The following is a 230,686-nucleotide window of genomic DNA, read 5'->3' as shown; positions in this document are numbered from 1 at the left end:
AACCGAGTGAGCGGAACTCCTTCTCCGCGCCCACCGCGTCGGCGTTCGCGTACCCGATGACCTTCGCGGCCTCGGCGCGCACGACGTCGACGATGATCCGCACGCGTTCGGCGTTAGGCAGCCCGCCGAGCTTCGCGTGCAGGCCGCCGGCGACGATCTCGCGGGCGGCCGTGCGCCGGCCGGCTCGCACCAGGCCGCGCATGATCGCCGGGACATCGCCCTGCGCCGCACCACCAGAGGCGAGCGGGACGAGCAGCGACTCGTCGGACGACACTGCCGCGTCGAAGAGCTGAAGCCCCTGCTCCACCGACAGCATCGGCATGCGGCGCAGGTCACCTTCGTCCAATGTGGACGTCATGCCGGTGTCCCAGGCGCCCCAGGCCAACGACAGCGCGGGCAGGCCGAGTCCGTGGCGGTGTGCGGCGAGGGCGTCCAGGAAGGCGTTGGCGGCGGCGTAGTTGCCCTGCCCGGCGGCGCCCATCACGCCGGACACCGACGAGTACAGGATGAGCTGCGCGTCGCCGGCGAGCTCGTGGAGGTTCCACGCGGCGTCGACCTTCGGGCGCATCACCGCGGAAAGCCGTTCGGGCGTCAGCGATCCGATCACACCGTCGTCCAGAACGCCGGCGGTGTGGATGACGGCGGTCAGCCGCACGCCGTCGAGCAGGTCGGCGACGGCAGCGCGTTCCGTGACGTCGCAGGACTTCACCTCGACGTCCGCGCCCAGCGCAACCAGCTCGTCGCGCAGACTGGCGGCGCCAGGAGCGTCGAGGCCGCGGCGGCTGACCAGCAGCAGCTTGCGCTGGCCGCAGGCCACGAGGTGGCGGGCGATGACGGCGCCAAGGCCGCCCGTGCCGCCCGTGACCAGGACCGTTCCGGACGAGTCCCAATGCCGCACCGGGCTTTCGGTGGCACGGGCCAGTCTGCCGGCGAAGACCTCGCCCGCGCGCACGACGACCTGGGTCTCCCCCGCGTCGATCAACCCGCCGAGGCCGAGCAGCAGCGCCTCCGACTCGGGGGCGTCGTCGAGGTCGACGAGCAGGAAACGGCCGGGATTCTCGGTCTGCGCGGACCGCACCAGGCCCCACACAGCGGCGGCCGCGAGGTCGTCGCCGGTGACCGCGCCGCGCGTGACGAAGACCAGTCGCCCGGTGGATTCCTGAATTGTGGCAAGCGTTTCCGCCGCCAATGCGTGCGCGGATGCTGGCGACTGCTCGCCGGTCACGTGCACGAGCGCCGCGGTCCCAGGCGTGTAGGTGACCGGCACCCAGTCGAGGCGGAACAGCGAGTCGACGCCGCCGCGGGTGGTCAGCTCGCCGAGCGGTTCGATGCTCACGGACTCGGCCGCCAGCACCGGCTCCCCCGCGACGTCGACAGCGTCCAGCGCGATCCCATCGTCCACAAGGGACATTTGGACCCTGATTACCTCGGCGCCGTTCGCATACAGGGACACACCGCGCCAGTTCGCCGGAACGCCTTCGAGTCCGAGGAACGTCGCCGCGTGCGTGGCCGCGTCGAGCAGTGCCGGGTGAACGCCGAAACCCTTCGCGTCGCCGGGCAACGCGATCTCGGCGAACACCTCCTGGCCTCGCCGCCAGGCCGCGCGCAGGCCCTGGAACGTCTGCCCGTAAGGCGTTTCGTCGTAGAAGCCGTCGAGGTCGGCGACGGTCGCGCCCTTCGGTGGCCATTCGGTGTTCTCGGCTGGTGCCGGGATGCCTTGGCCGAGTCGGCCGTTCGCGTGCTCGACCCACTCCTGGTCGCCGTGCCGTGCGTGGAACCGAAACGCGCCGTCACGTCCGACCTGGAACTGCACCTGGACGGAACCGCTGTCCGGCAGCACCAGTGGCGCGACCTGGGTCAGTTCCTCGACGCGGTCGTGGCCCGCGAGGTCGGCGGCGCGGAACGCCAGCTCCAGCACGCCCGCAGTCGGGAACACCACGTGGTCCGCGAGCCAGGACGTCTTGGCCAGGGTGCCGGTGAGGATCAGCTCGCCGGAGCCGGCGACGGTCATCGCCGCGCCCAGCAACGGGTGGTCCGCTGAGGTCAGACCGAGGCTGGTGGCGTCGCCCGCACTGACCGAGACCGACGGCCAGTAGCGGGCGTGCTGGAACGCGTAGGTGGGGACGTCGACGCGCTTGCCGTTGGGGTAGAACGGTTTCCAGTCGACCGCTACGCCCGCGACGTGGAGGCGTGCGAGCGCGGTGATGAACGCGGTGCGCTCGTCGCGGTCCTTGCGCTGCGCCGGGATCGCCTGCACCAGCGCCGACAGCACGCCGTCGGGGCCGATCTCCAGCAACGTCTTCTCGCCCAGGCTGGTCACGGCGTCGTGGAACCGGACGGCCTCACGGACGTGGCGGACCCAGTACTCGGGGTTCGCGACGTCGCCGGTCATCGGGATCGCAGGACTGTGGAAGGTGATGCCGCCGATGGCTTCGCGGAAGTCGTTGAGCATCGGGTCCATCAGCGGCGAGTGGAACGCGTGGCTGACCTGGAGCTGCTTCGTCTTGCGGCCTTCAAAGTTCGTGACCAGCGCGCGGGCTTCCTTCTCCACGCCGGCGATGACGAGCGAGTCGGGCCCGTTGATCGCCGCGATGGAGATGCCGGGCGTCAGGTGCGGGGCCACCTCATCTTCGGTGGCCTGCAGCGCGATCATGACGCCGCCTTGGGGCAGCGCCTGCATGAGTCGTGCACGAGCTTGGACGAGTTTGGCGGCGTCTTCGAGGCTGAACACGCCCGCGATGTGCGCGGCCGCGATCTCGCCGATCGAGTGACCGGTGACGTGTGTCGGCGTCACCCCGTACGACTCCAACAGCCGGTAAAGGGCGATCTCGAACGCGAACAGCGCGGGCTGCGTGTTGCCCGTCTGGTTCAGCGCTTCCTCGTCGCCCCACATGACCTCGCGTAGGTTCGGGTCGAGGTGCTGAAGAACCTCGTCGAGCGCCTCGCGGAAGATGTCGAACGCTTCGTAGAGCTCCTTGCCCATGCCCACGCGCTGGGCACCCTGGCCGGAGAACAGCAAGGCCAGCTCGGTCCGCCGCGCCAAGCCGGTCGCGATCTCGGCCCCGTCCAGCAGCACCGCGCGGTGCTCGAACAACGCGCGCGTGGTCGCCAACGAGAACCCGACGTCCACCGCGTCACCATCGAGCGCGCGCACACGCTCGATCTGCGCCGCGAGAGAGGTCTCCGACTTCGCCGACACCAGCCACGGCACGCCAGCACCCGCCAGGTTGCTGGCGCCCGCGAGATCGCCAGCACCCGCGGGGTCACCGTCGCCCGCGTGCTCACCGTCACCCGCGAGGCCGCCGCCGCTCTGCTGAATCGATCCGGGTTGGCTGGCCCCCTGGGGGGATCCACCCCCCATCCCAATCATCTCAGGCAGGTCTGACAATTCCGGGGCGTGCGGGCCTTCCAAGATCACGTGGGCGTTCGTGCCGGAGACGCCGAACGACGAGACGGCGGCGCGAGGCGCGCGTTCGGAGGAGGGCCAGGCCACGGCGGACGTGGCGAGCTCCACGGAGCCGGTGGCCCAGTCGACGTGGGTGGACGGGCGCGAGACGTGCAGGGTGGCGGGCACCACGCCGTGCCGCATCGCCTGGACCATCTTGATGATGCCCGCGACACCGGCGGCGGCCTGGGTGTGGCCGATGTTCGACTTCACCGAGCCCAGCAGCAGTGGGGACGGACGCTCGGCGCCATAGGTGGCGAGCAGGCTGCGGGCCTCGATCGGATCGCCGAGCGGCGTGCCGGTGCCGTGTGCCTCGACGACGTCGACATCGGCGGGAGACAGGCCGGCGCGGTCGAGAGCCGCCTTGATCACCCGCTGCTGCGCGCGGCCGTTGGGGGCGGTGAAGCCGTTGGAGGCGCCATCGGAGTTGACGGCCGAGCCGCGCACCACGGCGAGCACCGGGTAGCCCGAGGCAACGGCGTCGGTGAGGCGGGCGAGAGCGAGCACGCCGACGCCCTCGGACCAGCCCGTGCCATCGGCGTCGTCGGAGAAGGCTTTGCATCGGCCGTTGCGCGCGAGGCCGCCCTGACGCGAGAACTCGACGAGGGAGCCGGGCGTGCACATGACGTTCACGCCACCGGCCAGCGCCAGCGAGCACTCACCCGCGCGCAGGGCGTGCACGGCGAGATGTAGTGCGACCAAAGAAGAGGAGCAGGCCGTGTCGACGGTCAGCGTTGGCCCTTCGAGGCCCAGGGCGTAGGAGATGCGGCCGGACTCAGCCGAGGCGGCGATGCCGGTGCCGACGTCGCCTGTCGCGTCGTCGAGGCCGCGGATCAGCAGGTGCTCGTAGTCCTGGCCGTTGGTGCCCACAAAAACACCGGTGCGTGAACCGCGCAGGGACGACGGGTCGATGCCGGAGCGTTCGATCGCCTCCCAAGACGTTTCCAGCAGCAGGCGTTGCTGTGGGTCCATCGTCACGGCCTCGCGCGGCGAGATGCCGAAGAACGCCGGGTCGAAGTCCGCGATCCCGTGCAGGAAGCCGCCCTGCACCGAGACGCTGTGGCCGCGTTCGTCGACGTCGGTACCGAGCAGCGCGTCGACGTCCCAGCCGCGGTCGGCCGGGAAGCCGGTGATCGCGTCGCGCCCGGACGACACCAGCTCCCACAGGTCCTCCGGCGAGCTGATGCCGCCGGGGAAGCGGCACGCCATCCCGATGATGGCGATCGGTTCGGTGGCGGCCGCGACGAGCTGCCTGTTCTGCTTGCGCAGCCGCTCCGCCTCCTTCACCGCGGCGCGGAGAGCCTCGACAACCTTCTCGCTGGAGGTACTCATTCATCAGCTCCGTCAGTCCAGCCGGACACGGTCATCCCGCCAGCAATTCCAGCAGCCGAAGCGGTAGCGATTTCCTCAGATAAATGGCAAGAAAAAGGCCGGCCGCCCTCTGAAGGGCGGCCGGCCGATCTGCGACTGACGTCAGTCAGCCTGGCCGTCGAGCGCGGCCTGGATGAGGTCATCGACGCTCATCTCGTCGATGTCCTCCTCCACCACCTCACCGGAGCCACGGCCGATGAGCTGCATCAACGGTTCCAGCACGCCGATCTCGCGCAGCTGGGCGAGCGGCACCCGCGCCAGCAGGTCGCGGATCTCCGTCTCCTCGGACACCACGGCGTCGGCCGCCTCTGGGATCAGCTCGGTCAGCACGTGCGTCGCGAGCTCCTCCGGTGACGGGTGATCGAAGACGAGCGTCGAGGCGAGCGACAGGCCCGTGGCCGCGTTGAGCTGGTTGCGCAGCTCGACTACCGCGAGAGAGTCGAACCCGAGGTCGCGGAACGGCCGATCCGGTCGCACGGCGTCGACGTCCGCTTGTCCGAGCACCTCCGCAGCACGCGTCCTGACCAGGTCCAGCACCTCGTCAAAGCGTTTCGGCACGGGCAGGGCCAGCAACGTGTCCCGGAACGCGCCCGATGCCACCGGAGCTTCCGCGGCGGACTCGGTGACCAGCTCCCGCAGCAGCGGGTTCGGGCGGAACCCGCCGGAGAACCGGCCCTTGTCCACTGCCGCCACCACCGCGGTGGCGAGCCCTTCACCGACGAGCTGCCGAAGCGCCACACACGCCAGAACGGGGTCCATCGAAGCGATTCCGGCACGCTTGGCGTTGGCCAGCGCGTCCTCGGTGTCGGCCATGCCGCCGCCACCCCACGCACCCCACGCGATCGACGTCGCCGCGAGGCCCTGAGCGCGCCTGCGGTCCGCCAGCGCGTCGAGCATCGCGTTCGCCGCCGCGTAGTTCGCCTGGCCGGGACTGCCGACCGACGACGACGCGGACGAGAACAGCACGAACGCGTCCAGGTCGGACGTCAGCTCGTCCAGCAGCAGCGCCGAGGTGACCTTGCTGCGGAACACCGCCTCGAACCGCTCCGGCGTCATCTTGTCGAGCACGCCGTCGTCGATGACGCCCGCGGTGTGCACAACGCCGGTCAACGGCGACGGAACGGCGGAAAGCACTGCCTGCAACGACTTGCGGTCCGCGACGTCGCACGCGGCGATCGTGACGTCGACACCCATTCCGACCAGCTCGCTCCGCAGTTCGGCAGCGCCGTCGGCCTTCAAGCCGCTGCGGCTCAGCAGAACCAGGTGCTCGGCGCCGTTCCGCGCGAGCATCCGGGCGACGTGGCCGCCGAGCGCACCAGTGCCGCCGGTGATCAGGACGGTGCCGCGCGGCTGCCATTCCTGTCCCGCAACGGATGCCGGGGCAGCGACCAGGCGTCGTCCGAACAGACCGTTCGACCGCACCGCGACCTGGTCCTCGCCGTCGAGTCCGGAAAGGACGGACGTGAACCCGTTCGCGACCCTGTCGTCGATCACCGGTGGCAGGTCGACCAGACCACCCCAGCGTTCCGGGTGTTCCAGCGTCACAACCCGGCCGAGGCCGTGGATCGCGGCCTGCGTCAGGTCCTCGAAAGCCGTGCCGTTGACCGCGACACCGTCGCGAGTCGCGCACCACAGCGGGGCGTTGACGCCCGCGTCGCCGAGCGCCTGGATCAACGCGGCGGTCAGCAGCACACCGGCCGGCGCGCTCGTCGAACCCGCGTCCGCCCGGCCGAGGAGTGACAGCACACCGGCGAACGACGTGCCGAGCGAGCGCAACTCCTCCGCGATGGCCTCACGGTCCGGGGTCGCGATGTCGATCCGCACCACGCTGACGCCGAGCGAGTCGATGACCGCGTCAGTCCACTCGTCAGGCCCTGCGGTCACCGCGAGCCAGGTGCCGGTGAGCTCCCCGGACCTGGTGGCGTCCAAGGACTTCCACGTGATGCGATGCCGCCAGCTGTCGACGAGCGCGAGGTCGTTGCGCTGCTTGCGCCAGTCCAGCAGCGCGGGCAGCACCTGTTCCAAAGCCGTGGTGTCGACGCTGAGAACATTCTGCAGCGACCCGAAGTCCTCGCCCTCGACCGCTGCCCAGAACGCCGCGTCGTCGTTGGACGGTGCGGCGGGCCTCGCCGAGCTGGCCATCGTCGACGGCCAGAACCTCTGGTGCTGGAACGCGTAAGTAGGCAGCGTGATGGTGCGTCCCGACCCGAAGAACCCTGTCCAGTCGACCTTCACGCCACGGGTGTGCAGGCGGGCGAGCGCCGAGACGATCGACTGCTCCTCGCCGCGGTCCTTGCGCAGCACCGGGATGCCGCCGGCGACCAGGCCGGACAGGGTCGCGTCCGGGCCCAGCTCCACGAACGTCGTGACGCCGCGTTCGGTGAGCGACCGCACGTTGTCCGCGAACCGCACCGCTTCCCGCACGTGCCGGACCCAGTACTCCGGGCTCGTGATGTCCCCTTCCGCCACCACAGGAATCCGCGGTTGGCTGAAGGCCAGCGACTCCACAGTGGACCGGAACTCGTCCAGCATCGGGTCCATCAGCGGCGAGTGGAAGGCGTGCGAGACGCGCAAACGCTTGGCCTTCCAGCGTTCCGCGATCGCGCCCACAGCTGCTTCCGGCCCGGCGATGACCACCGAGTCCGGGCCGTTGACCGCCGCGATCGTCACGCCGTCGGTGAGGTGCGGCAGCACGACGTCTTCACTGGCCTGGACCGCGACCATCGCGCCGCCCTCGGGCAGCGCCTGCATCAGCGCCGACCGCACGGTGACGAGCTTCGCCGCGTCCCGCAGGCTGAGAACGCCTGCGACGTGTGCCGCCGCGATCTCGCCGATCGAGTGGCCCGCGAGGAAGTCCGGCTTGAGCCCCCACGACTCGGTCAGGCGGAACAGCGCGACCTCGATGGCGAACAGCGCGGGCTGCGTGGTGCCGGTGAGGTTGGGCGCGTCCTGGTCGTCGCCCCAGATGTTGTTCTTCAGGCCGGCGTCGAGGTGGCTCAGGACCTCGTCGAAGGCGTTCTTGAACACCGGGAATCGGGCGTACAGCTCGCGACCCATGCCGATGCGCTGTGAACCCTGGCCGGCGAACAGGAACGCGAGCTTGCCGGAGCGCGCCACCTCGTCCCTGATCACCAGCGGGTTGCGCACGTCGGACGCGATCGCGGCGAGCGCGTCGGTCAGCTCTTCGCGACTGCCGGCCAGCACTACCGCGCGCTGGTCGAACGAAGCCCGCGTGGTCGCCGCCGAACGCGCGATGTCCAGCAGGTCCGCGTCGATGTCGAGCAGGCGCGCGGCCTGGTCACGCAGCGCGGCAGGCGTCCGCCCGGACACCAGCACCGGAACCACTCCAAAGTTATCCACAGATCGCTGAGCGGCCCCTTGACCAGCACTTTCATCCGGTACGCTGGAAATTGGGGGGATCCCCGACGCGGGCGATTCCAAGATCACGTGGGCGTTGGTGCCGCTGGCGCCGAACGACGACACGGCGGCGCGGCGTGCGCGGTCGACGGTAGGCCATGCCGTGCGGTCCTGCAGCAGCTGGACCGCGCCGGTGCTCCAGTCGACGTGCGAGGACGGCGTCTCGGCGTGCAGGGTCCGCGGCAGTTCGCCCGCCCGCATCGCCATCACCATCTTGATCACGCCCGCGACACCGGACGCGGCCTGCGTGTGGCCGATGTTCGACTTCACCGCGCCCAGGAGCAACGGCGAGGTGCGGTCCCGCCCGTAGACGGTGAGCAGCGCCTGCGCCTCGATCGGGTCACCGAGCTTGGTGCCCGTGCCGTGCGCCTCGACGGCGTCCACATCGGACGGACGCAACCCCGACGCGGCCAGCGCCTGCCGGATGACCCGCTGCTGGGCCGGTCCGGACGGGGCGGTCAACCCGTTCGACGCACCGTCGGAGTTGATCGCCGAACCGCGCACGACCGCCAGCACTTCGTGGCCGTTGCGCACAGCGTCGGAGAGCCGTTCCAGAACGAGCATGCCGACGCCTTCAGCCCAGCCCGTGCCGTCGGCGTTGTCGGAGAACGCCTTGCAGCGGCCGTCTTCCGACAAGGCGCCCTGGGCGCTGAACTCGATGAACCCGACCGGTGTCGACATCACGCACACACCGCCGGCGAGCGCCATCTCGCACTCACCCGTGCGCAGCGCCTGGGCCGCGAGGTGCAGCGATACCAGCGACGACGAGCACGCGGTGTCGACCGAGACCGTCGGTCCCTGCAGGCCGAACGTGTAGGCGAGGCGGCCGGACAGCAGCGACGCGGACTGCGCGGTCTGCCACTCCAGGCCGGTCTCCTCAGGTGACGGCCGGTACTCGCCGCTGCCACCACCGACGAACACACCGGTGACGGAGCCGCGGATCGTGGCCGGGTCGACGCCCGCCCGTTCCAGTGCTTCCCAGGCGGTCTCGAGCACGATGCGTTGCTGCGGGTCCATGACCATCGCTTCGCGCGGCGAGATCGAGAAGAAGTCCGGGTCGAAGTTCGGGACGTCGTAGAGGAAACCGCCGCTGCGGGTGACGCTCTGTCCACTGTAGAGTGAGGTGAGGTCCCAGCCGCGGTCGGCCGGGAAGTCCCCGATCGCGTCGCGGCCTTCGAGCAGCAGCTGCCACAGGTCTTCCGGCGACCGCACGTCTCCGGGGTAGCGGCAGGCCATGCCGACGATCGCGATCGGTTCGTCGGTGACGGTCCTGGTGGTGAACTGGATTTCGTCCGCGCCGCCGAGAAGTTCGGTGAGCAGGTGCTCGGCGAGCTCGTTCGGCGTCGGGTAGTCGAACACCAGAGTGGCGCTCAGCTGCAGACCCGACTCGGTCTGGATCTGGTTGCGCAGGTCGACGGCGGTGAGCGAGTCGAAGCCGAGGTCGCGGAACGGGACGTCCGGCTCGATCGCGCCGGTTCCGTTGTGGCCGAGGACGAGCGCCGCCTTCTCGCGGACGAGGGTGAGCAGCGCGCCGTGGCGTTCGTACTCGGGCAGCTTGACCAGCGTCTGCTTGAGCACCGGTTCCGCGGCTTGCTGTTGCTTGAAGTTGGCGAACAGCTTGTTGTTGTGTTGGAAGGTCTTCCAGTCGACGTTCGCGACGACGACGTTCGTCCGTCCACTCGCGACAGCCTGGTGCAGAGCGGCGAGGGCGTTCGGGGCGTCGAGGACCGGGATGCCGCTGATCCTCAGGTGCGCGGTCATGCTCTGGTCGGTCGTGCCTTCCCACGGCGCGTACGCGATGGAGGTCGCCTTGAGGCCACGTGCTTTCCGCTGCCTGGCGAACTCTTCGACAATCACGCTGTGCGCGGCCTGCTGGGCCTGGCCGCGGAAGCCCCACGTACCGGCGACTGAGCCGAAGACCACGAACGCCTCCAGCTCGCGGTCGCCGAGCTGCTCGTCGAGGTGCTCGAGCGAGTCGATTCCACCGAGGTGGATCACTGCGGTGACGTCGTCGGTCAGCACATCGGTGGTGTTGGGCAACGTCTTGAGCTGCTCACCCATGGGACCTTCGGCGCCGACGAGCAGGATCTGGCCGGTCGGGGTCCACGGGGTGGTGGCCTCGATGCGGCGCAGCCGTGGGACGAAGGCGCCCTCGTCGCGGAAGGCGACTTCCTGCTCGCCCTGAGGAATGGCCCACGTGTCGGTTTCGACGCGGATCAGGCCGCCCCAGCGTTCCGGGTGCTCCAGCGCGGCGACGCGACCTTCGCCCCAGACTGCGGGTTCGCCGCTGACACACCACAGCGGGGCCTTGATGTTGTTGGCTTCCAGAGTGTTCAGGACGTCGAACGGGCTGGCGTCGGTAGTCGAGATGACACCGGCGTAGTCGCCCGGCACGAGTTCGGTCACCGTTGTGCCCACGAAACCTGTTGCGTCACCGATGACGAGCCAGATGCCGTCTGTCGTGGTGGGGATGTTGTTCTTCTCCCACACCACCTCGTAGAGCCAGTCGTCCGTTGTGGACTTCGGCGTGGTGGTCGGCCAGAAGCGTTCGCGCTGGAACGCGTAAGTGGGCAACGGGATGCGCTTTGCTCCGGTGCCCGCGAAGTACTGCTGCCAGTCGATGTCGGCGCCCCGGACGTGCAGGGTGCCGAGCGCGAGACCGAACGCGCTGACCTCGTCGCGGTCCTTGCGTTGTGTCGCAACGGCTCCGTCGACCATGGCCGCGAGCACGCCGTCCGGACCGATCTCGACGAACGTGTCGATGTCTTTAAGACTCTGGACGTTGTCGTGGAAGCGGACCGTGTCGCGGACGTGGTTCACCCAGTGGTCGACGGTAGTGACGTCGCCGGTGGAGGCGATCGGGATGCGCGGCGCGGTGAAGGTGATGCCGCTGATCGCCGCGCGGAAGTCGTCGAGCATCGGGTCCATCAGCGGCGAGTGGAACGCGTGGCTGACGGTGAGCTGCTTGGTCTTCTCGAACTTCTTGGCGATCTTCTGCACCTGGGTCTTGTCGCCGGCGATGACGACGCTGTTCGGTCCGTTGACCGCCGCGATCGACACCTTCTTCGACTTGCCCAGGTGTTTCCTCACCTCGGCTTCGGTGGCGAGGATGGAGACCATCGCGCCGCCGGCCGGGAGGGCTTGCATGAGGGTGGCGCGGGCGGTGACGAGCTTGGCCGCGTCTTCGAGGGTGAGCACGCCGGCGATGTGCGCGGCCGCGATCTCGCCGATGGAGTGGCCGGCGACGTGGTCGGGCAGGACGCCGAGGCTCTGGACGAGCCGGGCGAGCGCGACCTCGATGGCGAACAGCGCGGGCTGGGTGTTGCCGGTCTGGTTGAGCTTCTGTTCGTCCTCGCCCCAGATGATGTTCCTCAGGTCCAGGTCGAGGTGGGCGAGCACCTCGTCGAGGGCGGTGCGGAACGTGTCGAACCGCGCGTAGAGCTCGCGGCCCATCCCGAGACGCTGCGAACCCTGACCGGTGAACAGGAACGCCGTCGTGCCCGCCTTGCGCGCCACACCGTTCGCGACCTCTGCGCCGTCGATCAGCAACGCCCGGTGCGCGAACTGCGCGCGCGTCGTCGCCGCCGAGTACGCCAGGTCGAGCTGATCCGCCTCGACCTCGCGGAGCTGGTCGATCTGAGCGCGCAGGGCATCGGAGGACTTCGCCGAAACAACGACGGGGGCCCCCTTGGGGGGACGCGAGGTCCCCACTCCAATAGTCCCACGGGGGTCGGACGATTCCGGGGTGTGGAGATCGACATCGGCCGAGTTGTCCACAGGCGCCGAGTTGTCCACAGATTCCTGCGAGCCCGGCTGACCAGCGGTTTCGGCCGGTACGCTGGAAATCGGGGGGATCCCCGGCGCTTCGAGGATCACGTGGGCGTTGGTGCCGGAGAGGCCGAACGCGGAGATGCCCGCGCGGCGGGGGCGGTCCGACGACGGCCAGGTGGTGTTCTCGGTCAGGAGGGCGACCGGGCCCGAGGTCCAGTCGACGTGCGAGGTCGGGGCGTCGACGTGGAGGGTGCGGGGCAGCACGCCGTGGCGCATCGCCTCGACCATCTTGATCACGCCCGCGACACCTGCCGCCGCCTGCGAGTGGCCGATGTTCGACTTCACCGAGCCGAGGTAGAGAGGTTCGGAGCGGTCGGCGAACGTGGTGAGCAGTGCCTGGGCCTCAATCGGGTCGCCCAGCGTCGTACCGGTGCCGTGGGCTTCCACGGCGTCGATATCGCTCACGGACAGACCAGCGTCCGCGAGAGCGCGGCGGATGACGCGCTGCTGCGAGGGGCCGTTCGGGGCGGTGAGGCCGTTGGAGGCGCCGTCGGAGTTGACCGCGGAGCCACGCACGATCGCCAGCACGTCGTGGCCCTGAGCGATCGCGTCGGACAGACGTTCCAGCACGAGAATGCCCGCGCCCTCGGACCACGCCGTGCCGTTGGCACCGTCGGCGAAGGCCTTGCAGCGGCCGTCCGGGGCGAGACCGCCCTGGGTGGTGAACTCGACGAACGAGTCGGGGCTCGACATGACCGAGACACCGCCCGCGAGAGCGAGAGAGCACTCGCCGGAGCGGAGCGCGCGCATCGCCCAGTGCATCGCGACCAACGACGACGAGCACGCCGTGTCGATGGTGACGGCCGGGCCTTCGAGTCCGAGGACGTAGGAGAGGCGGCCGGACATCACCGACGCGGTGTTGCCGGTGGCGAGGTAGCCCTGGATGTCGGGGTCGAGCGAGCGGCGCAGGATGTTCTCGTAGTCCTGGCCGTTGGTGCCGACGAACACGCCGGTCGCGCTGCCCTTCAACGACAGCGGGTCAATGCCGGTGCGTTCCAGAGCCTCCCAGGCCGTCTCCAGCACCAGACGCTGCTGCGGGTCCATCGCGAGCGCTTCCCGCGGCGAGATGCCGAAGAAGTGCGCGTCGAAGTCCGCCACACCGTTGAGGAAACCGGCTTCCAGCGACGCCGACGCACCGGCGCCGAGTGCCGCGAGGTCCCAGCCGCGGTCGGACGGGAACGAACTGATGCCGTCGCCGCCGGTGGAGACCAGGTCCCAGAAGGCTTCCGGTGACGTCACGCCGCCGGGGAAACGGCAGCCGATGCCGACGATGGCGATCGGGTCGTCGTCGAGACGCTGGACGACGACTTCGGCCGGCACGTCGCCGACCTCGCCCAGCAGGAAGTCCGCCAGGTCGTAAGGCGTCGGGTAGTCGTAGAGGAGCGAGGCGGGCAGCGTCAGCTCGGTCGCGGCCTGCAGGCGGTTGCGCAGCTCCAGGGTGGTCAAGGAGTCAAAGCCGAGGTCGAGGAACGCGCGGTCAGGGTCGACGTCGGAGGCGTTGCCGTGGCCGAGGACCGCGGCGATCTGGCCGCGCACCAGGTCGAGGACCGCGCGGGTGCGTTCGGCCTTCGAGAGACCCGCGAGTGCCTTGCGGAACTGCGGCTGATCTGCGGATTCCACGACCTTTTCGGTGGTGTGGAACCGTTTGACCTCGGGCAGGTCGCCGACGAGCGGCGCCGGGCGCAGACCGGCGAGCGCGGGCAGGAACCGTTCCCAGTCGATCTCCGCGACCAGCACGGCCGCGTCGCCGTGTTCGATGGCCTGCTTGAGGGCCTGCAACGCCAGCGCGGGCTCCATCGGCGTGAAACCGCCGCGCTTCAAGCGTTCCGCGACGGGGCCGGCTGCCGCCATGCCCGCCTCGCCCCACGGCCCCCACGCCACCGAGGTGGCCGGAAGTCCTTGCAGGCGGCGGTGTTCGGCGAAGGCGTCCAGGAACGCGTTGGCCGCGGCGTAGTTGCCTTGGCCCGCGCCGCCGATGACGCCCGCGGTCGAGGCGAAGAGCACGAACGCGTCGAGGTCGTGCGTGAGCTCGTGCAGGTTGCGGGTCGCGTGGACCTTGGCGCGCAACAGGTTCGTGAACGACGTGGCGTCCATCGACTCGACGAGGCCGTCCTCCACGACTCCCGCCGCGTGGAAGACCGACGTCACCGGGTGCTCGGCGAGCAGCGCGCAGAGAGCGTCGCGGTCGGCGACGTCGCAGGACTTGACGATCACGCGCGGGTCCGCGAAGTCCGCGGTTCCGGTGCGGCTGACCAGGATGACCTGCTCGGCGTCGTGGTCGAGCAGCCACTGCGCGACCTGCTTGCCGATCGCGCCGGTGCCGCCGGTGACGAGCACGCGGCCCGGCCGGTAGTCGCGGTGCAGTGCGCTCGGGGTGCTGTGGATAAGGCGGCGGCCGTAGACGCCGGACGGCCGCACCGCGACCTGGTCCTCGGTCCCCGCGAGCACGCCGGGAATGCGGCGCGCGGTGTTCCAGTCGAGCTGCGAGGGCAGGTCGATCAGGCCGCCCCAGCGCTGCGGGTGCTCCAACGCGATGACGCGGCCGAGGCCGTGCACGGTGGCGAGGCCGGGGTCGGCGATCTGCTCGCCGCCGCCGGCCGACACCGCGCCCTGCGTCGCCACCCACAGCGGCGCGTCCTGGCCGGCGTCGCCAAGCGCCTGCACCACAACAGAAGTGCGGACGAGCGCGTCCTCGGCGTCCGTGTTCAATGCGAGCAGCGACAGCACGCCGGCGTAGTCGCCGCGGACCTGCTCGGCGAGCTCCGCTCGGGTGGCCGCGGCGTCGACCACGACCGTGTCGACGCCGAGCGCGTCGATCAGCTCGGACGCGTCGCGGTTGGTGAGGACCAGCCACGGGCCGGTGAGGGTCCCGGACGTCGTGATCGGCTTCCAGGTCACCGCGTAACGCCAGGAGTCCACTGTGGACTGCTGCTTGCGCGAACGCCACTGCGCCAGTGCGGTGAAGTCCTCGCGTTCGACCGCGGCCCAGAACTCGTCGTCGACGAAGTCCCCGTCCTTGCTGGTCACCGCGACCGGCTCTGGCCAGAAACGCTGGTGCTGGAACGGATAGGTCGGCAGCTCGACGTCGGCGGCGGCGCCCGCGAAGTAGGCGGCCCAGTCGACGACCGTGCCGCGGACGTGGAGGCCGGCCAGCGCGGTCAGCAGTGTCACGACCTCGTCGCGGTCGCGGCGCAGGGCCGGGACCAGCACGGCGTCCTCGGTGATCGACTCCTGGGCCATGCCGGTGAGCACGCCGTCGGGGCCGAGTTCCAGGAACGCCCGCACGCCTTTGCTTTCCAGCTGCGTGACCTTGTCGGCGAACCGGACGGCGTCGCGGACGTGCCGCACCCAGTGCTCCGGGTCGGTGACGTCGTCGGCGACCAGCGGGATCGCCGGCGTGCTGAACTGGATGCCGCTGATCGCCGCGCGGAAGTCGTCGAGCATCGGGTCCATCAGCGGCGAGTGGAACGCGTTGCTGACGGTGAGGCGCTTGGTCTTCTCGAACCGCGCCGCGATCGTCTCGGCTTCGGTCTCGTCGCCCGCGATGACGATGCTGGTGGGCCCGTTGATCGCGGCGATCGACACGCGCTCGGTGAGGAGCGGGGTGATGTCGGCTTCGGTGGCCTGGATCGCGATCATCGCGCCACCGGTCGGCAGCGCCTGCATGAGGCGGGCTCGTGCCGAGATCAGCGTGCACGCGTCGTCGAGGCTGAGCACGCCCGCGACGTGTGCGGCGGCGATCTCGCCGATCGAGTGGCCCGCCAGGTAGTCCGGCGTCACGCCCCACGACTCGACGAGCCGGTAGAGGGCGATTTCGGTCGCGAAGATGGCGGGCTGTGCGTAGCCGGTCTGGTTGAGCTGGTCCGGGTCATCGCCCCACATGACGTCGCGCAACGGCCGGTCGAGGTCCGCGTCGAGGTGGGCGCAGACCGCGTCGAGGGCGTCGGCGAACACCGGGTAGCGCTCGTACAACGCCTTGCCCATGCCGAGGCGCTGCGAGCCTTGGCCGGTGAACAGGAACGCGGTGCGGCCGCGCGTGGTCTGGCCACGAGTGACACTCGCGTCCGGCTGGTCGTCGCGCAACGCCGTCAGGCCGCGCACCAGTTCGTCGCGGTCGCTCGCGACGACGACAGCGCGCTTCTCGAACGTCGACCGCTTCGTGGCCAGCGCCGCGGCCAGGTCGACCAGGTCCGCGTCGACCTCCAGCACACGCCCGGCCAACTGCCTGAGCGCCTCGTCCGCGCGCGCCGACAGCAGCACCGGCACCGCGCCGGCCTGGATCGATCCCGCCTGGGCCCCCCAGGGGGAGACCGAGGTCCCCACTCCAATCGTCGCACGGGAGGCGGACGGTTCTGCGGCGTGGAGATCGACATCGGCGGAGTTGTCCACAGGCGTGGAGTTGTCCACAGATTCCTGCGAGCCCGGCTGACCAGCGGTTTCGGCCGGTACGCTGGAAATCGGGGGGATCCCCGGCGCTTCCAGGATCACGTGAGCGTTGGTGCCGGAGAGGCCGAAGGAGGAGACGCCGGCTCGGCGCGGGTGGCCGGTGACGGGCCACGGTTCTTCGGTGGCGAGGAGCTTGATGGAGCCCGAGGACCAGTCGACCTTCGTCGAAGGCTGGTCCACGTGCAGGGTTCGGGGCAGCACGCCAGCGCGCAGAGCGAGCACCATCTTGATGATGGAGGCGACGCCGGACGCCATCTGGGTGTGGCCGATGTTCGACTTCATGGAGCCCAGGAGCAGCGGGCGTTCGCGGTTCTGGCCGTAGGTGGCCAGCAGGGCCTGGGCCTCGATCGGGTCGCCCAGGGCCGTACCGGTGCCGTGGCCGTCGATGGCGTCCACTTCGGACGGTTCCAGGCGCGCGTTGGCCAGGGCCTGGCGGATGACTCGTTGCTGCGACGGGCCGTTCGGGGCGGTCAGGCCGTTGGAGGCGCCGTCCTGGTTGACCGCCGAGCCACGCACGACGGCCAGGATGCGGTGGCCGTTGCGCTGAGCGTCGGAGAGACGTTCGAGCAGGACCAGGCCTACGCCCTCGGCGAGGGTCATGCCGTCGGCGGCGTCGGAGTAGGCCTTGCACCGGCCGTCGCGGGCCAGCGCACGCTGCCGGGAGAAGCCGACGAAGGCGCCCGGAGTCGCCATGACCGAGACGCCACCCGCAAGAGCCAGGGACGACTCGCCGTCGCGCAGGGACTGGCACGCGAGGTGCAACGCCACCAGAGAAGAAGAACAGGCCGTGTCGAGGGTGACGGCGGGGCCTTCGAGGCCGAACAGGTAGGAGACGCGGCCCGACAGCACGCTGGAGAGCGTGCCGGTGATCATGTGGCCCTCGTCGCCGGGCTGGTCGGAGCCGCCCGCCGAGTAGTCCTGGTAGGAGGCGCCGACGAAGGCGCCGGTCAGGGTTCCCTTGAGCGACTGCGGGTCGATGCCGGCGCGTTCGATGGACTCCCACGCGGTCTCCAGCAGGAGACGCTGCTGCGGGTCCATCGAGAGGGCTTCGCGAGGGCTGATGCCGAAGAAGCCGGGGTCGAAGTTCGCGACGTCGTGCAGGAAGCCGCCCTGCACCGAGTAGGCGCCACCGGGGGCGTCCGGGTCGGGGTTGTAGAGGGAGTCGCCGTCCCAGCCGCGGTCCGCCGGGAAGCCGGAGATCGCGTCGACGCCGTTCATGACGACGTTCCAGAGGTCTTCCGGGGTCGCGACGCCGCCGGGATAGCGGCAGGCCATGCCGATGATCGCGATCGGCTCGTCGGAGACGACCGACGCGACGACCGGAGCGGTGGAGCCCGTGTCCGCGCCGAGAAGTTCGCCGAGCAGGAACTCCGTGAGGGCGAGCGGGCTCGGGTGGTCGAACACCATGGTGGTCGGCAGCGTCAGACCCGTTGCGGCGGCGAGCTTGTTGCGCAGGTCGACGGCGGTGATCGAGTCGAAACCGACCTCGCGGAACGCCCGGTGCTCGGTCAGCGCGTCGGTCGAGGCCATGCCCAGCACGGACGCGGCTTCGGCGCGCACGAGCTCGAGCAGCTGCTGTTCGCGTTCGGCGGGCGGGAGAGCGCGCAGGCGGACCGCGAAGTCCGAGCCGTCGGAGGCCGTGGCCTGTTCGGCGGCGACGGTGAGAGCGCGAACTTCGGGCAGTTCCTCGAAGAGCGTGGTCGGGCGCATCGCGGTGAAGACCGGGTAGTAGCGGTCCCAGGCGATGTTCGCGATGGCGATCTCGGTCTCGTCGTCCTCGATCGCGCGCTGCAGCCCGGCCAGCGCCAGCCGTGCCTTCATGAACTCCAGGCCGCTGCGGCGGATCTGGTCGGTGTCGACGCGGCCGAGGCCGAGGTCGTCGGACCAGATGCCCCACGAGACCGAGGTGCAGCGCAGTCCTCGCGCACGACGGTTGGCGGCCAACGAGTTCAGGTAGGCGTTACCGGCCACATAGGACGCGTGGTTGCCGGAGCCCCACATGCCGGAGATCGAGGAGAACAGCACGAACGCGTCGAGGTCCTCGGTCAGCAGCGCGTCCAGGTGGGCGGCGCCGTCGACCTTCGCGGCGAGGATCTCGCTCAGACCCTCCACAGTGGACCCGTCGATGGAGTGCAGGCCGATGACCGCTGCGGTGTGGACGACCGAGCGGATCTCGCGGCCTTCCGCGCGCAGCTCGTCGAGCATGCGTTCGACGTCGTCTCGTTGAGAGATGTCGCAAGCCACGACCGTGGCGGGAGTGCCGAGTTCTTCCAGCTCCGCGACGAGTTCGCGGGCTCCGGGGGCGTCGAGGCCGCGACGGCTGGTCAGCACCAGGTGCTCGGCGCCCTTGTGCGCGAAGAAGCGGGCGACGTGCGGGCCGAGCGTTCCGGTGCCGCCGGTGATGATCGTGGTCCCGCGCGGGGTCCAGTCGGTGTTGGACGGACGAGACGGTGCGCGGACGACGCGGCGGGCCAGCGTGCCGGACGCGCGGATCGCGAACTGGTCCTCGTCGCCGGCGTTGACCAGGGCGGACACGAACCGTTGCGCGGCACGCTGGTCGAGCTTCTCGGGCAGGTCGATGGAGCCGCCCCAGCGCTGCGGGTGCTCCAGCGCGGCGGTCCAGCCGATGCCGACCGCCTGCACCTGTGCCGGGTGGTCGACGGTGTCCGCGCGGCCCGTGGAGACGGCGTTGCGGGAGATGTTCCAGACGCGGGCCGTGCTGCCGGCGTCGCCGAGCGCGTTGATCAGGTTGACGGTCAGCAGCAGACCCGTTGGCAGGCCTAGTGTTCCGGGGCGTTCGTCGGTGGGCAACAGCGAGACGATGCCGTCCGCGTCGACGAGCTTCGCGGCGATGGTGGTGCGGTCGTCGTTGGCGTCCAGGACGATCCGCTGGACGTTGCCGAGCGCGGTGACGACGTCGGTGTCGTCGATGGCGTCGGTGGTGACGACGACCCAGTTTCCGGTGATCTTGCCGTTGTCGAGTCCGCGCAACGGCTTCCACGTGGTGCGGTAGCGCCAGGAGTCCGTTGTGGACTGGTCGCGGCTGGCTTGGCGGAACGTGGTGAGGGCGGGCAGGACGGCGGCGAGCGTGGCCTCGTCGAGGTGCAGGCTCTGGGTGAGGGTGGCGAGGTCGGACTGCTCGACGGCCTGCCAGAACGCGGCGTCTGCCGGGTCTTCGTGCGTGGCGCCGGGGTGCTGCGGCGGGCCGATCCAGAAGCGCTCGTGCTGGAACGGGTAGGTGGGCAGGTCGACGCGGGCGCCGTCGAGGTGCCACTGGACCGGGTAGCCGCGAACCCAGACCTCGGCCAGGGACAGCAGGACGCGGTGCAGGCCGCCGATGTCGCGGCGCAGTGTGCCGGTGACGACGCCGCGTTTGCCTTCGAGAGCGTCCTGCACGCCCGGCGTGAGGACCGGGTGCGAGCTGACCTCGACGAACACCTGGTGGCCGCTGCTGATCAGCTGCTCGACAGCCTCGTTGAGGTGCACGGTCTGGCGGAGGTTGGTGAACCAGTACTCGGCGTTGGTGTTCGCGTCGTTCCACTCGCCGGTGACGGTGGAGAGGAACTTCGTGTGCGGGCTTTGCGGGGTGATGGTGGCGAGGTCGGTGAGGATGTCGTCGCGGAGGTCCTCGACCTGGGCCGAGTGCGAGGCGTAGTCGACCTCGATGCGGCGGACCCGCACGCCCTGTTCGACGAGCTTGCCGCACAACGCGTCGAGCGCTTCCAGGTCACCGGAGACGGCGACGCTTCGGGGGCCGTTGGTGGCGGCGAGGCTGAGGCGGTCGCCCCACTCTTCGAGGTGCGGCCCGATCTCCGCCGCGGACAGTCCGATGGAGACGATGCTGCCGCGGCCCGACATGACGCGGCGGATGGCCTGGCTGCGCAGGGCGACGACCTTGGCGGCGTCTTCGAGGCTGAGTGCCCCGCTCACCGCGGCGGCCGCGATTTCGCCCTGCGAGTGGCCGATGACGGCGTCGGGGATGACGCCGTGGTGCTTCCAGACTTCGGCGAGCGACACCATCATCGCCCAGCTCGCCGGCTGGACGACGTCGACGCGGTCGAGGCTGCCCGCGCCGCGGATGACGTCGAGGAGGTTCCAGTCGGTGTGGGGTTTGAGGGCGGCGGCGCATTCGGCCATGCGGGCGGCGAACACCGGCGACTCGTCGAGGAGCTGCGCGCCCATGCCGGCCCACTGCGAGCCTTGGCCGGGGAAGATGAACGCGACCTTGCGCTCGAGGTCGGCGACGCCCCTGGTCTCGGTGCCGTCGATGAGCACCGCGCGGTGGTCGAAGTCCGGGCGCAGGCTCAGGCTGTAGGCGATGTCGGCGGGGTCGGCGTCGAGCGCGCGCACGCCTTCGAGCTGAGCGCGCAGGGCCGCGTCGGACTTGGCCGACAGCAGCCACGGAATCGATACCGATTGGCTGGCCCCCTGGGGGGATTCACCCCCCATCCCTATCGTCTCAGACGGCACCGACAGTTCTGGTGCGGTCGCCTGTTCCAAGATCACGTGGGCGTTGGTGCCGGAGATGCCGAACGACGAGACGGCGCAGCGGCGGGCGCGGCCGGTCTCGGGCCAGGTGGTGGTGTCCTGCAGCAGGGAGATGGTGCCGGGGGTCCAGTCGACGTGCGTCGAGGGCTCGCCGGCGTGCAGGGTGCGCGGCAGGACGCCGTGCTGCAGAGCCATGACCATCTTGATGACGGACGCGACACCCGCGGCGGACTGGGTGTGGCCGATGTTCGACTTCACCGAGCCCAGGAGCAGCGGGCGGTCGGCGTCGCGGTCGCGGCCGTAGGTGTTGAACAGGGCCTGGGCCTCGATCGGGTCGCCGAGGGACGTGCCGGTGCCGTGCGCGTCGAGGGCGTCGATGTCGTTGGTGACCACGCCGGAGTTGGCGAGGGCCTGCATGATCACGCGCTGTTGCGACGGGCCGTTCGGGGCGGAGAGGCCGTTGGAGGCGCCGTCCTGGTTGACGGCCGAGCCGCGGATGACGGCCAGAATGCGGTGTCCAACCGCCAAAGCGTCGGACTGGCGCATCAGCAGGAGCATGCCGATGCCCTCGGAGAGGATCATGCCGTCCGCCGTGTCGGAGAACGACTTGCAGCGGCCGTCACGTGCCAGCGCGCGCTGGCGGGAGAAGGCGATCAGCGGCTTCGGGTTCGGCATGATCGTCGCGCCACCGGCGACTGCGAAGGCGGACTCACCGGTGCGCAACGACTGGCACGCCAGATGCATTGCCACCAAAGAAGAAGAGCAGGCGGTGTCGACGGTGACGGCGGGGCCTTCGAAACCGAAGACGTAGGCGACGCGGCCGGACAGGACCGACGGCGACGTGCCGGTGACCTGGTAGCCCTCGGAACCGCCGTCACCGCCGCCGTACTCGATGTAGGAGGAGCCGATGAACGCGCCGACCTTCTTGCCGCGCAAGGCGGCCGGGTCGATGCCCGCGCGTTCGACGGCCTCCCACGTGGTCTCCAGCAGCAGGCGCTGCTGGGGGTCCATGCCGGTGGCTTCGCGCGGCGAGATGCCGAAGAACGACGGGTCGAAGTCGCCCGCGCCGGGCAGGTAACCGCCGGCGGTCGTGTAGGTGGTGCCGGGGCGGTCGGGGTCCGGGTCGTACATCTGCGCCATGTCGAAGCCGCGGTCCGCCGGGAACTCCGTGATCGCGTCGGTGCCGGCGAGCACCATCTCCCAGAACGCCTCCGGGGTGTCGGCGTCACCGGGGAAGCGGCAGCTCATGCCGACGATCGCGATCGGCTCGTCCGAGTCGATGTTCGCCGAGTAGGTCAGCGCCTCCTCGGCGGCGCCGAGCAGTTCGGCGAGCAGGTGCTCGGCCAGGACGACCGGCGTCGGGTAGTCGAAGACCAGGGTGGCGGGCAACGACAGACCGGTGGCGTCGGACAGCTTCTTGCGCAGCTCGACGGCGGTCAGCGAGTCGAACCCGATGTCGCGGAACGCGCGGTTCTCCCCCACCTCCTCGACCGAGCTGTGGCCGAGCGTCGCGGCGGCCTCGGCGCGCACCAGGTCGACCAGCCTGCGCTTCTGGTCCTCTTCGGACAGTGAACGGAGCTTGCGCGCGAACTCCGAGTCGTCGCGGCGGACTTCCTCGACGACCGTCAGAGCCTTGACCTCGGGCAGGTCGGACAGCAGAGCGGACGGGCGGACCGAGGTGAACAGCGGGAAGTAGGTGTCCCAGTTGATGTCGACGACGGTGACGCAGGTGTCGTCGTGCATCACGGCACGGTTCAGCTCGACGACGGCCTGCTGCGGTTGCAGGAACGTCAGGCCGCGGCGCGCCAGGTTGTCGGACATGGCCTCGTGCGTCGCCATGCCGACCTCGGCCCACGGGCCCCACGCGATCGACGTCGCCCGCAGGCCACGGGCGCGGCGCGCTTCGGCGAGGGCGTCGCAGTAGGCGTTCGCGGCACCGTAGGCCGCCTGGCCGCCGCTGCCCCACACGCCCGCGATCGAGCCGAACAGCACGAAGAAGTCAACCTCGCCGACGAGCGCGTCGAGGTTCGCGGCGCCGATCACCTTGGCGGACAGCACGTCCGCGAAGTCGTCGAGCGAAGTCTGCTCGAGTGGAGCGTGCTGTGCGGCACCGGCGGTGTGCACGACGCCGGACAGGTCGGTGATGTCCTGCAGAACAACGGAAAGCGCCTCGCGGTCGGCGACGTCGCAGGCGACGATCGAGACCCGCGGGCCGAGCTCCTCCAGCGACGCCTTGAGCTCGGCGGCACCGGGCGCGTCCATGCCCCGGCGAGAAGTCAGCACCAGACCGGAGACACCGCGCTCGGCGAGCCACTTCGCTGTCGTGGCACCAAGTCCGCCGGTACCGCCGGTGATCAGCACGGTGCCGTGAGCGGTGTAGTCGGACGGCAGCGCGTCGACCGGGCGGCGAGCCAGACGGCGGCCCATCACACCGGACGACCGGACCGCCAGCTGGTCCTCGCCGTCCAGGCCGGCGACGCAGGAGACGAAGCGGCGCAACGCGTTCTCGTCCAGCGTCCCGGGCATGTCGATCAGACCTGCCCAGCGCTGCGGGTACTCCAGCGCCGCCGCACGGCCGAAGCCCCACACCGCGGCCTGGGCGGCGGACCGCACCGAGTCCGAGGTCTCGGCGGCGACGGCGCCGGACGTGACGGCCCAGATCGGCGTCTCGACCGACTTGACCAGCAGGATCGACTGCTCCAGGCCGGTGGTCAGGACCTGGGACGGCGTGTCGTCCAGCGCCACCAACGACACGACGAGGTCGCACTCGGGAACGTCGGCGACCGAGGTGACGACGGTGACCTCGGCGCCGTGAGCGGCGAGTGCCGCGCGATAGGGCTCGGCCTCGACGGCGGGAGTCGTCAGGACCGTGATGTGACCGGACAGGACCGGTGCGCCCGTGATGCGGACCGGCGCCCACAGCACGCGGTACCGCCACGAGTCGAGCTGCGTCTTCTCCTGGTTGCCCGCGCGCCACGACGACAGCGCCGGGATCAGCGAGTCCAGCGACGCGCTCTGCTCCTCCCCCAGCCTCAGCAGGGCGGCGAGCTCGCGGGCGTCGCCGCGTTCGATGGCCGCCCACAGCTTGGCGTCCGCCGGGTCCGCGTCCGCCACCACCGGCGCGGTGGAACCCAGCGGCCAGTAGTACTCGTGCTGGAACGCGTACGTCGGCAGCGTCACGCGGTGCGCCGGGCCGTAGTAGGCCTTCCAGTCCACGGACACACCGGTGGCGAACAGGCGTCCCAGCGCGAGCGCGACCGATGCCTCTTCCGAACGGTCCTTGCGCAGCACCGGGATCGCGCCGTCGACCAACGCCGAGAGCGCGCCCTCGGGGCCGATCTCCACGAACGTCGTCACTCCGGCGGCGCCCGCCGCCTCGACCGCGTCGTGGAAGCGGACAGCCTCACGCACGTGCCGGACCCAGTAGTCGGATTGTTGAACGATCTCGCTGTGGGATTGTTGAACAATCCCACACGTGAACAGCGGGATCGTCGGATTGTTGAACGAAAGACCCTCGACGACCTGGCGGAACTCGCCGAGCATCGGCTCCATCAGCGGCGAGTGGAAGGCGTGCGAGACGGAGAGCTGCTTGGTCTTCCGGTCGTTGAATTGTTCAACGATCCTACGAACCTCTTGTTCAACACCGGCGATGGTCACCGACGACGGGCCGTTGATCGCGGCGATCGAGACCCCGTCGCTGAGCAGCGGGGTGACTTCGGCTTCGGTTGCCTGGACGGCGACCATCGCCCCACCGGCGGGCAGCGCCTGCATCAGGCGAGCGCGAGCCGACACCAGGGTGCAGGCGTCGTCGAGCGAGAACACGCCGGCCACGTGGGCGGCGGCGATCTCGCCGATCGAGTGGCCGACGAGAGCGTTGACCTTGACGCCCCACGACCGGACGAGCCGGAACAGCGCGACCTCGAAGGCGAACAGAGCGAGCTGGGCGTTGCCGGTCTGCTGCAGGTCCTCCTCGGAGGAGCCCCACATCACGTCGCGTACGGGCAGGCGGTCGAGAACCTCGTCGAGAGCGGCAGCGAACACCGGGTACCGCGCGTAGAGCTCTCGGCCCATGCCGAGGCGCTGGGATCCCTGACCGGAGAACAGGAACGCCACCTTGCCCGGCGTGACCTCGCCCTCGACCACGGCGGCGTCGGAGTTCTCCGTCGCGAGAGCACCCAGCGAACGCAGCAACGACCCGCGGTCGGCGGCGACCACGGCGGCGCGCTGCTCGAACGCCGAACGCGTCGTCGCCAGCGAGAAAGCCAGGTCACGCACAGAAATATCGGTCGACTCGACGAACGAGCGCAGGCGCGCGGCCTGTCCCCGCACAGCACGGCGGGTGCGGCCGGACAACACCACCGGCACGACGACGTCCGAAGGCGCGGAACTCGGAACGCCGGCGGCCGGTGGCTGCTCGATGATGACGTGGGCGTTGGTGCCCGAGATGCCGAACGACGAGACACCGGCACGGCGGGGCCGGGAGACCTCCGGCCACGAGCGCGAGGAAGTCAGCAGCTCGACGGCGCCCTCGGTCCAGTCGACGTGCGAGGAAGCCGTGGTGACATGCAGGGTCTGCGGCAGCACCCCGTGGCGCATCGCCTGCACCATCTTGATCACGCCGGCGACACCCGCGGCGGCCTGCGTGTGCCCCATGTTCGACTTCACCGAACCGAGCAGCAGCGGCTCGGAGCGGTTCTGGCCGTAGGTCGCGAGCAGTGCCTGCGCCTCGATCGGGTCGCCCAGAGTCGTGCCGGTGCCGTGCGCTTCGACAACGTCCACATCGGACGAACCCAGACCGGCGTTCGCCAGCGCGGCACGGATCACGCGCTGCTGAGCCGGACCGTTGGGCGCCATCAGGCCGTTAGAAGCGCCGTCCTGGTTGACCGCCGAGCCGCGCACCACCGCGAGCACGGGGTGTCCGTTGCGCACGGCGTCGGACATGCGTTCCAGCACGACCACGCCGGCGCCCTCGGACCAGCCCACACCGTCGGCCGAGTCGGAGAACGCCTTGCAGCGGCCGTCCGGCGAGAGGCCGCGCTGCCGGGAGAACTCGATCAGGGCGGTGGGCGTCGACATGACCGTCACGCCACCGGCCAGCGCCAGCGAGCACTCCCCCGCGCGCAGGGCCTGCATCGCCCAGTGCATCGCGACCAAAGACGAAGAGCAGGCGGTGTCCACCGTGACCGCCGGGCCTTCCAGGCCCAGGGTGTAGGAGACGCGACCGGACACAATGGACGGTGAGGTGCCGGAGCCCTGGAAGCCCTCGAAGTCACCGCCGGAGAGCCGCGCGCCGTAGTCGTTGTACATGACGCCCGCGAACACGCCGGTCTGCGTGCCGCGCAAGGAGACCGGGTCGATTCCGGCGTGTTCGATCGCCTCCCAGACGACCTCCAGCAGGATGCGCTGCTGCGAGTCGGTTCCGAGGGCTTCGCGGGGTGACATGCCGAAGAATCCGGCGTCGAACTCGCCGGCGTCGTGCAGGAAGCCGCCGGAGCGCGAGTACGTCGTGCCGGGGTGGTCGGGGTCGGGGTGGTAGAGGTTCTCGAGGTCCCAGCCGCGGTTCGACGGGAGACCCGACACCGCGTCGCCGCCCTCGGACACCAGGCGCCACAGGTCGTCCGCCGACCCGATGCCGTCCGGGTAGCGGCAGCCCATGCCGACGATCACGATCGGATCGTCCGAGGCGGCGGCCCGGACCTCCTGCGGCACAACGACATCAGCCGCGCCGTCGACCAGCTCGTCCAGCAGGTGCGAGGCCAGCGCAACCGGTGTCGGGTAGTCGAAGACCATCGTCGCGGGCAGCCGCAGGCCCGTCACGGCGGTCAGCTGGTTGCGCAGCTCGACGGCGGTCAGCGAGTCGAAGCCCAGGTCCTGGAACTGGCGGGTGGACTCGATCTCGTCACCGCTCGAATGCCCCAGCACGGCGGCGACCTGGCCGCGGACCAGCTCCAGCACCGCGTCGGAACGCTCTTCCGCACCCAGGCCGGAAAGCCTGCGGATCAACGTGTCGGCGGTCTCCGAACCCGAGGCCGCGCGGCGCGTCCGAACCCGGATCAGCCCGCGCAGCAACGGCGGAACCTCGCCGCGCTGCCGCAACGTGCCCAGGTCGAGACGCGCGGGCACCAGAGCGGCGGAGGTGGACGCCACCGCGCGGTCGAACAGGGCGAGGCCTTGCTCGACGGTCAGCGGAGGCATGCCGGTGCGGGTCATCCGGTCGGCGTCGGCCTCGGTGAGCATGCCGTCGCCGGCCCACGCGCCCCACGCCAGCGACACCGCGGGAACACCGATGGAGCGGCGGAACTCCGCCAGCGCGTCCAGGAAGTGGTTGCCGGCGGCGTAGTTGGCCTGACCGGCGGTTCCCCAGGTGCCGGCCAGTGACGAGAACAGCACCAGCGGCATGCCGGGCAGCGCGACGTGCAGGTTCCAGGCGGCGTCGACCTTCGGCGCCAGTACCGGGTGCAGCCGCTCCGGCGTGAGCGACGAGATCACGCCATCGTCCAGGACACCAGCGCTGTGCACAACAGCGGTGATCTCGTGCGCGGAGACCAGGGCGGCGACCGCGGACGCGTCGGCGACGTCGCACGCCACCACGGAAACGGTGGCGCCCAACGCCTCCAGTTCCGACACGTCACCCGCGCCGCGCCGCGACACCAGCACGAGCTCCCGCACGCCGTGCTCGGTGACCAGGTGCTTGGCGACGATCTTGCCGAGGCCTCCGGTGCCGCCGGTGATCAGGACCTTCGAGCCCCACTCCATCGGAGCGTCCTCGACCTCGGCGCGAGCCAGGCGTGGCGCGTAGACCTCGCCGTCCCGGAGAGCCAGCTGTGGCTCCTCAGAGCCGACAGCGGCGGCAAGAGCGGCGTTGGAGGCGTCCGTGCCGTCGAGCTCGATCAGCGAGAAGCGGCCCGGCGACTCGGACTGCGCCGAACGCACCATGCCCCACACGGCGGCGGACGCGAGGTCGGTGCTGCTCGTGACGAAGACGACGCGCTCGTCGCGTTCCTCTTGCAGCAGGCCGAGAACCCGCTCGGTCAGTTCGTGAACCGACGCGACGACGTCTTCGTTGCCCTGCAACGGGATGACAAGGACATCAGAGCTGTCGACGCTGTCGGCCGCGGGAACCGTCACCGGCACCCAGTCGACCTGGAACAGCGAATCGCGGTCCACAGTGGACTCTGCCGCGACCGCGCGCACCACCAGCGAGTCGACCGACGCGACCGGCGCACCGGCACCGTCGACGGCCGCGATGGCGTAAGCGTTGCCGCCGGAGCGGGTCAGGCGGACCCGGAGCGTGGTGGCGCCGGTCGCGTGCAGCGAGACGCCCTCCCACGAGAACGGCAGCCCGGCCTCGCCCTCACCCGAGATCAGCGCGGCGTGCAGGGCGGAGTCCAGCAGCGCCGGGTGCAGACCGAATCCGGCCGGGTCGACGCCTTCGGGCAGCGAGACCTCGGCGTAGGTGACGCCGTTCTCGCCGCGCCAAGCCTGTTGCAGCCCTTGGAAGACGGGCCCGTACTCGAAGCCCATCGCGGCGAAGTTGTCGTAGCAGCCCTCGGTGTCCAGGGCGGTGGCGCCGGCGGGCGGCCACACCGTGGTGTCGAACGTGGCCTCACGGGCAGGTGCGCCGAGCACGCCGATCGCGTGCTGGGTCCACGGTTCGTCGTCGGACCCCTCCGCGCGCGAGTAGATCTTGACGGTGCGTCGGCCGTGGGCGTCGGCGTTGCCGATCCACAGCTGCACCTGGACGCCGCCGCGTTCGGGGACGATCAGCGGCGCGGTCAGCGTCAGTTCTTCGACGCGGTCGCAGCCGACCTCGTCGCCCGCGCGGATCGCGAGTTCGAGATAAGCCGTGCCGGGCAACAGAACCGTGCCGCGCACGGCGTGGTCGACCAGCCACGGGTGGGTCTGGCGGGTGAGGCGGCCGGTGAGCAGCGCGCCGTCCTGGTCGGCGAACGAGACGGTCGCGGTGAGCAGCGGGTGGTGTGCCGCGCCGAGTCCCGCGGCGCGCGGGTCGTGGAAACCGCCGCCGCCCTTGGGCCAGTAGTGCTTGGTCTGGAAGGCATACGTCGGCAGGTCGACGCGCTTTGCGTTGGTGTGCGCGAAGTACGTCTGCCAGTCGACCTTGGTGCCGCGGACGTGCAGGGCGGCGAGCGCGGTGGTGATCGCCTCGATCTCGTCGCGGCCCTTGCGAAGCAGCGGGACGCAGCCCTGTTCGACCAGCGCGGTGAGGATGCCGTCGGGGCCGATCTCCACGAACTGGGTGACGCCGTGCCCGGTCAGCCAGTTGATGCCGGCGGCGAACCTGACCGCCTCGCGGACGTGGCTCACCCAGTAGTCCGGTGAGGTGATCTGCTCGACGCGGGCCTGCTCGCCGGTGACGTTCGAGACGAGCGGGATGATCGGTGCTTCGAATGTGATCGCCTCGATCGCCGCGCGGAACTCGTCGAGCATCGATTCCATGAGCGGCGAGTGGAAGGCGTGGCTGACCTGGAGCTGCTTGGTCTTGCGGTCTTCGAAGCGGGCGGCGACGGCGCGGGCTTCGTCCTCGGTGCCAGCGATGACGAGGCTGGTGGGGCCGTTGACGGCGGCGACGGAGACGTTGCCGGTGAGGTGCGGGGTGACCTCGTCCTCGGTGGCCTGGAGCGCGATCATCACGCCGCCGGCCGGGAGGTTCTGCATCAGTGTGGCGCGGGCGGTGACGAGCTTCGCGGCGTCTTCGAGGCTGAACACGCCGGCGACGTGCGCGGCGGCGATCTCGCCGATGGAGTGGCCGGCGACGAAGTCCGGCTTCAGGCCCCACGACTCCACGAGCCGGTAGAGGGCGATCTCGATGGCGAACAGCGCGGGCTGGGTGTACCTGGTCTGGTCGAGAGCCTCGGCGGTCTCGCCCCAGATGACGGCTTTGAGGCTCGGATCGAGGTGCTGGAGCACCTCGTCGAACGCTTCTGCGAAGACTGAGAACCGCGCGTACAGGTCTTTGCCCATGCCGATGCGCTGGGCGCCCTGGCCGGTGAACAGGAACGCCTGCTTGGTGCGCGCGGCCGTGCCCTGGATCAGGCCGGGGGCCGGGGTGCCGTCGATCAGCGCCTGGAGACCGGTGCGCAGGTCGCCGACGATGGCCGCGCGGTGGTCGAACGACGCGCGGGTGGTCGCGAGAGAGTAGGCGAGGTCAAGGGCTGGAGCATCGACCTCGAGAAGTCGCTCGGCCTGAGCGCGCAACGCCTCGCGGGAACGGCCCGAGACCAGGAACGGCACCGCACCCTGCTGAATCGCGCCCGGCTGAATCGATCCCGACTGGGGGCCCCGGGGGGAGACCGAGGTCCCCACTCCAAGCGTCTCACGGGAGGCCGACGAATCGCGGGGCTGAAGATCGGGATCGGCCGAGTTGTCCACAGGGGCCGAGCTGTCCACAGGTTCGGGGGCAGGGGCTTGCTCGATGATGGTGTGTGCGTTAGTGCCCGAGAGGCCGAAGGACGAGACGGCGGCGCGGCGGGGCTGACCGGTCTGCGGCCACGGCGTGTTCGAGGTGACGAGCCGGACGGCACCCGCGTCCCAGTCGACGTGACTCGAAGGGGTCTCGACGCCCAGGGTCTGCGGGACCACGCCCTCGCGGATGGCCATGATCATCTTGATCACGCCGGCCACACCGGCGGCGGCCTGGGTGTGGCTGATGTTCGACTTCACCGAGCCGAGGAGCAGGGGCTGGCCGGCGGGGCGGGTGCGGCCGTAGGTGGCGAGGAGGGCCTGAGCCTCCACCGGGTCGCCCAGGACGGTGCCGGTGCCGTGGGCTTCGACGACGTCGATCTGGTCGCTGGACAGGCGGGCGTTGACCAGGGCGGCCTGGATGACGCGCTGCTGCGAGGGGCCGTTCGGGGCCGTCAACCCGTTCGAAGCGCCGTCCTGGTTCACGGCGGAACCGCGCAGCACGGCCAGAACCTCGTGCCCGTTGCGGCGCGCGTCGGACAGGCGCTCGAGCACGAGCACGCCGACACCCTCGGACCAGCCCGTGCCGTCGGCGGAGTCGGCGAACGAGCGGCAGCGGCCGTCCGAGGACAACCCGCCCTGGCGCGAGAACTCCACGAAGGTCGCGGGGTTGGCCATGACGGTGACGCCGCCGGCCAGGGCCAGCGAGCTTTCCCCGGCGCGCAGTGACTGCATCGCCAGGTGCATTGCCACCAAAGAAGAAGAGCAGGCGGTGTCCAGGGTGACGGACGGGCCCACGAAGCCGAGGGTGTAGGAGACGCGGCCCGAGATCACCGAGTTCGAGGAACCCAGCAGGACCATGCCCTCGCCGCCCTCGCCGGGGCCGAGCTGGTAGTCCTGGTTCATCGCGCCCGCGAACACGGCGGTGGAGGAACCCTTCAGGGCGTGCGGGTCGATGCCCGCGCGTTCCAGGGCCTCCCAGGTGACCTCGAGCAGCACGCGCTGCTGCGGGTTCATGCCCAGGGCCTCGCGTGGCGAGATGCCGAAGAAGTCGGCGTCGAACTCGCCCGCGCCCTCGAGGAAACCGCCCTGGTCGCTGGACGACAGGGCGAGCATCTCCGGATCCCAGCCGCGGTCGGTGGGGAACGCGCGGATGCCGTGCTCGCCGTTCACGACCATCTGCCACAGATCTTCGGGACTGCGCACCCCGCCGGGGAACCGGCAGCCGATGCCGACCACGGCGATCGGTTCCGACGCGGCCGCTTCGAGGTCCTGCAGGCGCCTCTTGGTGCGCTGAAGGTCCGTACTGGCCCGGCGGAGGTAGTCCCGGAGCTTCTGTTCGTTGTCCATCCCTCAACCCATCTCGAGACGCGACCTGTCAGGAATCCTCGCGTCCGGGCGCCTGGCATACGCCTAGAAACGACCAGGGGCGCCCCTACCGCGAGGGACGCCCCTGAACAGCGAAAGCACTTACCAGGTAACAGGAATCTCGCGCAGCGAGTAGACGATCGCGCCGTCGCGGAAGCGGAGCTCGTCGGCGGGCTTGGCCAGCGCCAGCGTGGGAATCCGGGTGATCAACGTCAGCAGGGCGACCTGAAGCTCCACACGGGACAGGAACTTCGCGATGCAGCTGTGGATTCCGTGCCCGAACGCCAGCGGCGTCGAGTCCTTCCGCGTGATGTCCAGCGAGTCGGCGTCGGCGTAGACCGACTCGTCGCGGTCGGCGGACGACAGCAGGGCGATGATCCCCTCCCCCGCCCTGATCTGCTGCCCGGCGATCTCCAGGTCCACCTTGGCCACCCGGCCGACACCGCACTGCATCACGTTCTGGTGCCGCAACAGCTCCTCGACGGCACCGACGATCAGGTCCGGGTTCTCGCGCAGCTTCGCGAGCTGCTCGGGATGTTCCAGCAGGGTCAGGATGCTCAACGCGATGGACGACGCGGTGGTGTCGTAGCCGGCCGACAGCAGCATCATGCCGATGACCACGGCCTCTTCGCGTTTCAGCTCGCCCGCGGCCATCTGGTTGGTCACGAGCCGGCCGAGCACGTCGTCGGTCGGCTCCTTCTCCTTCTGCGCCACCAGTTTCGTCAGGTAGCCGAACAGAGCGCCGGCGGCGGCGTTGCGGTGGGCCTGCGAGGACGTGGTCTCCACCAGGGTGTTGATCCAGCGGCCGAACGCCAGGCGGTCCTTGTAGGGGACGCCGAGCAGCTCGCACACCACGGTCAACGGGATCGGGCGCGCGAAGTGCGTGACCAGGTCGACCGGCTGGGGCAGCTTGAGGATCGCGTCGATCCGCTCGTCCACCAGCTTCTGCGCCGACGGGCGGACCTCCTCGGCCTTCTTCTTGGTGAACATCGACATGATCATGCGCCGGTAGCGGGTGTGGTCCGGCGGGTCGACCGTGACGAACGCGCCCGGCTGAGGGTCGACCGGGAACAGGTACCGGGGATAGCCGGGGTTCATCACCTCGGCGGAGAACCGTTCTGTGTCAGCGAGAAGAGCACGCACGTCCGCATACCTCGCGACCAGCCACGCCGTGTCGCCCGCCGGTGTCGTCACCTTCTGCACGGGCCGGTCGGCACGCAGCCGGCCGTACTCCGGCGGCAGGTCGAGCGGGCGGTGCGGGTCGCGGGCGAACGGGAACGGGCACGCCGAAGCAGGCGCGATTACTTCTTCCGTCATCGCGGGAACCTTCAGTCTCTAGGTGCGGAATCGGTTGATCGCGCCGAGATTTCTGTCGCGCAGCTCGTGGTCCAGCACGCCGAGACCCTCCGACGGCGCCAGGCACAGCACGCCGACCTTGCCCTGGTGCGCGTTGCGGTGCACGTCATGAGCAGCCTGTCCGGTCTCGTCGAGCGAGTACACCTTGGACAGTGTCGGGTGGATCTTCCCCTTGGCCACCAGTCGGTTCGCCTCCCACGCCTCGCGGTAGTTGGCGAAATGCGAGGAGATGATGTGCTTGAGGTTCATCCACAGGTAGCGGTTGTCGTACTGGTGCATGTACCCGGAGGTCGACGCACACGTCACGATCTTGCCGCCCTTGCGCGCCACGTACACCGACGCGCCGAACGTTTCACGGCCTGGGTGTTCGAACACGATGTCCGGGTCCTCACCGCCGGTCAGCTCGCGAATCCGCGCACCGAAACGCTTCCACTCGCGCGGATCCTGCGTGTGCTCGTCCTTCCAGAAGCGATATCCCTCCGCGGACCGGTCGATGATCAACGAGGCGCCCATCGACCGGCAGATCTCGGCCTTGTCCGGCGACGACACGACACAGACAGGAGTCGCGCCGCCGTTGAGAGCGAACTGCGTGGCGTAGGAACCGAGTCCGCCGGACGCGCCCCAGATCAGGACCGTGTCGCCCTGCTTCATGTTGCCGCCGTTGGCGGACACGAGCTGCCGGTACGCGGTGGAGTTGACCAGGCCGGGCGAGGCGGCTTCCTCCCACGTCAGGTGCTCGGGTTTCGGCATCAGCTGGTTCGCCTTCACCAGCGCCAGATCGGCCAGGCCGCCGAAGTTCGTCTCGAAGCCCCAGATCCTCTGCTGCGGGTCCAGCATCGTGTCGTTGTGGCCGTCAGGGCGCTCCAGCGGCACGTCCAGGCAGTGCGCGACAACGCGGTCGCCCGGCTTCCACACGGTGACACCAGGCCCGACGCGCAGCACGACACCGGCGAGATCGGACCCCACCACGTGGTAGGGCAGCTGGTGCTTGCCGCCCAGCCTGCGCAGGAAGCCGAACGTGGAGACCGGCTCGAAGATCGAGGTCCAGACGGTGTTGTAGTTGATCGCGGACGCCATCACGGCGATCAACGCCTCGCCTGGAGCCAGCGATGGCGTCGCGACGTCGCGGATCTTCAACGACTGCCGCGGATCCTTCTCCCACGTCGGAAGGCCCGCGAACATCTCCGCGTCGCTCTCTTCCACGACCACGGCGCGGTAGCTCTCGGGCACCGGCAGCGCCTCGAAGTCCTGCGCCACCGCGTCGTCCGATTCGATGGCGCTGAGGATTTCGCTCATGCGATAGACGGTAGGACGGGCAACGCTAGGGAATGCCCGCAAGAAACTGCGGTCTTCTGGGCCGTGTGCTCGTCAGATTCCTGAACCACCACCTCCGGCCGTACCGGGGAATGCTCGTGCTCCTGGTGGTGCTGCAGCTGGTCCAGACGGCCGCGACCCTGCTGCTGCCCACGCTCAATGCGCAGATCATCGACAACGGTGTGCTCCTCGGCGACGCCGGCTACATCTGGGGCACCGGCCTCACCATGCTCGGGGTCGCCGCGGTGCAGATCCTGACCGCGAGCGGCGCGATGCTGCTCAGCTCCCGCGTGTCGGCGGGTCTCGGCAGGGACCTCCGGCAGAAGGTGTTCCGCAAGGTCATGAGCCTGTCGGCGCGCGAGGTCGACCAGATCGGCGCGCCGTCGCTGATCACCAGGACCGTCAACGACGTCCAGCAGGTCCAGAGCGTTGTCCTGACCACCGCGGACGTCGCGGTCTCGGCGGTCATCATGTGCGTCGGCGGTGTCGCGCTGGCGCTGGCGCAGGACGTGCCGGTGTCGGTGATCCTGATCGCGCTGGTCGTGATCGTGATCATCGGTCTGGTCTTGATGCTCAAGCGGCTCTCGCCGTTCTACGAGGCGATGCAGAACTTCCTGGACCGCATCAACCACCTGCTGCGCGAGCAGATCACCGGCGTGCGGGTGATCAGGGCGTTCGTCCGCGACCCGCACGAACGCGGCCGCTTCGACGCCACCAACCGCGAGCTCTACGGCACGTCGCGGCAGGTCGGGCAGATCATGGCGGCACTGCCGGTGATGGTCATGACCGTCATGAACGTGCTGACGGTCGCGATCATCTGGTTCTCCGGCCACCGCATCGACGACGGCAGCATGCAGCTCGGCGCACTGCTCGCGCTGCTGTCCTACGTCACGCTGATCATCGTCGCGATCATCATGGCGATGCTGGTGTTCACCGAGGCTCCACGCGCGGCGGTGTCGGCAGTCCGCGTGAACGAGGTGCTGCACGCCGAGTCCAGCATCGAACAGCCGCGCGATCCCGTCACGTCGATGACCACGCGCGGGCACCTGGAGCTGCGGGGCGCCACGTTCGGCTACCCCGGTGCCGAGAAACCGGTGCTCCGGGACGTCGACCTCGTGGCGCGGCCGGGAGAGACGATCGCGATCCTCGGCAGCACGGGCAGCGGCAAGTCGACGCTGCTGTCGCTGGCGCTCAGGCTCTACGACGTGACCGGCGGCCAGGTGCTGATCAACGGCGTGGACATCCGCGACCTGGATCCGCTGGCACTGCACAAGGTCATCGGCTACGTGCCGCAGAAGGCGCACCTGTTCAGCGGCACGATCGCGTCGAACCTCCGCTACGGCAAGGAAGACGCGACCGACGAGGAGCTCTGGCACGCGCTGGAGATCGCGCAGGCCGCCGAGTTCGTCCGGCCGCTCGGCCTCGACGCGCCGGTCAGCCAGGGCGGCTCGACCGTCTCAGGTGGACAGAGACAGCGGCTCGCCATCGCGCGGGCGCTGGTGCGCAGGCCCGAGATCTACCTGCTCGACGACTGCTTCTCCGCGCTCGACCTCGGCACCGAGTCCCGGTTGCGCGCCGCACTGGCCGCCGAGCTCGGTGACGCGACGATCCTGCTGGTCACCCAGCGGATCAGCACCGTCGAGGCGGCGTCGCGGGTCATCGTGCTGGAGGACGGCCAGGTCGTCGGCTCCGGCACGCACGCCGAGCTGATCGGCACCAACCAGACCTACCGGGAGATCGCCCTCTCCCAGCCTGTGGGAGGGGCCGTCCGATGACACTGCTCGCAGATCCCGAAGCCCCCGCAGAAGTCGCCGAAGCCAGAAAACCCAGTACTACCAAGAGGTTGTTCGGGCTGCTGCTGCCGTACCGGGGCAAGCTCGTCGTGGTCGGGTCGCTCTCGGTCGTCACGATCGGGCTCAACCTGCTCGGCCCGATCCTGCTCGGCCGCGCCACCGACCTGATCTTCACCGGTCTCGTGAGCCGCACCCTGCCCGCCGGCGCCACCCAGGAGCAGATCCTGGCCCAGCTGCGGGAACAAGGCAAGGACACCCTCGCGAACGTCATCAGCACCGTGCACGTCGTGCCCGGCCAGGGCGTCGACTTCCCCGCGCTCGGCCAGCTGCTGCTGATCATCCTCGGCCTGTACGTGATCGGCTCGCTGTCGATGCTCGCGCAGGGCTGGGTCGTCAACAACGTCGTCCAGCACGCCGTTTACAAGCTGCGCGAGGAGATCGACGCGAAGCTCACGCGGCTTCCGTTGGCCTACTTCGACCGCAACCCGCGCGGCGAGGTCCTCTCCCGTGTCTCCAACGATGTCGACAACCTGCAGCGGACCGTGCAGCTGTCGATCGGGCAGATGCTGACGAGCGTCGTCAGCGTCGTCGGTGTGCTCGCGATCATGCTGGTGATCTCCGTCGAACTGGCCGTGCTCGTGCTGGTCTGCGTGCCGATCGCGCTGGTGCTCGCGGCGTGGATCTCCAAGCGCGCCATGCCGAAGTTCGCGCAGCAGTGGCAGTCGACCGGTGCCCTCAACGCCCACGTCGAGGAGATGTACAGCGGGCACGCGCTGATCACCGCGTTCGGCCGCCAGGAGCAGGCAGCCGCGGAGTTCGCCGAGCGCAACGAGACCATGTACCGGTCGTCCTTCAGCGCGCAGGCCATCTCCGGGCTGATCGGGCCCGCGACCCGGTTCATCACCGACCTGAACTACGTGCTCGTGGCCGTGGTCGGCGCACTCCGCGTGGCCACCGGAAGTGTGTCGATCGGTGACGTGCAGGCGTTCATCCAGTACTCCGGCATGTTCTCGCGGCCGATCATCGACGTGGCGAACTTCTCCGGCCAGCTGCAGTCGGGAACCGCGTCCGCCCAGCGGGTGTTCGAGCTGCTGGACGAGCCGGAGCAGCCACCGGCGCCCGCCACGCCCGCGACGCTGTCCCGCGTGCGCGGCCACGTCGAGTTCTCGCACGTCTCCTTCCGGTACGTGCCGGAGAAGCCGCTGATCGACGACCTGTCGCTCACCGCCTCCCCCGGTCAGCTCGTCGCGATCGTCGGGCCCACCGGCGCCGGCAAGACGACGCTGGGCAACCTGCTGCTGCGGTTCTACGACCTTCAGAGCGGCCGGATCCTGTTGGACGGCACGGACATCACCCACCTGACCCGCGAAGATCTCCGTTCGGCCATCGGGCTGGTCTCGCAGGACACGTGGCTGTTCGAGGGCACGATCGCCGAGAACATCGCCTACGGACGGCCCGGCGCGACCCGCGAGGAGATCGTCGAAGCGGCACGGGCGACGTGCGTGGACCGGTTCGTGCGGTCGCTGCCCGACGGCTACGACACCATGCTCGACGAGGAGCACGGCGGGCTGTCCGCGGGCGAACGACAGCTGATCACGCTCGCCCGCGCCTTCCTCGCCCAGCCCGCGATCCTGCTGCTCGACGAGGCCACCTCGTCGATCGACACCCGCACGGAGGTCCTGATCCAGCAGGCGATGGCGTCGTTGCGGGCCGGGCGGACGAGCTTCGTGATCGCGCACCGCCTGTCCACGATCCGCAACGCCGACCTGATCGTCGTGATGGACCAGGGTGCCGTGGTGGAACGCGGCACGCACGAGGAACTGATGGCCGCAAACGGGTTCTACGCCCGGCTGTACACCGCCTGAAATCGTTCGTGTCCGGGATAGCGGCCGTGTCACGGTGTCCATCGGCGGATCGAGCGAGGAACGGTTCGCCGAGGAGTTCGGACTCACCGGTGAGGTGAGCTGTCTGGACGACCGGACGATGCGCTGGCGCCTGGGCGGTGTCGAGTCCCCCACCAGGCTGACCATCGCGGTGGCCTGGAGCGGGCCGACCGAGCTCCCGGCCACGTGGTGGGCTGTCGACCTGCCCTAACCCAGCACGAACGGGATCGCGAGGTCTCCCAGCTCGGCGCGCTCCGCTTCGGTCGGGGCGCGCCGTCCCGTTCCCACCAGCAGGACGTCCTCGTTCGACCAGGAGGCCGGGAACGGGCCGGCGATCTGCTCCAGCACCTCGCGGCACCGTGCCAGCGAGGAGGCGGGCGGACCTGCGACGTGCGGCAGGTGCGTGACCAGGTCGAGGTGGTGCAGCGTCCACTCCCAGACGTACGCGTCCAGGTAGCCGGCCGTGCACAGCACCATGTCCTGGGTGCCGACCTTCAACGTCGGATCGGCCAGCTGAGCGGCCCGCAACGCCGCCTGGCCCACGTCGTCGACGTGGTGCTTCAGCATCCACGGCTCGCCGTAGGCCGCCGCGAGCCGGACGGTCAGCGCGGCCAGCGGATCGTCGGAAGGCTCCGAGGAGACCTTCCAGTACGTCACGGCGTTGTGCGTCACGGGGTCCGCGGTGGGCGTCACCAGCGTGATCAGCACGTCCTGCGCGTCGATGACCAGATGGCACACCAGATCCCGCACCAGCCAGCCCTCACATCCGGACGGCTGTGCGAAATCGTCGTCCGTGAGTTCGCCGACCCCCTTGAGAAGGGCCCCCAGCGAAAGCGAAAAAAGATCCACAGCCGCCAAAGTACAGCGGCTGTGGATCCCCGGCAGATGGATCTACCAGCTGGCGGCGGCGAGCAGCTCGCCGTACTGGTGCTCGGTGGCGACGTGCTTGAGGTCGGCCTCGACCATCATCTTCATCAGCGACGAGAAGTCGACCTCGGGCTTCCAGCCGAGCTCACCGCGCACACGGCTGGTGTCGGCGCACAGGATCTCGACCTCGGCCGGGCGGACGAGAACCGGGTCGATGTAGACGTGGTCCTCCCAGTTCAGACCGACGTGCTCGAACGCCAGGCGCACGGCGTCGCGCACCGAATGCATCTCACCGGTGCCGACGACGTAGTCCTCCGGCTCGTCCTGCTGCAGCATCATGTGCATGGCGCGCACGTAGTCGCCGGCGAAACCCCAGTCGCGCAACGCGTCCAGGTTGCCCAGCGCGAGCTTGTCCTGCAGGCCCTGGGCGATCTTCGCGACGCCGAGGGAGATCTTGCGGGTCACGAACTCCGCGCCGCGGCGGGGCGACTCGTGGTTGAACAGGATGCCGCCGACGGCGTACATGCCGAACGACTCGCGGTAGTTGCGGGTGATGAAGTGGCCGTACGCCTTCGCTACGCCGTACGGGCTGCGGGGGTGGAAGATCGTGGTCTCGCGCTGCGGCGTCTCGGCGGCCTTGCCGTACATCTCCGACGACGAAGCCTGGTAGAAACGGATGTTCTTGGCCGCGTGGCCGTTGTTGCGGCTGCTGGACAGGCCGGAGACGATGCGGATCGCCTCGAGCACGCGCAGCACGCCCATGGCGTTGACCTCGGTCACGAGCTCGGCCTGCTGCCACGACATCGGCACGAACGAGATGGCGCCGAGGTTGTAGACCTCGTCGGGCTGCACCAGGTCCACAGCGGACACCAGCGACGCCTGGTCCATCAGGTCACCGTCCACGAAGGACAGCTCCGACATGAGCCGCGAGACCCGCATCTTGCGCGGGTTCGCCTGTCCCCTCATGAGTCCCCACACCTGGTAGCCCTGCTTGAGCAGGTGCTCGGCGAGGTACGACCCGTCCTGCCCGGTGATCCCGGTGATCAGTGCGCGCCTGGTCATCCCGTTTCCTCTCATCACCTTCGCGAAGGTCCGCAACGGGACGGACCTGAAATCCCTTGTCAAATTAGGCTTTCAGGCACTAGGTGATTCTCCGGAAACGACAGCGGCGACCGCGTTCCTGTTGTCCGAAAGAAAGAAATGGCCGCCGGAGAACACTCTGAGCGAGAATGGACCGGTCGTGCGCTCACGCCACTGCTCGACCTCGTCCACCGGCGCCTTGGGGTCGGCGTCACCGGTCAGCGCGGTCAGCGGGCACGGCAGCGCCGGGCCCGGCCGGTAGCGGTAGGCCTCGGCGGCCCGGTAGTCGGCGCGGATCGCCGGCAGCACCATCCGCACCAGCTCCTCATCGTCGAACACCCGCGCGTTCGTGCCCGCCAGCCGCCGCACCTCGGCGATCAGCCCCGCGTCGTCCTTCTCGTGCACGCGGTCGTCCCGGACGATCTGGGGTGCGCGCCGGCCGGAGACGAACAGGTGGTCCGGTTCGCACCGCAACGCCACCTCGAACGCGATCATCGCGCCCATGCTGTGGCCGAACAGGTGCAACGGGCGGTCGCGGGTCAGCAGTGGGGCGATCTGGCCGGCCAGCGCGCGGATGTCGTCTATCAGGGGCTCTGACCTGCGGTCTTGCCGTCCCGGGTACTGGACGGCGACCAGCTCGCAGCGGCCCGAGAAGTACTGGGCGAACGGCTGGAACCAGCTCGCCGCGCCGCCCGCGTGCGGGAAGCACACCAGCCGAGGAGCGCCCTCAGGCGCCTCGGCGAATCGTCGCAACCACAGTCCGGTGTCGAGTGTCCGCGCCACGTCCGCCAGCGAAACACCGTTCGGGCTGAGGAAACGCCTGGAAGCGGTTAGGTTGGACGGCATGGGCAAGTCCCCGGCTGTGGAGCTCGAGGTGGAGGACCGCGTCGTGCGGATCTCCAACCCCGACCGCGTCTACTTTCCCGCGCGCGGCGAGACGAAACTGGATCTCGCGAACTACTACCTGTCCGTCGGTGACGGAATCGTCCGGGCGCTGCGGGAACGGCCGTGCATGCTGCACCGCTTCCCCGAGGGCATCGGTGGCGAGAAAGTGCACCAGAAAAGGCTTCCGCACGGCGCGCCGCCGTGGGTGCGGACCGTTCGCGTGCATTTTCCGCGCTACAACCGCCATGCGGACGAACTCTGCGTCACGCACATCGCCGACGTGATCTGGGCCGTGCAGATGTCCACTGTGGAGTTCCACCCGTGGAACTCGCGCGCGGCCGACACGGAGAAGCCCGACGAGTGGCGCATCGACCTCGACCCCGGCGACACCTGCACGTTCGACCGGGTGCGCCGCGTGGCGCTCGTGGCGCAGGAAGTGCTGGCGGAACTGGGCGCGGTCGGATTCCCGAAGACGTCCGGCAGCAAGGGCCTGCACATCTACGTGCGGATCAAGCCGGACCACGGTTTCCAGGACGTCCGCAAGGCCGCTCTGGCGTTCGCGCACGAGGTCGAACGCCGGGCGCCGGACGACGTGGAGACCACGTGGTGGCGCAAGGACCGCGACCCGTCGCTCGTTTTCGTGGACTACAACCAGAACACGCGCGACCGGACGATCGCCTCGGCCTACTCGGTGCGCGGATTCCCGGAGGCCACCGTGTCGACGCCGATCCGCTGGGACGAGATCCCGGACGTCGACCCGCGCGAGTTCACCATCGCCACCGTGCCGAAGCGCTACGCCGAACTGGGCGACCTGCACGCCGGAATCGACGACGCCGTCTGGTCGATCGAGCCGCTGCTGGAGTGGGCCGCCCGAGACGCACTTGAGGTTCCTGATGAGCAGTAGCCCGATGAAGTTCTCCTCGCTCGACCAGCCGTTGTTCGGCGGCTTGGTCAAGGGCGACCTGGTGGAGTACCTGGACTTCGTCGCCGACCGGTTCGTGCCCGTGCTCGCGGGGCGGCCGTTGTCGGTGTGGAGGATCCTGCGAGGCCAGGACCCGTTCATGCAGAAGAACGTCCCCAAGTACACGCCGGACTACGTGAAGACCGTCGAGGTGTGGGCGGAGGCGTCGCACCGGCAGATCAAGTACGCGTTGTGCGACGACAAGCAGACGCTGATGTGGTTCGCGAACCAGCGCGCGGTCGAGTACCACGTGCCGTTGTTCCTGGGCGACCACCAGACCCACATGGTGCTCGACATCGACCCGCCCGAGGGCTCCGGGTTCGACGTCGTGGTGCAGTCGGCGTTCCTGATCAGGGAAGCGCTGGCGGACGCGGGCCTGGAAGGCGCGGTCAAGACGAGCGGGGCCAAGGGCGTGCACATCTTCGTGCCGTTAGGTCAGCACGACCCCGACGACGTCGCCGCGGCGACGCGGGCGGTGGCGGCGCGGGCCGAGAAGCTCGGTCCGGAGATCGCCACGACCGCGTACATCCGGGCCGAACGCGGCGGCAAGGTGTTCCTCGACTCGACCCGCGCCTGGGGTGCCACGGTCGTCGCCGCCTACAGCCCACGCCTGCGCGAAGGCCTGCCGATCTCGTTCCCCGTGCCCTGGGACTCGCTGAAGGACGTCTCCCCTGCCGACTTCACCGTTCGGTCGAGGTTCGACGGCGACCCGTGGACCGAGCTGATGCCCGGACCGCAGACTCTTCCCGACGACCTGGTCGCCGAGGGGCACACGATCCCGGTCGCGCGCGTTGTCGCCATGCACGAGGGCAAGCGGCGCAAGAATCAGCGCGAACGCGAGAAGTAGGCCGCTGCTCCCGTCGCCACGAGGGTGAGCACGACGTGGGCGAGCCTGGAGAAGTCCAGCGAGCTCACGTAGGCGTACTCGGAGGCCCGCACGAGCACCACGGCCGCGATGGCGAGTCGTGCGGCGACCTTCGCCGCGCCGGTGGTGAGGATCTCGGCGAGCGGTACGACGACGAGCAGCGGCAGGAATGCCAGGTTGTAGGGGTAGAAGCCCGGTTCCAGCACTGCCCAGGCGGCGTTGAGCAGCAACAGCGCTGGGGTGATGGCGTCTCGCGGGTTTGAGCGGAGTCGGTAGCCGGCCAGTGCCGTGAGCACCACCACGGCACACCAGAAGACCACCGGCCACGTCGGGTCGCTGTCCTGACCGAGGATCGGCTGGGACGCTGAGACCAGCACGATGATCGCGCCGGCACCTGTCGCCGACGCCGTGATCGAGGTCCAGTGCGGGCGGGCGAACACGAGCACGGTCGCGGCCAGCCCGATCAGCAGCGGCGAGGAGCCGTCGCTGGTGCCTGCCATGAGCGCCGCCGTGCCGGCGGTGAGGCCCAGCGCGGCGCCCGGTGCCCACGGGTGGTCGGTGGCGGCGGTGGCCAGCAGGGCGGCGGCCAGCAGCCACGGGAGGGCCCAGGCCAGGAAGGCGGTCGCGGGGCCCAGGTCGTTGACGATCACGTGGATCACGCCGTCGTTGAGGGTGACCGTGCCGAGGACTACGGCGGCGAAGGCCAGGGCGGCGGCGATGCGGACTCCGGCCTGCCAGCGCGCGGGGAGGTCGGCGAGGAAGGAGGAGGCTGGGGGTGGCGCTGGCTCGGCCGCTGGCACGGCGCCTGCGGGCGTGGCGGCGGCGGGCGCGGTTGTGGGCGCGGCGGCGGGCGCGGTTGCAGACGCGGCGGGCGTGGTTGCAGACGTGGTTGCGGACGCGGCGGGCACAGCGGCAGGCGGGCCGCTCACGGCCCGGGCCGCACCGGTGAGCGTCAGTCGGCGGCCTTGGCCTTGCGATTCGCCGCGGGCTCGCGGTTCTGGGTTGGTCGGCTTCGCGGGAGTGTCAGACCCCGGCGGTAGCGTGGAAATCGGGGGTTCCCGGTCCGAGGGGACGCCTGCGTCAGCCTGGCCAGAGCCAGAGCCAGAGCCGGAGTCGGGCGCGGGCATGGTGGCTGACGCGGTGCCGGCGCCTGGCGGGGCGGCAGTGGCTGGCCCGGCGGTGGCTGGACCAGCGGCAGCCGCTGGACCGGCGGCGGTGGCTGACCCGGCGGTGGCTGACCCGGCGACAGCCGCTGGACCAGCGGCAGCCGTTGGACCGGCGGCGGTGGCCGGCCCGGCGGTGGCTGACCCGGCGGCAACGGCTGGACCGGCGGCAGCGGCTGGCCCATCGGCGCCCGTGCGGGACCCCGCGACCGACGCCGAGGATGCCCTGGCGGCGGATGTCGGCTTACCGGCGGTGGAGGCCGACGGGGCCGAGCCGGGCGCCGCGGGCTGGCCGAGATCCGTCCGGTCCCCGCGCTCGCCGTGCTCCCCCAACGCCTCCCGGGCCGCGGCCGCCACCATGCGGCTGTCGTCCTCGGTCAGGTGCCGCAACGCCAGCCGCGCCGCCAGCGCGCGTCCCTGGTGCCGCACGGACAGCATCCGCCGCAATTCCGGCACCGTGCCCGCGCGCACGCCCGGCAGTGAGTGGTCGAGCGCCTCCTGCAGTTCGGCGGGCAGGGCGGCGGGCACGGAGACCGGGTGGGCGCGGCGGGCGATGCGGAGGTCGCCGCGCACGTCGAGCATCCACTTGCCGGGGGTTTGGTGCGGGGTCACGCGGCGGACGCGGTCGTAGACGTACTCGTACAGCTCGTCGAGGCCTACGAAGCCGTCCAGGTCCTGGTCCGCGTCGCCGGAGGCCAGGCCTTCCACGAGGGCCGAGGTGAAGACGGACGGTTCGCCTTCCGAGGTGTCGGCGACCTGAGCGCCCTCGAAGGCGTACTCGACGGCGGAGGAGGCGGTGATGACGGCTCGGCCGCTGCCACTGAACTGTTCTTCCAGGTCCAGGGAGCCGCCGGCGCGGGCGACCATGCCCCGGCCGAAGGCGCCGGAGTAGCAGCAGTCGAGCAGCAGCACGATGCGGCGGGAGCGGGAGCGGTTCATGCGCCTGGCCACGAAGTCGGCGGAGACGGCGGTGGCCGCGAGGCGGTTGAGCTTGGTGCCGGACGTGGCGAAGTGCAGTTCGCCCGCCTCGTCCTTGACGCCGTGGCCCGAGAAGTGCAGCACCAGCAGGTCGTCGGGCTCGCGGTCGGCGAAGAAGTCCTCGACTGCCTCGTTCACCTCGGCGGCGGAGGTGTTGATCAGGGTCTGCACGTCGAAGCCGCCGATGCGGGCGTCGGAGAGAACGGACGCCAGCTGGGCGGCGTCGTGAGCCGGGGCACGCAGGGACGACAGGCCGGGGTCGGCGAACTCGTAGCTCGCGATGATCAACGCGTGGCGGCGGGACCGTCGGCGCGACAGCCACTCGGCGGCCTCGGCCCGTTCGGCGGGAGTGGGCGAGCCGGTCAGTTCCAGCGTGTCACCGGCCGCGTCCAGGGTCACCGAACGCTCGCGCCGCTGACCGAGCCACGTGGACACGGCGGTGATCAGGGCGGCGAGCACCGTCGACTGGGACAGCGTGACCAGCAGCGTGCCGAGCGCGGCCAGTTCGATGGACTTTGGCGCCGGGGACCGGACTGCCCGGCACGCCCGAGACAGGGGCCAGTTCCTCCAGTTCGACGCGGAGGAACTGGGTGAGCTGCTCGATCCGCGAATCGTCGGCCCCGTCCTCGTGGACGCGCAGTGTCACGTCGGTCATAACGTCCTCCTACGCAATGGAGGTCGCTCACCGAAGGGAAAGCATTACGACGGGTCAGAACCCCGGAACGCGCCCCACCACAGGCCCAGCGCCGCGGCGACGACCGTCGCCGTGATCCAGCCCGTGAACCCGCTGCCGTCCACGTAAGCCCAGAACAGGCCCACGATCGGCGCGGGCACCAGGAACACGGAGTCGACCCGCAGCTGCGCGAGCAGACCCCGAGGTGCCCGCCTCTCCGGATCAGGCTGCGCCGGGTTGTCGACGCGTCGCCCGCGCGGATGCTTCGTGACCGGACGGCCAGACGGGTAGAGCGTCACACCGTCCACCACCGCGATCCGGCCGCCGCGCAGTTCGGCGTCCACGGGCGAAGGCAAGGTCACGAGCACCGGGTCGTAGTAGACGGGCAGCCACCGCTCGACCGGCCCGTCGATCTCCAGCCACGACCGCACCATCAGCCCGGACTGCAACCGGATCCGCCGCACCTGCACCGTCACGGCGGCGGAACGCAGGGTACGAGCGGCCAGGAACACGCGTACCAGTCCCGCGAAGACCACCAGCAACGCCACCGCGAACGCGAACGTCACGCCACCCAGTGCGCGATCGGTCTGCACCAACAGGTCCGCGCCGGGAATCACCGCACGGGAGGGATCCGCGGGATCGAACGCCACCTGCGCCTGCTTGCCCACGATCCGGTCGCCGTCGTCGTAGGCGACGCGCGCCGAACCGGAAGGCCACCGCACCTCGACCGCACCGTCCGCGGAGGACACCACGCTGCCGACCTCGCGGGAGGTCATGGACGACAACAGGTCACGTCCGTCCGAATAGGACAGCCACGACAGCAACGCGACGACGAAGCAGACGAACAACACGATCGCCGTGGCGAGAACACCATGGCGCAGCGCACGAACCCGGAAACGCGGCACAGCAGAGCTCCAAACAGAAACGAGCGGCCCGGCAGGAGGTCCCGCCGGGCCGCTCAGATGCTAACTACACGTCACCCGGTGAAGCCCATGTGGATGTAGTCGTACGGGCGGTTCGCGTACGCGACGGCACCCATGTTGGCGACGTTGCTCTTGATCGCGACCGCGCCGGGCAGCTGGTAGAGCGGCAGCTGGGCGCCGAGCTCCCAGATCTTCTTGTCGGCCTCGTTGGCGAGCGCGGCACGCTTGGTGTCGTCGAGCTCACCGTTCGCCTGGTCGAGCAGCTTGTTGACCTCTTCGGACCCGATGTGGCCGTAGTTCTGGTTGGTGCTGGCCGGGTCGAGGTAGTAGATGCCCTTGCCGTCCGAGATCGGCGTGGCCGAGGCCAGCCAGCGGAAGCCGGTCATGTCGAAGTTGCCGACGTTGATGTACTGCTTGAAGAAGTCGGTCGACGGCACTGCCTGGATGTCGATCTTGGCGCCGATCTCCTTCAGCTGCGACTGCACGAGCTTCGCGATCTGGTCGGAGACGGGGTTCGGCGTCGGGATGACGTACCGGATGACGAGCTCCTTGCCGTCCTTCTTCCGGGTCTCACCCTCGAGCTTCCAGCCCAGCTCGTCGAGCTGCTTCTTCGCGGCTTCCTTGTCGAAGGAGGAGACGGACGAGTTGTCCTTGTACTCCTTCGTGCCCAGCAGGAAGAAGTGGTTACCGGTGACCTGCGCGTCGCCCTTGAGCATCTGGCCGAGCAGCGCCCGCGTGATGACCTTGGTGTCGACGCCGCGCAGCAGCGCGACGCGGAGCTTCGCGTCCTTGAGGATCGACGTGTCCGCACCGTTGAGCGTGAGGTGCGAGTAGTCCGGCGTGATCGCCTGGCGGATGGTGACACCCTGCATCGACTTCGCACGGGTGAAGTTGTCGATGCTGGAGCCGATCTCGAAGTAGTCGATCTGGCCGTTGGCGAGCGCGTCCGCGACGGCGGGGCGGTCGACCTGACGGAAGGTGATCTTGTCCAGCTTCGGCTTGGTGCCCCACCACGCGTCATCGCGCACGACGGTGACGAGCTTGCCGGTGAGGTCGATCGTGCCGATCTTGAAAGGACCGGCGGTCACCTTCGGCGAGTCGGCCCAGCCCTTGTTGAACTCCTCGGGCGTGGCGTACGCCGACTTCGGGTAGAGGGGCGAGAAGATGCCCTTCCACTCGGCGAACTTCTTCTTGAACGTGACCTTGACGTCCTGGTCGGTCGCGCCCTTTTCGACCTTCTCGATGTCCTCGTAGCCGGTGGTGGTGGCGACCGAGAAGTCCTTGTTGGTGCCGTTGAGCGCCTTCCACATGGCCTCGAAGTCCTGCCACGACAGCGCGGTGCCGTCGGACCACTTCGCCTTCGAGTTGATCTTGAACTCGAGGACCTGCGGGTCGCTGGACGCGAGCTTCGCCTCGTCCAGGTAGTCCTTGTTGACCTCGATCGTCGAGTCGGCCTTCTGCGTGAACAGGTTCGGCAGGACCGTGTCGATGATCTTGCGGCCGTCGGCGTTGGTGCCGTCGAGCTGGTAGTAGTTCCAGTTGTCCGGCAGCTGGTCGACCGGCCAGCGGAACTCGCCGCCGTCCTTGACCTTGGACGCGTCCATCGGGTTGATGTCCGCCTGGCCGACCGTTCCTTCCGAGCCCTTCAGGCCGGAGTCGGTCTTGCTGGGCCCCCCACACGCGGTAAGCGTGAGGGCGACCGCGACCAGCGCGGTCACTCCCACCTTGGTACGTCGACTCACTGTCGTGAACCTCCCTCGTGCCCGGACACCAGTTGCCGGGGACACTGTTCCTTCGTGCTCGCAGGACTTCTGAGGCGACGGATGCATCAGAGGACCTGACGGATCTGGGCGAAGTGGCAGGCGGCCTCGTGGTCGGGGGCCTGCTCTTCGCGCGGTGGTTCCAGCTCGATGCACGTGCGCTGCTGCTCGGGCGGCAGCGAGGCGTGCAGGAAGCATCGGGTGCGGAACCGGCAGCCGGACGGCGGGTTCGCCGGGCTCGGCAGGTCGCCGGTGAGGATGATCCTCTCCCGCTGGCGTTCCTTGACGGGGTCGGGAATCGGGATCGCCGACAGCAGTGCCTGCGTGTACGGGTGGCGCGGCGCGTCGAACACCGCGTTCACCTCGCCGATCTCGATGATCTTCCCGAGGTACATGACGGCCACCCGGTCCGCGATGTGCCGCACGACGGACAGGTCGTGGGCCACGAACAGGTAGGCCAGGCCGAGCTTGGACTTCAGCTCCTCCAGCAGGTTGATGACACCTGCCTGGATCGACACGTCCAAAGCGGACACCGGCTCGTCGAGCACGACGAGCTTCGGTTCCAGCGCGAGCGCCCGCGCGATGCCGATGCGCTGCCGCTGACCGCCGGAGAACTCGCCCGGATACCGCGACAGCTGCTCGGGACGCAGCCCGACGAGGCGCATCAGCTCCGGCACGCGCCGGTTGATCTCGTCCTTGGCGTAGCCGTGCACCTGCATCGGCTCGGCGATGACGTCGTTGATCGTCAGGCGCGGGTCGAGCGAGGCCATCGGGTCCTGGAAGACGACCGACATGTCCCGCCGGATCGCCTTGCGGCGCTTGGAGTCCAAAGAGGACACGTTCGTGCCGAGCACAGAGATCTCGCCGCCCATGGGCTTCTCGAGGCCGAGGATCTCCATGAGCGTGGTGGTCTTGCCGCAGCCCGACTCGCCGACCAGGCCGAGGGTCTCGCCCTCGCGGATGTCGAACGTGATGCCCGCGACGGCGTGCACGGTCCCGACGCGGCGCTTGAACACCACGCCCTTGTTGACCGGGTACTCCTTGACCAGGTGGTCGAGCTCCAGCACGGTGTCGCGCTGCTCGCGCGGCACCTTGGCGATCTCGGCCTCCTCGACGACCTCGGCGCCGAAGATCTCCGCGGCCGCCTCCGCGCCCTCGGCGTCGGTCGCGGCGATCTCGCCGGTCCTGATGCACGCGGCGCGGTGCTCGGGCGAGCCGTCCACGTCGATCAGCGGCGGCTCCGCGGTGTGGCAGGCGTCGACGACCATCGGGCAGCGCGGCGCGAACGGACATCCTGGGGGAAGGTCCGTGAGCGATGGCGGCTGGCCGGTGATCGGGACGAGCGCCTGCTTCTCGCCGACGTCCAGGCGCGGGATCGAGCCGAGCAGGCCGAGCGTGTACGGCATGCGGGGCTGGGTGTAGATCTCCTCGACCTTGCCGGTCTCGACGGCCCTGCCCGCGTACATGACCATCAGCCGGTCCGCGAACCCGGCGACGACGCCGAGGTCGTGGGTGATGATCACGATGCCCGCGCCGGTGACCTCCTGCGCGGTCTCGAGCAGCTGCAGCACCTGGGCCTGCACCGTCACGTCGAGCGCGGTGGTCGGCTCGTCGGCGATGATCAGGTCCGGGTCGTTGGCGATCGCCATGGCGATCACCGCGCGCTGCCGCATGCCGCCGGAGAACTCGTGCGGGAACGCCTTGGCGCGTTCGGCGGCGTTCGGGATGCCGACGAGGTCGAGCAGTTCGACCGCGCGCTTGGCGGCGGCCGACTTGGACACGGCGCCACCGCGGTGCACCAGGATCGCCTCGGCGATCTGGTCGCCGACGGTGTAGACGGGCGTCAGCGCGGACAGCGGGTCCTGGAACACCATCGAGATGCGCCGGCCGCGGATCTTGGACAGCTCCGTGTCGGTGCGGCCGATGAGCTCACGGCCCTGGAACTTGATGGAACCGGTGATGCGCGCCGACTCGGGCAGCAGTCCCATGACCGCGAGCGACGACACGGACTTGCCGGAACCGGACTCGCCGACGATGCCGAGGACCTCACCGGGCGAGACCTGGTAGGTCAGCCCGCGCACGGCCTGCACGCGGCCGGCCTCGCTGGGGAAGGACACGTGGAGGTCTTCGACCTGCAGAACCGGCCCTTCGACGGCCGGGTCCGCCGGCGTGTCGAACAGGATCTCCGAACTGGTCATCAGGCGGCCTTCTCCTTGGTGTCCTTCTTCTCCCGCTTGCGCACACGCGTGGAGGTGGGGTCGAGCGCGTCACGCAGACCGTCGCCGACCCAGTTCACCGCCAGCACGAACACGACGAGGAAGCCCGCCGGGAACAGGAACAGCCACGGGAAGGTCGTCGCGGACTCGGCGTTGCCGCCGATCAGCGTGCCGAGTGAGACGTCGGGCGACTGCACGCCGAACCCGAAGAAGCTCAGGCCGGTCTCGGCCAGCACGGCGGAACCGACGTTGATGGTCGCGTCGATGATCAGCAGCGACGCCATGTTGGGCACGATGTGCTTGCGGATGATCGTGCCCGCCGGCTGGCCCATGAACTTGGCCGCCTTGACGAACTCGCGTTCTTTCAGCGTCAGCGTCATACCGCGCACGATGCGCGCGGTGATCATCCACTGGAACGCCGCCAGCATGAGCACCAGCAGCCACCACGACTTGCCCCGGAACCACGGGCTGAGGATGGCGATGATCAGGAAGGACGGCAACACGAGCAGCAGGTCGACCACCCACATGAGCGCCTTGTCGGCCAGCCCCAGGAAGTACCCGGCGGTCGCGCCGACGACGGCGGCCACGGTGGTCGAGATCAGCGCCACCAGCAAGCCGATGAGCAGTGACTTCTGCAGTCCGCGCATGGTCAGCGCGAACATGTCGGTACCGATCTTGTCGGTGCCGAAGATGTGCTCGGAGTAGGGCGGTTCGAGGAACGCCGAGTAGTCCTGCGTGTCGTAGGTCCACTTCGACAGAAGCGGGCCGACGAACGCCATCACGTACATCCCGATGATGACCACCAGGCCGACCAGAGCCAGCTTGTTGCGCAGGAAGCGGATGAACACGAGCCTGCCGCGCGTCATCGCCTTCTCGGGTTCGGGCGCCGCGTCGACGGGGCTGCCCGAGGCGGCGCCGGTGGTTCCCGCGGAGTCGCCCTCGTTGAGGATCACGGTCACGTCGTCGTCACCTTGCCTAGTTCACACGGATTCGGGGGTCGAGCGCGGCGTACAGCACGTCGGCGAGCCAGCCGGAGAACAGCACGCACACCGCGACGAAGAGCGTCACCGTGGCGGTGATGTTCGCGTCCTGCGACCCGATGCCGACGACCAGCCAGTCACCCATGCCGTACCAGGTGAAGATCTTCTCCGTGAACGTGCCACCGACGACGAGCAGGCCGAACCCGAACGCGAACAGGGTCGCCATGGGGATCAGCGCGGTGCGCAGGCCGTGCTTGAACAACGCCTTGCGGCGGGTGAGGCCCTTGGCCTGGGCGGTGCGCAGGAAGTCGCTGCCCAGCACGTCGAGCATCGACGAGCGCTGGTAGCGGCTGTAGAAGGCGATCTGGCCGAGCGCGATCGCGAGCGTCGGCAGGATCAGGTGCTGCATCCGGTCGCCGAGCTGCTCGAGCCAGGTGCCCTGGAAGCCCGGCGTGGTCTCACCGACGAAGATCAGCACGTTGGTGCCGATCGCGTTGTTGAGGCTCTGCGCGCCGATCTTGAGCAGCGGGCCGAGCACGAGGACCGGCGTCGACAGGAGTATGAAGCTGAAGACGGTGGCGAAGTAGTCGCTGAACTTGTACTGCCTGATCGCGCTCACCACGCCGAGCAGCACGCCGAACAGGATGCCGAGCGTGATGCCGATCAGGAACAGCCTCAGGCTCACGCCGATGCGCCTGCCGAGCTCGTCGGTGATCGGGCGGTCGGCGATGGTCTGGCCGAAGTCACCCCGCACCACTCCGCTCATCCAGGTCACGAACCGCTGCGGGATCGGCTGGTCGAGGTGCAGCTCTCGTTTCTTGGCCTCGATCGAGGCCGCCGGTGGCGGTGGGTTGCGTTGTTGCAGCACCCCGATCGGGTCAAAAGTGGCGGAGGCCAACGTGAACGCGAGGAACGTCGCCACGAGGGCGAGCACCACGTAGTTGACCAACCGCCGCAACAGAAATCCGGCCACCCGTGTTCAGTCCTCTCCCCGGTGGTTGCGACGTCGGCACACTGGATTGCAGTGGACGAGTTGCAAGAGATTAACCGCCGATCTGGCGGACCGCCGCCCACCCCCACCATTACGCGGGGGCCCACTGACCGGGCCATAGTCACCCATGCGTGGCAAAAAGACTGCCCAGCAGCCACATCAACAGTTGACTCTCGGCGATTGTGTGTCCAAGCGTGACCATTGTGCGGCCGGATCGCTGTAATTCACCGTGAAGTTCTGTCGCGTCCCGGATGGACATGCCGCATCCGGGTGAATGCAATGACCGTTAGATGTGGGACAAGCAGCGCAATGTGATCGGAACCCGGCCGTGACGCTGGGGAGCGCTTTGAGCGTGCACGGTTACTGCATCGACGCGGACCAGGTCAGGCGACCGTCCAGCGCACGGGGAGCTGGGCCACCCCGCCCACGAGCAACTCCTTCCTGGGGGTGAGCTGCGACACGTCGACCGCTAGCCCGAATGTCTCAAATCGCGTTACGACGGCGGTGAAGACCTCGGTCAGCTCCACCCTGGCGAGCGGCGCGCCGATGCAGAACCTCGGGCCGTGGCCGAACGTCAGGTGCGGGTTCGTCTCGCGGGGCGTGAACGTTTCCGGGCTGGGGAAGCGGGTTTCGTCACGGTTGGCCTGGAGGACGCCGAGCAGGACGAGGTCGCCGGACGGGATGTGGACGCCGTCGATACCGATATCGGACATGGCGTACCGGGGCATGCCGGAGTCTTCCGAGCGCGTGGAGATCGGTGACGGGTGCCGGAGGATCTCTTCGACGGCGTCCGGGATGGTGCTGGGGTTTTTGCTGAGTGCGTCCCATTGGTCGGGGTTGAGGCTCAGCAACATGACGCCCCGGTCGATCACCGCGACCGTTGTCTCGTGACCCGCGAACAACAAACCGGCGCTGAGCTGCGCGATCACTTCTTCCTGACCCGGTGGCGTGCCTTCGATGAGACGGGAGATGACGTCGTCGCCCGGTTCCTTTTTCTTCCGTTCGACCAGTTCGCCCATGTAAGTCCACATGTTCGTGAAGCCGTCCTGGGATTTCCGCGGGTCGTTCAGCGTGCTCATTGCCTCTGACCAGCGCCGGAACGTTTCGCGGTCCTCATAGGGGACGCCGAGCAGTTCGCAGATCACCAGGACGGGCAGCTTGAACGACACCGCCTCGTGGAAGTCGGCGGGTTGTGGCTGCTCGACGAGCTCGTCCAAGAGGGTGTCGACCAGGTGCCGCACGCCGGGGCGCAACTGCTCCATGTTCCTGGCGGAGAACGACGGCGCGAGCATCCTGCGCATCCAGGTGTGGCGCTCGTTCTCCTCCTCTTCGGTGGCCTTGTGCGGTTTGCCGAGCAGCACCGAGTCGGAGAACTTCGGCGCGTTGTCCGGGTCCGGGTGGGCGCGGCCGAGCCTGCGGTCCGCCAGCAGGGTCTTGACCAGGTCGTAGTCGGTGACGAGCCAGGCCGGGTCGCCCGCCGGTGTGGTCACGCGCTTGATCATTGATCCCCCTAGATCCGTCGTATGCGACGCGTCGCGTTCAACGTACCTCTGGACCTAGACTCCGCGCCATGGTCGATGCCTTTCAGGACGCGGAATCCGTGATGTCGCATTTGCGCGCGTTGCGGCAGGAGTTGCTGACGACGTCCATGGAACCGACCGGCGACCAGGCCCGCAGCGGGCTGACGGCGCCGCAGATCAGCGTGATCCGGTCGCTGGTGGTCGAGGGAACGGCGACGGTGACGGAACTGGCGCGGCGGTTGAGCCTGTCGCACTCCACGACGTCCGGGATCGTGGACCGGCTGCAGGCGCGCGGGCTGGTGACGCGGGAGGTCGACCCGTCCGACCGCCGCTACACACGGGTGCAGGTGACCGCACCGGTGCAGGGATACACGCGGGAGATCTCGGAAGGTCCCTACGGGCGGTTGACCCGGGCACTGGACGCCGCCACTCCGGCGGAGCGCAAAACCGTGCTGGACGGCCTGGAAACGTTGCGGGCCTTGCTCAGGTGAGGCGCCAGAGCCGTCCGCCGGCGATCACGAACACCTGGTCGCCCACCTTCTCCACCGCGGTGACCTCACCGCTCGGGCCGTCCGCCGGGCGTTCGTCCTTTTCGGACACGAGCTTGACGCCGCCGTGGTCGATGAACAGCGTCGGGACACCGTTGACGAGCACGGGCGCGGCGAGGTTCTGGTCGTCGCCGACCGGGATGTCCGGTGTGGTCAGCTTCTTCCAGTCCGGGCCGGACCACCAGGCGAGCTTGCCCTTGCTGCGGCCGACGACGTGGCAGGTGCCGTCCCAGCAGCGGGCGGCCAGCGCGGCGTCGCCGTCCGGGAGGGTCGCGGTGGTCCAGGTCTTGCCGTCGAACTGCCAGACCGCGGCGCCGACGGTGCCCTTGCCGGTCTGCCAGCCGGTGACGAGGACGCCCTCGCCGTTCTGGGTCACGGCCAGCGGGAACCGCAAGAGCTCCTGCGAGCTCTCCAGGACCGTGCCCGCCGAGGGCTGACGGCTCCAGGTGTCCGCGGCGTAGGTCCACACCGCGATGTCCAGGCCCGCCTTGTCGCTCTGCCACGTGCCGATGATCAGCGGGCCCTGCGGCGTGCGGGCGACGCCGATCAACTCGCCGGCGCCGTAGCCGCCGAACGTGCTGAACGCCTGCGGTTTCTCGACGATCTGGCGGGTGTCGCCGGTCCAGGCGCTCCACCGGACGTTGCCGTGCGCGCCACCGCGTTCGCCGCCGACGCCGGTGATCGTCACGCCGTCGGAGGTGATCCCGTACCAGTGGGCTTCCTTGCCGTACGGCGTGGCGGGGGTGAGCCGCACGTTGCTCAGGGCGCCGTCTTTGCTGCGGGTGACCAGTTCCGGGTGATCACTGGGACGAGTGCCGATCACGAGCATGTCGCCGTGGGTGGCGAGGGCTTCCGGGGTGGCCGTGAGGTCGACGGCGGTGAACCCGGCTCCCTTCCCGTCGCCTGAGGAGCAGCCGGTGAGGACCAGCAAAACCGCGAGCGTCAGCCTCCGCATGCGGGCCAGTATGACCACATGCGGCCCGAACCCGGTCAGGTACTGCACTTTTCCGAAGATCCCTCGATCACCCGGTTCGTGCCGCATCGGGCGGCCACCGCTCAGCAGCCCGAGAAGTACGTGTGGGCGGTCGACCACGCGCTCTCCCCCGCCTACTGGTTTCCGCGGCAGTGTCCGCGGGCGATGGCGTGGGTGACAGCGGGTTCGTCGGAAGCTGATCGGGAACGGATCATCGGGCCGGGGTGCGGCGAGCGGGTGCACGCGGTCGAGTACGGGTGGCTGGACCGGATGCGAACTGTTTCGTTGTACGCGTATCGGCTGCCCGCCAGCGCGTTCCGGCCGTTCGGGGACTCGGCGGTGGTCGCTGTCGAACCGGTGGTGCCGCTCGGGCCGGCCGAACGGGTCGGTGACCTGTTCGCGCTGCACGAGGAAGCCGGGATCTCGTTGCGGGTGCTGCCGGGGCTGTGGCCGTTCTGGGACGCGGTGACCGGGAGCTCGCTCGGGTGGAGCGGCATCCGGCTGAGGAACGCCCTGGCGCGTTCAGTGGAATGATCAGCGCCCATGCGGGTGCTGCTGGTGGAGGACGACGAGCCGATCGCGGAATCGCTCACACGCGGGCTGTCCCGCTACGGGTTCGAGGTGCGGTGGGTGCGCACCGGGGCCGAGGCGCTGGCCGACACCGACGAGGCGGCCATCGTGCTGGTCGACCTCGGGCTGCCGGACATGGACGGCCTGGACGTGTGCCGGGAGCTGCGGGCCCGCGGTGACGTGCCGATCATCGTGATCAGCGCGCGGTCCGACGAGGTCGACCGGGTGGTCGGGCTGGAGATCGGGGCCGACGACTACGTCACCAAGCCGTTCGGGGTGCGGGAGGTCGTGGCACGGATGCGCGCGGTGCTGAGGCGGGCGCAGCCGAACCGCGCCGAACCGGAGCAGGAGCACGGGCGGTTGCGGATCGACCGGCGCGGGCGCAGGGTGCACCTCGACGGCGCCGAGGTGGAGCTGACGCCGAAGGAGTTCGACCTGCTGGTGTTCCTCGCCGAGGAGCCGGGCGCGGTGTTCACCCGCGAGCAGATCATGGAGGCGGTGTGGGACGAGAACTGGTTCGGGCCCACCAAGACTTTGGACGTGCACGTGGGGGTGCTGCGGCGCAAGCTCGGTGACGCGGCGTCGCTGGAGACCGTGCGCGGCGTCGGATTCCGGCTGGTGCTCACGTGATCCGCCAGCTCGTCTGGAGCTACGTGCTGCTGGTCGCGATCGCGGTCGCGGCGTTCACCGTGCCGGTGGCGTTCACGCTGAACAACCAGCTGTACGGGGACGCGGAGAACACCGCGCGCCGCGAGGCCGAGACCGCCGCGTTGCTGCTGGCCTCGGGCGACACCCGGTCGTTGAGCGCTCTGGTCGACGCCTACGAACGGCAGACGCCGGGCCAGATCGACGTCCTCGGCCCGGAAGTGCCGCCGGGACACGAATGGGACTCCGAGGGCCTGAAGCTCACCGTGCAGGCCAGGAAACCCGATGGCACGGTCGTCGGCGCGATCCGGCTGTCCTATCCGGACGATCCGATCACCGATCGGCTCTGGTACATCTGGGGTTTCCGGGCGTTGCTCGCGGTCGGGGTGCTGATCGTGGCGGCGTTCCTGGGGCTGTGGCTGGCACGCCGGGTCACCCGGCCGCTGCGAGAACTGACCGGGATGGCGACCCGGCTGCGCGACGGCGACCTGTCCGCGCGGGCCGAGGAGACCGGGCCGCCCGAGACCCGCACGCTGGCGCGGACGCTGAACACCGCGACCGAGACGATCGGCACGCTGGTCGGGTCGCAGCGGGCGTTCATCGGTGACGCCTCGCACCAGCTGCGAACGCCGCTGACCGCACTCAGACTCTCGTTGGACAACGTGGCGGACGGTGTCGACGACCCGCACGTCCGCGAGGACGTCGAGATGGCGACCGCCGAGGTCGTGCGGATGTCACGGCTGGTCAACGGTTTGCTCGCACTGGCCAGGGCCGAGGCGACCGTCGCGCACCCCGAACCCGTGCAGGTGCTGGACGTCGTCGGAGAACGGTTCACCGCGTGGCGGGCGGCGGCCGACGAACGCTCGATCTCCCTTGTCAGCGAAGGGTTCGACATCCGCGTGCTCGCCACGCCGGGGCACCTCGAGCAGGTGCTGGACAACGTGCTGTCCAACGCGCTGGAGGTGTCCCCGGACGGCGGCACGATCCTCGTCCGCACCACCCGGCCCGGTCTGCTGGAGGTCATCGACTCCGGGCCCGGCCTGGCCGACGCTGATCGAGCGCGGGCGTTCGACCGGTTCTGGCGCGGTCAGGGACTGACCGGCAAGGGCGGGTCCGGGCTCGGCCTCGCGATCGTGAAGCAGCTCGTCGCCGACGACGGCGGTTCGGTGAGCCTGGACGCCGCTTCCGGTGGCGGGCTGTGCGTGCGGATCAGACTGTCTCCGGCATAGCCGACGAGTGGTGGTTCACGATGAGCCACTTGCCGTCGATCTTCTCGTAGACGAACGTGTAGCGGGCGTCCACAGTGGTCGGCTTGCCGTCCTTGGTGAGCGCGAACCGGTACGTGCCCGCGTCGATCGCGTCGTCGGCGTCGAGCACCGCGACGTGCGAGTCGAGGATCGTGCCGCTCGGCTTGCTCTGCAGGAAGTGCTCGAAGTAGTCGACGATCTCGGCGCGCGTGGAGCGCACCTGGTTCGACACCGTGGGCAGCAGGACCGCGTTCGGAGCGTAACGGTCGGCCACCTTCTGGGGGTCACCCGTCGCGAGGGCCTCGTTCCAGTCGGCGAACAGCGCCTGGATCTGGGCCGGCGCCGGCTTCGCGTCCTGCTTCGGCGCCTCGGCGGCGTTGCTGGCACATCCGGTCACCAGCAGAGCGGTGGCGGCCAGTGCGGTAACCCCAACAAGCTGCTTGCGCATCGTCATCCTCATCCCGATCGAGTGGCTGTTGACAACCACTTTCGGGTAACGCACGGAAGCGGCAGGACAAGAGACGGACAAGGCGCGGCCAAACCTTCGGCAAGCCTGGTAAACGTGGACGTATGGGACTTCTCAGCGGGATGATGGGGAACGCGTCGAAGCTCGACCCGAGGGCGGCCGCGAGCGAGTTCGGGCGGCTGCTGGCGCAGGGGGAACAGGTCCACGCGGCGTACCAGCTGGTGCGCGACTCGTTCCTGTTCACCGACCGGCGGCTGATCCTGGTCGACAAGCAGGGCATGACGGGCAAGAAGGTCGAGTACCACTCGGTGCCGTACAAGGCGATCACGCAGTTCTCGGTGGAGACCGCCGGTCACTTCGACCTGGACGCGGAGCTCAAGATCTGGGTCTCCAGCAGCGACGTGCCGATCTCCAAGCAGTTCGGCAAGGGCGTCGACGTGTACGAGGTGCAGGCGTTGCTGGCGGCCTTCGTGGCCCGGTAGCCGGGGCCGTCGTTGCGGGGCTGCGCGCCGATCGCCACGACGACCTCGGCCAGTGCCACGAGCAGCGCGGTGACGAGGTGGCTGGTGTCCAGCAGGACGTTGAGCGCGGTCAGGACGGCGGGCGCGAACCGGCTGCGGACCAGCACTCGCGTGATGACGGTGGCGCAGCGGGTGGTGGACATTTCCGTTCCCTTCCAACGATTCGGCCTCTACAACTACGTCGAACCAGACCGTCCCGTTTCGACATCCGGAGGCCGGAAACCTCGGCTGCGCAAAGAAAAATCCCCCGCCGGCACGTGGCCCGCGGGGGATTTCGCTTGAGGGGTCTAGCGGTACTGCAGCATCGAACGGAACTTGTCGCGGTAGGCCCACGCCAGCCCGAGCTCGGCGGCGACGACGAACAGCGCCATGCCCAGACCGGACGGCTCCAGGAACACGTGGAACAGGAAGATGTTCACGACCATCGGGGCCAGCAGCGCCAGCGCCAGCGGCACGAAACGGCCTGCCAGCAACAGAACGCCGGACAGCAGCTGGACACCGGACGCGAGCTGCAGCATGTACCCGGTGGCGTAGAGGGCGCCGCTGAACGCCACACCGGCCGGCGCCATCGTGCTCGGATCCGGTGCGGGCATGAACATCAGGAACCCGTTCAGGCCCGTCGTGGCGAACAGCAGGCCGGTGAGCACGCGGGTCACGATCGTGGCGTAGCGGCCGACGGCGAACTTGCGGGTCGTGGTGGCGGCGGTGACGGTCGTGGCGGTCATGTCAGGTTCCTCCTGGGCTGTTGTGTCCTTCCACTGATGCGTCGAACGGCCACCACACCGGATCGACAACACCGCCCAGAAAATCTTCAAAAGTTTTGCCGCGACCCGATTGCGCTGGTCAGCGGGCCGCGTCACCGGATCGGCGGAGGCTGCCCGCACTCGTGCGTCACCCAGTTCGCGTATATCCGCCGTCGTGTGGCCTCCTCTCTAGGAACGTGAGGTTGACGGTGGTGGCGGCGGCGCCTGGTTACGGCAAGACGGAGAACGTCAGACGTAAGGCGTGGTCCGCGCGATGGTGCGAGGGTGAGGCGGCCACGGACTTCATCCGGACGCGCAGGTGGGCACCGCAGGTCGTCCTGGACGAGCCCGGCACCGAGCACGACGAGCTGCGAGAGTGGCTGAAGCACACGCCGTGCGACCAGATCACGCTGATCACGCGCACGCCGTTCGAGTGGCAGAACGCCGAGCAGGTCGGGCCGGACCAGCTGCGGCTCCCCGAGGCCGCGGTCGTGCCGGAGGTCTACCGGGAGACGCGTGGCTGGCCCGCGCTGGCGCACCGGTGGCCGGACCACGAGACCTACGTGCTGACCACCGTCATGCCAACGTTGTCAGCCCCGGCGCGGCACCTCATCGCCACGTTCGCCCGCCTCGGACCCGTCCGGCGCGCGCTGAGCGTGGAACTGGGCGTCGATCCCGCCGCGATCGTGGAGCTGACCAGGCTCGGTGTCCTCGTCGGCGGCCAGATCGTGCCCGCCGTCGCGGAGTCCGTGCAGTCCGCCACCGTCAACTACCAGGCGGCCGCGCACTGGTACGCGCGCAACGGCCACCCCGCGGCGGCGGCTCGTCTGCACGACCGGCTCGGGCAGCACCGATCGCTCGCCGCGCTGTTGCAGGAGCGCGGCGGCGAGATCCTGCGGGCCGAGCCCAAGATCTTCAGCAAGCACCCGCTGCTCAAGGACAAGGCCGAAGCGCTAGCAGCCGTGCACGTCGCACGGGCCAACGAGCTGTTCGCAAAAGCTCTCTACCAGGAGGCCCTGAAACACGCCGACCTCGCCATGCAGCTGTCCGCGGACCGCGCGGCACGGGAGATCCGCGGCCGGCTGGACGAGCTCACGTGGCACGAGCAGCGCGCACGTACTCCGCGACCGGGCTGAGCTTCAGCCAGTCCGGCAGACCGCGCACCACCCAGCGCGGACCGGTCAGCTCGATCGTGCCCGCGCGCACGGCGTCGAGCAGCTCGACCTCGCCCTCCCACATCCGGTAGAGCGTGGCGATGTCGGACGCGAGCACGGCGTCGACCTCGAGGCCGGGGTCGGTGTAGCAGACCGAGGCGTCGCCGGGTTCGACGACGAGCCAGAACGTGCGGCGCCGGTCGTTGATGCGGATCTCGATGGTGGCGCGGCGGCTCAGCGTGCCGGTGTCGATGCGGCCGTGCATCCACCACATCAGCACCTCGGGGTCGAGCTCGTCGGCGCGCGGGTCGCCGAACGCGTACCGGGCGCCCCAGTCGGCGAGGCCGAACACCAAGGGGCGCAAGGCGTGCCCGGCCGGCGTCAGCGTGTAGCCGTCACCGGTGCGCACGACCAGGCCGGCGTTCGCGAGCTGCCTGAGCCGCCTCGACAGCAACGCGCGTGAGAGTCCCGGCAGGCCACGGGAAAGCTCGTTGAAGCGCGAGGCACCGATGAGCATGTCCCGCACGATCAGCAACGTCCACCGGTCGCCCAGCACCTCGACGGCGCGGACGATCGGGCAGTACTGCGCATACGTCCTCACAGGGGGAGTCTCCGCCACCGCGGGTGTTTCGTTACCGCCGTCCGGTTCACTTTCAGAACTACCTGCGACGCTTGCGCGTTCTTAGTTTCGTCCTATGACAACACTTGAGACACCGCGGGTGACCGGCACGTTCCCGACCGTCACCAGAGACGACGACGCCAAGTTCGTGGACATGGCCGCCCGCATCGGCGCGATCGCGGCATCCCGTGCGTCCGAACACGATCGGGACGCGACGTTCGTGTCCGAGGCGTACGAGGCCATGCGCGAGGAGGGCTATCTGGCGTTGGCCGTACCCGAGGAACTGGGCGGCCTCGGCGCCACCATGCGCCAGGTCTGCTACGCCCAGGCCGAGCTCGCCCGGCACGACGGCGCGACCGCGCTGGCCGTCACGATGCACCTGTATCTGACGCTGATGCAGGCCTATCGCAGACGCAAGGGCGCGCCGGACGCGGAAGGCGTGCTGCGGCGCGTGGCCGCGGAAGGGCTGGTCATCGCGACGAGCGGCGGTTCGGACTGGCTGTGGCCGACGACGACCGCCACGCAGGTCGACGGCGGGTTCCTGGTGAACGGGCGCAAGGCGTTCTGCAGCCAGTCGCCGCGCGCGAACGTCGTGGCGACGTCGGCGGTCCTGGGCGAGGAGGTCCTGCACTTCAGCGCACCTCTGAACGCCGAGGGCGTGCGCATCGAGGAAACCTGGGACACGCTCGGCATGCGCGGCACGGCCAGCCACGACGTGGTGCTGGAGGACGTGTTCATCCCGGCCGAGAAGATCGCGGCACGACGGCCGTACGGGGAGTTCGGGGCACCTCTTTTCGCCGCGGTGGTCCACTTCGCGCCGGTGTGCGGGGCGACGTACTTCGGCATCGCGTCGGGTGCGCGGGACGTGGCCGTGCGGTCGACCTCGAAGAACGCCGCGCGGCAGATCGGGTTGATGGACTACAAGCTGCGCACCGCGTGGTGGTCGCTGATGGGCTCGATCGAGGAGCTCGGCCACGACTACACGGCCAACGCCGAGTCGACCATCACGGTGATGCTGGCCAAGCGGCAGGCCGTGGTCGAGGCGATCGAGGTCGTGAACATCGCGATGGAGGTCCTCGGTGGACGGTCGTTCTTCCGGCGTTCACCTCTGGAACGCGCTTACCGCGACGTGCGCGCCGGGACGTTCCACCCGCTCACCCCCGAGGCCACACTCATGTACGCAGGCAAGGTCGCTCAGGGTGATCCGGGAGTAACGGAGTAAGTTCAAGTTGTAGGTACGCCAAGGGTTTGCAAGGATTCGGGTCCGTCTCTTTCGAAGGAGCGATTCCGGTGGCAACTCGCCTCAACCCGTACCTGCGCTTCGACGGCTCCGCGCGTCAGGCGATGGAGTTCTACCAGTCGGTCTTCGGCGGCGAGCTGAAGATGAACACCTTCGGCGAGTTCGGCATGCAGGACTCGCCGCAGGCCGACCAGATCATGCACGCCCAGCTGGAGACCGGCTCCGGCTACACGCTGATGGCCTCCGACACGCCGCCCGGCATGCCGTTCAACCCGGGCGACACCATCACGATCTCCCTGTCGGGCGACGACGAGGTGCTCAAGGAGTACTTCGCCAAGCTCGCGGAAGGCGGCAAGATCGGTACGCCGCTGGAGAAGCAGATGTGGGGCGACGAGTACGGCGACCTCGTCGACAAGTTCGGCGTCAGCTGGATGGTCAACCTGGGTAGCGCGGGCTGAGCTGCGTCTGATCATGTTGGCGTTCGGCGGGGCCACGGTAGCGGCCCCGCCCGTGACGCTGACGCATCATGTGGACCTTGACTTCCTCACAGCTGAAGCTGGGAGATTCACCCTCGCGGGTTAAGTTTTCTGCTTCACCGCCCGTTGCCGACCCGCTTTCACGGCGAGGGTCGGAGTGCCGACCATCGGTCTTCCACAAGCTCCACAGACCTGACATCCCGCTAGCCCGGCGGTAGGCCGAGCGGTAGCTTGGTTCTCGCCCCAGCCCGGCCGACCGAGCATACCCGACGGCCTTTTCGAGCTCGGTCGCCCCACTCCTCGTCCCGGTCCGCAGAAGGTCGTCTCCTACCCGGCTTGAAGACCCAGGGGATCCGCGAAGGAGTCCGGATGAGCGAGCGTCTGCGCGGTGTGGTCGACCAACTCGCGATCCGGCCCGGCGACCGGGTGCTGGAGATCGGCTGCGGCCAGGGAGTCGCGGCCACGATGGTGTGCCAGCTGCTGTCCACGGGCACGCTCACCGCGATCGACCGCTCCACGAGGATGGTCGAGGCCGCCACCCGCCGCAACGCCGTGTACGTGGCGTCGGGCAAAGCCGAGTTCCTCATCGCGTCGCTGGAGGACGTGAACCTCGGCGACCGCCGGTTTGACCTGGTGTTCGCGGTCCGGGTCGGGCTGTTCCTCCGCGACCCTGACCGTGCGCACTCGTTGCTGCGGCCTTGGCTCGCGCCGGATGCCCGCGTGTGCACCTTCTTCGATGTTCCTGTCTAGTGCTTTGGCGCGTCCAGCGTCGACCTGAGCACCTCGTCGACGCGAGCGTCCCAGTCCGCTTCGGCCACGGTGCCGTTCAGGACCGCCACCGCAGCCAGCGTCACCGTGCCCTCGATGTCGGCCGTCAGCGTGGGAACGCGGGCCGAGCCGGTGAACGCCGTGCCCTGGGGCGCCGTCTGCCACTCGACGCCGGTCCAGCCCCGCACGCCGACCAGCTGTGACGGCAGGTCCGTCGCCCACCCCGTCAGCTCCGCCCTCGTGCCGGGCGGCGCGCCGATCACCCGGTGGATTCGCAGCTCCTGGTCGTCCCACACCGCCGTGACGCTCTCGATCCTGAGTCCCGGCACCATCGGCTGATGCGCGTCGAACACCGGGCGGTGCCAGGACGCGGCCCAGTTGTCCGCCGCCCCCAGCGGGTGGATGCGCCGGCGGACACTGCGGTCACCCCGGATCAGCAGGCTGATGTGGTTGTCGGCGGGGTTCTTCGCGGACGTCGGCCCGGTGCTCGTCGAGTAGGCGAAGCGGCTGTAGAGCGGGTCGTCGTCGGTCGCGTACTCGCCCTCGAACGGGCGGACGTGGTCGCTGCCGTGGTTGTGCAGCCTGGTGACGCCGTTGTGCCGCTGGATCAGCAGGCCCGGCCCGGGCAGCGCAAGCGTGTGGTTCTCGTCCTGCGGCTCCTCCGGCGCGGTCCACAGTGGATGGTCGAGTCCGGCGAGCAGGCAGACGAACGCCTTGGACGCCCAGTACGGCGAGGCCGGTCCGGAGTAGGGCTGCAGGGTGGCCTCGTGCGGACCGTGCCAGCCGAGGCTGAGCAGGCCATCGGTCAGTGCGCCCCGGTCGAGGAAGTACCGGAGCGTGGTGCTGATGAGGTACCGGGAGTGGCCAGGGCTCAGCGGAGTTTCGCCGGTGACCGCACCGAGGGCGATCGCCGACGCCGCGGCGAAGCGGTAGGTCAGCGACCGTCCGAAGTAGACCGGTGCGCCGTCCGCGCCGAAGAGCAGGTGGAAGCTCCGCAGGTGTTCCTCGAGATGGGTGGTGACCGGTTCGTCGTCGAAGAACGCGGCCAGCGCCGGGTAGAGGTGCAGGGCCCAGCCGTTGTAGTGGTCGAACGCGCGCCCGTCGCCGTCGGAGTACCAGCCGTCGCCCCGGTACCAGCCTCGGAGCAGTTCCACGGCACGGTGTTTCGCCTGGCGGGTCTCGTCGTCGCCGCGGCCCGCCGCCTCCAGGAACGCGGCCACGGTGTACGGGAAGAAGTACCAGTTGTTGGCCGCCGGGACGTGCCGCAGGGCTTGCCTGAGCCAGGCTTCGGCGCGGTCCTGCTGGGGTTCGGAGAGCTTGTCCCACAGCCACGGCTTGGTCAGGCGCAGGCCGAGCGCGACGGAGGCGGACTCGACCATCGGCTGGCCGACGTCGGTGATCGCGGGCCACTCCCCCGCCGTGCCCGCGGTGAGGCCGGCGGCGTAGCGCTCGAGCCAGTTGTGCGGGTCGTCGCCGTGCGCGGTGCGGAAGGCGGCGGCGAGGAACGTGCGGGCATAGCCTTCCAGGCCGTCGCTGCGGACCCCGCTGCGCGACGGGCGGCCGGGAAGGTCGAGGAAAGCCCGGTCCGGGGACGCATGGCGCCAGGCGGCGTCGAGCAACCCGTCGGCGGCGGCGACCCAGTGGTCACGGGTGAAGCCGGTGTGGGGGCTGAGCTCGCGGTCCTCGTCGGGCAGCTTCACGCGATGCGTTCCCTTCGTTCCAGGGGCACCTTGCCCTCGTCTGCGGCGTTACGCGATGCGCTCTCGGCGTTGCGCGGGCACCGGAGTCGAGAACGGCTCCCCGTTGACCCACCGCCGCACCTCGTCGGCGGCGTGCCTGCCGAGCCTGACCCACTCGTTGCCCTGCGACCCCGCCAGGTGCGGCGTGATCAGCACGTTCTCGCTGCGCCACAACGGATGGCCCGGCGGCAGCACCTCGGGGTCGGTCACGTCGAGCACCGCCCGGATCCGGCTCACCTCATCGACCAGCGCGTCCTGGTCGATCACCGCGCCACGGGCGGTGTTGATCAGCACGGCGTCGTCTCTGAGCAGTGCCAGGAGCTCGCGGCTCACCAGTCCTCTGGTCTCGGGCAGCAGCGGCGTGTGGACGCTGACCACGTCGCTGCGCCGGAACAGTTCCGCGAGGCTCACGGACTCGGCACCGTCCACCTCCGTCACGAACGGGTCGTGCACCAGCACGTGGAGATCGTATGGCCGCAACAGCTCGATGACCCGGCGGCCGATCATCGACGCGGACAGGATGCCGACCGTGGCGCCGTAGTTGCCGAGGGTCGGAGGGACGTCGTAGTGGTCGATCTGCTGGGTGGCCCGGTAGTCGCGGGCCCGTTCCAGCACGCGCTTGCCGTTGAGGAGAATCATCGCGAGCGTGTACTCGGCGACGGGCAGCGCGTTGGCCGAGGCCGCTGACGAGACCACGATCCCGCGGTCCCAGCAGGCGTCGGTGACGAAGCCCTTGACGGACCCGGCGGTGTGCACGATCGCCTTGAGGCCGGGCAGGTTCGCGAGGACCTCGGCGGTGATCGGCGGGCAGCCCCAGCCGGTGATGAGCAGATCGACGTCGGGCAGCTCGGCCGGTGTCCGGGTGATCGGGCCGAAGTCGCAGATCGCTCGGAGAGCGTCGAGCACGGGTGCGAGGACGGCCTTCTCGGCGTCCGCCGACATCACACCCGCTGCCCTCACTTGACGGCTCCCGCGGTGAGGCCGGCCCGCCAGAACCGTTGCAGCAGCATGAACGCGAGGATCAGCGGCAGCACGGCGAAGAGCGACCCCATGATCACGACCGGGTAGTACTCGGGGCTGACCGTGGCGGAGCTGTTCCACTGGTAGAGGCCGAGGCTCACCGGGTAGAGCTTCTGGTCGGACAGCATGACCATGGGCAGGAAGAAGTTGTTCCAGATCGCGGTGAGCTGGAACAGGAACACGGTGACCAGGCCGGGGCCGAGCATGCGCAGCGCCACCTTGAAGTACGTCGCGAGGTCGCCCGCTCCGTCGATGCGCGCGGCCTCCAGCACCTCGTCGGGAACGTAGCCCTGGCTGAAGATCCGGCCGAGGTAGACGCCGAACGGGTTGAACAGCACCGGGATGAACACCGCCCAGAACGTGTTGACCAGGCCCGTCCCGGACGCCATCAGGTAGAGCGGCAGCGCGAGAACGGTCTGCGGCACCATGACGGCGGCGAGCACGAGGCCGAAGAGCTTCTCCTTGTGGCGGAAGGCGTACTTGTCGAACGCGTAGCCCGCCGCCATCGAGATGAACGCGCTCGCGGCGGCGCCGATGACCGCGTACAGGACACTGTTGAGGTACCAGCGGCCGTAGAGGCCCTTGTCCATCGCGAAGAGCTCCTTGACGTTGTCCACGAACGAGAAGTCGCTGAGGGACAACAGGTCGCTCTGGAACAGGGCGTCGACGTTCTTGGTGGCGGCGAGCAGCAGCCACAGCACCGGCAGCAGCGTGTAGAGCACGGCGACGCCGACGACCAGGTTGACCGTTGTGCGGCCGAGGAGGGTCATCAGGCGGCCTTTCTGTTCGTCCAGCGCGTGACGCCGTAGGAGAGCGCGACCGTGAAGGCCAGCAGGATCACGGACGCGGCCGCGGCGAGGCCGTAGTTGTTGCGGGTGAAGGCGGCGTCGTAGATGTACATGCTCGGCGAGAACCGGGCGCTGATCATCTGGGTGGACTGGCTGAGCAGCATCGGTTCGGTGAACAGCTGCAACGCCCAGATGAGCGTGAAGATGCCGACCGTGACGATCGCACCGCGCACCAGCGGCGTCTTGATGCGGATGGCCTGCTTGACCGGGCCCGCGCCATCCACAACGGACGCTTCGAGCACCTCGCGCGGCACCGCTTGGAGTGCGGCGTAGAAGATCACCATGTTGTAGCCGAGGTTGCTCCACAGGGCGATGTTGACGATCGACGGCAGCACTGTGTTGATGCCGAGGAAGTTGATGTGGATGTCGCCCTTCGCGAACAGGTCGATGATCGGGCTCAGGCCGGGTGTGTAGAGGTAGAGCCAGATCACGGCCGCGATGATGCCGGGGACGGCGTGCGGCAGGTAGAGGCTCATCTGCGCCCAGCCCCTGAGCTTCGCGACGCCGGAGTCCAGCAGCAGCGCGAGGGCCAGCGCGCCGATGATCATGGCCGGGATGTAGATCAGGCAGTAGAGGACCACGGTGAGCAGGCCGTTGAGGAACGTCGGGTCGTCCAGGACCGCGAGGTAGCTCCGCAGGCCCACGAACACCGTGCTCTCCGGGCCGAAGCCGAGTCCCGGCTGGTCCTGGGCGAAGAAGCTGAGCCAGACCGCGGTGCCGGTCGGGATCAGGAAGACCGTGACGAGCAACAGGAAGAACGGTGTCATGAGCACAGCGCAGGCGAGCTTGCCCTTCACCTCTCGACCTCCTCTGTGGACAGTCCGAGCGCCTTGAGGTCGGGCATGGTGCCGCTCTGGGCTTCCCGCACCGCCTCGATCACGGTGCCCACACCCGCGCCGGCTTTCGCGAAGCCGTCCTGCATGACCTTCTGGGTGGCGGTCATCCGCGGGCCCCACACCCAGCCGTCGCGGATCTTGCCGGCCTCCTGCTGGAAGAGCCGGTAGATGTCCTGGCCGCCGTAGTACTCGCCGGGAAACGCCTTGGCGCCCGCCGCGACCAGGCCGGGCGCGACCGGGTACTGGCTGCTGGTGCCGCTCTTGAGACGTGCGGTGAGCGCGGCGGGGTCGGTGGTCTGCCACTCGATGAACTCCATGGCGGCCTCGGGCTGCTGGGAGTCCTTGGTGACGGCGAACGTGGAGCCGCCGTGGGTGCCGACCACGGGCTGGTCCCAGACCGGCATGGGAGCGATGCGCCACTTGCCCTTCTGACCTGGGCGCGCTCGCATCTGGGCGCCCGCGTCCCAGGCGCCGCTGAGCCGGGTGAGGATGAGGTCCTGGCCGAGCTGGGCGTCGTGCTGCTTGCTGTCACTGGCGTTGCGGTACACCAGGTCCTCGTCGATCAGGCTCTGCCAGTAGTCGGCGACCTTGCGGGTGGGCGCGTCGGCGAGCGAGACCTGCCACCTGCCGTTGCCGGTGTCGAACCACTGCGCCCCGGCCTGCCAGGCGAAGCACGCGAACTGCATGGCGCCGTCGGTCGGGAACAGCACCAGCTTCTTGTTGCCCCACTTGGCTTTGACCCGTCTGGCGAGGTCGGTGAACTCGTCCCACGTCCTGGGTGTTTGGAAGCCGTTGGCCTCGAACACGTCCGCTCGGTAGTGCAGCACCATCGGCTCGATGTCGAGGGGGACGCTGAACACCCGGTTGTCGAAGGTGGTCAGCTTCAGCGCCTGGGGCAGCAGTTTCTGCTTGAGGCGGTCGGAGACGAGGTCGGTGATGTCGCGGGCGACACCGTCGATGGCGTAGCCGGGCACCTGCGGGTACTCGATGGTCGCGACGTCGGGCGCGTTGCCGGCGCGGGCGGCGTTGCTGAGCTTCGCGTAGCCGCCCTGACCGCCGGAGGGGATCTGCTGGAAGATCACCTTGATGCGGTTCTGGCTCGAGTTGAACGCGTCGACTACCTGCTGGCTACCACGCAGGGCCGACCAGAACGTGATCTCGACCGGACCTCCGGCACCGCGGCGTTGCGGAGTGGAACAGGCCGCCAGTGGTGCCGTGAGGCCCGCCGCGAGGAGTGTGCGACGACTCAGGCGCATGGTTCGCATCCTGATCGCCTGATCGGTTTGGCGTCAAGAAACGTTCAAACGCTCAGTCGATGAGCGGACCTTCAACTCGGGCAGCAACTCGATGCGTTCCGCCGTCCGGGCGGTGTTGCTGAGCTGCCGGAGCAGCAGCTGCGCGGCCACCTTGCCGACCTCGGTCTTCGGCGGCGCGACGGCCGTGAGCGGGATGCTTCCCAGCGCCGCCACCACGTCGTCGTAGGCCACGACGCTGCACCGTTTCGGGACCTTGATCCCGGCGTCGGTCAACTGCTGGACCAGCATCAACGCGTCCACGTCGCCGTGGAGGACGGCCGCCGTCGCCCGGTGTGCCCGCAGGATGCCGACCAGGCCGGTGTCGGGTGAGCTGCCGACCGTGATGGCGTCTTCGAGGTCGTTCGAGAGCTCCTTGAACGCTTTCCTGAGCGCTCTCGCGGTCGGGCTGTCGTCGCGTGCGGCCAGCACGATCCTGCGGTGGCCGAGGTCCGTCAGGTGCTTCACCGCCAGGTGCATGCCGTACCAGTGGTCCGAGCACACCGAATTCATCGCCCTGAGCCGCCCGCCCGGCCGGCGTTCCATCAGGACCGTCGGCACCCCGGTGTCCGCGAGCCAGTCGTCGGCTCGCTCCTCCTCCTGCGTGCGCCACCGCGGTGCGATCAGCAGGCCCTGCACCGGCTCTTGCAGCGCCCGTTCCACGATCGGCTGCTCGGCGCCCTTGACCTGCGGCGCGATGTGCAGCACCACCCGCATGCCCGCTTCTTCGAGGACCTTGCGGGCACCGTTCATCGTCTCGTACAGGTACGTGTGCCTCTCGGGCACGACCAACGCCACCGCACCGTTCGCCGCCTTCGCCGGCTGCGGCTGCTCGACGGGAACGATCGACTTCGCGACCCCGTGCCCCCGGCGCAGCCTTCCAAGCCTGGCCAGCTCCTCGACGTCACGTCTGATCGTGACGATCGAAACGTCCAGCTCGTCGGCCAGATCGCTCACCTTGACCGTGCCCCGCGACGCGACGACGGCCAGAATCCGCTGCCGCCTCGCCTCACTGGGCTCACGCATGAGCGTCCACCTGTTCGTTTGAGCGTTTTGGCGCGAGCATAACCCGCGGAACGGTCACGGCGCCGACCACCGCACCCGCCGCCGTGATCGCTGCCGCCGTCATGGCCGCCGCGTGCAAGGAAACGCTCTCGGCGAGCCACGGCCCGGCGAGCGCACCGATGAGCGTCGCGAGCGCTTCGACGGTGAGGAAGACCGCGCTGATCCGTCCGAGCTGACCGTTGTCCGCCGTGCGTTGCAACACGGTCTGCGGCGCTACGACCGTGATCGAGCCGAACACTCCGATGAGGGTGGCCGCGATCATCGCCGTGGTGAGCCCGTTCGCACTGAACAGGAGCGCGAACCCGCCCGCCGTCGCCAACTGCGCTCCCGCGAGCACGATTCGGAGCTGAATCCTGTCCAGCCACCGCACGATCACCGCGCCGCCCAGGAACCCGACTCCGAGCGCCGACAACACCATCCCGACCTGCGCGCTGCCGCCGAGGTTCCTGACCCCGAACGGCACGAGCAACGAGCTCAACGCCGCGTTCGCCATCAGGAACACTCCGGTGAGCGGCAACAGCTTCCGCACCAACACCAGATCCTTGATCGCCTTGGTCCGGCCTGTCCGGGGGATGGACCTGCTCGTGGTGAAGGCGATCGCCACCGCCGAGACCAGATAGCTGGCCACGTCGAGCACGACCACCACCTCGAACCCGGCCCACACCAGCAGAACACCGCCCAGCGGCGGCCCGATCAACCGCACCACGCCGTCCGTGGCGGCGTTCCACGAGTTGGCCGAACTGAGTTCCGCCGCTCCCACCACCGCCGGCACGTGCGCCTGAGCCGCGGGCCGAAACACCACCGCCCCAACACTTTCCGCCACCACAGCCACATAGATCGCCGCCGGCGTCCCGACCAGCATCGCAGCGACCGCCGCACCGCGAAACAGATCCGCCGCGATCATCACCCGCCGCCGATCGAGCCGGTCGACCAGCACGCCGGCCATCGGCCCGAGCACCAGCACCGGCAGGTACTCCGCCGCGAGCGTCGCCCCGGTGGCGAACACCGACCCGGTCAGCGCGTACACGTGCGCCGGCACCGCCACCACCAGCAACCACGACCCGAGCAGGCTGATCGCGCGCCCGCCCCACAGAAAGCGGAAGTCCCTGATCCCCCAGATACCCATACTCACAAGATAGAGACAGGTCTCTTGTGTTCTGTCAAGATAGCCGGCGTGGACTCCCTCGGACCTGCCCTCCGCACTCTCCGGCAAGCCAGCGGCCGCACCGTCGCCTCGGTGGCGGCTGACGCCGGGCTCTCCGTGCCGTACATCGCCAACCTCGAGAACGGCCGTGGCAACCCGACGACCGGCGCACTCACACGGTTGGCCGGCGCGCTCGGTACGTCGCTGTGCATCTCTTTCGGAGAGCCGAACCTGGCTGATCCGCCGTTGCCGCCGTCGCTGGTGCGGCTGGGGCGGACTGAGCGGTTTCGTCGGGCGGTTGCCTTGCTGGAGGCGGATCCGGCTTCGGTGATCACCGCGCTCGCGGCGGTGGGGCGGGTTGTGGAGGCTTCGGAGCAGGACTGGTGGCGGGTTTTGGACGCGATGGTGCTGATTGCCCGGCATCCGGCTTGAGGTGGGTTTCTCGCGATAAGCGAGAGCAATTCTTCTCTTCAGACGCAACGCGACCATTGTGACTGGCGGCTCACAGCGGTTTCTCAGGAGAGCAGGGCTAGCTTCAGGGCGACCGAGGGGGTCGAGATGAAGATCGTCATGCCGGGTGGCACCGGACAGATCGGCGGCGTGCTGAACAGGGCGTTGACGGACGCCGGGCACGAGGTGGTGATCGTCAGCCGGAGCCGTGGCGTGCGGTGGGACGGGCGGACGCTCGGGGCGTGGGCCCAGGAGATCGATGGCGCCGATGTCGTCGTCAACCTGGCTGGGCGGAGCGTCAGTTGCCGGTACACCAAGGAGAACCTCCACGAGATGATGCGGTCGCGGGTGGAGTCGGCGCGGGTGGTCGGGGAGGCCATCGCGCGGGCGGAGAAGCCGCCGAAAGTCTGGTTGCAGATGAGTACGGCGACGATTTATTCGCATCGGTTCGACGCGGCCAACGATGAAGAAAAAGGAATTGTCGGCGGCGACGAGAAAGATGCTCCTGGGTATTGGGGGTTCAGCGTCGACATCGCCAGGAACTGGGAGGCCGAGCTCGAGAAGGCGGACACTCCGCACACGCGGAAGGTCGCGTTGAGGGCGGCGATGGTGATGAGTCCGGACCGGGGCGGGGCGTTCGACCACCTGTCGTGGATCGCGCGGCTCGGGCTGGGCGGGGCCGTCGGGGATGGGCGGCAGTACATGTCGTGGATTCACGACGAGGACTTCGTGCGGGCCGTGGCGCTGTTGATCAGGGAGCCGATCGCCGGGGCGGTGAACCTGGCGGCGCCCAATCCCTTGCCGCACAAGGATTTCATGCGTGAGGTGCGGAAGGCGTGGAAGGTGCCGGTCGGGCTGCCTGCCACGCGGTGGATGGCGGAGATCGGGGCGGCTGTGATCGGGACCGACACCGAGCTGCTGCTGAAGAGCCGGAGGGTCGTTTCCAGGAGGCTTTCGGAGGCCGGGTTCGAGTTCCGGTTCCCACACTGGGCCGAGGCGGCGCAGAATCTGGCTGAGCGCAGGAGGTGAGATGCCGAGGATCAACGACGTCGGCGGGCAGGACGGGTTCGGGGCGGTCGTGGAGGAGCTCGACGAACCGATGTTCCACGCGGACTGGGAGGCGCACGTGTTCGCCATGAACCGGGCACTGATCGGGCGCGGTCTCTACAACCTGGACGAGTTCCGGGACGCGGTCGAGCGGACGATGTCGCACGAGTCGTCGTACTACGAGAACTGGTTCCGGGCGATTCAGACGTTGCTGAAGGAGAAGGGGCATGTCTGAGCGGTACCGAGAGGGCGACCGGGTCCGCACGTCCACTGTGGATCCCGATCATCACACGCGGCTGCCCGCTTATGCGCGCGGGAGAACGGGCACGGTCATCGGTCACGACGGCGTGCATCCGCTGGCGGACCTGAGGGCGCAGGGGATCGAGCGGGAGCAACCGGTGTACCTGGTGCGGTTCGCGGCGCGGGAGCTGTTCGGGCAGGGTGATCACAGCGTGACACTGTCCCTTTGGGAGGAATACCTCAGCGATGAGTGACGACCACGACGACTCCCCCATCGCGGCGCGGGTCAGAGAGCTGGAAGCGACCCTGGAGGAGAAGGGGTTGCTGGACGCCGCCGAGCTCGATCGGGCGCTGGAGGCGTTCGCGCACAAGGCCACGCCCGCCAACGGGTTCCGGGTGGTGGCGCGGGCTTGGGTGGACCCGGAGTTCAAGGCCAGGTTGCTCGACGACGCGAACGAGGCGTTGCCGGACGTCGGGTTGTCGATGGGCGGCGGGCTGCAGGTGCAGAGGCTGTGGGTCGTGGAGAACACCGAAGAGGTGCACAACGTCATCGTGTGCACGCTCTGCAGCTGCTATCCGATCGCACTGCTCGGGCCGTCGCCCACCTGGTACAAGAGCCCGGCGTACCGGTCCAAAGTGGTCAGTCACCCGCGCGAGGTGCTCGCGCAGTTCGGGGTCGAGCTGCCCGAGAGCACGGAGATCAGGGTCTGGGACGCGAACGCCGAGTCGCGGTACATGGTGCTGCCGCGACGGCCGGCGAACACGGAACATCTGACGGAGGACGAGCTCGCGACGAGAGTCACGCGCAACGGACTGATCGGTACCGCGGTCGTCTAGCCCCAGTCAACGAACCGGCTGAACCTGCGGCAGGTTCTCGACTGACCGCACCGACCGCGACGCCGCCATGAACAGCGTCGCGGCCACGTGGATCACCGCGCAACCGAGCAGGGTCGCGGTGATCCCGGCCAGACCCGACACCGGCCCGACGACGAGCTGCGCCAGCGGGACGGCGGCGATCGAGCCGAGCATGTCGTAGGAGTAGACGCGCGCGAGCCGGTCTGCCGGTACGTGGTTCTGCAGCGAGGTTTCCCAGGCCACGCCGAACTGTTCGAGGCACACCCCGCAGAGGAACGCGGTGACCATCAGCAGCCACGGTGCCGGGTGCAGGGCGAGGGTCAGCGGCAGCAGACTGAACGCCGCCACGCACGCCACGCCGAGCAGCAGCAGGCGTCGCACGCGCAGCCGCATCGCGACGAAGGCACCGGCGACCATGCCGGCGGTCTGCGCGGCCAGCACCAGGCCCCACGTCTCGCGGCCGATCACGGTGTCGGCGATCACCGGGCCCAGGACCATCGTGCCGGCCGCGTGCGCCGCGTTCACGAAGACGAAGCCCACGACCACGACCCACACCCAGGTCCGCGACACGAACTCCGACCAGCCGATCCTCAGCTCGGACAGCACGCCCGGCCGGTGTTCGGCGGCGACGCGGGCGGCCGGCACGCGCACGAACGAGAAGGCCAGGCCTGCCAGGGCGAACGACAGCGCGTCCACCGCCAGGCCCCAGCCCGGTCCGGCGAACGCGATCAGCACGCCGCCCAGCGACGCGCCCGCGATCATCGAGGAGTTCAACCCGAGACGCAGCACCGCGTTGGCCCGCTGCCGCAGCTCGGCGGGGACGGTTTGCGGTGCCAGAGCAGCGGAAGCGGGGAACGAGAAGGCGCTCGACATGCCGTTCACCGCCGCCAGCACCAGGAACGCGGGAATGGACACCGACCCGGTCAGCACCAGCACGGCCAGCAGGCCCTGGCTCAGAAACGACACGGACGACGACCCCACGAGCACGTACTGCCGGGGCAGGCGGTCAGCGACGACACCGCCCCACAGCAGGAAGACCACGTTCGCGATCGAACGCGTCGCCACGACGATGCCGAGGGTGGTGACCGACGACGTCACGTCCCGCACGGCGAACACGAGCGCGATCTGCGCCATCGCGTTGCCCGCCATGGTCGTGACACGGGCTGTGAGCAGCCAACGAAAAGCTGGATGCGCCAAAGGCGCGAACGAATCCCCCATGGAGAGCAACCTAACAGCGGGAGCCGCCCGACCTGGGGGATCGAGCGGCTCCCGCGTCATCGCACGCGAGGGTGCGATGAGGCGATGACCACCGCGGCGGCGACGGTCACCAGGTTCTTCAGGATGTACTGCGCTTCGAATGACGCCTGCAGCGGACCGGCCCACATCTCACCGGGGAACAACACCAGCGGTGTCGACACCAGCACGACGTGACCGATCAGCAGGACCGCGCACAATCGTGGTGCGCGGAAGCTCAGCAGAACCAGTGCGATCCCGATTTCCGTGATCGCGGCACTCAGTCTCGCCAAATCTCCGGTGATGATCCCGAACGTCAGCGCGGACACCGTGCGTTCGACGAGATCCTGGGCAGGGCTGCCACCGGGAAAGAGCTTCAGCACGCCGAACCAGAGATACACGACCCCCAGTCCGATGCGAAGCAGCGGAATTCCGGCACCCCGCGTGAAACGGGTGATCCGTTCTTCAGCGGATTCGCGGCGTGTGGTTTCTGGACGCAACATCGATCTCCCTCTCCTGTCTGGCTGCCACCACCCAGCCAGACAGGAGAAGCGAGGGAGATCAGCTCGTCGCGGGCGGAACCGGCTTCTCACCCAACGGGTTCAGCAGGTCCGCCTTGCCCTCGAACGCGAACAGCAGCAGGTCGACCATCCGGAACGTGCTGGAGTCCGGGCCGAGCGTCGGCCGCCAGTACGGCGAGCGCACGATCGAGATCCGGCTGCCCTCGATGGCCCGGTGGAACACCTCGGCGGTGAGCCGGCCACCGACCGGGCCCAGCAGACCGTTGTTGACCTCCGCCTCGCGCAGGACGTAGAACCACAACGGCGTTGCCTCGACCAGCTGCGCCTTCTGCTCCTCGGTCAACGAGTCCAGGTTCGCGCCACCGTTGCCGACCAGGATCTGCTCGGCGGTGAGCGGCTCGACCTCGAACAGCTCCGCGATCTGCTGACCGCTGGCGAGCTCCATCATGTTCGCCCTGGTCAGGTTGCGGAACGCGAGGTTGCGCTGGATCTCCGGGAACTGCGTGCCGCGGCCGCCGAACGTGCCGGCCGGCAGCTGCCGCAACGGGTTGACCAGCAGCGTGTCGATCCGCTTGGTGACGTTGCCGCCACCGGAGTCCGCCGGGGGCACCAGGTCGTCCCGCTCCGCCTCGGTGAAGTCGTAGAGGCGGCGGAAGTCCGCGATCCAGTTGCTGGGCAACGTGAAGGTGGTGCCCCTGTTCACGTCGTCCAGGTCGGCGGGCGAGCCTGAACCGGGGTCGAAGTTGCCGCTGGTGCCGGTGAACACGAACAGCAGGAACAGCAGTCCCTCCGGGCCGGGCCCGGTCGCGTTGAACACGCGGTTCCACTGGTACTTGTCGCGGATCATGCTGTGGCCGAGCCGGTACGACGCGACCGAGAACTCGATCGGCATCGTCGGGGTGTTGTCGCGGCCGTAGTACCTGCCGGGCACCTCGAAGAACCTGCGGCCGTTGGTGAAGACGTCGTCCACGATCGCCGGGTCGATGATCCGCGGCAGGAAGTCGGTCTTCAGCATGAACTGGTAGTGCCGGACCACGAGCTCCTTGGCGGCGCGGAACAGCCGCTCCCCCGTGAGGCCGGTGAGCGCGAGCTCGTCGACCACCCGGTTGTGGAAGCGGATGAACGCCAGGTGCGTCTGCGCGATCACCAGGTTCTCGTCGTTGCGCGGGTCCGGGATCAGCGGCGCGCGCCGATCGGCCGGCGTGCCCGCGGTCCCGCCGCGGCGTGGCAGGTCGAAGCCCTCGAACGGGACGTTGGTGCCCTCGTCCGGGAACCCGACCGGCGTGGTGGTGCCCATCTTGAGCTTCACGCCGTCCTCGGCGTAGAAGGCCTGGTCGTCCTTGTCGCGCGGACCCCGGCCGTAGACCGAGTCGAGGTCCAGCGCCGGTGAGCGGCCCTGCAGCAGCTCGTCCACGTTGACGTCCTGACCGAGCTGCGACTCGGTGCGGTCCATCGTGAGGTCGTGGTCGACGAACTGGCCGAGGTAGGTGAAACCGGCCGGGACGGCGGGGTTCTCCGAGTCGGGCTGCGCGACGGTGTCCTCCGGCGTCATCGCCAGGGCCAGCGCCTCTCGCAGCGCCTCGTCCGTCCGCGGGCCTTTCGGCCCCAGCCGTGAGAACCGGAACCTGCGCAACTCCTCCGCCGTGGAGGGCTGGCGCGTGATGGCCTCACCTTTGCCGTCGAATTCCAGCACACCTTCGCCCACGACGAAGAAACTGTCGCGCGAGTGCCTCTTCATGTAATCCCCCTGTTTCCCCTCAATCAGGCGACCTGTTCTCCCCAACAAGCACCTGCCCCACCGCCAAGTCTCCAGACGGACGAAAATACCGTCGAAGCTTTTGGTCAAAACCAAAACGTCGTCACACAGCGGATACGAGGTGGTCCGGAATGGTCGTGAACACCGGCAGTTCCGCCATCTCTGCGGCCAATGTCTCAGCCGCGTTGTGGTATGTCTTCGCGTCGAGGACGTTTTTGATCTTTTCGGCGAGCGCCCCGGCGATCAGCCCTTTCACTTCCACGCTCACGCCGGCTTTCAGCTCTTCCACTTTGGCGGCGTTGCGCGGTTGGTCCGCGAACAACGGCACCGCGACCATCGGGACTCCCGCGGTCAACGACTCGCGCACGCTGCTGTAGCCCGCGTGCGTCACGAACACCTTCGCGGTGTTGAGCAATTGCTGCTGCGGTACTTCGGGCCGCAGCTCCACGTTGGCCGGTCGCGGGCCTGTCCACTCGCCCTCACCGATCGCGAGGACCGCACGCGCGAGCACCTGGCCCAGTGCCTCCGCGACGATGTGGAGCAGCTTCGAGCCGCTCAGCAGCAGTCCGGCGTTGGTGCCGAAGGTGGCGACGATCTCCGGCGCGCCTTCGGTTCTGGTCTCGTCGATCGGCACGCGGTAGTGGCGCTCGGCCGGATGCCAGTACGGCGGCATCAGGCCCGCGGTGAACGACGGTTCGGTGCCGCTGACGCCGAACCTCGCGCGCACCTTGTCCTTGCGTTCGTCGAGGTGCTCGATCTCCAACGGTGCGAACGGCGCGATGTCCACCAACGCGTGCGGAATGCCCAGCACCTCGGCCGCGATCTGGCCGCCGTACTCGTTCGTCTAGCGGAGGATGACGTCAGGGCGCCATGTGCGGGCGAAGTCGAGGATGTTCGCCGCGGCCCTGGTGACGAGCTCCTCCGCCCACAACGGCACGTCGAGCGTGCCGTCGCGTTCCGGGATCCACGGCGGTGGCGGGCCGAAGTCCTGCGGCGCCGGGATGTCCGGCATCGCGACGACGTGGTCGAGGTGCGCCATCGCGGGCCCGGTCGCGATCACCGCCTCGTGGCCCTTCTCGCGCAACGCCCTGGCGAGCGGCACCACCGTCGGCATCAGGTGGGAGCGGATGGGCAACGAGGTCAGCAGAACGCGCACGTGAAGTCCCCTTTCACCGGTACTTCGAGAGAACTCCTGCCCGCCGCGTCCGGACAACTCGAAAACCGGTCAGCGGACCGCGTTTCCGCGAGGCCCCCGCTGGGTACCACTGCGAAATGCTCGAAGTCACGGTGACCGAGTCGTCGCCTGCCTCCACCATGCTGACTGTCTCCGGTGAACTCGCCGGTTCCGGCTCGGAACGACTTCTCGCCCGGCTCGACCGCCTGCTCGATCGAGGCCACCGCTACGTCGTGCTGGACCTGTCCGCGGTCAGGTTCTGCGACTCCAGCGGGATCAGCGCGCTCGTGCGCGGCCACGCCCGCGCTTCCGCCGCCGCGGGTGGGCTGCGGGTGTCGGCCGCATCTCCTCAGGTGACGCGGGTGCTCGAACTTTCCGGACTGTCACGCATGTTCGGCCTTCAGTCCACTGTGGTCACACCGTGACGACGAGCTTGCCCGTGGTGTGCTTCCTGACGAAGTCGACGCACGCCCGCGGACCCTCGTCCAGCGTGTAGCGGCGGCCGATCGTCGCGGGCAACACACCGCTCACGGCCGCTTCGGCGACCTCGCGCATGCCACCGAGAGCACCCGCGAGGTCGAGGATGAACTTCGTCTCGATGTCGTCCCGGCCGCCTTCGGGCAGCGGATACGTGATGGTGAGCAGCCGGCCGCCGGGGCGGACGGCTTGCGCGATCCTGTCCAGACGATCGCTCGGCACGGCCGCGTTGAACGCCGCGTCCACGTTCTCCGGGTAGGCGTCGTCGTAGCGGATGGTCTCGGTGGCGCCGAGGTCGTGCAGCAGGCCGGCGTCCTGTTCAGTGGCCGTGGCGATGACCTTGACGCCGGCCGCGGCGAGCAACGGGACCAGCGCGGTGCCGACGCCTCCGGTCGCGCCCACGACCAGCACGGTCTCGCCTGCTGCCGGTTGTGCGGTTGTGATCAGCGCACGCGCGGTCAGGCCAGTTGTCGCCAGTGCGGCGGCGTCTTGGACGTTTAGGCTCGGCGGGCGGTGTGTCAGCAACGGCGTGTCTGCCTCGAACACCGCGTACTCGGCCAGGGAACCCGTGCTCAGCGACGGTTTCTTCGCGCCGGTCATCGCTTTGAGCACGCGCGGCACGGCCTGGCCGAAGATCTCGTCGCCGGGCCGGAACGCCGTCACGCCGGGGCCGATCTCGGTGACCGTGCCGGCGAAGTCGTTGCCGGGCACGTGCGGGAACTCGAGCACCGTGCCGAACTCACCGCTGGGCAACACGACGTCCGCAGGATTGATCGACGCCGCCGCGATGCGGACCTGGATCTGCCCCGGCCCAGGCCGTGGCACCGGCACGTCGGTCACGACGTAGTTCTCCGGTGGGCCGTAGTCGGTCGCTACGACTGCCTTCATGTGGTTCCCCCTAAACGGACCGTCTGGTCACCTTAGGATGCTCGAAACGGACCGCGCGGTCAACTTTGTTAGTCTGCGTGACGTGTCTCCGCGTGCCGATGCCGCCCGGAACCGCTCGTCACTGCTGGCGGCGGCGGTCGAGGTGTTCGCCGAGCAGGGCGTGGACGCGCCGGTCGCGGAGATCGCGCACCGGGCGGGGCTCGGCAAGGGCACCGTGTTCCGCCACTTCCCCACCAAGGACGACCTGATCGCGGCCATCGTGCTGGATCGTGTGTCGCGGCTGACGGCGCTGGCGTCGGAGCTGGCCGATGCCTCCGACGCGGGTGCCGCGGTGCTGGAGTTCCTGAGGTACGCGGCGCGGCAACGGCAGCAGCTCGACCTGTCGTTCCTGTCCCCGGACCTGGGGGTGGAGGTGGCCGAGGCGCAGATGCGCATGTCGCTGGCCGTCACCGCGCTGGTCGACCGGGCTCGCGCCGCGGGCGCGCTGCGGTCCGACATCACCGGTACCGACGTGATGCTGCTGATGTGCGTGCCCAACGACGTGGTCAAGCACGTACCGGACGCGCGGCCCGATCTGTGGGAACGCTATCTGGCGATCGTGTTCGACGGTCTGCGGCCGGAAGGCGCGCACCCGCTCCCGCCGGTCTGACCGTCCACTTCGAACAGACCGGTTACTTCGAACAGACTGGCCGCATCGCCTCGGCCAACGCGTTCTCGTGCAACCGGTCGAGGTGGTGCAGGACCACCGCGGAGCGTTCGGCGATCGTCGCGTGGATCTCGCACTTCAGCGTGGGGCGGCGAAGCTGCTCGGTGTCCTTGAGCTCGGCGAGGATGTCGGTGGTGAGGCGGTCGAGGATCGGCCGCACCTCGGTGCCCAGGTCGGGCCGGTGCTGCGGGACCTCCTCGGGGTGCTCGGTCCAGCGGGCGTAGAGACCCCGTTGCACGAGTTTGTTCGCCTCGATCTGGGCGCGGAAGAACTGCGCCGCGTTCTCCGGGTTGAGGCCGAGTGCGGTGGCCTTGGCTCGCACGGTGTCGAGCACCTGCTGTTCGCGCGCGGGGTCGTCGATGGGCTGCGGTGTGCCGAACTTGGCCGCTGCCACCAGGTCTGCCACCTGGACGCGCTGCACGGCGAGGTCGGTGAGCTCACCGAGCGGGCCGACGGACGTGAGAGACGCGGCGAGGGTGACTGCGACCGCCAAGATCCTCATGTTCTGGAGAGAGTGCCATGATGGCGGGGTGGAGTCCACGCGCATCGACCGTTGGCTGTGGGCGGTCCGGCTGACGAAGACCCGCCCGGACGCCGCCCAGGCGTGCCGGGGCGGGCACGTGCGCATCAACGACAAGCCCGCGAAGCCCGGCACGACCGTCGTGCCCGGTGACCAGGTGCGGGCGCGCGTCGGCGACAAGACGAAGATCGTCGAGGTCGTCCGGGTGATCCAGAAGCGGGTCGGGGCGGCGGACGCGGCCACCTGCTTCATCGACCGCACTCCCCCGCCACCGCCGGACATCCCGATCGCTCGGCGCGACCGCGGTGCTGGGAGGCCGACCAAGCGCGAACGCCGGGTGCTCGACCAGTTCCGGTCCCAGAACTAAGAGCCCAGAACGGCGTCCGCCAGTTCCGTCAGCGATGTGCCCAGCGGCAGGTCGACGCGAAGCGAGGCGAACGAGTCGCCGCGCGTCACGCCGCGGTTGATGATCACGACCGGGATGCCGGACTCCGACGCACGGCGGACGAACCGCAGGCCGGACATGACCGTCAGCGAGGAGCCGAGGACGAGCAGGGAACGGGCGTTGTCGACGAGCGAGTAGCACTGCTCGACGCGCGGGCGCGGGACGTTCTCGCCGAAGAACACGACGTCGGGCTTGAGGATGCCGCCGCACTCCGCGCAGCCGACGACCTCGAAGCCCTCGACCGCTTCCTCCGGGAGGAAGACGTCGCCGTCGGGGTTGATCTCGTCAGTGGTGGCGGCGAAGGTCGGGTTGGCCTCGCGCAGGCGGCGGTCGAGCTCGATCCGCGGCGTGAGAATCTTGCAGTCGAGGCAGATCACGCGGTCGAGGCCGCCGTGCAGTTCGACGACGTCCTGGGAGCCCGCGGCCTGGTGGAGGCCGTCGACGTTCTGGGTGATCACGCCGGACAGCCGCGGCGCCAGCCTGGTCACCGCGCGGTGCCCGGCGTTCGGGTCGGCGCGGGCGATGGTGCGCCAGCCGACGTGGCTGCGGGCCCAGTACCGCCGGCGGCCGGCGGCGCTCGTCGTGAACTCCTCGTAGGTCATCGGGGTGTGCTTGCGCAGGGAGCCGCCCTCGCCGCGGTAGTCCGGGATGCCGGACTCCGTGGACAGGCCCGCGCCGCTGAGCACCAGCACACCGCCGTCGGCGACGATCGGGACGACGTCGGTGAGGGTGGAGGTGCGCGGCAGCGACGGGCCTGAAGGAGACCAGGTCAGGGTGGGCCGAGTTCGCACAGTGCCAGTTTACGGAACCGGCTCACGTACTCCTGGCGCGGCGAAATACGGCCTTCACCAGCCCTGGTACCACTGCCTGAGTTCGGCCTCCGCCGCCGCCGTGTTCCCGCCTGACGCCGCCGTGACCAGCGCGAACTGCCGTCCCGTACCTGCTCGGAGCAGCAGCCGGTCAGCGTTCACGGTCGACGACGCCGAGCTCACGACCAGCGGTGAGCGCAACGACTCCGGCAGGTGCAGCTCGGTCGGCGCGGAGCCGCCGGTCGAGTCCCAGACGAGCACCGCGAACGGGGCCGAGCCGACCAGCGACCGCACGTTCGGCAGCGGGATCTGCTGCCACGTCTGGTAGGCGCGGTCCTCGTAGGTGAACGCGAGCGTGGTGCCCGCGACGGCCTGCGGGTAGACGCGGTCGACGATCGCGCGGTCGACGGTGAGCACGGGAGTGCCGGACGCGTCCAGCTTGACCGCAGAGAAGTGCTCGTCGTTCATGGCGTCGCCGTCGGTCTTGACCTTGCCGGGGTTGTCGTTCATCAGCTCGTGGTGGCGGCCGTAGTTGGTGTCCCAGTGCCACTGGCTGCCCGAGATCACCGTGCCGCGCGGCGCCGACCACCAGCGCGCGCCCGGAGCGGTCGAGTCGAGTCCCTGGTAGATCGCCTTGAGCACCGACGGCGTCTTGTCGGAGGTGTTGCCCGCGACCGGGTGCCCGAACTCGGAGACGATCGACGTGGTGCCGAGAGCGGCGGCACGGGCGCGGATCGTGCCGAACGCCTGGGTGTACTGGCCGTCACCCGCCTTGCCCGGCATGAGGAGTCCGGACTGCGCCTTGCCGTCGTAGAAGTGCGCGTTGAACACGAACCGTTCGCCGAGGGTCGGCACCAGCGTGAGGCCGCCGGGTTCGGCGAAGAAGTCGACGTTCTGGTTCCAGAACACCAGCGGCTCCACGAAAGCAGGCTTGGTCGTCCAGCCCGCGTCGTCCATCTTGGTCCGGAAGCGCTGGTAGAACGGCATCAGGAGGTCGCGCTCCCACTGTTGGGAGTTCTGGCCGTTGTCGTACTTGCCGGCGTAGGGCTCGTTGAGCGGGTCGACGCCGACGACGAGCTTGAACTCGTTGGCGGGCAAGGCTTGCTTGACGTGTTTCAAAGCTTCGCCGGCCGCGTTGAGGAACGAGTCCTGCACACCGTTGCGGTTGTGCCAGAAGTCGTAGGTCGCGGCGGTGACGGCGTTGTTGTTCTTCATGTTCTGGCCCCAGTGGAAGCAGAGGCCGCACGACTCCTTGGGGTACCCGCTCGCCGCCCACGCCGGGGCGCCGTCGCCGGTGTACCAGCTGTCCTTGTTGAACAGGTACCGCGAGTAGAGGTCCTGGTGGAAGTCGAGGTAGACGCGGAGGCCCTGGTCGGTGAACGCGCGCAGCTGCTCCGTGACGCCGTCGAGGTAGGCGTGGTCGATCTGGCCGCGCTGCGGCTCGATCCACGCCCAGGTCAGCAGGAACCGCACCGCGTTGGCACCGGTGAGCTGTTTCATCGCGGTCGCGGACTTGCGCGCGTCAGCGGTGTTCGCGAACGGAAGGCCGCGGTACTCGGCGAGTTTCGCGGTGCCGGAGACGTTGAAGCCGCGCAGCACCACCTCCCGGCCGTGCTCGTCGCGGAACACCCCGCCGGACACCCGGAGCTCGGAGCCGTCGTACGACTCCGCGTGCACCGGGGTGATCACGAACGAGAAGAGGAACAGAACTGTCAGGAGCACCGCTCGCCGCATCGCCGCCGCCTTTGGGAACGTGAACGAGATTCGCATTGCACCGTAGCCGGTGAATTCGCGTTCGACTAGCGTTCGATGAAAAGGGGGATCGCAGATGGCCGAGCTGATCGACCGCGACGATGTCGAGGTGCTCGAACACACCGTCGCCGACGAGCTCACCGCGATGAGCGAGGCGTGGCGTTGGTTCGAGGACCTCGTGGGCCTCAAGGGGCGCAAGATGTTCGCGCGCATCGACGAGACGGCGGGCACCTACACCGTGTGCACGCCGCGCAAGCCCGGCGACTCGTACGACCTGACCGTCGGGGTGCTGCCCGGGGGCAGGTACCGGCGGGTGGTGCTGGAGGGTGAGCCGCCGGAGCTGTACGGGCGGATCGGGCCGGCCATGGAGGAGCTCAAAGCCGTGGGGCCGTGGGACTCCTCCAGGCCGCTCGTCGAGTTCTACCGCCGCCACACGGTGGTCGAGCTCTGGGTGCCGATCACCTGACGGCCGCGGACAGCGCGTCGACCTGAAGCAGCGTCGAGCTTTCCGCCCGTACCACGATCCGCACGGATGTGGTCTCAGCGTGCAGACGCACGTCCGATTGCTTGTGCCGCAGGTAGTTGAGCCCCGTGGCACCGATGTCGACCGGCTCGGTTCTCGTGATGGCGACCTCCCGGCCGGCCGTGTCGAGTTCGGTGATCACCAAGTGGGCCGTGCCGTTTCCGCGCAGGATCGCGTTCGGCGTGAGAATTCCTTGCTGTACTGGGATGTTCGCCGTCACCTCGAGGGTCGCCGGCTGCGGTGACGTGGCTTCGCGGAGGGTGCCGCAGTCCGCGACGAGGCTCCAGCGCGAGCACAGCACGCCGAACGCCGGCTTGGCGCGGTCCTTGGTGAGATAGCCGAAGGCGATGCTGTTCGGGTGCGGTGGCGTGCGCGGGTCGTCGTAAAGCTCCCAGGCCAGCGTGACCGGCACGCCGAGGCTGCTCGTCGTCTGCAGCGTCTGCCTGGCGTGGTCGGCCTGGTCGCGTTCCTTCTGCGCGTCCGGGGCGCTCTTGCCGAACTCGCCGACGATCACCGTGGCCGCCGGGAACTTCTGCCGCAGACCGCGTACCGCGCCGTCGAGCAGATCGAGGTTGCCGTAGCCGTGGACGTCCACGAAGTCCATCTGCTTGCCTGCCAACGCTTCGGCGAGGTCCGCACCGTCCGTCGACGCGTGCATCACCGAGACACCGCGCTTGCCTCTCGGCGCCGCCGTGCGGTCGTAAACCATTGCCACGTAAGCGCTTTGGATGTTCGGCTGGTTGCCGCGCACACCGGATGTCTCGTTCTGCAGGTCGTAGTAGAGCACCGAGCCGCCGGGTTCGAGGGCGGTGATGTAGGTGTTCATCCAGTCCGCGCTGGTGAGGGCGAACTCGGCCCACTTCGTGCGGTCGCTCTGCCAGTTCGGGTTGGTGAGCCAGCTGTTGGCGAACGCGACGACGAGCCGGATGCCGCGCTGCTTCGCGATGGCCCCCAGGTCGGCGAGGTTGCGCGCCTGGGCCGCCGCGTTGGTGCTCTTCTCCGGCCACAGCACGATCCTGGCGACAGTGCCGCCGGCCGACGCCATCACGTCGAAGTCGTGCGCGACCTGGTCGCGCACCTGCGGCCAGGTCGTGTCCTCCAGGTACTCCTGGTAGCGCTTCTCGTGCTCCGGCAGGTAGTTGAAGCCCACCCAGCCGCGGTCGTCCTTCAGGATCGTGAGGCTCGCGTGCGTGACGACCTGGGCGCCTTCGTAGATCTTCACGACCTTGCGGTCCGCGCCCTGCGTGCTGATCGCGGCCGATCCTCCGCTGAGCACGGTCTCGGTGCCGTCGTCGTTGACCAGCCGCGCCTCGCCTCCTTGCCAGCGCACGATTGCGGTGTCGCCGGCCTTCACCGCGGGCCGGTCGAACGCTGCTGTGGCACCGGAGTCGGCGGTGACGACGAGGGTGTCGAGGAGGTGTTCCTGCGCGGTGCCGGACCAGAGCGTGAACACGGTGGTGCCGCGGCTGATCCAGGTGATGTGACCGGTGCCGGACGGGCCCTGCGTGTACAACTTCTGCGGGCTTTCGTTGTGCGACACCCATACCTGGGCGTCGCTCACCGTCGTGGCCCAGCTGAGGTCGATCTCGCCGGTGGTTCCGGGGGCGAGCGCGAGGTGCGTGCGGCTGGCGCTGAGCTGGCCCGGCGACTTCGCTCTGCTGCTCGTGGTGCCGAGGACGGTGGCGAAGTTCGGGCCGCCGCGCAGTTCGAACGTCGTCGTGGTGCCGGCGTAGAGGTACGGCCAGGGCGCGCTGCCGTTGACGTCCTGCCGCCACAGCTTGGCGGCCTTGCCGGTCTCGCGGATCCAGATCTGGACCGCCTGGTTGCCGTCGGTGTGCCAGCTGACGTCGACGGACGCCGAGTTCTTGCCGGGCGCCAGCGTCACCTCGGCGGCGGACACCGTGATCTGGTTGCTCGCGTGCGCTGGTGCCACGAGCGTGGCGACCAGCGCGAACGCGAGCACTACTGCTTTCCCCCAGGTGCTCATGCGCCCCATCTGACCAGACGGGACGCATGAGCGTTGAGGTTTCAGCTGAACGAGGACGCCACCAACTCGGCCGTCCTGGCCACCAGCGGCTCGTCGGCCCCGCCGTCCGGGGTGTCCTTCTTCGTCGACAGCACGGCGATCACGATCGGCGCGCGGCCGGGCGGGAACGCGATGCCGACGTCGTTGGTGGTGCTGTACTTGCCGGAGCCCGTCTTGTCGCCCCAGCGCCACGCCGCCGGGAGCCCGGCGCGGATCCGCTTGCCGCCGGTCGTGTTGGCCAGCAACCAGTTCGTGAGCTGGTCCGCGTCCTGACGGTTGAGCGCGTGGCCCAGCGTGAGCCGCGCGTAGCTCTGGCCGATGGCGCGCGGTGACGTGGTATCGGTGACGCGGCCCGGTTCCGCCGTGTTGAGCTCCGGCTCCCAGCGGTCGAGACGCGTGACCGGGTCGCCGATCGACCGGCTGAAGCGGCTGATCGCCGTGGGGCCGCCGAGCTCCTTGAGCAGCAGGTTGGCCGCGCAGTTGTCGCTGTAGGTGATGGCCGCCTCGCACAGGCTTTTCACGGTCATGCCGTTCGCGAGGTTCTCGGGCTTGCCGGTGATCGGCCCGTAGCCGGACTTGGTGACGTCGTCCTGCGTGTAGCGGATCACCTTGCCCAGCAACGATCCGTCGTGGTCACGACGCAGGATCGCCGCGGCCGCGATGGTCTTGAACGTCGAACACATCGGGAAGAGCTCGTCTGCCCTGTGCAGCACCGTGCGGCCGGTGCCCGTGTCGGTGGCGAACACGCCGAGGCGCGCGTTGTGCTGCTGCTCGAGGTCGCGCAACTTGTCGGTGAGCGGTGCGGCCTGTGCCTGGGCGGGCACGGCCACGGCCAGCGCCGCGCCGGCGCCCAGTGCCAGCACCGCACGTCGGTTAACACTCAACGTCCTGTCCCCTCCTTTGGAAACCTCTCCACTGACCAGGACGCGCGGGAGATCAACTGGTTGTCATTCGATCCTGCGCCAGCACGCGAGGAAGGTGAGCGCGGCGATGAGCGACCCCGCGGTGGCGAACGTTCCCGCACCGAGGTAGATCACCCACTCGTCGGCGTTCAACGCTTCCCTGGTCAGCGGAAAGCCTCACAAGACCAGTCCAAGGGCCATCGTGGCCGCAGCGACCAGCGCCCAGACCACGACCCGGCCTTTGCGACTCGGTCCGGTACAGGGCTTGAGGAATCCCGCGGATTTGGAGCCACCAGCCGGCCAGGGCGGGCGTGGGGAGGACGAACCCTGCTGCCGCGACCACGGGCCACCGCCGGAAGTTCACGGAGCGAGTCTGCCCCGAAGATCAATGCGCTGCAGCACGGCGGTGACCGCGAGGTCCACTGTGTACTCGTACTCGGCCTGGCGGTCGAACCGGGCGAGGTGCGGGGCGGCTTCGGCCAGCGCGGGCAGTCCACTGGTGGTGAGCGTGTCCTCGCGGTCGTTGTTCCCGAACGCCGGGGCCGCCGACACCTCGCGCAGCAGGGTGCCGATCAACGTGGCGAGCAACATCCGCAGCATGTGCACGGCCTCTTCGATGCCCGCGCCCGCGTCTCGCAGCACCGTCAGCACCGCGTTGACGGGTGCGAGGGCCCGCGCCGACGCCAACTGGCGGGTGAGCACGAGCGGCGCGGCCTGCGGGTGCTTGAGGGCTTGATCGCGGAAGCTGCCGGCGATGGCGCGCAGGTCCGTTCTCGGGTTGCCCGTGCGTTCGGGCAGCACGAGACCGCCCAGCAGGTGCTCGGTGACGGCGTCGAGCAGGCCGTCCTTGCCGTCGACGTGGTTGTAGAGGCTCTTCGCGTCCACGCCCAGGGCCCGCGCGACCGACCGCATGCCGACCGCGGCGATGCCCTCGGCGTCGATGACCTTCAGCGTGGCCTCGACGATCGTCTCGCGGGACAGCAGCGGCGTCCGGGGGCGGCCCCGGCGGGTTTCCGTCACCTGTCCAGTGTGCCTTGCGGATGCCCACGGTGTGGGTTTAGCGTTTAATCCACACCGTGGGTAAAGGAGCGCCGATGCCGTCCCGTTTCGTCCTGCCGCCCGAGGACGTCCTGCGCGCCCGCGAGAAGCTCGTGCTCGACCACTTCCGCGACGAGGTGGCGCACGACTGGGACGCCACTCTCTCGACGTTCCCGCACCCCCACTACGAGATCATCGCGCAGATGGTCGTCCACGACGGCGACAGCGCGGTCCGGCAGTACTACACCGACACGCGCGTGGCGTTCCCCGACCAGCACCACGAGCTGATCTCGTTCCGGCACAGCGTCGACGCCGTGATCGTGGAGTTCTGGCTGCTGGGCACACACCTCGGGCCGCTGGGCAAGATCCCGGCCACCGGCGGAAAGCATCGGACGCGGATGAACGCGTACTTCATCTTCGACGAGGACGAGAACCTGGTCACCGAGCGGATCTACTTCGACCAGCTGTCGGTGCTGAAGCAGGTGATCTCCGGGATCGACCGGAAGAGGCCGAGTGGGCTGCGGAAGCTGCTGCAGGTGCTGCGGGGCGTGCTCGCGATGTCCGGCGGTCAACCGGACCCCCGCCTCACCAGCACCACGCCGCCCGAGTTCTAGACCCGGATCAGCGGTCCATGCGGTGGCGGCCGGGAATGACGTGCTTGGCCGGCTCCGGCCGCTTGCCCAGCAGCATGAGGACCACGGCGACGACCAGGCCGACCGTCGCGAGCCCTGCCGCCACGGCGCGGGCGGCGGGGTGCTCCAGGATCAGCGTGGAGATCGTCAGGGCGAGGACGAGGGCGGCGATCGGGCCGATCACGGCGATGTCCTGGCGTTCCTCGCGTTCCCGGCGCGGCGCTGCCAGGTCGACGGTGTCGCCCACCTCGACCGGCATCTCCGGCGCGCGCGTTTCGATCGTCTCGAAATGCTGCTGGTAGGCCGGGTGCCGCACGCCGGGGGGAACCGTCACACCAAGCATGCTGCCTGAGAAAGGCTCACCGCCGCAAACCTCGCATTTGCCGAGGGGTCCGTGTTCCCATGGAGCGCTGGGCGAAGGGAGGTCCGAGATGTGCCGGTGGCTCGCGTATTCCGGTTCGCCGGTGCTGTTGGAGGAACTGCTCTACGCGCCGGAGAACTCGCTGGTCATGCAGTCGAAGCACGCCCGGCTGGGCGCGACGGCGGTGAACGGGGACGGGTTCGGCATCGGCTGGTACGGCAGCACGAGCACGCCCGGGCTGTTCCTGAGCACCGAGCCCGCGTGGAACGACCGGAACCTGCGCGAACTGTCCGCGCAGATCACCGTCGACCGGGTCTTCGCGCACGTGCGGGCGTCCACCGGCGGTGCGGTGCAGCGCTCGAACTGCCACCCGTTCCGCTGGAAGAACTGGCTGTGGATGCACAACGGGCTCATCCCGAAGTACTCGCTGGTGCGCCGCGAGCTGATGCTGGCCATCGACCCGGTGCTGTTCCCGCTGATCGAGGGCTCGACGGACTCCGAGGTCATGTTCTACCTCGCGGTCAGCTTCGGCCTCGAGCAGGACCCGCCCGCCGCGATGGCGCGCATGGTCGAGTTCGTCGAGGACGTCGGCAGGCGGGCGGGCGTCGAGTACCCGATCCAGATGACCGTCGCGACCACCGACGGCTCCACCACCTGGGCGTTCCGGTACTCGAGCCGCGGCAAGTCGCGGACCCTGTTCCACAGCACCGACGTGACCACATTGCGGCGCCAGTACCCGGACAACCCCGCGCTGCACGACCTGGCCGACGACTCGCGGCTCGTCGTGTCCGAACCGCTGGGCGACCTGGTGGGCGCGTGGCAGGAGGTGCCGGAGTCGACTTGCGTCATCGTGCGGCCCGGTGTCGAGGAGGAAGTCCTGCCGTTCAAACCGTGAGTCGCCTTGCGGAATCGTCAGGGAAACGTCAGGTGGTAGGCGCTAACGTCGAGTGCCGCCGCCAGCGACTCCCTGGAGAGGTTCCTCATGCTGAACATGGCAGCGGCAGCACTAGTAGCCCTATCCGCCCTCGTTCCCACCGACACCGCGGAAGAGCCCGCACCCGTCCTCGAGGTCGTCACGGTCAACGGATCCGGCTGCAGGGCCGGTGACGCGGACGTCCAGACCAACGGCAGAACCTTCACAATCGGCTACCACGAGTTCCTCGCGCGGGCGGGCGGCGGCTCCTCCCCGCTCGACATGCGGAAGAACTGCCAGGTCAACCTGCGCGTGAACGTGCCGGACGGCTGGACCTACGCCCTGGCGTGGACCTCGTACTCGGGCTACACCCACCTGCAGGAGGGCGCGACCGCCCTGCACCGGGTGAACACCTACCTGCAGGGCATGTCGCAGACCGAGTACGTGAACCACCCGTTCACCGGGCCGTTCAGCGACGACTGGGAGACGCACTACCGCCCGGACGTCTCGCAGATCCAGTGGTCGCCGTGCGGGTCGCCGCGCAACATCAACATCAACGCCGAGGTGCGGGTGAACCTCGGGTCCGCGGATCCGGACCGGCTGAACTTCGCGATCGTCGAGTCGAGCCGCGGCGCCGTGCGGGTCAAGCGCTGCTGAGCACCGGCCTGGCGGTGATCAGGTGGTTCAGCACCGCCGCGAACACCGCCAGGCCGCCGAACACGTACGCCAGGGACGCCGGCGCTCCCCCACCGGCGAGCACCATGCCGCCCAGCCCCGCCCCCAGCGACGAGCCGAGGTAGATGGCGGAGGCGTTGAGCGACACCGCGACCGGGCCCTCCGACGGCCGTGCGGCCATCACGCGGTGCTGCTGGGTGGCAGGGCAGCTCCACGCGCTCGCGCCCCACAGGAAGACCAGCAGACCGGGCGGGCCGACGGGCAGCAACGCGAGACTCACGCCCATCACGGTGAGCAGGACGCCCATCAACGTCCGGGTGTCGCGCCAGCGGTCGATCACCGCGCCCGCCAGGAGGTTGCCGACGAGCCCGCCGACGCCCCAGACGACCAGGTAGATCGTCACGTTGCCGCGGTTCAGGATCGGGGCGATGTAGGTGTAGGTGCCGAGGCTGGTCAGGGTCGAGAAGACGGTCACCAGCACGATCGACAGGACGCGGCGGTCGGCCAGGACCCCAAGCCGGGCCCTCAACGACGGCGGGGCGGCGGGCGGGATGGCGGGCAACGACACCGCCACCCCGATCATCGCCACCACCCCTAGAGCGGTGACGAGCCAGAACGTGCCGCGCCAGCCGATGTGCGAGGCCAGCAGCAGGCCCAGCGGGACGCCCGCGACGGTGCCGGAGCTCAGGCCGATGGTGATCAACGCCAGCGCTCGGCCGCGACGTTCCGGCGTGACCAGCGCGGCTGCGGTGGCGGCGGACATCGGCGAGTAGAGGCCCGCGCCGAAGCCCGCGATCACCCGTGACAGCAACAAGAACGCCAACGAGGTGGCGAGTGCGCTCAGGACGTTGCCGAGGGTGAAGACGGCCAGCGCGGACAGCAGGACGACGCGCATCGGTTTGCCGGTCAACAGGGTTGCGGCGATCGGCGAGAGAAGTGCGTAGGACAGCGTGAAAACGGTGACGAGCTGACCGACCGCGGGGACCGGCTGGTTCAGGGAGGCGCTGAGCTCGGGCAGCACGCCGGCGACGACGTACGCGTCCAGGCCCAGCGCCACCATGCCGGGCAGGAGTGGGAGGACTCGGCGCATCAGGCGGTTCGGATCGCCGTGCTGTCCGACCATCCGTCCACTCCCCAGTCCTTCAACGCCTCCAGCGAGTGCTGCCCCACCGCCGGCGCCGGTGCCGGAACCGCCGTCTCCGAACGGGAGAAGCGCGGTGCGGGCCGGGGCTGGTGCTGGCCACCGACGTCGACGAACGAGCCGCGAGCCTGCAGATGCGGGTGGTCGGCGACCTCCGCAGGTGCCAGAACCGGTGCCACGCAGGCATCCGAGTCGGCGAAGATCTTCTCCCACTCCGTGCTGTCGCGGGAGAGGAAGGCCTCGCCGATCTTCACGGACAGCAGCGGCCAGCCGGACTCGTCGTACTGGTCCGGCAACGCGATCTCGGCCAGGTCCAGCTTCTCCAGCAGTTCGCGGTAGAAGTGCGACTCGACCGCGCCGACCGACAGGAACCGGCCGTCCGCGCACTCGTAGGTCGTGTAGAACGGCGCGTCGACGACAGTGACTCGGCCGGGAGTGTTGCGCCACTGGTCGATCAGCACGGACAGCAGCGCGGTGCCCTCGACCATCGCCGCGTCGATCACCTGGCCCTGACCGGAGCGCGCGCGTTCCAGCAGTGCCGCCTGGATGCCGATGACGAGCTGCAGCGCGCCGCCCGCGAAACTCGACAGGTAGTAGGGCGGTGGCGTGGCAGGGATCTGGCCGGGCACGGACAGCGCGCCCGTGACGCCCAGGAACGTGATGTCGTGGCCGGCGCGCCGGGCCAGCGGACCGTCCTGGCCCCAGCCCGTGACGCGGCCGTAGACCAGCTTCGGGTTGCGCCGCAGGCACACCTCGGGGCCGATGCCGAGCTTCTCCGCGCTGCCCGGCCGTCCACCCTCGACGACGACGTCGGCCTGTGCCACCAGATCCAGCACGACCGACGGACCGTCGGCGTGCTTCAGGTCCACGGCAACGGAACGACGGCCACGCCCCAGCGGATCAGGGGACGCCACCGGCGAGACCTGGGCCGCCCGGTCGATGCGCAGCACGTCCGCGCCGAGGTCGGCGAGCACGGTCGCGGCGAACGCCCCGGCCACCGATCCCCCGAACTCCAGCACCCGCACGCCTTCCAACGGACCCGGCACAGCTCCTCCAAACCTTGACGGCAACGCTGCCCACCCTTCCCGCGCGGGCACGCGAAGTCGCTACGAGGTCCCGTAGTGACTCGGCCCTGGAAAGCCCTTTAGCTTCGGCGCCAAAACGACCTGAGGAGCGAAATGTCTGTGGTGTACACGGCCGACGTCACTTCGAGCGGCGACGGACGGCAGGGTGCGGCGACATCGGCCGACGGCGTGCTCGACCTGAAACTGACGAGCCCCAAGGAGGTCGGCGGCAGCGGTGAGGGCACCAACCCCGAGCAGCTCTTCGCGGCCGGGTGGGGTGCGTGCTTCCACTCGGCGCTGCGGCTGGTCGCGCGCAACGCCAAAGCCGACCTCACCGACAGCACCGTCACGGTGTCGGTGGACCTGGTGAAGGGTGACGACGGCTACCACCTGGGCGCACGCATCGTCGCGACCCTGCCTGGCCTGACCCAGGAGCAGGCCGACGACCTGGTCGGGCAGGCACACGCACGGTGCCCGTACTCCAAGGCCACCCGCGGCAACATCGACGTGGACGTCACCGCCAAGGTCTGAAACGTCGAAAAGAGGGGGATGCCGGGCAGGCATCCCCCTCTTTTCGTGCTGTCAGGCCGAAGCAGCGGCCTTCGCGGCCAGCGGCAGGGCCGAGGCGATCCGGTCCAGCACCGCGTCGTCGTGCGCGGCGGACAGGAACCACGACTCCAGAGCCGACGGCGGCAGGTAGACGCCCTGGTTCAGCATCGCGTGGAAGAACGCGTTGTACCGGAACGTCTCGCTGGCCTTGGCCTCCTCGAAGTCGGTGACCGGCTCGGCGGCGAAGAACACCGAGAACATGTTCCCGCTGTGCTGCACCTGATGCTCGACACCCTCACGGACGAGCGCGTCCGAGATCATCCCGCCGACGACCGCGGCCGTGGCGTCGAGGTGCGTGTACACCTCGGGCGTGCAGTGCCGCAGCGTTGCCAGACCCGCCGCGGTGGCAACGGGATTCCCGGACAACGTGCCCGCCTGGTAGACCGGGCCGGCCGGCGCGAGGTGCGCCATCACGTCCGCGCGGCCGCCGAACGCCGCCGCCGGGAACCCGCCGCCCATCACCTTTCCGAAGGTGAAGAGGTCCGCGGCGACGCCCTCGCGGCCGTACCAGCCGGCGCGCGAGAGCCGGAATCCCGTCATCACCTCGTCGGAGATCAGCAGCGCCCCGAACGCGGACGCCAGCTCGCGCAGCCCCGCCGTGAAGCCGGGAGCGGGCGGGATGACGCCCATGTTGCCGGGCGACGCCTCGGTGATCACGCACGCGATGGTGTCCGGGTTCTCGACGAACGCGGCGCGCACGGCGTCGAGGTCGTTGTACGGCAACACAATCGTGTCACTGGCCTGCGCGCCTGTGACGCCGGGAGTGTCCGGCAGGGCGAAGGTGGCGACACCCGAACCCGCCGCGGCCAGCAGCGCGTCGACGTGGCCGTGGTAGCAGCCCGCGAACTTGATGACCTTGGTGCGGCCCGTGAAGCCGCGTGCCAGGCGGATCGCGGACATCGTCGCCTCGGTGCCGGAGCTGACCAGGCGCACCGACTCGACCGGTGCCACGCGGGCCACGATCTCCTCGGCCAGCAGGACCTCGTTCAGGGTCGGCGTGCCGAACGACGTGCCCTGGCCGATCGCGTCGTACACCGCCTCCTGCACCGCGGGGTGGGCGTGGCCGAGGATCATCGGACCCCACGAGCAGATCAGGTCCACGTACTCGCGGCCGTCGGCGTCGGTGATGTACGCGCCCTTGCCGCTCTTCATGAACCGCGGCGTGCCACCGACCGCCCGGAACGCCCGCACCGGCGAGTTCACGCCGCCCGGCACGATCTTCTGGGCGCGCGAGAACAACGCTTCCGACTCGGGAGCCGCCGCGGGCTTGCCGACATCCACAATGGACAGAGTCATCAGGCTTCCTTCGCGATCACGTGAGCGGCATCGAGGATCTTGGTCCCCGACTCCAGCACTCGAACGGGGTTGAGGTCGAGCTCGAACCCGCCCTCCCAACCGGACACCAGCGCCGCCACCGTCTCCAGCGTGCGCACCAGCGACCCGACATCAGGCGCCGCACGACCACGGGCGCCGTCCAGCAACGCCTTGCCGCGCAACTCCCCGACCATCGCCGCTGCGTCACCAGGGGCAAGAGGCAGCAGTCGCGAGGTCGCGTCGTCCAGCGCCTCGGTGAAGATGCCGCCAAGACCCAGCGTCAGCACCGGGCCGAGGTCGGACGTGCGCACGCCGACGATCAGCTCGACGCCCTCGCCGACCAGTTCCTCGACCAGCACCGCGCCACCGAACGCCGACAGCTCGTCGAACGCGTCAGCGGCCTCCGAGGAGAGCACGCCGACCTTCACCGCGCCGACGTCGGTCTTGTGCACCAGGCCGGGCACGACCGCCTTGAACACCGCGGTCCCGCCGACCTCGTCCACCACGGCCTTGGCCTCGGAAGCCGACGCGACGACCCGCCCCACCGGTACGGAAAGCCCCGCCTCGGCCAGCAGCGCCTTCAGCTCCGGCTCGGTCAGCTCGGCGGAGGGAGCAGTGACTCCCAAGCCCGCCAACGCATCAGACGAACGCGGCTTGCTCACGTGCCACAGAGCAGCCGCGGCACGCACGGCACGAGCGGGCGACGGGTAGTCCGGCAGGCCGGCCTCCCGCAGCGTCGCGCGGGCGTTCGGGGCGAGGAAGTCCGCGCCGGTGCGGGACACGAGCACCGGCTTGCCCGACTTCTCCGCCACCTTCGCCAGCGCGCGCACGGCCTTGTCGACGTCGCCGTCGGTCATCACGCAGAAGCAGCCGATGATCATGTCGACGGTGTCGTCGGCGGCGATGACCTCGAGCGAGCGGTCGAACAGCGACGGGTCGCTCAGCACCGCTGCCGTGATGTCGACGGGGTTGTTGGCAGAACCGAAGCTGGGAATGATCTCCGCCAGCGCGGCCCGCGTCTCGTCCTTGAGCGGCGTGAGCTCCAGACCCTGTGCCACCACGTCGTCCGCGGCGAGGATGCCCGAACCACCCGATGTCGTGACGATCGCGACGCGAGAGCCCTGCGGCCTGCGCGGCGAGGTGAAGGCGTCACCGGCGTCGAGCAGCTCGTCGATGTCCCCGGCCCGCACGATCCCGAACTGCCGCAGCGCCGCGTCCAGCACCCGGTCGTCCGTCGCCAGCGCGCCGGTGTGCGAGGCGGCCGCGCGGCCGCCTTCCTCACTGCGACCGGACTTCAGCAGCGCCACCGGCTTGCCCGAGATCGCCAACGAGCGCAAGGCGGCGACGTCCGGCACGTTCTCCAGGTACCCCAGGAGCCCGGTGCACGAAGGCTCGAGAGCCAACTCCGCCAGCACCTCCAGCGCGGAGACGTCGGCGTCGTTGCCGGTGGTGATCACCCAGCCGGGACGCATGCCGCGTTCGATGCCCAGCGACGCCGCCCCGAAGCCCAGAGCACCGCTCTGCGAAACGATCCCGAGCCCACCCGGCTCCAGCGACACCACGGCTTCAGCGGAGAACAGCGGGCTGAAGGTGGCCATCACCTTGTTGCCGAAGCCGACCGCGCCGATGCAGTTCGGCCCGATCAGCCGCAGCCCACCGGCACGGGCCCGTGCCACGGTCTCGGCCTGCAGCGCGGCACCCTCGTCGCCGGTCTCGGCGAACCCGGAGGACGCGATGATGGCGACCTTGATCCCGGCGGCGACGCAGTCGTCCACGGCGGCGGGCACGCGGTCGGCGGAGACCACGATGAACGCGAGGTCGATCGGGCCCGGCGCCTCCAGCACCGACGTGTACGCCTGGTACCCGAGGATGGTGCCGCCCTTGGGGTTGATCGGCAGCACACGGCCGGGATAGCCGTAGCGCTGCAGGTACGCGACGGGCTTGCGGCCCAGCGCGCCCTCGCGTTCGGTAGCGCCGATGACCGCGACGGACTCGGCGTTCCACAACAGGGACAGCTCACTCATGCGACAACCTCACTCGGTTCGCCGGGAACGTCGAACAACTTCCCCAGCACTTCCACGTACTGGGAGCCATCGGGGGCTCCCGCCAGCTCACGAGCCCGCACGGTCGGCCCGTGCAGCACTTTCTCGACGATCCGGTGCACCGACAGCGTGATCTCCGAGCGGTGCTGCTCGTCGAACGCCGGCACTTTCCGGAACAACCTGCCCAGCTCTGCCTCGGCGGTGGTCGACGCCACGGTCCGCAGCTTCACCAACGCCGGCGCCACCTTCGCGGCCCGTTGCGCGGCGAGGAATGCCTCGACCTCGCCCTCGATCAACGACCGCACCGAGGCCACACTGGACAGTGCCGACTCGTCCGGGCCGTTGCCCGCCAGCGTCTCCAGGTCGACCAGTGACACCCCGTCGACCTTGGCCACGTCACCGGCGATGTTGCGCGGCAGGGCCAGGTCCAGCAGGAACAACGGCGAACCGGCGCGATGCCGCACGGCCTCCTCGGCGTCTGCGGCGGTCAGCAACGCCCCGGTGCCACCGATGCAGGTCACGACGAGATCGACCTGAGCGAGCAGCGACGGCAGCTCGTCGAGCCCGTATCCGTTGCCCCCTGTGGTCTCCGCGAGCCGGGCGGCCTTCTCCGGCGTCCGGTTGGCCACGTCGATGCGCGCCAGCCCGCTGCCGCGCAACGCCGCCACGACCACACCGGCCATCGCGCCCGCGCCGACGACCAGCGCGGGCCGCCCGGACATCGCGCCGACGACGTGCTCCAGCGCCGAAAGCCCCACCGTGGCCAGGGAACGCCCGGCCCGGTTGATGTCGGTCTCGGTCCGCACCCGCTTGCCGACGCGGATCGCGGACTGCACCAGCTGGTTGATCAACGGTCCGGCAGTGCCGAGCCGGCGCGACCGATCCAGCGCGTCCTTCACCTGACCGAGGATCTGGTCCTCGCCGATGACGATCGACTCCAGGCCGCTCGACACCGAGTACAGGTGCCGCACCGCGTCCGTGCCGTCGTGCTGGTAGAGGAACCGCGAGGCGTCCTCTGAGGACAGACCGAGCCGCTCGACCAGCTTCGAGCGCAACAGGGAAGCAGCGGATTCGGCCCTCTTCTCGACGTAGAACTCCATCCGGTTGCACGTCGAGAGCGCGTAGACCGCACCGAACTCGTCGGCCGAGTTGATCTCGCCCAGCACCGCGTCCAGGTCCTCGCCGGAGATCACCACGCGTTCCAGCACGTCGACCGGGGCCGAGGAGTGGCTGATGCCCAGCAGGGTCAGCTTGACGTCTCCCACGCTCATCGCTCCAGACGTGTGGCGAACTCGGTCGCCCAGTAGCTGATGATGATCGACGCACCGGCGCGCCGGATGGAGTTGAGGCTTTCCAGCACGACCTGGTCGCGGTCGAGCCAGCCCTTCGCGGCGGCGGCCTCGATCATCGAGTACTCACCCGAGACCTGGTACGCGGCAACGGGAACGTCGACGTGTTCGGCGACCAGCCGGACGATGTCGAGGTAGGCGCCCGCGGGCTTGACCATCACGAAGTCCGCGCCCTCGGCCAGGTCCAGGTCGACCTCGCGCAGCGACTCGCGGATGTTGCCGGGAACCTGCTGGTACGCGCGGCGGTTGCCCTTCAGCGACGACTCCACGGCGTCGCGGAACGGGCCGTAGAACGCCGAGGCGTACTTGGCCGAGTAACCCATGATCGGCACGTGCTGGAACCCGGCCGCGTCGAGCTTCGCGCGGATCCTGCCGACCTGACCGTCCATCATGGCGCTGGGCGCGATCACGTGCGCGCCCGCTTCCGCCTGCACGACAGCCATGTCCGCGAGGCGTTCGATGCTGGCGTCGTTGTCGACGTCGCCGTCCGGGCCGAGCACGCCGGTGTGGCCGTGGTCGGTGTACTCGTCGAGGTTCACGTCGCCGATGACCACGGTCGCGTCCCCGACCTCCTCGACGACATCGCGCAACGCCACCTGCAGGATGCCCTCGGGGTCGGTCGCGCCGAGGCCCAGCGGGTCCTTCTCCACCGGGATGCCGAACAGCAGCAGGCCGCCGACGCCCGCGCTCACGGCCTCCGCGGCCGCCTTGCGCAGCGACTCGCGGGTGTGCTGGTAGACGCCGGGCATCGAGCTGATCTCGCGCGGCTGGTCGATGCCCTCGCGCAGGAACAGCGGCTGGATCAGGTTGCTCGGGTGCAGGCGGGTCTCGGTGGTGAGCCGGCGCAGGGCGGGCGTGCGACGGAGACGGCGGGGACGCGCGACGGGGAACTGAGAAGACATCACAGGGCCTTTCCGAGGAAGACGTTCTCGACGTGCTCGGTGAGCGCGTCGCCGGGGCGGCGGAACCAGTAGCCCGCCGTGGAGCGCGAGACCACGCCGAGGCGGTGGAGGTTCACCGCGAGTTCCGCCTGCCGCACGAGAAGTCCGGCCGGGTCGATCACCGGAACGCCGTGCAACTCCTTGGTGCCGAGGTGCCAGAAGATCTCCGCGGGAATGCCCTCGCCGGGGATCAGCACCTGGGCGCCGGCCGCCACCGCCTTCTTCGCGGCCGCGTCGAACACCTCGACGAACCGGTCGAAGTCGCCGTCGAGTGCCCGGCGTACGGCCTCGTGACCGTCGTCGACCAGTTCGTAGGCGGCGAGCCGGCTCGAAAGGCCGTAGCGCTCGATGTTCTCGGTGATGATCTCGCGCAACGCCGGCATGAAGCCGAGGACGCCGAACCGGTAGCCGAGCATCGCCGAGTAGAAGAAGCTCGTCTCGCCGTAGCCCAGCGTCGGGATGGACGTCTGAGCGCGGCCGTCGTGCAGACCGGGGTCCTGGCCGGCGGCGATCACCCACGCGTCGAAGCCCTGACGTTCGGCTTCCACCGCGCCACGGGCGAAGTGGGCGTTGAAGTGGATCTGCAAGGCGCCGAACTTGACGAGGTCGAACGGCAGCTCGGTGTCGTAGGTGTTCTCCGGCAGCGTCTTGATGACGATCTCGGTGCCGGGCGAGGTGACCTCGGCGAGGTGCTTGCGGTACCACTCGTCGAGCAGCGGCAGGCGGCCTTCGACGGTGTGCTTGTGGAACCAGATCTTCATGGGGCAGCGGATCCTTCGAGTAGGGGCACCGAGTCGAGCATCGATGCCTGGACGAGGTACTGCGCCGCTTCGGCTGGATCGCTTGCGGTGGCGGCGAGTTGACGCACCGCGGCGTCGACGCTGCCCGTCTGTCCGTCCACTCCGGACACACGTGCTTCGCTGCGCGGGATGACGTGGTCGGTGACCACGTTCCGGCGGCGTCGCGCGGCTTCGTCGAGCAGTGCGCTTGAGTGGTCGCCGTTGACCACGAAGGACAAAGTGGTGGCGAGATCAACCGCGTCGTGGATGCCGCAGTTCATGTTCATGCCACCGGCGGTGGACGTGAGGTGGGCCGCGTCGCCCGCGAAGAGAACTCGTCCGACCTTGTAGTTGTCGATCACGCGGCGCGAGGTGCGGTACGTGTGCGCGTCGCGCACCTCGATCCGGTCTGCCAGTGTCGGCAGCGCCTTGTGCAGCAACGCTTCCACCGAAACGTCGGCCTGGTGCGGCAGGCGGAGGATCACCCGCCAGTGGTCCGGCAGGCCGAGCACGCTGCACGACTGGACCGGGTCGCGGAAGTACGTCATCGGCGAGAGGCCGGGCAGCAACCGGTCCAGCTCGGTCGTCGTGATGACGCGCAGGGCGTAGGTGGGATATTCGACGCCGGGGAAGTCCAGGCCGAGCTTGGTGCGAACCGTGCTGTGCGCGCCATCCGCGGCGATCACATAGGAGGCGCGGAAAGTGCCGTTCGACGTGATCAGGTCGACACCGTCCGAATCCTGCCGGACGCCGACGACCGAGGTGTCCCAGCGGACGTCCGGAATCTCCTTCAGCAGCAACGGGGTCAGCTCGGTCTGCTCGGCGTGCAGGCGGAACGGGTGCGCGGTCCGATCCGCGATGGCGTCGTAGCCCATGCGCGTCAGCAACTCGCCCGTGCGGCTGCGCCACTGCAGGTCGTGCACCTTGCGGCCGCGGGCGATGAACTCCTCCGCCACCCCGAGCCCGGCCAGCAGGTCGAGCGTCGCCGGGTGGAACGTCGAAGCACGCGACGCGGTGCCGAGCGCGGGTCCCTGTTCCAGCACCGTCACCGGAACACCCGCCCGCGCCAGGACCAGAGCGGCGGTAAGACCAACAGGGCCGGCACCAACGACAACGATCACGGCGCCAGCCGCCAGTCCACGACGGCGTCCGGCACGAGCCTGCTCAGAGCCCACCACGCGGTGGCGAGGTTCGAGGTGAGAATCGTGCGTTCGGTGCCCGCCTTGAGCTCTTTCAGCGCTGCCAGCGTGAACATGCCGGTGCCGGTCATCAACAGCACCTCGTCGGCAGGACGGTCAGCCGCGCGAACCTGCTCGACCAGCTCGTCGGTAGTGACGTCGTAAGGTGAGAAACCCTTGCTGGACCGCACCTTCACGATGTCGCGGACCTTGATCCCCGCCGCCTCCCAGTAGCCCTGCGAGAGATCGGTGAGCCACTGCGCGTACGGCGACACGAGCGTCACCTCGGTGGCGTCGATGCTCGCCAGCGCCGCGAGCACGGTCCGCGTGACCGTGGTGACCTCGACGCCGAACCGCGCGCTGAGGTCGTCGCAGAACTCCTGCTCGCGCTGCGGGCCCTGCAGGTAGTGCGAGCCGCTGCACTCGGCGACGATCGCCTGAGCGCCGAGCCGTCCGAACGACGCGATCGCCGGAGCCAGCGCCTCGTTGTACTTCGCGATCCGCTCCCGTTGTTCGAACTCGGTGAACAACGGGAAACGGGTCGCGTGGACGTTCACATGCCCGAACAGCAGCGCGGCGATCTCCGGTTCCACCGCCGCATTTCCTGACGGCACCACGACACCCAGTCGTGGGGCGGTTGGGTTGACCATTACCCCGGTCCTCCTCGAGTCGCGATCGAACATCGCTGACGTTATGAGCGAGGACTGGGGATTTCACTACGGAAGTCCGCAGAATTGCCTGATGCACAAATGGCCTGCGGGAAACCGAAGGGGATTTCCGCCGCACGCACACGAAAAAGGGCCTCCCGGGGCTGGAGTCCGGGAGGCCCTCGTCCGGGCGGGAAGGCTGGGGGTCAGGCCTTCGCCGCCGCCGGTGCCGGGGATGGAGATGACGCAACGGCCGCCTTGGGCTTGCGGCGGACGAGCATCACCCCGGCGACGGACGCGAGCGCGCCGACGTAGAGCGGCCATCCGGCGGGCTCACCGAGCACCAGCGCGCCGAGAGCGACCGAGACGATCGGGAAGAGGTAGGTGACGGTGGACGCGACGGTCGGGCCGTCCTTGGTGATCAGCTGGAAGTTCAGGACGTACGCGAGTCCCGTGCAGATCGGCCCGAGCACGGCGATCGCGATCAGCGCGTCGGTGCGCAGATGCAACGGCTGCAGGCCCGCGAACGGCATCGCTACCAGCAGCAACGCACTCGCGGCGGTCAGCTGCGAGGCCGCCAGGGTGAGCGGCGGAATCCCGCGCCCTGCCAGGAACCTGCCCATGTAGGCGAAGCTCGCGCCGAGGCTGACCGTGCCGACGATGAACGCCACGATGCTGCTCGTGCTGCCCGCGGACCCGGCGTTCCACGGCGCCGCGATGATGATCGTGCCGACCATGCCGAGCACCACACCGCCGATCTTGGTGGCGGTCACCTTGCGGTCCTGCCCGAGCATGTACGCGCCGACGATCGTCCACAGCGGCGTCGTCGAGTTCACGACACCCGCGACGCTCGACGACCCGTGCTGCTCACCCCACGCGAAGAGCACCCACGGAATCGCGTTGCCGAGCAGCGCGGCGATCGCGAGATGCCCCCAGATCGAGCCGAACGCCGGCAGTTTCCCGCCGCGGCTGTACACGAACGGCAGCAGCACGATCGCCCCGAGCACCAGCCGAGCGAACACCATCTGCACGGGCGAGAAGGCGAATCCGGCGATTTTGATGAAGAGGAAGACCGAGCCCCAGATGAGGCCGAGCGCGATCAACCTCACCAGGCTCATCCTGGACACGGCAGCAGACATCAGAAATCCCTGTTCCTCACGTTGGGAATCCAGACCGGAGAAGTTCCGCCACCAGCTTCACACGCGCGTGAGGTGAGTTCCATCGAGATTTTCCGCTCTCAATCGTGCAGGGAAACTTCACGATCGGCCGCCTTCAGCTCAGCGGCCGCGGTCAGCGCGCCGAGCACCGCCTCCAGATGTGCCGCCTCCTCGCTGCCCCGGCGCACCGCCGCGAACACGTGCCGGGTCGGCTGCTCGGCGTCGAGCACCCGGATCACCACGTCGTCGCGCAGCCCGGCGTTGATCAGCCTCGGCACCAGCGCCAGGCCGAGACCCAGTGCCACCGCGCCGAGAGTCGCCTCCCAGTCGCCGATGTGGTGGACGATCTCGGGCGTGAACCCGGCCGCGATGCAGGCGGCGAACGAGATGTCGCGGCACGTCCCGGTGTTGGAGAAGATCCACGCCTCGTTCGCCAGGTGCGCCAGCTTCACCACGGGCGCGTGCGCGAGCGGGTGGTCGACGGGCAGGGCGACGTCGAACCGTTCGGCCAGCAGCGCGACGCGGTGGAAGCGGCGGTCCGTGGCCGCCGGGCTGTCCTTGGACTCCAGGCTCAGCACCACGTCCACGTCGCCGCGCACGAGCTGGTCGAACGAGTGCGGCGGATCCGACTCGACCAGCCGCACGGCGACACCGGGATGGCTGTCGCGCAGTTCCCGCACGGCGGGCAGCACCAGGCCCGACAGCGTCGCAGCGAAGCCCGCGACACGTACCTCTGCCACCGAGCCTTCTGAGTACGCAAGGAGATCCGCCTGCACGCGCTCCAGCTCGGCGAAGATCTCGTTGGCACGCCTGAGCAGCACACGGGCGGCATCCGTGAGGCGAACGCGGCGGCCGACCGGTTCGATCAATCGGACGCCCGCTTCCTTCGACAGCGCCACGAGTTGCTGCGACACCGCGGACGGCGTGAGGTGCAGCGCCTGTGCGACGGCGGCGACGGTGCCGCGTTCGTCGAGCTCGCGCAGCATTCGGAGTTTGCGGACGTCCAGATCACCCATCAGCGCACCTCGCCGGTCTCCAGATCCACGATCTCGGACGCAACCTGTTCCAGCAACCCCAGGTAGTGCTCGGTTGGCTTCCTCACCGTCTCGCCCGGATATGTCGTATCCAGAACAATGTGCGTGGCCCCCAACGACTCCAGCGCGCGCAGATCACCGCGGAGCTGCTCGACCGTTCCCTCGCCGAGAAGCCGGCTGTGGTCGGGCAACGAGCGAGAGGTGATCCTCAGTTTGATGCGCGGCACCAGCGCGGGCACGGGCCGTTGCCGCTGCTCGGCGACGCGCCGGAGCTGCGGCATCCCGATCTGCTCCAGATACCCGGGAGGCACCGAAGTCGGGTGCCACGCGTCTCCGTACAGGACGGCCCGCCGCATCGCACCCGTGCTGTGCCCGCCCACCCAGACCGGGATCGGCCGCGCGGGCCGCGGTCCCGTCGCCACCGCGCCGAACCGGACGTGCGAGCCATCGAACTTCGCTATGTCATTGGCCCACAACGCCTTCATCGCACGCAACGACTCGTCCGCGATCCGGCCGCGCGAACGGTAGTCGGCGCCGACCGCGGCGAACTCGGCGGGAGCCCAGCCCGCCGCGACGCCCAGCACGAGCCGGCCGCCGCTGAACTGGTCGATCGACGCGGCCATCCGCGCCATCAGCAGCGGATGCCGGTACGGCAGCACGATGACGGTGGTGCCGAGCTCGACGCGGGTGGTCTGGCCCGCGAGCCACGACAGCGTGGCGAACGGGTCGTAGAACGGCGCGGGGAAGAGCCGCTCCACGTCCGGGGTGAGCGCGACGTGGTCGGACACCATCGCGAGGTGGTAGCCGAGCTCCTCGATGCTCGTCACCCAGCGCAGGATCTCGCCGGGTGCCGCGCGGTCGCCGTAGTTGGGAACGTTGACGCCGAACCTCATGGGAAAGCCCCTGTCACGCGACCAGGGCGGAGGCGAGCTGCGCCCTGCGGTTGATGCCGAGCTTGCGGTAGATGCTGGTGATGTGCAGTTCGACCGCGCGCACCGAGACCCGGAACTGGCCGGCGATCTCGCGGTTGGTCTTGCCGCCCACGATCAGCGCGGCGATCCGCTGCTCGTGCGCCGTGAGAGCGCGACTGGCGGCCACTGCGGCGCGGGTGATGCGCGGCCCGTTCTCGATGCGGGAAATGAGCGAACCCGAGCCAGAACCCATAGTGAATCCCAATTGCTGCGGTTCAGGCTCACGACCGGCCGGCGGTTTCAACCCGCCGACGAGCACGTGCCACTCGCGAATCTTCACGCTGCGCACCAATTTCCCGCGGACATAAGGATCGCCGTCGACCAAACGGCGCAACGCGGAGTCGTCAGCCGCCTCGCACAGCATCAGTCCTCCCGATTCGTCCGTGTACAGACCGCCCCCCAGCAGTACGCCCCGTACGGCCAGGTCCTCCCAGTACCTGCGGTGGGCGGGCCGGGCCTCGCCTAACCGCTCGTCTTCTGTCTCGAACACCATCTCGACCACGAACCGGGCCATGTGCGGATCTCCCCCTGCTGGACCGTCGACCGCTGTAGTGAGTACGCGAGTACAAACTTGAACGCAAGACCGACTTTGAGTGTAGGGCCTCTCGTTCCACCCTGCGAGACCGTGGTGTCAGGACTCTCGGCCGCACCGGCAATTGCGTACGTTTGCCTTCCAGCGGTCAACCGAGCTGGCTAAACTTGGTTTCGGGTACATAGTTGTACTTGGAACCACTTTGAACCCACGGGGGGACCGTGTCACACCGCCATGCCTCCATGTCCGACAGATCTCGTGCGAACGCCGGTGACACGCCCCGGCAGGTCGCCGTCGCTGGGATGTCCTGCCGCTTTCCCGGAGCGAGTTCCGTCGACGCGTTCTGGGATCTGCTGAGGAGCAACACCGACGCCGTCACCGAGATCCCGCGCGACAGGTTCGACGTGGACGAGTGGTACTCGCCCGTACCCGCGCCGGGCAGGACGATCTCGCGCCACGGCGGGTTCCTCGACGACGTCCGCGGGTTCGACGCGGAGTTCTTCGGCATCTCACCGCGCGAGGCCCGCGCGATGGACCCGCAGCAACGCCTGCTGCTGGAGGTCGCGTGGGAAGCGTTGGAGGACGCGGGAATCCGGCCGTCCGAGCTCGCCGGGCGCCGCGTCGGGGTGTTCGTCGGCCAGGCCACCGCCGAGTACGGCAAGGCGGGCCGCAACGCAGGCCACCACGACGTCCGGCACGCGGCGGGCGGCGAACTGCGCGCCGTCACGTCCGGCAGGCTCTCCTACGCACTCGACCTGCGCGGTCCGTCCATCGTGGTCGACACGGCGTGCTCGTCGTCGCTGGTGGCCGTGCACAACGCCCGCCAGGCGCTGCTGGCCGGGGAGTGCGACATCGCGATCGCCGCCGGGGTCAACGTGATCCTGCTGCCCGACGACGCGATCGCCTACTCGCAGGCGTCGATGCTCGCCCCCGATGGGCGCTGCAAGTTCGGATCCGTGAACGCGGACGGGTTCGTGCGAAGTGAAGGTGTCGGCGCGGTGGTGCTCGAGCGGCTGGCCGACGCGGCTGATCACGGTGACCGGGTGCGCGCCGTGGTGCTCGGCAGCGCGATCAGCAACGACGGCCGCGGGAGCGGGCTTCTGCTGCAACCCGCGGTGCGCGGTCAGGTCGAGATGCTCTCGGCCGCGTACCTCGACGCCGGGCTCGATCCCTCCACTGTGGACTACATCGAGGCGCACGGCACCGGCACGAGCGTCGGTGACCGGGTCGAGCTCGAAGCCCTGCGCGAGGTCGCCGGCGCGGGACGCGAGCGCCCTCTGCTGCTCGGGTCCGTGAAGAGCAACATCGGCCACGCGGAGGCGGCGGCGGGCATCGCCGGGCTGATCAAGGCGGTGCTGATCGCCGAGCACCGCACGGTGCCGGCTTCCCTGCACGCCCGAGTTCAGGCCGAAACCCTGACCAGCGGGCCGTTGCGCCTCGTCACCCGCAACGAACAGCTGAGCGCCGAGCGACCGGTCCTGGGCGTCAGCTCGTTCGGCATCTCGGGCACCAACGTGCACGTCGTGCTCACGGGACCGCCGTCCGGTGTTGTCGCTGAACCTGGTGACAGGCCACGGGTTCTGACGTTGTCCGCCAAGTCCGTCGCCGCGTTGCGCACGAGTGCCGAGGCATACGTGGAATTCCTGGACGAGGCTGTCGAGGACGTCTGCTACACGGCGGCGGTGCGGCGTGACCACCACGAGCACCGGCTCGCGGTCACGGGCACGACGGCCGCGGAGCTGCAGGCGGGGCTGAGGGCGTTCCTCGACGGCCGGACCACGTCGGGTGAAGCGACGCAACGGCCCCAGCTCGTCTTCCTCTTCCCCGGCCAGGGCTCCCAGTGGCGCGGCATGGGCCGTGAGCTCTACGAGACCTCGCCAGCGTTCCGGGCCGCGCTGGACGAGTGCGACGCGGCCGTGCGCGAGGAGGCCGGGTGGTCCGTCGCGGACGTGCTGACGGGCGCCGAGCCGTGGCAGGAGACCATCAACGTCATCCAGCCGCTGCTCTGGGCCGTGCAGGTGGCGCTGGCCGCGCACTGGCGGTCGTGGGGCGTCGAACCGGACGTCGTGGTCGGCCACAGCATGGGCGAGGTGGCCGCCGCGCAGATCGCCGGAGCGCTGTCGGTCGCGGACGCGGCCGCGGTGATCTGCCGCCGCAGCACGCTCATGCGGGAGACGGCGGGCAGCGGCGCGATGCTGTGGACCGAACTGTCCGCCGAACGCGCGGAGGACCTGCTCGACCGGTACCGCGGTGAGGTGTGCGTGGCGGCGGACAACTCCCCCGGCACGTGCGTGCTGGCCGGACCGGTGGAGCTGATGGAGATCGTCGCGGAGGACCTGGAGTCGCTCGCCATCGCGTGCCGCCCGGTGAAGGACGTCGACGTGGCGTCGCACTCGCCGTTGATGGACAAGGTCGCCAAGGCGTTGCGCGAGCAGCTCGACGACCTGCGCCCGCACGCGCCGCGGATCGACTTCCGGTCCACTGTGGAGTGCGGCCGGCGCGAGCTCGACGCCCGGTACTGGGCGGACAACGTGCGGCAGACCGTGCGGCTCAACGACACCATGCGCCGCGTCCTGGCCGATTCCCCGCACACCGTGGTGCTGGAGATCAGCCCGCATCCGGTGCTGTTGAAGGCGGTCAACGCGATCGGCGAGGCCGTGACCGTCGCATCGTTGCTGCGCGAGGAACCGGAGCTCCGCACGATCACCTCGGCTCTCGGCTCCCTGCACGTCGCCGGCGTGGCGGTCGACTGGGACAACTGGTTCGGGGGCGGCCGCACCGTGGCACTGCCGGCCTACCCGTGGCAGCACCAGGAGTACTGGTTCGAGTCGTTCACCGCGGACACCGAGATCTCCCACGAGATCGACACGGCGACCCTCGGCGTCGCGGAAGCCCTGCGCGGGCTGCGGTTCCGGGGCCTCACGCCGCTGCCGGCCGCGGTGCTGTTCGAGGCCGTGCTCACGGTGGCCCGCGGGGACCACGCTCTGCAGAACGTCCGGTTCCACGAACTGGTCACGGTCGACCCGGAGTCCCTACCGACGCTGACGATCACGCTCAAGCCCGAACGCGGAGGTGTGCGCGCGTTCACCGTCCACGACGAAGAAGGCAGGCGGTGCGCGAGCGGTGAGCTGGGACGGGGCGCACCGATCAGCACGATCGAGCTGGAATGGGCGCTGGAACGCTGCCGCGAGTACGTGCGGGACACCGAGTTCCGGGAACTGGCGACGCGGCACGGCTACGAGTTCGAGGGCCCGTTCCGCGCGCTGAGGCAGGCGTGGCGCGGGCAGGACATCGCGGTGGCCCGGTTCGACTCCGCCGGCACGAGCACCTCTGTCGTCCTGGAGACAGGTCTGCAGGCAGTGCTGCTCGCGCTCGGCTCGGCCGCGGTCCCGCTCGGCGTGGACCGGGTGCGGGTCACCGGCCGGGCGAACGGCGAGTTCTGGGCCGTGGCACGACGGCGGCGCGGCAAGCCGGTGGTCGACGTCCGGCTGTTCGACGCCCGCCACGAGTGTTTCGCCGAGCTGAGCGGCATCACCGTCCGCACCGCGGCGCCGGCCCCGTTCGCACAGCTGAACGGCCTGGTCACGAAGCTGCTGCGGACCGCACGAGCAGCGCGACAGGTGCCGGTGCCCGCGCCGCGCGAGGAACAACCGGTCGCACCTCAGAACGAACCCGCACGCGAGGTGGTGCTCGGCCACGTCGCGGCCGTTCTCGGCACGACCCGCGACCGCCTCGACACCCGGCGGGCGTTGCGCGACCTGGGACTCGACTCCCTGATGGCCGCGCAGCTCGCCGCCCGGCTCAAGAAGTCGCTGGGGAGAACGGTTCCCGCGACGCTGCTGCTGGGACCGGAGAACGTGGGAGCGCTCGCCGACAGCTTCGTGGCGTGAACCGGTCCCCTATCTGTCCAGTATTCCGTTGATCACCAGGCGGAGGGTCGTGACGAGCTCGCTGGCGAGCGTCGTCGGCTGCTTGCCACGACCCACGTACCGGTAGAGCGTCCCCAGGTAGACATCCCGCAGGATGTTTCCGACCAGCGTCGGGTCGACGTGGTCGGCGATCTCACCCGCCTGCTTGCCGGCGGTCACGATCTCCGCGAACAACGACGTCGCGTACGGCTCCTCGAAGATGGGATGGCCGCACCGCACCCAGGCCGCGAGCATGACCTGCGTGGTGCGCCACTCCAGCTTGTTGATCCTCGCGAGCGCCTTCATGCAGTTCTCCAGGCACGTCAGCGCGTCCAGGCCCCCACCCGCGATCGCGCCGAGCTCTTCGCGCAGAGTGTCCCGTCGCCGCGCACCCCACGCGGCGATGACCTCCTCCTTCTTGTCGAAGTAGTTGAAGAAGGTGCCTCGCGCGACATCAGCCCGTTCGGTGATGTCCTCGATCGAGGTCTCTTCGTATCCCTGTTCTGTGAACAGCTCGATCGACGCCGTGTACAAACGTTCGTACATGGCCCGCTTGTGCCGCTCGCGCCTCCCGACAGCCTGAGTCGGCGCCGCGGGCTCGGCCACGCGTCGCGTCCCCGCCATACATGAACCCCCGTCTAATTGTGTACCGGAGTACAGGCTAGCGGCATGCCGGGTACGAAAATACCGTCCAAAGGTGCGGAGTACCGGATTTCACCTGTCTGCACTCACGCGTGTCCTGTCACGGCGGTGACGGCGAGCGTCATGAGCAGGCCGATCGCGATCCACGTGTACACGTCGCCGTAGAGGTGCTGCCACCAGGTCCACAGCACCTCCCTGTCGCCGGTGCCGGGCAACCAGGTGAACGGCCTGATCGAGAACACCACGACGAGTGCCGCGAGCGCCACTCGAGTCCCGTTGCCGCGCAGGAAACCCAGCGCCAGGAACGCCGGTACGCACCACACCCAGTGGTGCGACCACGAGACCGGCGAGGCGAGCAGACCGGCCGTCGCAATTGCGACAAGGGCCACGACATCGTTACGAGTCCGGCGCGCGGCGACCACCGCGAGTAGCACGACGACCCCGGACAGCAGGACCCACAGCAGCGTTTCCGCGGGCTGGCCCGGGTTGAACCGGTGCAGTACGCCCCGCAACGACTGGTTGGCCATGTAGGCGAGTCCGCCGGCGCGACTCGGGTCGAGCAGTGCGTGGAACCAGAACTCGGCGGAGTCCTTGGGCGCCAGGACGAATCCGGCACCGGCGAGACCCGCGAAGGTCGCGACCGAGGTGAGCGCGGCCCGCCGGTCCCCGCGCACCAGGAAGTACAGCAGGAAGATCAACGGAGTCAGCTTGATCGCGGCGGCCACCCCGACGAGCACCCCGCGCCACCGCCGGTCGGTGACGGCGAGGCAGTCCACGACCACCAGCGCCATCAGCAGCAGGTTGATCTGACCGAAGAGGAACGTCGAGAGCACCGGTTCCAGGGCGAGCGCCGCGACGGAGACGGCCGCGCTGACCGTCCACACGACGGTCGCCCGCTGCGTGAGCCGCCTGGTGACCAGGAAGCAGACCACGGACAGGCACAGGAAGTTGACGACCGTCACGAGGGTGTTCACCGCCCACACCGGCAGGAACGTGAGGCCGCTGAAGAGGACCGCGGCCATCGGCGGGTAGGTGAACGGCAATCGCGGCCCGTCCAGCGTGCCGGGAAAGCCGGCGTAGAGCGGAACCCCTTCCCGCCACGCGAGCCCGCCTGTCCGGTACACCTGCAGGTCGAGGAGGTAGGCGCCCGTCGCGGCCAGGACGACCGGCAGCACCGCCAGTGCCACGAACCACAGCACGCGGGTCACCTGGCACGCCCCGACCCACCGGTGCAGCGTGAGAATTCGCCTTCGCCCGGCCTCGAACGCGCTGGGGGACATCGGCGCGACGTCGCCGGCGAGCTGCCTGATCAACACTGTCTCGTTCACGTCTGCTTCTTGGCCGATGCGCGCCTTTGCGTTCCGTGCCGGGGAATGTGACCGTCCTCATGGGAACGTCGTGACGTCCTGCGACCAGGAGGTTTCATGACCCATGACGACTTCCTGGCGTTGAAACGCTTTCCAGCGCTGGATGGCGTTCGCGCCGTCGCCGCGCTGATGGTGGTGTTCTTCCACTACGGCGGGCCGGGGTTTCTGCAGGGCTGGCTCGGGGTCCAGATCTTCTTCGTGCTGTCGGGGTTTCTGATCACGACGTTGCTGCTGCGAGAGCACGCGCGCAACGGGCGGATCTCGCTCGCGCGGTTCTACCGGCGCCGGGCGTTCCGGATCCTCCCTGTGTACTTCGTGGTTCTGTTCGTGACGGCGGTCGGGTTGGTGATCGCCGGGCAGTTCTGGCAGAACCCGCTCGGGCGTGACTTCCCGCTGTACCTGACTTTTCTCAACGAGTTCGGGCACGGTGGCGCGTACGGGCAGTCGTGGTCGCTTGGCGTGGAACAGAAGTTCTACCTGGTGTGGCCGTTGCTGGCGTTCGTGCTGCAGCCTCGGTGGCGGCCGTGGGTGACCGTCGGGCTGATGACGCTCGCGTTGGCCGTTGTGCCCTTCACCGTATCGTCGGACCCCAAGGGCTGGTCGGTGCACTACTTCACCGTGCTGACCGGGTGTGCCGTGGCGCTGCTCATGAACAACCGGCGCGGGTTCGCGTTGCTCCGGCCGTTCATGACGCCGTGGGTGATCCTGCTGTTCCTCGGCGTGCACCTGTCGCTCCCGCTGATCTCGGGCGCGCTCGACGGCGCCGTCCCCGGTTTCGTGTCGGCGGTGCCTGTCTACGCGGTGGCCGTGGGGCTGATGCTGCCCGCGTTGCTCGCTCCCGGGCTCGCTCAGCAGCTTTTGTCGGCTCGCCCGATGGTGTGGCTCGGCGAGCGGTCGTACTCGATCTACCTCGTGCAGTCGCTCGCGCACTCCATCGTGCTGCTGTCGGGGGCGTCCGGGCTGGTCATGGCCCTGTTGACGTCGTTGGTGGCCGTGGGGATCGCTGACGTGACGTACCGGTTCGTGGAGCTGCCGATGATCGAGCGAGGCAGGTCACCGCGGCGGACCGGGAAGGCGGCCGTGGCCTGACGCTGTCACAGAACAGCGGGCTGCCCGGTCTTGCTTGGCATGAGCGAACTTCTGCATCACCCACCAGTCGCGGGCGGCCCACCGGCGAAGGTCGAGATCCTCGCCGAGGTACCCGGCGTCGCACCGGTTCCGGACGGTCTCGTGGCACGGACGATCCTGGTCACCCTGCCGCCCGGCAGCCCCGGCGCGCCGCCCCACCGGCATCCCGGCCCCGTCTACGGCTACGTCGTGAAGGGCGCCACCGTTTTCGAGCTCGAAGGCGCGCCGGAGCGGATGATCCGTGCGGGCGAGGCGTTCTCCGAGCCGGGCGGCGACGTGATCCACTACAAGGGTGCGAACGCGTTCGACGACGAGGAGTCCGTGCTGGTCGTGACCATGATCTGCGAGCCGGGCGCGCCGGTGCTCACCGTCGTTGGTCACGAGGAACTGGAAGCGCGCAAGCACATGCGGGCGGTGTGAACGAGGGGGGCGGGTGTTCCCGCCCCCCTCGCCGTTACTCGACCAGCTTGCCTGCCGTGTCGACGTCCCTCATCAGCGACGCGATCTCGTCCGGCACCGGTGGGATCTCCTCCCGGTCGATCCAGCCCGGCCCCGACCAGACCAGGTTCACCTGCTGCGCGGGATCGAGGTCCGGGTAGTCCGACCGGTTGTGACAACCGCGCGTCTCACGACGTTCCAGAGCGCACTCCAGGGTCGCCCGGGCGGCGAGTGCCGACGCCTTCAGGTCGAAGGCGTGCGCGAGGTCCTGGTAGCCGGCGAGGTCCGGGTGCACGCCGACGTTGCCGATGCGCTCTTCAAGCTGGTCCAGCTCGGCGAGTCCCTTGCGCAGCGACGACTCGTCGCGGACGACGCCCGCGTGCTCGGTCATCGTGTTGCGCAGAGACCGTTGCAGGGCACGGACGTTCTCCGGGCCGTCCGCGCTCAGCAACCCGTCGACCTCGGAACGCGCCTCTCCCAGCACGATTCGCGAACGGCGTTGCGCGCTCAGGGAAGCCGAGTACTCCGCCGCCGCCTCGCCGACGATCCGGCCGTACACCAGGAGTTCGATGAGCGAGTTGCCGCCGAGACGGTTCGCGCCGTGCAGGCCGCTGGACGCCTCACCGATCGCGAACAGGCCCTCGACGCCCGTCGAGTGGTCGGCGGGCGACACCCACACGCCGCCCATCGAGTAGTGCGCGGTCGGCGCGATCTCCATCGGCTCGCGGGTGATGTCCTTCATCTGCAGCTCGAGCAGCGTCTGGTAGACCCGCGGCAGCCGGCGCATGATCTGCTCGCGCGGCAGGTGCGAGACGTCCAGCCACACGCCGCCGTTCGGGGTGCCGCGGCCTTCCTTGATCTCGGTGTACGCGGCGAGCGCCACCCTGTCCCGTGTGGACAGTTCCCTGCGCTTGGGGTCGTAGCGGGTCATGAACCGCTCCCCCAGCGCGTTCGTCAGCACGCCGCCCTCGCCGCGGGCCGCCTCCGACACCAGGGTGCCGGCCGCGTTCTCCGGTTCGAGCAGGCCGGACGGGTGGAACTGCACCAACTCGGGGTCGCGGACGCGGCCGCCTGCCTGGACGGCCAGGCGGAACGAGTCACCGGTGTTCTCGTCACGCCTGCTGGAGGTCCGGCGCCAGATCCGGGTGTGACCGCCTGCCGCGAGGATCACCACGTCCGCGTGGAAGACGTACCGCGTGCCGTTGTCCAGGTCGAACCCGTACGCGCCGAAGACCACGTTGTCCCGCACCAGGATCTGCGTGATGTAGCAGGTGTCGTGGATCGGGATGTTCAGCTGCGCGGCCCGGTTCACGAGTGTGCGCTGGATCTCCAGGCCGGTGTAGTCGCCGGCGAACGACGTGCGGCGGAACGTGTGCGCGCCGAAGAACCGTTGCGAGATGCGGCCGTCCTGTTCGCGCGCGAACGGCATGCCCCATCGTTCGAGGTCGGCGATACCGCGCGGAGCCTGTTCGGCGACGATCCGCACGATGTCCGGGTTCGCGAGGAGATAACTCTCCTTGATGGTGTCGGCCGCGTGCTGCTGCCACGTGTCTGCGGGGTCCATCGTCGCCAGCGCCGCGTTGATGCCGCCCGCCGCCAGCGCCGTGTGCGCGTCGGCCTTGGGACGCTTGCCGACGACCAGCACGTCGACGCCGCGCTCGGCCAGCTCGATCGCGGCGCGCAGTCCCGCGCCGCCGCTGCCGATCACCAGCACTGAGGTGGCTATCTGATGTTCAGGGTGCGTCATCGCGGCCTCCATTGCCCGTGTCTCTACAAGTAGGACCAGGCAGCGGGCCCTGGTGTGACTGTTAGCTGCGCGACACCGGGTCAGTAGGGTGGTGAGCGTGTTCGTGAAGCTCTGCGGTCTGCGCACCGAGTCCGACGTCGCCGTGGCGGTCGAAGCCGGGGCCGACGCCGTCGGTTTCGTGCTGACCACCAGCCCCCGCCAGATCGACGCCGACCTGGCCCGGCGGCTCGTCGCGGCCGTCCCGGACCACGTGCTGACCGTCGCCGTCGTGCGCGGCATCACGGCCGCCGAGGCGGCCGAGCTGGCGCTGAAGACCGGCGTGCGGGCGTTGCAGCTGCACGGCGACTACCCGAAGGAAGCCTTCGACGAGCTGGCAGGCCACCCGTTCGGGCTGGTCAGGGCTACCGCCCTCGGTCCGGGCACCGACGTGCGCACCGGCGCGTTCGGCGAGGAGCTGCTGCTGATCGACTCCCCCGTCGCGGGGTCGGGCGAGCAGTGGGACATCACGAGGCTCAGGGACAACCCGCCGACCGGCACGTGGGTGCTGGCGGGCGGGCTGGCGCCGGAGACCGTCGTCGAAGCGATCAGCGTGGCTCGGCCGTGGGGTGTCGACGTGTCGAGTGGCATCGAGTCGAGCCGGGGCGTCAAGGACCACGGCCGGATGCGCGAGTTCGTCGCCGCCGCGCGCGGCGCAGTCACGTAGCCGCGCCTGGGCCTAGATCTGCAGGAAACCCTTGGGAGAGCCGTAAGTCCGGCCGCACCGGGTCAGCGCGAGCACGCCGTGCCCCTCGATGTCGCCCTCGAAGTACGTGGGGTCGACCGACAGCTCCTCGGCGACCTCCGTGGCCCAGATGTCGTCCAGGTCGTCGTTCTCGTCGCTCCAGTCGTGCGGCAGGCCCCTGCCGTCCTCGACGTCGAGCTCACCGATCTGCTCTTCCGGCTTGGACGCGTCGTAGTAGCGAACCACCTCGCCGCTTTCCGCGATGCACCACGCCGTCCAGCCGTCACCGCAGCTCATGCCGTAGTAATGCGCCTCGCCGAAGACCGCGCTCAGCACCGCGCAGATCTCCGTCACCGGTCTGTCCGCGTGCGCGAACGGTTCGCCGAACACCAGGGTCCAGCCGTCCCAGGCACCCGTGACGTAGACCCGCGCGCACCGCACGTGCTCCTCGTCCTTGGCCCACGCGTGGTGGTCGTTGTTCCAGGCCGCGCCACCGAGGATCTTGGTGACCGGCGTCGGGTCCTTCAGGCCGCACACCTCGAGCACCGCGGCCTGGTCCTCGGTCCGGAGGGCGAACCAGCCGCCGCAGAGATGCATCTCCTCGGTGCCGTACATCTCTTCTTCGATCTTGACCCGGATGTACCGCTCGATCATCTTCCGGTCCGCGGCGGACATCGCGTCCGGCCCGGCGACCTCGACGATCCCCGCCAGCGCTCCCCGGCGGACGGCGCCACGAGCCGTCCGGCGCGTCTCGTGCAGCAGCGGCAACACGTCCGGGCCCATGGTCCCGAACGCCCACAACGCTTCCTGTCGCACGTAGTGGTCCTCGTCCGCGAGCACGGGCAGCAGTTCGCGCGCGTGCCGCAACGCCTGCTCGCCGCGGAACATGCTCGCGGCCACCTTCCGGACCGTCGCGTGCGGATGCCGGGTCGCGGCGAGGTACACCTCGTCGGCGGCCTGCAGCAGGGAGAACGCGCGGGAAGCGGACCGCACGACCTGGCCGTCGCCGGACGTGGCGATGAGCTCCACTATTTCGTCGAACGACGTGATGCCCTGCTCCGACACGAAGTTCTCGACCTCACGCCGGCTGTCCTCGTGCGTCACGCGGTCGAGCAGGGCCCGGATTTCCATGGCGCGGCAGAATACCGTTGACGCACGGCCGTTCACTGGGCACGCTGCGGAACTGATGAGTCTCGCGGACGAGCACGTCAAACCGGCAGTGCGGTGGAGCATCGGCCACGCGTTGCCACGGGCGGTGCTGCGCCTGGCAGCCCGGCGCGGTGACCTCCAGGGCCGCATCACCGTCGAGGCGTCCACGGGCGCCGACCTCACGGGCCTGTTCGACGAGATCCGCGCCCGCGGGCCGATCGCCGCCACCAAGGTCGGCCACACCACGGCCCGGCACGCGATCGTCCGGGAGGTCCTGACCAACGACGCCCTCGTCACGACCCGACCCCGCTACGGCGCCGGCATTCTCGGCAAGCTCGCCGCGTGGTCCGCCACGGACGTCACCCATCCCGTCCAGCCGCCGTCGCTGCTGGTCGTCGAGCCGCCGCAGCACACCCGCTACCGCAAGCTCGTCACCCGCGTCTTCACCGCCCGCGCCGTGGAACAGCTGCGTGAACGCACCCAGTCGATCGCCGACGAGCTGCTGGCGAGCCTCGACCCCACCGACCCGGTCGACCTCATCGAGGCCTACTGCGGCCTGCTCCCGGTCACCGTGATCAGCGAGATCCTCGGCGTCCCGCCCGAGGAACGCGCGACCGTCCTGGCGCTCGGCGGCGCCGCCGCCCCGAGCCTCGACCTGGGCCTGTCGTGGCGGGTGTTCCGCAACGTCGAGACCACGCTCAGCACGTTCGACGCCTGGCTCACCCGCCACCTCGACGCCCTGCGCGCCAACCCCGGCGACAACCTCCTCAGCCGCCTGATCACCGCGCGCGAGGACGGTGCCGGCCTCACCGAACGCGAGCTCAAGGCCACCGCGGGCCTCGTCCTGGCCGCGGGCTTCGAGACCACCGTCAACCTGCTGGGCAACGGCATCTCGTTGCTCACGAAGAACCCCGCGCAGCTCGAAGTCCTGAGAGCCCGGCCGGAGCTGTGGGGCAACGCGGTCGACGAGGTGCTGCGCGTGGACCCACCAGTGCTGTTGACCGGCCGCATGTGCTCGCGTGACACGACGATCGCGGGCGTTCCGGTGCGGCGCGGCCAGCTCGTCACCACGGTGCTCGCCGCGGCCAACCGCGATCCCGAGGTCTTCGAGAACCCGCACGTCTTCGACGTCACCCGCGCCAACGCCCGCGACCACGTGTCGTTCGGCGCCGGTCGCCACTACTGCCTCGGCGCCCAGCTCGCGCGCATGGAGGGCGAGATCGGTCTGCGCTCGATCTTCGACCGCTTCCCCGACCTGCGCCCGCTGGCCGGCGCCCCTCGCCGTCCGACCCGCGTCCTGCGCGGTTTCGAACGCCTGCCCACCAGACTGGGAGGGTGACCTTGGGGGTCACGGCCGACGACGTTGCGCGAGTTTCCTCCGGCCACCACGACGATCCCGCGCGGTCGATGTCGTTGCGCGCCGAGGCCTACGTCGAGCCGCGGTGGCACGACTTCGAGCAGAAGACCGTGTTTTCCCGTACGTGGCAATGGGTCTGCCACGTCGAGCAGCTCCGCGAGCCCGGCGCCTACGTGGCAGCGACGGTCGCCGGCATGCCGATCGCGATCGTCCGCGACCGGGCCGGAACGCTCCGGGCGTTCTACAACGTGTGCAAGCACCGAGCGCACGAACTGCTGCAAGGCACCGGCGTCACACGCAACATCGTGTGCCCGTACCACGCGTGGACGTACGACCTGAACGGCTCGCTGAAGGCGGCCCGGCGCGCGGATCGCATGGAGACGTTCGACAAGTCCGAGATCCGCCTGGACCAGGTGCAGGTCGAGGAGTTCTGCGGCTTCGTCTACGTGATCCTCGACCCGTCCGCGAAAGCTCTGGCGGAACAGGCCCCGGATCTCAAGGCGGAGATCGACTTCTGGGCGCCGGACGTCGCCGGGCTCACGCACGCCAAGCGGCTCACCTACGAGATCGACTCCAACTGGAAGAACGTCGTCGACAACTTCCTGGAGTGCTACCACTGCCACATCGCGCATCCCGAGTTCGTCGACCTCGTCGACATGGGCACCTACGACGTGAAGACGCACGGCATCTGGTCGAGCCACTTCGCCGAGGCGGGCAAGCACGAGAACTCCGCGTACGACGTGTCGGGCGCGACGGTCAACCAGCACGCGGTGTGGTGGTTGTGGGCCCAACACGTGCCTGTTGCGCTACCCGGGCCGGGACAACTTCATGGTGCTGCAGATCCTTCCGGACGGCCCGGAACGCACGCGCGAAACGTGGGACTTCTACTTCGAGACGACCGAGCTCACCGCCGCGGAACAGGACGGCGTGCGGTACATCCACGAAGTGTTGCAGCAGCAGGACATCAGCATCGTCGAGAGCGTCCAGCGTGGCATGCGCACGCCCGCGTTCGACCAGGGCCGGATCGTCTACGACCCGGAGGGGTCAGGCCTGTCCGAACACGGGGTGCACCACTTCCACGGACTGCTCCTCGACGCCTACCGCGCCTAGACCGGGCCGGCGACGAGGTCGGCCAGGTCGTCGAACCGCACCACCAGCACCGCACCGATCACGCCGACCGCTGCCGCCAGACCCGCGACGACAGGATCGAACGCGTTGTCCACAGCAGACAGTCCGAGAACCGCCACTCCCAACAGGAAGGCGTTGCGCGCGGTGTGCCTGTGCGTGAGCGTGGTGCGAGCACGCCCGAAGCACCGGCACACCGCGCCGGACCGCCGCGACACCGCGCGCCACACCACGGCGGTCAGCACCGCGAACATGCCGGCCGCCAGAACCAGTCCCGCGACAGCCGCCCAGTACCCGGCGATCAGCGACGCGAGCAGCAGTCCCGAGATCCCGAACTCCGCCACCACCGTCAGCACCGCGAACAGCCGCGTCCACCGCGCCGGAATCTCGAAGGCCGGTATCGAGGCGACGAACTCGGCGTAGTCGTTCGCGGTGCGCACCTTGCTCACCGCAGAGATCAACAGAACCAGTCCACAAAGGACCGCGGCCCCGGTTGTCATCACGTCACCTCGATCCGAGCGGACGGAGCACCACGCCGATCAGCGCGTCCGCGTGGAGATAGCCGAGCCGCCGGGAGTCGTTGCTGCGCGCGAGGTTGTCCCCGAGCACGAGCAGGCTGTCCACCGGCACGCGCGGACCGGGCACCGGGATCCGCGGCGGCACGGGATCTCCCGGCACGGCCACCGCGCGTTTCACCAGGCGGCCGCCCGTCGGGTCGTCCGGCGTCGAAGCCTCCACCTGCACCACCACGACCTGGCCGGCGCGGACGCGGTCCAGCCGGGCCCGCCGGACCAGCAGCCGGTCGCCGGAGTGGTAGGTCGGTTCCATGCTCACGCCGTGCACCGTCACGACGAGCAACCGGCTGCGCAACACGAGCAACCACGCCACCACCGCACCGAGCACCGCCAGCGCCACCCAGATCATCCGGTCACCACCTCGTCGTATCCCGAAGCCTGCAGGCGGAAGAGCCGCGCGTAGTCCCCGCCGAGGAACATGAGCTCGTCGTGCGTGCCCTGTTCCGACACCTGTCCGCCGGTCAGCACGGCGATCACGCTCGCGTCGCGGACCGTGCCGAGGCGGTGCGAGATCAGCACGCTCGTCGCGCCCTCGCGGTGCCGGCGCAGGCTGCTGTGCACCTCGTGCTCGGCCTGCGCGTCCAGGCCGGAGCTGGGTTCGTCCAGGATCATCAGGTCCCTGCGGTCGCGCAGGAACGCCCGCGCCAGGGCGAGCCGCTGCCACTGACCGCCGGAGAGCAGCACGCCGGTCTCCGGGTCCTCGCGGTCGGCCTCGTCGACGAACATGCGCGACAACAAGGTGTCGTAGCCGCGGGGCAACGCCGTGACGACGTCGTGCGCGCCTGCTCGTTGCGCCGCCGCGACGACGCGTGCGCGATCGTCCATTGCGGACACCTCACCGAGGCCGATGTTCTCCAGAGCGGTGAGGTCGTACTTCATGTAGTCCTGGAAGACCGCGCCGATGCGGGCACGCAGCTCGTCGACGGCGAATGACCGGATGTCGGCGCCGTCCCACAGGATCGCGCCACGGCTGGGGTCGTAGAACCGGCACAGCAGCTTGACGATCGTCGACTTGCCCGCGCCGTTCAGCCCGACGAGCGCGAGCGAACGCCCGTGCGGGATCGTCAGGTTCACCCCGCACAGCACCCACGGCTGGTCGTCGGCGTAGCGGAACCACACGTCGCGCAGCTCGATCCCCTGGCGCAGCAAGGGAACCGGGTCGGTGGACACCGGCAGGTCCGGTGGCTGCGCCTCGATCTCCCGGTAGTGGTGGAACAACAGCACGGAGTGGTGCGCGGAGGCGATGTTGTGCACCAGGCTCTGCGACGCGCCCTGCACCCCGGCGATCGCGGCCACGAACATCGCGACGTCACCGATGGACAGCGATCCCGAGACGGCGAGCCACACCGACCAGATCAGCCCGGCCGCCGACACCAGCGCGGTCAGCCCGGCGAGCAGCCCGCGCACCCGCGCGTCCTGGCGGTCCTGGCCCTGCACCACGACGTGCGCCGCCGTCAGCTCGACGAGCATGCGGCGCCGGAAGAGGTCGCCGAGACCCAGCAACCGCAGCTCCTTCGCCGCGTCCAGGCTCGACAGCAGCTCCGCGTAGAACACCTCGCGCCGCTCGGCGGGCGTGATCGACCACATCACCTCGGCCCTGGCACGGCTCAGCCGCATGTGCGCGACCAACGCCGGCACCGCCGCGACCAGCACGATCACCGCCATGCCCGCGTTGAGCACCAGCAACGTGCCGAGGAACCCGGCCGTGGTGACGGCCGCCTGCACCGCGCCCAGCCCGTCGTCGACGAGCCGGCCGGGCCCGCTGCGGCCGGCCTGCTGCGCGAGCTGGAGCTTGTCGCGAAACCGCGGGTCCTCCATCCGCGCCAGCCCGGTGAGCCGGCCCATCGCCTGGTAGAGCCGGTCCATCGTGAGCACGGAAACCGCACGGTCCAGCCGTTGCTTGAGGTACTCCGTCACCACCGGGAGCAGGCCGCTGACCAGACCGGTCAACGCCAGCGCGACCGCCCACGGCACGAGCGCCGCCCAGCCACCGCCCACCGCGAGGCCGTCCAGCAGGATCTTGGTGCACCACGCCGCCGCCAACGGCACGACGCCGCCGAGCAGACTCAGCACGACGTACACCGGTGTGCCCGCCGGCGCGGCCGCTCGAGTCAGGCCGAACGCACTGACCAGCAGCGACAGCACCCGGCGAGCGCCGAGATCGGTGGTCACCGGGACGCGAGAGCCGGCAGCGCGGACATCTCCCAGCCGCTCGCCAGCACGGTGTCGGAGTCGTCGACCAGGCACACCGCCGGATAACCGGTGGTGCCGAACGCGTTGTGCAGTTCTCCGCCCATCTCCTCGACGACGACCTCGGCCACCTCACCGAGGCGCACGACCATGTCGGCGACCTCCTCGGCGGGTCCGGCGGCGACCGCGATGACCTTGCCGCGGTGGCCGGTCGCGTACTCGATGAACTGCGGCATGCGCTCCTTGCACGGTTCGCAGTTCGGCGAGAAGAACCCGACCAGCGCGCCGGAAACGTCCACATCGGACAGTGCGATGTGCGCACCGGCGGTCAGCATGATGGGCGGTTCCTCCGCCGACTGCTTCTCCCGCAGGTCGCGCAGCGCCTCGTTCTGCTGACGCAACCGCCTGATGATGCCGAAGCTCAGCAACAGGTCCAGCAGGCACAGGATTCCGACGACCACGACCGCGGCGGTGAGCACTGACATGGCAAGTCTCCGAAGCTAGAAGGAAGGGGCCGTGGGTGGCGAAACCCGCCGCCACCCACGGCGGTCGGTCACGCGCCGCAGGTCCGGAAGACCACGCAGGGTCCGCAGAACTCCTTGCACGCGCCGTTCTGCGAACAGCGCTGGCGGAAGTCACTGCGCTCACGGCAGTAGCAGTGCTTGTAGTACGGGTCCGGCGGGCAGGCCGCGCCCACGTCGACCTTGGCCACGAAAACACCGAGCAGCTTGTCGCTGAGCGACTCCAACGTCTTGCGCATGTATCGCGCTCCCTCAGTTCGTCCGCGCCGGGTGGCGTCGGTGGCGCCAACGTAGGAAAGCGACGTACACGGGGACGCCCAGCGCGCATACACGGCCGCGTGTATGCCGTGTCGGCGGTGTGTCAGCGGCCACAGACAGGATCACCGGCGTGTCAGTCGAGTTCAGGGTTCTCGGGAAGATCGAGGTGCGCGCCCGCGGCACGAACGTCGTGCTGGGGTCGCTCAAACAACGCCTCCTGCTCGCCACGCTGCTGCTCAACCCCGGCCGGCCGGTGCCGATCCGCAGGCTGGTCCGCGCGCTGTGGGCGGACGAACCGCCGATGTCCGCGGTGGCGAACCTGCGCACGTACGCCAACCGGCTGCGTCAGGTGCTGCCGGACGGCGCCGAGCGCATCGCGGGCAAGCAGGCGGGCTACCAGCTCACGCTGCGACCGGGCGAACTGGACCTGCACCTGTTCACCGAACGCGCCGAAGCGGGCAGGGCGGCGCTGTCCCGCGGTGACCACGCCGCGGCCGCACGGCACCTGGGCGAGGCGCTGTCGGCGTGCCGGGGCGCAGTGCTCGAGGACCTGGCCGGCTGCACCGCGCTGGCCGCGTCGATCGCACCGGTCGAAGAGCTGCGGCTGGCCGTCACGGAGGACCACTTCGACGCGCGACTGGGTCTCGGCGAGCACCACTCGCTGGTCACGCCGCTGCGCGAGTTCGTGGCCGAGCATCCGCTGCGGGAACGGCCGCGGGCGCACCTGGTGACCGCCCTGTACCGGTCGGGCGACCTGGCGGGAGCTCTCGCCGTCTACACCGACTACCGCGCCGTGATCGCGGACCGGCTCGGCCTGGAGCCCTCGCCCGAGCTCGTCCGGTTGCACCAGGCGGTGCTCGACCGCGACCCGTCGCTGACCGCGGCCGTCACCGTGCACGCTCCCGTCGGGCGCGCTCCCGGCGTGTGCGCTCCCGCCGTACCCAGAGAGCTTCCCGCGCCGTGCCGGTCGTTCGCCGGTCGCGGGCCCGAAGTGGCGCGCCTGCAGGCTTTGCTCGCCCAGGACACACCCGTCGTGGCCGTCGTGCACGGCCCGTGCGGCGTGGGCAAGAGCGCGCTGGCGCTGGAGGTCGCGCATCGCGTCGCGCCGGTGTTCCCTGACGGCCAGCTCTACCTCGACCTCCGCCGGGCGACGCACGTCCCGCACCGGCTGTTGCGGCACCTCGGCGTGACCGACGTGCCGCACGCGACGGACGAGGCCGCCACCCTGCTGCGATCACGGCTGGCGGACCGCGCGGTGCTCGTGGTGCTCGACGGGGCGACCGATCCCGCCCCGCTGCGCGACCTGCTGCCCGCGACCGGACCGTGCGCGGTGCTGATCACCAGCCACGCCCCGCTCCTGCTGGACGGCGCGACCCACGTGAAGCTCCCGCCTCTGTCCGATGTGGACGGACTGGAGCTGCTGACCCGGCTGGCACCGCACGTGGCCTCCGAACCGGCGGCCGCGGCCGAGATCGTCCAGTGCTGCCACGGAGTCCCGCTCGCACTGCACATCGCGGGCGCGCTCCTCGCTCACCGCCCGTCCCGTTCCCCGGCCCGGCTGGCCCGCCGACTGGCACCGGAGCGGCGCAGGCTGGCCGAGCTCAGCTTCGGCGGCGAGTCGGTTCGCGCGGCCTGCGCCACGGCGTTCAGCACTGTCCAGGACCCGCTCGCCACCGCCGCGTGCCGTCTGCTCGGCCGGCACGAGGTGTGCGACCCGGTCACCGCCGCCACCGCGCTGGGCTCGGGCGTGCTGGACGCCGAGGCCGCGCTGGACCACCTGGTCGACCTCGGTCTCGCCGAGTGGGGCGACGGCGACACCTACCGGCTGCCGGGCCTGATGCGCCTCTTCGCCGCCGAACTGGTCAGCACCGCACACGCCTGACGTGCGACGTTCGGCGTGAACCGAACGGAGCATTTCTGGAACCGCGCGTCCCGAATCCGTCCTGACCTCCTCTAATGCCGTGACGGGCCCCTGCACCCGCGCGACGTGCGCGGGCATCGCCCGCTAGAAGTTGGAGGAATCGTGTTCCTGGGTTCACGATCACGCTTGCGCGCCGCGGTCATCGCCGCGGCCGTGGGCGCCGGCGTGCTGACGGCGGCAACCCCCGCCGCGGCCGCGGGCACGCGCGCCTACCTGGTCATCACCGCGCCGAACGACACCGCGGCGGCCAAGACCGCCGTCACGGGCAACGCCGGCACGGTGTTCAGCAGCTACGACGCGATCGGCGTCATCGTCGCCCACTCCACCGCCACCGACTTCGCGACCAGGATGCGGACCGTTGCCGGTGTGCAGAAGGTCGGTGCCACCCGCACGTCGGACGTCCCGGCCGCGGCCGCCAACCCGGCGATCCCCGACGCGCCGGCACAGGCCACGCCGTCCGCGGACGAGCCCGTGCGTTCGGACATGAGTCAGATCGGCGCCGACAAGGCGTGGGCGATCAACCCGGGCTCGCCGAACGTCACGGTCGGCATCCTGGACACCGGCGTCGACGACCAGCACGACGACATCAAGCCGAACTTCGACGCGGCCAACTCCGCGTCCTGCGCCTACGGCAAGCTCGACACCCGCGCCGGTGCGTGGCGGGACGTCGACAAGCACGGCACGCACGTCGCGGGCACGGTCGCGGCGGCCAAGAACGGGCACGGCGTGGTCGGCGTGGCGCCGGGCGTCAAAATTGCCTCGGTCCGCGTCGCGGAGCCGGGTGCCGAGAAGTTCTTCTTCGCCGAGAACACCATCTGCGCGTTCGTCTTCGCCGGTGACCACGGGTTCGCGGTGACCAACAACAGCTACTACAGCGACCCGTGGCTGTTCAACTGCCCGGACAACGCCGACCAGGACGCCATCCTGGAGGGCATCAAGCGGGCCGTGGCCTACGCCGACGGCAAGGGCGTGCTGAACGTCGCCGCGGCGGGCAACGAGAACTACAACCTCGCGAACAAGACGCGGGACACGACGAGCCCGAACGACTCCACCCCGGTGCAGCGCAACATCACCAACTCGTGCCTGAGCATGCCGACCGAGGCACCCGGCGTCGTCATCGTCTCGTCGATCGGCTCGACGAACCGCAAGTCGGCGTTCTCCAACTACGGCACCGACAAGATCAACGTCGCGGCGCCGGGCGAGGCCGTCGTCTCGACCGTGCCCGGCGGCAAGTACGCCCCGCTCGACGGCACGTCCATGGCCTCCCCGCACGTCACGGGCGTGGCCGCGCTGCTCAAGTCGGCCAACCCCACGGCGACCCCGGCCCAGCTGCGCCAACTGCTGGCCACCCAGGCAGACGACCTGGCCTGCACCGACACCCGTTGCTCCGGCACCACGGCGAAGAACAACTTCTTCGGTGAGGGCCGTGTCGACGCGCTCGAAGCAGTCGGCCCCGGCACGCCCCCTCCCGGCAAGACGTTCGAGAACACCGCCGACGTGGCCATCCCGGACAACGGCGCGGCCGTGACCAGTTCGATCACGGTCTCCGGCGTGACGGGCAACGCCCCGGCCACGCTCAAGGTCGGCGTCGACATCATCCACACCTACCGCGGTGACCTGGTCGTCGACCTGATCGCCCCGGACGGGTCGGTGTACTCGCTGAGCAACAAGTCGGGCGGCAGCGCGGACAACATCCAGCAGACCTTCACGGTCAACGCGTCGAGCGAGGTCGCGAACGGCGTGTGGAAGCTGCGCGTCCAGGACGTGGCCAGCCAGGACGTCGGCAACATCAACTCCTGGAAGCTCACCTTCTAGGACCGGCACCTGATCGGACCGACACCTGATCGGCCGTCCATCGCGGACGGCCGATCAGGCATATCGTGCGAAAGTGCTCGATACCCGCCAGCTAGAGGTGTTCGCGACCGTCGCCAGGACCGGGTCGTTCAGCGCGGCCGCACGGGAGCTGCACTGCACCCAGCCGGCGATCAGCCAGCAGATGCGCGCACTGGAACGGCAGGTCGGCGGCCCGCTGTTCGTCCGCACGGGCCGCGGCCTGAACCTCACCGAGGCGGGCCGGATCCTGGCCGAACGCGGCACGGAGCTGCTGGACCAGCTGGCCGCGACCCACCAGCAGATCAGCGCGATCGCGGCGCACGACATCGGCACGATCCGCATCTGCGCGTTCCCCAGTGCCAACGTCTCCCTCGTGCCCTTCGCGGCCGCGATCCTGTCCAAGGAACGTCCCCAGCTGCGGCTCGAGCTCGTGGAGGAGGAGCCGCCGGACTCGTTCGCGCTGCTGCGGCGCGGCACGGTCGACGTGGTGATCAGCTTCAGCTACCGGGGTGAGCCCCTGGACGACGCCGCCGTCGCCGGGATGCTGCGGGTGCCGTTGATGCGCGAGCCGCTCGCGTTGCTGCTGCCCACCGGCCATCGGCTCGCCGGACGCGGGAAGGTGTCGCTCGCCGAGGCAGCGGAAGAACGCTGGATCGCCGGCTGTCCCCGCTGCCAGCGCGCTCTCCAGCAGGCCTGCGCCGAGGCCGGGTTCACCCCCGACGTCACCTGCTCGACCGACGACAACCTGGCCATCCAGAGTCTCGTCACGGCCGGGCTGGGCGTCGCGCTCGTGCCGCGGCTGCTGCTGTCGTTCCTGCAGCACCCCGGCCTGACCACGGTCGAGGTGGAGTCCGAGGCCGAACGCGAGACCGCCCTCTACACCTGGCCCGACCTGATCCGCCTGCCGCTGATGCGCGCCACCGTGGACGCGATGGTCTCCGCCGCGGCCAGGGCATAACGCAGGCTTATACGTACCCAAGGAATGGCCATCTTCTGCGCATAGCTCGCCGGGGTGATGGTTGCTCACATGGGCAGCATCAAGACCACTGCGCGCGCGATCGACTCACCGGTACCCGGCCTTGTGCTGGTCGCGGCCGGTGTCGCGGTCGCGATGGTCGTGACCTGGCTGCTTCCCTCGGTCAGCGCGCTGACGGCGGCGGTGCTGCTCGGAGCCGTCGTGGCCAACGCGGTGAAACTCCCCGTGGTCTTCAGCCCCGGCATCAAGCTCGCCGGACGCCGCCTGCTGCGCCTGGGCATCGTGCTGCTCGGGCTGAAGCTGGTCGTCCGGGACGTGCTGGCGCTCGGCTACGAGGTGCTGGCGCTCGCGGTCGTCGCCGTGGTGGTCACGTTCGTCGTGACCCGCTGGCTCGGCCGGGTGCTCGGGGTGAGCGAGGGGCTGTCGTTGCTGATCGCCACCGGGTTCTCGATCTGCGGCGCGTCGGCCGTCGCCGCCATGAACGGCGTGCGCGAGCAGGACGAGCAGGACGTCGCCAAGGCGCTCGGCCTGGTCACGCTGTTCGGTACCGTGGCGATGTTCGCGCTGCCCGCGTTGCACCCGCTCACCGGCATCTCGCCCGCCGCGTACGGGGTGTGGGCGGGCGGCAGCGTCCACGAGGTCGCCCAGGTCGTGGCCGCCGCCGGACCGGTCACCGGCGCCCTGGCCATCGCGGTCGCCGTGAAGCTGACCAGGGTCGTGCTGCTGGCTCCGATGCTCGCCGCGGTGAGCGTCGCCGAACGCCGCAGGTTCCCGGCGGCGGGCAGGCGTCCGCCGATCGTGCCGTTGTTCGTCGTGGGGTTCCTGGTCGCGGCCGCCGTGCGCGCCACCGGCCTGCTGCCCGCGTCCGTGCTGTCCGCGGCGACGTTCGTGGACAACCTGCTGCTGGCCGCGGGCATGTTCGCCCTCGGTACGGCCGTGAACCTGCGTTCTCTCGTCCGCTCCGGACTGCCCGCGCTGACGTTGGGCCTGCTGTCCACCGTCCTGATCTCACTCGTGGCGCTGATCGGAGCTTTTTTGATCATGTGAGGAGCAATCATGCCTCGTCTGCTCTCCCCCACCGCCGCCCTTCTCGTCGGCGCGGTCCGCACCGCCGTGAACGCGGGCGGCTCCGATGCCGCCGTCGCCAAGCGGGTCGCCAAGGCCCTCACCCGCCACCTCGCCGATCCGTCACTGCTGGACGCCGAGCAGCGCGAACCCGACCCGGCCGCCTACCGCCAGCACGTCCTGCACGTGGAGCCGGACGGCAGCTTCTCGGTCGTCGCGCTGGTCTGGTTGCCAGGTCAGGAGACGTGCATTCACGACCACGTGTCATGGTGCGTCGTCGGCACGTACGTCGGCGAAGAAGAAGAGACCACGTACCGGCTCGCGGGTGATCACCTCGTTCCGTTGCGGGTCAATCGCACTCCGCAGGGTGTGGCGTCGTACCTCGTGCCGCCGGGCGACATTCACAAGGTGTGCAACAACTCCAGTTCGGTCGCGATCTCGATCCACGTCTACGGCGCGGACATCGGCGTGCTCGGCTCGAGCATCCGCAGGCGCTACGAGCTGCCCGTCAAGCGTTCGAAGATTGCGAACTGAGTGCCATTTGGAGCAATTTCGGCATCCTCGGGTAACTTGCGGACACAACTTCAGCGATAGCAGGGACGTGGAACATCCCGACCTGTGGGCGATCGCCGCGGAGGCCCTCGAAGAGCACGAACGCCCTGAGGTGCGGGCCTGGCTGGCCGGAGTCGTCATCCAGCCCGGTCAGACCGAGCGACTCGCCAGGGGCGAGCGCGACGTGGTGTTCCTGCTGCCCGACCGGCTGGTGCTGGTGCGGCCCGACCCGTTCTGGGCGGGCGCGTACCCGAAGGAGCAGGTCGCGAGCGTCCTGGTCGTCGCAGGTCACGTCCAGGTCGAGGTGACCGGCAGCGACACCTTCGAGTTCTGGGTCGACGCGGAGCAGACCCCGCTCGAGCCGTTCCGCGAGGAGGTGGAGGACTGGCTGCGCCCCACCAAGAGCGGTCCCGGCCTCGGCGTCTTCGCGCTGGGCCTCGTGCTGGTCGTCGCGTTGCTCTTCGCGTTCGGGCCGGAGTTCGAGGGCGGGGACGACAGGCTCAGCACCAACTCGACGTGCGGTGACTTCATGTCGGCCGGTCTCGACGCCCAGGTCGACCTCCTCAAGCGGCTCTTCGGGCAGGCCGGCAGGTCGGACGAGGCGACCAACCCCGCCACGCTCACCGCGTCCCGCAAGGTCTGCGGGGAGAACGGGTCCGCGACGCTGGACTCGCTCATCGGGGGGAAATGACACCCCGCTCGATCGCACCGGTCGCGAACTCGATGAGATGCGCGGGCTTGACCCGGTTCGTCCGCGCGCCCTGGAGCAGCAGGTCGTCGGCCAGCCCGATCAGCGAGTCCCACACCCAGTGCGGCAGCGCCGGGTCGTCGACGAGCGTCTGACCAGACGCCTGCGCGGTCTCGTTCAGCGCCTTGGCGAGCGCCTTGATGGTCTTGCGGTAGTCCTGCGCGGACCCGGCGACCTCCTTGCCCTTGCGGCCGCCGGAGAGCACCTTCGCCTCCCACTGGGCGGCTGACCGGCCGAACCGTCGCCACAGCTCGGTGACCTGGGGCTCGATCTGCCTGAGCACACCCGCGACGCCGAGGCTGCGGTCGACCGTGTTCAGCGTGTGCTGCAGCTCGTCCAGGCGGCGTTCCATCAGTGCCGCGAAGACGTCCTCCTTGCCGGAGAAGTACTGGTACACGGTGCCGGAGCTGACTCCCGCGCCCACCGCGATCGCGCGCATGGTCAGGCCCGCGTACCCCTGCTCCTCGAGGATCTGCTCGGCCGACTGCAGGATGTCGCGCCGCCTGCCTTCCGCGTCACCCCAGGCCGTCTGCTCTGTGCTCACGATGCCGGATCCTACTTTGAACAACGTTCAAAAGCATATTGAACGTTGTTCGGTTTGGTTGCTACCGTCGGTGCATGGCGGAGACCGACGGTGAGTTGGCACAACGGTTGGCCACCGAGACAGGCCGGCTGCTGGTGCGCGTCCGGCCCGGTGACGGCGACCGGACGGCACAGAACTTCCTTGCCGCGCAACTGGAAGAACACCGGCCGGGCGACGCGGTGCTGTCCGAGGAGGCACCCGACGACCCGCGCAGGCTGGCCTGCGACCGGGTGTGGATCATCGACCCGCTGGACGGCAGCCGCGAGTACGCCGAGCTCGGCCGCACCGACTGGGCCGTGCACGTGGCGTTGTGGGAACGGGGCGAGCTCGTCGCGGGTGCGGTCGCACTGCCCGCGCTGCGACCGGTCCCCCGCGCTCCGCACCACCGGCCCAGAATCGTCGTGAGCCGCACCCGTCCACCCGAGTGCGCCGAGCGGATCGCCGCGGCGATCAACGGCGTGCTGGTGCCCATGGGCAGCGCGGGCGCGAAGACGATGGCCGTCGTGCGCGGAGACGCGGACGCCTACCTGCACGCGGGCGGCATGTACGAGTGGGACTCGGCCGCACCTGTCTACGTGGCTCGCGCGGCGGGGTTGCACGCGTCCCGGGCCGACGGCCGGCCGCTCGTCTACAACCAGCCCGACCCGTGGCTGCCGGACCTGCTGATCTGCCGTCCGGAACTGGCGGGGGTCCTCGCATGAACCACCTGGACACGCTGGAGGCCGACAGCATCGACATCTTCCGCGAGGCCGTGGCGGAGAGCGAACGCCCGGTGCTGCTGTACTCGATCGGCAAGGACAGCTCGGTGCTCCTCCACCTGGCGCGCAAGGCGTTCTACCCGTCGAAGCCGCCGTTCCCGTTGCTGCACGTGGACACCACGTGGAAGTTCCGGGAGATGATCGCGTTCCGGAACAGGGTCGCCGCCGAACTCGGGCTCGAGCTGATCGTGCACCGCAACCCCGAGTGCGTGGCGCTGGGCATCAACCCGTTCGACCACGGTTCCTCGCGGCACACCGACCTGTGGAAGACCCAGGGACTGCGGCAGGCACTCGACAAGCACCGGTTCGACGTCGCGTTCGGCGGGGCGCGGCGGGACGAGGAAGCCTCTCGTGCCAAGGAAAGGGTGTTCTCGTTCCGGACCGCGCAGCACCGGTGGGACCCGAAGAACCAGCGGCCCGAGCTGTGGCGGCTCTACAACACGCGGGTCGCGCCCGGCGAGAGCATCCGGGTGTTCCCGCTGTCGAACTGGACCGAGCTGGACGTGTGGCGCTACGTCGAGCGCGAGCGGATTCCCGTTGTGCCGCTGTACTTCGCGGCGCACCGGCCGGTGGTCGACCGCGACGGAATGCTGATCATGGTGGACGACGACCGGATGCCTCTGACCTCCCAGCCTCGTTCGGAGCTCGTCCGGTTCCGGACGCTGGGCTGCTACCCGCTGACCGGTGCGGTGCGCAGCGAGGCCAGGACGGTCGCCGAGATCGTCGAGGAGATGCAGGCCGCGACCACGTCCGAACGACAGGGGCGGCTGATCGACCACGACCAGAGCGGGTCGATGGAACGCAAGAAGCGGGAGGGCTACTTCTGATGGAGCTTCTGCGGTTCATCACCTGCGGCAGCGTGGACGACGGCAAGAGCACGCTGATCGGGCGACTGCTGTACGAGTCGAAACTGCTGTACGCGGACCATCTGGCCGCTCTGGAGGCCGATTCCCGGCGGGTGGGGACCCGCGGGGGCGAGCTGGACTTCGCGCTGCTGGTGGACGGGCTCGCCGCCGAACGCGAGCAGGGCATCACGATCGACGTCGCGTACCGGTTCTTCGCCACCGAGGCGCGGCGGTTCATCGTCGCGGACACTCCAGGGCACGAGCAGTACACGCGCAACATGGTCACGGGCGCGTCCACCGCCGATGCCGCGGTGATCTTGCTCGACGCGCGCAAGGGTGTGCTCAGCCAGACGCGGCGGCATGCGCGGATCGTATCCTTGCTGGGGATTCGGCGCGTCGCCGTCGCCGTGAACAAGCTCGATCTCCTGGGCTACTCGCGGGAGGTCTTCGAGGACGTCTGCGCTTCGTTCGCTGAGTTCGCCGCCGAGCTGGACTTCGCGGAGATCACCTGCGTGCCGATGTCCGCGACCGAGGGCGTCAACGTGGTCGGGCACAGCGAGCTGACGCCGTGGTACGACGGGCCGACTTTGCTGCAGTGGCTGGAGTCGGTGGCCATCGACACCGAGGAGGACGGGCCGTCGAGGTTCCTCGTGCAGTGGGTCAACCGGCCGGACGCGTCGTTCCGCGGCTTCTCCGGACGGGTGTTGCGCGGTGTGCTGCGGCAGGGCGACTCGGTTCGGGCCGGCGAGCGAACCTCCACTGTGGAGCGGATCGTCACGATGGACGGTGATTTGCCCGAGGCCCCAACGGGGTCGTCGGTCACCGTCGTGCTGGCCGATGACGTGGACGCGAGTCGCGGTGACGTGCTGGCGGCGGCCCAGGACCCGCCGGGCACCGCCGACTCGTTCCAGGCGAAGCTGGTGTGGCTGAACGAGACCGGGCTGCTGCCCGGCAGGCAGTACCTGGCCAAGATCGGCGCACGGACCGTCGGGTTCACGGCTACGAAGGCGTTGCAGCTCAACGAGATCGGTACCGACACCGTGCACTTCGACGCGCCCGTGCCGTTCGAGAGCTACCGCACCAACCGCGACCTCGGGTCGTTCGTGGTGCTCGACCGGCTGACGAACGCCACGGTCGGCGCCGGGATGATCGACTTCGCCCTGCGGTCGACGAACCTGCGCTGGCAGACGATGACGGTCGACAAGCGGGCAAGGACCGAGCGCAACGGGCACCGGCCCTGCGTGGTGTGGCTGACCGGGCTGTCCGGCGCGGGCAAGTCCACCATCGCCGACCTGGTCGAGAAGGCGCTGCACGCCGACGGCAGGCACACGTTCCTGCTGGACGGCGACAACGTGCGGCACGGGCTGAACAAGGACCTCGGGTTCTCCGACGCCGACCGCGTCGAGAACATCCGCCGCATCGCCGAGGTGGCCGCGCTGATGGTCGACGCGGGGCTGATCGTGCTGGTCTCGTTCATCTCGCCGTTCCGGGCGGAACGGGCGCTGGCGCGGGAACTCGTGGCCGAGAACGAGTTCTGCGAGGTCTTCGTCGACACGCCGTTGGCGGTCGCCGAGCAGCGCGACCCGAAAGGCCTCTACGCGCGGGCCAGGCGGGGTGAGCTGGCGAACTTCACCGGCATCGACTCGCCTTACGAACCACCGGAGAACCCTGAGCTGAGGCTCGACACCACGGCGTTGAGCCCCGCGGAGGCAGCCGAGGTCGTGGTGGACCGGCTTCGCACGCTCGGCGTCTGTTGAACGTTGTCCAGAATCGGGTATGTTGCGCTAGAACACGTTCTAATTTCGGGAGGGTCCCGTGCCGGATCAGGCGTGGTCGCAGTTCTGCCAGGCGCTCGAGAAGGCCGGGGAGGTGGTGCTCTCCGGGCCCGACACCGCCCTGGACAGGGCAGAGGGCTACCGCTACCTCACCCGGCTGACCCGCGAGATGCTGTACTCCTGCCTGGACAACGCCGATCCCGACTTCCCGCGGTTCCACGAGCTCGACCTCGTGAAGATCGGCGCGGACAACCCGGACAACGTCTACCTGTCGGCGAACATCCGCGGTGACCGCACCTACCGGATCACCGGGAAGCGCGGCACCATCGCGTACTTCAGCATCGGGTCCAAGGCCAACCGGTACGCCAAGGACGGCACGATGGCGTCGACCGGCGAGCTGTCCGACGCCGACCTGACGATCGCACCGGACGGCACGGTGGAGATCATCGCCAGTGCTGTTCAGCAGGGTGCGAACTGGCTTCCACTGGCGCCTGACTCGACAGGTCTCGTCGTGCGTCAGACCTATCTCGACCGGGCCTCGGAAGAGCCCGGCTCGTGGCACATCGAGCAGATCGGCGGACCGGCCGAACCCGCTTCACTGACGCCTGAGTTCCTGGCCAAGGCGCTGCAACGGGCGGCGTTGTCCGTGCACGGCACCGCGGCCACGTTCGCGCACTGGACGCGGACGTTCATGGCGCGCCCCAACGAGCTGCCCGACTTCGGCCAGGAGATGTTCCAGCGCGCGGGCGGCGATCCGGAGATCTTCTACCTGCACGGCTACTGGTCGCTGCGGCCCAGCGAGGCGTGGGTGATCGAGACCGACGTGCCGGACTGCCCGTACTGGAACTTCCAGCTCGACAACTGGTGGATGGAGTCGCTCGACCACCGCCGCCGCATCACGGTCAACAAGCACACGGCTTCGCTGGACGCGGATGGCCGGCTGACGATCGTGGTGGCCGCCGAGGATCCCGGTGCGGGCAACTGGATCGACACCTGCGGGCACAGCTCCGGCACCGCGTTGCTGCGCTGGCTCGGGGCCTCCGAGCATCCGATCCCGAAGTGCCGCGTGGTTTCCCTGGAGGAGATGCGATGACGGTGACGACCGAGCTGAACGTCTCGGAGCTGCTGGAGAAGGCTTGCGCGAAGACCGGTCTCACCGACTTCGGCGACGACTGGTTCCGCGAGCCGCTCGACGTGCTCGTGCGCAGCCTCAACACCGAGGCCGCGCTGTCGCCGCTGGGCTTCGAGCTGACCAGGCATCGGCTGACCGCGCTGCTGGCGGACCGGCTGCGACTGCGCGCGCTGCAACGGTCGAACCCGTCGGTGCTCGACGTCGAGGTGCGCGTGGCCGCCGAGATCTGCGGCCTGCCCCGCACCGGATCCACGCTGCTGCACCGGTTGCTGGCCGCGTCGCCCCAGGTCACCTCCACGCTGTCGTGGGAGGTCGCGTACCCGATCCCGTTCCCCGGCGAGGGCCCGGACGCCCCGGACCGCAAACGCCGCGCGCAGGAACGCATGCAGATGTTCGCGCAGCTCTCCCCCGAGTTCGGCGACCTGCACACCGTCGTGTGGGACGGGCCGGAGGAGGACGTGATCCTGCTGGACCGGACGTTCGTGTCGATGAGCTACGACTCGTTCTACTGGGTGCCCTCGTACGGCGACTGGCTGCGCTCGGCCGACCAGTCGCCCGCCTACCGCGAGCTGCGCGAGTGGCTGCAGGTGCTGCAGTGGCAGAGTCCCGATCGCGCACTGCCGTGGGTGCTCAAGTCACCGCACCACCTGACCGCCGTCGACGCGGTGTTCGACACGTTCCCCGACTGCAAGATCGTCATGACGCACCGCTCGCCGGTCAACGCCGTGCCGTCGTACGCCTCGATGGTGCGCGCGATGTCCTCGCAGTACAGCGAGAACGTCGATCCGGTCCGAATTGGACGGTACTGGTCCCGCCGGTTCGCCGACACCCTGCGGGACTTCGCCTCCGCACGGGAGGCGCGCCCCGACCGGTTCGTGGACGTCCGGTTCGCCGACACCGTCAGCAAACCTCTGGAAGTCGCCCGCCAGGTCCTCGACGCGCTGGGCCTGCCCGCCGGACCGGCCGACGACGCGGCGTTCGAGGCCTACCTGGCCCGCAACCGCACCGAACGGCACGGCTCGCATTGCTACGCGCCAACGGACTTCGGCCTTTCCGAGGACCAGCTGCACCGTGACTTCGCCTTCTACTCGGAGGTCTACCTGTGATACTGCAAGACGAGGTCGTGCTGATCACCGGCGTAGGCCCCGGCCTGGGCTCGAAGCTGGCCGCCCGCGCCGCCGCGGAGGGCGCGAAGGTCGTGATGGCCGCACGGTCCGCCGACGTGATGAAGCAGGTCGAGAAGGACGTGCTCGCCGCCGGCGGCGAGGCCATCGGCGTGCAGTGCGACGTTCGCCGGCAGGAGGACGTCTCCGCGTTGGTGTCCACCGCCGTCGACCGGTTCGGCACGATCACCGGCCTGGTCAACTCGGCGTTCGGGCATCCGGGCTTCTTCGACCTGCTGGACACGCCGGAGAAGGCGATCCGGCGGTCGATGGACATCGTTCTTTTCGGCGCTCTCCAGGTCACTCGCGAAGTGGTGCCGCACATGAAAGCCGCCGGGCGCGGCTCGATCGTCAACATCGGCACCATGACCACCCGCAAGCCGATGCGCGGCGAGGGTGGCTACGCGGTGGCGAAGGCGGCGATGGCGACCGCGACCCAGTTCCTCGCACTGGAACTGGGCGCTTCCGGCATCCGCGCGAACCAGGCCGTGATGGGCTGGCTGGACGGCCCGGGCGTGCGCTTCTTCCTCAAGATGACGGCCGATTCGCGGGGTGTCCCGGAGCAGAAGGTCTACGACGAGATCGCCGCTCGCAACCCACTGGGCCGCATCCCGACCGACGAGGCGTGCGCGGGCGCGGTGCTGTTCCTGTTGTCCCGCTTGTCCTCCGAGATCACCGGAGCCACTCTGGACGTCAACGGCGGGGAGTACATGCCGTCATGAGCAACCTGATCGAGTCCGTGACCGTGGAGATCGACGCACCGGCCTCCTTCGCCTGGAGCGTGCTGATCGATTACCCGAACTATCCACAGTGGAATCCGTACACCCTCGCCGTGGACACGACTTTGGCCCTGGACGCGCCGATCGACCTCACCCTGCCCAAGCCGGACGGCACCGAGGGCACGTGGGTCAGCCGCGAGTACATCCGCATCGTCGACCCGCCGCGGTTGCTGCGCTACGACACCGGCGACACGTTCCCGGGCCTGCTCGGCACACGCGACCAGCTCATCACGCCGCTCGGCCCGGACCGCTGCACCTACCGCACGTTCGAGACGTTCACCGGCAAGTACGCGGACGCCGTCTACGTCGCGCAGGGCGAGTACGTCAAGAACGGCTTCGACTCCGTGGCCCACGCTCTGCGCTCGAGGGTGGTGCTGCTCTGTTCGACGAGATGACGCTCAGGTGAAGTCCAGGCGAACTTGATCAGCGGGTGTTTGAGCGGCCCCGGCGGCGTTTGTAACGTTGCAATCACCGGGGTCGCTCGACCCTGCTGATCACACCTGGGGTTCCATTTTGCGTTTCAGCAGAACGGTTTTCGCTGCTCTGGCGACTGTCGGCCTGACCTTGACGGTCGCTCCGTCCGCCAGCGCGGCCACCTACTACAACCTGGTGAACTTCAAGAGCGGCAAGTGCATGTCCGTGGAAGGCGGCGGCAGCACGTCCAACGGTGCCAACGTGATCCAGTGGAGCTGCAACGACGGCGGCGAGCAGCTCTGGTACTGGTCCGGCAGTCAGCTCAAGAACCGCAAGAGCGGCAAGTGCCTCTCGGTCTCGGGCGGCGGGAGCACCGCCAACGGCGCCGAGCTGATCCAGTGGTCCTGCACCGGCGAGGCCGAACAGTCCTGGGACCACCTCTCCAGCGGCTACCTGGTCAACGCCAAGAGCGGCAAGGTCGCCTCGGTCTCCGGCGGCAGCATCGCCAACGGCGCCAAGGTGCTCCAGTGGCAGACCAACGGCGGCGGCGAGCAGGGCTGGCGCGCTGTCGCCCGCATCATCGACGCCTGATCTTCTTCTCTCTCACGAACTGGGGCTGATGCAATGCTTTCCGCTGCCAAGAAAATCGCCGCCGTCCTGGCCATGGTCGCCGGCGCCACCCTCCTCACCACCACCCCGGCCTCAGCCGCCAGCAATGCAACGACCTGCACGGCCCGGAAGGCGGCACGCTGCCGCTGTGCAAGTCGTGGGTGTGGGACGGCAACGACTACGACGGCAAGTGGTGGACCGACGGCCCGTCGTCGCTCCCTTCGCACACGTACCTGCAGCGCTCGGAGGACGGGTCCGTGCGGAACTCGTCCTTCTCGGGCACCTATTCGGACGTGAAGAAGCTCGCCTTCCGGCTGTGCGACAGCTCGACGGGACGCTGCTCCGGCTGGTGGTGAGCGCCGGGCCGGGTCATTTCATCGCCGCTTCGCGACGATTGCGATTGGGGCTTGACTTTGAGCCTCTGGCAAGATGCTTCATCGGCCTTAAAAGGCCGGGCATAAGGAGCCCGGCCGTTCCCTGCAACGGTAGCATCTTGCACTCAAAGTCAAGCCCCAATCGCCGAGCTGGGCACGTCACGACCGCTTACCGGATCCGCATAAGTTCGGACGGCTCGCTTCGCATCGCCACGATTTGGGTGGCGATCAGGCGGCGGCGTGGATGAGGTTGCGTCTCGGATTGCGATCACGGTCGAGCCATGAAGGCGGGTAGAAAGTCGGTAGGCCCGACACCATTTTCACTGCCCACTCGCTTTGATGGATCAGCGTGTGGTGATGACGGCACACCAAGACCGCGTTCTCCACTGAGGTATTGCCGCCGTCCGCCCAATGATGGATGTGGTGGGCGTCGCACTGTCTCGGCGGGCGGAAGCAGCCGGGGAAGGCGCAGCCTCGGTCTCGGGCGACGAGGATCCGGCGGATTCCGGCGGGGAAGCTGCGGGTCTTGCGGCCGATGTCCATCGGCTGCGACTTGTCCCCCAGCACCAGCGGGATGATCCCGGCGTTGCAGGCCAGCTGACGCACCTGGCTGGCCGGGATCCGCTCGCCGTTGTCCAACATGCCCCGGCCCACCTGCTCGGCCAGGTTCTCGTAGCTCATGGTCACGGTGAGGGTGACGGGCTCGCCGCCGTGCTCGGGCAACTGGTCCGCTCGCACCATCAGGTTGACCAGCTCGGCGAAGGCGTCGCCCTCACGCTCGGAGCGGGACCGGAGGTCCGGGCCTTCCACGGTGGTCTCGGGTCGGGGCTTGGCCAGCGGGTCCAGCATCGCTTCGAAGGTGGCGCTGGTGACCGCGTCCAGCAACGCGCGAATCTCGAGCTGACCGTTCTTCCACTGCTTTATCAGCTGGTTGACGACCGGTGCGGGCTCGACGTCGCGAGGCTCCAGGTCGTTCTGGTAGAGCCCGTAGGCCAGGTCCTTGCCGAACTTGCGCACCGAGTAGGGATCGTGCTCGCGGGCCACGTCCACCACGAGCTGCTCGACCTCGGCGGGCAGCGCTGCCATCACCTCGGCGACCACCCTGACGTGCTCGGCCGACAACGCACCCTCCGCCGCCGCCTCGGCAGTGACCGGAAGTTCGGGAGCAAGTTCACTACCAGTCGGAGTGATCTCCCGCCCCAGCAGACCGGCATGCACGACCCATTGCTTAGCGGCCTTCCGGTCCCATCGAACCGCGTGCTGCAACACCTGCGCCAAGTCCTTGTAACCGAATTCAGCCGCAGCCCCACGCTGATCAAGTTCAGCAATCTTCTGCATGACCGCGTTTTCGCGAACCCGAATCTCCATCACCTCGTCGACGATGCTGCGCAGCAGCTCGTCAGTGGAGAGGAGTCGGGTTTCGCTCACGTGTTCTAATCTACCGCAAGATCACAACATAAAAGCAGCTCAGCCCACACACGATCGAGTGAACCAACCAACATGGCGATGCGAAGCGAGCCGTAAAGGCCTAATGCCATCCAGCAACCGGTCATGACGTGCCCTGCCCGGCGATTGGGGCTTGACTTTGAGTGCAAGATGCTACCGTTGAAGGGAACGGCCGGGCTCCTTATGCCCGGCCTTTTAAGGCCGATGAAGCATCTTGCCAGAGGCTCAAAGTCAAGCCCCAATCGCAATCGTCGCGCAGCGGCGATGAAATGACCCGGCTCGTCAGGACCTACGCGCCCACCAACGCAAGGCGACCCAACCGCACTGGTGACCCCTCCGCTGGAACGCGACCACCCAACGCAAGGTGACCACCACAGCCCCCGGAAGCCGACCCGCCCATCCGCCACCGCCCACCAAGGCACCCCCACCCGACCTTGCCAAAATAGATGATAGCTGTAATCTAAATCCGTGGAACTCACCAACGCCATCGCCGTAGTCACCGGGGCCAACCGAGGCCTCGGCCGCATCCTCGCTGCTCAGCTGCTCGAACGGGGCGCCAAGGTCTACGCGACCGCGCGCCGGCCAGAGACCATCGACCTCCCCGGCGTGACGCCGCTGTACCTGGACATCACCAAGCCGGAGTCGATCGCCGAGGCCGCCGCAACCGCGAGCGACGCGACGCTGCTCGTCAACAACGCCGGCATCTCGACGCACGCGCAGCTGATCGACGGCGACCTCGACGCGATCAGGCTCGAGATGGAGACGCACTACTTCGGCACGCTGGCCACGACTCGCGCGTTCGCCCCGGTCATCGCGGGCAATGGTGGTGGCGGGATCCTGAACGTTCTGTCGGTGCTGTCGTGGGTGCACCTGCCCCAGGTCGGTGCCTATGCCGCGGCCAAGGCGGCGGCGTGGGCGTTGACCAACGCGACGCGTGCCGAGCTGGCCGAGAAGAACATCCAGGTCAGCGCCCTGCATGTCGCGTACATGGACACCGACATGGCCGCGTCGGTGCCGCAGGAGGACAAGACCGATCCGGCGCTGGTCGCCAAGATCGCGCTCGACGGGTTCGCCGCGGGTCTGCCCGAGATCCTCGCCGACGACCTCACCCGCACGGTGAAGGCCGGGCTCGCGAGCTAGGCAGGGCTAGCGCGAGCGCCGAGCCGTGAGTTCGTCCCGCACGGTGTCCAGGATTTCCTCGGACAGCGGCGTCGTTCCGGTGGCGCGAGCCAGGGACAGCGCCCCGACCAGTGTGGCGAGGTCGACCACGGCCCGGCGGCGGGCTTCCTCCTGGTCCTCGGGCAGGCCTTCGAGGGCCACGAGGAACTCGATCATCCCCTTCAGCCCTTCCGCGTACGCCGTCCGCAAAGGCGCGTCGGCGTTCGCCCGGGCCGACTCCACCGCGAGCGCCGTGTTCGCGCAACCCGTGCCCGGCGCGTCGCGGTGCTCGGCGGACAGGTACCGGGCGACGAACGCGTCCCAGGCGTCCGTTCGCTCGGTGAGGTCCGTGATCTGAGCGAGCACCGACTGGAACGCGACCTCGGTCGCGATTCCCAGCAGCTCGTCCTTGGACGCGAAGTGCTTGTAGAACCCGCCGTGGCTCAACCCGGCGGCGCCCATGACGTCCTGCACCGAGATCCCGGCGCTTCCGCGCTCCCGCAACAGTTGCGCGGTGGCCGTCACGATCTGCTCGCGGTGCTGTGCCGCCTCGGCACGTGAAGACCTTCCCACGGCCGCAGGATACCCCAGAAAGATGATGGGCGACTTCTATGCCGCCCACAACTACCGCAACCGCGACAGCCCTCGCAGCGCCCTGGCGATCTCCTCGCGGTGCCGGTCCAGGGTGTCCGTCGTGACGCCGCCGCTCGTCGTCCGGGCGATGTCGTCGGTGGCGACCTTGAGCACGGCGCTCATGGCGGCGGCCTGCACCCGGACCTCCATGGCGTCCGGCGGCAGGCCCGTGCGTTCCGCGAGCGCCTCCGCCAGCGCGTGCTCGGCCCGTTCGCGCAGCATGAGGTAGGCGGCACGCAACGCGCGTTCGCCCTGAGTCAGTCGCACGACGGCGAGTACAGCGGCGATGTCCTCGTCGGAAGCCGAGTCCAGCAGCGGAGAGTAGGCCTCGCGCAGGTGGTCGATCAGCCCGAGTTCGGCCGGCCAGGCGCGCAGCACCACGCAGAAGGCGTCGATCATCTTGGTGAGCAACGGTTCGACGCAGCTCTCCTTGTGCGGGAAGTAGCGCCAGAACGTGCGTTCGGAGACGCCCGCCACCTGAGCGATCTGCTCCCCCGACGTCGCCGCGACGCCCTGCTCGGCGAACAACCGCACCGCGTGCCGCGAGATGTCCAAGCGCTGCTGCTGACGTTGCGCGTCACTCACCGGCGGCCGGCCACGGCGCGGCTTTTCTGACACAACGTCCGTCATCGGGCGATTTAAGCACGTCACTCACCCGAGTCACTTAGTGGCAGAGAGTGCCAATAATCGCTACGGTCGAGGTATGAGCACTGCGACCGAACGACTACAGCTGCCGCTGCCCAGGCCGAACGTCCTCGACCTGGCTCCGCTCTACGAGGTGCTGCGCCGCGAGGCACCGATCGCGCCGGTCACCACACCGGCCGGTGACCCCGCCTGGCTCGTGACCCGGTTCGAGGAAGTACGACTCCTGCTGGGCGACAAGCGCTTCGGCCGCTCCCACCCCTTCCCCGACGAGGCCTCGCGCCTCACGACCGCCGCCGTCCTGGACGGGCCGACGGGCACCTACGAGACCGAGGAAGCCGACCACGCCCGCATGCGGCGCCTGCTCACCCCGGCGTTCTCCGCCAAGCGCATGCGGAGGCTGTCCGACCACATGGGACGGTTGGTCGAGAGCTACCTGGACGAGCTGGTCGCCTCGCCGGACGACGTCGCCGACCTGCACTCCGGGCTCGCGTACCCGTTGCCGGTCGCGATGATCTGCCTGCTGCTCGGCGTGCCGGAGTCCGACCACGAGCTGTTCGCCAGGCTGTCCGAGCGCATGGCCAACGTGACCATCGGCGAGGAGGCCCACACCGCGCGCGAGGAGTTCTTCCGCTACATGGTCGGGCTCGTCGAGACCAAGCGCTCGGACCTCGGCGAGGACGTGATCTCCGACCTGGTCCGCGCCCAGAGCGAGGACCCGTCGTTCGACTACGAGCAGATGATCCGGCTGTGCGTCGGTCTGCTGTTCGCGGGCCACGAGACCACGGTCAACCGCATCGGCCTGGGCACGTTGTTCCTGCTCACCGAGCGCTCGCGGTGGGAGGCGCTGGTGGCCGACCCGGACGGGCGGGTCGACGCGGTGATCGAGGAGATCATGCGGCTCGGCGCGCCCGGCGACCTCGGGCTGCTGCGCTACGCCCACGAGGACGTGGAGATCGCCGGAGTGACCATCAACCGCGGCGACGCGCTGGTCCTGTCGATCAACGCGGCCAACCGCGACGTCGACGTGTACTCCGACGCCGAGTCGTTCAACCCGGACCGTCCGGAAAGGACACACCTCGGGTTCGGGCACGGCGCGCACTTCTGCATCGGGGCATCGCTGGCCCGCACCGAACTGCGCGTGGTGTTCGCGGCTCTGGCGAAGCGTCTGCCCGGGTTGCGGCTGGCGAAGGACATCGACCAGCTGGAGGTGCGGGCCACCCTCACCGGTGGTGTCGCCGAGCTGCCGGTGAGCTGGAGGTAGTCGTGAAGGTCGTGGTGGATCAGGGAAAGTGCGTCGGGGCCGGGCAGTGCGTGCTGGCCGCTGACGACGTGTTCGACCAGCGCGATGAGGACGGGCTGGTGGACCTGCTGGACGCGAGCCCGCCTGACGCGCGGCTGGCTGACGTGAGGCACGCGGCGGCGGTGTGCCCGGCGTCGGCGATCGTGGTGCAGGACTGAGGTTGCTCACGTGCGGCGAGGGCTCGAGCGATGCTCGACGCCCTCGCCGCCCTGCGGTCAGACGAAGTACGAGTCGTGCTTGTCGAGGAACGCGGCGCGCTCATCGGCCGTGACGCTGCCGAGCTTCTCGAAGTACTCCTCGCGCGGCGCACCAGGTGTGAACAGCAGCAACATCTCGGCCGGGGCGTCGGAGTCGTTGCGGAACGCGTGCAGCCCGCCCTGCGGCACGTGCAGGAAGTCGCCTTGCTTCGCGTCGACCCACTGCTCGCCGTCGTAGAGCCGGACGGTGCCGTCGAGGATGTAGAACGACTCCGAGATCGTCCGGTGGAAGTGCGTGTTCGGGCCGCCCGCCCTGGGTTTCATCATGACCCGGTACAGCCCGAACTCGCCTTTGGTGACCTGAGTGGTCGCGAGGTAGTGGATGCCGTCGCCGGGCTCGCCGAGGTCGGGCGGGGTGCTCGCCGGGCGGAAGTTCGCGCTGACCTCGCCGTCTTGTCCGAAGTAGACTTTCTCCGGGTAGGACATGCCGACCGTCCTCTCGTGGGATTCCTATCTACAAGACAGGATTGCCCGCGCGGATGTGACAGGAAGTCGCAAATCGGCAGTCAGCTCTGCATCAGCGGTTCGACCAGCGGGGTGCCGTCGGCTTTGCCCACGAAGCAGTCGATGATGCGGTTCGAGCGGCGGTAGCCGTTCTCCTGCTTCACCTTCCACGTTTCCTCGTTCGGGATGACGACCCAGTACCGCAGGGTCTTCTCCTTGTCCTGCCCGGCGACCTTGGACGACAGGAACGTGCGCGTGCACACGGTTCCGCCGATCTTCGTCAGCTCCGCGACACCGGGGTACGGCACGTCCTTCTCGTAGTCGGTGTTCGCGGCGACCGAGTCGAGCACCTCGGTCTCGTGCTCCTTGTAGCAGCCGACGCGGTCCTTGGTGGAGTCGATCTTCCGCGCGCCTTTCGCGGGCGTCCAGGTCAGGCAGTCCTTGCTCAAAGCGCCCAGCCCGTCGTACGGGAGGTCGCCGCCGGGGCCGAAGGTCAGCACGGGTTGCATCGCGGGCGAGCTGGAGGGGCCGGTCAGGCCCACGTCGTCCAGCAGCGGCTTGAACACCGTGAAGTACAACAGAACCAGCGCGCCCACCAGGAACAACGGGGTCAGCGTCGCCGACAGGATCAGGCCGATCGAGCGTCGTTTCGCGGGAGCGGGAGGGAGGACGACCGGCGGAGCCATGACCATCGAGTTCACGGTCATCGGTCCGGAGGTCACCGGCCCAGAAGTCACCGGCCCTGAGGTCGCCGGTGCGGGCGGGACCGGTGCGGGGACGACGGGCTTCAGCTGCTGGGTCAGCTCGTTCCCAGGCAGCCGCAGCGCCCGTTCGATCAACCGGTGCGCGGCCGCCACTCCCAACCGGCGCTCCGGATCCGGCTCGAGCAGCCCGGTGATCAGCTCGCCCAGCGGCCCGGTCACGCGCGGCTGCGGCCGTTCGCTCATCACCGCGAGGATCGTCGCCGAGGTGGTGGGCCGGTCGAACGCACCGCGTCCCTCGGTGGCGTAGAACAGCGTGGCGCCCAACGCCCACAGGTCCCACGCGGGCATCGCCTCACCACCCGCGAGACGCTCCGGCGACATGTACGCGGGCGAGCCGATCAGCGTGCCCGTCGCGGTCAGCCGCGGGTCGTCGATCGACTGGGCGATGCCGAAGTCGGTGAGCTTCGCGGTGCCCTTGCCCGGCACCATCACGTTGCCCGGCTTGACGTCGCGGTGCACGACGCCGGACTCGTGGGCCGCCTCCAGCGCGTTCAGCAGCTGTGCGGCCAAAGTCGCGGCGGCCTTCACGTCGAGCGGGCCGTCGAGGTCGACGAGCTCGTCCAGCGTCGGAGCCTTGATCAGCTCCATCACGATGAACGTCTGGTCGTCCTCCTTGATGAGGTCGTAGACGGTGACGACCGCGGGGTCCTGCAGCTGGCTCGCGATCCGGGCCTCGCGCAGCACCCGTTCCTGGTAGACGATCCGCTCGGCCGCGGGCACGTTGCCGGGGAGCAGCAGCTCCTTGACCGCGACGTCGCGGCCGAGCACGGTGTCCTGGCCGAGCCACACGGCCCCCATGCCGCCCCGCCCCAGCTCGCGGACCAGCCGGTAGCGTCTGTTGCCCACCTCGCGCATGGCGGGAAGTTTCTCAGCCCGTCACCCGGTCCGGTGAACCGGCCATGACGTACGGACGCAGCGTCGTCTGACGGGCGCAACGGACCGGGTCCCTTGCCTAACGTCGCGCGGCGTGAGACTGACAAAGCTGTTGGCAGCCACCCTGCTCCTGACCGGTCTGGCGCCACTCGCGCCCGCGTCGGCGAGCAACACCTCGTGCGCGCCGGTCGCGGTCACCGCCCCGGCCGGCGCCAGGATCGAGTCCGTGGACGCCGTGCGCCACCCCGGCGGGACCGTCACCTTCCCGCAGACCCCTTTCTCCGCACCACCACCGATCAACGACGTGCCCGCGTACTGCGAGCTCACCGTCACCGTGACGCACGGCTCCGACCACGCGAAGGTCGTGGTCGCGCTCCCGGAGACCGGCTGGTCCGGCCGTCTGCAGGGCGTCGGCGGCAGCGCGTACGCCGCCGGTGACACCGGTGCGCCGCTCGTGCAGGCGGTGAAGGACGGCTACACCGCCGTCACCACCGACGCCGGCGTGCTCACGGGCCTCGACACCAGCTGGGCGGTGCGCGACGGGCAGCTCGACAAGACGCTGCTGACGAACTTCGCCACGCGGTCGGTGCACGAGTCGTCTGTGATCGCCAAGGACGTGGTGCGCAAGCACTTCGGGCGCGCGATCTCCTACTCGTACTGGAACGGCTGCTCGACCGGCGGCCGCCAGGGCTATTCCGAGGCGCAGAACTTCCCGGACGACTACGACGGCGTCCTCGCCAACGCACCGGCCGTGAACTGGGCCCAGTTCGCCGTCGCGACGCTGTGGCCGCAGATCGTGCAGAACCAGGACGGCCACGTCGTCAGCAACTGCGTTCTCGCCGAGTTCCGCAAGGCCGCCGTCGAGGCCTGCGATGCCGCCGACGGCGTGACGAACCAGATCGTCGACCGTCCGGACCGCTGCAGCTATGACCCGCGTCGTCTCGTCGGCAAGGTCGTCGTCTGCGACGGGGTCGAGGTCACCGTGACTTCCACCGACGCCGACGTCATGCGCAAGATCTGGAACGGCCCGACCGACGAACGCGGCCGCTCTCTGTGGCCAGGCCTGCCGAAGGGCGCGGACCCGATCTGGCTCGCGGGCACGCTGCCCGGTTTCCCCGGCCCCGGCTTCCCGGTGGCGTCCGCGTGGGTGTCGAGCTTTCTGCTGAAGCAGCCCGGTTTCGACACCTCGAAGCTCACCTACCAGCAGTACCGGGACCTGTTCCGGCAGTCGGTGCGCGAGTTCGACGACGTCATCGGCACCTCGGACCCCGATCTCACCGCGTTCCGCCGCTCCGGCGGCAAGCTGATCACGTTCGTCGGCACCAACGACCAGCTGATCCCGCCCGGCGGCACGCTGAAGTACCGGTCGGACGTCGAGCGGCGGATGGGCCACGTGAACGACTTCTACCGCCTGTTCCTGGCTCCTGGCGTCGACCACTGCTTCGGCGGCAACGGCGCCGCGCCGGTGAACCCGCTCGGCGCCCTGGTCGACTGGGTCGAGCACGGCAAGGCTCCCGCCGTGTTGGCCGGCGCGTCCGCGGACGGGTCCACGCGCAACCTCTGCCCGTTGCCGCAGGTTTCCCGCTACCGGGGCGGTGATCCGAAGGTGGCGTCGAGCTTCCGCTGCGTCTAGTCCGCGCTACTCGGCGAGGACACCTTCCTCCGCGGTGACGAGCGAGTCGATGGCGTCGAAGAACGCTTTGATGCCCGGCAGGTTCGCACCCTTCGCACTGGAAGCGGCGTAGTCCTCCGGCGAGCGCCATTCGACGATGTCGAGCCACTCGTCGTTGGACAGCCGCACGAGCCGTGCGCCCAGGAAGCCCGCACGGTCGGCCTCGAAGTCGGCGATCATGCCCGGCCGGGCGGCCAGCAACTGGCCGACCCTGCCGGGCAGGACGCGGAAGCGGGTCAGTTCAATCGAAGTAGTCACTCTTTGATGATAGTCATAGTTAGTGACTAGCGCGCTGCAGGGCCTTCGGGTACAGCCAGCTACCGGGCGTGTCCTCGGCGGGGTTCGTGTAGTAGTCCCGCACCGCCGCAACGTATTCCTGCACGCTGATGGCCCCGTCGCCATCCGTGTCGAGGTGCGCGAACGCCAGCCCGCACTCCTCCTCGCTGAGCCCCCGCGCCCTCAGCAGCACCTGGAACTCGTCCGCGTCCACCCGCCCGTCCCCGTTGGTGTCCGCGATGTCCAGCAACGTCTGCACGATCTCGAGAAAGTCGGCGTCGAACGGCCCGTGGTCCACAAACGCCTCCATCATGGCGTCCCGGTACTCCTCAGGCCCGATCCTGCCGTCGCGGTCGGCGTCGCAATGGTCGACCAGCATCTCCCAGAACCGGTCGTACGCGTCCACGAGCTCACTCCCCCGCTCCGACGACGCAGGCTCGCCGAACGCCTGCAGCAACCGGTTGGCCAGCGCGTAGATGTCGGCCAGCTCGATGACGCCGTTGCGGTTGACGTCGTAGTGGGCGAAGGTCGAGTCGATCCTGTGCTGCAGCACCTGCTTCATGCCCGGCACTGTGGAGAGGGGCCGGGGTGAGCGCAAACCACGTCGCCCACCCAGGTGATCGTGCTAGCTCGACCGTGTGAGGCGGTACCAGCCGCGGTCGACCCGCTCCAAGTCGGGGAACGTGGTCGGGCGAGTTGGCGCACAGCCGGGTGCGCACAGTGCTGTCGGCCAGGCGTCCGTCGCGCCGGCGGACCTCGTGGACGAAACGGCGGCCGCGAGAGTCCGTGACTTCCGGCTAGGGCGGCCACAAGCACGCGTAGGTTCCGGACAGCACGAGCGGTACATCGCGTATGCGCGTGGTGCCCGTGCCCGCGTTGACCGCCCAACTCAGACGGCCAGACTGCCAGCGACCCTCGTGCAGGCGGAAAGCCGCGTCGCTCGGGTCGAGTTGCGGCTTGGCGACCAGTAGCCGGAGTCATGGTCAGCGTCACCGACCAGCCGTTCCAGCCACACGACATCCTTGATCACGTCATGACGGCTGATGTCCGGCTCGGCAGCTCGAACCCCTCGCCGTCCACCCCAGCGAACCCCGCAGGTGCTGGAAGTCGGCCTCCGAGTGGAAGATCGGCCGCCGAACCGCCAGCCCTGACAACGCCTCGACCATGTCGATGCCCACCGACGCCTCCCAGGAGATGCGGACACCCAGGACATCGGGCCACCCTGTGGGCGCGTTATCCCCGACCATTCCGGTATAGTTATACCGGTACCAGCCAAAACGGAGGATCACGTTGATCGAACTGAAGTCGCCAGCCGAGATCGAGCGCATGCACGTCACCGGCCAGTTCGTCGGCAAGCTGCTCGAAGAGTTGTCGACGGTGGCCGCGGTCGGCGTCAACCTGCTCGACCTCGAGCTGCACGCTCGCCGCATGATCGAGGAGCGTGGCGCCGAGTCCTGCTACTGGGACTACTCGCCGTCGTTCGGGCGCGGGCCGTTCCGCAACGTCATCTGTCTGTCGGTCAACGACGCGGTGCTGCACGGGCTGCCGAAGAGCTACGTGCTGCGGGACGGCGACTTGCTGACCATGGACATCGCCGTGAGCATCGACGGCTGGGTGGCGGACTCGGCCCTGTCGGTCATCGTCGGCACGCCCCGCGAGGAGGACCTGCACCTCGTCCGGGCCACGGAGGTGGCGTTGGAGGCCGCGATCGAGGCCGCTCAGCCGGGCAACCGGATGGGCGACATCGAGGCGTCGATCGGTGAGGTGGCCAAGGAGTTCGGGTACACGCCCAACCTCGAGTTCGGCGGGCACGGCATCGGGCGGACGATGCACGAGGCGCCGCACGTGTCGAACAACGGGAGGCGCGGGCACGGCATGAAGCTCCGGCCCGGGCTGACGATCGCCATCGAGCCGTGGCTGGCTGCCACGACGGATCGAATCATCTTCGACGACGACGGCTGGACGCTCAGGTCTGCTGACGGGTCGCGTACGGCGCACAGCGAGCACACGGTTGCTATCACCGAGGACGGGCCGTTGGTGCTGACGCGGCGGCCGAACGAGCGTAAGCAGAACGAGGTCTCAGAGCAGCAGCCCCACGTTCTGCCTTAGTGGCGAACTCGATCGCGCTCGGGTAACCATGCAGTGGGCTTCAAGAGGAGAGGAACGGGAGGACCGACGACACGGGAGTCTGGATGACCACAGGGGCAGAGCTGGGCGTCGACCTGGACGAGCTGCGGCTGCTGGGCGGCTTGTCCTACCGCGAGCTGGCGCGTCGCACGGGGTGTGCGCGCAGCACGTTGCACGACGCGTTGACCGGACGTCGTTTTCCCAAGCTCGACACCGTTCTGGCGATCGCGCGGGCGTGCGGAGGGGACACGACGAGCTGGCGGCAGCGGTGGGTGGCGGCTTGCAAGCGGACGTATCAGGCGCGGACTGTGCCGACGATGTCGCGGCAGGCGACCAGGCCCAGCTGACGGGAGTCCTGCGACCGCGCGTTGTCCCCCACCACGGCGACGAAACCGGTCGGCACGTGTGAGGTGCCTGGCAACGTTGGCGCGAGCCAGGCGGGCACGGGGTCGCCGGCGATGGCCGCCACGCGCTTGATCCGGTGGGGCAGTTCGGGGTCGGGTACGCGGAACACGATCACCTCGCGGCGGCGCGGGCTCCTGCGCAGGAGTCTGCGCGCCACGAGTTTCTGGCCGTCGTACAGGGTTGGCGACATGCTGTTGCCCCGCACGGTGACCCTGATCCACATCAGCCGACCCTCGCATCCTGGTAGCCGTCCGCCTGCAGCCGGAACAGGCGCGCGTACTCGCCGTTCGCGTCCATCAACGAGTCGTGGCTGCCCTGCTCGGCGATCTGTCCGTCCGCCAACGTGACGATGAGGTCGGCCCCGCGCAGTGCCGCCATGCGGTGCGAGACGAGCAGCCGGGTCCGGCCGTGAGCGTGGCGCCGGAGGGTGTCGTGCACGCGGTGCTCGCCTTCCGCGTCCAGTCCGGACGTCGGCTCGTCGAGGATCATCAGCGACGCGTCGGTGCGCATCAGGCACCGGGCCAGCGCCACCCGTTGCCACTGCCCGCCGGACAGCGTCACGCCCGTCCGATCTTCGTCCGCGTGCGTCCGCGACAGCACGGTGTCGTAGCCGTCGGGCAACGTCTGAAGCACATCGGCGATCTGCGCGACCTCCGCTGCCGCAACGATTCGCGCCCGATCGTCCAACGCCGGGACCTGGCCGATGCCGATGTTCTCCGCCGCGGTCAGGTCGTAGGCCATGAACTCCTGGAACACCACGCCGATCCGCCGCCGGAGTTCGGCGAGGTCCAGCGAACGGATGTCCGCGCCGCCCCACGTGATCGTGCCGCGCTGCGGGTCGTAGAACCGGCACAGCAGCTTGACCAGCGTGCTCTTGCCCGCGCCGTTGACGCCGACCAACCCGACGGCCGCGCCCGCGGGAATCGTCAGGTTCACGCCGCGCAGCACCCACGGGCCGTCCTCGGAGTAGCGGAACCAGACGTCCCGCAGCTCGATCGCCGCAACCGCAGGAGTTCCACTGCCCGCCGTCAGATCGTCCTGAGTGCCGACGACGTCGAGGTAGTGCCCGAACAGCTTGACCGCGCGCCCGGCCTCGCCGAGCTGCAGCACCACACCGGACAACCCGGTCTGCACACCTGCGACAGCGCCGAGGAACAACACGAGATCGCCGACCGAAGACCGTCCGGACACCACGTTCACCGCCACCACGACCGTGCCCGCCCCGGCGACCACGGCCCCGAGCAACGCCAAACCGCTCTGCACCACCGTTCCTCGCCCCGCCGCCGCGAGCCGCGCGCCCGAGACCGTCTCCAGTGAGGACACCATCCTGCTGTGCAACAACGAGCCGAGGCCGAACAGCCGGATCTCCTTGGCCGCCCGCACATCCGTCAGCAACGCGCGGTAGAACAGGCGCCGTCGATCAGTCGCCACCCACGTTTCCTCGACGGCCGCTTCGCGCCGCGCGGTGGCCAACCGAGCGAACACCGCTGTCACCACCGATGCGAGCAGCAGCAACGTCATCGGCGGCCACACCACCAGCAACGCCCCGGTGAAGCTCGCCAGCAGCACGACCGAACGGACCAGCTCCTGGGTGAACTGCGAGATCGTGCCGGGAGCCTCCTGAGCGGCCTGTTCGGCGAGCCGCAGCCGGTCGTGGAACGCGGGGTCCTCGATCTGCCGCAACCCAGGCAGCGTCGCGATCCGCTGGAACAGCCTGCTTTCCACGGTCAGCGTGACCCGTTGCTGCACGATCTCGCCGAGATGCCCACCGACGTAGAGCATCGCGATCGCGAGCCCGCCGACGAGAGCGGAGGCCACGGCGAGAAACGCCGCGCTGCCAGGTGAAGCCGTCCTCGAGGTCAGTGAGTCGACCAACAGCATCGTCAGCCACGCACCAGTCGCGGGCGCCGCGCCAGCGAACACTGTGAGCACCAGGGTGATGCCAGCGACCAGCGGCGTGGCGCGGAACGGCAACGCCAGCGCGGCCAGCGCGTTGCGGATCATGCCACCGGCGCCGCAACGCCGGCGAAGTCGCTCAGCTTGATGCCGGACGCGGTCACCACCCCGCCGTGCGTGTAGATCAACGTCGGGAACGCCATCACGTCGAACGCGGACAGCACTGGATCATCCGTCCCGACGACCGCGACCCGCCCCAGCCCGCTGACCTTCTCGGCAAGACGCTGCGTGGCCTCGGGATCGGTCAGATCTCCATCCACAATGGACACGAATCGAGCAGCGGGCGGATCTGCCAGCAGCGCGTCGCTGAGCGAACGGCACGGCCCGCACCCGACCGAGAAGAACCCGACCTGCACCGGCCCGTCGAGGTCGGCGTCGGTGAAGGGGATGCCGTCGGTGTCGACGACCGAGAAGGACGGGATCACCTTGCCGGGCTGCGGCAGGTTCTGGTTGCGCGCCGGACCGGAATGCTCCTGCAGCTCCCGGACCCGCGCCACCAGCCCGTACGTGAACAGCACGTGCACGGCGACAACGACGGCCAGCAGCACGACGGCAATCGTGAGCAGGGTCAACGGTTCCTCCCAGGAAGCGGGTGGCGTCACGAACGCACCAGCGAGACCAACAGCGATCAGCAACCCGTTGCGCACGAGGTGTTTGGGCCCGAGCACGTCCCCGCCCGCCCCGAAACACTTGCAGCGCACGGCTTTCCTGCCGGACATGGCGAGAACGATCCCGCCGCAGAACACCGCGAGCAGTCCCACGGCGGCCGCGTACCCGAGCCCCGTGCCCGGAATCGCCAGCAGCACAACAGCAACGGCCTCGCCGGCGATGAGCACCAGCGAAGCCGCCCGCGCGGGCACCCACGGCACCAGCGCGGCGATCGAGTCACGGAACTCCGCGAACCCCTGCCGGGTGCGGACTTTGCCCACCACCGCCGCGACGAAGACAACGGCGAGCAGCACACGCGCGAACAGGTCGAGCACTTCTGACCTCCCCCAAGCGGGTGCCGGCGAGCAACGCCCGCCGGCACCCCCAGCTCAGTGCGTCAGCGGCAGGTGCTGCTCGCCGACGAACAGATGCCGTTGCAGTTGAAGCGGAATCCCTTCTTGCAACACTGGCCGTGCTCGGGCACGCAGGCACCGGCGTCGACCTTCGGCAGCACCAGTCCGACGAGCTTCTCCCCGGCCAGCTGTGCGAAACGCTTCATGATCCGCTCCTCCCAGTTGATCAACACGAACGCGGACCACGCTGTCTCGCCGCGACCGGGAACGGAAGTGGAGTCGGACGCACTCGGACGCTCTCGGACTGGCACTGGGCCATCCGGCCGAGCACGTGACACGGCTCAGAACGTTCTGGTAGGAAAGGTGAGCAAGCTCTGACGACCTGGGGGGAATTCATGAGCTCATGGGGCAGAAGGCTGTCCGCAGCAGGCCTCGCCGTGGCCGCGGCACTGCTGGTCGCCGGTCAGGCACCAGCCATCGCCGGCGAGTCCGACGGAAGCGAATATCCCTGCGGCATCTCGAAGGACGACGTCACACCGAAGCGGTGGCACGCCAAGAACTGCGCGCCACAACGCAATCGCGAGGTCTGGGTCTCCCGTTACAGCGGGCCGCCGGACGGTCCTGACTGCGTTCCGGCACGCACGGAACGCATCTACGACAACTCGTACAAGCTGGAGTGGACCGGCGCTTTCTGCTGATCTGAGAAGGCCCGGAAGCCCTCGGCTTCCGGGCCTCGGATCAGCGCGTGACGGCGTCCGCGATACGCAGCGTCATCTGCTGTTGAGTGCTGTCGCTGACCGTCGGCGTGAAGGAGTACGCCATGCGGCGCTGCTGGTCACGCGTGGAGAACATGCCCGCGTTGTAGCCGTACTGCTCCCCCGTCTTGCCCCAGAGCTCGACTCCGTTGATCGTGGCCGTCTGCAGTCCTGCCGCATGGCGTGCGGGCGAACCGTCCACCATGGACACCCGCGGCACGGTGAACATCGTCGCCAGCAGGTCGGGCGGCAGCAGATCGCCGTCGAACAACGCCGTCATGAACCTGGTGAGGTCGCCGGTCGTGGAGATCATGTCGCCTTCGCCGTACGAGATCGACGTGTTGTAGTCGCTGACGTCGACCCGGCCGCGACCGGGTACCTCCAGATAACCGTGCACGTGCGCGCCACGGATCCGCGTCTCGTTCAAGGCGGGCACGTAGGTCCTGGTGAGCCTCAGCGGGCACAGGATTCTGGTCTCGACCTCGTGGCCGTACGTGTGCCCGGTGATCTTCTCGATCAGCATCGCGGCGAGCACGTAGTTGATCCCGCGGTACTCCTGCCGGGTTCCAGGCGGGAACTTGGCCGTCGTGTCGGGCACCAGCCGGACGCGCTGCTCGGGCGTCCACCGGTCGTACCGGTGCGCGACGACCTTGTCCGGCGTGCTCAGGTCGGGAAAGCCGACCTCGAACGGGATCCCGCTGGTGTGGTCGAGGAGCTGCCCGACCGTCACCGGTTCCAGTTTCGGGGGCAGCAACCCCGGCAGGTAGTGCTGAACCGGCGTGCCGAGGTCGACCTTGCGCTCGTCGACGAGCTGCAGCACGACCGTCGCGACGAACACCTTGGTGACGCTGCCGATCCGGAATCGGTCATCGGGCCGGATCCGGCGGTGTGTCCCCAGGTCCGCGACGCCTTCCGCGCCGTACCACCGGCCCGCCGAACCGGACACCCGCAGCTGCGCGGACGTCGCCGCCGGGTGATCCAGGTCAGCGATCGCCGCCTGCAGCGCTTCCGGGTTGAGCGGCGATGAAACTGCGACCACGGCCGCCAGCAAGAGTGACTTCATGATCACCCACGCTGCCGCGACCGTGCGGACGTGGCCATGGGGCCTGCCCCCGCGACCACGCTGGGGCAGGCCTCACCACGGACATCTACCTGCTGTACTCAGGTTCCTTGCGCGAGTGGAACCCCCGCCGGAACCACACGAGCGGATCGGGCGAGCCGTCCCCGAGCCGCACGTCCAGCAGTTGGCCGATCAGCAGGTCGTGATCACCGGCCAGCACGACGTCGGCCATCGAGCACCGCATCGCCACGACCGCGCCGGCCACCAACGGCAAGGAGGTGCCCGGCCACGTGACGAGGTTCGTGTCGGCGAACCGGTCCACTCCGCTGGTCGAGAACTTCCGCGCCAGCGAACCGTCCTCCGATCCGAGGACGTTGATCACGAACTCCGGCGCCGACGTCAGAGCCGCGTGGCAGCTCGACGTGTGGCCGATGCCCACCAGCACCAACGGCGGGTTCATGGACACCGAGGTCAGCGAGCTCGCGGTGAAACCCCAGCGGCGGCCGGTGCCGTCGGTCGTGGTCACCACCGCGATCGGTGCCGCCACCAGGGACATCGCCTCGCGGAACAGCTGTTCGTCGACTGGCATGTGATCCTCCCCCAACCGAGCTGCTACTTGGTCGTGGCCTGGGCGGCTTCGCGGGCCTGGGCCTGGAAACCCGAGCGGTTCTCGGCGACCCAGCGCTGCGAGGCGCGGGGACCGTCGAGCGCGCCGTTGAACTCCGGCACCACGTAACGGGAAAGCAGCTCGAAGCTGCGCTTGATGTCCTCGCGCGACGCCCAGTCGTGGGTGTTGACGAGCAGCGTGCCGAAGCCGCCGCTCTCGTCGAGCTTGCGCTGGATCGCCTCGACGGCCTCCTCGGGCGAGCCGATGATCACCGAACCGGACTCCAGCGCGGCGTCGGCCTCCTGGCCCGCGGGCAGGGTGGCCGGGGCGCCGAACGTGTCGCGCACGTACTCCTGGTACCAGCGGCTCATGCCCGGTCGCACCTGGTCGAGCGCCTCCTTGCGGCTCTCGGCGATGTGCACGCAGACCGTGACGCGCCAGTCCTTGCGGTCGACGGTCTGGCCGTGCTTGGCGGCCTCGTCCTCCGCGGCCTCCCACAGCGCGGCCAGCGGCGGGTCCTGCATGCCGGGGCGGCCGGCGAACGTCAGCGCCTGCAGGCCGTACTTGCCCGCCAGGCGCATGCCGCGCTCGGAGCCCGCGCTCGCCACGACCATGTCGAGCGGCTGGTTCGGGTACGGGCGCAGCTGCAGGGAGGCGTCAGCCAGCTCGAACCAGTCGGTCTTGCTGGTGACCGGTTCGGTGCCCTTGATCAGGCCGACGAGTGCGTCCAGCGACTCGGCCATCATGCGGCGCTGGTCGGACGGCGCGATGCCCATCATCGAGGCGTCGGCGGGCGAGACGCCGGCACCCATGCCGAACATCGCGCGGCCGCGGCTCTGGTGGTGCAGCTGCACGATCCGGCCGGCGGCGGTCAGCGGGTGGTGGTACGGCAGGCTGACGACGCCGGTGCCGAGCTTGATCTGGCGGGTGCGCTCGGCGGCGGCGGCGAGGAACAGCTCGGGAGAGCTGATCAGCGACCAGCCGCCCGAGTGGTGCTCACCGACCCACGCCTCGTCGATGCCGAGCACGTCCAGCCACTCGATGAGCTCCATGTTGCGCCAGAAGGTGGCCGCCGGGTTCTCCCCCAGGCCGTGGAACGGTGCCATGAACGCGCCGAACTTGAGTGTCATCGAACTCTTCCTGTCCTTTGTGGAGTGATTCAGGCCCGGCCGAGGGCGTCGGCCAGTGCGGTGACACCGGGTCGTTTCACCACGGAGTAGTGATCACCGGCGATGTCGATCTGCTCTGCGCCACCGCACAGCGCGAGCCACTTCTGAGTCGTCTCAACGGTTGCGCCGTCCTCGGCACGCACGAGCAACACCCGGCTGCCAACCGGACGAGGCGCATGCGTTGCCAGGGCACGGCAGTTGCGGGTGAAGCGCTCGACGATGGCGCTCAGCGACGCCAGGTCGATGTCGGGCGAGAGCACGCCCGCCGCGATCGCCTCGGCGTGCAGCACCTCGAGCGGCGACTCGACCCGGAACACGTCGGCCGAGGGCTTCCAGTCCGAGTCGACGAGACCGGACAGGTCGCTCGCGAACCACGCCAGCAGCGCGGCCTCGTCGAACTCCTCCGTTGCCGGGCCGGGCGGCTCCAGCAGGTCGACAGCGGTGACCAGCTCGACGGTCCGGCCGGCCTCTTCCAGCTGTGCGGCCATTTCCAGGGCGATCACGCCACCCATCGACCAGCCACCGATGCGGATCGGCCCGTCGCCGGGGATCACCGAGATGTACCGCGCCGCCAACGCGGGGATCGAGTCCGGTGCGTCGTCGGGCACCTGCAGCCCGTAGAGCGGCTGGTCGTCGTCCAACGCGGCAGCGAGGTTCGCGTAGCAGAGCACGTCGCCGCCGACCGGGTGCACGAAGAACAACGGCGCGCGCGTGCCGTCCGTGCGGATCGGCACCAGCGCCGAGCGGCCGACGTTGCCGTTCTGCCGCAACACCTCGCCCAGCCGCTCGACCGTCGAGTTGTCGAACAGCGTCGCCAGCGGCAGGGCGATGCCTGTCGTGGCCCGGATCCGCGCCATCAACCGGACCGCCAGCAGCGAGTCGCCACCGAGGACGAAGAAGTCCGACGTGACGGTGATCTTGTGGCCGGGGAAGAAGTCCTCCCAGATGCCCGCGATCAGTCGTTCGATCTCGTCGCGCGGTGCGACTCCCTCGCCGGAAGCGCCGAAGCTCTCCGGTGCGGGCAGAGCGGTCCGGTCGACCTTGCCGTTGGCGGTCAACGGCAGTTCGTCGAGCACCAGAACGTGCTGCGGCACCAGGTACTCGGGCAGCTCCTCACGCAGAACAGCGCGCAACTCGGCACCTGAAAGCTCGTGCCCAGGCTCGGCGACCGCGTACCCGACGAGCCGCTTCGGTCCCTGGCGGTCACCGATCGCGGCGACCACAGACGCACGCACCCCGGCACACCGGGCTAGCGCGACCTCGATCTCGCCGAGCTCGACGCGGTAGCCGTTGACCTTGACCTGGAAGTCCTCACGGCCGAGGAACTCGATGGTGCCGTCCGGCAGGTACCGGCCGAGGTCACCGGTGCGGTACAGCCGTTCCCCGGTCTGCGGGTGCCGCACGAACGACGCCGCGGTCTTCTGCGCGTCGCCGAGGTACTCGCGAGCGAGGCCGACGCCGGCGATGTAGAGGTTGCCGGGCACCCACACGGGGCACGGGCGCATCGAGTCGTCGAGCACGTGGAAGCGCTGGTTCCGCATCGGCTTGCCATACGGGATGCTCGGCGCCGACAGGTCCACCTCGCCGATCGGGTGCAGGATCGACCAGATCGACGCTTCGGTGGCCCCACCGAGGCTGTAGAGATCGGCGTCCGGCAACAGCGTCCGAATCCGGTCCGGCAGCGGCACCGGAATCCAGTCGCCACTCATCATCACGACGCGGATCGGCAGCGTGACACCGGGTTCCGCCGCCTCGACGAACATCTCCATCAACGCGGGCACGGTGTTCCACACGGTCACGCCGTGCTCGGCCACCAGGTCCGCCCAGTGCTTCGGCTCGCGGGCCAGGCCGGCGTCGGGCAGCACGATCGCGCCACCCGCCGTCAGCAGGCCGAAGACGTCGTACACCGAGAGGTCGAAGTTCAACGCGGACAACGCGAGCACGCGGTCGTTCGCCGTGATCCCGAACCTGTCGTTGACGTCGTGGATCGTGTTCAGCGCGCCCCGGTGCTCGATCGCCACACCCTTGGGCACACCGGTGGATCCGGACGTGTAAATCACGTAGGCCAGGTCGTCCGGCGAACGGTCTGCCGCCGCAACAGGCCCGGAATCGACAGCCGCGACCTCAGCACCGTCCACGGTGATCACATCGACAGGCCACTCAACCCGCTCGACCACACGTTCCTGAGTCAGCGCCAAGGTGATGCCCGCGTTGCCGCACAGCAGCTTGAGCCGCTCAGCAGGCACGTGAGCGTCGATCGGCACGTAGACGCCACCGGCCTTGAGCACACCGAGCACAGCGGCGATCTGCTCCCAGCCGCTCTCCATCACGACGGCGACGAACGAACCGGGCGCGAGTCCGGCCAACCGGCGAGCCACCTGGTTCGACACGGCGTCGAGCTCGGCGTAAGTAAGAGTGCGGAGTGGGGACGCCACGGCGACACGGTCGCCATCGGTCGCTGCACGTGCCACGAAACCCTCGTGCAGCAGGCCGTCCGGCAGTGGTCCGTCGGTCGCGTTGGCCGCCTCGCGGATCTCCAGCTGAGCCGCCGGCACCAGCATCGGCGCCTGACGGCCCCACGCGTCCTCGTCGTCGCACAGCTCGCGCAGCACACCTTCGTACGCCGCGAACATCGTGTCGATCATCCCCTCGGGGAAGATCTCGTCGACGACGTCCCAGTTCACGACCAGCGCGCCCTCGTCCTCGACGACCTGGTGGTCCAGCCACACCTGCGGAGTCCGGATCGAGCTGGAGACCTCACGGCCGCCCTCGCCCATCGTCGTCAGGTGCTCGACGAACCCGGTGGCCGCCGCGGCCTCTTCCTGCGAGGCGAAGTTGACCGTGCTGGCGAAGACGATCGGCATGGTCGTCCGAGCAGCCGCGCCCTTCACCCGGCTGAACTCGCGCAGCACCTGCACACCGCTGACGTGGCTGTGCTCCAGGTCGGTCCACAGCTGGTTCTGCAACCGCTCGGCCCGCGTCGAGAACGGCACCTCGACCGCGCTGTCGACCTCCAGCAGCGTGGTGGCGCTGAAGTTGCCGACGACCTCGGCGACCTTCTCGTGCAACGGCAGGCGGTTGAAGAACAGCACGTTCAACGTGAACCTGCTCGACCTGCTCCACGCCGCGATGATCTGCGAGTACGCGGTGCCCAGAGCGGCGGACGGCGTGACACCGGCAGCCGCGGCCGAGCGCTTGAACCGCGCCCATCCCTCGGCGTCGATCGTCAGGGTGCGGTGCGAGAACACCGAACGCGCGATCGTCGCCGGGTTCACCGCGACCGGCAGATCCGGTGCGGACGGCAGCGTCTTCACCCGCTCGCGCCAGAACTCGAGCGACTTCGTGTGCAGCTCGCCGCCCTCCATCGAGCGCATCGCCAGCACGTAGTCGCGGTAGGACAACGCGATCGGCGGCAGCTGGTCGCGTTCGCCGCGGTAGACCATCGCCCACTCCTGGAACACCGTCGAGGTGCTCCAGGCGTCCATGATCATCGCGTCGAGTCCGATGTGGAGCCTCGTGCGCTTGTCGTCCAGAACCGACGCGCGCAGGTCGAACAACGGCCAGACACCCGCGTCGAACACCTGGTCGCGCATCTCCACGTGCACTTCTTCAAGTGCGCGCTCAGCGTCGTCATGGCCACGCAGGTCGACCGAGCGGATCTCGTACGCGGGCACCTGGGGCAGCACCCGCTGGTAGCCATCGGGCGTGACGATCGCGCGCAGCATGTCGTGCCGCGCGATGATCTCGTTCCACGCGGCGGTCAACCGGCCGAGGTCGACCCCGTCCAGCTCCACCTCGATGAAGAAGTACGTCGACACCTGGCCCAGCGGGAACGCGTCGGAGCGGCCGACGAGGTACGCCTGCTGCAGGTCGGTCAGCGGGAACGGCTCGAACCGCCCGTCCGGGTCCGGCACGATCTCCGGCAGCTTCCCGCCACCGGACCCTTCCTCGAGCGAGGACAGCACGGATCCGGTGAGTGCCAGCACACCACCGGACTCCATGAACGCCACCAGTGGCAGCGCCACCCCGAGCCGTGCGGACAGCGCGTCCTTGACTTCCAGGGCCATCAGCGAGTCGAGGCCGAGGTTCTGCAACGGCTCGTGCACGTCGATCTCGGCCGGCCGTGCGCCCAGAGCCTTGGCCACAGCAGCCGTGACCAGCTCCTGCACCTTCTCCCGGCGTGCAGCCGGTTCGGTGGGAAGCTCGACCAGACCACCGGAAGGCTGCGACGGCGCCGACACGGCCCGGGAAGGCGCGGACGTGCGCAGCACCAGGTCGCGGTCCGCACGCTTCAGGCAGACGCCGGCCGACTCGACGACCGGGTTGCCGTCGGAGTCCTCCAGCCGCACGTCGGCGAACAGCGTGGACGTCGAGCCCGGCACGGACGAAACCTTGGCGTGGCAGAACAACGGCCCGTCGACCTGCAGGTCGTGGAACGTCAGCTTGTCGATGCCGACGATCGCGAAGACCGCGTCCTCGGGGGTGTCGTCGGGCAGCGCCGAGAACACGACCTGGAACATCGCGTCCGTCAGGCCGGGGTGCAGCAGATAGGCCTTCTCGCCCTCGACCGGCGGCCGCATCCGGGCGATCGCCTCGCTGTCGGCACGCCACACGTGCTCGACCCACCGCGCGGAGTCGCCGAGCGTGAGGTCGCGACCGGCCATGTTCTCGTAGAACCCCGCACCGGTCAGCTCACGGGGGAACCGCGCGACATCGGTGCTCGCGGTGCCGATCCGGGGCGTGATCGCCTCGCAGTGGACCTTGCCCTGCGTGTGCGCCCGCCAGTCGCCGTCGATCTGCTTGGCGTAGTAGCGGAAGAACTTCGTGTCGCCGTCGTGGTCGGTGAAGTGCAGCTGCGCCGTCGTGCCCGTGGCGGGGTCGATGACGAGGCTCTGCAACACCAGGCCGTCCTCGACCACGAACGCGCCCTCGTGGCCCAGCTCGCGCATGCCGCGGAAGACCGACTCGAGGTAGACGCCGATGTTGATGATCGTCAGGTCGCCCAGCACGCAGTCGCCGAGGCACGGGTGCCGCGTGACGCTCAGCTCGGACTCGAACTGCACGACGTCGAGCGGCGACTCGATCCGGTTGCCCAGCAACGTCTTCGCGGATCGTGCGGGACGAGAGACCGTCGCGCTCTTCTCGAACCAGTGGTGCCTGCGCTGGAACGGGTACAGCGGCAGCTCGGCACGGGCACCCGGCGCGACACCGGACCAGTCGAGCTCGTAGCCGCGCGTGTAGAGGGCGGCCACGGAGTCGAGCAAGACCTTGCGGTCGTCGTGGTGCTGCCGCAACGACGGCAGGAAGCACAGCTCCTCGTCGGCCGGCGCGAACCTCTTGGCCATGCCCAGCAACGTCGGCGCGGGCCCGATCTCGACGAACCGGCGGTACCCCTGGTCGAACAGCGTGGTCATGCCGTCCAGGAACCGCACCGGCTTCCGGACGTGCTCACGCCAGTACGAGGCCGAGAACTCCTCGACCCGCGAGCCGGTCACGTTGGAGATGACCGGAATCCGCGGCGTCTGGAAGGTGATCGACGCGGCCTCCCGCTCGAACTCGTCGAGCATCGGGTCGACCAGCGGCGAGTGGAACGCCCGCGACACCGTCATCTTCTTGGACTTCACGCCCTGCGCGGTCAGTGCGGCGAGGAACCGGTCGAGCTCCTCCTCGGCACCCGACACGACAACGCTCTGCGGACCGTTGACCGCGGCGATCGAGAGGTCCGCGAACGGCTCCAGGACCTGCTCGACCACGGAAGCTTCGGCGAACACCGCCGCCATCGTTCCCGGGCCGCACAACGAGTGCATCAACTGTCCACGACGGACAGTCAGGCGCAGCGCGTCCTCCAGGTTCATCGCACCGGCGACGACGGCCGCGACCAGCTCGCCGACGCTGTGACCGACGACCGCGGAAGGCTCGACGCCCCACGACCTCCACAGCTCGGCCAGCGCGTACTCGACCGCGAACAGCACCGGCTGCGTGTACTGGGTCTCGTGGATCAGCCCGATGTCCTGCGGCTTCGGGTTGATCAGGCTGTGCAGCGTGCGTCCGAGCAGCGGCTCGCACACCTCGTCGCACCGGTCGAACGCGGCGCGGAACACCGGCTCGTCCGCGTACAGCGCACGGCCCATGCCGGGGTACTGCGAGCCCTGACCGGTGAACAGGAACACCACGTCCGTCGCCGCGCCGGGCAGGACATGTCCCTGCCGCACCGAAGCCGGCAGCTCGGCGGCCGAGGTCGACTCCACCAGCAGTTCGCGCATCTCGGAAGGCGAAGAAGCCACCACCGTGAGGCGGTGCCCGAAGTGCGTGCGGCCGGCTCCGGCCGTGGCGCAGATGTCCGGCAGCTCGTCCTCCGACGCAGCCTCAAGGCGTTCGGCGTAACGAGCCGCGAGATCCACGAGGGCTGCGGGCGACTTGGCGGACAGCGCCAGCAGCGATGCTTTGGCCGCCTCGGTGCGCGGCTCGCGGGTGGTCTTCGGCGCTTCCTGCAGCACCACGTGCACGTTGGTACCGCTGGCACCGAACGAGCTGATGCCCGCGAACCGGGGCTGCTCACCGCGCGGCCACGGCGTGACCTCGGTGGGCACCCGCAGCGGCAGCTCCTCGATGCCGATCTCCGGGTTGATCTCCTTCAGGTGCAGGTGCGGCGGGATCTCCTCGTGCCGCAACGACTGGATGACCTTGATCAGGCCGGCGACACCCGCGGCCGGTTCCAGGTGACCGATGTTGGTCTTGACCGAGCCGACCGGGACGAGGTCGTCCGCGGAACGCTTGCCCAGCACGGCGCCCAGTGCGCGCAGCTCGATCGGGTCGCCCAGCGGCGTGCCCGTGCCGTGCGCCTCGACGTAGCCGATCTGGTCGGCCTCGACGCCCGCGTTGCGCAGCGCCTGACGGATGACGTCCTGCTGCGCCACCGGGTTCGGCACGGTGATGCCACTGCTGCGGCCGTCCTGGTTGACCGCGGAGCCGCGGACCACGGCGAGCACGTTGTCCCCGGCGGCCAGCGCGTCGGACAGGCGCTTGAGCACCACGACACCGCAGCCCTCACCGCGGACGTAACCGTTGGCGGCGGCATCGAACGTCTTGCAGTAACCGTCCGGCGCGAGCATCTTCGCCTTGGACAGCACGACGTACGACTCGGGCGACAGCAGGATGTTCACGCCACCGGCGAGGGCGGCGTCGCACTCGCCCGAACGCAGGCTCTGACTCGCGAGGTGCAGGCTGACCAGCGACGACGAGCACGCGGTGTCGATCGAGATGCTCGGGCCGGTGAGCCCCAGCCAGTACGACAGCCTGCCCGCGGCGAACGGGGCGGCGCGGCTCGTGACGAGGTAGGTGTCGAGGTCGGCGGGGTCGACCTCCTGCAGCTGCACCTGGTTGTAGTCGTGGTTGGTGACACCGAGGAACACGCCGACCTTGCGGTCGCCCTCGGTGCTGATCCCCGCGTGCTCCAGCGCTTCCCAGCCGACCTCCAGCAGCAGGCGTTGCTGCGGGTCGAGGGTGTTGGCCTCACGCGGTGAGATGCCGAAGAACGGCGCGTCGAACTGGTCGATGTCGTCGAGGAACCCGCCCTTGCGGACGTAGGTCTTGCCAGGGGTTTCCTGCGTCGGGTCGTAGAAGTGGTCGACGTCCCAACGGGATTCGGGCACGTCGACGATGCCGTCGCCACCGGCGCGGAGGAACTGCCAGAACTTCTCGGGATCGTCGGCGCCACCGGGCATGCGACAGGCCATGCCGACGATGGCGATCGCATCGTCGTCGGGCTTGCGCACGGCCTCCAGCTCGGCGCGGAGCCGGCGGATCTCCAGCACGCTCTTCTGGAGCAGCTGGCGTGCGTCGGCGGACTCGGTCATCGGGTGCTCCCTGTCGTACCGGTGGTGGTGCCGAGTTCGTCGGCGAGGACGGCGAGGAGCTCGTCCTCGGTCAAGTCGTCGATCTCCGAAGCCGGCTCGGGCGCGTCACCGCCGAGCTTCGTGAGGAGGTACTTGCTCAGCTGGACGACGCTCGGGTGCTCGAACATCACCGCGGCCGGCAGCTTGACCTCCAGCGCGGTCTCCAGGCGCTGCCGGACCTTGCGCGCGATCAGCGAGTCCATGCCCATCTGGAAGAACCCGGTGTTCGGGTCGATCCGGCTGCTGGTCATCTCCAGGAACCCGGCGACGGTGTCCAGCACGAACCCGAACAGGTCCTCCTCGGTCCTGACCTCGGGTTCCGCACTTCGCTGAGCCGCGATGACGATGGCTTCCTCGGCCGCGGCGCCAGTCAGCTCGGGTGCGGTCTGGGCGGCGCTGGTGAACCAGTACCGCTCCTTCTGCCACGCGTAGGGCGGCAGCGCGACGACCGATGCGTCTCCAGGAGTGGACACAGTGGACAGTGAGACGTCGAATCCGTGGGCGTGCAGCGCTCCGAGGCTTTCCAGTGAGGCCAGGTCCTCCGGCTCGTCGCGGCGCATCGACGCCAGCGCGAGACCGGTGACGCCGGCCTGCTCGAACGCCTCCTCGACCGAGTTCAGCACGACGGGGTGCGGGCCGAGCTCCAGGAACACGCCGTGCTTGTCCTCGACGAGCTGGCGGATGGTGTTCCAGAACAGCACGGGCTGGCGCAGGTTGCGGAACCAGTGCGCCGCGCCGAGCTCCTCGCCGTTCACGCGGCCGCCGGTGACGGTCGAGAAGATCGGGATGTGCGCGGCGGCGGGCTTGAGATCCGCGAGGCCCGCGAGCAGCTCGTCGCGCAGAGCGTCCATCTGCGGGCTGTGGCCGGCGACGTCCGACTTCATCGGGCGGCAGAACACTTTGCGCGCCTTGAGCTCCTCGGCGAACGCGTCGAGCGTGGCCGGGTCGCCGGAGATCACCGTGGACGCCGGGCTGTTGCTGACGGCGACCGAGACGAGGCCTTCGTAGCCCGCGACGAGCGCGGTGGCCTCCTCGATCGGCAGTGCCACGACGAGCATCGCGCCCTTGCCGCTCAGCTTGCGCAGCAACGTGCTGCGCAGGCTGACGATGCGAGCGGCCTCGTCCAGGCTGATGGCGCCCGCGATGTGCGCGGCGGCGACCTCGCCCAGGCTGTGGCCGACGACGGCGTCCGGTTCGATGCCCAGCGCACGCCAGCGGGCGGCGAGACCGACCGTGACTGCGAACAGTGCGGGCTGGGTGAGGTCGATCCGGTCGGCCAGCTCGGCCGCGTCGACGCGCAGGATCTCGTCGACGACAGACCTGCCGCCCTGATAAGGCTTCAGGGCCTCGTCGCACTCCAGCACGGCGGTGCGGAAGGCCTCGCAGCGGGTCATCAGCTCGTGGCCCATGCCTGGTCGTTGCGCGCCCTGGCCGGGGCAGACGAACACGATGCCGCCCTCGACGGGTGCCGAGGTGGTGCCGGTCGCGATGCCCTGAACGCCTTCACCTTCCAGCCACGACGTGAGCCGGTCAGCCGCTGAGGTCGCGTCCTCGGCAACGACGACGAGCCGGTGTTCGTGCTGGGTCCGGCGGTGTGTCGCGGTGTGCGCGATGTCCTTCAACGAACCCGGTTCGGTGGCCAGGAAGTCGCGGTACGCGGCCACCATCGGCACCAGCGCCTCCGCGCTGCGGGCCGTGATCGGCAGGATCTGCAGGTCGGTGCTGTCCTCAGTGGACTCGATGACCGGCGGCGGCCCGAGCACCACGTGGGCGTTGGTACCGCCGGCACCGAACGCACTGACCGCACCGTGCCGCACCTCGTCCGGCACGTCCCACGTCTGCAGCTCGCCCGGGATGAACAGGCGCGTGCCGTCGATCTCGATGTGCGGGTTGAGCGAGTTCATCCGGTGCGGCGCGATCTGGCCGTGGTGGATGCTCAGCACGACCTTGAGCAGGCCGGTGATGCCCGCGGCCGCTTCGAGGTGGCCGATGTTGGTCTTGATCGAGCCCAGAGCACACGCGTTGTCAGCGGTCTTGCCGTAGACCGAGGTCAGCGCCTCGACCTCGATCGGGTCACCGAGTGCGGTGCCGGTGCCGTGCGCCTCCAGCAGCGTGACCTGCTCGGGTGCGACACCGCCGTTGCGCAGTGCCTGCTCGAAGACGCGGCGCTGGGCCAGGCCGTTCGGCGCGGTCATGCCGTTGGTGAGGCCGTCCTGGTTGGTGGCCGTGCCCTTGATGACCGCCCAGACCCGGTCGCCCGCCGCGACGGCGTCGGACAGCCGCTTGAGCACGATCACCGCGACGCCCTCACCGCGCGTGTACCCGTCGGCGGCCGCGTCGAACGTCTTGCAACGGCCGTCGGGTGCGAGCGGGAGTCCCTTGGCGTGGGCCATGGTCGTCATCGGCGAGAGGATCATGTTCGTGCCGCCGACGACCGCCATCTCGCTTTCCTGGGCGCGCAGCGACTGCACGGCCAGGTGCACGGCGACCAGCGACGACGAGCAGGCCGTGTCGACGACCAGGCTCGGGCCGCGGAAGTCGAACAGGTACGACAACCGGTTGGGGATGATGCTGTTCGAGCCACCACCGGTCGTGTACATGTGCAGCGACTCGGGCGCGGCCAGCTGCATCTGGAAGTAATCGGTGTTGTTGGCGCCGACGAACACGCCGGTCTCACTGCCCAGCAGCATGTCGCGGGTCTGGCCCGCGTCCTCCAGCGCCTCCCACGCGACCTCGAGGAACAGCCGCTGCTGCGGGTCCATCCTGGCCGCTTCCTTCGGCGAGATGCCGAAGAAGTACGGGTCGAAGCCCTCGACGTCGTCGACGAAAGCGCCCTGCCGGAACGTCATCCTGCCGACGGTGTCCGGGTCCGGGTCGTAGAACGCGTCGCCGTCCCAGCGCGACGACGGCACCGGCGAGATCGTGTCGACGGCGTCCTTGACCAGCTGCCACAGTTCTTCTGGCGAGTTCGCCCCGCCGGGCAGCCGGCAGCCGATGCCGACGATCGCGATGGGCTCGCGCTTGACCGACTCCAGCGCGTCGACCTTGTCCCGTAGCCGGCGGATCGCCTGCAGCGTCGCCGTGGTGTTGTCCCCCATCAGAAGTTCTCCATCCGCTGCAGCAGCTCAGCGAGCTCTCGTTCGACCAGGTCATCGGACTCGTGGGACTCGTGGGCCGGCACGTCGAGCACGATCTCCTCGATCGGTGCCGCTTCGGTTTCCTGTGCCAGACCGGCCAGATCCGCGAGGAAGCGGCCCAGGTCGTGCACCGTCGGGTAGTTCCAGATCAACGTCGCCGACAGCCGCACACCGAACGCGGCCTCCAGGCGGTTGCGCAGTTCCATGGACATCACCGAGTCGATGCCGAACCCGCGCAACGGCTGGTCGCGGCCGATCCGCTCGGCGGGCAGCCCGACCACCCCGGACACGGTCGTGGCGATCAGGTTCTCGACCGCCTCCGCCCGCTGCGCCGGTGCGAGCGCCTTGATCTCAGCCAGCGGCTCCGCGGTGCTCGTCGTGCCGGAACCGTTGTCCACCAGGGCCATCCGCAGGCCGGTCGCTTCGACGACGAGGTTGCCGTCGAGGTCGAACAGCCGCACGTCGCCCATGAAGACGTCGTCCCGGCGCTGGACCGTGGCGTGGACGCGGCCTTCACCGAGGTGTCGCTTGTGGACGGCGACGCGTTCGAGACTCGTGCTCACCAGTGCCGAGTTGTCGTCGCTGCCGAGTGCCGCGAGCACCGGCGGGATGGCGACCTGGAGCGCCGAGTCCAGATAGGACGGATGCACCAGGTGGCCGGGGTCTTCGGCGGCCGCGGGCAGTTCGATGACGGCGAGTGCCTCGGTCGCGGTGTACTCGATCTGGACGACGCCCTGGTAGGCGGGGCCGTACCTGACGTCACGCTCGGCGAGCAACTGGTAGAAGTCCGGGCCCTTGAGGGTTTCGGCGTTCTCGAGGGCCTGGGGACCTCCCGTGATGCTTTCTTCCCGCGGTGCCAGGGTCGCGTGGGCGAGCTCCAGCGGCCCGCCTTCGGTCACCGCGAAGAACCGGGCGACGAGGTCCTCGGTGAGCATCAGCTGCATCCGGTGCCGCACGCCGTCCCTGACCACGAGCGGCTCGGCGAGCACCAGTCCGGTGATGTCGTACTCCGCACCGGCCGCGGCGAGCAACACGTCCACGTACAACGCGCCGGGAACGATCGCGACACCTCCGACCCGGTGGTCGCGGACAGCGGCCGTGTCGGAGTCGACGTCCCACTGCCAGTACCGGGTGCCCGGCTCGACCGGGGAGTCGAACCGTTCGCCGAGCAGCGGGTGCTCTCCGGAGTTGCGGGTGCGCTTGACCCGCCGGGTCTCGCCGGCGTGCCAGTACTTCTCGCGCTGCCAGGGGTAGGTCGGCAGCTTGACCCGCTGGGCGTCCGCGATCGCCGGGCTGCCCTGCACCGGCAGGCCCAGGACGTGCAGCCGTGCCAGGGTGCGCAGCATCGACGGCCGCTCGGGTTCGTTGCGCCGCAGCGAAGGCAGCGCAGCCGTGCCGGGGAGGTTCTGCTCGACCGACGGCACCAAGATCGGGTGCGGCGTCATCTCGACGAACGCCTTCACGCCGTCCTTGCCCAGCGCCGTGATCATTCCGGAGAACAGCACCGGTGCGCGCAGGTTGTCGACCCAGTAGTCCGCGTCCATCGTGGTGCCGTCGAGCACCTCACCGCGCACCGTCGAGTAGACCGGCACGGTGGCCCGTCGCGGCTTGACGGCTGCCACGGCGGTGTACAGGTCGTCGCGCAGCGGGTCCATCTGCGGGCTGTGCGACGCCACGTCCACCTTGACCCAGCGGCAGAACACCTCGTCGGCCTCGAGCTTGGCCTTGATCAGCTCCAGCGCGGCGGGGTCGCCGGACAGCACGGTCGAGCGCGGACTGTTGTTGACGCCGACGGAGACCTTGTCCTCGTATCCGGCGATGACCTCGGCGGCCTCGTCGAGGGTGAGCTCGGCCGCGAGCATCGCGCCCTGGCCGGCCACCCGGCGCAGCAACGAGCTGCGCAGGCAGATGATCCTGGCCGCGTCCTGCATGGTCAGCACACTCGCGACGTGCGCGGCGGCGATCTCGCCCATGCTGTGGCCGACCACGGCGTCCGGTTCGACGCCCCACGACCGCCACAGCGCGGCCAGCGAGACCTCGACGGCGAAGAGCATCGGCTGCACGACGTCGATCCGGTGCAGCTGCGAGGTGTCCTCGTCCGCTTCCAGCTCGGCGATCACCGACCAGTCCGCGAACTGGCTGACCGCGGCGTCGCACTCTTCCAGTGCGGCACGGAAAACCGGCTCGGTCTTGAGCAGCTCGCGTCCCATGCCGATCCACTGCGAGCCCTGACCGGGGAAGACGAACGCGATCTTCGGCGGGGCATCTGCGGCGCCCGTCACGACACTGACGTGGGCCTCGCCGCGTCCGTGGGCCGCAAGGGCTTCCGCGAGTTCCGCGCTGTCACCGGTCACCACGGCGAGCCGGTGTGGCAGCGCCATCCGTGCCGACGCGGCAGCAGCGACCTCACGCACCGGCAGGTTCGCCTCCGCGATCCGAGCCGCGTGTTCCCGGAGAGCTTCCGGGGTCTTCGCGGAGAGGACCACGAGGTGGCTGCCCTGCTCGTCCGGAGTCTCGGCGGTGGTGTTCTCCGAGCCCTCCAGCACGATGTGCACGTTGGTGCCGCCCCAGCCGAACGCGCTGACCGCGGCGAACGGTGCCCGCTCGGCCGGCCACTGCTCGAGCGCCGTGGGCACCCGCAGTCCGAGGCCGTCGAAGTCGATCTCCGGGTTCGGCGTGTCGAAGTGCAGGTTCGGCGGCACCTCGCGGTTGCGCAGCACCAGCACGGCCTTGATGAAGCCGGCGACGCCCGCCGCGGCCTCCAGGTGACCGATGTTGGTCTTGACCGAGCCGATCACGAGCGCGTCGTCGCGTTCGCCACCGACCACGGCACCCAGCGCGTTCGCCTCGATCGGGTCGCCCAAAGACGTTCCCGTGCCGTGGGTTTCGACGTAGTGGACATCGCGCGGGTCGACACCGGAACGGCGGTAAGCCTCGCGCAGCACGTCCTCCTGCGCGGTGACGCTCGGCGCGGTGAGACCGTTGCTGAGCCCGTCGTTGTTGGAAGCCGAGCCACGGATCGTGCACCAGATGTCGTCGCCGTCAGCGATTGCCCTCGACAACGGTTTCAGGACAACAACTCCGCAGCCCTCGCCGCGACCGAAGCCGTCGGCGCTCCCGTCGAACGCCTTGCAGCGCCCATCCGGCGACAGTCCGCCGAACTGGGTGAGCGCCACCATGGTCGCGGGGTTGAGGATCAGGCTGGAGCCACCGGCGATCGCCGCCGTGGACTCGCCGGACCACAGGCTCTGGCACGCGAGGTGGATCGCGAGCAGTGACGACGAGCAGGCGCTGTCGACCATGAGGCTCGGTCCGCGCAGGCCCAGGACGTAGGACAGGCGGTTCGCGACCATGTTGAGCGCCCGGCCCGTGGCCGAGTGCAACGAGAACTGGTCGACGTCCGGGGCCAGTGCCGCGTAGTCCTGCCAGATCGCGCTGGCGAACACACCGGTCCGGCTGCCCGCGAGCTCGGCGCCCGCGAGTCCGGCGTCTTCCAGTGCCTCCCAGGCGACTTCGAGGAACAGTCGCTGCTGCGGGTCCATCTCCTGCGCCTCACGCGGGGAGATGCCGAAGAACAGCGGGTCGAACTCGTCCACCGGGCGGTCGAGGAAACCGCCCTCGATCGGCACGGTCCGGCCGGGCGCGGTGCCGGCGAACTCGGCCGGGTCCCAGCGCTGCGAAGGAACCTGGCGGACGGCGTCGCGGCCGGAGCGCAGCAGATCCCAGAACCCGTCCGTGTCGTCGGCGCCGGGGAATCGGCAGGCCACACCGACGACGGCGATGGGCTCGCGCTCTGTTCCCGGTTGCCCACCTGACGTCGGCGACGAGGTCGCCTTCAGCTTCGGCCTGGCAACCGCGTTCCCGGCGTCCTCCGGCATCAGCTTCGAGCGCAGCCCCCTGGCCAGCTGTTCCGGCGTCGGGTGGTCGAACAGCAGTGTTGACGGCAGCTTCAGCCCGGTCGCCACGACCAAGCGGTTGCGCATCTCGACCGCGGTCAGCGAGTCGAACCCGTGGTCCTTGAACGTCTGCGTGACCGAGAATCCGGTCGCGTCGGCGTGCCCGAGCACCACGGCGGCGTTGGTGCACACCAGGTCCAGCAACACGCGGTGCTGCTCGGCCCCGGTCAGCCCGGTCAGCTTCTCGGCCAGCGGCAACTCGCGTTCGACGCGTGCCGCCCGAGCTTTCACGAGCGACCGCAGCACCGCGGGCACCACACCGGTGCCGGACCTGTCGATCCGCGCCGGAACCGTGACCGCCGCGGCACCGAGGAAGTCGCGGTCGAACAGCGTCAGACCGTCCTCGGTGGACAGCGGCAGCACACCCGACCGGCCGAGCCTGCCGAGGTCCTCCGACGTCAGATGCCCGGACATGCCGCTGGACTCGGCCCAGTACCCCCACGCCATGCTGGTCGCGGGCAGACCGAGAGCGTGCCGGTGTTCGGCCAGCCCGTCCAGGAACGCGTTGGCAGCGGCGTAGTTCGCCTGACCGCCGGTGCCGATCGTGCCGGCCGCCGACGAGAACATCGCGAACTCCGCCAGGTCCAGGCCCGCCGTCAGCTCGTGCAGGTGCCACGCGGCGTCGGCCTTGGGCGCCAACACGTTCCGCACCTGCTCGGGCGTCATCCCCACGACCGTCGCGTCGTCGAGAACACCGGCGGCGTGCACGACAGCGGTCAGCGGGTGCTCGGCAGGAATGTCCGCGAGCACCGCGGCCAGTGCCGAGGCGTCCGAAGCGTCGCAGCGCACGACATTCACGTCGGCATCAAGTTCAGGCAGGGAGCCCGAACCGCTGCGGCTCAGCAGAAGCAGGTGCTTCACGCCGTGCCGCTCCACGAGTCGGCGCGCGACCTGGGCACCGAGAGTGCCCGTGCCGCCCGTGATCAGCACCGTGCCCTCGGGGTTCAGCTTGCGCGGCAGGGTCAGCACGACCTTGCCGATGTGCCGGGCCTGGCTGAGGTGGCGCAACGCGGCGCGTGCCTCGCGGATCTCCCACGCCGTCACCGGCAGCGGGGTCAGCACGCCCTGCTCGAACAGCGGCTCGAGCGCGGCGAACAACCTCCGGATGTGCGCCGGGTCGAGCACCAGCAGGTCGAACGCCTGGTAGCGGACGTCCGGTCGAACCTCGTCACGAAGATCGTTCTTGCCCATCTCGATGAACCGGCCGCCGTCGCGCAGCAGCCCGACCGAGGCGTCGATGAACTCGCGGGTCAGCGAGTTCAGCACCACGTCGACCTCGCCGAACTGCTCAGCGAATGCCAGATCACGCGACGACGCGATGTGGTCGTCGGCCACTCCGAGCCCGCGCAGCACGTCGTGCTTGGCAGGTCCAGCGGTCGCGAACACCTCGGCGCCCAGGTGCGTTGCGAGCTGAAGTGCGGCCATACCAACGCCACCCGTGGCGGCGTGCAGCAGCAACGACTCGCCGCGCCGCAGCTCGGCCAGCTCCACCAACGCGTGGTAGGCGGTCAAGAAGACCACGGGCGTGCCGGCCGCCTGCGCCCAAGACCACGGGGAAGGCACTGGGGCGAGCAACCGGCGGTCGGTCACGGCGATCGGTCCGGTGCCGCGCGGGAACAGGCCCATCACGCGGTCGCCGGCGGAGAACTCCGTGACCTCCGTTCCGGTTTCAAGCACGACACCAGCGCTCTCGGTGCCCAGCAAGCCGTCGCCGGGGTACATGTCGAGCGTGATCAGGGCGTCGCGGAAGTTCATGCCGACCGCGCGCACCTCGACCCGCACCTCGTTCGGTGCGAGCTCGGCGTCGGGAATCTCCTTCAGCACCAAGCCGTCCAGCGAACCGCGCTGCGAGACGTCGAGCATCCAGTTGCCGGCAGGCGCTTCCAGCAGCTCCGACTCGTCGCCGAGCCTCGGCACCAGCAGCCGCCCGTCGCGCATCGCCAGCTGCGGTTCACCCGACGCCAGAACCGCGTGCAACGGCACCGCGTCCCCGGGCTCAAGATCCAGCAGCACGAACCGGTCCGGGTGCTCGGACTGCGCACTGCGCACCAGACCCCACACCGAAGCAGCGGCCAAGTCGCTCACGTCTTCAGAACCCCGTGCGGCCACAGCGCCCCGCGTCACGATGACCACGACCCGGTCGTCCGCGAGCGAGTCCTGCACCAGCCGCAACGCGTCGACCACGTCACCGTTGGGCGCGATCTCGTGGACCACGGCGTCGGCCACGTCCGCGGAACCCTCCGGCGCGCTGACCCAGCGCACCCGCAACGGCTTCGGCACGTCCGTGAGCGCGGGCGCCCGCAGCACCAACGACTCGGCGCTGATCACGAGCTTGCCGTCCGCGTCGGTCGCGACCAGCGAGGTCCCGTCCCCGGACGGCGTCAGCAGCACCCGCAGCGTCGAAGCCTTCACCCCGGCGATCCGCACGCCGCTCCAGCTGAACGGCAGCCGGACCCCCTTGTCCGCGGTCAGCGGCAGGGCGTGCAGAGCGGCGTCCAGCAGCGCGGGGTGCAGGCGGAAGCCGTCCACCGCGTCACCCAGCTCGACCTCGGCGTACAGGTCGTCACCGTCGCGCCACAACGCCTTGAGCCCCTGGAACATCGGCCCGTACTGGTAGCCCATCCGGTCCAGCGAGTCGTAGGAGACCTCGACCGCCGCACCCGTCGGAGGCCACACGACGTCGATTCCCGAAGTCTCACCCTCGGACACCGATCCGGAGGCGTGCACCGTCCACGGCGCATCCGACGCAGGCCGCGCGTAGATCGTGATCGAACGGTCACCGCCGAGCACGACCTGCAGCTCCACCGAACCCTCGGCAGGCAACGCGAGCGGCGCCTGCAGGATCAGTTCGTCCACCACATCGCAGCCGACCGAAGCGCCGGCATGCGCGGCCATCTCCAGGAAAGCCGTACCAGGCAGCAGAACCACGTCCATCGCGGCGTGATCCGCGAGCCAGGCGTCGTCGTCCAGCGAGACCTGCCCGCTCCAGACCGCGCCGCCGTCCGCGAGATCGACCTTGCTGGTCAGGAACCGGTGCTCGCCGGTTGACGCGCCACCGGTGGTCGGCGCGATCCAGTACCTCTGACGCTGGAACGCGTAGGTAGGCAGCTCGACTCGTTGCGCGGCCGGGAAGTCCCACTTCACCGGCACACCGGCGGCGTTGACCTCGGCGACCGACATCAGGAACCGGACCAGGCCGCCCTCGCCGCGGCGCAGCGAACCGACCGCGGCAACGGCGACATCCGAAGCCTCGGCGGTGTCCTGGACGCCGACGGTCAGCACGGGATGCGGGCTCGCCTCGACGAACACGCGGTGGCCATCCGCGAAGAGCGACCCGAGCGCGCCGACGAAGTTCACGGGCTGACGTGCATTGGTGAACCAGTACTCGGCGGTCAGTTCACGCGTGTCGACCAGGCCACCGGACACCGTGGAATAGAAGGGAATTCGTCCAGCGGCAGGCGTCAGCGTTCCGATCAGCTCGATCAGACGCTCGCGCAGCGGTTCGACCTGGGCGCAGTGCGACGCGACGGTCGAGGGCACAACCCGTGCCCGGATCCCGTCTTCCTCGCAGCCTGCGACGAACTCCTCCAGCGCGGCCAGCGGTCCCGCGACCGTGCAAGCCGTCGGCCCGTTCACTCCGGCCAGCGAGAGCCGGTCGTCGATCCGCGCCCGCACGTCGTCCGCGGGCAAAGCGACCGAAGCCACAGCGCCGTTACCGACCAGCTCGTCCGCGAAGAGCTTGCTGCGCAACACGACCAGCCGAGCCGCGTCCCGCAACGACAGCGCACCGGCGATGTGGGCAGCCGCGATCTCACCCTGCGAATGACCCACGACCGCGGAAGGCTCGACACCGAACGTCTGCCAGAGCCGCGCCAGCGAGACCATCACGGTGAACAGCACCGGCTGCAGCACCTCGATGCGCTCCAGCTCGGCCTGGTCGCCCAGCACATCAGCGACCTTGAAGTCCACAAAGGACTCGACAGCGGCCGAGCACTCCGCGAACGCCTCGGCGAACACCGGCGAGGCCTCCAGCAGCTCCCCGGCCATGCCGACCCACTGCGAACCCTGACCGGGAAAGACGAAGACGACCCCGCCCTCGATCTCGGCCACACCGCGCACGACGTTCGGCGCGGGCTCGCCGGCAGCGATCGCCCGCACGCCGTAGAGCAGGTCGTCACCGACCACGAACGCACGGTGCGGGAACGCGGAGCGAGTCGTCGCGAGCGAGTACCCGATGTCGTCGGCACGCAGTTCCGGGTGTTCAGCCAGGTGATCGAGCAGTTCCTCAGCCTGCGCGCGCAACGCCGTGGGCGTCTTGCCCGACAACGCCCACACGAGCGGGCTCTCCGGAACGTCCGCACGAACCGGCGAGACCTCAACAGGTGCTTCCTCGAGCACGAGATGCGCGTTGGTGCCGCTGATGCCGAACGACGACACGGCAGCGCGCTTCGGCCCGTCAACAGCGGGCCACAGCTCGGTCGAAGTCGCGAGCTGCACCGAACCGGACGTCCAGTCGACGCGCGAGGTCGGGTTGGTGACGTGCAGCGTGCGCGGCACGATCCCGTTGCGCAGCGCCAGCACCATCTTGATGACGCCGGCGACACCCGCGGCGGCCTGGGTGTGGCCGACGGAGGACTTCAACGACCCGAGCACGACCGGTTCGACACGGTCCTGGCCGTAGGTCGCGAGGATCGCGTTGGCCTCGATGGGATCGCCGAGCTTCGTACCGGTGCCGTGCGCCTCCACGACCTGAACGTCGGCCGGCTTCAACCCGGCACTCGCCAGCGCCTGCTTGATCACCTTGCGCTGCGCCGACCCGTTCGGCGCGGTCAGTCCGTTGGACGCCCCGTCGGAGTTGACCGCGGAGCCGCGGACGACCGCGAGCACCTGATGGCCGAGGCGACGAGCGGTGGAGAGCCGCTCGACCAGCACGATTCCGGCGCCCTCGGCCCAGCCGGTGCCGTCGGCGTCGTCGGAGAACGCCTTGCAACGACCGTCGGGCGACAACGCGCCCTGCTTGCTGAGCTCGACGAACATGCCAGGCGCCGGCATGACGGTCGCACCGCCGGCCAGCGCCTGGTCGCACTCCCCGAGTCGCACGGCCTGACAGGCGAGGTGCAGCGCGAAGAGCGACGCCGAACAAGCTGTGTCGACGGTGACCGCAGGACCTTCAAGGCCCAGGGCGTAAGCAATACGACCGGACGCGACGCTCGGCGTGGTGCCGGTGAGCAGGTAGCCCTCGGCGCCCGCGATGCCCTCGGTCAGCCGCGGCCCGTACTCCTGGCTGATCAGACCGGTGAACACGCCGGTCCGGCTGCCGCGCAGCACGGCAGGGTCGATTCCCGCGTGCTCCAGGCACTCCCACGACGTCTCGAGCAGCAGACGCTGCTGCGGGTCCATCGCGGCCGCCTCGCGCGGGCTGATGCCGAAGAACGCCGGGTCGAACTGCGCCGCGTCGTGCAGGAACCCGCCCTGCCGCACGTAGGAGGTACCCGCACGCGTTCCGTCCGGGTCGTAGAGGTCCTCGACCCGCCAGCCGCGATCGGCCGGGAAGTCGGAGATGGCGTCGCCCTCGTCCATCAGGAGCCGCCAGAGGTCCTCCGGCGAACGGACGTCACCGGGCAGACGGCAGGCCATGCCGACGATGACGACGGGGTCCTGGGTGTCGACCACGGGCGCGGTCTCGGCAACGTCCTGAGTGGACTCCCCCGCCAGCTCGGTGAGGTGCTGTGCCAGGGCTTCCGGCGTCGGGTGGTCGAACACCACGCTGGTCGCGGGCGCGAGCCCCGTCGCGGCCGCGAGCCGGTTGCGCAGCTGGCTCGACATCGGCGAGTCGAACCCGAGTTCCTTGAACGCCTTGCTCGTCTGGCCGGGGCCGAGCGACGCGCGTCCCGACACCGCGGCGGTGTGCGCACACACCAGCTCCAGCATCGAACGCCGCTCGCGCTGGTCGACCACCGTGGTCTCGATGCTCACCGGAGCAGCGGGGCTCACACCGGAGGCGTCGATCCAGTGACTCGTGCGTTGGAAGGCGTAAGTAGGCAGTTCGGCAACGGGTCCGCCGTCGAACGCGGCAGTCCAGTCGACCACGACACCGCGCACCGCAGCCTCGGCCACTGAAGTCGTGAACCGGGCAAGCCCGCCATCGTCCCGTCGCGTCGACCCCACGGCCACCACGTCGGCACCAGCGTGCTCGGCGATCTCCTGCACCGCCGCGGCCAGCACGGGATGCGCGCTGACCTCGACGAACGCCTGGTACCCGTCGTCGAGCAGCGAGGTGACCGCGGCGACGAAGTCGACGGGCTCACGCGCGTTGCGGAACCAGTAACCGGCGTCGAGCTGCTCACCGTCGAGCACCGTGCCGGTCACGGTGGAGTAGAACGGGATCTGGCTCGGCCGGGGCGTGACCTCCAACAGGGCCAGCAGTTGCTCGCGCAGCGGTTCGACCTGGGCGCAGTGCGAGGCCACGGTCGACGCGAGCATCCGCGCCCGGTGACCGTCCTGCACGCAGGAATCCACAAAGGACTCCAGCTCCTCGACCGGTCCGGCGACCGTGACCGAGCGCGGCCCGTTGATGCCGGCGATGCTCAGCTCATCGGACAACCGAGCGCGAACTTCGTCGAGCGGCAGCGCCACCGAGGCGACGGCACCGTTGCCGACCAGCTCCTCGGCGAACAGCTTGCTGCGCAACACGACAACGCGTGCGGCATCCTCCAGCGACAGCACGCCCGCGACGTGCGCGGCGGCGATCTCGCCCTGGGAGCTGCCGACCACAGCGGAAGGCCGGACACCGTAGGACTCCCACAGCGCGGCCATCGAGACCATGACGGCGAACAACGCGGGCTGCAGGATCTCGATCCGGTCCAGCGCCTCGGCGTCGTCCAGGACCTCGATCACCGAGAAGTCCGCGAATGCCCGGATCGCGGTGTCGCACTCGCGCATGCGTTCCGCGAAGACCGGCGAGGAGTCCATCAGGTCGACGGCCATGCCTGCCCACTGCGAACCCTGGCCGGGGAACACGAACGCGACCCGCTCGCACGAACCGCTGCCCTCGACGATCCCGGCTGAAGCACCGCCGGCCGCCAACACTCGCAGCTCTTCTTCCGTGCCGTTGACGACAACCGCGCGGTGTTCGAACCGAGTGCGGCGGGTGGCCAGCGCCAGACCCACTGCGGCGGCGGACTGCCCGTCCAGGTGCGCGACGAGCCGAGCGGCCTGGTCACGCACGGCCTGAGGGTCGCGGCCGGAGATCAGCCAGGGAGTCACCGAACGCTCGACGGAGACCTGCGGGGCAGGCGCCTCGAAGTCCGACAGCACCACATGGCAGTTCGTCCCGCCCACGCCGAACGCGCTGACACCTGCTACGAAGTCCTTGCCGGGCAACGGGCTCAGCGTCGTGTTGACCCGGATGCCCAACGAGTCGAGCGGAATCGCCGGGTTCGGCGTCACGTGGTTGAGGCTCGCGGGCAGCTGCCGGTGGCTGATCGACAACACGGCCTTGACCAGGCCGGCGATGCCCGCCGCGCCCTCCAGGTGACCGATGTTCGTCTTCACCGAACCGACCAGCACCGGTTCGGTGCGCCCAGCACCGATCACCGCACCGATCGCCCCTGCCTCGACCGGGTCACCGAGCCGCGTACCGGTCCCGTGCAGCTCCACAAAACACGTGTCGGACGGCGAAGTCCCGGCCCGCGAGTGCGCCAGCCGGATCACCGCTTCCTGCGCGGCCTGCTCAGGCGCGGTGAGCCCGTCACCGCCACCGTCGTTGTTGACGGCACTGCCCCGGATCACAGCCAAAACGCGGTCGCCGGAAGCAATCGCGTCCTCCAACCGCTTCAGAACGACAACGGCGCCACCCTCGCCGCGCACGTACCCGTTGGCCCGCGCGTCGAACGTGAAACACTCGCCGTCAGGAGAGAGCCCGCCGAACCGGTCGGCCACGACCTTGCTGGCAGGCGCCAGGTTGAGCTGCACACCAGCGGCCAGCGCGACATGCGACTCGCCCATCCGTAAGCTCTCGCAGGCGAGGTGCACGGCCACAAGAGAAGACGACTGTCCAGTGTCGACGGTCATGCTCGGCCCGCGCAGCCCGAGGAAGTACGACACCCGGTTCGCGATGATGCCGCGCTGCAGGCCCGTCAAGCTGTGCTGCGTAACGGCATCCGCGGACGCACGCACGAGAGTCGCGTAGTCGTCGGCGATGGAGCCCGCGAACACACCGGTCGCGGAGCCGCGCAACGAAGACGGCAGAACGCCCGCGGACTCCAGAGCCTCCCAGCTGAGCTCCAGCACGAGACGCTGCTGCGGGTCCATCGCCGCCGCCTCACGCGGGGAGATGCCGAAGAAGTCGTGGTCGAACAGGTCGAGGCCGGTCAGGTAGCCACCACGGCCCGAACCGGCCCGCCCCGGCGCCTCGTCGACCAGCGCGGAGCGGCCGGAAGCCAGCAGCTGCCACAACGAACCCGCGTCGGGCGCCCCAGGCAGACGGCACGCCAGCCCGATGACGGCGATCGCGTCGTTTCCAGACATGTACGTCCCTTTCAGCCGACGAGCCGCAGCGGGGCCGTGTCGGCGATGCCCGCGAAGAGGTCGTTCTCCGGAAGTTCGGTGTGCACCCGAGTGCGGGCGAGGTGGAAGTCCTCGGTCGGCCACGCGGCGCGCTGCACGTCCGCCGGGAAGACGAACCAGAAGCCGCGCGGGTCGATCTGGCTCTCGTGGGCCCGCAGCGCGTGTTCTTTGGTCACGAAGTGCTCGCCGCACGGAACGCGGGTCGTCACGGGCAAAGCCGTCCACGGGTCGTGCGCGACGAACATCTCGACCTCGCCGGCCCACGACGGCGGCCGATCCTGGTCGGCGTCCAGCAGCGCGGACAGGCGCGCGGGGTGCAGGCCGACGTGGAAGTAGAGCTTGCTCGGCGACCACGCGTCGCCCTGAGCCTGGAAACGATCGGGGTCACCCGCCGCGTCGAACGCCTCGACCGCGGCGCGGTGGCACATCACGTGATCCGGATGCGGGTAGCCACCGGTGCTGTCGTAGGCCAGCACCACGTGCGGCCGGAACTCGCGCATCACGCGCACCAGCGGCGCTGTCACGACGTCGAGCGGCTGGCGGGCGAAGCACCCGGGAGCCTGCTCGCCCATGCCGGAATCGCGGAACCCGAGCATCTGGTGGCGCACACCGAGCAGTTCGCACGCCCGCGCCAGCTCGGCCCGGCGCGTGGAGCCCATGTCGTGGCACTCCGGCATGTCCGGGTTCAGCACGTCGCCCTGTTCGCCGCCGGTGCAGGTCACCACGAGCACCTGCGCGCCGTCCGCGGCGTACTTGGCCATGGTGGCCGCGCCCTTGCTCGACTCGTCGTCGGGATGGGCGTGCACGGCCATCAGCCGAAAGCTGTTGTCGCAGTCCAAGGTGTGCAAGAGTCACTCCCCCATGAATCCGTGCTCGATTCATGGACATCCTGACCTCGCGACACCGTTCCGCGGCACCCCTAGAGTGCCCCTGGAAAAGGCGCGACCAAGCCCCTTAAAGGGTTTCGATCACCACGCGGGCCGCAATGGCGGAAGATCCGCTCCGGCGAGTTCGCGGATGAGCTGTGACAATCCAGCACGCAGCTGCAGGAGGTTTTCCTCGCCGAGCCGCGCGGACAGCTCGCTTTCCAGCTTGTAGAGCACCTGCCCGGCCACGGCCATGTGGTCGTCGGCCTTGCCCGTCAGCACGACCAGCCGGCGCCGTCCCCCGTCCGGATGATCGACGCGACGGAGATAACCGCGCTGCTCCAGATCCGCGACCATCTGCCCGGCTGCCTGTTTCGTGACGCCCAGACGTTCGGCGAGCTCCGTGCTCGTGGCACCGCCACCGCGCAACGCCTGGAACACGGCTCCATGAGCGGGCCGCAGGTCAGCGTAGCCCTCGGCGTCGAGACGCCGGACGAACTCGGCCACCACGAGCTGGAAGGCCATGCCGAGAACGAAGGTCAGCTCGGTGCGGGCAAGGGGGTCGTCGGGGTGCACCGGACAATTCTGACACAAGTTGTGGCAAGGCGCTTTACTCGCTTCGTGGTGAGACGCTTCGCAGCGTGTATCTTCAGTAACACACGGTGATACACGTGGATCGCTTGAGAACGGCACTTGTGATCGGTTGAGCATCCCGACCACCTCCTCTCCTCGTGGCTACGCTCACGCTTGACAGTCTTCGGATTCGGCACGGCACTGGGGAGCGACGCCGAATGCCCTAGGGCGAAGAAGGACGCAGCCGCCGCGTCCGCACGCATTGGGGGGAATTAATTCACGATGAACCTCGTCGAGCGAGAAGACTTACTGGGCGAATTGGAGAACGCATTCACAAGATCGCTGATGAGCGACGGCCGCACGGTGCTCATCAGCGGACCTCCTGGAACGGGCAAAACGGCCCTGCTGCGGACCGCGGGCGCGATGGTGGGCTCTTCGGACACCTTGCTGCTGCGTGCCACCGCCTCGCGCGGTGAGCAGAACGTCGCTTTCGGCGTGCTGAGCCAGCTGTTCACCGGCATCGAGCTCTGCGGCGAACGCACCCAGCTGCTGCACCACCTGCTCGAGATCGGCGCGCTGAGCGCCGAGATGAGCGACGCCGGCGTGCCTCGCCAGGTGCTGCACGGCCTGCTGGCGATGGTGCGCCACCTCGCCGGGTGCAGCCCCGTCGTGATCCAGATCGATGACGTCAACCACGCCGATCCCGCCTCCCTGTGCTTCCTGCTGTACCTCGCTCGCAGGCTTTCGTCGTTGCGCGTACTGCTTCTTCTCACCGAGTCGGCCGAGACTCCCGCCGGCTACGCCGCTTTCCGCGCCGAGATCGCCACGACCACCGACCTCCAGCACCTGGTCACCCGCACCCTCACGCCGGCGGGTGTCGCCGAGCTCGCGGGCCGCCAGGCCGCCGACGACCTGCTCTCTCGCACGGGCGGAAACCCGTTGCTGATCGAGGCGGTCCGCCACGGCGACGGCTTGCGCCACGCCGTGATCTCCTGCGTCACGCGCTGCGGCCCGATCGCCACGAGCATCTCCCGCGCACTGGCCGTCGTCGGCGAGGCCGTGCCCGCCGAGCGGCTCGCCGACCTGCTCGACGTCCCGGCCGCCGACGTCATCGCGGTGCTCGCCACGCTCACCGACGCCGGTCTGGTGCACCACGGCCGGTTCCGGCACGACGAGATCCGGTCCGCGGTGATCGACGGCATGCAGATCGACGAGCGCAAGTCGTTGCACGTGGCCGTCGCCCGGCTGCTCGACACGACGAACGCGTCGGCGTCCAACATCGCGCGCCACCTGCTCGAAGGCGAGTCGACCGCCGTGCCCCGCGCGGCGGCCCAGCTTCAGGAGGCCGCCGCACAAGCGTTGCGGGACAACGACCTCAAGCTCGCGATCCGGTTCCTGCACCACGCCCTGCGGGCCGAGCCGGACGACCGCACCACGCTCATCAGCTCGCTCGCGCTGGCGAAGTGGCACGTCGATCCCGGTTCGGTGCACCAGTACCTCGCCCACCTGCTCGACGCGCTGCGCGACGGCCAGATCAAGGGCATGGACGCGTTGAGCCCCATCGGTTACCTGCTGTGGCACGGCAAGCTCGACGAGGCCGGCGAGGTGATCGACACCCTCGGCGGTGACGACGAACAGGACACGCTGCGCTGGTTGCTCTCGTGCACCTACCCCGAGCTGGCGACCGGTGAGCGCGCTCCTGCCCCCGTCGACCTCATCGAACGGGTGCTGGAGACCGTTGCGCAGCGCGACATCGCGAGTCCTGTCGCCGCGTCCGCCGTCGCCATGCTCATCTACGCCGACCGGCTCGACAGCGCCGAACGCTGGTGCGACCGGCTGCTGCGACAGGCCCAGGACCACAAGCGCCCCACCATGCACGCGATGTTCGCCGCCGCCAAGGCCGTGATCTCCGTGCGGCGCGGTGATCCGGTGGCCGCCCAACGCCGTGCGCACGCCGCGTTGTCGTTGGTGGCGCCGAAGAGCTGGGGCGTCGCGGTCGGCGTGCCGCTCGCCGCGATGGTCCAGGCCACGACGGCGATGGGCAGGCTGGAGGAAGCGGCGACGTATCTCGCGGTTCCCGTGCCGGACAGCATGTTCCGCACCACGTACGGGCTGCACTACCTGTGCGCCAGGGGTCAGTACCACCTCGCGACCGGCAACGCGGCCGGCGCTCTCGCCGACTTCCAGCGCTGCGGTGAGCTGATGGCCGCGTGGAAGATGGACGTGCCGGCGCTCGTGCCGTGGCGGATCGGAATCGCCCAGGCGCACCTCGAACTCGGCGACGAAGCAGCCGCGGAACGGGTGCTGCACAGCGCGGTCGAGCCCGCGGAGCCAGGAAGCCCGCGGGACAGGGGTGTCGCACTGCGGCTGCTGGCGGTGCGGGCGAGCGGGCGACGCCGGCTCGACCTGCTGCGGGAGTCCGTGCGCGTGCTGCAGGGGTGCGGCGACCGCGTGGATCTCGCGCACACCCTGGCCGCGTTGAGCAAGGCACACCACGAGGCGGGCGACCTGCGTGAGGCCCAACTGCTGGCTCATCGCGCGCATCGGCAGGCCCAGCTGTGCGGTGTCGAACCGGAACTGCTGACGCTGCCCGAAGAACTCGTGCCCTCCGAACCTCCGCGACGACGCGCCCCGGCCACTCCCGGAGCCGGCCTGGCCGGCCTGGCGCCGCTCGACTGCCTCACCGACGCCGAGCAGCGGGTCGCGCTGCTCGTGACCGAGGGCCACACCAACCGCAAGATCGCCACGAAGCTGTACCTCACGGTCAGCACGGTCGAGCAGCACCTGACGCGGATCTACCGCAAGCTCGACGTGCGCAGCCGGAGGGATCTCGCCAAGATGATCGAAACAAGGGCGATCGAGGCGAGCGCGAAGGTTCCGGCGCTGTGAGCACCTCAGCCGGCGAGCCATTGCAGCGCCGCGTCCCGCACGGCCTGAACGAGCTCGGGCCGGTCGTCTCCCGGCAGGTCCTGGGCGAGCTCCTGACCGTCGAGCGCCAGCAGGTACGACAGGAACCGGTAGGAGGACCGGTACTTCGCCAGGTCCTCCTGCCGGATTTCCGGTGCTGTACCGGGAATGACGGGTACGAGCGTGTCTCGCTGGTAGATCGACTCGAACCGCACGATCTGCCAGCCGTCGGATGTCCGCCGTGCTCGCGTCAACAACCGCGCGTACGCCGTGTTGTCCACCTCGACGCCACTGACGACACGACGCAGCTCCACGGCCATGTCGGTCTCGGCGATCGCACGATCTCCGTTGCACCGCACCAAAGAGGGCCACAGCCGATGCCGTCCCGTCAGGCCTCGCTCGGCGATGCCGCGCGACCGCGCGACGAACTCGGCGCCGCTGCCGTGGAACCAGCTGATGTGCACCACGGAATCGGGGGCGTATGAGGAAGCCATGTCCTCCCAGCGGCACTGGTCGCGCGCATCCCGTTCGAAGCGCACGAGCCCTGCCACTGCCACCTGATCGAGAAGCGGGGCGGTGGAAGTCCACCGCCCCGCGTCAAGTCGTTCCGTCACCAGGACACCGGCAACGAGTAGATGCCGTACAGCAGGCCGTCGCTGCGGAACTTCAGCGACTCCACCGGCGCGGCGAGCTTGAGGCCGGGGATCTTGCTCAGCAACGTGGTGAACACGATCTCGAGCTCCAGGCGGCCGAGGTTCTGCCCGAGGCACTGGTGGATGCCGTAGCCGAAAGCCACGTGCTGGCGCGGGTTGCGGTGCACGTCCAGCGTGTCCGCGTCGGGGAACACCGAGCTGTCGCGGTTCGCCGCGGCGCCCAGTGCGATCAGGCCCTCGCCGGCGGGGATGACCTTGCCGCCGATCTCGATGTCCTCGGTCGCGGTCCGGAACGTCGCCATGTCCGCGATGCTGAGGTAGCGCAGCAGTTCGTCCACGGCGCCGGGGATCAGCGACGGGTCGTTCTGCAGCGCGGCGAGCTGCTCCGGGTGCTCCAGCAGCGCGAGCGTGCCGAGGCCGATCATGCTGGTCGTCGTCTCGTGCCCGGCGTTGAGCAGGATCTGCGCGGTGCTGATCACGCGCTCGCGGTCGTACTCGCCGGTCTCCTGGTAGCGCACGACGAGACGGCTCAGCAGGTCCTCACCGGGGTCCTGCTCCTTGACGGCGATGAGCTCACCGAGGAACTTGCGCAGCTCCATGATCGCGGCGCCGATCATCGGCGGCGTGCTGTCGCCGTGCACGATCACTTCGCTGATGCGGTGGAAGTCGTGGTGCAGCTCATAAGGAACGCCGAGCAGCTCGCAGATCACCAGCGACGGCACCGGCCGCGCGAGCGCGGCGACCAGGTCGGCCGTCCCGCCGCCCGCGAGCATCTTGTCGATGTGCTCGTCGACGATCTCCTGGATGCGCGGACGCATGCCCTGGATGCGCTTGACGGTGAACTCGGCGGTGACCATCCGGCGGTGCTCGGTGTGCTCCGGCGGGTCCATCGCGACGAGCGGGCGCATCGACGGGTTCATCATCGCCGGCGGCACGGGGATCAGCCGCGGGCAGCCCGGCAGCTGACGGTCGGAGCTCACGCGCGGGTCGGCGAGGATCTGGCGCACGTGCTCGTGGCTCGTGACCAGCCACGCGGTCGAACCGTTGCGCAGCGTCGCCTGCGACACGGGTTCGGTCTCCCGCAGCTCGCCGTACTGCGGCGGCGGGTCGAACGGGCACTTCCCGCGCTCCATCGGGAACGTGGGCAGTTCGGGCTGTTCGGACATCGCGGGATCCCCCGGTTCGTGGCGGTGGAAGAAGAAGAGGCCGCCGGAGCGTTCACCGGCGGCCCCGCAGTGGACTTACTGAGCCCAGGGAAGGGACTGGCGGGCGTCGTTGCCGGGAGCGCCGGCCTGACCGGTCGGCAGCATGGCGACGATCGCGCCGCCCGGACCGCTGACGACCCGGAACTGCCGGGCCTCGTCGGCCGCCAGCACGACGGTCTGACCCGCGGTGGCCTTGACCGTCTCGCCCTCGACGGTGAACTCCCAGGTGCCCTCGGTGATCGACCAGATCTGGTCGGCGGTGATCACGTGCAGCGGCGAGTCGACGTCGGCGGCCATCTCGACACGCCACGTGCTGATCTGGTTGCTGCCCTGGCTGGGGGCGGCGAGACCCGCCATCAGGCCGGCCGGCGTCCGGGTCGTCCGCTCTTCGGTCTCGCTGATAAGACGCATTTCAACTCCGTGTGTCAGGCAGGTTTACTCGATCGAGTAAACACGCTTGACTCACCTGTGTCAACCCGCTTTACTAACTGTCGTAACGACCCGAAGGAAGTGCCCGTCCATGCAGATAGTCAGCGAAAGCCCAGCCCGTACCCACACCACCCCGATCGCCACCATGTTCGGGCTCGCGGCGCCGAGCCAGGGCAGTTCGCACTTGAGCACGTGGCGCATCCGGATGGAGTCCCCGCAGTCCCCGCCCCCGCACTCGATAGACCGCGACCAGGTGTGGATGCCCACGTCAGGCGCGTTCTCCTTCACCGTGGACGGCGAGACGTCGATCCTTCGTCCCGGCCAGGCGCTGCTCGTGCCGGCCGGGTCGAGCCGGCACTTCCACGCCGTGGAGGACGGCACCGAAGCGCTCGTCTGCATGAGCCCGGGAGGCCGGGCCACCATGCTCTCCACGGGGGTCGTCTACGACCTCCCGTGGACCGAATGACCGACCTGACCAGCACACGAACAGCCGAGGAACAGGCTATGACGAACACTGAACTCAGCCCTGGACGGCGCAAGGCCGTTCTCATTCTCCTGGCACTGACTGGTCTGGTCGTCGTGATGGACCTGACCATTCTGAACGTCGCCCTGGACACCATTCAGCGCGACCTCAACGCGTCCACCGCGGGCCTGCAGTGGGCGCTCGACTCCTACCTGATCTCGTTCGCCGCGTTCATCTTCACGAGCGGTGTGTGCGCGGACCGGTTCGGCCGCAAGAAGACGCTGCTCGCGGGCATCGTGATCTTCGGTGCCGCGTCGCTGTTCGCCGCGTACTCCGGCGGCATCGGCGAGCTCATCCTGTGGCGTGCCGTGATGGGTGTCGGCGCGGCGGTCGTCCCGACCGTGACGCTGGCGATCCTGATCAACGCGTTCCCGCCGGCCGAGCGTCCCAAGGCGATCGGCGCGTGGGCGGGTGCCGCCGGTGTCGCCATCGCCGTCGGTCCGCTCGCGGGTGGCCTTCTGCTGCAGTCGTTCTGGTGGGGTTCCGTCTTCCTGATCAACGTGCCGCTGGTGATCATCGGCGTCGTGCTGATCGCGTGGCTGGTGCCGGAGTCCCGCAACCCCGCGAACACCAAGTTCGACCCGGCCGGCGTGGTGCTGTCGATCCTCGCCGTGGGCGCGCTGGTGTACGGCATCGTGACCGGTGGTGAGCGCAACGACTGGCTCGCGCTGCCCGTGGTCGGCTCGCTCGTCGCGGGTGTCGTGCTCATCGCGCTGCTCGTCGTCGTGGAACGCCGGATCGCGACTCCCGCGCTGGACGTGAAGCTGCTCAAGGAGACCAAGTTCTCCGCGGGCACGGTCGCGATCTCGCTGGCGTTCTTCGCGATGATCGGCGCGCTGTTCATCACGTCGCTGTACTTCCAGGCGGTGCACGGGTTCTCGCCGCGCACGGCGGGTCTGCTGATGCTGCCCATGGGTGTCGGCACGGTGGTCATGTCGACGCGCAGCCCGAAGCTCGCGATGAAGTTCGGTCCTCGCGCGGTCGTCATCGGCGGTTCGCTGGCGATGGCGGTGGCGTTCTTCGGGTTCAGCGTGGTCGGCGCCGACACGAGCATCTGGGTGCTCGCGCTGGCGCAGCTCGTCTACGGTCTCGGCTGGGGCTGCATCACCGCTCCCGCCACGGCGGCGCTGATGTCCGTCGTGCCGCCGGTGAAGGCGGGCGCCGGCCAGGCGGTGTCGGGCACGGTGCGCCAGGTCGCGGGCGCGCTCGGTGTCGCGATCGTCGGCAGTGTGCTCGGTGTCGTCTACCGGACGTCGATCGGGTCCTCTGTGGACGTTCTGCCCGAGAGTTCTCGTGACGCCGCGGCGGGTTCGCTCGGCGGGACGCTGCGGGCGATCGCTCACGCCGGTGGCGACGCGGCGTCGTTCGCGGGGCTGAAGGCCGACGCGATCAACGCCTACCTGTCCGGTATGCAGGCGACGATGCTGATCTGCGCGGTGTTCTCGCTCGGAGCCGCGTTCGTCGCGCTGCGGTGGCTGCCCGGCAAGCCTCCGGCCGCGGTCGCTCCGGCGGCTCCGGCCGCTGCTCCCGCCGCGCCTGCCGCTCGTCCGTAACCGCAAGGGAAAGCGGGCCGCCGATCTCGTGGATCGGCGGCCCGCTTTCGTCTGTGTCACCAGCGGACCAGCGCGAGACCCATCGCCATTCCCCCGCCGAACGCGGTGAGCAGGACGTCGTCGCCCCGCTGGATCTCGTTGCGCGCGGCAGCGAGTGTCACGGGAATGGACGCGGCACCGGTGTTGCCGAACTCGGCGACCGTTTCGTGCATTCGCACGTTCGGCAGCCCGAGTTCCGTCACCAGCTCGCGGAGCATGACCTGGTTCGCCTGGTGCGGAATGAAGTGCTTGACCGCCGCGGCGTTCACCGGAAGATGTCCGATGAAATCCTGGACGGCGGGCGGAACTTCTTGTTTCACGAATTCCCGGACCGCCCTGCCGTTCATCTGGAAGTAGTGCTCGCCCGAGAGCAGCGACTCCTTCGACGGCGGGATGCGGCTGCCGCCCGCGGGCACCCGGATGAGGTCCTGGTGCGCGCCGAAGCTCGCCAGCCGCACGCCGTGGATCGAGCCGGTGGCCGACGGTCCGAGCACCACCGCGCCCGCGCCGTCCCCGAACAGCACGGCCGTGCGCCGGTCGGCCGGGTCGATGATGCGCGAGTACAGGTCGACGCCGACGACGAGCGCGAAGCCGCCGCTGTCGACCATGCGCCGCGCCACGTCCAGCGCGAAGACAAAGCCGCTGCACACGGCGTTGACGTCGAACGCGGCCGCCCTGTGCGCGCCGATGCGGTGCTGCAGCACGCAGGCCGTCGGCGGCTGCGGCGAGTCGGGCGTCGACGTCGCGACGACGATGACCGACACGTCGGACGCGCTGATGCCGGCGTCCTCCAGCGCCTCCTCACACGCGATCGCCGCGAGGTCCGACGCGGCGAGGTCTTCGTGCGCGAACCGTCTGCTGCGGATGCCGGTGCGTTCCTCGATCCAGCTCGCCGTCACCCCGGCGGCGGCGGCCACCTCCTCGTTCGACACCACGCGCGGGGGCAGATGACTGCCGCACCCGATGATGCCGACCGGATTCCGGATATCGCCCTCCGCCCAGGTGGCGAGTGCGCAGCCACAATGGCAGGATTCGTCGGCGACCATCAAGGGTCCTCCTGACCGTACGCGGATATATGTCCGCAGGAAGGCTATGCGGCGCAAATTCCGCTGGACACCCCTGTGTATCGACCCCCTTAAGGGTCTGACCAGCTGTTAGGGGTCCTCCAGGAATTGTTCGGTCGTTACCATTGAATCGTGCAGCAGATTGTCGACGCAATCCTCTCCGATGACGCGAGCCGCGAGGACTTCGCCGCGCTCGCCGTCCCCGACCACTACCGCGGTTGCCTCGTGCGCGAGGACGAGGTCTCGATGTTCGAGGGCATGGCGAGCCGTGACAAGGACCCCTCGAAGTCGCTGCACGTCGAGGACGTGCCGACGCCGGAACTCGGCCCCGGCGAGGCCCTCGTGGCCGTCGCCGCGAGCGCGATCAACTTCAACACGGTCTGGAGCGCGCTGTTCGAGCCCGTCTCGACGTTCCAGTTCCTCAAGCGCTACGGCCGCACCAGCGAGTGGGCGGCCCGCCACGACCAGCCGTACCACGTGCTGGGCTCGGACCTCTCCGGCGTGGTCCTGCGCACCGGCCCCGGTGTCACCAAGTGGAAGCCGGGCGACAAGGTCGTGGCCCACTGCCTGTCCGTCGAGCTCGAGTCGCCCGACGGCCACTCCGACACGATGCTCGACCCCGAGCAGCGGATCTGGGGCTACGAGACGAACTTCGGCGGCCTCGCCCAGTTCGCGGTCGTCAAGGCCAACCAGCTCATGCCCAAACCGCGCCACCTCACGTGGGAGGAGGCCGCCTGCTCGGGCCTGGTGAACTCCACGGCGTACCGGCAGCTGGTGTCCCGCAACGGTGCCGGCATGAAGCAGGGCGACGTCGTCCTGATCTGGGGCGCCGGTGGCGGTCTCGGCTCGTACGCCACCCAGCTCGCTCTGAACGGTGGCGCGATCCCGGTCTGCGTCGTGTCGAACGCCGAGAAGGCTCGCCTCGTCCGTGACATGGGCGCCTCGTTGGTTATCAACCGCGCCGAGGAGAACTACGAGTTCTGGGACGGCGACCAGCAGAACCCCGCGGAGTGGAAGCGCTTCGGTGCCCGGATCCGCGAGCTGACCGGCGGCGAGGACCCCGACATCGTCCTGGAGCACCCCGGCCGTTCGACGTTCGGCGCGTCCGTCTTCGTGGCGCGCAAGGGCGGCACGATCGTCACCTGCGCGTCCACCTCGGGCTACCAGCACGAGTACGACAACCGCTACCTGTGGATGAACCTCAAGCGGATCATCGGCACCCACTTCGCCAACTACCGCGAGGCCTGGGAATCGAACCGCCTGATCTGCAAGGGACTCGTCCACCCGACCCTGTCCACAGTGGTCGGTCTGGACGACGCGGGCGCGGCCACCGCCGCGGTTCACCGCAACGAGCACACCGGCAAGGTCGGTGTGCTGTGCCTGGCGCCTGATCCCGGTCTCGGGGTCGAGGACCACGAGACACGCGCTCGCCTGCTGCCCGCGATCACCCGTTTCGCGGAGCAGGCGAGCTGACACAGCTACCAGGGGGAAGCACCATGGAGGAACGGCGAACAGTCATCGGCGTGCTGGGCAGCACCGGCTCGTGGGTCCTGGAAGCGTTGCCCTCGTCGTCGTTCGAGGTGATCGAGACCTCGGACCTGGACGCGTTGGCGCGCGCCGACGTCGTGCTGGACATGACGCCCGACGTCCGGCACGAGAAAGCCGCGCTGCTGCAACGACTGGACGCCGTCTGTCCACTGTCGACTCTGCTGGTGACGGTCGTCTTCACCTCGTCCGTCGAGCACCTGGCCGCGGTGTCCGGCCGCCCGTCGCACGTGGCCGGCCTGCGTCTGCCGTTGCCACCGCCCGCCGGTGGTGGCGCCGAGCTGCTGCTCACCCCGATGACGTCCGCTTCTTCCGCTGCACGCGCTTCCGCGTTGGTGGAGTCGCTGGGGCTTTCCCCGATCTCCCTCGGTGCCGGCGTCGCGTCCGCTGCTCGTGAGCTGGTGTTCAGCTACCTCAACCGGGCAGCCGCGTTGCTGGAGGAGGGGTACGCCTCCCGGTCGGACATCGACACGGCCATGCGCCTGGGCTGCGGGCTGCCCGTCGGTCCCTTGGAGCTGCTCGACCTCATCGGCCTCGACACCGCACACGACGTGCTGATCGACCTGATGGACCGCACCGGCGACAAGTCCTTCCACCCCACCGGTCTGATCCGCGAACTGGCCGCGTCAGGCCTTCGGTTCCCCGCGGACACGGGTGCGTCTGTTGACGCGGTCGATCACCAGGTGCGCCGGGTCGGTGTGGTCGGCGCCGGGACCATGGCGTGCGGAATCGCCGAGGTGGCGGCCGCCGCGGGCATGGACACCGTGCTGGTGGCTCGTGACCCGGTGAAGGCCTCCCGTGCCCTGGACGCCGTGCAGGCGTCGCTGACCAAGTCCGTGCGTCGTGGGCGGATCAGCGTCGAGACGAAACAGGCCGCACTCGACCGGCTCACGGCGGTCGACTCCGTCGAACTGGTGAGCGACTGCGATCTCGTCATCGAAGCGGTGGCCGAGAACGCCGCCGTGAAGCGCGCTGTTTTCGGGTCGCTGGACCGGGTGTGCAAGCCCGGCGCGGTCCTGGCCACCACCACGTCGAGCCTGCCCGTGGCGGTCTGCGCCTCGGCCACCTCCCGGCCGGAATCGGTGGTGGGCCTGCACTTCTTCAACCCCGCACCCGCCATGAAACTGGTCGAGCTCGCCCTGACCGACAGCACCGGCGCCCAGGCCGCCGAGATCGCCCGCGCGTTCTGCGCTCAGACGGGCAAGACGTCCGTCGACTGCCACGACCGGGCGGGCTTCATCGTCAACTTCCTGCTCTTCCCCTACCTCAGCCGGGCGATCGGCCTGCTCGACCGCGGCGATGTGTCCGTCGCCGAGGTGGATGCCGGGGTCGAGCAGGCCTTCGGGTACCCGATGGGGCCTTTCAAGCTGCTCGACACCATCGGCCTGGACGTGTCGCTGGCCATCCAGCGACGGCTGTACGACACGTTCGGCACCGAGGAGCACGCGCCTTCGCCGGTTCTGGAGGCGATGGTCGCCGCCGGGTGGCTGGGCCGCAAGAACGGCCGCGGGTTCACCATGGCCCCGTAGTTCCCGCCCTGTAATTCCCACTGGCTCTCCCAGCGACGTCACCCCGTGCCCCGACGTCGCTGGGAGGTTCCTCCCTGCTCGCCGACTGCTCGAAGCCCGCTCGAGAAATCCGGGCCGGACCCGTCCCCGCCGTTATGTTGGCGCTGCCGCAACGGTGTGCAGAGGGGGAGCGGATGAGGCGACAGGTGATCGAGGAAGTCGAACCGCTGGAGTTCCACCGTCCTGTCCTGCGATCCCTTCCCAGCCACGAGGAGCCCCAGGCCGACGTGGCGAAAGTGCTGGTCGCAGGCCCGGACGTGCTCGCCAGGCGCGGCATCTCCGCGGTGCTCAGCACCCACCTGGACATCGCGGTGGCCGGCGACTGCGAGCCGGGACCGGCCGTGCAGCGCGCCATCAGCCGCCACTGGCCGGACGTCCTGCTGCTGCACGGAGTCCGCGAAGGCGACGCCGAGCTGGAAACCACCCTCACCGCCGTACGCCAATCCCGGTGCACCACCAAGGTGTTGACGGTGGGAGCAGGTCAGGCACCTCGTCTGGACGACGGCGTCTGCGGAGCGTTGCCCCTGTCAGCGACCCCGGAGCAGTTGGTGGCGGCCGTGCGCATGGCAGCGGCCGGCTACGTGATGATCAGCGGCTCCACGGGCGGCGACGACATGTCGGTCGCGGTCAAGGACGGGCTCACGCAGCGCGAGTGCGAGGTGCTGTCGTTGATCGCCCGCGGCCTGAGCAACGCGGAGATCGCGCTGGCGCTCACGCTGTCCGAGCACACCGTCAAGTCCCACGTGCAGAACCTGCTGGGCAAGCTCAAACTCCGCAACCGGGTGCACGCGGTGATCTACGCGTTCGAGGCCGGCCTGGGCAGCCGGCCTCTCACGCCGCTCGTCTGAGCTCGGACACCAAGCCCGCCAACCGGTCCAGGCCTTCGGGGATCTGGTCGGCGGTCACGGCCGAGCACGACAGCCGCAGCTGCCCGTACCCGCCGTTGCCGCCGTAGAAGTGGTGCATCGGGGTCCACAGCACGCCGAAGTGTTCCGCGGAGTAGGCGAGCATCGAGTCGTCCGCCCGGAAGTCCACCGAGACCACCACGAAGAAACCGCCGGACGGCACCGTCCACGACAACGACGGAAACCGCGAGGCAAGCCCGTTCAGCAGCAAGGACATGTTGCGGCGGTAGATGGTGGCCTCGCGGACGTTGGCCGAGACCAGGCTGCAGCCGTGTTCCAGCAGCTTGCCGCCGACCACGGCCTGGGCGATCGGTGAGGTGTTCACCGTGAGCATGCTCTTGAGCTTGGCCAGTTCAAGAGCCAGCACACCGGACCCCGCCTGCTGGTCCGCGACGACATAGCCGACCCGCGCACCGGGAACCGCGGTCTTCGCGAACGAGCCCAGGTAGATGACGCGGGCAGAGGTGTCCAAGGCCTTCAACGTCGGCGGGCGCGTGGCGAAACCGCGTTGGAACAGGCCGTACGGGTTGTCCTCCAGCAGCAGGACGTCCTCGGACTCGGCCAGCGCCAGCAAGCGCTGCCTGGTCTCGAGCGAAAGGCTGACGCCGGACGGGTTCGCGAACTCCGGCACCAGGTACAAGGCGCGCGGGCGCAATCCGGCCGCCCGCGCGCGCCGGACCTGTGCGACGAAATCCTCCAGGTCGACGCCGGCCGGACCGGAGCGCACGGGCAGCACCGGCATGTCCACCAGCCGTGCGGCACCGGTCAGCCCGACGTAGGTGGGCGACACCGCCAGCACCACGTCGGACGAAGAAGCGCGCAAAGCACGCAGTACCAGGAACATCGCCTCCTGGCAGCCGACCGTCACGACGATCGACGACGGGGAGGCGGTGATTCCCTCGTCCACCAGCAGGTTGCGCGCCACCAGGTCGTTGATCACCCCGGCGGTGCGGCCGTACTGCATCAGCTCGCGGTTCACCTGCGCGTCGGTGTACCCCTTGTCCTGCATCAGGTACGTGCGGTACGCGTCCAGGTAGCGACCGATGTCGGCGTAGGAGAAGTGCTCCTCCGTCGGCCGCCCGGCCGCGAAGGAGATCGCGGCCGGGTGGCGTTCGGCTACCTCGTTGAGGAGGTTCATCGACGTCAGCGCCGAGTCCTCCAGGGCGGGGAACAGGTTCACAGCGACTCCTGCGCGGTGATGCGCTCCATCTCGACGGCCTGGTAGAGCGCCTGGACGTTGCCGCTGCCGAAGGTCTGCGCGTGCAGGCGTTCGATCACCTCGAAGAACAGCGTGCGGCGCGAGTGGGTGGAGCGGGTGAAGATCTGGAACAGGTGGCCGTCGTGGTCGGCGTCGACCAGGATTCCGAGCGGCTCCAGGTCCTCGGCCTTGTGACGGACCAGCTCCAGGCGGTCGGACAGCATGCGGTAGTAGGTCTTGGGCGGGTCGAGGAACCGCACGCCGCGCCGGTTGAGCTGACCGACCGCGCGCACGATGTTCGTGGACGTGAAGGCGACGTGCTGCACGCCGGCGCCGCCGTGGTCCTTCAGGAAGTCGTCGATCTGGCCGGGCTTCGCGGACGTGTCGGGCTCGATCAGCGTGAACGTGACGGTGCCGGACGCGCTCTGCACGGCTTTGGAGTTCATGGCCTGGTCACCGACGGCGATGCGTTCCTCGAAGATCGCCGAGAAACCGAGCGCCGACTCGTAGAACTCGACGGCGCCGGCGAGGTCTCCCGCGTCCAGGCACACCGCGAAGTGGTCCAGCGCCAGCAGGCCGTCCTCACGCGGGGCGGGCGAGGGCAGCGTGCCGAAGCCCGGGATGAAGTTCTCGGGAGCCTGCAGCAGGGTGTGCACGACGTCGCCGAACGCGCCGATCACGGCCGAGACGACGCCGACGGACTCCTTCGGCGCGACAACGGGATGAGCTCCGGAGGTCACCGCGGCGGTGAACGCGGCGCGGGCGTCGGACGTGCGCAGGACGATGTTCGCGACACCGTCACCGTGGCGCGCGACGTAAAGGCTCGCCGGGTGGTCGTCGTCGTGCGGCTGGGTCAGCACGAAGACGATGTCGCCCTGGCCGACCGCGGTGGACGTGTGGCTCTCGGCGCGGTAGGAACCGAGCACCTCGAAGCCGTAACCGTCCACCAGCTCGGCCAGCGGTACAGCTATGTCCGCCACGTAGAACTCGACGTGGCCCATTGTCAGGTCGTTGTACTGCATTGAGATTGCCCCCTTCAAAACCCTCAAACAGCTGTGATGACAGAGAAGTACGAGCCGGGAATCGCGCGGACGGACTGCAGCGCGTAACCGGAAGCCTCGAGCAGCGAAGAGAACTCCGCGAGAGTGCGTTCTTTGCCACCGGTGAGCACCATCATCCCGACATCGCTCCACTTGCTCGGGTGGAACTCGTCGCCGTCGGGAACGATCATCTCCACGATGTGCAGCCGGCCACCCGGCTCCAGAGCTTCCTTGCTGTGGCGCAGGATCTCCGTGCACTGCGAGTCGGTCCAGTCGTGCAGAACGCTGCACATCAGGTGCGTGTCGGCACCGGCGGCCACCTTCTCGAAGAAGTCGCCGCGCTCACACCGCAGCCGTGCGGGCAGACCTGCTTCCTCCACCACGTCGACGGTGGCAGGCCGGTCGAACAGCACTCCGCTGACGTGAGCGGCATGCGAGAGCACCGTCTCGATCAGGTACCCGTCCCCGCCGCCGATGTCCATCACGACCGAGCACGGCGTCCAGTCGACGGCAGCGGCGAACTCCGGGTACGAGCGGCTCGCGCGTTCCCGCATGCGGCGCAGGAACATCCGGTTCGCTTCGAGGTCGTCGTCCTTGTGCGAGAAGAACTCCCCGCGGTGCGCCTGGTCGAACGACGAACGGCCGGAGCGGATCGTGTCGGTCGCCCGGATCCACGCGAGCTGCGAGTCCATGTTCACCAGCGACGCCCACGACGTGGTCAGCCGCTGCCCGCGCTCGGTCAGCGCGAACGTCCCACCGGACTCGGCGAGCAGCCCCACACTGGCCAGCGCCCGCAGCAACCGGTGCACCGCATCGGTGTCCGCATCCACAATGGACGCCAGCGCGGCAGCCGAAGCCGGCAGGTGGTCGGCGATCTTCAGCTCGGCCGCGATCCGCAGCACGTGCGGCAAGACCGCCACGCAGCTGTCGTCGACCAGCGTGAAGTAGTCGTCCACCACCGCGGTGTCAGTCACGGGTGGCCTCCACCAGGCTCTTCGGGCGCAGGTCGGTCCAGTTCTCCTCGACGTGCTGAAGACACGCCTGCCTGCTGTCCTCGCCGAACGCGACGCGCCAGCCGGCGGGCACCTCGGCGAACGCGGGCCACAGCGAGTGCTGGCCCTCCTCGTTGACCAGCACGAGGAACCGGAGGTCGTCGTTCTCGAACGGGTTCGTCATGATCAGTGCCTTTCGTTGAGCACGCGGGCCACCTCGGCCAGCGCGTCGGGTCGCGTCATGCCGCCGTGGTCGGCGTCGACGAAGTGGTCGCTGATGCGTCCGGTGACGTAGGGCTGCCAGGCGTCCGCCGTCGGCGAGGACTCGGAACGGCCTTGCGCCGCGGTGAAAACGAGCAGGTCACCGTCGAAGAGTCCGGGCTCGAAGCGCTGCATCAGCTTGCTGTTGTTGAGGAACACCTCGAGCATCGCGTCGATGTGCTGCTCGTCGAGGCTCGCCAAAGCACTTCCCTCGGAGCGCAACACCTCGCGCACGGTCTCCCTGGTCAACGGCCGGTCGTCGGCCCGGACGTTGACTGCGTTCAGCAGCAACCACAGGATGTCCTGCTCGCCGAGCTCGTGGCCCTCCTCCCAGGTCGACGGGAACGCGTCCAGCACGACGAGCTGCGCGACCTCGTCACCCTGGTCACGCAGCCTGGTCGCCACCGCCTGCGCGACCATGCCGCCGAACGACCAGCCGAGCAGGTGGTACGGGCCCTGCGGCTGCGTCTTGCGGATCTGCTCGACGTAGTCCGCGGCCATCTCCTCGATCGACGACGGCAACGGGTCCGGCTGACCGAGTCCCCTGGCCTGCACCGCGTACAGCGGCCGGTAGAGGTGCCGCAGCAGCCCGGAGTAGATCCAGCCGATGCCGCCGGCGGGGTGGACGCAGAACAGCGGGGCGCCGTCACCACCGGAGCGCAACGGAAGCAGCACGTCGAGCGAGTCGTGCTCGGTGCCGACCTCCAGCCGTTCCGCCAGACTCGCCACGGTCGGCGCCTCGAACAGGTCGCGGATGCCGACGGTCACACCGAGCACGGCGGTGATCCGTGCGGCCAGCCGAGCGACCAGCAACGAATGCCCGCCGAGGTCGAAGAAGCTGTCCGTCCGGCCGACCCCGGGAAGTCCCAGAGCTTCCGCGAACAGTCCCGCCAGCACCTCTTCCTGTGGCGTGAGCGGGGCGTCGGCGGACTGGGCGGCCGCCCAGTCCGGTGCGGGCAGCGCGGCCCTGTCGAGCTTTCCGTTGGGGGTCAGCGGCAACCGGTCGAGCACGAGCAACGCCGACGGGATCATGTAGTCGGGCAGCGTGCGGGCCAGGTCCTGACGCAGCTCCGCGAGATCCACCTGCCCGGCCACCAGGTAGCCGACCAGCCGGTCGTCGACCCTGACCACGGCCGCACGGGTCACGTCCGGGTGCGCGGCGATCGCCGTCTCGACCTCGCCCAGCTCCACCCGGAACCCGCGGACCTTGACCTGGTCGTCGGCGCGGCCGGCGAACTCCAGCGTGCCGTCCGACCGCCACCGCGCCACGTCACCGGTGCGGTACATCCGGGATCCAGCCGGGCCAAACGGGTCGGCGACGAACCGTTCCGCGGTCAGCGCCACCCGCCCGAGATAGCCACGGGCCAGCCCAGCACCCGCGATGTACAGCTCACCCGCCACCCCGGTGGGCACCGGAGCCAGCTGGGAGTCCAGCACGTAGGCACGAACACCGCGCAACGGGCGTCCAATGGGGACGGTCGGTGGCACCGGCTTCGACGCGGTCAAGGTCAGGTGAGTGACACCCAGCGTCGTCTCGGTCGGCCCGTAGAGGTGTTGCACCACCGTGCACGGACACACGTCCAGCACCCGCTTGATCGCGGTCGCGGACACGACGTCGCCGCCCGTCCACACCTCGCGGACGCCGACGAAGCAGTCCGGCGCGAGGTCGGCCAGCAGCCCGAACAGACCGGCGGTCAGCATCACGCAGGTGACCCCCGTGATGGCCTGCCGCAGCGCGATCACGTCGAGATCACCGGGCGGTGCCACGACGATCTGCGCGCCGGTGAGCAGCGGCACCCACAGCTCGTAGGTCGAGATGTCGAACGCGTGCGGCGAGTGCATCAGCACCCGCTCCCCCGGCCCCGAGCGCCAGCACGGGTCGAACGCCAGGCTGAGCACGTCGCGGTGGGTGATCCCGATGCCCTTGGGCGTACCGGTCGAACCCGAGGTGTACATGACGTACGCGAGCTGCTCGGCATGCCCGCGCACACCGGGATCCTCAGCCGAAGCCAGCAACTGACTGACCGAGACCTCGACACAGCCCAAGTCGGTCTCGCGGTCGGTCACCAGCAGCTGAGCGCCGGTCTCGCGCAGCACGAGTCGCATGCGATCGGCCGGGAAACCGTGGTGCAGCGGCACGTACACGCCACCGGCCTTGACGATCGCGAGCGTCGCGACCACGACCTCGGGCGACCGTTCGAGCAGCACGCCGACCGCGTCTTCCGTTCGGACACCCAGCTCGACCAGCTTGTTCGCCAGCCGGTTCGACCGCTCGTCCAGCTCGCGGTAGGTCAGCGAGACACCGTCCCCCGACACCGCGACGGCGTCCGGAGTCCGGGTCACCTGCTCGGCGAACCGCTCCGCGATCGTGCCGTCGTACGCGGGCTCTTCGGCGAAGACGACCATCGCCCGCTCAGCCGAGGTGCGCACGTCGACCGAGCCGATCGGAGCGTCCGGAGTGGACACCCCGGCTCGCAGCACCGTGACCAGACGCTCGGTCAGCGCCTCGACCGTGCCGCGGTCGAACAGGTCCGTGCGGTACTCGATCACCGCGTCGACCCCGTCCGGGCGCTCGGTCAGGTTCACCGTCAGGTCGAACTTCGCGACCCCGATCCCGAACGGCTCGACGCGCGCCTCCAACCCCGGCAGTTCCAGCGCCGCCTCAGGGGTGTTCTGCAACGCCAGCAGCACCTGGAACAACGGCTGCCGCGACAACGACCGCTCGGGGTTGAGAGCCTCGACCAACCGCTCGAACGGCAGGTCCTGGTGCGCGTAAGCGGCGAGGTTAGACGTCCGCACCCGGTCCAGCAGCTCGCGGAACGTCGGGTCGCCGGAGGTATCGGTCCGCAGCACCAACGTGTTGACGAAGAACCCGACCAGGTCGTCCAAAGCCTCATCGGTGCGACCGGCGATCGGCGACCCGATCGGGATGTCCGTTCCCGCGCCCATCCTGATCAGCAGCACCGCCAGCGCGGCCTGCAGCACCATGAACAGACTCGCACCCTCCGCACGCGCCAGCTCGACAAGCCCTCGGTGCAGGTCGCCGTCGAGCTGGAACAGCACGGTGTCGCCGTCCGCGCCGCCGATCGCCGGCCGAGGCCGGTCCACCGGCAGCACCAGCTCGTCCGGCAGCCCGGCCAGAGCGCCGCGCCAGAACTCGATCTGCCGCGACACCAGGCTGCGCGGGTCGTCCTCGGAACCGAGCAGTTCGCGCTGCCACAGCGTGTAGTCCGCGTACTGCACCGGCAGCTCGGTCCACTGTGGAGCCCTACCCTCACATCGCGCGGTGTACGCCGTCACGAGATCACCCATGAGCGGCGCCAGCGACCAGCCGTCACCCGCGATGTGGTGCAGCAACAGGCACAGCACGTGCTCATCGTCCGAGACCTCGAACAACGTCACGCGAATCGGCAGCTCGGTCGCGAGGTCGAACCCGTACCGCACGGCTTCGGCGAGATCCGCCGCGATGTCGGTGGACGCGACGACGTCCAGCGACGGCACCTCGTCGAGCACCCGGCAGGATCGGCCTGTCTGGTCCGGGAAGATCGTCCGCAACGAGTCGTGCCGCGTCACGACGTCACGAACCGCCGCCCGCAACGCCTCCACGTCGAGCTCACCGCTGAGCCGCAACGCGAACGGCAGGTTGTACGTCGGGCTCGGCCCCTCCAGCCGGTGCAGGAACCACAACCGCTGCTGGGCGAACGACAACGGCACGTCCCGGCTCCGGTCGTAACGGACCAGCGCGGGCCTGGCCTCACCGCTCAACGAGATCGTCGCGGCCAGCCCGGCAGGGGTCGGCGACTCGAACAGGTCCCGCACGGTCATCTCGGCACCCAGCACCGAGCGAACCTTGCTGACCAGCCGCGTCGCGAGCAGCGAATGCCCGCCCAGCTCGAAGAACCCGTCGTCCACGCCCGCGACGGCCACGCCGAGCACCTCGGCGAACAGGCCGCACATGATCTCCTCGACCGGGGTGCGCGGAGCACGCGACGCACGGGCCTCCGGCGAAGGCAGTGCCTTCCGGTCGAGCTTCCCGTTGGGCGTCAACGGGAACTCGTCGAGCGTCACGTACGCGGACGGCACCATGAAGTCCGGCAACGCCCGCGCGACCGCGGCACGGTCCACCTCGCCGACCACGTACGCGACCAGCACGGAGTCACGGACGATCACAGCCGCCTTCAGAACACCGGGCTGCGCGGTCAGTGCCGCCTCGACCTCGCCCAGCTCGATCCGGAACCCGCGCACCTTCACCTGGTCGTCGGCACGGCCGAGGAACTCAAGCGTCCCGTCGGAACGCCAGCGCACCAGGTCACCGGTGCGGTACATGCGGGATCCGGCCGGGCCGAACGGGTCCGCGACGAACCGCGACGCCGTCAGCGCGTGCTTGCCGAAGTACCCGCGCGCCACACCGTTGCCCGCGAGGTACAGCTCCCCCGCCACGCCGGGCGACACGAGCCGCAGCTGGTCGTCCAGCACGTAGACGCGGGTGTTGGAGATCGTGCCGTCGATCGACGACGACGCCGGCCAGTCCGCCGGGTCGTCCGGCAGCGTGCTGGTGGTGACCGCGTGCGTCTCGGCGGGACCGTAGACGTTGTGCAGCCTGCGTCCCGGCCTCGCGAAGAACTCGCGCACCCGGTGGCTCAGCGTCAGCGCCTCGCCGCCCTGCAGCACGTCGGTGAGCGCGGGCAGCTCGGCCCGCATCTCCCCCGCCGCCTCGCACAGCGACTCGATCACCAGGTTCGGCGCGAACAGCTCGTTGACCTCGTTGGCCGCCAGCCACTTCACGAGTTCCTCTGCGCTGCGCCGGACTTCCTCGGACGGCACGGCGAGCGTGCGGCCGGACACCAGCGCGGACAGGATCTCCTGCACCGAGAAGTCGAACCCGATGGCGGTGAACTGGGCGGTCGTGGTCCCGACGCCACCGGGGAACCGGCTCGCGTGCCAGGTCAGCAGGTTCGCGAGCCCGGACGTCGGCATCACCACGGCCTTCGGCTTGCCGGTCGACCCAGACGTGTAGACCAGGTACGCCGGGTGCTCGCGGTGCAGCCGTGCCGTGCGGCAGAAGTCGGCCGGGTTGTGGTCGGGTTCGTCGGCGAGAGTGCTGTCCCGCAGTAGTTCCGGCGTGATCACGACCTGTGGCTTGGCATCCGCGAGCATGTACTCGACGCGGTCGGCCGGGTACTCGACGTCGATCGGCAGGTACGCGGCACCGGTCTTGAGCACCGCGATCAACGCCACGATCAGGTCCGCCGACCTCGGCAACGCCAGCGCCACCACGGACTCCGGCCCGGCGCCGCGGCCGATCAGCAGGTGCGCCAACCGGTTCGCGCGCTCGTTCAGCTCCTCGTAGGTCAGCTTGGTGCCCTGGAACGTCACGGCGATCGCGTCCGGGGTGCGGAACACCTGGGACTCGAACAGCTTCGGCACGGTGACCTTCGGAACCTTCCGCACGTCACCACGTCCGGCGGCGAGCAGCTCGGCCTGCTCGGTGCGCAGCAGGTCGAACGTCCGCAGTGGACGGTCCGGTGTCTGCGCGGCGAGCTTCAGCAGCCGGACCAGCTTGTCCGCCAGCGCCTCGACCGTGGCCAGGTCGAACAGGTCGGTGCGGTACTCCAGCGCGCAGTCGACGCCGGCGGGCGACCCGTCGGACGTGACGCGTTCGGCCAGGCTGAGGTGCAGGTCGAACTTCGCGATGCCGACGCCGATGGTCTCCAGGCTCGCGTCGAGGCCGGGCAGGTCGAGGTCGCCGGACACGGAGTTCTGGAACGCCAGCATCACCTGGAACAGCGGGTGCCGCGACAGCGACCGCTCCGGCGCCAGTCGTTCGACGAGCTTCTCGAACGGCAGGTCCTGGTGGGCGTACGCGGCCAGGTCGGTGGCCCGCACGCGGCCCAGCAGGTCGCGGAACGTGGGATCTCCTGAAGTGTCCGTCCGCAGCACCAGCGTGTTGACGAAGAATCCGACCAGATCGTCCAGAGCCTCATCGGTACGGCCGGCGATCGGCGACCCGATCGGGATGTCGGTGCCCGCGCCCATCCTGCTCAGCAGGGCCGCGAGTGCCGCCTGCATGACCATGAACAGCGTGGCCTGCTCGGACTTCGCGAGGTCGAGCAGCGAGCGGTGCAGGCCGGTCGAGACGCGGAACGCGAACGCGTCGCCGGCGCTGGACGCCACCGCCGGACGTGGCCGGTCGGAGGGCAGCTCGATCTGGTCAGGGAGGTCCGCAAGCGCTTGCGCCCAGTACGCCAGCTGCGGGTTCAGCACCTCGTCGAGCAGGTCGCGCTGCCACAGCGTGTAGTCCGCGTACTGCACGGCCAGGTCGGTCCACTGTGGAGCACTGTCGTTCCGTCGCGCTTCGTAAGCCACGCCGAGATCACGGGACAGCGGTGCCCACGACCAGCCGTCGCCGGCGATGTGGTGCAGGAGCAGGAGCAGCACGTGCTCCTCTTCACCGAGCCGGAACAGCCACGCCCGCACCGGCAGGTCGGTGGCGAGGTCGAACGCGTGCCGTGCCGCGTCGCGCACCGCGCCGGCGAGCTCGTCCGCGGTCACGTCCACGACGTCGAGCACAGGGCTCGCCTCGGCCAGGATGTGCTGGTACGGCTCGCCCTCGGTCTGCGGGAACAGCGTGCGCAACGATTCGTGGCGCGCCACGACGTCGCCGAGTGCCCGCGTCAGTGCGTCGACGTCGATCGGCCCGGACAGCCGCAGCGGCAAGGGGATGTTGTAGGTGGCGCTCGGCCCTTCGAGCTGGTTGAGGAACCACAACCGCTGCTGCGCGTGCGACAACGGGACGCGCTCACCGCGCTCCCGGCGGACGAGCGGCGGACGTGCACTGCCCGCGCTGTTGAGCAGCACGGCGAACTCGGCCGGGGTCGGGGCCTCGAACAGGTCTCGCACGGCCAGTTCGGCACCTGCCGCCGCACGCACGCGGCTGACCAGCCTCGTCGCGAGCAGCGAATGGCCGCCGAGGTCGAAGAAGTTGTCGTCGACGCCGACCTCGGGCAGTCCGAGCACCTCGGCGAACAGCGCACACACGACCTGCTCGTCGGCGTTGCGGGGCGCCCGTCGTTCGGTGGAGCGGAACTCCGGCGCGGGCAACGCCTTGCGGTCGATCTTTCCGTTGGGGGTCAGCGGCAGCTCGTCGAGCACGACGAACGCCGTCGGCACCAGGTGCGCGGGCAGGCGTTCGGTCAGGTGGTCGCGGACCGACCTGACCAGCTCGCCACCGCTGAGCGCGCGGGCGGGATCGTTGGTGTGCGGGCGGTTCGGTTCCGGCAGGTGCACGTCGGTGAGCACTGCCCCGCCGGACGTGAAGATCGCGTCCAACTCGGTGTCGCCGCACCACGTGACGGCCGCGGCTCCCAGTTCGTAGAGCGCTTCCGGGTCGACGCCGGTGGCGCCTTCCAGCCGCCCGTTCGGGATGCCGGTGACGCGGACCAGTCCCTCCAGCGACCTCAGGTCGTCGAGGGTGGTCCACGGGACGACGCGGGCGTGCCGCGCCGACAGGACGTCGCCGACCTGCTTGTGCAGCACGACGTCGTAGCGGTGCCGGGTCAGCTCGTTGTGGAACGTGCCGCGCTGGACCCGGACGTCGACCGCCGAGACGCCGTCGATCGTGGCGAAGTAGCTCGGGTCGACGAGCAGCTCGCGTTCCGGGGCGGGCACCGCGCCACGTCCGCGTTCGACGGCGGCACGGAACTGCGGCAGCAGCCTCAGGTTGCGGACGTCACCGACGAACACGCGCCCGCCGGGGACGAGAAGCTTCAACGCGCCCTCGATGACCTCGGTCAGGTAGGCGGCGTTCGGGAAGTACTGCACGACCGAGTTGATGACGATCGTGTCGAACGTGGGCAACCCGTCCAGTTCGTGCGCGGCCTTGGCGTCGAGCTTGACCCTGCTCGCGAGGCCCTGTTCCTCGATCTGCGCCTTGAGCGAGTCGATCACCGCGTGCGAGAAGTCGGCGCCCCAGTACTCGTCCACGTGCGGCGCGATCTTCGCGAGGATCAGGCCGCTGCCGACGCCGAGCTCCAGCACCCGCCGCGGCTTCAGCGCGAGAATGCTGTCGACCGTGGCCTTGCGCCACTCCCGCATCTGCTCCAGGGGGATGGGTTCGCCGGTGTAGCTGGAGTTCCAGCCGTCGAACGTCTCGCCGAACCGCCCGGACGCGACGTCGGAGTAGACCGTCTCGTAGGTCTCCTGCCACTCGTCGATCTGGCCGGCTTCCCGGTCCAGGTCGCGGTCGGCGGACGGCACGACGTACCCGACGAGCTGGTCGCCGCGCGCGATCACCGCGGCCTGCGCCACCCCGGGGCACGCCGACAGCGCCGCTTCGACCTCACCGGGCTCGATCCGGAACCCGCGCACCTTGACCTGGTCGTCCGCGCGTCCTGCGAACTCCAGCTCGCCGTTGCCCGTCCACCTCGCCAGGTCGCCGGACCGGTACATCCTGCTTCCCGCCGGACCGTACGGGTCCGCGACGAAGCGCTCGCTGGAGAGGCCGGGGCGGCCGAGGTGGCCCACTGCCACGCCCGCCCCGGCCAGGTACAGCTCGCCCGTCACGCCGACCGGTACCGGACGCAGCGAGTCGTCCAGCACGTACGTCCGCGCACCCACGATGGGCGTGCCGATGGCAGGAACGTCCACACCGGACAGTGGCCAGCTCATCGTGGCGCAGACCGTGGTCTCGGTGGGACCGTATGCGTTGATCATCACGCGGTCGCGGGACCACGCGGCGACGACGTCCGGCGGGCAGGCCTCGCCCGCGACCACGAGCGTGCCCACTCCCGGCCAGTCGCCGGGCGACATGACGGAGAGCGCGGTGGGCGGCAGGGTCACGTGGGTGACGCGCTGCTCGTTGACCAGCTTGGTGAGCGGGTCGCCGGGCAGCAGCCGGTCGGCGGGGGCGACGACCATCGTGGCGCCGGTGAGCAGTGACATGCACAGCTCCCAGAACGCCGCGTCGAAGCTGATGGACGCGAACTGCAGCACGCGGCTGCCTTCGCCGACCGCGAGCCGTTCGATCTGGGACTGGACCAGGGCGTTCGCGCCGAAGTGGGACACGACGACGCCCTTGGGGCGGCCCGTGGAGCCCGAGGTGTAGATGACGTAAGCGGCCTGGGTGGGGTCGATCTCGACGGCGGGATCAGTGGAGGGGAAAGCCGAAGTGTCTTCTGACCCGTCAAGAACGAGCGCCGGCTTCGCGTCGGCCAGCATGTACTCGATGCGCTCGGCCGGATAGCCGGGATCCACCGGCAGGTAAGCCGCACCCGCCTTCATCACCGCGAGCTGCGCGACCACCAGCTCGACCGACCGAGGCATCCGCAGCGCCACCAGCTCGCCGCTCGTCACCCCGGCATCGATCAGCAGGTGTGCCAACCGGTTCGCCCTGGAGTCCAGCTCGGCATACGTCAGCTCGACGTCCTCGAACACCAGCGCCGTGGCCTCGGGCCGCTCGGCGACCTGCGCGGCGAAGAGCGCAGGAACCGTTGCGGGCACCGGACCTTCTGCGGTGGCACTCCAAGCGGAGAGCAACCGATCACTCTCACCCTCGAGCAGCACACCGAACTCGCTGAGCCGCCGCTGCGGCTTCTCCACGAGCTGCACGAGCAACACCCGCAACCGCTCGCCGAACGCCTCGACGGTCGCCCGGTCGAACAGATCGGTGTTGAACTCGAAGTCACCGACCAGCCCGCCCTCCGGCTCCTCGCGCACGGCCAGCGCCAGGTCGAACTTCGCGAAGTCGACCCGCACCCACTCCTGCGCGACCACGAGTCCGGGGAAGTCCAGGTCGCCGGCGGGCATGTTCTGGAACGCCAGCAGCACCTGGAACAGCGGGTTGCGCGAGAGCGACCGCTCGGGGTTCAGCACCTCGACCAGCCGCTCGAACGGCAGGTCCTGGTGCGCGTACGCGGCGAGGTCCGCCGACCGCACCCGGCCCAGCAGCTCGCGGAACGTCGGGTCGCCGCTCGTGTCGGTCCGCAGCACCAGCGTGTTGACGAAGAACCCGACCAGGTCGTCCAGCGCCTCGTCGGTGCGGCCCGCGATCGGCGAGCCGATCGGCACGTCGGTGCCCGCGCTCATCCGCGTCAGCAGCGTAGCCAGCGCGGCCTGCAGCACCATGAACAGCGTGGCCTGGTGGTCCCGCGCGACCTGCGAGAGCAGCACGTGCAGGGACGGGTCGACGGTGAACGGCACGGTCTCGCCGCGGTACCGGGCGACCTCGGGCCGTTTGCGGTCCGTCGGCAGGTCGAGCTCGGCAGGCGCCCCACGCAGGTGCGAGGTCCAGTGAGCCAGCTGTCGCGTGACAACTGAGTCCGGGTCGTCTTCGGAGCCGAGCAGGTCGCGTTGCCACAGCGTGTAGTCCGCGTACTGCACGGGCAGCGGTGTCCACTGTGGAGTGTCACCGAGACATCGGGCCGCGTAGGCCGAGGCGAGATCGCGCAGCAGCGGGGCGAACGACCAGCCGTCACCCGCGATGTGGTGCAGCAGCACGCAGAGCACGTGCTCGTCCGGCGCGATCTCGAACACGGTGACCCGGATCGGCGTCTCCAGAGCCAGGTCGAACGGGTGCCGGCCGACAGCCGCGATCTCCTCCGGCAGCTCGTCCTCGGTGACGCTGCGGACCTCGAACGGCACCACCGGCGCGTCCAGGACCAGCTGGAACGGCACGCCCGACTCGTCGGGGAACACCGTCCGCAACGTCTCGTGGCGCAGCACGACGTCATCCAAGGCGGTCCGCAACGCCGCGACGTCCAGCGCGCCGGACATGCGCAGGCCGAGCGGGATGTTGTAGGTGGCGCTGGGGCCTTCCAGCCGGTGCAGGAACCACAGCCGCTTCTGCGCGAACGACAGCGGCACCAGGTCGTCGCGCTCGCGCACGGTCACCGGCGGACGCGTGTTCGCACGTCCGGTGACCAGGGCCAGCGAGCCCGGAGTGGGTGCCTCGAACAGCTCGCGCACGGTCAGTTCGGCGCCGACCGCCGCGCGGATCTTGCTCACCAGCCTGGTCGCGAGCAGCGAATGCCCGCCCAGCTCGAAGAAGTTGTCGCCGACACCGACCTCCGCGCGGCCGAGCACCTCGGCGAACAGCCCGCAGATGATCTCTTCCGACGCGGTGCGCGGACGGCGGGACGGCGCGGCCTCCGGTGCGGGCAGCGCGGCCCGGTCGAGCTTGCCGTTGGGGTTCAACGGGAACTCGTCCAGCACCACGACCGCGGACGGCACCATGAAGTCCGGCAGTCTGCGTGCCACCTCGGCCAGGTCCGCGTCACCGACGACGTACGCGACGAGCACCGAGTCGCGGGCGATGACCACTGCCTTCGACACACCCGGCTGGTCGAGCAGCACGGACTCGATCTCGCCCAGCTCGATGCGGAACCCGCGCACCTTCACCTGGTGGTCGGCACGACCGACGAATTCCAGCGACCCGGCGGCGTTGACCCGGGCCAGGTCGCCGGTGCGGTACATCCTCGATCCCGGCGCTCCGAACGGATCGGCGACGAACCGCTCCGAGGTCAGGCCCGGCCGCTTCAGATATCCCTGCGCCAGCACGGCACCCGCGAGGTACAGCTCGCCCGTCACACCCTGCGGCACCACGCGCAACGCCGCGTCGAGCACGTACGCCCGCGCGTTGCCGATGGGCAGGCCGATCGGTGGACGGTCCGCGCTGTCCCGAGCCACCGAGGTGGTCGTGACGACGTGCGTCTCGGCCGGGCCGTAGTGGTTGTGCAGTGCGGTGGTCTTCTGGAACTCGCGGACGTGCTCGCTCAGCACGAACGCTTCACCGGCCTGCGCGATGTCCGTCAGTGCCGGCAGTTCGACACCCAGCTCGGCCGCGGCCTGGCACAGCGACTCGATCACGAGGTTCGGCGCGAACAGCTCGTTGACCTCGTTGGCGGCCAGCCACTTCACGAACGCGGCCGAGTCGCGGCGGGTTTCGTCGGACGGCACGGCGAGCGTCTTGCCGGACAGCAGCGCGGACAGGATCTCCTGCGCCGCGACGTCGAAGCTCAGCGTCGTGAACTGCGCGGTGACGGTGCCAGGACCGCCGGAACGCTCCCACTGCAACAGGTTCACCAGCACGCTCGCGGGCATGACCACGCCCTTGGGCTTGCCCGTCGACCCGGACGTGTAGATCACGTACACGGGGTGCTCAGGCCGCAGCGGCCTCACGCGATCAGCGTCGGTCGGGTCGGCGGCGCTGGCGAAGCCGGTGAACCACCCCGGAGTCAGCACGCACAGCGGGGCGGCGTCGGTCAGCATCGCCTCGATCCGCGCGGCCGGGTACTCGGGGTCGACCGGCAGATAGGCGGCACCGGACTTCAGCACGCCGACCAGCGCGGCGATCATGTCCAGCGACCGGGGCATCTGGATCGCCACGATCTCGTCAGGACCGGCACCGGCGGCGATCAGCTTGTGCGCCACCTGGTTCGCGCGTTCGTTCAGCTCCGCGTAGGTCAGCCGAGAGCCTTCGAACGTCACAGCAACGGCGTCCGGCGTGCGGGCGACCTGCGCCTCGAACAGCTCGGGCAGCGTCTGCGCTTCGATCTCGGTGACCGGTCCGGCGAGCAGCTGGCCGCGTTCGCCGGGGAACAGCAGGTCGATGCGGCCCAGCGCGGTGTCGAGGTTCTCCGCGAGCGCGGAAAGCAGGTGCACGAACCGGTCCGCGAGCAACCGGGCGGCCGCGTCGTCGACGAGGTCGGCGCGGTGGTCGAGCCGCAGCCGTGTGGTCTCGCCGGGGATGACGAGCAGGCTGACGGGGTAGTGCGTGGCGTCGTTGACCTCGATGCCGGTCATGTGCACGCCGGCCGCCGACGACCGCAGCACGCCCCGGTCCAGCGGGTAGTTCTCGAAGACCACGACGGTGTCGAACAGCTCGCCGTGCCCGGCCACGCGCTGGATCTCGGTGAGGCCGAGGTGCTGGTGGCTCATCAGCCGCGACTGCTGGTCCTGCACCGCGTGCAGCACCTCGCGCACCGAGTCGGCCGGGTTGAGCGCTACCCGCACCGGCAGGGTGTTGATGAACAGGCCGAGCATCGACTCGATGCCGGGAACCTCCGGCGGGCGCCCGGACATCGTCGCGCCGAACACCACGTCGGTGCGGCCGGAGACGGACCCGAGCAGCATCGCCCACGCGCACTGGACGAACGTGTTGACCGTGATCCCCGCGGTCCGCGCGGCGTGCTTGACGGTGGCGTTGACGACTTCGGGCAGCTCGACGGACAGCTGGGCCGGCAATGCCGACGAACGGCCGCGGTCGGCACCCGCGATCAGCGTGGGCTCCTCCAGGTCCTGCAACGCGGCGCGCCACGCCTCGCGCGCGCTGTCCTGATCCTGCTGGGAAAGCCAGCTCAGGTAGGCGCGGTACGGCGTGACCGGCGGCAGCACAGTCTCGTCGCCGCCGGACCCGTACAGCGCGAACAGCTCCTGCGTCAGCAACGGCATCGACCAGCCGTCGATCAGGATGTGGTGCGTGGTCAGCACGAGCCGATGCCGGTTCGGCGTGATCCGGATCAGCGCGGCCCTGAGCAGCGGCGGCTTCGCGAGGTCGAACCGCTGCACGCGGTCCTTCGCGAGGTATGAGTCCATTTCGGACTTGTCGAGCTCTGTCCACGGCACGCGTGCCTCGTGCGGCACGATCTGCACGGCCCGGTCGAGGCCCTGTTGCCAGAACGCCGCCCGCAGGTTGGGGTGGCGCCTCAACAGCCCGTCGACCGCGGCGCGCATGGTCTGCGCGTGCACCGGCCCGTCGAGGTCGAAGATCAGCTGGACGTGGTAGACGTCGATGTCCTGCTCGTCGTAGAGGGCGTGGAACAGCAGCCCTTCCTGCAACGGCGACAGCGGCAGAACGTCCGCGATGGCCTGCTGCGTCATGTCGAAACCCTCCAGGCTGCTTCGAGTAGGTCGATCTGCTCCTGGCTCAGCGAGACCAGCGGGAGATCGGAAGGCGTGTAGCCGCCGGCCGCACCAGCGTCGACGTGCTCGACCAGCGCCTCGAGGGCGCGGAACCACGTGCGGGCGAGATCCTCGGAGTCCACTTCGGACAGAAGGGCTGTGGGCCAGCTCCAGGTGGCGCACAACCGCTCGCCCCTGGTCACCGCGTTGAGCTCGACGACGTGCGCCAGCGGCATGGCCGGGTCCGCGCCGTCCCCGAGCGCGCCGGACTCGACCTCGGCGAACCGGCCCAGGTAGTTGAAGGCGAACTGCGGCCGCGCAGCCAGCTCGTTTGCACCTTGCAGGTACCGCAGCAGGCCGTACCCGATGCCCTTGTCCGGCACCGCCCGCAGCTGCTCCTTGACCAGCTTGACGGCGTCCCCCATCGCCGCACCACCGTTCAGCGCGTCCCGGCGGTCGACCCCGGCGAGGTCGAGCCGGACGGGGTGCATGGTGGTGAACCAGCCGACCGTGCCGGACAGGTCCAGCTCGCTCTCGCGGCCGTGGCCCTCGAGGTCGAGCAGGACCGCGCTGTCGTCCCCGTTGCCTCGCCTGCGCCTCCAGTCGGCGACCGCCAGCGAGAACGCGGTGAGCAACGCGTCGTTCACACCGCCGTGGAACGCCGTGGGCACGGTCGTGAGCAGCGCGGTTGTGGTCTCCTCGGCGAGTTCGATCGTGAGATGACCCGCGGTGCCGGCTGTGTCGCGGGCGGGATCGAGCGGGTCGGAGATCCTCGTGTCGGGGCGGCAGATGCCCTGCCACAGTGGGAGTTCCGGGGTGCGCCGGGCTGCTTCCTCGGTGAGGAGGCGGGAGTAGCGGCGGAACGAGGTGGGCACGGGCGGCAGCTCGGTGTCCGCGGCCAGGTCGGGCAGGAGGACACGCCACGAGACGCCGTCGACGACCAGGTGGTGGATCACGAGCAGGAGCCGGCCGCCAGCAACGCCAGTCGCCCCAGGCCCGCCAGCCATCCCAGGCCCGCCAGCCATCCCCACCGCGTCAGCCGTCTCCGCCCCGCCAGCCATCCCCGCACCGCCAGCCATCCCCGCACCGCCAGGCCCGCCAACCTCCCCAGGCCCGCCAGCCATCCCCGCCCGGCCAGCCACCTCTGCCCCGCCAGTCACCTCTGCCGGAAAGAACACCGCCTGCACCATCACCCCGCGCTCGGGGTCCAGCCGATCCCTGGCCTCAGCCGCCTCGGTCGCCACGTCCGCCCGCGCGACCCTCAGCACCGACCTGGCGTCCACCGACCCCGGCGCCGGAACCGTCAACCCATCTCCGGTGTAGGTCGCCCGCAACATGTCGTGCCGATCCAGCACGGCCTGCAACGCCACGACCTGGCGCTCGAAGTCACCGGCCACGTCCACCCGGACCGTCTGGCTGAAGTTCCGGATCGGCCCGCCGCGCTCCCGCAACCAGTGCATGATCGGCGTGAGCGGAACCTCGCCCAACGGGTCGTCCTCGACAACCTCAACAGGCACATCAGTCCTCACCGCGGCAGCGATCGCCGCCACGGTCCGGTGCTCGAACACGTCCCGGGGCGTGATCACGAACCCGGCCTTGCGAGCGCGGCTGACCAGCTGCACTGACATGATGCTGTCGCCGCCCAACTCGAAGAACCCGTCGTCCACCCCGGCCTCGGCCAGCCCGAGCACCTCGCAGAACAACCCGGCGAGCACGCGTTCGGCCTCGGTGCGGGGTTCGCGTGCGGTGGTGGTGACCTCCGGAGCCGGCAGCGCCCGTCGGTCGAGCTTCCCGTTGGCGGTCAACGGAAGCCGGTCCATCAGCACGATCGCCGAAGGGACCATGTAGTCCGGCAGCACGGTTTTCAGGTGTGCCAGCAACTCCGGCTGCTGTGCGGTGCCGACGACGTAGGCGACGAGCCGCTTCTCCCGCACGATCACCGCGGCCTGCGCCACGCCGGGCAGTTCGGCGAGCCTGGCCTCGATCTCACCCGGCTCGATCCGGAACCCGCGCAGCTTCACCTGGTCATCGGCACGTCCGACGAACTCCAGCTCGCCGCCCGTCGTCCACCGCACCAGGTCGCCGGTGCGGTACATCCTCGAACCCGGTGCCCCGCACGGATCAGCGACGAACCGTTCGGCGGTGAGATCGCCACGGCCGAGGTAACCGCGAGCCAGACCAGCGCCCGCCACGTACAGCTCACCGGTCACGCCGATCGGAACCGGCCGCAGCAGCGCGTCGAGCACGTACGCCCGCATGTTGTCGAGCGGCTTGCCGATGGGCACACGGGTGCCGACCGGCGAGGACGTCCGGCGGCTCGTGGCGAAGGTCGTGGTCTCCGTGGGGCCGTATCCGTTCACCACGGTGACGTCCGGGCACACCGCCAGCACCCGGTTGACCGACGCGGGCGACACGACGTCGCCGCCGGTCCACACCTCGCGCACATCTTCAAAACAGTCGGCGTGTTCCTCCGCCATGAGGTTGAAGAGCCCGGAAGTCAGCCACAGCCCAGTCACACACGAACTGCGGATGAGGTCAGCCAGCACCTCGGCGTCGGTCTCACCTTCCGGTGCCACGACGATCCGGCCGCCGTTGAGCAGCGGTACCCAGAGCTCATAGGTGGAGGCGTCGAACGAGTGCGGCGAGTGCAGCAGCACCACACGATGCGCGTCACCGCGGAACGCGCTGTCGAAAGCGAGGCTGACGACATCGCGCTGGGTGATGGCAACGCCCTTGGGCACACCGGTCGAGCCGGACGTGTGCATCACGTACGCCAGCTGCTCCGGGTGCACCTCAAGACCGAGGTCGTCGAAGTCCACTTCGGACACGGGCGACACCGCCGCGGCGTCCAGGCCGTGGTCCGCGCGGTCGGTGATCACGACCCGGCACCCGGTCTCGATGACCATGGACCGCATGCGCTCGACCGAGTAGCGAGGATTCAGCGGAACGAAGAACGCCCCGGTCTTCAGGATGGCGAGCAGCGCGACGACGAGCTCCGGCGACCGGTCGAGCAACACCGCGACGCCGGTCTCACCGCTCACCCCGCGCCGCACCAGCGTGCGGGCGAGACCGTTGGCCCGTGCGTTCAGTTCGCGGTAGGTCAGGAACTGCTCGCCGCTGGTCAACGCGACGGCGTCGGGCGTCGAAGCGGCCTGGCGTTCGAACAACGAGGCGATCCCGCCGTCCGGCACCTCGGTCTCGTTCCACCACGACAGCACCGTCGAACGCTCTTCCGGCGAGACCAGCTGGACCTCGCTGATCGGCCGCTGCGGCGCGTGTGCCACGGCGGCGAGCACGTCGAGCAGCCGGCGCGCGATCATCGCGGCCGTCTCGGGCTCGAACAGGTCGTCGCTGTACTCCAGGAACCCGCTGATGCCGCCGGGACGTTCGGCCAGCTCGACGGTGAGGTCGAACTTGGCCACGCCGACGTGCACCGGGGCCAGTTCGCCGACGACGCCGTTCAGGTCGGCGAACGCGCGGTCGTTGTTCTGCAGCACCAGCATGACCTGGAACAGCGGCTGCCTCGACAACGAGCGTTCCGGGCTGATCAGGTCGACCAGCTGCTCGAACGGGATGTCCTGGTGCGCGAACGCCTCCAGGTCGGTCGTGCGCACCCGGTGCAGCAGCTCGGCGAAGGACGGGTCGCCGCTCGTGTCGGTCCGCAGCACCAGGGTGTTGATGAAGCAGCCGACGAGGTCGGCGGTGGCGGCGTCGGTGCGACCGGCGACCGGGCTGCCGATCGGGATGTCGGTGCCCGCGCCCATCCGCGTCAACAACGTCGCCAAAGCGGCTTGCAGCACCATGAACAGCGTGACCCGGTGCGTCCGGGCGACATCGAGCAACGCGTGGTGCAGCTCGGACCCGATTTCCAGGGGGATCGTGCCGCCGGTGTAGCTCGTGACGGCGGGCCGCTGCCGGTCCGTCGGGAGTTCCAGGCCCTCGGGCAGCTCGGCGAGCGCGTCGGTCCAGTACGACGCCTGCTCGGCGGCCGGTCCGTTCGGGTCGTTCTCGGCGAGCAGTTCACGCTGCCACAGCGCGTAGTCCGCGTACTGCACGGGCAGCGGAGTCCACTGTGGAGCCTCTCCCCCGCACCGCGCCGTGTAGGCCTCGGCCAGGTCACGACCCAGCGGCGCGAGCGACCAGCCGTCACCCGCGATGTGGTGCAACGCCAGCAACAGCATGTGGTCCTGCTCGTCGATCACGAACAGATGCGCGCGCAACGGCGGGTCCACAGCCAGGTCGAACGGCCTGCGCGCGGCCTCTTTGAACGCCGCGATGACGTCGTCGCCGACGTGCTCGACGAACAGCTCCGGGGCCTTGGTACCGACGTGCTGGTAGGGCACGCCATCCACGTCCGGGAACGTCGTGCGCAGGATCTCGTGCCGCTCGGCCACATCCGCGAGCGCCGCACGCAACGCGCCGGCGTCAACGGCACCGGGCAGGCGCAGACCGATCGGGATCGTGTAGGTCGGACTCGGCCCGTCCAGCGCGCTGAGGAACCACAACCGGCGCTGAGCAGGCGAAAGCGGGATCAGCGCGGGCCTGGACCCAGCGTGCAGCGGCGGCCTGGACCCCGGCGCACTGTCCAGCAGCACCGCCATCCCCGCGACCGTCGGCGAGTCGAACACCTGGGTGACGGTCAGCTCGGCGCCCAGCTCGGCCCGCACCAGCCGGGCGAACTTGTCCGCCAGCAGCGAGTCACCACCGAGCACGAAGAAGTTGTCGTCGACTCCGACGTGCGCGACCCCGAGCACCTCGGCCACGAGTCCACACAGGACGGTCTCGCGCTGGTCGTCGGACCCGGACCTGACACCGTCCAGCACGGGCGCGGGCAGCGCACGGCGGTCGAGTTTGCCGTTGGGCGTCAACGGCAAGCTGTCCAGCACCACGAACGCACCGGGCACGAGGTGTTCGGGCACCAGCTCGCCGACGTGCCGGCGCAGCACAACCGTGTTGACGGCGGCCTCACCGTTCGGCACGACGTAAGCGACGAGCATTCGATGCCCGGGCCGGTCCTCCCGCAGCAGCACGACGGTGTGCGCGACACCGGGATGCGTGGCGACCGCGGCCTCGATCTCCCCGAGCTCGACCCGGAACCCGCGGATCTTGACCTGGTGGTCGGCCCGTCCGAGGTAGTCGAGCGAGCCGTCCTCCCGCAGGCGGGCGACGTCACCGGTGCGGTACATCCGCGTGCCCGGCGCACCGAACGGGTCCGCGACGAACCGGTGCGCCGTCAACGCGTGCTGCCCGAGATAGCCTCGCGCAAGCCCGGCACCCGACACGTACAGCTCGCCCGCGACACCGGGCGGAACGGGCTGAAGCGCCTGGTCCAGCACGTGCACCCGCAGGTCCGGGATGCCGACCCCGATCGCACTGGCCGCTCCTGGCACCGCGTCCGCGGACTCAAGCGCCCGGAAGCTGACGTGCACCGTGGTCTCGGTGATGCCGTACATGTTGACCAGCCGCGGCGCGTCGTCGGCGTGCAGCTCGTACCAGTCGCGCAGCCGCGGCAGGTCGAGTGCCTCGCCGCCGAACACCACGTACCGCAGCGAAAGCTCGCGCGACCGTTCCCGCTCGGCCTCGATCAGCTGGTAGAACGCCGACGGCGTCTGGTTGAGCACGGTGACGCGTTCCCGCTCGAGCAGGTCGAGGAAGTCGGCGGGCGACCGCGACACGTCGTGCGGCACCACGACCAGCTTGCCGCCGTGCAGCAGCGGCCCCCAGATCTCCCAGACGGAGAAGTCGAAAGCGAAGGAGTGGAACAACGTCCAGGTGTCGCCGGGCCCGAAGCCGAACCAGTGATCGGTCTCGGTGAAGAGCCGGACCACGTTGCTGTGCGGGACGACAACGCCTTTGGGCTGACCCGTGGAGCCGGACGTGTAGATGACGTACGCGGGATGCTCGGGGTGCCGTGCCACGACAGGATCATCAGTCTCACTTGAGACCTCCACCTCGGTGATCACCTGCCGGGGCTTCGCGTTCTCCAGCAGATAGTCGATTCGAGCCCGCGGGTACGACGGATCGACCGGCAGATACGCCGCCCCCGCCTTCACCACCCCGAGCAACGCCACCACCAGGTCGATCGACCGCGGCAACAGCACCGCGACCAGGTCCTCCGGCCCAACCCCACGCGCGATCAGCGAATGCGCCACCTGGTTGGCGCGCGAGTTCAACTCGAGATACGTCAGTTCGACACCGTCACACGTCACCGCGACCGCGTCCGGGCACTCCCGCACCCGCTGCTCGAAGATCTCCGGCAGCGCGTACTCCACCGACGCGACCTCTAGCGGCTCCAACGCCACCCGCTCGCCCTCGGCACGAACGTCGATCCGTCCGACAGGCACGTCCGGAGACGTCCCGGCCAACGCGGTGAGCACCCCGATCAGGCGCGAGGCATGCCCGCTGACCGCTGCCGAGTCGTACGCGGCCGGGTTGGCGTCGACACAGACCCGCAGCCCGGAACCGCTGGGGTGCACCGAAATCTTGATGTCCTCGACGGGCCCGGTCGACAGCTGCGAAGACCGCACCCGCGCGCCCTCGAACTCCAGGTCGTCCAGGTCGAACGGCATGATGTTCACGACCGGCCCGTAGAGCCGGCGGTCGTCGCCCACCCGGTTCAGGTCGCGGCGCATCTCCTCGATCCGGTACCGCTGATGCCGCAACGCCTCGCTCATCGAACCGGACACGTGGTCCAGCAGTTCCTGAACCGTCATGTCCTGCCGCACACACAGCCGCAGCGGCAAAACGTTCGTGACCATCCCGGGCACGTTCCGCGAAGCCCGTGCGATGCGAGCCGCGACAGGGAAACCGAGCACCACGTCGGCCGAGCCGGACACCCGGCTCACGTACAACGCGGTCGCGGCGACGACAGCGATCGGCCAGCCGTCGTCCACAACGGACACATCGGCGGCGGATCGCAGAAATGTGTTGCTCATCGGCACCGAACGCCCGCTCAGCGTCGCGACGTCCGGCAGGTCGCCCATCTGCCGCAGCCAGAAGTCGCGGTCAGCGAAGCGCGTGACCTCCGTGGAGACCAGCGAGTCCAAGGGCGGAAACGGTTCAACGGCAACGGAGCTGTAGTGCGCGGCGACCCGTTCGCTCACCAGCCGGAACCCGGCACCGTCCAGCAGCAGGTGATGCGCCCGCAGGTACCACAGCACGGCGTCACCGACGAGGAACACGGCCGTGACGCACAAGCCGTCACCGGTCAGGTCGCAGGCGGTGGCGAGGTCCTCGCGCATCCACTCCTGAGCGGTCTCCCGCGGTGTGGAGTCCGACCGCAGATCAACGACCGCGACGGGAGAACCGTGATCCGCCACCGACTGCCGCACTCCAGCAGGGCCATCGGTGAACCGCACCCGCAGAGCTTCAGTCTCGGAGACCGTCCGTGCGATCGCGGAAACCAGCGCGTCGACGTCCACAGACCCTGTCAGCTCAACGCACTGCGCGGCGTTGAACCCGGGGTTCTCCGGGGCGAGCCTGCTCGCGTACCAGACGCCGAGCTGCGCTGCGGTCAACGCGATCGCGGCCATCTCGCTCCCCCAACCGAAAGGCGAATCCCCGTACGGCAAGGAGTCTGGCTTCCGGCGTTGACAAGGCCCTGATACAGCGCTGACACGGGTGACACGAGAAAAGGGAAACGCCCCTGAGCGGGGGAACACTCAGGGGCGTTTCGGCCGTGCAGGCAGGTGAGAGGGGGTGTGTCACCCGCGACGCACGGTCACCGGGAGGGTCTTGGCTCCGAACAGGCCTTCGCGGTGGTAAGTCACCTCCGCGCCCGGTGTGACCCGCACGTCGGTGAACGCGTCGAGCATGAGCTCCAGCGCGATCCGGCCCTCGAGGCGCGCGAGCGGCGCTCCGAGGCAGAAGTGGATGCCGTGCCCGAACGCCAGCTGCTGCGCGTCCTTGCGCTCGGGCACGAACCTGTCCGGGTCGGCGAACCTGCGCTCGTCGTGGTTCGCCGACAACAGCCACGGCATCACCATGCTGCCGGCGGGAATCGTCTCCCCCGCGATCTCCACGTCCTCGGTGGTGACGCGGCTCGCGATGGTGATCGGCGCCCGGAAGCGCATGACCTCCTCGATCGTCGCGGGGATGAGCGACCGGTCCGCCCTCAGCCGGTCCTGCAGGCCGGGGTTGTCCTCCAGGCACAGCACGGTGTTGCCGAGCAGCATCGTCGTCGACACGTGGCCCGCCATCAGCAACAGGCACGCGAAGTCGATGACCTGCTTGTCCGTCAGCCTTTCGCCGTCCAGTTCCGCCTCGACCAGCTTGGTGAGGAGGTCGTCGCGTGGCGTGGCACGCCGATCGGAGAGGTGGCCGCCGAGGTAGTCGCGCATCTGCTGCATCGGCGTGCGGACCAGCCGGTCGAAGTCGGCGTCGTCGTTCTCGAACTGCATCGAGACCGGGTCGTCGAACTCCTTGGACAGCATCTTCTCCGACCAGTCGCGGAAGAGATCGCGGTCCTGCGCCGGCACGCCGAGCAGTTCGGCGATCACGATCACCGGCAGCGCGTAGGCGAACTCGTCGATCAGGTCGAACTGGTCGCCATCCACGCGATCCAGCAGCTCGCGGCCGAGCTCGACGATCCGCGGTTCCAGCTGCGTCACCATGCGCGGCGTGAACGCCTGGCTGACCAGCCGCCGCAGCTTGCGGTGCAGCGGCGGGTCGATCACCGACAGGATGTCGCGCGACAGCGGGTCGAGGTCCGGCATGATCCGGCTGATGTCGGACGAGAACCGGGCGGGGTCGGTCGTCACCGTCACCACGTCGTCGTAGCGGAAGACGTGGTGGACGCCGTACTCGTCGCGCCACACGGGAGCCTGGTCGCGCATCTCGCGCAGCCACCCGAGCAGCGCGGCTCCACCGTCCTGAGTGGACGGCCTTGCGGTCACCTGGTGCATCTGGAGCCTCCTAGGCGTGCTGGGGAACTGGCTGGGACTTCTCCGCGCGCCGCAGCAGGAACCCGGCGAGCAGGCCACCGCAGAGCACCGCGAGCGCACCGATGAGCTGGCTGCTCGACATGCCCGCGGCGAACGCGTCCCGTGCCGCCGCGGCGGTTTCGGGGTTACCGGCCGCCGCCGACAGAGCAGCCGGGAGCGACCTGCCGGCGTCCTCACCGAGGTCAGCAGGCAAGCCGCCGATGAACTTCGAGGTCAGCACAGCGCCCAGCACGGCGACGCCGAACGAGGCACCGATCTCCTGCAGGGTCTGGTTGATGCCGGACCCGGTTCCCGCGCGCTCCAGCGGAATCGCGCTCATCATGGCGTGCGCGGCCACCGGCATCGCCAGCCCCACACCGAATCCGATGAGCACCAGCCCGCAGAACGTCGGCAGGTAGCCGTTCGACGGATCCACCAACGCGATCACGGCGAGACCACCGGAAGCAACGGTCATGCCCAGGGTCATCGTCGGACCCTGGCCGAGCACCTTGCCGACCCGGGCACTGAGCAGGCTGCTGCTGATCAGCACGCTGATCGCCAGCGGCGCGATGCGGAAACCCGCCTCCAGCGGGGAGAACCGCAGCACGAACTGCAGGTGCTGGGTGAGCAGGAAGAGCGAGCCGCCCATGCCGAACGCCGCGAGCACGCCGCCGGCCGCCGCGCCGTTGAAGCGCGGGTTGGCGAACATCGACAGCTCCAGCATCGGGTTGTCGGTCTTGCGCTGCCACCAGATGAACACCACGAGCAGCACCACACCGGCGGCGAACGTTGCGAGCACTCGGGAATCCGTCCAGCCGTGCTCGGAACCCGAGATCACCGCGTAGATCAGTGCGGCCATCGACGCCGCGGACAGCACGCCACCGAGGATGTCCGGGTACTTGCCGACCGGGTCCTTCGACTCGGGCACGAGCGCCGCCACCGCGATGAAGCCGATGACCGCGATCGGCACGTTGACCGCGAACACCGAGCCCCACCAGAAGTGCGCCAGCAGGAAGCCGCCGACGACCGGACCGGCCGCGATGCCGAGTGACGACACCGCCGCCCAGATGCCGATCGCCTTCGCCCGTTCCTCGTTGTCGAACACGCGCACCAGCACCGCGAGCGTGCCCGGCGTCAGGAACGCCGCGCCGACACCCATGACGGCCCGCGCGATGATCAGCTGGGTCGGCGACCCGGCGAACGTCGCGACGAGCGAGCCGATGCCGAACAGCGCCAGGCCGAACATCAGCGCGCGCTTGCGCCCGTAGCGGTCCGACAGGCTGCCCGCGGCCAGCAGCAGACCGGCCATGACGAGCGAGTAGGCGTTGATCATCCACTGGATGTCCGAGGTCGACGCGCCGAGACCGGCGCTCAGCGACGGCACCGCCACGTTGAGCACGGTGTTGTCCAGCACGACGACGAGCAATGCGAGACACAGCACGGCGAGAATCGCCCAGCGCTGCGGAAGTCGTTCGGTTTTTTGCACAGCAAATCTCCAGGAAAGTCTTTTTCGACGCGATTCAGCCCCGGACCGCGCAGCATCGTGCAGGCACGCCGAAGACGTCCTGAGCTGTGGAAACGTGGGGTTGCGAATGGCGCGCCAGAATGACGAAAGGACGAGGCGCAAGCCATTGAGAGGGACGCCTGCGAACGAGGCGGCGTCGAAAGAGACCTTAGTAGATCATGGAACTCATGATGCCACACTCTCCGCACCCGCACAAACACCGGGGGTCGCGGCCACCTGATCGGCGGAAACGAATCCGGTCGAGTCGAACACGGTCAGATGCCGGCGATGTTGCGCCGCCACGGCCGGTGACGCGCAGAGCCGCGCGATGCTCGGCCCGATCTGCGTCTCCCGCAACGACGAGCACTCCCCCGCGGCACGGGCGCGTTCGACGTGGTCGGGCGACACCATCGCGCGGTCGAGCAACGCTCTCGGCAACCTGCGGCCGAGCGTGCCGATCGCGTTGATGTGCAGGTGCCCGCGCGGATACCAGTACGGCAGCTCGGGACCTGGCCCCACCACCGTGATGATGTCCGCACTCGCTACGATGTCCTTGGGGTCGGCGACACTCACCCCGTCCAGTTGCGGAACCTCCTGCCCCACCAGCACATCCGTGAAGGCGAAGAGTCTGCTCAACGCCTGCAGGTGCACCTGGATCTCGGGCGTGGTGCCGAAGAGCCCGAGCACGAAGCTGTTCGGCCGTGCGAGCAGCCTGCTCGCGACGGCGGCCATGGCGGCCGTGCGGATCGGGCTCAGCTCGTCCGGTACCGCGACGACCGCCGGCTCCCTTCCCGCCGCGAACAGCGCGCTCTGCGCCTTCGCGATGGCCCTGTCCATCAACTCGTCATGCTCGTGGCTCCACATCACACATCAAGCTCCCCCGGTGGTAGGTGAGCAGAATGGTGCGGGATCCGGCTGACACGGCGCTGACAAAACAATGACGAGCCCCTGGCGCGATGTCCCCGGAACGCTACTCTCACATGCCGTGAGCGAGATTCCCGCAACGTTGGAAGAACTCCGCGCGTTGATCGCGGAGAAACTGGAGATCGACCCCGGCGAGATCGCCGACGACGACGATCTGATCGAATGGGGCCTCAACTCCGTCATCACCATGGGGCTGGCCGGTCAGTGGCGTCGCGCCGGCGTGGAGATCGACGCGAAGACGCTGGTCAAGGACGTGACCGTGAACGGGTGGTGGGCACTGCTCGCAGCGGCCTAGGCGAGTGCTCGAACGGTGCTCGACAACGCTGAGGCGTCCGCCGGAGGTCGGCTACTTTCGCTGCTATGAAATTCGGTATCAACTTCTTTCCAGTCGTCGATCCCGACGCCAAGAGTGCCACCGACTACTACGACGAGAGTCTCGGGCTGGTCGAGCTGGCCGAACAGCTCGGATTCGAGCACGTGCAGACGGTCGAGCATTATTTCTCGCCGTACGGCGGATACAGCCCGGACCCGGTCACGTTCCTCACCGCCGCGGCCGCGCGGACCAGCCGGATCCGCATCGCGACCGGCGCGGTGATCGCCGCGTTCACGCACCCGATCAAGCTCGCGGGCAAGCTCGCGATGCTCGACCACCTCTCGCACGGCAGGCTCGACGCCGGCTTCGGCCGCGGTTTCCTGCCCGACGAGTTCGCCGCGTTCGGCATTCCCATGGAGGAGAGCCGGGCGCGTTTCGCCGAGACCGTCGAGGCCGTCCGTCGTTTGTGGACGGAGGAGAACGTGGTGTGGGACGGCGAGTTCCACCGGTTCGGCCCCGTCACCATGCTGCCGCGCCCGTTCCAGGCACCGCATCCGCCGATCTTCGTGGCGTCCGCGACGAGCCCGGAGTCGTGCGCCGCCTCCGGTTCCGCCGGCTACCACCTGCAGGTCGTGCCGTCCGTGACGTCACGGGAGACGTTGCAGGACAACATCTCCCGCTACCGCGCCGCCTGGAAGGACGCCGGTCACGCGGAGCAGCCGCGCATCCAGATCAAGTACACGGCCTATCTCTCCGAGAACCGCGAGGAAGCCCTCGCGGCCGGTGAGATGTACGAGCGCAACTACATCGAGAAGATGGCCGGCGCGATCGCCTCGTGGGCGAGCACCCGCAGCGACCAGTATCCCGGCTACGAGAGCTTCGTGGACAAGGTCGAAGCCTACGACTTCGCGGCTTCGTTGCAGGGCAACAAGGTCCTGGCGGGCACGCCGGACGACGTGACCGAGCAGATCGCCACGATCGCCGAGTGGTTCGGCAACGACCTGTGCGTCAGCATGCAGTTCAACCCCGGCGCGATGCCGATCGCCCAGTCCCGCAAGGCGATGCAGCTGTTCGGCGAGCACGTGATGCCGGCGTTCAGCGGCTCGCGCGTGCTGGAGGGCGCACGATGAACCTCGACGCCGACGTCGCGGTCATCGGCCTGGGCGCGTGGGGCTCGGCCGCACTCTGGCAGCTGGCCGCGCGCGGGGTGTCCGTGCTCGGCGTCGAGCAGTTCCAGCCAGGCCACGCCCTCGGTTCCTCGCACGGCGCCACCAGGATGTTCCGCACCGCGTGCCTCGAGCACACCGGGCTGGTCCCGCTCGCCCAGCGCTCGCTGACGCTCTGGCGCGACCTGGAGAACGCCGCGGGGCGCCCGTTGTTCGACCCGACCGGCGGCCTGCTGATCGGTCCTGCCGACGGACACATCGTGTCGGGCACGCTCAAGGCCGCTCGCACGCACGACATCCCGGTCGAGGTGCTCGACAACACCGCGCTGGCGCAACGCTTCCCGGCCCACGCGAACCTGCCGGCCGATCACGTCGGCGTGTTCGAACCCACCGCGGGCCTGCTGGCCGCCGAGGACACCGTCCGTGCCGCTGTCGAAGTGGCGCAACGGCACGGCGCACGCGTGTACACGGGCACCAGGGTCACCGAGATCGACCTCGTGGCCGACGGTGTGGTCGTCCGCACCCCCGCCCGCGACCTCCGCGTGCGCCAGGTCGTCGTCACCACCGGCCCCTGGGCGACGAAGCTGGCCCCCGGCCTGCCGCTCGACCCGGTGCGCATGCCGATGACGTGGTTCCGCCCGACCGGCGACGCAGACCCGTTCGCGCTCAAGAACTTCCCGGTGTTCATCCGCGAGCTCGGCCACACGGGCGCCATCTGGGGCCACGGCTGGTCCAGCGAGACCCACGACGTGAAGCTCGGCCTGGAGGACGGCGGCCGCGACTTCCGCTCGATCGACCCGGACCACGCCGACCACTCGGTGTCGCCTGCCGACTGGCACAAGCTCACCGGCCTGCTCGAAGACGCCGTGCCCGGCCTGACGACCCTGCCGACGTCCGTGACCACCTGCATGGTGACCCGCACGCCCGACAAGCAGTTCCTGCTGGGCCGCCCTCAGAGCGACCCGCGACTCGTCCTCGGCGTCGGCTGCGGCGGCCACGGCTTCAAGCACGCGAGCGGCATCGGCGAAGCCCTCGCGGACATCGTGCTGGGCAGGGAGACCCACTGCCCGTTGACCTTCACGGACCCGGACAGGTTCCGCTAGCGGACAGCCGGATGGGGGAGACTGTGCGACTTCGAATCCTGGGCCCGGTAGACGTCTACGACGAGATCCGCGGCAGAAAGATGACGCCGAACGGGATCAAGCAGCGGGCGTTGCTCTCGACGCTGGTCGTCCGGCAGGGCCAGACCCTGTCGCTCGACCGCCTGATCGAGGAGCTCTGGGGAGACGTCCCGCCGGGCAACGCCACCAACGCCCTGCAGGCCCACATCGCCCGCCTGCGCCGCCTTCTCGACACGGCGGGCAACGCGGCCGACATCGTGACCGACCCACCGGGCTACCACCTGCGCCTGGGTCCACATGAGACGGACGTGGACGAGTTCCACCGCCTCTCGACCCTGGCCCGCGAGATCACCGCGGAAGACCCCGAACACGCGGTGGAACTGTTCCGCCGCGCCCTGGGTCTGTGGCGCGGTGCCGCGTTCGAGGGCTGCGTGACCGGCTCGATCCTGGCAGGCGAGGCGGCACTGCTGGAGGAGCAACGCCTGACCAGCGTGGAGGGCCTGTTCGACGCCCACCTGCGCACCGGCAGGCACGGTGAGATCGTGGGCGAACTGGAAGAGATGACCGCGGCCCACCCGTTGCGCGAACGCTTCTACGACCAGCTCATGGTCGCCCTGTACCGCTGCGGCCGCCAGTCCGAGGCCATCGGCACCTACGACCGAGCCCGCCGCAACCTCCTGCGCGAGCTGGGAGTCGAGCCGGGCCCGGCTCTGCGCGGCCGCATGCAGGCCGTCCTGGCCCACTCCCCCTCCCTGCTCCCCGGCGGCCGCGACCAGCTGACCCAGGAGATCGACCAGCTGCGCACCCGGATGAACTCCCTGGTCCAGCAACAGGAAGCGCTGATCCGGATGGTCAGCCGGATGTCAGCCGCGGCGGGCCTCAGCGCGTAGACGCGAGAAGGAAAGGACGACCATGCTCCAAGGATGCGTACCGTGGCCGGAAGAGGACGCGGCCCGTTTCACCTCCGCCGGTTACTGGCGGGGCGAAACCTTAGGCGCCCTGCTGCGCCGCTGGGCCGCGGACCACGGTTCCAGAACCGCGGTGGTCTGCGGCACCCGCCGCTTCACCTACACCGAGCTCGACTCCTGGGCGGACCGCCTCGCGGCCGGGTTGCGTGCGCAGGGCATCAGCGCGGGCGACCGAATCGTCGTGCAGCTCCCCAACGTCGCCGAGTTCGTGGCCCTCTGCTTCGCCCTGTTCCGCCTGGGCGCCCTCCCGGTCTTCGCCCTCCCCGCCTACCGCGCCAACGAGATCCGCCACCTCTGCGAACTCTCCGGCGCGATCGGCTACGTGGTCCCGCGCGAGCACCTCGACCACGACTACGTGGCCCTGGCCGGCGAGATCTCCGCCGAGCTCCCGGCGATCAAGCGCATCTTCGTCGCGGACTCCCTGCCGGAAGCCGATCCGGTCGACCTCCCGGACCCCGACCCACGTGACGTCGCCTTCTTCCTGCTCTCGGGCGGCACCACGGCACTGCCGAAGCTGATCCCCCGGACGCACGACGACTACGCCTACCAGACCCAGCTCACCGCCGAGATCAACGACCTCGGTCCCACCAGCGTCTACCTCACCGTCCTGCCCGTCGAGTTCAACTTCCCGTGGGGCTGCCCGGGAATCATCGGCGTCTTCCAGGCAGGCGGCACCGCCGTCATGGCCCTGACCCCGGAACCGGACCACTGCTTCGAGCTGATCGAACGCGAACGCGTGACGATCACGTCCGTGGTCCCCACGATCACGCACCTCTGGCTGGAAGCCGTGCCGCACAGCAACCGCGACATGAGCAGCCTGGAGATCATCCAGATCGGCAGCGCCAAACTCCACCCCGAAGTAGCCGCCCGAGTCCAGCCCGCGTTCGGCTGCCGCCTGCAACAGGTGTTCGGCATGGCCGAAGGCCTGCTCACGTTCACCCGCGACGACGACCCCGAGCACGTGGTCCTCACCACCCAGGGCCGCCCGATCAGCCCAGCCGACGAGATCCGAGTCGTCGACGAGGCCGGCAACGAGGTTCCTCCAGGCACCGCAGGCGAACTGCTCACCCGCGGCCCGTACACGTTGCGCGGCTACTACAACGCCCCCGAACACAACGCGAAGGCGTTCACCGCGGACGGCTTCTACCGCAGCGGCGACCTGGTCCGTTTCACCGAGCAGGGCAACATGGTCGTGGAAGGCCGCGTCAAGGACGTGATCAACCGAGGCGGCGACAAGATCTCCGCCACGGAGGTCGAAGCCCACCTGACCGCCCACCCCAACGTGGCCCAGGCGGCCGTGATCGCAATCCCGGACCTCGTCCTGGGCGAGAAGACCTGCGCCGTGATCATCCCCGACGGCACCGCCCCGAAACTCCCGGCCCTGCGCAAACTCCTGCGCGAACGCGGCCTGGCCGACTACAAACTCCCCGACAAGGTGGAGATCGTCGGCTCCTTCCCCCTGACCGGCCTGGGCAAGGTGGACAAGAAGTCCCTCGTGGCCACGCTCACCGGAGGCCACAGTGGACGGTAACTTCATCGTCCCCTTCGCCCGCAGGGGAAGCATCGTGGGCACCGACGAACTAGCCATGATCACCGACCTGGTCAGCTCCGGCGACGTCCTGTCCGCAGGCAACCTGCGCGACCAGTTCGAAGCCCGCTTCGCCAAGCACGTGGGCTCCCGCTACGCCCTGTCCGTCACCAGCGGCACCGTGGCCCTGGAACTGGCCATCGAGATGCTGGACCTCCAGCCGGGCGACGAGGTGATCGCCACCCCGCAAACCTTCCAGGCAACCCTGCAACCCTTGCTGTCCCACAACATCCACGTCCGCTTCTGCGACGTGGACCCGACCACCCTGAACCTCGACCCGACCCAGCTCCGCTCCCTGGTGACAGACCGAACCAAGGCCATCCTGCTGGTCCACTACGGCGGCTACCCGGCAGAGATGGACCGGATCATGGCCATCGCCCGCCCCCGCAACATCACCGTGATCGAAGACGCGGCCCACGCCCTCGGCACCTCCTACCACAACAAACGCCCAGGCGCCCTAGCCGACATCGCCTGCTTCAGCTTCCACAGCACCAAGAACATCACCACCCTGGGCGAGGGCGGCATGATCACCCTGGACCGCGACGACTGGGCCGAACGAATCGACCGCCGCCGCAACAACGAGGCCGACGGCCTCTACGTCCCAGACGCAACAGAGCCTCCCTTCCTCCTCCCGTGGATGAAATTCTCAGCCGACATCTACCGCTGGACCTGCGTAGGCGTCCGCAAACCAGGCACCAACGCCACAATGTCCGAAGCAGCCGCCGCCGTGGGCTTGGCCCAAATGGACAAACTGGACACCCTGGTAGCCCGCCGCCGCTGGATAGCCAGCAGGCTGGACGAAGCCATCACCCGCTTCCCAGGCACACGAACCCAACAGGTGCCACCGGACATCGAGCACTCGTACCACCTGTACACCTTCTTCATCGACCAGGGCCGAGACGACCTGGTCCGCCACCTGCACTCACGCGGCGTAGAGGTCCAACTCCGCTACTTCCCGCAACACCTGACCCCGGAATGGCGCTGGCGAGGCCACACCACCGGCGAGTGCCCCGTGGCAGAACAACTCTGGTTCAACTCGCACATGAACCTCCCCTGCCACCCTGGCCTGTCAGACGCCCAAGTGGACCACCTGATCACCTCAGTGGAAGCCGCCCTGCGCGACCTCCACTCGACCCGCCAACGCGCCAGCTAGAACGGAGCCCCCATGCCCTACATCGACGTAAAACTCTTCGAAAGCCGCCTGACCGAAGCCACCGAAAAGGAACTGATCGACCGCATCACCGCCGCAGTGGTCGACACCTTCGGCGAGGACATCCGAGAACAAACCTGGATCACGCTAACGGGCATCCCTTCCCACCGCTGGGGAGTAGGCGGCACCCGCCACTAACACCAGAAGGGGCACCGAAAGGTGCCCCTTCTGCTTTGGCGAAGCCGAAGGCGAGCAGTACCGAAGGCGAAGCCGAGGCAATGGCGACGCCGAAGGCGAGCTGCTCTGAACGTGCGCTTCGGGTGGGGTCCCGTCACGAGTCGTGCCTGATCGTGTGCCGCGCCAGAGTCGGGGGGGGGGGGGGGGGGGGGGGGGGGGGCGGGGGGGGGGGGGGGGGGGCGGGGGGGGGGGGGGGGGCGGGGGGGCCGGG

At 69.3% G+C, this 230,686-nt stretch carries 161 protein-coding genes and 1 pseudogene (1 of these 162 cut by a window edge); 68 read left to right on the top strand and 94 right to left on the bottom strand.

What is annotated here, in order from left to right; translation table 11 throughout:
* The 4 genes from ABZ345_RS09595 to ccrA (ABZ345_RS09580) form a co-directional block, all read right to left on the bottom strand.
* Nucleotides 1-4,777 carry the 5' end (the start) of a type I polyketide synthase gene (locus tag ABZ345_RS09595; protein ID WP_359844779.1) on the bottom strand. The gene continues 15,515 nt to the left of window position 1, outside the view, so the window shows 4,777 of its 20,292 coding nt (coding positions 1-4,777); it begins with the start codon at nucleotides 4,775-4,777; its stop codon lies off the left edge, out of view.
* Nucleotides 4,778-4,918: 141 nt separating this feature from the next.
* Nucleotides 4,919-31,768 carry a type I polyketide synthase gene (locus ABZ345_RS09590; protein ID WP_359844777.1) on the bottom strand — a complete coding sequence of 8,950 codons (26,850 nt, stop codon included), beginning with the start codon at nucleotides 31,766-31,768 and terminating at the stop codon, nucleotides 4,919-4,921.
* A gap of 120 nt (nucleotides 31,769-31,888) precedes the next feature.
* Complete coding sequence (locus ABZ345_RS09585) at nucleotides 31,889-33,103, bottom strand: cytochrome P450 (RefSeq protein WP_359844775.1); 1,215 nt, start codon at nucleotides 33,101-33,103, stop codon at nucleotides 31,889-31,891.
* Between the two features lie 18 nt (nucleotides 33,104-33,121).
* The gene (ccrA, locus tag ABZ345_RS09580) at nucleotides 33,122-34,438 is read right to left on the bottom strand and encodes a crotonyl-CoA carboxylase/reductase (RefSeq protein ID WP_359844773.1); all 1,317 of its coding nucleotides are present in this window, start codon (nucleotides 34,436-34,438) and stop codon (nucleotides 33,122-33,124) included.
* Nucleotides 34,439-34,503: 65 nt separating this feature from the next.
* On the opposite strand from ccrA (ABZ345_RS09580), the gene ABZ345_RS09575 reads away from it, so the two are divergent.
* From ABZ345_RS09575 to ABZ345_RS09565, 3 genes are read left to right on the top strand one after another with little or no spacing between them, the layout of a single operon-like run.
* Nucleotides 34,504-36,231 carry an ABC transporter ATP-binding protein gene (locus ABZ345_RS09575; RefSeq protein ID WP_359844771.1) on the top strand — a complete coding sequence of 576 codons (1,728 nt, stop codon included), beginning with the start codon at nucleotides 34,504-34,506 and terminating at the stop codon, nucleotides 36,229-36,231.
* On the top strand, nucleotides 36,228-38,114 hold the full coding sequence (locus ABZ345_RS09570) for an ABC transporter ATP-binding protein (protein ID WP_359844769.1): 1,887 nt from the start codon (nucleotides 36,228-36,230) through the stop codon (nucleotides 38,112-38,114). Before ABZ345_RS09575 ends, ABZ345_RS09570 begins: the two co-directional genes overlap by 4 nt.
* Nucleotides 38,115-38,148: 34 nt before the next feature.
* Nucleotides 38,149-38,343: a hypothetical protein gene (locus tag ABZ345_RS09565; protein ID WP_359844767.1), complete on the top strand. Its 195-nt coding sequence runs from the start codon at nucleotides 38,149-38,151 to the stop codon at nucleotides 38,341-38,343.
* Here ABZ345_RS09565 and ABZ345_RS09560 read toward each other — a convergent pair.
* The 3 genes from ABZ345_RS09560 to ABZ345_RS09550 all read right to left on the bottom strand — a co-directional run bounded on the left by ABZ345_RS09560 (nucleotide 38,340) and on the right by ABZ345_RS09550 (nucleotide 40,925).
* Complete coding sequence (locus ABZ345_RS09560; RefSeq protein ID WP_359844765.1) at nucleotides 38,340-38,981, bottom strand: maleylpyruvate isomerase N-terminal domain-containing protein; 642 nt, start codon at nucleotides 38,979-38,981, stop codon at nucleotides 38,340-38,342. The genes ABZ345_RS09565 and ABZ345_RS09560 overlap by 4 nt on opposite strands.
* Nucleotides 38,982-39,023: 42 nt before the next feature.
* Nucleotides 39,024-40,061 (bottom strand): GDP-mannose 4,6-dehydratase, encoded by a 1,038-nt coding sequence (locus ABZ345_RS09555; protein ID WP_359844763.1) that lies wholly within the window; start codon nucleotides 40,059-40,061, stop codon nucleotides 39,024-39,026.
* Nucleotides 40,062-40,133: 72 nt separating this feature from the next.
* Complete coding sequence (locus ABZ345_RS09550) at nucleotides 40,134-40,925, bottom strand: alpha/beta fold hydrolase (RefSeq protein WP_359844761.1); 792 nt, start codon at nucleotides 40,923-40,925, stop codon at nucleotides 40,134-40,136.
* Here ABZ345_RS09550 and ligD point away from each other — a divergent pair.
* Both ligD and ABZ345_RS09540 read left to right on the top strand, forming a co-directional pair.
* Nucleotides 40,924-41,868 carry a non-homologous end-joining DNA ligase gene (gene ligD, locus ABZ345_RS09545; protein WP_359844759.1) on the top strand — a complete coding sequence of 315 codons (945 nt, stop codon included), beginning with the start codon at nucleotides 40,924-40,926 and terminating at the stop codon, nucleotides 41,866-41,868. The genes ABZ345_RS09550 and ligD overlap by 2 nt on opposite strands.
* The gene (locus tag ABZ345_RS09540; protein ID WP_359844757.1) at nucleotides 41,858-42,772 is read left to right on the top strand and encodes an ATP-dependent DNA ligase; all 915 of its coding nucleotides are present in this window, start codon (nucleotides 41,858-41,860) and stop codon (nucleotides 42,770-42,772) included. Before ligD ends, ABZ345_RS09540 begins: the two co-directional genes overlap by 11 nt.
* Here the strand turns inward: ABZ345_RS09540 and ABZ345_RS09535 are convergent.
* The 7 genes from ABZ345_RS09535 to ABZ345_RS09505 form a co-directional block, all read right to left on the bottom strand.
* The gene (locus tag ABZ345_RS09535; RefSeq protein WP_359844859.1) at nucleotides 42,751-45,486 is read right to left on the bottom strand and encodes a caspase family protein; all 2,736 of its coding nucleotides are present in this window, start codon (nucleotides 45,484-45,486) and stop codon (nucleotides 42,751-42,753) included. The two genes, ABZ345_RS09540 and ABZ345_RS09535, sit on opposite strands and share 22 nt — an antisense overlap.
* A 144-nt stretch (nucleotides 45,487-45,630) precedes the next feature.
* Nucleotides 45,631-46,509 (bottom strand): hypothetical protein, encoded by an 879-nt coding sequence (locus ABZ345_RS09530; RefSeq protein WP_359844755.1) that lies wholly within the window; start codon nucleotides 46,507-46,509, stop codon nucleotides 45,631-45,633.
* Nucleotides 46,510-46,580: 71 nt separating this feature from the next.
* Nucleotides 46,581-48,269, bottom strand: a complete 1,689-nt coding sequence (locus ABZ345_RS09525) for an ABC transporter family substrate-binding protein (RefSeq protein ID WP_359844753.1) — start codon at nucleotides 48,267-48,269, stop codon at nucleotides 46,581-46,583.
* A gap of 86 nt (nucleotides 48,270-48,355) precedes the next feature.
* Nucleotides 48,356-50,485 (bottom strand): ABC transporter ATP-binding protein, encoded by a 2,130-nt coding sequence (locus tag ABZ345_RS09520; RefSeq protein ID WP_359844751.1) that lies wholly within the window; start codon nucleotides 50,483-50,485, stop codon nucleotides 48,356-48,358.
* On the bottom strand, nucleotides 50,485-51,462 hold the full coding sequence (locus tag ABZ345_RS09515) for an ABC transporter permease (RefSeq protein WP_359844749.1): 978 nt from the start codon (nucleotides 51,460-51,462) through the stop codon (nucleotides 50,485-50,487). Before ABZ345_RS09515 ends, ABZ345_RS09520 begins: the two co-directional genes overlap by 1 nt.
* 16 nt (nucleotides 51,463-51,478) lie before the next feature.
* On the bottom strand, nucleotides 51,479-52,456 hold the full coding sequence (locus ABZ345_RS09510; protein ID WP_359844747.1) for an ABC transporter permease: 978 nt from the start codon (nucleotides 52,454-52,456) through the stop codon (nucleotides 51,479-51,481).
* A 401-nt stretch (nucleotides 52,457-52,857) separates the two neighbouring features.
* Entirely contained in the window at nucleotides 52,858-53,976 is a 1,119-nt protein-coding gene (locus ABZ345_RS09505; protein WP_359844745.1) for a cytochrome P450, read from the bottom strand.
* Between the two features lie 68 nt (nucleotides 53,977-54,044).
* Between ABZ345_RS09505 and ABZ345_RS09500 the strand changes: the two genes are divergently transcribed.
* Complete coding sequence (locus tag ABZ345_RS09500) at nucleotides 54,045-54,485, top strand: MarR family transcriptional regulator (RefSeq protein WP_359844743.1); 441 nt, start codon at nucleotides 54,045-54,047, stop codon at nucleotides 54,483-54,485.
* On the opposite strand, the gene ABZ345_RS09495 is transcribed toward ABZ345_RS09500, so the two are convergent.
* Complete coding sequence (locus tag ABZ345_RS09495) at nucleotides 54,478-55,497, bottom strand: hypothetical protein (protein ID WP_359844741.1); 1,020 nt, start codon at nucleotides 55,495-55,497, stop codon at nucleotides 54,478-54,480. The two genes, ABZ345_RS09500 and ABZ345_RS09495, sit on opposite strands and share 8 nt — an antisense overlap.
* An 18-nt stretch (nucleotides 55,498-55,515) precedes the next feature.
* Between ABZ345_RS09495 and ABZ345_RS09490 the strand changes: the two genes are divergently transcribed.
* Genes ABZ345_RS09490 through ABZ345_RS09480 form a run of 3 tightly spaced genes read left to right on the top strand, consistent with a single transcriptional unit; the run spans nucleotide 55,516 to nucleotide 57,959 of the window.
* Nucleotides 55,516-56,049, top strand: a complete 534-nt coding sequence (locus ABZ345_RS09490; RefSeq protein ID WP_359844739.1) for a DUF6886 family protein — start codon at nucleotides 55,516-55,518, stop codon at nucleotides 56,047-56,049.
* A gap of 9 nt (nucleotides 56,050-56,058) precedes the next feature.
* On the top strand, nucleotides 56,059-56,715 hold the full coding sequence (locus tag ABZ345_RS09485; RefSeq protein ID WP_359844738.1) for a response regulator transcription factor: 657 nt from the start codon (nucleotides 56,059-56,061) through the stop codon (nucleotides 56,713-56,715).
* Complete coding sequence (locus ABZ345_RS09480) at nucleotides 56,712-57,959, top strand: HAMP domain-containing sensor histidine kinase (RefSeq protein WP_359844736.1); 1,248 nt, start codon at nucleotides 56,712-56,714, stop codon at nucleotides 57,957-57,959. Before ABZ345_RS09485 ends, ABZ345_RS09480 begins: the two co-directional genes overlap by 4 nt.
* Here ABZ345_RS09480 and ABZ345_RS09475 read toward each other — a convergent pair.
* The gene (locus tag ABZ345_RS09475) at nucleotides 57,940-58,425 is read right to left on the bottom strand and encodes an SgcJ/EcaC family oxidoreductase (protein WP_359844734.1); all 486 of its coding nucleotides are present in this window, start codon (nucleotides 58,423-58,425) and stop codon (nucleotides 57,940-57,942) included. The genes ABZ345_RS09480 and ABZ345_RS09475 overlap by 20 nt on opposite strands.
* Nucleotides 58,426-58,547: 122 nt before the next feature.
* On the opposite strand from ABZ345_RS09475, the gene ABZ345_RS09470 reads away from it, so the two are divergent.
* Nucleotides 58,548-58,925: a PH domain-containing protein gene (locus ABZ345_RS09470; RefSeq protein WP_112271601.1), complete on the top strand. Its 378-nt coding sequence runs from the start codon at nucleotides 58,548-58,550 to the stop codon at nucleotides 58,923-58,925.
* A 326-nt stretch (nucleotides 58,926-59,251) separates the two neighbouring features.
* Here the strand turns inward: ABZ345_RS09470 and ABZ345_RS09465 are convergent, their stop codons facing one another.
* On the bottom strand, nucleotides 59,252-59,689 hold the full coding sequence (locus ABZ345_RS09465) for a hypothetical protein (protein WP_359844732.1): 438 nt from the start codon (nucleotides 59,687-59,689) through the stop codon (nucleotides 59,252-59,254).
* Between the two features lie 215 nt (nucleotides 59,690-59,904).
* Here ABZ345_RS09465 and ABZ345_RS09460 point away from each other — a divergent pair, with 215 nt between their 5' ends.
* Complete coding sequence (locus tag ABZ345_RS09460) at nucleotides 59,905-60,843, top strand: hypothetical protein (protein WP_359844730.1); 939 nt, start codon at nucleotides 59,905-59,907, stop codon at nucleotides 60,841-60,843.
* Here ABZ345_RS09460 and ABZ345_RS09455 read toward each other — a convergent pair.
* Nucleotides 60,800-61,462 (bottom strand): helix-turn-helix domain-containing protein, encoded by a 663-nt coding sequence (locus ABZ345_RS09455; RefSeq protein ID WP_359844728.1) that lies wholly within the window; start codon nucleotides 61,460-61,462, stop codon nucleotides 60,800-60,802. The two genes, ABZ345_RS09460 and ABZ345_RS09455, sit on opposite strands and share 44 nt — an antisense overlap.
* Before the next feature lie 94 nt (nucleotides 61,463-61,556).
* On the opposite strand from ABZ345_RS09455, the gene ABZ345_RS09450 reads away from it, so the two are divergent.
* From ABZ345_RS09450 to ABZ345_RS09440, 3 genes are all read left to right on the top strand, one after another.
* Nucleotides 61,557-62,702, top strand: a complete 1,146-nt coding sequence (locus ABZ345_RS09450) for an acyl-CoA dehydrogenase family protein (RefSeq protein WP_359844726.1) — start codon at nucleotides 61,557-61,559, stop codon at nucleotides 62,700-62,702.
* 68 nt (nucleotides 62,703-62,770) lie between these two features.
* Complete coding sequence (locus ABZ345_RS09445; RefSeq protein WP_359844724.1) at nucleotides 62,771-63,178, top strand: VOC family protein; 408 nt, start codon at nucleotides 62,771-62,773, stop codon at nucleotides 63,176-63,178.
* A 387-nt stretch (nucleotides 63,179-63,565) separates the two neighbouring features.
* Nucleotides 63,566-63,946, top strand: coding sequence for a methyltransferase domain-containing protein (locus ABZ345_RS09440; protein WP_359844722.1), 381 nt, complete (start codon nucleotides 63,566-63,568; stop codon nucleotides 63,944-63,946).
* On the opposite strand, the gene ABZ345_RS09435 is transcribed toward ABZ345_RS09440, so the two are convergent.
* Genes ABZ345_RS09435 through ABZ345_RS09405 form a run of 7 tightly spaced genes read right to left on the bottom strand, consistent with a single transcriptional unit; the run spans nucleotide 63,943 to nucleotide 71,890 of the window.
* Nucleotides 63,943-65,664, bottom strand: a complete 1,722-nt coding sequence (locus ABZ345_RS09435; protein ID WP_359844721.1) for a DUF2264 domain-containing protein — start codon at nucleotides 65,662-65,664, stop codon at nucleotides 63,943-63,945. The two genes, ABZ345_RS09440 and ABZ345_RS09435, sit on opposite strands and share 4 nt — an antisense overlap.
* A gap of 48 nt (nucleotides 65,665-65,712) precedes the next feature.
* Nucleotides 65,713-66,663, bottom strand: coding sequence for a hydroxyacid dehydrogenase (locus ABZ345_RS09430; RefSeq protein WP_359844719.1), 951 nt, complete (start codon nucleotides 66,661-66,663; stop codon nucleotides 65,713-65,715).
* Entirely contained in the window at nucleotides 66,660-67,493 is an 834-nt protein-coding gene (locus ABZ345_RS09425; protein ID WP_359844717.1) for a carbohydrate ABC transporter permease, read from the bottom strand. Before ABZ345_RS09425 ends, ABZ345_RS09430 begins: the two co-directional genes overlap by 4 nt.
* The gene (locus ABZ345_RS09420) at nucleotides 67,493-68,368 is read right to left on the bottom strand and encodes a sugar ABC transporter permease (RefSeq protein ID WP_359844715.1); all 876 of its coding nucleotides are present in this window, start codon (nucleotides 68,366-68,368) and stop codon (nucleotides 67,493-67,495) included. The genes ABZ345_RS09425 and ABZ345_RS09420 overlap by 1 nt, the downstream gene beginning before the upstream one ends.
* Nucleotides 68,365-69,663: an extracellular solute-binding protein gene (locus ABZ345_RS09415; RefSeq protein WP_359844713.1), complete on the bottom strand. Its 1,299-nt coding sequence runs from the start codon at nucleotides 69,661-69,663 to the stop codon at nucleotides 68,365-68,367. The genes ABZ345_RS09420 and ABZ345_RS09415 overlap by 4 nt, the downstream gene beginning before the upstream one ends.
* A 33-nt stretch (nucleotides 69,664-69,696) precedes the next feature.
* Nucleotides 69,697-70,725 carry a substrate-binding domain-containing protein gene (locus ABZ345_RS09410; RefSeq protein ID WP_359844711.1) on the bottom strand — a complete coding sequence of 343 codons (1,029 nt, stop codon included), beginning with the start codon at nucleotides 70,723-70,725 and terminating at the stop codon, nucleotides 69,697-69,699.
* The gene (locus tag ABZ345_RS09405; RefSeq protein WP_359844709.1) at nucleotides 70,718-71,890 is read right to left on the bottom strand and encodes an MFS transporter; all 1,173 of its coding nucleotides are present in this window, start codon (nucleotides 71,888-71,890) and stop codon (nucleotides 70,718-70,720) included. Before ABZ345_RS09405 ends, ABZ345_RS09410 begins: the two co-directional genes overlap by 8 nt.
* Here ABZ345_RS09405 and ABZ345_RS09400 point away from each other — a divergent pair.
* The 5 genes from ABZ345_RS09400 (at nucleotide 71,792) to ABZ345_RS09380 (ending at nucleotide 74,482) form a co-directional block, all read left to right on the top strand.
* Nucleotides 71,792-72,340, top strand: a complete 549-nt coding sequence (locus ABZ345_RS09400) for a helix-turn-helix transcriptional regulator (RefSeq protein WP_359844707.1) — start codon at nucleotides 71,792-71,794, stop codon at nucleotides 72,338-72,340. The genes ABZ345_RS09405 and ABZ345_RS09400 overlap by 99 nt on opposite strands.
* Before the next feature lie 126 nt (nucleotides 72,341-72,466).
* Nucleotides 72,467-73,387: a TIGR01777 family oxidoreductase gene (locus tag ABZ345_RS09395; RefSeq protein ID WP_359844705.1), complete on the top strand. Its 921-nt coding sequence runs from the start codon at nucleotides 72,467-72,469 to the stop codon at nucleotides 73,385-73,387.
* A gap of 1 nt (nucleotide 73,388) precedes the next feature.
* Nucleotides 73,389-73,640 carry a hypothetical protein gene (locus tag ABZ345_RS09390; protein WP_359844704.1) on the top strand — a complete coding sequence of 84 codons (252 nt, stop codon included), beginning with the start codon at nucleotides 73,389-73,391 and terminating at the stop codon, nucleotides 73,638-73,640.
* On the top strand, nucleotides 73,633-73,899 hold the full coding sequence (locus ABZ345_RS09385) for an SH3-like domain-containing protein (protein WP_359844702.1): 267 nt from the start codon (nucleotides 73,633-73,635) through the stop codon (nucleotides 73,897-73,899). The genes ABZ345_RS09390 and ABZ345_RS09385 overlap by 8 nt, the downstream gene beginning before the upstream one ends.
* The gene (locus ABZ345_RS09380) at nucleotides 73,892-74,482 is read left to right on the top strand and encodes a nitrile hydratase subunit alpha (RefSeq protein WP_359844701.1); all 591 of its coding nucleotides are present in this window, start codon (nucleotides 73,892-73,894) and stop codon (nucleotides 74,480-74,482) included. The genes ABZ345_RS09385 and ABZ345_RS09380 overlap by 8 nt, the downstream gene beginning before the upstream one ends.
* A 6-nt stretch (nucleotides 74,483-74,488) precedes the next feature.
* On the opposite strand, the gene ABZ345_RS09375 is transcribed toward ABZ345_RS09380, so the two are convergent.
* The 5 genes from ABZ345_RS09375 to ABZ345_RS09355 all read right to left on the bottom strand — a co-directional run bounded on the left by ABZ345_RS09375 (nucleotide 74,489) and on the right by ABZ345_RS09355 (nucleotide 79,166).
* A complete protein-coding gene (locus ABZ345_RS09375; RefSeq protein ID WP_359844700.1) occupies nucleotides 74,489-75,718 on the bottom strand; it encodes an MFS transporter in 1,230 nt (409 codons plus the stop codon).
* Between the two features lie 56 nt (nucleotides 75,719-75,774).
* On the bottom strand, nucleotides 75,775-76,236 hold the full coding sequence (locus ABZ345_RS09370) for a DoxX family protein (protein WP_359844698.1): 462 nt from the start codon (nucleotides 76,234-76,236) through the stop codon (nucleotides 75,775-75,777).
* 58 nt (nucleotides 76,237-76,294) lie between these two features.
* Entirely contained in the window at nucleotides 76,295-77,992 is a 1,698-nt protein-coding gene (locus ABZ345_RS09365; RefSeq protein WP_359844696.1) for a heme peroxidase family protein, read from the bottom strand.
* Nucleotides 77,993-78,113: 121 nt separating this feature from the next.
* Nucleotides 78,114-78,821, bottom strand: coding sequence for a glycosyltransferase (locus ABZ345_RS09360; protein WP_359844694.1), 708 nt, complete (start codon nucleotides 78,819-78,821; stop codon nucleotides 78,114-78,116).
* Between the two features lie 33 nt (nucleotides 78,822-78,854).
* A complete protein-coding gene (locus ABZ345_RS09355; RefSeq protein WP_359844693.1) occupies nucleotides 78,855-79,166 on the bottom strand; it encodes a hypothetical protein in 312 nt (103 codons plus the stop codon).
* 116 nt (nucleotides 79,167-79,282) lie between these two features.
* Between ABZ345_RS09355 and ABZ345_RS09350 the strand changes: the two genes are divergently transcribed.
* Nucleotides 79,283-79,609, top strand: coding sequence for an STAS domain-containing protein (locus tag ABZ345_RS09350; protein ID WP_359844691.1), 327 nt, complete (start codon nucleotides 79,283-79,285; stop codon nucleotides 79,607-79,609).
* Here ABZ345_RS09350 and ABZ345_RS09345 read toward each other — a convergent pair.
* Nucleotides 79,599-80,549, bottom strand: a complete 951-nt coding sequence (locus ABZ345_RS09345) for an NADP-dependent oxidoreductase (RefSeq protein ID WP_359844689.1) — start codon at nucleotides 80,547-80,549, stop codon at nucleotides 79,599-79,601. The genes ABZ345_RS09350 and ABZ345_RS09345 overlap by 11 nt on opposite strands.
* An 82-nt stretch (nucleotides 80,550-80,631) precedes the next feature.
* Here ABZ345_RS09345 and ABZ345_RS09340 point away from each other — a divergent pair, with 82 nt between their 5' ends.
* Nucleotides 80,632-81,198 carry a helix-turn-helix domain-containing protein gene (locus tag ABZ345_RS09340; RefSeq protein ID WP_359844687.1) on the top strand — a complete coding sequence of 189 codons (567 nt, stop codon included), beginning with the start codon at nucleotides 80,632-80,634 and terminating at the stop codon, nucleotides 81,196-81,198.
* A gap of 22 nt (nucleotides 81,199-81,220) precedes the next feature.
* Here the strand turns inward: ABZ345_RS09340 and ABZ345_RS09335 are convergent, their stop codons facing one another.
* Complete coding sequence (locus ABZ345_RS09335) at nucleotides 81,221-81,757, bottom strand: chorismate mutase (protein WP_359844686.1); 537 nt, start codon at nucleotides 81,755-81,757, stop codon at nucleotides 81,221-81,223.
* A 28-nt stretch (nucleotides 81,758-81,785) separates the two neighbouring features.
* Between ABZ345_RS09335 and ABZ345_RS09330 the strand changes: the two genes are divergently transcribed.
* Nucleotides 81,786-82,142 carry an RNA-binding S4 domain-containing protein gene (locus ABZ345_RS09330; RefSeq protein ID WP_359844684.1) on the top strand — a complete coding sequence of 119 codons (357 nt, stop codon included), beginning with the start codon at nucleotides 81,786-81,788 and terminating at the stop codon, nucleotides 82,140-82,142.
* Here the strand turns inward: ABZ345_RS09330 and ABZ345_RS09325 are convergent.
* A complete protein-coding gene (locus ABZ345_RS09325; RefSeq protein ID WP_359844682.1) occupies nucleotides 82,139-83,011 on the bottom strand; it encodes an NAD-dependent protein deacetylase in 873 nt (290 codons plus the stop codon). The two genes, ABZ345_RS09330 and ABZ345_RS09325, sit on opposite strands and share 4 nt — an antisense overlap.
* Before the next feature lie 54 nt (nucleotides 83,012-83,065).
* The gene (locus ABZ345_RS09320) at nucleotides 83,066-84,799 is read right to left on the bottom strand and encodes a cellulase family glycosylhydrolase (RefSeq protein ID WP_359844680.1); all 1,734 of its coding nucleotides are present in this window, start codon (nucleotides 84,797-84,799) and stop codon (nucleotides 83,066-83,068) included.
* A gap of 58 nt (nucleotides 84,800-84,857) precedes the next feature.
* On the opposite strand from ABZ345_RS09320, the gene ABZ345_RS09315 reads away from it, so the two are divergent.
* On the top strand, nucleotides 84,858-85,247 hold the full coding sequence (locus ABZ345_RS09315; protein ID WP_359844678.1) for a GyrI-like domain-containing protein: 390 nt from the start codon (nucleotides 84,858-84,860) through the stop codon (nucleotides 85,245-85,247).
* Here ABZ345_RS09315 and ABZ345_RS09310 read toward each other — a convergent pair.
* From ABZ345_RS09310 to ABZ345_RS09300, 3 genes are all read right to left on the bottom strand, one after another.
* Nucleotides 85,240-87,291 carry a hypothetical protein gene (locus ABZ345_RS09310; protein ID WP_359844676.1) on the bottom strand — a complete coding sequence of 684 codons (2,052 nt, stop codon included), beginning with the start codon at nucleotides 87,289-87,291 and terminating at the stop codon, nucleotides 85,240-85,242. The genes ABZ345_RS09315 and ABZ345_RS09310 overlap by 8 nt on opposite strands.
* A gap of 41 nt (nucleotides 87,292-87,332) precedes the next feature.
* Nucleotides 87,333-88,214 (bottom strand): class A beta-lactamase, encoded by an 882-nt coding sequence (bla, locus tag ABZ345_RS09305; RefSeq protein ID WP_359844674.1) that lies wholly within the window; start codon nucleotides 88,212-88,214, stop codon nucleotides 87,333-87,335.
* Nucleotides 88,215-88,592: 378 nt separating this feature from the next.
* Nucleotides 88,593-89,252: a TetR family transcriptional regulator gene (locus tag ABZ345_RS09300; RefSeq protein WP_359844673.1), complete on the bottom strand. Its 660-nt coding sequence runs from the start codon at nucleotides 89,250-89,252 to the stop codon at nucleotides 88,593-88,595.
* Nucleotides 89,253-89,326: 74 nt separating this feature from the next.
* Between ABZ345_RS09300 and ABZ345_RS09295 the strand changes: the two genes are divergently transcribed.
* Nucleotides 89,327-89,884 (top strand): ester cyclase, encoded by a 558-nt coding sequence (locus ABZ345_RS09295; RefSeq protein WP_359844671.1) that lies wholly within the window; start codon nucleotides 89,327-89,329, stop codon nucleotides 89,882-89,884.
* Nucleotides 89,885-89,891: 7 nt separating this feature from the next.
* Here ABZ345_RS09295 and ABZ345_RS09290 read toward each other — a convergent pair whose 3' ends face one another.
* Entirely contained in the window at nucleotides 89,892-90,236 is a 345-nt protein-coding gene (locus ABZ345_RS09290; RefSeq protein ID WP_359844669.1) for a hypothetical protein, read from the bottom strand.
* 97 nt (nucleotides 90,237-90,333) lie between these two features.
* On the opposite strand from ABZ345_RS09290, the gene ABZ345_RS09285 reads away from it, so the two are divergent.
* Together ABZ345_RS09285 and ABZ345_RS09280 are read left to right on the top strand one after the other, a co-directional pair.
* The gene (locus ABZ345_RS09285; RefSeq protein WP_359844667.1) at nucleotides 90,334-91,158 is read left to right on the top strand and encodes a class II glutamine amidotransferase; all 825 of its coding nucleotides are present in this window, start codon (nucleotides 90,334-90,336) and stop codon (nucleotides 91,156-91,158) included.
* 87 nt (nucleotides 91,159-91,245) lie between these two features.
* Entirely contained in the window at nucleotides 91,246-91,833 is a 588-nt protein-coding gene (locus ABZ345_RS09280; RefSeq protein ID WP_359844665.1) for a DUF4360 domain-containing protein, read from the top strand.
* Here ABZ345_RS09280 and ABZ345_RS09275 read toward each other — a convergent pair.
* Both ABZ345_RS09275 and ABZ345_RS09270 read right to left on the bottom strand, forming a co-directional pair.
* The gene (locus ABZ345_RS09275) at nucleotides 91,820-92,974 is read right to left on the bottom strand and encodes an MFS transporter (RefSeq protein WP_359844663.1); all 1,155 of its coding nucleotides are present in this window, start codon (nucleotides 92,972-92,974) and stop codon (nucleotides 91,820-91,822) included. The two genes, ABZ345_RS09280 and ABZ345_RS09275, sit on opposite strands and share 14 nt — an antisense overlap.
* Nucleotides 92,941-94,038, bottom strand: a complete 1,098-nt coding sequence (locus tag ABZ345_RS09270) for a CaiB/BaiF CoA-transferase family protein (RefSeq protein ID WP_359844661.1) — start codon at nucleotides 94,036-94,038, stop codon at nucleotides 92,941-92,943. The genes ABZ345_RS09275 and ABZ345_RS09270 overlap by 34 nt, the downstream gene beginning before the upstream one ends.
* 132 nt (nucleotides 94,039-94,170) lie before the next feature.
* On the opposite strand from ABZ345_RS09270, the gene ABZ345_RS09265 reads away from it, so the two are divergent.
* A complete protein-coding gene (locus tag ABZ345_RS09265) occupies nucleotides 94,171-94,587 on the top strand; it encodes an organic hydroperoxide resistance protein (RefSeq protein WP_359844659.1) in 417 nt (138 codons plus the stop codon).
* Nucleotides 94,588-94,638: 51 nt separating this feature from the next.
* On the opposite strand, the gene hemL is transcribed toward ABZ345_RS09265, so the two are convergent.
* The 11 genes from hemL to ABZ345_RS09210 all read right to left on the bottom strand — a co-directional run bounded on the left by hemL (nucleotide 94,639) and on the right by ABZ345_RS09210 (nucleotide 106,591).
* A complete protein-coding gene (hemL, locus tag ABZ345_RS09260) occupies nucleotides 94,639-95,961 on the bottom strand; it encodes a glutamate-1-semialdehyde 2,1-aminomutase (protein ID WP_359844657.1) in 1,323 nt (440 codons plus the stop codon).
* On the bottom strand, nucleotides 95,961-98,003 hold the full coding sequence (locus ABZ345_RS09255) for an acetate--CoA ligase family protein (protein ID WP_359844655.1): 2,043 nt from the start codon (nucleotides 98,001-98,003) through the stop codon (nucleotides 95,961-95,963). Before ABZ345_RS09255 ends, hemL begins: the two co-directional genes overlap by 1 nt.
* Nucleotides 98,000-99,292: a glutamyl-tRNA reductase gene (gene hemA, locus ABZ345_RS09250; protein ID WP_359844653.1), complete on the bottom strand. Its 1,293-nt coding sequence runs from the start codon at nucleotides 99,290-99,292 to the stop codon at nucleotides 98,000-98,002. Before hemA ends, ABZ345_RS09255 begins: the two co-directional genes overlap by 4 nt.
* Nucleotides 99,289-100,272, bottom strand: coding sequence for a porphobilinogen synthase (hemB, locus tag ABZ345_RS09245; protein WP_359844651.1), 984 nt, complete (start codon nucleotides 100,270-100,272; stop codon nucleotides 99,289-99,291). Before hemB ends, hemA begins: the two co-directional genes overlap by 4 nt.
* On the bottom strand, nucleotides 100,272-101,072 hold the full coding sequence (locus ABZ345_RS09240; RefSeq protein WP_359844649.1) for an aspartate/glutamate racemase family protein: 801 nt from the start codon (nucleotides 101,070-101,072) through the stop codon (nucleotides 100,272-100,274). The genes hemB and ABZ345_RS09240 overlap by 1 nt, the downstream gene beginning before the upstream one ends.
* Complete coding sequence (locus ABZ345_RS09235; protein WP_359844647.1) at nucleotides 101,069-102,211, bottom strand: FAD-dependent oxidoreductase; 1,143 nt, start codon at nucleotides 102,209-102,211, stop codon at nucleotides 101,069-101,071. Before ABZ345_RS09235 ends, ABZ345_RS09240 begins: the two co-directional genes overlap by 4 nt.
* The gene (locus ABZ345_RS09230) at nucleotides 102,208-102,918 is read right to left on the bottom strand and encodes a hypothetical protein (RefSeq protein ID WP_359844645.1); all 711 of its coding nucleotides are present in this window, start codon (nucleotides 102,916-102,918) and stop codon (nucleotides 102,208-102,210) included. Before ABZ345_RS09230 ends, ABZ345_RS09235 begins: the two co-directional genes overlap by 4 nt.
* 203 nt (nucleotides 102,919-103,121) lie before the next feature.
* The gene (locus ABZ345_RS09225; protein ID WP_359844643.1) at nucleotides 103,122-104,054 is read right to left on the bottom strand and encodes a DMT family transporter; all 933 of its coding nucleotides are present in this window, start codon (nucleotides 104,052-104,054) and stop codon (nucleotides 103,122-103,124) included.
* Between the two features lie 98 nt (nucleotides 104,055-104,152).
* Nucleotides 104,153-105,088 (bottom strand): LysR family transcriptional regulator, encoded by a 936-nt coding sequence (locus tag ABZ345_RS09220; RefSeq protein ID WP_359844641.1) that lies wholly within the window; start codon nucleotides 105,086-105,088, stop codon nucleotides 104,153-104,155.
* Nucleotides 105,088-105,999: a TIGR03619 family F420-dependent LLM class oxidoreductase gene (locus ABZ345_RS09215; protein WP_359844639.1), complete on the bottom strand. Its 912-nt coding sequence runs from the start codon at nucleotides 105,997-105,999 to the stop codon at nucleotides 105,088-105,090. The genes ABZ345_RS09220 and ABZ345_RS09215 overlap by 1 nt, the downstream gene beginning before the upstream one ends.
* A gap of 13 nt (nucleotides 106,000-106,012) precedes the next feature.
* Nucleotides 106,013-106,591, bottom strand: coding sequence for a LuxR C-terminal-related transcriptional regulator (locus tag ABZ345_RS09210; protein ID WP_359844637.1), 579 nt, complete (start codon nucleotides 106,589-106,591; stop codon nucleotides 106,013-106,015).
* Between the two features lie 260 nt (nucleotides 106,592-106,851).
* On the opposite strand from ABZ345_RS09210, the gene ABZ345_RS09205 reads away from it, so the two are divergent.
* Complete coding sequence (locus ABZ345_RS09205; RefSeq protein WP_359844636.1) at nucleotides 106,852-110,499, top strand: beta-ketoacyl synthase N-terminal-like domain-containing protein; 3,648 nt, start codon at nucleotides 106,852-106,854, stop codon at nucleotides 110,497-110,499.
* Nucleotides 110,500-110,508: 9 nt separating this feature from the next.
* Here ABZ345_RS09205 and ABZ345_RS09200 read toward each other — a convergent pair whose 3' ends face one another.
* Nucleotides 110,509-111,063, bottom strand: coding sequence for a TetR/AcrR family transcriptional regulator (locus ABZ345_RS09200; RefSeq protein ID WP_359844634.1), 555 nt, complete (start codon nucleotides 111,061-111,063; stop codon nucleotides 110,509-110,511).
* Nucleotides 111,064-111,245: 182 nt separating this feature from the next.
* Entirely contained in the window at nucleotides 111,246-112,487 is a 1,242-nt protein-coding gene (locus ABZ345_RS09195; protein ID WP_359844632.1) for a glycosyltransferase 87 family protein, read from the bottom strand.
* Between the two features lie 96 nt (nucleotides 112,488-112,583).
* On the opposite strand from ABZ345_RS09195, the gene ABZ345_RS09190 reads away from it, so the two are divergent.
* Together ABZ345_RS09190 and ABZ345_RS09185 are read left to right on the top strand one after the other, a co-directional pair.
* Nucleotides 112,584-113,615, top strand: a complete 1,032-nt coding sequence (locus ABZ345_RS09190; protein ID WP_359844631.1) for an acyltransferase — start codon at nucleotides 112,584-112,586, stop codon at nucleotides 113,613-113,615.
* Between the two features lie 39 nt (nucleotides 113,616-113,654).
* On the top strand, nucleotides 113,655-114,074 hold the full coding sequence (locus ABZ345_RS09185) for a cupin domain-containing protein (RefSeq protein ID WP_359844629.1): 420 nt from the start codon (nucleotides 113,655-113,657) through the stop codon (nucleotides 114,072-114,074).
* 34 nt (nucleotides 114,075-114,108) lie between these two features.
* Here the strand turns inward: ABZ345_RS09185 and ABZ345_RS09180 are convergent, their stop codons facing one another.
* Entirely contained in the window at nucleotides 114,109-115,839 is a 1,731-nt protein-coding gene (locus ABZ345_RS09180; protein WP_359844627.1) for an FAD-dependent oxidoreductase, read from the bottom strand.
* Between the two features lie 97 nt (nucleotides 115,840-115,936).
* Here ABZ345_RS09180 and ABZ345_RS09175 point away from each other — a divergent pair, with 97 nt between their 5' ends.
* Nucleotides 115,937-116,542, top strand: a complete 606-nt coding sequence (locus ABZ345_RS09175; RefSeq protein WP_359844625.1) for a phosphoribosylanthranilate isomerase — start codon at nucleotides 115,937-115,939, stop codon at nucleotides 116,540-116,542.
* A gap of 12 nt (nucleotides 116,543-116,554) precedes the next feature.
* On the opposite strand, the gene ABZ345_RS09170 is transcribed toward ABZ345_RS09175, so the two are convergent.
* Nucleotides 116,555-117,691 carry a HEAT repeat domain-containing protein gene (locus ABZ345_RS09170; protein WP_359844623.1) on the bottom strand — a complete coding sequence of 379 codons (1,137 nt, stop codon included), beginning with the start codon at nucleotides 117,689-117,691 and terminating at the stop codon, nucleotides 116,555-116,557.
* A gap of 55 nt (nucleotides 117,692-117,746) precedes the next feature.
* On the opposite strand from ABZ345_RS09170, the gene ABZ345_RS09165 reads away from it, so the two are divergent.
* Entirely contained in the window at nucleotides 117,747-119,048 is a 1,302-nt protein-coding gene (locus ABZ345_RS09165; protein ID WP_359844621.1) for a cytochrome P450, read from the top strand.
* Between the two features lie 68 nt (nucleotides 119,049-119,116).
* Nucleotides 119,117-120,176, top strand: a pseudogene (locus tag ABZ345_RS09160) (ring-hydroxylating oxygenase subunit alpha).
* Here the strand turns inward: ABZ345_RS09160 and ABZ345_RS09155 are convergent.
* The 5 genes from ABZ345_RS09155 to ABZ345_RS09135 all read right to left on the bottom strand — a co-directional run bounded on the left by ABZ345_RS09155 (nucleotide 120,173) and on the right by ABZ345_RS09135 (nucleotide 123,716).
* Nucleotides 120,173-120,691: a MauE/DoxX family redox-associated membrane protein gene (locus ABZ345_RS09155; protein ID WP_359844620.1), complete on the bottom strand. Its 519-nt coding sequence runs from the start codon at nucleotides 120,689-120,691 to the stop codon at nucleotides 120,173-120,175. The pseudogene ABZ345_RS09160 and the gene ABZ345_RS09155 overlap by 4 nt on opposite strands.
* A 4-nt stretch (nucleotides 120,692-120,695) precedes the next feature.
* Nucleotides 120,696-121,115 (bottom strand): S26 family signal peptidase, encoded by a 420-nt coding sequence (locus ABZ345_RS09150; protein ID WP_359844619.1) that lies wholly within the window; start codon nucleotides 121,113-121,115, stop codon nucleotides 120,696-120,698.
* Entirely contained in the window at nucleotides 121,112-122,938 is a 1,827-nt protein-coding gene (locus ABZ345_RS09145) for an ABC transporter ATP-binding protein (protein WP_359844617.1), read from the bottom strand. Before ABZ345_RS09145 ends, ABZ345_RS09150 begins: the two co-directional genes overlap by 4 nt.
* Nucleotides 122,935-123,441, bottom strand: coding sequence for a hypothetical protein (locus ABZ345_RS09140; protein WP_359844615.1), 507 nt, complete (start codon nucleotides 123,439-123,441; stop codon nucleotides 122,935-122,937). The genes ABZ345_RS09145 and ABZ345_RS09140 overlap by 4 nt, the downstream gene beginning before the upstream one ends.
* Nucleotides 123,442-123,509: 68 nt before the next feature.
* Nucleotides 123,510-123,716, bottom strand: coding sequence for a hypothetical protein (locus tag ABZ345_RS09135; protein ID WP_359844613.1), 207 nt, complete (start codon nucleotides 123,714-123,716; stop codon nucleotides 123,510-123,512).
* A gap of 149 nt (nucleotides 123,717-123,865) precedes the next feature.
* Here ABZ345_RS09135 and ABZ345_RS09130 point away from each other — a divergent pair, with 149 nt between their 5' ends.
* The 6 genes from ABZ345_RS09130 to ABZ345_RS09105 all read left to right on the top strand — a co-directional run bounded on the left by ABZ345_RS09130 (nucleotide 123,866) and on the right by ABZ345_RS09105 (nucleotide 130,773).
* Nucleotides 123,866-125,617, top strand: a complete 1,752-nt coding sequence (locus ABZ345_RS09130; protein WP_359844612.1) for a BTAD domain-containing putative transcriptional regulator — start codon at nucleotides 123,866-123,868, stop codon at nucleotides 125,615-125,617.
* Between the two features lie 165 nt (nucleotides 125,618-125,782).
* A complete protein-coding gene (locus ABZ345_RS09125; RefSeq protein WP_359844610.1) occupies nucleotides 125,783-127,471 on the top strand; it encodes a S8 family serine peptidase in 1,689 nt (562 codons plus the stop codon).
* A gap of 73 nt (nucleotides 127,472-127,544) precedes the next feature.
* Nucleotides 127,545-128,447 (top strand): LysR family transcriptional regulator, encoded by a 903-nt coding sequence (locus tag ABZ345_RS09120; RefSeq protein WP_359844608.1) that lies wholly within the window; start codon nucleotides 127,545-127,547, stop codon nucleotides 128,445-128,447.
* Nucleotides 128,448-128,516: 69 nt separating this feature from the next.
* Nucleotides 128,517-129,512, top strand: a complete 996-nt coding sequence (locus tag ABZ345_RS09115; protein ID WP_359844606.1) for a putative sulfate exporter family transporter — start codon at nucleotides 128,517-128,519, stop codon at nucleotides 129,510-129,512.
* Nucleotides 129,513-129,521: 9 nt separating this feature from the next.
* Nucleotides 129,522-130,064, top strand: a complete 543-nt coding sequence (locus tag ABZ345_RS09110) for a cysteine dioxygenase family protein (RefSeq protein WP_359844604.1) — start codon at nucleotides 129,522-129,524, stop codon at nucleotides 130,062-130,064.
* Between the two features lie 67 nt (nucleotides 130,065-130,131).
* The gene (locus ABZ345_RS09105; RefSeq protein WP_359844602.1) at nucleotides 130,132-130,773 is read left to right on the top strand and encodes a hypothetical protein; all 642 of its coding nucleotides are present in this window, start codon (nucleotides 130,132-130,134) and stop codon (nucleotides 130,771-130,773) included.
* On the opposite strand, the gene ABZ345_RS09100 is transcribed toward ABZ345_RS09105, so the two are convergent.
* The gene (locus ABZ345_RS09100; protein WP_359844601.1) at nucleotides 130,757-131,374 is read right to left on the bottom strand and encodes a TetR/AcrR family transcriptional regulator; all 618 of its coding nucleotides are present in this window, start codon (nucleotides 131,372-131,374) and stop codon (nucleotides 130,757-130,759) included. The two genes, ABZ345_RS09105 and ABZ345_RS09100, sit on opposite strands and share 17 nt — an antisense overlap.
* Nucleotides 131,375-131,448: 74 nt before the next feature.
* Between ABZ345_RS09100 and ABZ345_RS09095 the strand changes: the two genes are divergently transcribed.
* From ABZ345_RS09095 to ABZ345_RS09055, 9 genes are all read left to right on the top strand, one after another.
* On the top strand, nucleotides 131,449-132,114 hold the full coding sequence (locus ABZ345_RS09095) for a 3'(2'),5'-bisphosphate nucleotidase CysQ (protein WP_359844599.1): 666 nt from the start codon (nucleotides 131,449-131,451) through the stop codon (nucleotides 132,112-132,114).
* Complete coding sequence (gene cysD, locus ABZ345_RS09090) at nucleotides 132,111-132,998, top strand: sulfate adenylyltransferase subunit CysD (protein WP_359844598.1); 888 nt, start codon at nucleotides 132,111-132,113, stop codon at nucleotides 132,996-132,998. The genes ABZ345_RS09095 and cysD overlap by 4 nt, the downstream gene beginning before the upstream one ends.
* Entirely contained in the window at nucleotides 132,998-134,773 is a 1,776-nt protein-coding gene (gene cysC, locus ABZ345_RS09085; protein WP_359844596.1) for an adenylyl-sulfate kinase, read from the top strand. Before cysD ends, cysC begins: the two co-directional genes overlap by 1 nt.
* Nucleotides 134,774-134,831: 58 nt before the next feature.
* Nucleotides 134,832-135,884, top strand: coding sequence for a DUF1214 domain-containing protein (locus tag ABZ345_RS09080; protein WP_359844594.1), 1,053 nt, complete (start codon nucleotides 134,832-134,834; stop codon nucleotides 135,882-135,884).
* Nucleotides 135,881-137,029 carry a sulfotransferase gene (locus ABZ345_RS09075; RefSeq protein WP_359844592.1) on the top strand — a complete coding sequence of 383 codons (1,149 nt, stop codon included), beginning with the start codon at nucleotides 135,881-135,883 and terminating at the stop codon, nucleotides 137,027-137,029. The genes ABZ345_RS09080 and ABZ345_RS09075 overlap by 4 nt, the downstream gene beginning before the upstream one ends.
* Nucleotides 137,026-137,808, top strand: a complete 783-nt coding sequence (locus tag ABZ345_RS09070; RefSeq protein WP_359844590.1) for an SDR family oxidoreductase — start codon at nucleotides 137,026-137,028, stop codon at nucleotides 137,806-137,808. The genes ABZ345_RS09075 and ABZ345_RS09070 overlap by 4 nt, the downstream gene beginning before the upstream one ends.
* A complete protein-coding gene (locus tag ABZ345_RS09065; protein WP_359844588.1) occupies nucleotides 137,805-138,260 on the top strand; it encodes an SRPBCC domain-containing protein in 456 nt (151 codons plus the stop codon). The genes ABZ345_RS09070 and ABZ345_RS09065 overlap by 4 nt, the downstream gene beginning before the upstream one ends.
* A gap of 118 nt (nucleotides 138,261-138,378) precedes the next feature.
* Nucleotides 138,379-138,870 (top strand): RICIN domain-containing protein, encoded by a 492-nt coding sequence (locus ABZ345_RS09060; protein ID WP_359844586.1) that lies wholly within the window; start codon nucleotides 138,379-138,381, stop codon nucleotides 138,868-138,870.
* A 179-nt stretch (nucleotides 138,871-139,049) separates the two neighbouring features.
* Nucleotides 139,050-139,244: a hypothetical protein gene (locus ABZ345_RS09055; RefSeq protein WP_359844584.1), complete on the top strand. Its 195-nt coding sequence runs from the start codon at nucleotides 139,050-139,052 to the stop codon at nucleotides 139,242-139,244.
* Nucleotides 139,245-139,490: 246 nt separating this feature from the next.
* On the opposite strand, the gene ABZ345_RS09050 is transcribed toward ABZ345_RS09055, so the two are convergent.
* Nucleotides 139,491-140,690 (bottom strand): DUF222 domain-containing protein, encoded by a 1,200-nt coding sequence (locus ABZ345_RS09050; RefSeq protein ID WP_359844582.1) that lies wholly within the window; start codon nucleotides 140,688-140,690, stop codon nucleotides 139,491-139,493.
* A gap of 486 nt (nucleotides 140,691-141,176) precedes the next feature.
* Here ABZ345_RS09050 and ABZ345_RS09045 point away from each other — a divergent pair, with 486 nt between their 5' ends.
* Complete coding sequence (locus ABZ345_RS09045; RefSeq protein ID WP_359844580.1) at nucleotides 141,177-141,848, top strand: SDR family oxidoreductase; 672 nt, start codon at nucleotides 141,177-141,179, stop codon at nucleotides 141,846-141,848.
* A 6-nt stretch (nucleotides 141,849-141,854) separates the two neighbouring features.
* Here ABZ345_RS09045 and ABZ345_RS09040 read toward each other — a convergent pair whose 3' ends face one another.
* The gene (locus tag ABZ345_RS09040) at nucleotides 141,855-142,439 is read right to left on the bottom strand and encodes a TetR/AcrR family transcriptional regulator (RefSeq protein WP_359844579.1); all 585 of its coding nucleotides are present in this window, start codon (nucleotides 142,437-142,439) and stop codon (nucleotides 141,855-141,857) included.
* Nucleotides 142,440-142,490: 51 nt separating this feature from the next.
* Nucleotides 142,491-143,129, bottom strand: a complete 639-nt coding sequence (locus ABZ345_RS09035) for a TetR family transcriptional regulator (RefSeq protein WP_359844577.1) — start codon at nucleotides 143,127-143,129, stop codon at nucleotides 142,491-142,493.
* 73 nt (nucleotides 143,130-143,202) lie between these two features.
* On the opposite strand from ABZ345_RS09035, the gene ABZ345_RS09030 reads away from it, so the two are divergent.
* A complete protein-coding gene (locus ABZ345_RS09030) occupies nucleotides 143,203-144,405 on the top strand; it encodes a cytochrome P450 (protein ID WP_359844575.1) in 1,203 nt (400 codons plus the stop codon).
* A gap of 2 nt (nucleotides 144,406-144,407) precedes the next feature.
* Nucleotides 144,408-144,602, top strand: coding sequence for a ferredoxin (locus ABZ345_RS09025; protein WP_359844573.1), 195 nt, complete (start codon nucleotides 144,408-144,410; stop codon nucleotides 144,600-144,602).
* A 57-nt stretch (nucleotides 144,603-144,659) separates the two neighbouring features.
* On the opposite strand, the gene ABZ345_RS09020 is transcribed toward ABZ345_RS09025, so the two are convergent.
* Together ABZ345_RS09020 and ABZ345_RS09015 are read right to left on the bottom strand one after the other, a co-directional pair.
* Nucleotides 144,660-145,127 (bottom strand): cupin domain-containing protein, encoded by a 468-nt coding sequence (locus ABZ345_RS09020; protein WP_359844571.1) that lies wholly within the window; start codon nucleotides 145,125-145,127, stop codon nucleotides 144,660-144,662.
* An 80-nt stretch (nucleotides 145,128-145,207) separates the two neighbouring features.
* Nucleotides 145,208-146,764 (bottom strand): protein kinase, encoded by a 1,557-nt coding sequence (locus ABZ345_RS09015; protein ID WP_359844569.1) that lies wholly within the window; start codon nucleotides 146,762-146,764, stop codon nucleotides 145,208-145,210.
* 112 nt (nucleotides 146,765-146,876) lie between these two features.
* Between ABZ345_RS09015 and ABZ345_RS09010 the strand changes: the two genes are divergently transcribed.
* Nucleotides 146,877-148,415 carry a tannase/feruloyl esterase family alpha/beta hydrolase gene (locus ABZ345_RS09010; protein ID WP_359844567.1) on the top strand — a complete coding sequence of 513 codons (1,539 nt, stop codon included), beginning with the start codon at nucleotides 146,877-146,879 and terminating at the stop codon, nucleotides 148,413-148,415.
* Nucleotides 148,416-148,421: 6 nt separating this feature from the next.
* On the opposite strand, the gene ABZ345_RS09005 is transcribed toward ABZ345_RS09010, so the two are convergent.
* The 3 genes from ABZ345_RS09005 to ABZ345_RS08995 form a co-directional block, all read right to left on the bottom strand.
* Nucleotides 148,422-148,712, bottom strand: a complete 291-nt coding sequence (locus tag ABZ345_RS09005) for a hypothetical protein (protein WP_359844565.1) — start codon at nucleotides 148,710-148,712, stop codon at nucleotides 148,422-148,424.
* A gap of 19 nt (nucleotides 148,713-148,731) precedes the next feature.
* Nucleotides 148,732-149,292: an EF-hand domain-containing protein gene (locus ABZ345_RS09000; RefSeq protein WP_359844563.1), complete on the bottom strand. Its 561-nt coding sequence runs from the start codon at nucleotides 149,290-149,292 to the stop codon at nucleotides 148,732-148,734.
* Between the two features lie 469 nt (nucleotides 149,293-149,761).
* Nucleotides 149,762-149,977 (bottom strand): hypothetical protein, encoded by a 216-nt coding sequence (locus ABZ345_RS08995; RefSeq protein ID WP_359844561.1) that lies wholly within the window; start codon nucleotides 149,975-149,977, stop codon nucleotides 149,762-149,764.
* A gap of 43 nt (nucleotides 149,978-150,020) precedes the next feature.
* Between ABZ345_RS08995 and map the strand changes: the two genes are divergently transcribed.
* Together map and ABZ345_RS08985 are read left to right on the top strand one after the other, a co-directional pair.
* Entirely contained in the window at nucleotides 150,021-150,839 is an 819-nt protein-coding gene (map, locus tag ABZ345_RS08990) for a type I methionyl aminopeptidase (RefSeq protein WP_359844559.1), read from the top strand.
* A gap of 83 nt (nucleotides 150,840-150,922) precedes the next feature.
* Nucleotides 150,923-151,204 carry a helix-turn-helix transcriptional regulator gene (locus ABZ345_RS08985; protein WP_359844557.1) on the top strand — a complete coding sequence of 94 codons (282 nt, stop codon included), beginning with the start codon at nucleotides 150,923-150,925 and terminating at the stop codon, nucleotides 151,202-151,204.
* Here the strand turns inward: ABZ345_RS08985 and ABZ345_RS08980 are convergent.
* The 4 genes from ABZ345_RS08980 to ABZ345_RS08965 form a co-directional block, all read right to left on the bottom strand.
* A complete protein-coding gene (locus ABZ345_RS08980; protein ID WP_359844555.1) occupies nucleotides 151,153-151,485 on the bottom strand; it encodes a S26 family signal peptidase in 333 nt (110 codons plus the stop codon). The genes ABZ345_RS08985 and ABZ345_RS08980 overlap by 52 nt on opposite strands.
* The gene (locus ABZ345_RS08975; RefSeq protein ID WP_359844553.1) at nucleotides 151,485-153,266 is read right to left on the bottom strand and encodes an ABC transporter ATP-binding protein; all 1,782 of its coding nucleotides are present in this window, start codon (nucleotides 153,264-153,266) and stop codon (nucleotides 151,485-151,487) included. The genes ABZ345_RS08980 and ABZ345_RS08975 overlap by 1 nt, the downstream gene beginning before the upstream one ends.
* Nucleotides 153,263-154,201, bottom strand: a complete 939-nt coding sequence (locus ABZ345_RS08970) for a thioredoxin family protein (protein WP_359844551.1) — start codon at nucleotides 154,199-154,201, stop codon at nucleotides 153,263-153,265. Before ABZ345_RS08970 ends, ABZ345_RS08975 begins: the two co-directional genes overlap by 4 nt.
* 62 nt (nucleotides 154,202-154,263) lie before the next feature.
* Entirely contained in the window at nucleotides 154,264-154,425 is a 162-nt protein-coding gene (locus ABZ345_RS08965; protein WP_359844549.1) for a hypothetical protein, read from the bottom strand.
* 189 nt (nucleotides 154,426-154,614) lie between these two features.
* Between ABZ345_RS08965 and ABZ345_RS08960 the strand changes: the two genes are divergently transcribed.
* Nucleotides 154,615-154,917, top strand: coding sequence for a hypothetical protein (locus tag ABZ345_RS08960; protein ID WP_359844547.1), 303 nt, complete (start codon nucleotides 154,615-154,617; stop codon nucleotides 154,915-154,917).
* 40 nt (nucleotides 154,918-154,957) lie between these two features.
* On the opposite strand, the gene ABZ345_RS08955 is transcribed toward ABZ345_RS08960, so the two are convergent.
* The 8 genes from ABZ345_RS08955 to ABZ345_RS08920 all read right to left on the bottom strand — a co-directional run bounded on the left by ABZ345_RS08955 (nucleotide 154,958) and on the right by ABZ345_RS08920 (nucleotide 182,808).
* On the bottom strand, nucleotides 154,958-156,037 hold the full coding sequence (locus ABZ345_RS08955; protein ID WP_359844545.1) for a serine hydrolase domain-containing protein: 1,080 nt from the start codon (nucleotides 156,035-156,037) through the stop codon (nucleotides 154,958-154,960).
* Between the two features lie 85 nt (nucleotides 156,038-156,122).
* Nucleotides 156,123-156,623: a flavin reductase family protein gene (locus ABZ345_RS08950; RefSeq protein WP_359844543.1), complete on the bottom strand. Its 501-nt coding sequence runs from the start codon at nucleotides 156,621-156,623 to the stop codon at nucleotides 156,123-156,125.
* A 23-nt stretch (nucleotides 156,624-156,646) separates the two neighbouring features.
* Nucleotides 156,647-157,771: an LLM class flavin-dependent oxidoreductase gene (locus tag ABZ345_RS08945; RefSeq protein ID WP_359844541.1), complete on the bottom strand. Its 1,125-nt coding sequence runs from the start codon at nucleotides 157,769-157,771 to the stop codon at nucleotides 156,647-156,649.
* Nucleotides 157,772-157,800: 29 nt separating this feature from the next.
* Nucleotides 157,801-165,666 carry an amino acid adenylation domain-containing protein gene (locus tag ABZ345_RS08940; protein ID WP_359844539.1) on the bottom strand — a complete coding sequence of 2,622 codons (7,866 nt, stop codon included), beginning with the start codon at nucleotides 165,664-165,666 and terminating at the stop codon, nucleotides 157,801-157,803.
* Nucleotides 165,663-168,803, bottom strand: coding sequence for a beta-ketoacyl synthase N-terminal-like domain-containing protein (locus tag ABZ345_RS08935; RefSeq protein ID WP_359844537.1), 3,141 nt, complete (start codon nucleotides 168,801-168,803; stop codon nucleotides 165,663-165,665). Before ABZ345_RS08935 ends, ABZ345_RS08940 begins: the two co-directional genes overlap by 4 nt.
* A complete protein-coding gene (locus ABZ345_RS08930) occupies nucleotides 168,803-181,327 on the bottom strand; it encodes an SDR family NAD(P)-dependent oxidoreductase (RefSeq protein ID WP_359844535.1) in 12,525 nt (4,174 codons plus the stop codon). Before ABZ345_RS08930 ends, ABZ345_RS08935 begins: the two co-directional genes overlap by 1 nt.
* An 11-nt stretch (nucleotides 181,328-181,338) precedes the next feature.
* Nucleotides 181,339-182,214, bottom strand: a complete 876-nt coding sequence (mca, locus tag ABZ345_RS08925) for a mycothiol conjugate amidase Mca (RefSeq protein WP_359844533.1) — start codon at nucleotides 182,212-182,214, stop codon at nucleotides 181,339-181,341.
* 120 nt (nucleotides 182,215-182,334) lie between these two features.
* Nucleotides 182,335-182,808, bottom strand: coding sequence for a MarR family transcriptional regulator (locus tag ABZ345_RS08920; RefSeq protein WP_359844531.1), 474 nt, complete (start codon nucleotides 182,806-182,808; stop codon nucleotides 182,335-182,337).
* A 279-nt stretch (nucleotides 182,809-183,087) separates the two neighbouring features.
* On the opposite strand from ABZ345_RS08920, the gene ABZ345_RS08915 reads away from it, so the two are divergent.
* Nucleotides 183,088-185,694, top strand: a complete 2,607-nt coding sequence (locus tag ABZ345_RS08915) for an AAA family ATPase (protein WP_359844529.1) — start codon at nucleotides 183,088-183,090, stop codon at nucleotides 185,692-185,694.
* A 5-nt stretch (nucleotides 185,695-185,699) separates the two neighbouring features.
* On the opposite strand, the gene ABZ345_RS08910 is transcribed toward ABZ345_RS08915, so the two are convergent.
* From ABZ345_RS08910 to ABZ345_RS08900, 3 genes are all read right to left on the bottom strand, one after another.
* Nucleotides 185,700-186,326, bottom strand: a complete 627-nt coding sequence (locus ABZ345_RS08910) for a nuclear transport factor 2 family protein (protein ID WP_359844528.1) — start codon at nucleotides 186,324-186,326, stop codon at nucleotides 185,700-185,702.
* The gene (locus ABZ345_RS08905) at nucleotides 186,323-187,531 is read right to left on the bottom strand and encodes a cytochrome P450 (RefSeq protein WP_359844526.1); all 1,209 of its coding nucleotides are present in this window, start codon (nucleotides 187,529-187,531) and stop codon (nucleotides 186,323-186,325) included. Before ABZ345_RS08905 ends, ABZ345_RS08910 begins: the two co-directional genes overlap by 4 nt.
* A gap of 75 nt (nucleotides 187,532-187,606) precedes the next feature.
* Nucleotides 187,607-187,981, bottom strand: coding sequence for a hypothetical protein (locus ABZ345_RS08900; protein ID WP_359844524.1), 375 nt, complete (start codon nucleotides 187,979-187,981; stop codon nucleotides 187,607-187,609).
* Between the two features lie 109 nt (nucleotides 187,982-188,090).
* Here ABZ345_RS08900 and ABZ345_RS08895 point away from each other — a divergent pair, with 109 nt between their 5' ends.
* Entirely contained in the window at nucleotides 188,091-188,465 is a 375-nt protein-coding gene (locus ABZ345_RS08895) for a cupin domain-containing protein (protein ID WP_359844522.1), read from the top strand.
* Between the two features lie 38 nt (nucleotides 188,466-188,503).
* Nucleotides 188,504-190,075: an MFS transporter gene (locus ABZ345_RS08890; protein WP_359844520.1), complete on the top strand. Its 1,572-nt coding sequence runs from the start codon at nucleotides 188,504-188,506 to the stop codon at nucleotides 190,073-190,075.
* Between the two features lie 56 nt (nucleotides 190,076-190,131).
* On the opposite strand, the gene ABZ345_RS08885 is transcribed toward ABZ345_RS08890, so the two are convergent.
* Nucleotides 190,132-191,160 (bottom strand): beta-ketoacyl-ACP synthase 3, encoded by a 1,029-nt coding sequence (locus ABZ345_RS08885; protein WP_359844518.1) that lies wholly within the window; start codon nucleotides 191,158-191,160, stop codon nucleotides 190,132-190,134.
* A 150-nt stretch (nucleotides 191,161-191,310) separates the two neighbouring features.
* On the opposite strand from ABZ345_RS08885, the gene ccrA (ABZ345_RS08880) reads away from it, so the two are divergent.
* From ccrA (ABZ345_RS08880) to ABZ345_RS08870, 3 genes are all read left to right on the top strand, one after another.
* Nucleotides 191,311-192,651, top strand: a complete 1,341-nt coding sequence (gene ccrA / locus ABZ345_RS08880) for a crotonyl-CoA carboxylase/reductase (RefSeq protein WP_359844516.1) — start codon at nucleotides 191,311-191,313, stop codon at nucleotides 192,649-192,651.
* Nucleotides 192,652-192,674: 23 nt separating this feature from the next.
* Nucleotides 192,675-194,252, top strand: a complete 1,578-nt coding sequence (locus ABZ345_RS08875; protein ID WP_359844514.1) for a 3-hydroxyacyl-CoA dehydrogenase NAD-binding domain-containing protein — start codon at nucleotides 192,675-192,677, stop codon at nucleotides 194,250-194,252.
* A gap of 173 nt (nucleotides 194,253-194,425) precedes the next feature.
* Nucleotides 194,426-195,139: a response regulator transcription factor gene (locus tag ABZ345_RS08870; RefSeq protein ID WP_359844512.1), complete on the top strand. Its 714-nt coding sequence runs from the start codon at nucleotides 194,426-194,428 to the stop codon at nucleotides 195,137-195,139.
* Here the strand turns inward: ABZ345_RS08870 and ABZ345_RS08865 are convergent.
* From ABZ345_RS08865 to ABZ345_RS08825, 9 genes are all read right to left on the bottom strand, one after another.
* A complete protein-coding gene (locus ABZ345_RS08865; protein ID WP_359844510.1) occupies nucleotides 195,123-196,376 on the bottom strand; it encodes a PLP-dependent aminotransferase family protein in 1,254 nt (417 codons plus the stop codon). The two genes, ABZ345_RS08870 and ABZ345_RS08865, sit on opposite strands and share 17 nt — an antisense overlap.
* Complete coding sequence (gene hppD, locus ABZ345_RS08860; protein ID WP_359844508.1) at nucleotides 196,373-197,416, bottom strand: 4-hydroxyphenylpyruvate dioxygenase; 1,044 nt, start codon at nucleotides 197,414-197,416, stop codon at nucleotides 196,373-196,375. Before hppD ends, ABZ345_RS08865 begins: the two co-directional genes overlap by 4 nt.
* Before the next feature lie 23 nt (nucleotides 197,417-197,439).
* Nucleotides 197,440-198,408 (bottom strand): methyltransferase, encoded by a 969-nt coding sequence (locus ABZ345_RS08855; protein ID WP_359844507.1) that lies wholly within the window; start codon nucleotides 198,406-198,408, stop codon nucleotides 197,440-197,442.
* Nucleotides 198,401-198,610 (bottom strand): MbtH family protein, encoded by a 210-nt coding sequence (locus ABZ345_RS08850; RefSeq protein WP_359844505.1) that lies wholly within the window; start codon nucleotides 198,608-198,610, stop codon nucleotides 198,401-198,403. Before ABZ345_RS08850 ends, ABZ345_RS08855 begins: the two co-directional genes overlap by 8 nt.
* A 2-nt stretch (nucleotides 198,611-198,612) precedes the next feature.
* Entirely contained in the window at nucleotides 198,613-212,562 is a 13,950-nt protein-coding gene (locus tag ABZ345_RS08845; protein WP_359844503.1) for an amino acid adenylation domain-containing protein, read from the bottom strand.
* Entirely contained in the window at nucleotides 212,559-220,115 is a 7,557-nt protein-coding gene (locus tag ABZ345_RS08840; protein WP_359844501.1) for an amino acid adenylation domain-containing protein, read from the bottom strand. The genes ABZ345_RS08845 and ABZ345_RS08840 overlap by 4 nt, the downstream gene beginning before the upstream one ends.
* Before the next feature lie 171 nt (nucleotides 220,116-220,286).
* On the bottom strand, nucleotides 220,287-221,486 hold the full coding sequence (locus ABZ345_RS08835) for a cytochrome P450 (protein ID WP_359844499.1): 1,200 nt from the start codon (nucleotides 221,484-221,486) through the stop codon (nucleotides 220,287-220,289).
* Nucleotides 221,487-221,496: 10 nt separating this feature from the next.
* Nucleotides 221,497-222,990 carry a DHA2 family efflux MFS transporter permease subunit gene (locus ABZ345_RS08830; protein ID WP_359844497.1) on the bottom strand — a complete coding sequence of 498 codons (1,494 nt, stop codon included), beginning with the start codon at nucleotides 222,988-222,990 and terminating at the stop codon, nucleotides 221,497-221,499.
* A gap of 204 nt (nucleotides 222,991-223,194) precedes the next feature.
* Entirely contained in the window at nucleotides 223,195-223,872 is a 678-nt protein-coding gene (locus ABZ345_RS08825; RefSeq protein ID WP_359844495.1) for a hypothetical protein, read from the bottom strand.
* A 121-nt stretch (nucleotides 223,873-223,993) separates the two neighbouring features.
* On the opposite strand from ABZ345_RS08825, the gene ABZ345_RS08820 reads away from it, so the two are divergent.
* The 7 genes from ABZ345_RS08820 (at nucleotide 223,994) to ABZ345_RS08790 (ending at nucleotide 230,436) form a co-directional block, all read left to right on the top strand.
* Nucleotides 223,994-224,227, top strand: coding sequence for a phosphopantetheine-binding protein (locus ABZ345_RS08820; protein WP_359844493.1), 234 nt, complete (start codon nucleotides 223,994-223,996; stop codon nucleotides 224,225-224,227).
* Between the two features lie 65 nt (nucleotides 224,228-224,292).
* Nucleotides 224,293-225,375 carry an LLM class flavin-dependent oxidoreductase gene (locus ABZ345_RS08815; RefSeq protein ID WP_359844491.1) on the top strand — a complete coding sequence of 361 codons (1,083 nt, stop codon included), beginning with the start codon at nucleotides 224,293-224,295 and terminating at the stop codon, nucleotides 225,373-225,375.
* Entirely contained in the window at nucleotides 225,372-226,514 is a 1,143-nt protein-coding gene (solA, locus tag ABZ345_RS08810; RefSeq protein ID WP_359844489.1) for an N-methyl-L-tryptophan oxidase, read from the top strand. The genes ABZ345_RS08815 and solA overlap by 4 nt, the downstream gene beginning before the upstream one ends.
* Nucleotides 226,515-226,537: 23 nt before the next feature.
* Entirely contained in the window at nucleotides 226,538-227,422 is an 885-nt protein-coding gene (locus ABZ345_RS08805; RefSeq protein ID WP_359844487.1) for an AfsR/SARP family transcriptional regulator, read from the top strand.
* 22 nt (nucleotides 227,423-227,444) lie between these two features.
* Nucleotides 227,445-229,031 carry a (2,3-dihydroxybenzoyl)adenylate synthase gene (locus ABZ345_RS08800; RefSeq protein WP_359844485.1) on the top strand — a complete coding sequence of 529 codons (1,587 nt, stop codon included), beginning with the start codon at nucleotides 227,445-227,447 and terminating at the stop codon, nucleotides 229,029-229,031.
* 34 nt (nucleotides 229,032-229,065) lie between these two features.
* Entirely contained in the window at nucleotides 229,066-230,241 is a 1,176-nt protein-coding gene (locus ABZ345_RS08795) for a DegT/DnrJ/EryC1/StrS family aminotransferase (RefSeq protein ID WP_359844483.1), read from the top strand.
* Between the two features lie 12 nt (nucleotides 230,242-230,253).
* The gene (locus ABZ345_RS08790; RefSeq protein ID WP_359844481.1) at nucleotides 230,254-230,436 is read left to right on the top strand and encodes a tautomerase family protein; all 183 of its coding nucleotides are present in this window, start codon (nucleotides 230,254-230,256) and stop codon (nucleotides 230,434-230,436) included.
* The last annotated feature ends 250 nt before the right edge of the window (nucleotides 230,437-230,686 follow it).

It is taken from the genome of Lentzea sp. NPDC005914 (genome assembly GCF_040629405.1).
Lineage (GTDB): Bacteria > Actinomycetota > Actinomycetes > Mycobacteriales > Pseudonocardiaceae > Lentzea.
This window is presented reverse-complemented; position numbering and strand designations above follow the sequence as displayed.

Coding starts and splice junctions, on each gene's coding strand:
- ABZ345_RS08960 (WP_359844547.1), top strand. CDS start 154,615: ATGAGCTCATGGGGCAGAAGGCTGTCCGCAGCAGGCCTCGCCGTGGCC.
- ABZ345_RS09345 (WP_359844689.1), bottom strand. CDS start 80,549: ATGAAGGCAGTCGTAGCGACCGACTACGGCCCACCGGAGAACTACGTC.
- ABZ345_RS08945 (WP_359844541.1), bottom strand. CDS start 157,771: ATGACACTCAAGTTCGGCGCGTTCATGGCACCGTTCCACGGCCTGGGG.
- ABZ345_RS09200 (WP_359844634.1), bottom strand. CDS start 111,063: ATGTACGAACGTTTGTACACGGCGTCGATCGAGCTGTTCACAGAACAG.
- ABZ345_RS08985 (WP_359844557.1), top strand. CDS start 150,923: ATGACCACAGGGGCAGAGCTGGGCGTCGACCTGGACGAGCTGCGGCTG.
- ABZ345_RS08885 (WP_359844518.1), bottom strand. CDS start 191,160: ATGGTCGCCGACGAATCCTGCCATTGTGGCTGCGCACTCGCCACCTGG.
- ABZ345_RS09020 (WP_359844571.1), bottom strand. CDS start 145,127: ATGTCCTACCCGGAGAAAGTCTACTTCGGACAAGACGGCGAGGTCAGC.
- ABZ345_RS09465 (WP_359844732.1), bottom strand. CDS start 59,689: ATGACCGCCACGACCGTCACCGCCGCCACCACGACCCGCAAGTTCGCC.
- ABZ345_RS09470 (WP_112271601.1), top strand. CDS start 58,548: ATGGGACTTCTCAGCGGGATGATGGGGAACGCGTCGAAGCTCGACCCG.
- ABZ345_RS09550 (WP_359844761.1), bottom strand. CDS start 40,925: ATGCCGTCCAACCTAACCGCTTCCAGGCGTTTCCTCAGCCCGAACGGT.
- ABZ345_RS09265 (WP_359844659.1), top strand. CDS start 94,171: ATGTCTGTGGTGTACACGGCCGACGTCACTTCGAGCGGCGACGGACGG.
- ABZ345_RS09380 (WP_359844701.1), top strand. CDS start 73,892: ATGAGTGACGACCACGACGACTCCCCCATCGCGGCGCGGGTCAGAGAG.
- ABZ345_RS09500 (WP_359844743.1), top strand. CDS start 54,045: ATGGTCGATGCCTTTCAGGACGCGGAATCCGTGATGTCGCATTTGCGC.
- ABZ345_RS09280 (WP_359844665.1), top strand. CDS start 91,246: ATGCTGAACATGGCAGCGGCAGCACTAGTAGCCCTATCCGCCCTCGTT.
- ABZ345_RS09385 (WP_359844702.1), top strand. CDS start 73,633: ATGTCTGAGCGGTACCGAGAGGGCGACCGGGTCCGCACGTCCACTGTG.
- ABZ345_RS08825 (WP_359844495.1), bottom strand. CDS start 223,872: ATGTGGAGCCACGAGCATGACGAGTTGATGGACAGGGCCATCGCGAAG.
- ABZ345_RS09310 (WP_359844676.1), bottom strand. CDS start 87,291: ATGAGCACCTGGGGGAAAGCAGTAGTGCTCGCGTTCGCGCTGGTCGCC.
- ABZ345_RS09030 (WP_359844575.1), top strand. CDS start 143,203: ATGAGCACTGCGACCGAACGACTACAGCTGCCGCTGCCCAGGCCGAAC.
- ABZ345_RS09475 (WP_359844734.1), bottom strand. CDS start 58,425: ATGCGCAAGCAGCTTGTTGGGGTTACCGCACTGGCCGCCACCGCTCTG.
- ABZ345_RS08975 (WP_359844553.1), bottom strand. CDS start 153,266: ATGATCCGCAACGCGCTGGCCGCGCTGGCGTTGCCGTTCCGCGCCACG.
- ABZ345_RS08935 (WP_359844537.1), bottom strand. CDS start 168,803: ATGGGGGACAACACCACGGCGACGCTGCAGGCGATCCGCCGGCTACGG.
- ABZ345_RS09335 (WP_359844686.1), bottom strand. CDS start 81,757: ATGAGGATCTTGGCGGTCGCAGTCACCCTCGCCGCGTCTCTCACGTCC.
- ABZ345_RS09115 (WP_359844606.1), top strand. CDS start 128,517: ATGGGCAGCATCAAGACCACTGCGCGCGCGATCGACTCACCGGTACCC.
- ABZ345_RS08895 (WP_359844522.1), top strand. CDS start 188,091: ATGCAGATAGTCAGCGAAAGCCCAGCCCGTACCCACACCACCCCGATC.
- ABZ345_RS09390 (WP_359844704.1), top strand. CDS start 73,389: ATGCCGAGGATCAACGACGTCGGCGGGCAGGACGGGTTCGGGGCGGTC.
- ABZ345_RS09220 (WP_359844641.1), bottom strand. CDS start 105,088: ATGGGTGATCTGGACGTCCGCAAACTCCGAATGCTGCGCGAGCTCGAC.
- ABZ345_RS09275 (WP_359844663.1), bottom strand. CDS start 92,974: ATGGTCGGACAGCACGGCGATCCGAACCGCCTGATGCGCCGAGTCCTC.
- ABZ345_RS08870 (WP_359844512.1), top strand. CDS start 194,426: ATGAGGCGACAGGTGATCGAGGAAGTCGAACCGCTGGAGTTCCACCGT.
- ABZ345_RS09570 (WP_359844769.1), top strand. CDS start 36,228: ATGACACTGCTCGCAGATCCCGAAGCCCCCGCAGAAGTCGCCGAAGCC.
- ABZ345_RS09350 (WP_359844691.1), top strand. CDS start 79,283: ATGCTCGAAGTCACGGTGACCGAGTCGTCGCCTGCCTCCACCATGCTG.
- ABZ345_RS08905 (WP_359844526.1), bottom strand. CDS start 187,531: ATGTCCGAACAGCCCGAACTGCCCACGTTCCCGATGGAGCGCGGGAAG.
- ABZ345_RS08890 (WP_359844520.1), top strand. CDS start 188,504: ATGACGAACACTGAACTCAGCCCTGGACGGCGCAAGGCCGTTCTCATT.
- ABZ345_RS09180 (WP_359844627.1), bottom strand. CDS start 115,839: ATGACGCACCCTGAACATCAGATAGCCACCTCAGTGCTGGTGATCGGC.
- ABZ345_RS08950 (WP_359844543.1), bottom strand. CDS start 156,623: ATGCCAGTCGACGAACAGCTGTTCCGCGAGGCGATGTCCCTGGTGGCG.
- ABZ345_RS08790 (WP_359844481.1), top strand. CDS start 230,254: ATGCCCTACATCGACGTAAAACTCTTCGAAAGCCGCCTGACCGAAGCC.
- ABZ345_RS09155 (WP_359844620.1), bottom strand. CDS start 120,691: ATGACAACCGGGGCCGCGGTCCTTTGTGGACTGGTTCTGTTGATCTCT.
- ABZ345_RS09000 (WP_359844563.1), bottom strand. CDS start 149,292: ATGAAGCAGGTGCTGCAGCACAGGATCGACTCGACCTTCGCCCACTAC.
- ABZ345_RS09285 (WP_359844667.1), top strand. CDS start 90,334: ATGTGCCGGTGGCTCGCGTATTCCGGTTCGCCGGTGCTGTTGGAGGAA.
- ABZ345_RS09185 (WP_359844629.1), top strand. CDS start 113,655: ATGAGCGAACTTCTGCATCACCCACCAGTCGCGGGCGGCCCACCGGCG.
- ABZ345_RS09520 (WP_359844751.1), bottom strand. CDS start 50,485: ATGACCAGTTCGGAGATCCTGTTCGACACGCCGGCGGACCCGGCCGTC.
- ABZ345_RS09215 (WP_359844639.1), bottom strand. CDS start 105,999: ATGAGGTTCGGCGTCAACGTTCCCAACTACGGCGACCGCGCGGCACCC.
- ABZ345_RS08965 (WP_359844549.1), bottom strand. CDS start 154,425: ATGAAGCGTTTCGCACAGCTGGCCGGGGAGAAGCTCGTCGGACTGGTG.
- hemA (WP_359844653.1), bottom strand. CDS start 99,292: ATGAGCGTGGGAGACGTCAAGCTGACCCTGCTGGGCATCAGCCACTCC.
- ABZ345_RS08875 (WP_359844514.1), top strand. CDS start 192,675: ATGGAGGAACGGCGAACAGTCATCGGCGTGCTGGGCAGCACCGGCTCG.
- ABZ345_RS08800 (WP_359844485.1), top strand. CDS start 227,445: ATGCTCCAAGGATGCGTACCGTGGCCGGAAGAGGACGCGGCCCGTTTC.
- hemL (WP_359844657.1), bottom strand. CDS start 95,961: ATGACTCTGTCCATTGTGGATGTCGGCAAGCCCGCGGCGGCTCCCGAG.
- ABZ345_RS09405 (WP_359844709.1), bottom strand. CDS start 71,890: ATGGGTATCTGGGGGATCAGGGACTTCCGCTTTCTGTGGGGCGGGCGC.
- ABZ345_RS09395 (WP_359844705.1), top strand. CDS start 72,467: ATGAAGATCGTCATGCCGGGTGGCACCGGACAGATCGGCGGCGTGCTG.
- ABZ345_RS09320 (WP_359844680.1), bottom strand. CDS start 84,799: ATGCGAATCTCGTTCACGTTCCCAAAGGCGGCGGCGATGCGGCGAGCG.
- ABZ345_RS09065 (WP_359844588.1), top strand. CDS start 137,805: ATGAGCAACCTGATCGAGTCCGTGACCGTGGAGATCGACGCACCGGCC.
- ABZ345_RS09095 (WP_359844599.1), top strand. CDS start 131,449: ATGGCGGAGACCGACGGTGAGTTGGCACAACGGTTGGCCACCGAGACA.
- ABZ345_RS09540 (WP_359844757.1), top strand. CDS start 41,858: ATGAGCAGTAGCCCGATGAAGTTCTCCTCGCTCGACCAGCCGTTGTTC.
- hemB (WP_359844651.1), bottom strand. CDS start 100,272: ATGTCTTCTCAGTTCCCCGTCGCGCGTCCCCGCCGTCTCCGTCGCACG.
- ABZ345_RS09495 (WP_359844741.1), bottom strand. CDS start 55,497: ATGCGGAGGCTGACGCTCGCGGTTTTGCTGGTCCTCACCGGCTGCTCC.
- solA (WP_359844489.1), top strand. CDS start 225,372: ATGAACCTCGACGCCGACGTCGCGGTCATCGGCCTGGGCGCGTGGGGC.
- cysC (WP_359844596.1), top strand. CDS start 132,998: ATGGAGCTTCTGCGGTTCATCACCTGCGGCAGCGTGGACGACGGCAAG.
- ABZ345_RS08815 (WP_359844491.1), top strand. CDS start 224,293: ATGAAATTCGGTATCAACTTCTTTCCAGTCGTCGATCCCGACGCCAAG.
- ABZ345_RS08940 (WP_359844539.1), bottom strand. CDS start 165,666: ATGACCGAGTCCGCCGACGCACGCCAGCTGCTCCAGAAGAGCGTGCTG.
- ABZ345_RS08930 (WP_359844535.1), bottom strand. CDS start 181,327: ATGTCTGGAAACGACGCGATCGCCGTCATCGGGCTGGCGTGCCGTCTG.
- ABZ345_RS08850 (WP_359844505.1), bottom strand. CDS start 198,610: ATGACGAACCCGTTCGAGAACGACGACCTCCGGTTCCTCGTGCTGGTC.
- ABZ345_RS09255 (WP_359844655.1), bottom strand. CDS start 98,003: ATGAGTGAGCTGTCCCTGTTGTGGAACGCCGAGTCCGTCGCGGTCATC.
- ABZ345_RS09365 (WP_359844696.1), bottom strand. CDS start 77,992: ATGAAGAGGCACTCGCGCGACAGTTTCTTCGTCGTGGGCGAAGGTGTG.
- ABZ345_RS09205 (WP_359844636.1), top strand. CDS start 106,852: ATGTCCGACAGATCTCGTGCGAACGCCGGTGACACGCCCCGGCAGGTC.
- hppD (WP_359844508.1), bottom strand. CDS start 197,416: ATGCAGTACAACGACCTGACAATGGGCCACGTCGAGTTCTACGTGGCG.
- ABZ345_RS08845 (WP_359844503.1), bottom strand. CDS start 212,562: ATGACGCAGCAGGCCATCGCGGACGTTCTGCCGCTGTCGCCGTTGCAG.
- ABZ345_RS08840 (WP_359844501.1), bottom strand. CDS start 220,115: ATGGCCGCGATCGCGTTGACCGCAGCGCAGCTCGGCGTCTGGTACGCG.
- ABZ345_RS09140 (WP_359844615.1), bottom strand. CDS start 123,441: ATGTCAGTGCTCACCGCCGCGGTCGTGGTCGTCGGAATCCTGTGCCTG.
- ABZ345_RS08955 (WP_359844545.1), bottom strand. CDS start 156,037: ATGAAGTCACTCTTGCTGGCGGCCGTGGTCGCAGTTTCATCGCCGCTC.
- ABZ345_RS09490 (WP_359844739.1), top strand. CDS start 55,516: ATGCGGCCCGAACCCGGTCAGGTACTGCACTTTTCCGAAGATCCCTCG.
- ABZ345_RS09295 (WP_359844671.1), top strand. CDS start 89,327: ATGCCGTCCCGTTTCGTCCTGCCGCCCGAGGACGTCCTGCGCGCCCGC.
- ABZ345_RS09035 (WP_359844577.1), bottom strand. CDS start 143,129: ATGACGGACGTTGTGTCAGAAAAGCCGCGCCGTGGCCGGCCGCCGGTG.
- ABZ345_RS09210 (WP_359844637.1), bottom strand. CDS start 106,591: ATGGCCCGGTTCGTGGTCGAGATGGTGTTCGAGACAGAAGACGAGCGG.
- ABZ345_RS09190 (WP_359844631.1), top strand. CDS start 112,584: ATGACCCATGACGACTTCCTGGCGTTGAAACGCTTTCCAGCGCTGGAT.
- ABZ345_RS09230 (WP_359844645.1), bottom strand. CDS start 102,918: ATGGTCAACCCAACCGCCCCACGACTGGGTGTCGTGGTGCCGTCAGGA.
- ABZ345_RS09225 (WP_359844643.1), bottom strand. CDS start 104,054: ATGTCTGCTGCCGTGTCCAGGATGAGCCTGGTGAGGTTGATCGCGCTC.
- ABZ345_RS08835 (WP_359844499.1), bottom strand. CDS start 221,486: ATGCACCAGGTGACCGCAAGGCCGTCCACTCAGGACGGTGGAGCCGCG.
- ccrA (WP_359844773.1), bottom strand. CDS start 34,438: ATGAGCGAAATCCTCAGCGCCATCGAATCGGACGACGCGGTGGCGCAG.
- ABZ345_RS09505 (WP_359844745.1), bottom strand. CDS start 53,976: ATGATCAAGCGCGTGACCACACCGGCGGGCGACCCGGCCTGGCTCGTC.
- ABZ345_RS08995 (WP_359844561.1), bottom strand. CDS start 149,977: ATGGTCGGGGATAACGCGCCCACAGGGTGGCCCGATGTCCTGGGTGTC.
- ABZ345_RS08915 (WP_359844529.1), top strand. CDS start 183,088: ATGAACCTCGTCGAGCGAGAAGACTTACTGGGCGAATTGGAGAACGCA.
- ABZ345_RS09440 (WP_359844722.1), top strand. CDS start 63,566: ATGAGCGAGCGTCTGCGCGGTGTGGTCGACCAACTCGCGATCCGGCCC.
- ABZ345_RS09110 (WP_359844604.1), top strand. CDS start 129,522: ATGCCTCGTCTGCTCTCCCCCACCGCCGCCCTTCTCGTCGGCGCGGTC.
- ABZ345_RS09075 (WP_359844592.1), top strand. CDS start 135,881: ATGACGGTGACGACCGAGCTGAACGTCTCGGAGCTGCTGGAGAAGGCT.
- ABZ345_RS09015 (WP_359844569.1), bottom strand. CDS start 146,764: ATGCGCGAGGTGGGCAACAGACGCTACCGGCTGGTCCGCGAGCTGGGG.
- ABZ345_RS09590 (WP_359844777.1), bottom strand. CDS start 31,768: ATGGACAACGAACAGAAGCTCCGGGACTACCTCCGCCGGGCCAGTACG.
- cysD (WP_359844598.1), top strand. CDS start 132,111: ATGAACCACCTGGACACGCTGGAGGCCGACAGCATCGACATCTTCCGC.
- ligD (WP_359844759.1), top strand. CDS start 40,924: ATGGGCAAGTCCCCGGCTGTGGAGCTCGAGGTGGAGGACCGCGTCGTG.
- ABZ345_RS09375 (WP_359844700.1), bottom strand. CDS start 75,718: ATGGGGGATTCGTTCGCGCCTTTGGCGCATCCAGCTTTTCGTTGGCTG.
- ABZ345_RS08900 (WP_359844524.1), bottom strand. CDS start 187,981: ATGCGTCTTATCAGCGAGACCGAAGAGCGGACGACCCGGACGCCGGCC.
- ABZ345_RS09150 (WP_359844619.1), bottom strand. CDS start 121,115: ATGATCTGGGTGGCGCTGGCGGTGCTCGGTGCGGTGGTGGCGTGGTTG.
- ABZ345_RS09450 (WP_359844726.1), top strand. CDS start 61,557: ATGACAACACTTGAGACACCGCGGGTGACCGGCACGTTCCCGACCGTC.
- ABZ345_RS08980 (WP_359844555.1), bottom strand. CDS start 151,485: ATGTGGATCAGGGTCACCGTGCGGGGCAACAGCATGTCGCCAACCCTG.
- ABZ345_RS09370 (WP_359844698.1), bottom strand. CDS start 76,236: ATGTTGCGTCCAGAAACCACACGCCGCGAATCCGCTGAAGAACGGATC.
- ABZ345_RS09240 (WP_359844649.1), bottom strand. CDS start 101,072: ATGAAGATCTGGTTCCACAAGCACACCGTCGAAGGCCGCCTGCCGCTG.
- ABZ345_RS09415 (WP_359844713.1), bottom strand. CDS start 69,663: ATGCGCCTGAGTCGTCGCACACTCCTCGCGGCGGGCCTCACGGCACCA.
- ABZ345_RS09170 (WP_359844623.1), bottom strand. CDS start 117,691: ATGGAAATCCGGGCCCTGCTCGACCGCGTGACGCACGAGGACAGCCGG.
- ABZ345_RS09425 (WP_359844717.1), bottom strand. CDS start 67,493: ATGACCCTCCTCGGCCGCACAACGGTCAACCTGGTCGTCGGCGTCGCC.
- ABZ345_RS09315 (WP_359844678.1), top strand. CDS start 84,858: ATGGCCGAGCTGATCGACCGCGACGATGTCGAGGTGCTCGAACACACC.
- ABZ345_RS09135 (WP_359844613.1), bottom strand. CDS start 123,716: ATGCGCAAGACGTTGGAGTCGCTCAGCGACAAGCTGCTCGGTGTTTTC.
- ABZ345_RS09485 (WP_359844738.1), top strand. CDS start 56,059: ATGCGGGTGCTGCTGGTGGAGGACGACGAGCCGATCGCGGAATCGCTC.
- ABZ345_RS09555 (WP_359844763.1), bottom strand. CDS start 40,061: ATGACCAGGCGCGCACTGATCACCGGGATCACCGGGCAGGACGGGTCG.
- ABZ345_RS09165 (WP_359844621.1), top strand. CDS start 117,747: ATGAGTCTCGCGGACGAGCACGTCAAACCGGCAGTGCGGTGGAGCATC.
- ABZ345_RS09410 (WP_359844711.1), bottom strand. CDS start 70,725: ATGCGTGAGCCCAGTGAGGCGAGGCGGCAGCGGATTCTGGCCGTCGTC.
- ABZ345_RS09585 (WP_359844775.1), bottom strand. CDS start 33,103: ATGACGGAAGAAGTAATCGCGCCTGCTTCGGCGTGCCCGTTCCCGTTC.